The 224,801-nt window shown below is 71.1% G+C and carries 209 protein-coding genes, 3 tRNA genes and 1 pseudogene (2 of these 213 cut by a window edge); 116 read left to right on the forward strand and 97 right to left on the reverse strand.

What is annotated here, in order from left to right:
- A protein-coding gene (gene galT, locus AVP41_RS15020) for a galactose-1-phosphate uridylyltransferase (protein WP_067166485.1) crosses the window boundary here: on the reverse strand, positions 1-867 show its 5' portion. It extends 309 nt beyond the left edge of the window; 867 of the gene's 1,176 nt are visible here — the first part of the coding sequence; its start codon is at positions 865-867; the stop codon falls past the left edge of the window.
- 109 nt (positions 868-976) lie between these two features.
- Between galT and AVP41_RS15025 the strand changes: the two genes are divergently transcribed.
- Entirely contained in the window at positions 977-1,951 is a 975-nt protein-coding gene (locus AVP41_RS15025; protein ID WP_231902788.1) for a LacI family DNA-binding transcriptional regulator, read from the forward strand.
- A gap of 135 nt (positions 1,952-2,086) precedes the next feature.
- Here AVP41_RS15025 and galE read toward each other — a convergent pair whose 3' ends face one another.
- Positions 2,087-3,064, reverse strand: a complete 978-nt coding sequence (gene galE / locus AVP41_RS15030; RefSeq protein WP_067166491.1) for a UDP-glucose 4-epimerase GalE — start codon at positions 3,062-3,064, stop codon at positions 2,087-2,089.
- Positions 3,061-4,194: a LacI family DNA-binding transcriptional regulator gene (locus AVP41_RS15035; protein WP_082829285.1), complete on the reverse strand. Its 1,134-nt coding sequence runs from the start codon at positions 4,192-4,194 to the stop codon at positions 3,061-3,063. Before AVP41_RS15035 ends, galE begins: the two co-directional genes overlap by 4 nt.
- Positions 4,195-4,346: 152 nt before the next feature.
- Between AVP41_RS15035 and AVP41_RS15040 the strand changes: the two genes are divergently transcribed.
- The 7 genes from AVP41_RS15040 to AVP41_RS16855 all read left to right on the forward strand — a co-directional run bounded on the left by AVP41_RS15040 (position 4,347) and on the right by AVP41_RS16855 (position 15,997).
- Positions 4,347-5,300 carry a carbohydrate ABC transporter permease gene (locus AVP41_RS15040; protein ID WP_082829286.1) on the forward strand — a complete coding sequence of 318 codons (954 nt, stop codon included), beginning with the start codon at positions 4,347-4,349 and terminating at the stop codon, positions 5,298-5,300.
- Positions 5,297-6,238 (forward strand): carbohydrate ABC transporter permease, encoded by a 942-nt coding sequence (locus AVP41_RS15045; protein ID WP_067166495.1) that lies wholly within the window; start codon positions 5,297-5,299, stop codon positions 6,236-6,238. The genes AVP41_RS15040 and AVP41_RS15045 overlap by 4 nt, the downstream gene beginning before the upstream one ends.
- A 70-nt stretch (positions 6,239-6,308) precedes the next feature.
- A complete protein-coding gene (locus AVP41_RS15050) occupies positions 6,309-7,661 on the forward strand; it encodes an ABC transporter substrate-binding protein (RefSeq protein WP_067166498.1) in 1,353 nt (450 codons plus the stop codon).
- A gap of 94 nt (positions 7,662-7,755) precedes the next feature.
- Complete coding sequence (locus AVP41_RS15055; protein ID WP_067166501.1) at positions 7,756-9,528, forward strand: glycoside hydrolase family 35 protein; 1,773 nt, start codon at positions 7,756-7,758, stop codon at positions 9,526-9,528.
- Position 9,529: 1 nt separating this feature from the next.
- Entirely contained in the window at positions 9,530-11,071 is a 1,542-nt protein-coding gene (gene arfA / locus AVP41_RS15060; protein ID WP_082829287.1) for an arabinosylfuranosidase ArfA, read from the forward strand.
- Between the two features lie 680 nt (positions 11,072-11,751).
- Entirely contained in the window at positions 11,752-12,756 is a 1,005-nt protein-coding gene (locus tag AVP41_RS15065) for a LacI family DNA-binding transcriptional regulator (protein ID WP_067167206.1), read from the forward strand.
- 190 nt (positions 12,757-12,946) lie between these two features.
- Complete coding sequence (locus AVP41_RS16855) at positions 12,947-15,997, forward strand: LamG-like jellyroll fold domain-containing protein (protein ID WP_197464370.1); 3,051 nt, start codon at positions 12,947-12,949, stop codon at positions 15,995-15,997.
- A 175-nt stretch (positions 15,998-16,172) separates the two neighbouring features.
- Here AVP41_RS16855 and pgm read toward each other — a convergent pair whose 3' ends face one another.
- Together pgm and AVP41_RS15080 are read right to left on the reverse strand one after the other, a co-directional pair.
- Positions 16,173-17,813: a phosphoglucomutase (alpha-D-glucose-1,6-bisphosphate-dependent) gene (pgm, locus tag AVP41_RS15075; protein WP_067166504.1), complete on the reverse strand. Its 1,641-nt coding sequence runs from the start codon at positions 17,811-17,813 to the stop codon at positions 16,173-16,175.
- A gap of 97 nt (positions 17,814-17,910) precedes the next feature.
- Complete coding sequence (locus tag AVP41_RS15080) at positions 17,911-18,528, reverse strand: hypothetical protein (RefSeq protein ID WP_067166507.1); 618 nt, start codon at positions 18,526-18,528, stop codon at positions 17,911-17,913.
- 188 nt (positions 18,529-18,716) lie between these two features.
- Here AVP41_RS15080 and pheA point away from each other — a divergent pair, with 188 nt between their 5' ends.
- Positions 18,717-19,652: a prephenate dehydratase gene (gene pheA, locus AVP41_RS15085; protein ID WP_197464375.1), complete on the forward strand. Its 936-nt coding sequence runs from the start codon at positions 18,717-18,719 to the stop codon at positions 19,650-19,652.
- Positions 19,653-19,664: 12 nt separating this feature from the next.
- Here the strand turns inward: pheA and AVP41_RS15090 are convergent, their stop codons facing one another.
- The 3 genes from AVP41_RS15090 to AVP41_RS15100 all read right to left on the reverse strand — a co-directional run bounded on the left by AVP41_RS15090 (position 19,665) and on the right by AVP41_RS15100 (position 23,516).
- Positions 19,665-20,753 carry an LLM class flavin-dependent oxidoreductase gene (locus AVP41_RS15090; RefSeq protein ID WP_442922799.1) on the reverse strand — a complete coding sequence of 363 codons (1,089 nt, stop codon included), beginning with the start codon at positions 20,751-20,753 and terminating at the stop codon, positions 19,665-19,667.
- Between the two features lie 154 nt (positions 20,754-20,907).
- Positions 20,908-22,284 carry a cryptochrome/photolyase family protein gene (locus AVP41_RS15095; protein ID WP_067166516.1) on the reverse strand — a complete coding sequence of 459 codons (1,377 nt, stop codon included), beginning with the start codon at positions 22,282-22,284 and terminating at the stop codon, positions 20,908-20,910.
- Positions 22,281-23,516 carry a diacylglycerol/lipid kinase family protein gene (locus AVP41_RS15100; protein ID WP_067166519.1) on the reverse strand — a complete coding sequence of 412 codons (1,236 nt, stop codon included), beginning with the start codon at positions 23,514-23,516 and terminating at the stop codon, positions 22,281-22,283. The genes AVP41_RS15095 and AVP41_RS15100 overlap by 4 nt, the downstream gene beginning before the upstream one ends.
- Positions 23,517-23,728: 212 nt before the next feature.
- Between AVP41_RS15100 and serS the strand changes: the two genes are divergently transcribed.
- From serS to AVP41_RS15130, 6 genes are all read left to right on the forward strand, one after another.
- Positions 23,729-25,009 carry a serine--tRNA ligase gene (gene serS, locus AVP41_RS15105; protein WP_067166523.1) on the forward strand — a complete coding sequence of 427 codons (1,281 nt, stop codon included), beginning with the start codon at positions 23,729-23,731 and terminating at the stop codon, positions 25,007-25,009.
- Positions 25,006-25,938 carry an HAD family hydrolase gene (locus AVP41_RS15110; RefSeq protein WP_082829288.1) on the forward strand — a complete coding sequence of 311 codons (933 nt, stop codon included), beginning with the start codon at positions 25,006-25,008 and terminating at the stop codon, positions 25,936-25,938. The genes serS and AVP41_RS15110 overlap by 4 nt, the downstream gene beginning before the upstream one ends.
- Before the next feature lie 150 nt (positions 25,939-26,088).
- A tRNA-Ser gene (locus AVP41_RS15115) sits at positions 26,089-26,173 on the forward strand.
- 17 nt (positions 26,174-26,190) lie between these two features.
- Complete coding sequence (locus tag AVP41_RS15120) at positions 26,191-27,501, forward strand: LCP family protein (protein WP_067166527.1); 1,311 nt, start codon at positions 26,191-26,193, stop codon at positions 27,499-27,501.
- A gap of 79 nt (positions 27,502-27,580) precedes the next feature.
- Positions 27,581-27,672, forward strand: a tRNA-Ser gene (locus AVP41_RS15125).
- A 716-nt stretch (positions 27,673-28,388) separates the two neighbouring features.
- Positions 28,389-29,198 carry a hypothetical protein gene (locus tag AVP41_RS15130; protein WP_157532535.1) on the forward strand — a complete coding sequence of 270 codons (810 nt, stop codon included), beginning with the start codon at positions 28,389-28,391 and terminating at the stop codon, positions 29,196-29,198.
- A gap of 17 nt (positions 29,199-29,215) precedes the next feature.
- On the opposite strand, the gene AVP41_RS15135 is transcribed toward AVP41_RS15130, so the two are convergent.
- On the reverse strand, positions 29,216-32,179 hold the full coding sequence (locus AVP41_RS15135) for an aminotransferase (RefSeq protein WP_067166533.1): 2,964 nt from the start codon (positions 32,177-32,179) through the stop codon (positions 29,216-29,218).
- Between the two features lie 379 nt (positions 32,180-32,558).
- On the opposite strand from AVP41_RS15135, the gene AVP41_RS15140 reads away from it, so the two are divergent.
- From AVP41_RS15140 to AVP41_RS15170, 7 genes are all read left to right on the forward strand, one after another.
- Positions 32,559-33,479: a ribokinase gene (locus AVP41_RS15140; protein WP_067166536.1), complete on the forward strand. Its 921-nt coding sequence runs from the start codon at positions 32,559-32,561 to the stop codon at positions 33,477-33,479.
- Entirely contained in the window at positions 33,476-34,471 is a 996-nt protein-coding gene (locus AVP41_RS15145; protein ID WP_067166540.1) for an ABC transporter permease, read from the forward strand. Before AVP41_RS15140 ends, AVP41_RS15145 begins: the two co-directional genes overlap by 4 nt.
- 119 nt (positions 34,472-34,590) lie before the next feature.
- Positions 34,591-35,625: a sugar ABC transporter substrate-binding protein gene (locus AVP41_RS15150; protein WP_067166543.1), complete on the forward strand. Its 1,035-nt coding sequence runs from the start codon at positions 34,591-34,593 to the stop codon at positions 35,623-35,625.
- Entirely contained in the window at positions 35,625-37,169 is a 1,545-nt protein-coding gene (locus tag AVP41_RS15155; RefSeq protein ID WP_082829289.1) for a sugar ABC transporter ATP-binding protein, read from the forward strand. Before AVP41_RS15150 ends, AVP41_RS15155 begins: the two co-directional genes overlap by 1 nt.
- Positions 37,170-37,204: 35 nt before the next feature.
- The gene (gene rbsD / locus AVP41_RS15160) at positions 37,205-37,660 is read left to right on the forward strand and encodes a D-ribose pyranase (protein ID WP_067166545.1); all 456 of its coding nucleotides are present in this window, start codon (positions 37,205-37,207) and stop codon (positions 37,658-37,660) included.
- A 59-nt stretch (positions 37,661-37,719) separates the two neighbouring features.
- Positions 37,720-38,430: a deoxyribose-phosphate aldolase gene (gene deoC, locus AVP41_RS15165; protein WP_067166546.1), complete on the forward strand. Its 711-nt coding sequence runs from the start codon at positions 37,720-37,722 to the stop codon at positions 38,428-38,430.
- A gap of 86 nt (positions 38,431-38,516) precedes the next feature.
- Positions 38,517-39,275, forward strand: a complete 759-nt coding sequence (locus AVP41_RS15170) for a GntR family transcriptional regulator (RefSeq protein ID WP_067166548.1) — start codon at positions 38,517-38,519, stop codon at positions 39,273-39,275.
- Between the two features lie 158 nt (positions 39,276-39,433).
- On the opposite strand, the gene AVP41_RS15175 is transcribed toward AVP41_RS15170, so the two are convergent.
- Positions 39,434-40,969 (reverse strand): serine/threonine-protein kinase, encoded by a 1,536-nt coding sequence (locus AVP41_RS15175; protein ID WP_067166550.1) that lies wholly within the window; start codon positions 40,967-40,969, stop codon positions 39,434-39,436.
- A gap of 208 nt (positions 40,970-41,177) precedes the next feature.
- Between AVP41_RS15175 and AVP41_RS15180 the strand changes: the two genes are divergently transcribed.
- Entirely contained in the window at positions 41,178-41,681 is a 504-nt protein-coding gene (locus AVP41_RS15180) for a MarR family winged helix-turn-helix transcriptional regulator (protein WP_067166552.1), read from the forward strand.
- A 47-nt stretch (positions 41,682-41,728) separates the two neighbouring features.
- Here AVP41_RS15180 and AVP41_RS15185 read toward each other — a convergent pair whose 3' ends face one another.
- A complete protein-coding gene (locus AVP41_RS15185; RefSeq protein ID WP_067166554.1) occupies positions 41,729-42,199 on the reverse strand; it encodes a MarR family winged helix-turn-helix transcriptional regulator in 471 nt (156 codons plus the stop codon).
- 137 nt (positions 42,200-42,336) lie between these two features.
- On the opposite strand from AVP41_RS15185, the gene AVP41_RS15190 reads away from it, so the two are divergent.
- Entirely contained in the window at positions 42,337-42,714 is a 378-nt protein-coding gene (locus AVP41_RS15190; protein WP_067166559.1) for a DUF7882 family protein, read from the forward strand.
- Positions 42,711-43,052 (forward strand): peptide ABC transporter permease, encoded by a 342-nt coding sequence (locus tag AVP41_RS15195; protein WP_197464371.1) that lies wholly within the window; start codon positions 42,711-42,713, stop codon positions 43,050-43,052. The genes AVP41_RS15190 and AVP41_RS15195 overlap by 4 nt, the downstream gene beginning before the upstream one ends.
- 33 nt (positions 43,053-43,085) lie before the next feature.
- Here AVP41_RS15195 and AVP41_RS15200 read toward each other — a convergent pair whose 3' ends face one another.
- On the reverse strand, positions 43,086-43,424 hold the full coding sequence (locus AVP41_RS15200; protein WP_067166566.1) for a protein-L-isoaspartate carboxylmethyltransferase: 339 nt from the start codon (positions 43,422-43,424) through the stop codon (positions 43,086-43,088).
- Positions 43,425-43,583: 159 nt separating this feature from the next.
- Positions 43,584-44,186: a TetR/AcrR family transcriptional regulator gene (locus AVP41_RS15205; protein ID WP_067166569.1), complete on the reverse strand. Its 603-nt coding sequence runs from the start codon at positions 44,184-44,186 to the stop codon at positions 43,584-43,586.
- A gap of 76 nt (positions 44,187-44,262) precedes the next feature.
- Between AVP41_RS15205 and AVP41_RS15210 the strand changes: the two genes are divergently transcribed.
- Entirely contained in the window at positions 44,263-46,371 is a 2,109-nt protein-coding gene (locus tag AVP41_RS15210) for a beta-galactosidase (protein ID WP_231902789.1), read from the forward strand.
- 2 nt (positions 46,372-46,373) lie between these two features.
- Positions 46,374-46,988 carry a DUF1349 domain-containing protein gene (locus tag AVP41_RS15215; RefSeq protein ID WP_067166570.1) on the forward strand — a complete coding sequence of 205 codons (615 nt, stop codon included), beginning with the start codon at positions 46,374-46,376 and terminating at the stop codon, positions 46,986-46,988.
- Positions 46,989-47,001: 13 nt separating this feature from the next.
- Here the strand turns inward: AVP41_RS15215 and AVP41_RS15220 are convergent, their stop codons facing one another.
- Genes AVP41_RS15220 through AVP41_RS15240 form a run of 5 tightly spaced genes read right to left on the reverse strand, consistent with a single transcriptional unit; the run spans position 47,002 to position 52,892 of the window.
- Positions 47,002-48,462 (reverse strand): rhamnulokinase, encoded by a 1,461-nt coding sequence (locus AVP41_RS15220; RefSeq protein WP_067166572.1) that lies wholly within the window; start codon positions 48,460-48,462, stop codon positions 47,002-47,004.
- The gene (locus tag AVP41_RS15225; protein WP_067166575.1) at positions 48,459-50,495 is read right to left on the reverse strand and encodes a bifunctional rhamnulose-1-phosphate aldolase/short-chain dehydrogenase; all 2,037 of its coding nucleotides are present in this window, start codon (positions 50,493-50,495) and stop codon (positions 48,459-48,461) included. Before AVP41_RS15225 ends, AVP41_RS15220 begins: the two co-directional genes overlap by 4 nt.
- The gene (locus AVP41_RS15230) at positions 50,492-51,352 is read right to left on the reverse strand and encodes an alpha/beta hydrolase fold domain-containing protein (protein ID WP_067166580.1); all 861 of its coding nucleotides are present in this window, start codon (positions 51,350-51,352) and stop codon (positions 50,492-50,494) included. Before AVP41_RS15230 ends, AVP41_RS15225 begins: the two co-directional genes overlap by 4 nt.
- Positions 51,349-52,515, reverse strand: coding sequence for an L-rhamnose isomerase (rhaI, locus tag AVP41_RS15235; RefSeq protein ID WP_067166585.1), 1,167 nt, complete (start codon positions 52,513-52,515; stop codon positions 51,349-51,351). The genes AVP41_RS15230 and rhaI overlap by 4 nt, the downstream gene beginning before the upstream one ends.
- Positions 52,512-52,892: an L-rhamnose mutarotase gene (locus AVP41_RS15240; protein WP_067166587.1), complete on the reverse strand. Its 381-nt coding sequence runs from the start codon at positions 52,890-52,892 to the stop codon at positions 52,512-52,514. The genes rhaI and AVP41_RS15240 overlap by 4 nt, the downstream gene beginning before the upstream one ends.
- A 133-nt stretch (positions 52,893-53,025) precedes the next feature.
- Here AVP41_RS15240 and AVP41_RS15245 point away from each other — a divergent pair, with 133 nt between their 5' ends.
- Both AVP41_RS15245 and AVP41_RS15250 read left to right on the forward strand, forming a co-directional pair.
- Positions 53,026-54,024 carry a LacI family DNA-binding transcriptional regulator gene (locus AVP41_RS15245; RefSeq protein ID WP_067166589.1) on the forward strand — a complete coding sequence of 333 codons (999 nt, stop codon included), beginning with the start codon at positions 53,026-53,028 and terminating at the stop codon, positions 54,022-54,024.
- A gap of 151 nt (positions 54,025-54,175) precedes the next feature.
- Positions 54,176-54,574, forward strand: a complete 399-nt coding sequence (locus AVP41_RS15250; RefSeq protein WP_231902790.1) for a hypothetical protein — start codon at positions 54,176-54,178, stop codon at positions 54,572-54,574.
- Positions 54,575-54,742: 168 nt separating this feature from the next.
- Here the strand turns inward: AVP41_RS15250 and AVP41_RS15255 are convergent, their stop codons facing one another.
- The 3 genes from AVP41_RS15255 to AVP41_RS15265 form a co-directional block, all read right to left on the reverse strand.
- Positions 54,743-55,576, reverse strand: coding sequence for a class II aldolase/adducin family protein (locus tag AVP41_RS15255; protein ID WP_067166598.1), 834 nt, complete (start codon positions 55,574-55,576; stop codon positions 54,743-54,745).
- A gap of 97 nt (positions 55,577-55,673) precedes the next feature.
- Positions 55,674-57,920: a beta-galactosidase gene (locus AVP41_RS15260; RefSeq protein WP_067166605.1), complete on the reverse strand. Its 2,247-nt coding sequence runs from the start codon at positions 57,918-57,920 to the stop codon at positions 55,674-55,676.
- A gap of 96 nt (positions 57,921-58,016) precedes the next feature.
- On the reverse strand, positions 58,017-59,018 hold the full coding sequence (locus AVP41_RS15265; protein ID WP_067166608.1) for a serine hydrolase domain-containing protein: 1,002 nt from the start codon (positions 59,016-59,018) through the stop codon (positions 58,017-58,019).
- Between the two features lie 98 nt (positions 59,019-59,116).
- Between AVP41_RS15265 and AVP41_RS15270 the strand changes: the two genes are divergently transcribed.
- The 10 genes from AVP41_RS15270 (at position 59,117) to AVP41_RS15315 (ending at position 70,061) form a co-directional block, all read left to right on the forward strand.
- Positions 59,117-60,235, forward strand: coding sequence for a Gfo/Idh/MocA family protein (locus AVP41_RS15270; RefSeq protein ID WP_067166615.1), 1,119 nt, complete (start codon positions 59,117-59,119; stop codon positions 60,233-60,235).
- A gap of 234 nt (positions 60,236-60,469) precedes the next feature.
- A complete protein-coding gene (locus AVP41_RS15275) occupies positions 60,470-61,753 on the forward strand; it encodes an ABC transporter substrate-binding protein (RefSeq protein WP_067166618.1) in 1,284 nt (427 codons plus the stop codon).
- A 46-nt stretch (positions 61,754-61,799) separates the two neighbouring features.
- Entirely contained in the window at positions 61,800-62,774 is a 975-nt protein-coding gene (locus AVP41_RS15280; protein ID WP_067166621.1) for a carbohydrate ABC transporter permease, read from the forward strand.
- On the forward strand, positions 62,771-63,718 hold the full coding sequence (locus tag AVP41_RS15285; RefSeq protein WP_067166623.1) for a carbohydrate ABC transporter permease: 948 nt from the start codon (positions 62,771-62,773) through the stop codon (positions 63,716-63,718). The genes AVP41_RS15280 and AVP41_RS15285 overlap by 4 nt, the downstream gene beginning before the upstream one ends.
- Entirely contained in the window at positions 63,715-64,395 is a 681-nt protein-coding gene (locus tag AVP41_RS15290) for a hypothetical protein (protein WP_067166624.1), read from the forward strand. The genes AVP41_RS15285 and AVP41_RS15290 overlap by 4 nt, the downstream gene beginning before the upstream one ends.
- 177 nt (positions 64,396-64,572) lie before the next feature.
- On the forward strand, positions 64,573-65,700 hold the full coding sequence (locus tag AVP41_RS15295; RefSeq protein WP_067167215.1) for a Gfo/Idh/MocA family protein: 1,128 nt from the start codon (positions 64,573-64,575) through the stop codon (positions 65,698-65,700).
- Positions 65,701-65,711: 11 nt separating this feature from the next.
- On the forward strand, positions 65,712-66,914 hold the full coding sequence (locus AVP41_RS15300; protein WP_067166629.1) for a DUF993 family protein: 1,203 nt from the start codon (positions 65,712-65,714) through the stop codon (positions 66,912-66,914).
- Positions 66,911-67,837 carry a sugar phosphate isomerase/epimerase family protein gene (locus tag AVP41_RS15305; protein WP_067166630.1) on the forward strand — a complete coding sequence of 309 codons (927 nt, stop codon included), beginning with the start codon at positions 66,911-66,913 and terminating at the stop codon, positions 67,835-67,837. Before AVP41_RS15300 ends, AVP41_RS15305 begins: the two co-directional genes overlap by 4 nt.
- On the forward strand, positions 67,834-68,889 hold the full coding sequence (locus tag AVP41_RS15310) for a LacI family DNA-binding transcriptional regulator (RefSeq protein WP_067166631.1): 1,056 nt from the start codon (positions 67,834-67,836) through the stop codon (positions 68,887-68,889). The genes AVP41_RS15305 and AVP41_RS15310 overlap by 4 nt, the downstream gene beginning before the upstream one ends.
- Positions 68,886-70,061, forward strand: a complete 1,176-nt coding sequence (locus tag AVP41_RS15315; RefSeq protein ID WP_067166634.1) for a glycerate kinase — start codon at positions 68,886-68,888, stop codon at positions 70,059-70,061. The genes AVP41_RS15310 and AVP41_RS15315 overlap by 4 nt, the downstream gene beginning before the upstream one ends.
- A gap of 29 nt (positions 70,062-70,090) precedes the next feature.
- On the opposite strand, the gene helR is transcribed toward AVP41_RS15315, so the two are convergent.
- The 5 genes from helR to AVP41_RS15340 all read right to left on the reverse strand — a co-directional run bounded on the left by helR (position 70,091) and on the right by AVP41_RS15340 (position 77,153).
- Complete coding sequence (gene helR / locus AVP41_RS15320) at positions 70,091-72,223, reverse strand: RNA polymerase recycling motor ATPase HelR (protein ID WP_082829291.1); 2,133 nt, start codon at positions 72,221-72,223, stop codon at positions 70,091-70,093.
- A 104-nt stretch (positions 72,224-72,327) separates the two neighbouring features.
- The gene (locus tag AVP41_RS15325; RefSeq protein ID WP_067167223.1) at positions 72,328-72,756 is read right to left on the reverse strand and encodes a GIY-YIG nuclease family protein; all 429 of its coding nucleotides are present in this window, start codon (positions 72,754-72,756) and stop codon (positions 72,328-72,330) included.
- Between the two features lie 274 nt (positions 72,757-73,030).
- Positions 73,031-74,392 carry a pyridoxal phosphate-dependent decarboxylase family protein gene (locus tag AVP41_RS15330; RefSeq protein WP_067166635.1) on the reverse strand — a complete coding sequence of 454 codons (1,362 nt, stop codon included), beginning with the start codon at positions 74,390-74,392 and terminating at the stop codon, positions 73,031-73,033.
- Positions 74,389-76,113 (reverse strand): amidase, encoded by a 1,725-nt coding sequence (locus tag AVP41_RS15335; protein WP_067166640.1) that lies wholly within the window; start codon positions 76,111-76,113, stop codon positions 74,389-74,391. Before AVP41_RS15335 ends, AVP41_RS15330 begins: the two co-directional genes overlap by 4 nt.
- Positions 76,110-77,153, reverse strand: a complete 1,044-nt coding sequence (locus tag AVP41_RS15340; RefSeq protein ID WP_067166642.1) for an agmatine deiminase family protein — start codon at positions 77,151-77,153, stop codon at positions 76,110-76,112. Before AVP41_RS15340 ends, AVP41_RS15335 begins: the two co-directional genes overlap by 4 nt.
- A gap of 66 nt (positions 77,154-77,219) precedes the next feature.
- Here AVP41_RS15340 and AVP41_RS15345 point away from each other — a divergent pair, with 66 nt between their 5' ends.
- The gene (locus tag AVP41_RS15345) at positions 77,220-77,825 is read left to right on the forward strand and encodes a TetR/AcrR family transcriptional regulator (protein WP_067166643.1); all 606 of its coding nucleotides are present in this window, start codon (positions 77,220-77,222) and stop codon (positions 77,823-77,825) included.
- A gap of 136 nt (positions 77,826-77,961) precedes the next feature.
- Here the strand turns inward: AVP41_RS15345 and AVP41_RS15350 are convergent, their stop codons facing one another.
- Genes AVP41_RS15350 through AVP41_RS15360 form a run of 3 tightly spaced genes read right to left on the reverse strand, consistent with a single transcriptional unit; the run spans position 77,962 to position 82,263 of the window.
- Positions 77,962-79,323: an NAD(P)/FAD-dependent oxidoreductase gene (locus tag AVP41_RS15350; protein ID WP_067166649.1), complete on the reverse strand. Its 1,362-nt coding sequence runs from the start codon at positions 79,321-79,323 to the stop codon at positions 77,962-77,964.
- A 13-nt stretch (positions 79,324-79,336) separates the two neighbouring features.
- The gene (locus AVP41_RS15355) at positions 79,337-80,710 is read right to left on the reverse strand and encodes an aspartate aminotransferase family protein (RefSeq protein ID WP_067166652.1); all 1,374 of its coding nucleotides are present in this window, start codon (positions 80,708-80,710) and stop codon (positions 79,337-79,339) included.
- Between the two features lie 23 nt (positions 80,711-80,733).
- Positions 80,734-82,263: a CoA-acylating methylmalonate-semialdehyde dehydrogenase gene (locus AVP41_RS15360; RefSeq protein ID WP_067166662.1), complete on the reverse strand. Its 1,530-nt coding sequence runs from the start codon at positions 82,261-82,263 to the stop codon at positions 80,734-80,736.
- A 95-nt stretch (positions 82,264-82,358) separates the two neighbouring features.
- Between AVP41_RS15360 and AVP41_RS15365 the strand changes: the two genes are divergently transcribed.
- On the forward strand, positions 82,359-84,023 hold the full coding sequence (locus AVP41_RS15365; RefSeq protein WP_231902791.1) for a PucR family transcriptional regulator: 1,665 nt from the start codon (positions 82,359-82,361) through the stop codon (positions 84,021-84,023).
- A 30-nt stretch (positions 84,024-84,053) separates the two neighbouring features.
- Here AVP41_RS15365 and AVP41_RS15370 read toward each other — a convergent pair whose 3' ends face one another.
- The 7 genes from AVP41_RS15370 to AVP41_RS15400 are packed head-to-tail and all read right to left on the reverse strand — an operon-like array spanning position 84,054 to position 91,774.
- Positions 84,054-84,395 carry a cupin domain-containing protein gene (locus AVP41_RS15370; RefSeq protein ID WP_067166667.1) on the reverse strand — a complete coding sequence of 114 codons (342 nt, stop codon included), beginning with the start codon at positions 84,393-84,395 and terminating at the stop codon, positions 84,054-84,056.
- Positions 84,392-85,828: an NAD(P)/FAD-dependent oxidoreductase gene (locus tag AVP41_RS15375; RefSeq protein ID WP_067166670.1), complete on the reverse strand. Its 1,437-nt coding sequence runs from the start codon at positions 85,826-85,828 to the stop codon at positions 84,392-84,394. The genes AVP41_RS15370 and AVP41_RS15375 overlap by 4 nt, the downstream gene beginning before the upstream one ends.
- Positions 85,829-85,856: 28 nt before the next feature.
- The gene (locus tag AVP41_RS15380; protein ID WP_067166673.1) at positions 85,857-87,521 is read right to left on the reverse strand and encodes an amidohydrolase; all 1,665 of its coding nucleotides are present in this window, start codon (positions 87,519-87,521) and stop codon (positions 85,857-85,859) included.
- An 8-nt stretch (positions 87,522-87,529) separates the two neighbouring features.
- Positions 87,530-88,390, reverse strand: a complete 861-nt coding sequence (locus AVP41_RS15385) for an ABC transporter permease (protein ID WP_067167229.1) — start codon at positions 88,388-88,390, stop codon at positions 87,530-87,532.
- Positions 88,391-88,434: 44 nt separating this feature from the next.
- Positions 88,435-89,352: an ABC transporter permease gene (locus AVP41_RS15390; protein ID WP_067166675.1), complete on the reverse strand. Its 918-nt coding sequence runs from the start codon at positions 89,350-89,352 to the stop codon at positions 88,435-88,437.
- The gene (locus AVP41_RS15395) at positions 89,345-90,535 is read right to left on the reverse strand and encodes an ABC transporter substrate-binding protein (protein WP_067166677.1); all 1,191 of its coding nucleotides are present in this window, start codon (positions 90,533-90,535) and stop codon (positions 89,345-89,347) included. Before AVP41_RS15395 ends, AVP41_RS15390 begins: the two co-directional genes overlap by 8 nt.
- 57 nt (positions 90,536-90,592) lie before the next feature.
- Positions 90,593-91,774, reverse strand: a complete 1,182-nt coding sequence (locus tag AVP41_RS15400; protein WP_067166679.1) for an ABC transporter ATP-binding protein — start codon at positions 91,772-91,774, stop codon at positions 90,593-90,595.
- Between the two features lie 194 nt (positions 91,775-91,968).
- Here AVP41_RS15400 and AVP41_RS15405 point away from each other — a divergent pair, with 194 nt between their 5' ends.
- Complete coding sequence (locus AVP41_RS15405; RefSeq protein ID WP_067166681.1) at positions 91,969-92,652, forward strand: DJ-1/PfpI family protein; 684 nt, start codon at positions 91,969-91,971, stop codon at positions 92,650-92,652.
- A 36-nt stretch (positions 92,653-92,688) separates the two neighbouring features.
- Here the strand turns inward: AVP41_RS15405 and AVP41_RS17030 are convergent, their stop codons facing one another.
- Entirely contained in the window at positions 92,689-92,952 is a 264-nt protein-coding gene (locus AVP41_RS17030) for a DUF3040 domain-containing protein (protein WP_331709401.1), read from the reverse strand.
- 136 nt (positions 92,953-93,088) lie between these two features.
- On the opposite strand from AVP41_RS17030, the gene AVP41_RS15410 reads away from it, so the two are divergent.
- Both AVP41_RS15410 and AVP41_RS15415 read left to right on the forward strand, forming a co-directional pair.
- The gene (locus AVP41_RS15410; RefSeq protein WP_067167232.1) at positions 93,089-93,364 is read left to right on the forward strand and encodes a hypothetical protein; all 276 of its coding nucleotides are present in this window, start codon (positions 93,089-93,091) and stop codon (positions 93,362-93,364) included.
- 158 nt (positions 93,365-93,522) lie between these two features.
- Entirely contained in the window at positions 93,523-93,843 is a 321-nt protein-coding gene (locus tag AVP41_RS15415; RefSeq protein WP_067166683.1) for a DUF7882 family protein, read from the forward strand.
- Between the two features lie 36 nt (positions 93,844-93,879).
- Here the strand turns inward: AVP41_RS15415 and AVP41_RS15420 are convergent, their stop codons facing one another.
- On the reverse strand, positions 93,880-94,242 hold the full coding sequence (locus AVP41_RS15420) for a DUF7882 family protein (protein ID WP_067166686.1): 363 nt from the start codon (positions 94,240-94,242) through the stop codon (positions 93,880-93,882).
- Between the two features lie 152 nt (positions 94,243-94,394).
- Between AVP41_RS15420 and AVP41_RS15425 the strand changes: the two genes are divergently transcribed.
- Genes AVP41_RS15425 through AVP41_RS15435 form a run of 3 tightly spaced genes read left to right on the forward strand, consistent with a single transcriptional unit; the run spans position 94,395 to position 96,711 of the window.
- On the forward strand, positions 94,395-94,865 hold the full coding sequence (locus AVP41_RS15425; protein ID WP_231902792.1) for a hypothetical protein: 471 nt from the start codon (positions 94,395-94,397) through the stop codon (positions 94,863-94,865).
- A 17-nt stretch (positions 94,866-94,882) separates the two neighbouring features.
- Positions 94,883-95,842, forward strand: a complete 960-nt coding sequence (locus AVP41_RS15430) for a cation transporter (protein ID WP_067167239.1) — start codon at positions 94,883-94,885, stop codon at positions 95,840-95,842.
- The gene (locus AVP41_RS15435) at positions 95,839-96,711 is read left to right on the forward strand and encodes an SDR family oxidoreductase (RefSeq protein ID WP_067166689.1); all 873 of its coding nucleotides are present in this window, start codon (positions 95,839-95,841) and stop codon (positions 96,709-96,711) included. The genes AVP41_RS15430 and AVP41_RS15435 overlap by 4 nt, the downstream gene beginning before the upstream one ends.
- 275 nt (positions 96,712-96,986) lie before the next feature.
- On the opposite strand, the gene AVP41_RS15440 is transcribed toward AVP41_RS15435, so the two are convergent.
- The 4 genes from AVP41_RS15440 to AVP41_RS15455 form a co-directional block, all read right to left on the reverse strand.
- Positions 96,987-97,688, reverse strand: coding sequence for a GTP pyrophosphokinase (locus tag AVP41_RS15440; RefSeq protein ID WP_067166694.1), 702 nt, complete (start codon positions 97,686-97,688; stop codon positions 96,987-96,989).
- A 71-nt stretch (positions 97,689-97,759) separates the two neighbouring features.
- The gene (locus tag AVP41_RS15445) at positions 97,760-98,329 is read right to left on the reverse strand and encodes a flavin reductase family protein (RefSeq protein WP_067166698.1); all 570 of its coding nucleotides are present in this window, start codon (positions 98,327-98,329) and stop codon (positions 97,760-97,762) included.
- A 105-nt stretch (positions 98,330-98,434) separates the two neighbouring features.
- Positions 98,435-98,941, reverse strand: a complete 507-nt coding sequence (locus AVP41_RS15450; protein ID WP_067166702.1) for an NADPH-dependent FMN reductase — start codon at positions 98,939-98,941, stop codon at positions 98,435-98,437.
- Between the two features lie 7 nt (positions 98,942-98,948).
- The gene (locus AVP41_RS15455) at positions 98,949-99,461 is read right to left on the reverse strand and encodes a DUF4395 domain-containing protein (protein WP_067167241.1); all 513 of its coding nucleotides are present in this window, start codon (positions 99,459-99,461) and stop codon (positions 98,949-98,951) included.
- Between the two features lie 208 nt (positions 99,462-99,669).
- Here AVP41_RS15455 and AVP41_RS15460 point away from each other — a divergent pair, with 208 nt between their 5' ends.
- Complete coding sequence (locus AVP41_RS15460; RefSeq protein WP_067166705.1) at positions 99,670-100,698, forward strand: pyridoxal-phosphate dependent enzyme; 1,029 nt, start codon at positions 99,670-99,672, stop codon at positions 100,696-100,698.
- On the forward strand, positions 100,695-101,852 hold the full coding sequence (locus AVP41_RS15465) for a cystathionine gamma-synthase (protein WP_067166708.1): 1,158 nt from the start codon (positions 100,695-100,697) through the stop codon (positions 101,850-101,852). Before AVP41_RS15460 ends, AVP41_RS15465 begins: the two co-directional genes overlap by 4 nt.
- Positions 101,853-101,880: 28 nt before the next feature.
- Here AVP41_RS15465 and AVP41_RS15470 read toward each other — a convergent pair whose 3' ends face one another.
- On the reverse strand, positions 101,881-102,477 hold the full coding sequence (locus tag AVP41_RS15470; RefSeq protein ID WP_067166712.1) for a J-domain-containing protein: 597 nt from the start codon (positions 102,475-102,477) through the stop codon (positions 101,881-101,883).
- Between the two features lie 148 nt (positions 102,478-102,625).
- Between AVP41_RS15470 and AVP41_RS15475 the strand changes: the two genes are divergently transcribed.
- The 6 genes from AVP41_RS15475 (at position 102,626) to AVP41_RS15500 (ending at position 111,669) form a co-directional block, all read left to right on the forward strand.
- On the forward strand, positions 102,626-103,237 hold the full coding sequence (locus AVP41_RS15475; RefSeq protein ID WP_067166716.1) for a PadR family transcriptional regulator: 612 nt from the start codon (positions 102,626-102,628) through the stop codon (positions 103,235-103,237).
- A complete protein-coding gene (locus AVP41_RS15480) occupies positions 103,234-103,953 on the forward strand; it encodes an ABC transporter ATP-binding protein (RefSeq protein ID WP_067166719.1) in 720 nt (239 codons plus the stop codon). The genes AVP41_RS15475 and AVP41_RS15480 overlap by 4 nt, the downstream gene beginning before the upstream one ends.
- Positions 103,950-106,757 (forward strand): ABC transporter permease, encoded by a 2,808-nt coding sequence (locus tag AVP41_RS15485; RefSeq protein ID WP_067166723.1) that lies wholly within the window; start codon positions 103,950-103,952, stop codon positions 106,755-106,757. Before AVP41_RS15480 ends, AVP41_RS15485 begins: the two co-directional genes overlap by 4 nt.
- Positions 106,754-109,588 carry an ABC transporter permease gene (locus AVP41_RS15490; protein ID WP_067166726.1) on the forward strand — a complete coding sequence of 945 codons (2,835 nt, stop codon included), beginning with the start codon at positions 106,754-106,756 and terminating at the stop codon, positions 109,586-109,588. The genes AVP41_RS15485 and AVP41_RS15490 overlap by 4 nt, the downstream gene beginning before the upstream one ends.
- Positions 109,589-109,643: 55 nt before the next feature.
- Positions 109,644-110,486 carry a sulfurtransferase gene (locus tag AVP41_RS15495; RefSeq protein WP_067166729.1) on the forward strand — a complete coding sequence of 281 codons (843 nt, stop codon included), beginning with the start codon at positions 109,644-109,646 and terminating at the stop codon, positions 110,484-110,486.
- A 148-nt stretch (positions 110,487-110,634) separates the two neighbouring features.
- Positions 110,635-111,669, forward strand: a complete 1,035-nt coding sequence (locus AVP41_RS15500) for a zinc-binding dehydrogenase (protein WP_231902793.1) — start codon at positions 110,635-110,637, stop codon at positions 111,667-111,669.
- 19 nt (positions 111,670-111,688) lie between these two features.
- Here AVP41_RS15500 and AVP41_RS15505 read toward each other — a convergent pair whose 3' ends face one another.
- From AVP41_RS15505 to AVP41_RS15520, 4 genes are all read right to left on the reverse strand, one after another.
- On the reverse strand, positions 111,689-113,578 hold the full coding sequence (locus AVP41_RS15505; RefSeq protein WP_067166732.1) for a glycoside hydrolase family 127 protein: 1,890 nt from the start codon (positions 113,576-113,578) through the stop codon (positions 111,689-111,691).
- Between the two features lie 2 nt (positions 113,579-113,580).
- Positions 113,581-114,474, reverse strand: a complete 894-nt coding sequence (locus AVP41_RS15510) for a carbohydrate ABC transporter permease (RefSeq protein WP_082829293.1) — start codon at positions 114,472-114,474, stop codon at positions 113,581-113,583.
- 3 nt (positions 114,475-114,477) lie between these two features.
- Complete coding sequence (locus AVP41_RS15515) at positions 114,478-115,386, reverse strand: carbohydrate ABC transporter permease (protein WP_067166735.1); 909 nt, start codon at positions 115,384-115,386, stop codon at positions 114,478-114,480.
- 61 nt (positions 115,387-115,447) lie between these two features.
- Positions 115,448-116,740: an ABC transporter substrate-binding protein gene (locus tag AVP41_RS15520; RefSeq protein ID WP_067167250.1), complete on the reverse strand. Its 1,293-nt coding sequence runs from the start codon at positions 116,738-116,740 to the stop codon at positions 115,448-115,450.
- Between the two features lie 156 nt (positions 116,741-116,896).
- Between AVP41_RS15520 and AVP41_RS15525 the strand changes: the two genes are divergently transcribed.
- Positions 116,897-117,919 carry a LacI family DNA-binding transcriptional regulator gene (locus AVP41_RS15525; RefSeq protein ID WP_067166739.1) on the forward strand — a complete coding sequence of 341 codons (1,023 nt, stop codon included), beginning with the start codon at positions 116,897-116,899 and terminating at the stop codon, positions 117,917-117,919.
- A 133-nt stretch (positions 117,920-118,052) separates the two neighbouring features.
- Here the strand turns inward: AVP41_RS15525 and AVP41_RS15530 are convergent, their stop codons facing one another.
- The 7 genes from AVP41_RS15530 to AVP41_RS15560 all read right to left on the reverse strand — a co-directional run bounded on the left by AVP41_RS15530 (position 118,053) and on the right by AVP41_RS15560 (position 126,296).
- The gene (locus tag AVP41_RS15530; protein ID WP_067166743.1) at positions 118,053-118,898 is read right to left on the reverse strand and encodes an NAD-dependent epimerase/dehydratase family protein; all 846 of its coding nucleotides are present in this window, start codon (positions 118,896-118,898) and stop codon (positions 118,053-118,055) included.
- A gap of 40 nt (positions 118,899-118,938) precedes the next feature.
- Positions 118,939-119,952 carry a LacI family DNA-binding transcriptional regulator gene (locus tag AVP41_RS15535; protein WP_067166747.1) on the reverse strand — a complete coding sequence of 338 codons (1,014 nt, stop codon included), beginning with the start codon at positions 119,950-119,952 and terminating at the stop codon, positions 118,939-118,941.
- Positions 119,949-121,526, reverse strand: a complete 1,578-nt coding sequence (locus AVP41_RS15540; RefSeq protein ID WP_067166751.1) for a sugar ABC transporter ATP-binding protein — start codon at positions 121,524-121,526, stop codon at positions 119,949-119,951. Before AVP41_RS15540 ends, AVP41_RS15535 begins: the two co-directional genes overlap by 4 nt.
- 52 nt (positions 121,527-121,578) lie before the next feature.
- The gene (locus AVP41_RS15545) at positions 121,579-122,565 is read right to left on the reverse strand and encodes an ABC transporter permease subunit (protein WP_157532545.1); all 987 of its coding nucleotides are present in this window, start codon (positions 122,563-122,565) and stop codon (positions 121,579-121,581) included.
- 41 nt (positions 122,566-122,606) lie between these two features.
- Positions 122,607-123,638: an ABC transporter permease gene (locus AVP41_RS15550; RefSeq protein ID WP_067166758.1), complete on the reverse strand. Its 1,032-nt coding sequence runs from the start codon at positions 123,636-123,638 to the stop codon at positions 122,607-122,609.
- Positions 123,635-125,239 (reverse strand): sugar ABC transporter ATP-binding protein, encoded by a 1,605-nt coding sequence (locus tag AVP41_RS15555; RefSeq protein ID WP_067166761.1) that lies wholly within the window; start codon positions 125,237-125,239, stop codon positions 123,635-123,637. The genes AVP41_RS15550 and AVP41_RS15555 overlap by 4 nt, the downstream gene beginning before the upstream one ends.
- Positions 125,240-125,309: 70 nt before the next feature.
- The gene (locus AVP41_RS15560) at positions 125,310-126,296 is read right to left on the reverse strand and encodes an ABC transporter substrate-binding protein (RefSeq protein WP_067166764.1); all 987 of its coding nucleotides are present in this window, start codon (positions 126,294-126,296) and stop codon (positions 125,310-125,312) included.
- A 278-nt stretch (positions 126,297-126,574) separates the two neighbouring features.
- On the opposite strand from AVP41_RS15560, the gene AVP41_RS15565 reads away from it, so the two are divergent.
- From AVP41_RS15565 to AVP41_RS15585, 5 genes are all read left to right on the forward strand, one after another.
- Positions 126,575-127,606, forward strand: coding sequence for a LacI family DNA-binding transcriptional regulator (locus tag AVP41_RS15565; RefSeq protein ID WP_067166766.1), 1,032 nt, complete (start codon positions 126,575-126,577; stop codon positions 127,604-127,606).
- Between the two features lie 246 nt (positions 127,607-127,852).
- Entirely contained in the window at positions 127,853-128,701 is an 849-nt protein-coding gene (locus tag AVP41_RS15570; protein WP_231902794.1) for an L-ribulose-5-phosphate 4-epimerase, read from the forward strand.
- Positions 128,698-130,290, forward strand: a complete 1,593-nt coding sequence (locus AVP41_RS15575; RefSeq protein ID WP_067166770.1) for a xylulokinase — start codon at positions 128,698-128,700, stop codon at positions 130,288-130,290. The genes AVP41_RS15570 and AVP41_RS15575 overlap by 4 nt, the downstream gene beginning before the upstream one ends.
- 31 nt (positions 130,291-130,321) lie before the next feature.
- Complete coding sequence (gene araA, locus AVP41_RS15580) at positions 130,322-131,824, forward strand: L-arabinose isomerase (RefSeq protein ID WP_067166773.1); 1,503 nt, start codon at positions 130,322-130,324, stop codon at positions 131,822-131,824.
- Positions 131,825-131,829: 5 nt separating this feature from the next.
- On the forward strand, positions 131,830-132,780 hold the full coding sequence (locus tag AVP41_RS15585; protein WP_067166777.1) for an aldose 1-epimerase family protein: 951 nt from the start codon (positions 131,830-131,832) through the stop codon (positions 132,778-132,780).
- 18 nt (positions 132,781-132,798) lie between these two features.
- Here AVP41_RS15585 and AVP41_RS15590 read toward each other — a convergent pair whose 3' ends face one another.
- The 3 genes from AVP41_RS15590 to AVP41_RS15600 form a co-directional block, all read right to left on the reverse strand.
- On the reverse strand, positions 132,799-133,314 hold the full coding sequence (locus tag AVP41_RS15590; RefSeq protein WP_067166780.1) for a hypothetical protein: 516 nt from the start codon (positions 133,312-133,314) through the stop codon (positions 132,799-132,801).
- A 2-nt stretch (positions 133,315-133,316) separates the two neighbouring features.
- The gene (locus AVP41_RS15595) at positions 133,317-133,727 is read right to left on the reverse strand and encodes a DUF4383 domain-containing protein (protein ID WP_067167257.1); all 411 of its coding nucleotides are present in this window, start codon (positions 133,725-133,727) and stop codon (positions 133,317-133,319) included.
- Positions 133,728-133,878: 151 nt separating this feature from the next.
- Entirely contained in the window at positions 133,879-134,079 is a 201-nt protein-coding gene (locus tag AVP41_RS15600) for a hypothetical protein (protein WP_067166783.1), read from the reverse strand.
- A gap of 114 nt (positions 134,080-134,193) precedes the next feature.
- Between AVP41_RS15600 and AVP41_RS15605 the strand changes: the two genes are divergently transcribed.
- The gene (locus tag AVP41_RS15605; protein ID WP_067166787.1) at positions 134,194-134,625 is read left to right on the forward strand and encodes a YdeI/OmpD-associated family protein; all 432 of its coding nucleotides are present in this window, start codon (positions 134,194-134,196) and stop codon (positions 134,623-134,625) included.
- Positions 134,626-134,645: 20 nt separating this feature from the next.
- On the opposite strand, the gene AVP41_RS15610 is transcribed toward AVP41_RS15605, so the two are convergent.
- The 4 genes from AVP41_RS15610 to AVP41_RS15625 form a co-directional block, all read right to left on the reverse strand.
- The gene (locus tag AVP41_RS15610) at positions 134,646-136,472 is read right to left on the reverse strand and encodes a carbohydrate-binding domain-containing protein (protein ID WP_067166790.1); all 1,827 of its coding nucleotides are present in this window, start codon (positions 136,470-136,472) and stop codon (positions 134,646-134,648) included.
- Between the two features lie 15 nt (positions 136,473-136,487).
- A complete protein-coding gene (locus AVP41_RS15615; RefSeq protein WP_067166793.1) occupies positions 136,488-137,264 on the reverse strand; it encodes a polyphosphate polymerase domain-containing protein in 777 nt (258 codons plus the stop codon).
- Between the two features lie 37 nt (positions 137,265-137,301).
- The gene (locus AVP41_RS15620) at positions 137,302-137,907 is read right to left on the reverse strand and encodes a DUF4956 domain-containing protein (RefSeq protein WP_067166796.1); all 606 of its coding nucleotides are present in this window, start codon (positions 137,905-137,907) and stop codon (positions 137,302-137,304) included.
- A 77-nt stretch (positions 137,908-137,984) separates the two neighbouring features.
- Positions 137,985-138,830, reverse strand: coding sequence for an SDR family NAD(P)-dependent oxidoreductase (locus AVP41_RS15625; RefSeq protein ID WP_067166799.1), 846 nt, complete (start codon positions 138,828-138,830; stop codon positions 137,985-137,987).
- 125 nt (positions 138,831-138,955) lie between these two features.
- Here AVP41_RS15625 and AVP41_RS15630 point away from each other — a divergent pair, with 125 nt between their 5' ends.
- From AVP41_RS15630 to AVP41_RS15655, 6 genes are all read left to right on the forward strand, one after another.
- The gene (locus AVP41_RS15630; protein WP_067166802.1) at positions 138,956-139,606 is read left to right on the forward strand and encodes an asparagine synthase; all 651 of its coding nucleotides are present in this window, start codon (positions 138,956-138,958) and stop codon (positions 139,604-139,606) included.
- Between the two features lie 69 nt (positions 139,607-139,675).
- Positions 139,676-139,748, forward strand: a tRNA-Arg gene (locus AVP41_RS15635).
- Between the two features lie 156 nt (positions 139,749-139,904).
- On the forward strand, positions 139,905-140,492 hold the full coding sequence (locus AVP41_RS15640) for a DUF3060 domain-containing protein (protein ID WP_067166805.1): 588 nt from the start codon (positions 139,905-139,907) through the stop codon (positions 140,490-140,492).
- A gap of 1 nt (position 140,493) precedes the next feature.
- Positions 140,494-140,772 (forward strand): DUF4190 domain-containing protein, encoded by a 279-nt coding sequence (locus tag AVP41_RS15645; protein ID WP_067166808.1) that lies wholly within the window; start codon positions 140,494-140,496, stop codon positions 140,770-140,772.
- Complete coding sequence (locus AVP41_RS15650; RefSeq protein ID WP_067166811.1) at positions 140,769-141,485, forward strand: response regulator transcription factor; 717 nt, start codon at positions 140,769-140,771, stop codon at positions 141,483-141,485. The genes AVP41_RS15645 and AVP41_RS15650 overlap by 4 nt, the downstream gene beginning before the upstream one ends.
- Complete coding sequence (locus AVP41_RS15655) at positions 141,482-142,336, forward strand: sensor histidine kinase (RefSeq protein WP_067166813.1); 855 nt, start codon at positions 141,482-141,484, stop codon at positions 142,334-142,336. The genes AVP41_RS15650 and AVP41_RS15655 overlap by 4 nt, the downstream gene beginning before the upstream one ends.
- A gap of 25 nt (positions 142,337-142,361) precedes the next feature.
- On the opposite strand, the gene AVP41_RS15660 is transcribed toward AVP41_RS15655, so the two are convergent.
- Positions 142,362-144,272, reverse strand: coding sequence for an alpha-amylase family protein (locus tag AVP41_RS15660; RefSeq protein ID WP_067166816.1), 1,911 nt, complete (start codon positions 144,270-144,272; stop codon positions 142,362-142,364).
- 83 nt (positions 144,273-144,355) lie between these two features.
- On the opposite strand from AVP41_RS15660, the gene AVP41_RS15665 reads away from it, so the two are divergent.
- The 8 genes from AVP41_RS15665 (at position 144,356) to AVP41_RS15700 (ending at position 150,394) form a co-directional block, all read left to right on the forward strand.
- Positions 144,356-144,721, forward strand: a complete 366-nt coding sequence (locus tag AVP41_RS15665) for a VOC family protein (protein WP_067166819.1) — start codon at positions 144,356-144,358, stop codon at positions 144,719-144,721.
- Complete coding sequence (locus tag AVP41_RS15670; protein WP_067167259.1) at positions 144,718-146,202, forward strand: L-serine ammonia-lyase, iron-sulfur-dependent, subunit alpha; 1,485 nt, start codon at positions 144,718-144,720, stop codon at positions 146,200-146,202. Before AVP41_RS15665 ends, AVP41_RS15670 begins: the two co-directional genes overlap by 4 nt.
- A 140-nt stretch (positions 146,203-146,342) precedes the next feature.
- Positions 146,343-146,804, forward strand: coding sequence for an Hsp20/alpha crystallin family protein (locus tag AVP41_RS15675; RefSeq protein WP_067166821.1), 462 nt, complete (start codon positions 146,343-146,345; stop codon positions 146,802-146,804).
- A 171-nt stretch (positions 146,805-146,975) separates the two neighbouring features.
- Positions 146,976-147,998: a DUF2804 domain-containing protein gene (locus AVP41_RS15680; RefSeq protein ID WP_157532536.1), complete on the forward strand. Its 1,023-nt coding sequence runs from the start codon at positions 146,976-146,978 to the stop codon at positions 147,996-147,998.
- A 17-nt stretch (positions 147,999-148,015) separates the two neighbouring features.
- Complete coding sequence (locus AVP41_RS15685; RefSeq protein ID WP_067166828.1) at positions 148,016-148,621, forward strand: TetR/AcrR family transcriptional regulator; 606 nt, start codon at positions 148,016-148,018, stop codon at positions 148,619-148,621.
- Between the two features lie 20 nt (positions 148,622-148,641).
- Positions 148,642-148,929 carry a DUF4287 domain-containing protein gene (locus tag AVP41_RS15690; protein WP_067166831.1) on the forward strand — a complete coding sequence of 96 codons (288 nt, stop codon included), beginning with the start codon at positions 148,642-148,644 and terminating at the stop codon, positions 148,927-148,929.
- 8 nt (positions 148,930-148,937) lie between these two features.
- Positions 148,938-149,663, forward strand: a complete 726-nt coding sequence (locus AVP41_RS15695; protein WP_067166834.1) for an ABC transporter ATP-binding protein — start codon at positions 148,938-148,940, stop codon at positions 149,661-149,663.
- Positions 149,660-150,394 carry an ABC transporter permease gene (locus AVP41_RS15700; protein WP_067166838.1) on the forward strand — a complete coding sequence of 245 codons (735 nt, stop codon included), beginning with the start codon at positions 149,660-149,662 and terminating at the stop codon, positions 150,392-150,394. The genes AVP41_RS15695 and AVP41_RS15700 overlap by 4 nt, the downstream gene beginning before the upstream one ends.
- Positions 150,395-150,400: 6 nt before the next feature.
- Here the strand turns inward: AVP41_RS15700 and AVP41_RS15705 are convergent, their stop codons facing one another.
- Positions 150,401-150,832 (reverse strand): MarR family winged helix-turn-helix transcriptional regulator, encoded by a 432-nt coding sequence (locus tag AVP41_RS15705; protein ID WP_067166841.1) that lies wholly within the window; start codon positions 150,830-150,832, stop codon positions 150,401-150,403.
- Positions 150,833-150,867: 35 nt separating this feature from the next.
- On the opposite strand from AVP41_RS15705, the gene AVP41_RS15710 reads away from it, so the two are divergent.
- Complete coding sequence (locus tag AVP41_RS15710) at positions 150,868-152,658, forward strand: DUF2207 domain-containing protein (protein ID WP_067166845.1); 1,791 nt, start codon at positions 150,868-150,870, stop codon at positions 152,656-152,658.
- Between the two features lie 25 nt (positions 152,659-152,683).
- Positions 152,684-153,418 carry an SDR family NAD(P)-dependent oxidoreductase gene (locus AVP41_RS15715; protein WP_067166848.1) on the forward strand — a complete coding sequence of 245 codons (735 nt, stop codon included), beginning with the start codon at positions 152,684-152,686 and terminating at the stop codon, positions 153,416-153,418.
- A gap of 55 nt (positions 153,419-153,473) precedes the next feature.
- On the opposite strand, the gene AVP41_RS15720 is transcribed toward AVP41_RS15715, so the two are convergent.
- Together AVP41_RS15720 and AVP41_RS15725 are read right to left on the reverse strand one after the other, a co-directional pair.
- Entirely contained in the window at positions 153,474-154,799 is a 1,326-nt protein-coding gene (locus tag AVP41_RS15720; RefSeq protein ID WP_082829294.1) for an HNH endonuclease signature motif containing protein, read from the reverse strand.
- A 353-nt stretch (positions 154,800-155,152) separates the two neighbouring features.
- Positions 155,153-155,890, reverse strand: coding sequence for an MBL fold metallo-hydrolase (locus AVP41_RS15725; RefSeq protein ID WP_231902796.1), 738 nt, complete (start codon positions 155,888-155,890; stop codon positions 155,153-155,155).
- A gap of 122 nt (positions 155,891-156,012) precedes the next feature.
- On the opposite strand from AVP41_RS15725, the pseudogene AVP41_RS16975 reads away from it, so the two are divergent.
- Positions 156,013-156,126 (forward strand): annotated as a pseudogene (locus tag AVP41_RS16975) (heat-shock protein HtpX); the annotation flags it as partial.
- 16 nt (positions 156,127-156,142) lie between these two features.
- On the opposite strand, the gene AVP41_RS15730 reads toward AVP41_RS16975, so the two are convergent.
- Positions 156,143-156,805 (reverse strand): phosphatase PAP2 family protein, encoded by a 663-nt coding sequence (locus AVP41_RS15730; protein WP_067166855.1) that lies wholly within the window; start codon positions 156,803-156,805, stop codon positions 156,143-156,145.
- Positions 156,806-156,919: 114 nt separating this feature from the next.
- Positions 156,920-157,375: a GNAT family N-acetyltransferase gene (locus tag AVP41_RS15735; protein WP_067166857.1), complete on the reverse strand. Its 456-nt coding sequence runs from the start codon at positions 157,373-157,375 to the stop codon at positions 156,920-156,922.
- A gap of 113 nt (positions 157,376-157,488) precedes the next feature.
- On the opposite strand from AVP41_RS15735, the gene AVP41_RS15740 reads away from it, so the two are divergent.
- Positions 157,489-158,529 (forward strand): phosphotransferase enzyme family protein, encoded by a 1,041-nt coding sequence (locus AVP41_RS15740; protein WP_067166860.1) that lies wholly within the window; start codon positions 157,489-157,491, stop codon positions 158,527-158,529.
- Here the strand turns inward: AVP41_RS15740 and AVP41_RS15745 are convergent.
- A complete protein-coding gene (locus AVP41_RS15745) occupies positions 158,489-158,908 on the reverse strand; it encodes a VOC family protein (RefSeq protein WP_067166863.1) in 420 nt (139 codons plus the stop codon). The genes AVP41_RS15740 and AVP41_RS15745 overlap by 41 nt on opposite strands.
- Positions 158,909-159,019: 111 nt before the next feature.
- On the opposite strand from AVP41_RS15745, the gene AVP41_RS15750 reads away from it, so the two are divergent.
- The 3 genes from AVP41_RS15750 to AVP41_RS15760 are packed head-to-tail and all read left to right on the forward strand — an operon-like array spanning position 159,020 to position 161,524.
- Positions 159,020-159,940, forward strand: coding sequence for a hypothetical protein (locus tag AVP41_RS15750; RefSeq protein ID WP_157532538.1), 921 nt, complete (start codon positions 159,020-159,022; stop codon positions 159,938-159,940).
- Positions 159,941-159,978: 38 nt separating this feature from the next.
- Positions 159,979-160,836, forward strand: coding sequence for an alpha/beta fold hydrolase (locus AVP41_RS15755; RefSeq protein WP_067166870.1), 858 nt, complete (start codon positions 159,979-159,981; stop codon positions 160,834-160,836).
- 28 nt (positions 160,837-160,864) lie between these two features.
- Entirely contained in the window at positions 160,865-161,524 is a 660-nt protein-coding gene (locus AVP41_RS15760; protein ID WP_067166873.1) for an NADPH-dependent F420 reductase, read from the forward strand.
- Between the two features lie 13 nt (positions 161,525-161,537).
- Here the strand turns inward: AVP41_RS15760 and AVP41_RS15765 are convergent, their stop codons facing one another.
- Positions 161,538-162,938, reverse strand: a complete 1,401-nt coding sequence (locus AVP41_RS15765) for an FtsX-like permease family protein (RefSeq protein ID WP_067166877.1) — start codon at positions 162,936-162,938, stop codon at positions 161,538-161,540.
- The gene (locus tag AVP41_RS15770) at positions 162,935-163,696 is read right to left on the reverse strand and encodes an ABC transporter ATP-binding protein (RefSeq protein WP_067167264.1); all 762 of its coding nucleotides are present in this window, start codon (positions 163,694-163,696) and stop codon (positions 162,935-162,937) included. Before AVP41_RS15770 ends, AVP41_RS15765 begins: the two co-directional genes overlap by 4 nt.
- A 101-nt stretch (positions 163,697-163,797) precedes the next feature.
- On the opposite strand from AVP41_RS15770, the gene AVP41_RS15775 reads away from it, so the two are divergent.
- Positions 163,798-164,946, forward strand: a complete 1,149-nt coding sequence (locus AVP41_RS15775; RefSeq protein WP_067166880.1) for a hypothetical protein — start codon at positions 163,798-163,800, stop codon at positions 164,944-164,946.
- An 18-nt stretch (positions 164,947-164,964) separates the two neighbouring features.
- Here the strand turns inward: AVP41_RS15775 and AVP41_RS15780 are convergent, their stop codons facing one another.
- The 3 genes from AVP41_RS15780 to AVP41_RS15790 are packed head-to-tail and all read right to left on the reverse strand — an operon-like array spanning position 164,965 to position 168,175.
- A complete protein-coding gene (locus AVP41_RS15780; protein WP_067166883.1) occupies positions 164,965-165,291 on the reverse strand; it encodes a hypothetical protein in 327 nt (108 codons plus the stop codon).
- A 35-nt stretch (positions 165,292-165,326) separates the two neighbouring features.
- On the reverse strand, positions 165,327-166,196 hold the full coding sequence (locus tag AVP41_RS15785) for a DUF1295 domain-containing protein (protein WP_067166887.1): 870 nt from the start codon (positions 166,194-166,196) through the stop codon (positions 165,327-165,329).
- 23 nt (positions 166,197-166,219) lie between these two features.
- A complete protein-coding gene (locus AVP41_RS15790; RefSeq protein WP_331709400.1) occupies positions 166,220-168,175 on the reverse strand; it encodes an AMP-dependent synthetase/ligase in 1,956 nt (651 codons plus the stop codon).
- A gap of 124 nt (positions 168,176-168,299) precedes the next feature.
- On the opposite strand from AVP41_RS15790, the gene AVP41_RS15795 reads away from it, so the two are divergent.
- Positions 168,300-170,051, forward strand: a complete 1,752-nt coding sequence (locus AVP41_RS15795) for a long-chain-fatty-acid--CoA ligase (RefSeq protein WP_067166894.1) — start codon at positions 168,300-168,302, stop codon at positions 170,049-170,051.
- 41 nt (positions 170,052-170,092) lie between these two features.
- On the opposite strand, the gene AVP41_RS15800 is transcribed toward AVP41_RS15795, so the two are convergent.
- Positions 170,093-171,118, reverse strand: coding sequence for a lytic transglycosylase domain-containing protein (locus AVP41_RS15800; RefSeq protein ID WP_067166897.1), 1,026 nt, complete (start codon positions 171,116-171,118; stop codon positions 170,093-170,095).
- A 253-nt stretch (positions 171,119-171,371) separates the two neighbouring features.
- Here AVP41_RS15800 and AVP41_RS15805 point away from each other — a divergent pair, with 253 nt between their 5' ends.
- The gene (locus AVP41_RS15805; RefSeq protein ID WP_067166900.1) at positions 171,372-173,477 is read left to right on the forward strand and encodes a glucose PTS transporter subunit IIA; all 2,106 of its coding nucleotides are present in this window, start codon (positions 171,372-171,374) and stop codon (positions 173,475-173,477) included.
- A 49-nt stretch (positions 173,478-173,526) separates the two neighbouring features.
- Here the strand turns inward: AVP41_RS15805 and coaBC are convergent, their stop codons facing one another.
- A complete protein-coding gene (gene coaBC / locus AVP41_RS15810; protein WP_067166903.1) occupies positions 173,527-174,744 on the reverse strand; it encodes a bifunctional phosphopantothenoylcysteine decarboxylase/phosphopantothenate--cysteine ligase CoaBC in 1,218 nt (405 codons plus the stop codon).
- A gap of 36 nt (positions 174,745-174,780) precedes the next feature.
- On the opposite strand from coaBC, the gene AVP41_RS15815 reads away from it, so the two are divergent.
- The gene (locus AVP41_RS15815; RefSeq protein ID WP_067166906.1) at positions 174,781-175,491 is read left to right on the forward strand and encodes an NRDE family protein; all 711 of its coding nucleotides are present in this window, start codon (positions 174,781-174,783) and stop codon (positions 175,489-175,491) included.
- A gap of 33 nt (positions 175,492-175,524) precedes the next feature.
- The gene (locus tag AVP41_RS15820; RefSeq protein ID WP_231902797.1) at positions 175,525-176,163 is read left to right on the forward strand and encodes a YdeI/OmpD-associated family protein; all 639 of its coding nucleotides are present in this window, start codon (positions 175,525-175,527) and stop codon (positions 176,161-176,163) included.
- 60 nt (positions 176,164-176,223) lie between these two features.
- Here AVP41_RS15820 and AVP41_RS15825 read toward each other — a convergent pair whose 3' ends face one another.
- Positions 176,224-177,807, reverse strand: coding sequence for a bifunctional NAD(P)/FAD-dependent oxidoreductase/class I SAM-dependent methyltransferase (locus AVP41_RS15825; RefSeq protein WP_067166912.1), 1,584 nt, complete (start codon positions 177,805-177,807; stop codon positions 176,224-176,226).
- 66 nt (positions 177,808-177,873) lie between these two features.
- On the opposite strand from AVP41_RS15825, the gene AVP41_RS15830 reads away from it, so the two are divergent.
- Positions 177,874-178,476, forward strand: coding sequence for a helix-turn-helix domain-containing protein (locus AVP41_RS15830; protein ID WP_067166915.1), 603 nt, complete (start codon positions 177,874-177,876; stop codon positions 178,474-178,476).
- A 209-nt stretch (positions 178,477-178,685) separates the two neighbouring features.
- On the opposite strand, the gene pgi is transcribed toward AVP41_RS15830, so the two are convergent.
- The 4 genes from pgi to AVP41_RS15850 form a co-directional block, all read right to left on the reverse strand.
- Positions 178,686-180,365: a glucose-6-phosphate isomerase gene (gene pgi / locus AVP41_RS15835; protein WP_067166918.1), complete on the reverse strand. Its 1,680-nt coding sequence runs from the start codon at positions 180,363-180,365 to the stop codon at positions 178,686-178,688.
- 132 nt (positions 180,366-180,497) lie between these two features.
- On the reverse strand, positions 180,498-181,355 hold the full coding sequence (locus AVP41_RS15840) for a hypothetical protein (protein ID WP_067166921.1): 858 nt from the start codon (positions 181,353-181,355) through the stop codon (positions 180,498-180,500).
- The gene (locus AVP41_RS15845) at positions 181,352-182,026 is read right to left on the reverse strand and encodes a response regulator (protein WP_067166925.1); all 675 of its coding nucleotides are present in this window, start codon (positions 182,024-182,026) and stop codon (positions 181,352-181,354) included. The genes AVP41_RS15840 and AVP41_RS15845 overlap by 4 nt, the downstream gene beginning before the upstream one ends.
- Positions 182,014-183,273 (reverse strand): sensor histidine kinase, encoded by a 1,260-nt coding sequence (locus AVP41_RS15850; RefSeq protein WP_067166928.1) that lies wholly within the window; start codon positions 183,271-183,273, stop codon positions 182,014-182,016. Before AVP41_RS15850 ends, AVP41_RS15845 begins: the two co-directional genes overlap by 13 nt.
- A gap of 135 nt (positions 183,274-183,408) precedes the next feature.
- On the opposite strand from AVP41_RS15850, the gene AVP41_RS15855 reads away from it, so the two are divergent.
- The 3 genes from AVP41_RS15855 (at position 183,409) to AVP41_RS15865 (ending at position 186,846) form a co-directional block, all read left to right on the forward strand.
- The gene (locus tag AVP41_RS15855) at positions 183,409-184,662 is read left to right on the forward strand and encodes a hypothetical protein (protein WP_067166930.1); all 1,254 of its coding nucleotides are present in this window, start codon (positions 183,409-183,411) and stop codon (positions 184,660-184,662) included.
- An 82-nt stretch (positions 184,663-184,744) separates the two neighbouring features.
- Positions 184,745-185,941 carry a zinc metallochaperone AztD gene (gene aztD / locus AVP41_RS15860; RefSeq protein ID WP_067166933.1) on the forward strand — a complete coding sequence of 399 codons (1,197 nt, stop codon included), beginning with the start codon at positions 184,745-184,747 and terminating at the stop codon, positions 185,939-185,941.
- Between the two features lie 83 nt (positions 185,942-186,024).
- Positions 186,025-186,846: a Cof-type HAD-IIB family hydrolase gene (locus tag AVP41_RS15865; protein ID WP_067166935.1), complete on the forward strand. Its 822-nt coding sequence runs from the start codon at positions 186,025-186,027 to the stop codon at positions 186,844-186,846.
- A 9-nt stretch (positions 186,847-186,855) separates the two neighbouring features.
- Here the strand turns inward: AVP41_RS15865 and AVP41_RS15870 are convergent, their stop codons facing one another.
- The 3 genes from AVP41_RS15870 to AVP41_RS15880 form a co-directional block, all read right to left on the reverse strand.
- Positions 186,856-187,632, reverse strand: coding sequence for a DeoR/GlpR family DNA-binding transcription regulator (locus tag AVP41_RS15870; RefSeq protein ID WP_067166937.1), 777 nt, complete (start codon positions 187,630-187,632; stop codon positions 186,856-186,858).
- A gap of 12 nt (positions 187,633-187,644) precedes the next feature.
- Positions 187,645-188,877, reverse strand: a complete 1,233-nt coding sequence (locus AVP41_RS15875) for an MFS transporter (RefSeq protein WP_067167267.1) — start codon at positions 188,875-188,877, stop codon at positions 187,645-187,647.
- A gap of 93 nt (positions 188,878-188,970) precedes the next feature.
- A complete protein-coding gene (locus tag AVP41_RS15880) occupies positions 188,971-190,140 on the reverse strand; it encodes an RtcB family protein (protein WP_067166940.1) in 1,170 nt (389 codons plus the stop codon).
- 314 nt (positions 190,141-190,454) lie between these two features.
- Between AVP41_RS15880 and AVP41_RS15885 the strand changes: the two genes are divergently transcribed.
- Together AVP41_RS15885 and AVP41_RS15890 are read left to right on the forward strand one after the other, a co-directional pair.
- Positions 190,455-191,285: an aldo/keto reductase gene (locus AVP41_RS15885; RefSeq protein ID WP_067166942.1), complete on the forward strand. Its 831-nt coding sequence runs from the start codon at positions 190,455-190,457 to the stop codon at positions 191,283-191,285.
- A 141-nt stretch (positions 191,286-191,426) separates the two neighbouring features.
- Positions 191,427-191,609: a hypothetical protein gene (locus AVP41_RS15890; protein WP_067166946.1), complete on the forward strand. Its 183-nt coding sequence runs from the start codon at positions 191,427-191,429 to the stop codon at positions 191,607-191,609.
- A gap of 21 nt (positions 191,610-191,630) precedes the next feature.
- Here the strand turns inward: AVP41_RS15890 and AVP41_RS15895 are convergent, their stop codons facing one another.
- Genes AVP41_RS15895 through AVP41_RS15905 form a run of 3 tightly spaced genes read right to left on the reverse strand, consistent with a single transcriptional unit; the run spans position 191,631 to position 193,656 of the window.
- Complete coding sequence (locus tag AVP41_RS15895; RefSeq protein ID WP_067166949.1) at positions 191,631-191,867, reverse strand: hypothetical protein; 237 nt, start codon at positions 191,865-191,867, stop codon at positions 191,631-191,633.
- Between the two features lie 38 nt (positions 191,868-191,905).
- Positions 191,906-192,859 carry a DNA-3-methyladenine glycosylase family protein gene (locus AVP41_RS15900; protein ID WP_197464373.1) on the reverse strand — a complete coding sequence of 318 codons (954 nt, stop codon included), beginning with the start codon at positions 192,857-192,859 and terminating at the stop codon, positions 191,906-191,908.
- 50 nt (positions 192,860-192,909) lie between these two features.
- On the reverse strand, positions 192,910-193,656 hold the full coding sequence (locus AVP41_RS15905) for a winged helix-turn-helix domain-containing protein (RefSeq protein WP_067166952.1): 747 nt from the start codon (positions 193,654-193,656) through the stop codon (positions 192,910-192,912).
- A gap of 420 nt (positions 193,657-194,076) precedes the next feature.
- On the opposite strand from AVP41_RS15905, the gene AVP41_RS15910 reads away from it, so the two are divergent.
- From AVP41_RS15910 to AVP41_RS15925, 4 genes are all read left to right on the forward strand, one after another.
- Positions 194,077-194,652, forward strand: a complete 576-nt coding sequence (locus AVP41_RS15910) for an AAA family ATPase (RefSeq protein WP_067166956.1) — start codon at positions 194,077-194,079, stop codon at positions 194,650-194,652.
- Positions 194,649-194,939: a GNAT family N-acetyltransferase gene (locus AVP41_RS15915; RefSeq protein WP_067166960.1), complete on the forward strand. Its 291-nt coding sequence runs from the start codon at positions 194,649-194,651 to the stop codon at positions 194,937-194,939. The genes AVP41_RS15910 and AVP41_RS15915 overlap by 4 nt, the downstream gene beginning before the upstream one ends.
- 142 nt (positions 194,940-195,081) lie before the next feature.
- Positions 195,082-195,375 carry a hypothetical protein gene (locus AVP41_RS15920; RefSeq protein WP_067166964.1) on the forward strand — a complete coding sequence of 98 codons (294 nt, stop codon included), beginning with the start codon at positions 195,082-195,084 and terminating at the stop codon, positions 195,373-195,375.
- Positions 195,372-195,626 carry a hypothetical protein gene (locus tag AVP41_RS15925; RefSeq protein ID WP_067166968.1) on the forward strand — a complete coding sequence of 85 codons (255 nt, stop codon included), beginning with the start codon at positions 195,372-195,374 and terminating at the stop codon, positions 195,624-195,626. The genes AVP41_RS15920 and AVP41_RS15925 overlap by 4 nt, the downstream gene beginning before the upstream one ends.
- Positions 195,627-195,644: 18 nt before the next feature.
- Here AVP41_RS15925 and AVP41_RS15930 read toward each other — a convergent pair whose 3' ends face one another.
- A complete protein-coding gene (locus AVP41_RS15930) occupies positions 195,645-196,466 on the reverse strand; it encodes an alpha/beta fold hydrolase (RefSeq protein WP_067167275.1) in 822 nt (273 codons plus the stop codon).
- Between the two features lie 58 nt (positions 196,467-196,524).
- Here AVP41_RS15930 and AVP41_RS15935 point away from each other — a divergent pair, with 58 nt between their 5' ends.
- The 4 genes from AVP41_RS15935 to AVP41_RS15950 all read left to right on the forward strand — a co-directional run bounded on the left by AVP41_RS15935 (position 196,525) and on the right by AVP41_RS15950 (position 202,537).
- Positions 196,525-196,845, forward strand: a complete 321-nt coding sequence (locus AVP41_RS15935) for a DUF2277 domain-containing protein (protein WP_067167278.1) — start codon at positions 196,525-196,527, stop codon at positions 196,843-196,845.
- A 10-nt stretch (positions 196,846-196,855) separates the two neighbouring features.
- Complete coding sequence (locus AVP41_RS15940) at positions 196,856-198,331, forward strand: MFS transporter (RefSeq protein ID WP_082829297.1); 1,476 nt, start codon at positions 196,856-196,858, stop codon at positions 198,329-198,331.
- Positions 198,332-198,401: 70 nt separating this feature from the next.
- Positions 198,402-199,565, forward strand: coding sequence for an exonuclease SbcCD subunit D (locus tag AVP41_RS15945; RefSeq protein WP_067166971.1), 1,164 nt, complete (start codon positions 198,402-198,404; stop codon positions 199,563-199,565).
- Positions 199,562-202,537 carry an AAA family ATPase gene (locus tag AVP41_RS15950; protein ID WP_067166975.1) on the forward strand — a complete coding sequence of 992 codons (2,976 nt, stop codon included), beginning with the start codon at positions 199,562-199,564 and terminating at the stop codon, positions 202,535-202,537. The genes AVP41_RS15945 and AVP41_RS15950 overlap by 4 nt, the downstream gene beginning before the upstream one ends.
- 39 nt (positions 202,538-202,576) lie before the next feature.
- Here the strand turns inward: AVP41_RS15950 and AVP41_RS15955 are convergent, their stop codons facing one another.
- Together AVP41_RS15955 and AVP41_RS16860 are read right to left on the reverse strand one after the other, a co-directional pair.
- Positions 202,577-203,236 (reverse strand): response regulator transcription factor, encoded by a 660-nt coding sequence (locus tag AVP41_RS15955; protein WP_067166978.1) that lies wholly within the window; start codon positions 203,234-203,236, stop codon positions 202,577-202,579.
- Position 203,237: 1 nt separating this feature from the next.
- The gene (locus AVP41_RS16860) at positions 203,238-204,737 is read right to left on the reverse strand and encodes a sensor histidine kinase (RefSeq protein ID WP_067166981.1); all 1,500 of its coding nucleotides are present in this window, start codon (positions 204,735-204,737) and stop codon (positions 203,238-203,240) included.
- Positions 204,738-204,842: 105 nt separating this feature from the next.
- Here AVP41_RS16860 and AVP41_RS16865 point away from each other — a divergent pair, with 105 nt between their 5' ends.
- Entirely contained in the window at positions 204,843-205,991 is a 1,149-nt protein-coding gene (locus tag AVP41_RS16865) for a phosphotransferase enzyme family protein (RefSeq protein WP_197464374.1), read from the forward strand.
- Positions 205,992-206,080: 89 nt separating this feature from the next.
- Positions 206,081-206,551 carry a hypothetical protein gene (locus AVP41_RS16745; RefSeq protein ID WP_067166988.1) on the forward strand — a complete coding sequence of 157 codons (471 nt, stop codon included), beginning with the start codon at positions 206,081-206,083 and terminating at the stop codon, positions 206,549-206,551.
- Positions 206,552-206,629: 78 nt separating this feature from the next.
- Here AVP41_RS16745 and AVP41_RS16750 read toward each other — a convergent pair whose 3' ends face one another.
- A complete protein-coding gene (locus AVP41_RS16750) occupies positions 206,630-207,664 on the reverse strand; it encodes a hypothetical protein (protein ID WP_067166991.1) in 1,035 nt (344 codons plus the stop codon).
- A 133-nt stretch (positions 207,665-207,797) separates the two neighbouring features.
- Here AVP41_RS16750 and AVP41_RS15980 point away from each other — a divergent pair, with 133 nt between their 5' ends.
- Positions 207,798-208,385: a hypothetical protein gene (locus AVP41_RS15980; protein WP_067166995.1), complete on the forward strand. Its 588-nt coding sequence runs from the start codon at positions 207,798-207,800 to the stop codon at positions 208,383-208,385.
- A 6-nt stretch (positions 208,386-208,391) separates the two neighbouring features.
- On the opposite strand, the gene AVP41_RS15985 is transcribed toward AVP41_RS15980, so the two are convergent.
- Positions 208,392-210,446, reverse strand: coding sequence for an NAD(+) synthase (locus tag AVP41_RS15985; protein ID WP_067166998.1), 2,055 nt, complete (start codon positions 210,444-210,446; stop codon positions 208,392-208,394).
- A gap of 101 nt (positions 210,447-210,547) precedes the next feature.
- On the opposite strand from AVP41_RS15985, the gene AVP41_RS15990 reads away from it, so the two are divergent.
- Both AVP41_RS15990 and AVP41_RS15995 read left to right on the forward strand, forming a co-directional pair.
- Positions 210,548-214,093 (forward strand): TM0106 family RecB-like putative nuclease, encoded by a 3,546-nt coding sequence (locus tag AVP41_RS15990; protein WP_067167001.1) that lies wholly within the window; start codon positions 210,548-210,550, stop codon positions 214,091-214,093.
- A 47-nt stretch (positions 214,094-214,140) separates the two neighbouring features.
- Complete coding sequence (locus tag AVP41_RS15995; RefSeq protein WP_067167005.1) at positions 214,141-214,443, forward strand: DUF3467 domain-containing protein; 303 nt, start codon at positions 214,141-214,143, stop codon at positions 214,441-214,443.
- Here the strand turns inward: AVP41_RS15995 and upp are convergent.
- Positions 214,440-215,072: a uracil phosphoribosyltransferase gene (gene upp / locus AVP41_RS16000; protein ID WP_067167009.1), complete on the reverse strand. Its 633-nt coding sequence runs from the start codon at positions 215,070-215,072 to the stop codon at positions 214,440-214,442. The two genes, AVP41_RS15995 and upp, sit on opposite strands and share 4 nt — an antisense overlap.
- A 32-nt stretch (positions 215,073-215,104) precedes the next feature.
- On the opposite strand from upp, the gene AVP41_RS16005 reads away from it, so the two are divergent.
- Entirely contained in the window at positions 215,105-215,578 is a 474-nt protein-coding gene (locus tag AVP41_RS16005; protein ID WP_269454419.1) for a nucleoside deaminase, read from the forward strand.
- 20 nt (positions 215,579-215,598) lie between these two features.
- On the opposite strand, the gene AVP41_RS16755 is transcribed toward AVP41_RS16005, so the two are convergent.
- Entirely contained in the window at positions 215,599-215,916 is a 318-nt protein-coding gene (locus AVP41_RS16755; protein ID WP_067167013.1) for a hypothetical protein, read from the reverse strand.
- A 66-nt stretch (positions 215,917-215,982) separates the two neighbouring features.
- The gene (locus tag AVP41_RS16015; RefSeq protein ID WP_067167017.1) at positions 215,983-217,095 is read right to left on the reverse strand and encodes an alpha/beta hydrolase; all 1,113 of its coding nucleotides are present in this window, start codon (positions 217,093-217,095) and stop codon (positions 215,983-215,985) included.
- A gap of 109 nt (positions 217,096-217,204) precedes the next feature.
- Here AVP41_RS16015 and proC point away from each other — a divergent pair, with 109 nt between their 5' ends.
- Positions 217,205-218,041 carry a pyrroline-5-carboxylate reductase gene (gene proC / locus AVP41_RS16020; protein WP_067167020.1) on the forward strand — a complete coding sequence of 279 codons (837 nt, stop codon included), beginning with the start codon at positions 217,205-217,207 and terminating at the stop codon, positions 218,039-218,041.
- Positions 218,042-218,071: 30 nt separating this feature from the next.
- On the opposite strand, the gene AVP41_RS16025 is transcribed toward proC, so the two are convergent.
- Together AVP41_RS16025 and AVP41_RS16030 are read right to left on the reverse strand one after the other, a co-directional pair.
- The gene (locus AVP41_RS16025; protein WP_067167023.1) at positions 218,072-218,743 is read right to left on the reverse strand and encodes a potassium channel family protein; all 672 of its coding nucleotides are present in this window, start codon (positions 218,741-218,743) and stop codon (positions 218,072-218,074) included.
- The gene (locus AVP41_RS16030; RefSeq protein ID WP_067167026.1) at positions 218,736-220,178 is read right to left on the reverse strand and encodes a TrkH family potassium uptake protein; all 1,443 of its coding nucleotides are present in this window, start codon (positions 220,176-220,178) and stop codon (positions 218,736-218,738) included. The genes AVP41_RS16025 and AVP41_RS16030 overlap by 8 nt, the downstream gene beginning before the upstream one ends.
- 69 nt (positions 220,179-220,247) lie before the next feature.
- Here AVP41_RS16030 and AVP41_RS16035 point away from each other — a divergent pair, with 69 nt between their 5' ends.
- The 4 genes from AVP41_RS16035 to AVP41_RS16045 all read left to right on the forward strand — a co-directional run bounded on the left by AVP41_RS16035 (position 220,248) and on the right by AVP41_RS16045 (position 221,473).
- Positions 220,248-220,649, forward strand: a complete 402-nt coding sequence (locus AVP41_RS16035) for an ArsR/SmtB family transcription factor (RefSeq protein ID WP_067167030.1) — start codon at positions 220,248-220,250, stop codon at positions 220,647-220,649.
- A 102-nt stretch (positions 220,650-220,751) separates the two neighbouring features.
- Complete coding sequence (locus AVP41_RS16040; RefSeq protein WP_067167033.1) at positions 220,752-220,943, forward strand: helix-turn-helix domain-containing protein; 192 nt, start codon at positions 220,752-220,754, stop codon at positions 220,941-220,943.
- A gap of 82 nt (positions 220,944-221,025) precedes the next feature.
- Positions 221,026-221,124, forward strand: a complete 99-nt coding sequence (locus tag AVP41_RS16495) for a 30S ribosomal protein bS22 (RefSeq protein WP_003792170.1) — start codon at positions 221,026-221,028, stop codon at positions 221,122-221,124.
- Between the two features lie 97 nt (positions 221,125-221,221).
- Positions 221,222-221,473, forward strand: coding sequence for a glutaredoxin family protein (locus AVP41_RS16045; protein WP_067167037.1), 252 nt, complete (start codon positions 221,222-221,224; stop codon positions 221,471-221,473).
- 29 nt (positions 221,474-221,502) lie between these two features.
- Here AVP41_RS16045 and aspS read toward each other — a convergent pair whose 3' ends face one another.
- Positions 221,503-222,843, reverse strand: coding sequence for an aspartate--tRNA(Asn) ligase (gene aspS / locus AVP41_RS16050; RefSeq protein WP_067167039.1), 1,341 nt, complete (start codon positions 222,841-222,843; stop codon positions 221,503-221,505).
- Positions 222,844-222,922: 79 nt separating this feature from the next.
- Between aspS and AVP41_RS16055 the strand changes: the two genes are divergently transcribed.
- The 3 genes from AVP41_RS16055 to AVP41_RS16065 all read left to right on the forward strand — a co-directional run.
- Positions 222,923-223,579, forward strand: coding sequence for a DedA family protein (locus tag AVP41_RS16055; RefSeq protein WP_067167043.1), 657 nt, complete (start codon positions 222,923-222,925; stop codon positions 223,577-223,579).
- Between the two features lie 85 nt (positions 223,580-223,664).
- On the forward strand, positions 223,665-224,294 hold the full coding sequence (locus tag AVP41_RS16060; RefSeq protein WP_067167046.1) for a histidine phosphatase family protein: 630 nt from the start codon (positions 223,665-223,667) through the stop codon (positions 224,292-224,294).
- A protein-coding gene (locus AVP41_RS16065) for a TlpA family protein disulfide reductase (protein WP_067167050.1) crosses the window boundary here: on the forward strand, positions 224,291-224,801 show its 5' portion. The gene runs 116 nt beyond the window's last position; only the first 511 of its 627 coding nucleotides appear in the window; the start codon lies at positions 224,291-224,293; its stop codon lies off the right edge, out of view. Before AVP41_RS16060 ends, AVP41_RS16065 begins: the two co-directional genes overlap by 4 nt.

The raw sequence follows: 224,801 nt of genomic DNA on the forward strand, positions 1-224,801 counted from the left end.
GACCTGCCGGTGGGGCATCAGGTGGATCTCGATCGGCCAGCGCGCAGCGAACGGGACGAAGGCGGTCCAGTGCTCGCCGCGCAGGAGCACGCGCGGGCCGGCCTGCTCGAAGGCGAGGATGCGGTCGAACAGGTCGGGGCTCGTCCGGTCGATCGAGTCGAGCAACCGGGTCGTCCGCGGCGTGATGTACGGGTAGGAGTAGATCTGACCGTGCGGGTGGTGCAGCGTCACTCCGATCGCCTCGCCGCGGTTCTCGAACGGGAAGACCTGCTGCACGCCGGGCAGCGCCGACAGCGCGGCCGTGCGATCGGCCCACGCCTCGATGACGGTGCGGGCACGCGTGGCCGAGAGACTGCCGAACGATCCCGAGTGCTCGGGGGAGAAGCACACCACTTCGCAGCGACCGACGCTCGTCCGCGTCCGACCGAGACCGAGGAACGCGAGGTCATCGAGGCCGCGGGGAGGATCGGCGGCCTCGGGGGCATCGCCGGTCGCCTCGGCGAGGGCGGGACCGAAGGAGGGCGACTTGTTCTCGAACACCGCGACGTCGTACATCGCGGGGATCTCGGACGGATTGGTCGGGCTCTGCGGGGCGAGGGGGTCGAGCTCCGCGGGAGGGAGGAAGGCACGGTTCTGGCGGGCTGCGGCCACCGACACCCAGTCGCCGGTGAGGATGTCCTGGCGCATCGTGGCCGTCGCCGGACGTGGATCGAGCTCGCGGGCGTCGACGGCGCGCTCGGCGCCGAGGGTGGTGCCGGGGTCGTCGTAGTAGATGAGCTCGCGGCCGTCGGCAAGGTGCGTGCGGCGCTTCACCACGCCGGCTCCGAGGGGCTCGGCGGGCGGGGTGTCTGTGCGCAACTCCGGCATGTTCACGATAACACGGTAGCGAGATCGCGTGTTATCGTCAACACGACATGAATTGCCGGAGTTCTGCATGCGAGAGCGACGGCGTTCCGGACCGCCAGGAGGCGAACCGATGCACCGACGAGTATCGATGGGCGATGTCGCCGCCGCGGCCGGGGTCTCCGCCCAGACCGTCTCGCGCGTCGTCAACGCCAGCGCTCGCGTCGACCCCGACACGCGCCGCCGCGTCGAGGAGGCGATGGCGAGTCTCGGGTACCAGGTCAACCGCACCGCGCGGGCGCTGCGCACCGGACGCTTCCACACGATCGGCGTCGTCGTGGCCACCCTCGCCACCGTCGGCAACTCCCGCATGCTGGAGGGGGTCGCCGGTTCCGCGTCCGCGCGGGGGTACGGGCTGACGGTCGTCAAGCTCTCCGACCGTGCCGCGATCGACGATGCGTTCGCCCATCTGCAGGAGCAGGGAGTCGACGGGGCCATCGTCGTCAACGAAGCCACCGCGATCGCACGCGGGTCGGAGGCGCCCCACGGTATGAAGATCGTCGCGGTCGACTCCCCGCTTCCCGCGCCCTTCGCGACCGTCCAGTCCGACCACGCCGGCGGAGCCGCCGCCGCGACCTCGCATCTCCTGTCCCGCGGGCACGCACGCGTGCACCACCTGGCGGGCCCGGAGACCTCGTTCGCCGCCGCGGAGCGTCAGCGCGGCTGGGTGGAGGCGCTCGCCGATGCCGGAGTCGCACGCCCGGAGGTGGCCCGTGGCGACTGGAGCGCCGCCTCCGGGTACGCCGCCGGAGCGGCCTGGGCGACCGATCCCGCCGTGACGGCCGTCTTCGCGGCGAACGACCAGATGGCGCTCGGGCTGATCCGTGCCCTGTCGGAGGCCGGACGCTCGGTGGGATCCGACGTGCACGTGATCGGCTTCGACGACGTGGCCGATGCGGCGGAGTTCCTTCCCCCGCTCACCACCGTCCGGCAGGACTTCGACGCGCTCGGCGAGGCCGCCGTCGAGGCGCTCGTCGCATCGATCGACGGTGCCGACCCGCAGCACGTGGTGCTGCCCACCCGGCTCATCCGTCGCGCCTCGGCCTGACCCGTCCGGCCTCCCGGCCTCCCGTCCCTGCCCTCTCCCGAGAGCACATGCTCACGTCGAGCGCACACCTTATGGGCGCGAGTCGGATGTGCGCTCGGTGAGAGCATGTGCTCTCACCGGTACGGGCGGGCGGGGTCAGGAGGCGGCGCGGCGGGCGTCCCAGCCGGAGCGGACCATCTCGTCGACGGAGTACCGGTTCTGCCACTGCAGGTCGCGCGCGGCGAGCTCGCCCGTCGCGACGATGCGGTCGGGGTCGCCGGGCCGGCGAGGGGCGACCTCGGGGGTGAAGTCGATGCCGGTCACACGCGCCATCGCATCCATGATCTGCCGCACCGACAGGCCGTTCTGCGAGCCGAGGTTGTACGCCGGTTCCACCGGTTCCCCGGCCTCCAGGCGCTGGGCGGCGACGACGTGGGCGGCGGCGATGTCGCCCACGTGGACGTAGTCGCGGACGTTCGTGCCGTCGGGAGTGCCGTAATCGTCGCCGAAGATCTTGGGGGTCCGCCCCTCGATGAGCGCCTCGAACACGAGCGGGAAGAGGTTGTGCGGGCTCGTGTCGTAGACCGACGGGTCGCTCGAGCCGACGACGTTGAAGTAGCGCAACGACGTGTGACGCAGCGGCGCATCGGAATCCGCCGTCGCACGGGCCTGATCGCGCAGCAGCCATTCGCCGATGAGCTTGGACTCGCCGTAGGGCGAGGCGGGGGCCTTGGGCAGGTCTTCCGTGACGAGCTCGACATCGGGGGTGCCGTACACGGCGGCGCTGGAGGAGAAGACGATCCGGGACGCGCCGTGCTCCGCCATCGCGGCGAGCACGACGCGAGTGCCCTCGACGTTCTGCTCATACGTGTGCAGGGGCCGCTGCACCGAGACGCCCGCGTACTTGAATCCCGCGACGTGGATGACGCCCCGCACGGCGTGGGCGCGCATCGTCTCGACGAGGAGGCCGTGGTCGAGGATCGACCCGCGCACGAACGGCACTCCGGCGGGAACGAAGCCCTCCCGGCCGCTGGAGAGGTCGTCGACGACGACGGGATCGAGCCCCGCTTCGGCCAGGGCTCGCACGACGTGCGCTCCGATGTATCCGGCGCCACCGGTGACGAGCCAGCTCATGAGTCCTCCTGGACGTTCGTGGCCGCCGCGGGGGTGGCCGGATGGGAAAGCGATGGGCTCTGCGGCACCGTCGCGGGCGCCGGAGCGGCGTGCGGACCTCGATACGCGGCGGTGGAGGAGCGCACGACGAGATGCGTGCCGATCTTGCGCACGCCCGGTTCGAGCGTCCGCCCCTCGATCTGCTCGACGACGAGTGACACCGCCAGGGAGCCCGCGTCTTCGAAGTTCTGGTGCACGGTCGTCAGCGGGGGCCAGAAGTGCGCGGCCTCGTGCATGTCGTCGAACCCGACGATGCTGACGTCCTCCGGCACACGGAGTCCGCGCTCGTGCAGCGCGCGCATGGCGCCGAGGGCCATCTGATCGTTCCCCACGAAGATCGCGGTCGCCTCCGGGACCTCGGCCAGCTGCATCCCGGCGCGGTATCCGGCGTCGGCGGTCCAGTCGCCGTAGATCGGCTCGTGGACGGCGCGCCCCTCCGCGCGCAGCACGTCGCGCCAGGTCTCGGCGCGCTCGCGGGCGGAGTTGGACTCGGCGGGCCCGGCGACGTGCCACACCGTGGGGTGCCCGAGCTCGAGCAGGTGCCGGACGGCCTGCTCGGTACCCTGCGCCTGATCGGCGTTGACGGACGGACGGTCGGCGCGCGCGCCGGAGGCGACGATCACGTGCGGGATGCCCTCGGGGAACCGGAGCGACGTGCGGGAGATCAGGTGTGACTCGATCACCACGATGATCCCGTCGACCGCGTCCTGGCTGAGCCGAGACAGCGCGGTGGTCACCGGGACCTCCGCGGTGAGGTCGCCGATCGTCGGCTCGACCTGGATCAGCTCGAGCGCGTAGTCCCGCCGGGCGGCCTCGGCCCCGAGACCCGCGAGCGTGCGGATGTTGCCGAGCATCCCGAGGCTGAACACCACGACGCCGATCGATCCGAAGGCGCCCCGGCGAAGGGCGCGCGCCGCGACGTTCGGCCGGTAGCCGAGCTCGTCCATGGCCGCGAGGACCTTCCGCCGGGTGGCGTCGGCGACGTTCGGCACGTTGTTGGCGACCCGCGACACCGTCTGCCCCGACACGCCGGCGCGCTGCGCCACCTCGCGCAGCGAGACGGACCTCGGGTGATCGTTCGCGAGGGTCATCAAGGTCACTCTATGCCTTCGGGCAGGTCGGGGGTTGACAGATGTTGACGTCAACATGCTACTCTCGCCGCAGTCGATGTTGACGTAAACATCGCGAACCGTGCGGCACGGCCGCCCACACCCCGACCACGACGAAGAGGACGCAGACGAGGATGTCGACCATCGCTCCCGCGGCACCGCCGCCCGCTGCCGCCGCAGCGCCCCGCGAGAAGTCGCGGCGCCGGCGCGGCATGCGCACCACCACCCGTCAGTGGGCGGGGCTCGGCTTCGTCGCCCCCTTCCTCATCGTCTTCGCGCTGACCTTCCTCGCGCCGGTCGCCTACTCGATCTACCTCAGCCTGTTCCGCAACAAGCTGGTGGGCGGCAACTCGTTCGTCGGGATCGACAACTACCTGCAGGCCTTCACCGACCCGAAGTTCCTCGAAGGGGCTCTGCGGGTCTCGCTGTTCCTCGCCGTGCAGGTGCCGATCATGCTCGCCCTCGCCCTCGTCGCGGCCCTCGCGATCGACTCGCGGCGACTGGCCGGATCGTCCCTGTTCCGCATCGGACTGTTCCTTCCCTACGCGGTCCCCGGCGTCGTCGCCGTGCTCATGTGGGGGTTCATGTACTCCGAGCGCATGGGACTCGCGGGGAACATCAACGACTTCCTCGGCTTCGACCTCGTCACCCCGTTCACGCAGCAGTGGATCCTCGTGGCCATCGGGAACATCGTCACGTGGGAGTTCGTGGGCTACAACATGCTCATCTTCTACTCGGCGCTGCGGTCGATCCCGGGTGACATCTACGAGGCGGCCGCCCTCGACGGCGCCGGCCAGTTCCGGATCATGTGGAGCATCAAGCTCCCGGCGCTGCGCGGAGCCATCGTCATCGCCACGATCTTCTCCATCATCGGCAGCTTCCAGCTCTTCAACGAGCCCAACATCCTGCGTCCGCTCGCCCAGAGCATCATCACGACGTACTTCACGCCCAACATGTACGCGTACAACCTCAGCTTCTTCGGCCAGCAGGTCAACTACGCCGCCACCGTCGCGATCGTCATGGGCGTCGTCACCGCCGTGATCGCCTACGTCGTGCAGTTGCGCGGCAACCGTCAGGAGCTGCGATGACCACCACCGCCGCCGTCACCACTGCCCCCGCCGCGAAGCGCCGCCCGTCGCGCCGCGCGGCTCGCCGCCTCGACCGCTCCGGCGGCACGGTGGACAACCCGCGCAAGTCGCTCACGCTGACGATCGTGATGAGCCTCTTCCTCGTCTACTCATTCCTGCCGCTGGCCTGGCTCATCATCAGCTCCACCAAGACGCAGAACGCCCTCATCGGCTCGTTCGGCCTGTGGTTCTCGGGCCCCTTCGCGTTCTTCGACAACGTCGCCCAGACCCTCACCTACAACGACGGCATCTTCGTCCGCTGGCTCGGCAACACCCTGCTCTACGTCGTGGCCGGTGCGGGCGGAGCGACGATCCTGGCGACTCTGGCCGGATACGGACTGGCGAAGTTCACGTTCCCCGGCAAGAAGGCGATCTTCGCGGTCGTCCTCGGGGCGATCGCCGTCCCGGGCACCGCCCTCGCCGTGCCGACCTTCCTCATGTTCAGCCAGATGGGCCTCACCAACACCATCTGGGCGATCATCATCCCCTCCCTCATCTCGCCCTTCGGGCTGTACCTCATCTGGGTCTACGCGGTCGACTCCGTCCCCACCGAGCTCCTCGAGGCGGCGCGTGTGGACGGAGCGGGGGAGCTGCGCACCTTCTTCACGATCTCCATCAAGCTCCTCGCCCCCGGGATCGTCACCGTCGCGATGTTCGCGATCGTGGCCACCTGGAACAACTACTTCCTCCCGTTGATCATGCTCAACGACCCCGACCTGTTCCCGCTGACGATCGGTCTGCAGCTGTGGAACCAGCAGGCGACGGGGGTCGGATCCGACCCGATCTTCAACCTCGTGGTCACGGGAGCACTTCTCACGATCGTCCCGATCGTGATCGCGTTCCTCCTGCTGCAGCGGTTCTGGCAGTCGGGGCTGAGCGCGGGAAGCGTCAAGCAGTAGGGGACTGCTGACCGTCGAACCACCCCTCCCCACGATCCGACTCCGACGAAGCGGAAGGACACACACAGCAATGACAAAGCGCACACTGATCCGGGGGATCGCCACCGGCGCGGCCGCCCTGCTCATCGGAGCGGGCCTTGCCGCCTGCTCCACCGGCGACACCGGCAACGGCAACAACGCCGATCCGGGAAGCGCCGACGCGATCGAGAAGGCCCTCCAGGAGGGTGGCGAGCTCACGTACTGGACCTGGACGCCCTCTGCCGAGGCGCAGGTCAAGGCGTTCCGGAAGGCCTATCCCAAGGTCAAGGTGACGGTCGTGAACACCGGCAGCGCCAACGACAACAACCTCAAGCTGCAGAACGCGATCGCCGCCGGCTCCGGCGCGCCCGACGTCGTGCAGGTCGAGTACCAGTCGCTGCCGCAGTTCATCCTCTCCGAGTCGCTCCTCGACCTCAGCGCCTACGGTTTCGGCGACCTCAAGGACCTCTACACCCCCGGCCCGTGGGGCGCCGTCGCCCAGCAGGGCGGCATCTGGGGTCTGCCGCAGGACTCCGGCCCCATGGCGCTGTTCTACAACAAGCGCGTATTCGACGAGTTCGACCTCGACGTGCCGACCACGTGGGACGAGTACATCGAGGCGGGGCGGAAGCTCCACGCCGCCGACCCGGACTACTACATCACCAACGACGCCGGCGTCGACGCCGGATTCGGCACCTCGATGATCTGGCAGGCCGGCGGTCGCCCCTTCTCCGCCGACGGCGAGAAGGTCACCGTCAACCTCGCCGACGAGGGCACGCTCAAGTGGGCGACCACGTGGGACACGCTGGTCGACGAGGGCCTCATGAGCCAGATCCCGGGCTGGACCGACGAGTGGTTCCAGGGCCTCGCCAACGGCAAGATCGCGACCCTGCCGATCGGCGCGTGGATGCCCGGCGTGCTCGAGTCCGGTGCCGCCGACGGCGCCGGCGACTGGCGCGTCGCTCCGATGCCCACCTACGACGGCGGCGCCGCGGTCACCGCGGAGAACGGCGGAAGCTCGGAAGCGGTCACCAAGCAGTCCAAGAACCCGGCGCTGGCCGCCGGCTTCCTCAAGTGGCTGAACTCGTCGGAGGAGTCGATCGACGTCTTCCTCGCCAGCGGCGGATTCCCGGCGACGGTCGCCGAGCTCGACTCGGATGAGTTCCTGAACTACGAGTCCGACTACTTCGGCGGTCAGAAGATCAACGAGGTGCTGGTGAGCGCGGCGAAGTCGGTGAGCACCGGCTGGCAGTACCTCCCGTGGCAGTCCTACGCCAACAGCATCTACGGCGACACGGTCGGAAAGGCGTACCTCAACAAGACGCCGATCGCCGACGGCCTCAAGGCCTGGCAGGACCAGAACGTGTCCTACGGCAAGGAGCAGGGCTTCACGATCAGCGAGTGATCCCTCCACGCGGGCGGCCGAGCGTCGACTCGGCCGCCCGCGTGCGTCCGCCCCCGCCATCTGCTCGCCCATCCTTCCCGCTTTGGAGACACCCATGACCGCCCGGACCTTCGAGATCGGAGAGCGGGACTTCCTGCTCGACGGCGCCCCGCACCGCGTGATCTCGGGAGCCCTCCACTACTTCCGCGTGCACCCCGATCAGTGGCGCGAGCGCATCCGCTGGGGCCGGATGATGGGCCTGAACACGATCGAGACCTACGTCGCCTGGAACGAGCACTCCCCGGAGCCGGGCGTCGCGGGAGCCCCCGCCCGCTTCGACACCGAAGGACGCCTGGATCTGGCGCGGTTCCTGCGCGAGGTGCAGGACGAGGGCATGCACGCCATCGTCCGCCCGGGCCCGTACATCTGCGCGGAGTTCGACGGCGGCGGACTGCCGGCCTGGCTCTTCCGCGATCCCGAGGTGGGCATCCGGAGCCTCGAGCCCCGGTTCCTCGCCGCCGTCTCCGACTACCTGCGATCGGTCATGGAGATCGTCGCTCCGCTTCAGATCGACCGCGGCGGGCCTGTGATCCTGCTGCAGGTCGAGAACGAGTACGGCGCCTACGGCTCCGACCACGACTACCTGCGCGCGCTCACCGACCTCTTCCGCGACGGCGGCGCCACCGTCCCCCTCACCACCGTCGACCAGCCCGTGCCCGAGATGCTGGCCGCCGGCACCCTCCCCGACCTCCACGCCACCGGGTCGTTCGGCTCCCGCGCGACCGAGCGCCTCGCCGCTCTCCGCGCCCAGCAGCCGACGGGTCCCCTCATGTGCAGTGAGTTCTGGTGCGGGTGGTTCGACCATTGGGGTGCGCACCACCACACGACTGATGCCGCGGACTCCGCCCGCGAGCTGGACGCGCTGCTGGCTGCGGGGGCATCGGTGAACATCTACATGCTCCACGGCGGCACGAACTTCGGCCTCACCAACGGCGCCAACGACAAGGGCGTCTATCAGCCCACCGTCACCAGTTACGACTACGACGCCCCGCTCGACGAGGCGGGCCGGCCCACCGAGAAGTTCTGGGCCTTCCGCGACGTCATCTCCCGCTACGCGCCGGTGCCCGATCTCGTGCGCGAGCCGGTGGGTCCGCTCCCGGTTCCCGCGCCGGCACCGCTGCGGTACGCGGGCTCGCTCGACGACCTGGTGCCGGAGACCGGTGCCGGGGAGTGGGCCGACCTCCCCACGATGGATGCCGCCGGGATCTGGCGCGGCCTCGCGCGCTACCGCGTGAGTCTCGATCGCGGCGACGCCCCCGTGGTCCTGCGCTTCGCCGAGGTGCGCGATCGCGCGTGGGTGCGCCTCGACGGCCTTCCGGTGGCCACGCTCGCGCGCGAGCTGCACGAGAACGCCGTGACCCTTCCGCGGGGCACGGGCGTGCTCGACATCCTCGTCGAAGACGAAGGCCGGGTGAACTACGGGGAGCGGATCGGCGAGCCGAAGGGTCTCATCGGTCCCGCGACGATCGAGGGCGTGCCGGTCACCGGCTGGCGAGTCTCGCGTGTGCCCCTCGAGGATCTCCCCACGGTCGCCGCCCTCCCCGCTGCGGAGATCGGTCTCGGCGCCGGCGTGTGGCGCGCGACGGTCGACCTCGACGCGCCGGCCGACCTCGCCCTGTCCACCGAGGGTCTCGGAAAGGGGCTCGCGTGGTTCGGCGAGTTCTTCCTCGGCCGCTACTGGCGCAAGGGGCCGCAGCAGACCCTGTTTGTCCCGGCCCCCGCCACCCGGGCCGGGAGCAACGTCCTCACTATCGTCGAGTTCGAGTCGATGGCGTCCGAGGCCGCCGCCTTCGTCCCCGATCTCCGCCTCGGTCACACGGAGCACTGAGATGACCCCTCCCGCGTCCCACCCCGCGCCCGGCCGGATCGGCCCGGCTGACAGCTCATTCCCGCTCGACCGTCGCGTGTTCGGCGGGTTCGTCGAGCACCTCGGCCGGCACATCTACGACGGGATCCACGAGCCCGGGCACCCGTCCGCCGACGCGCGCGGCTTCCGCGGCGACGTGATCGAGCTCGTCCGGGAGCTCGGCGTGTCCACCATCCGCTACCCGGGAGGGAACTTCGTCTCCGGGTATCGCTGGGAAGACGGCGTCGGCCCCGTGGCGGAGCGTCCGCGTCGCCTCGATCTGGCCTGGCACTCCACCGAGACGAACGAGGTGGGCCTGCACGAGTTCTCGCACTGGCTGGATCAGGTGGGATCGGAGCTCATGCTCGCCGTCAACCTCGGCACGCGGGGGACCGCCGAGGCGCTCGACCTGCTCGAGTACGCCAACGGCGCGGTCGACACGGAGTGGGTGCGCCGCCGCGCCGCCCACGGCCGTGCCGAGCCCTTCGGCGTGACGATGTGGTGCCTCGGCAACGAGATGGATGGCTGGTGGCAGCTCGGGGCCCGCAGTGCCGCCGAGTACGGGGCGCTGGCGGCGCGGACGGCGCGCGCGATGCGCCGGTTCGATCCCCACCTGCAGCTCGTGGTGTGCGGCTCGTCGGCCCGGTCGATGCCGACGTTCGGCGAGTGGGAGCGGGAGGTGCTGAGCCACACCTTCGACGACGTCGACTTCATCTCGTGCCACGCCTACTACGAGGAGCGCGACGGCGATGCCCAGGAGTTCCTGGCCTCCGCGGTGGACATGGACCTCTTCATCCGCCAGGTCGTCGAGATCGCCGATGAGGTGGCGGCTGCCCGTGGCAGCGACAAGCGGATCATGATCTCGTTCGACGAGTGGAACGTCTGGTACCAGTCGCGGTGGAACGCGATCGAGGGAACGCAGCCGCTCGGCGAGTGGCCCGTCGCGCCGCGTCTGCTGGAGGACGTCTACACCGTGCAGGATGCGGTGGTCGTCGGCGACCTCCTCATCACCCTCCTTCAGCACGCCGACCGCGTCGCGTCGGCGTCGCTGGCGCAGCTGGTGAACGTGATCGGGCCGATCATGACCGAGCCGGGTGGGCCGGCCTGGCGTCAGACGACGTTCTTCCCGTTCTCCCTCACCTCTCGGCTGGCCGGGGCACGCGTGCTCCCCGTCGCGGTGGAGACGTCGACGTTCCGCAGCTCTCGCTTTGGCGAGGTGCCCACCGTCAACGCCGTCGCGACCGTCGACGACGGAGGGCTGTCGCTCTTCCTCGTGAACCGGTCGCTGGAGGAGTCCGCCGAGGTGCGGATCGACGTGGCGGGCCACGGCGCCGGGTTCGACGTCGCCGAGAGCCACCTCCTGCACGAGGCCGATCGCTACGCCGTCAACACGCTCGACGATCCCGATCGCGTCCGGCCCCGCCCCTTCGACGGCGTGGCGATCGACGGCGGCGTGCTCTCGGCGACCCTCCCGCCCGTGTCGTGGGCGGCCGTGCGCCTCACCCCGCGCCCCGTCGGGGGCTGATCCCAGCCCTCCCGGCCCTCCCCGCCCGGGGCCCCGGCCCGGGGTCCGGGCCCGGGGTCCGGGCCCGGGGTCCGGCCTCTCCCGGTCCAAAAGCAGGCTGAGACTCGGCTTCTGCCGGCTCGGTGGCCCCGCCACCCCGTTCCGCCTGCTTTTCGCACGGGATCCGCGGCTCGCCCGCGGGTGCGGCCCGCGCGTCCGGTCCGGGGCTCCGGCCACCGGTCCGGCCCGGTGGTCCGGCCTTTCCCGATCCAAAAGCAGGCTGAGACGGGCCTTCTGCCGTCTTGGTGGCCCCGCCACCCCGTTCCGCCTGCTCTTCGCACGGGGTTCGCGGCTCATCCGCGGGCGCGGCCCGCACGTCCGGTCCGGGGCCCCGGCCACCGGTCCGGTCCGGTCCGGGGGGCCGGCCACCGGTCCGGCCTCTCCCGGCCCAAAAGCAGGCTGAGCCGGGTCTTCTGCCGGCTCGGGAGCCTTGCCGCCCCGTTCCGCCTGCTTTTGGCACGGGATCCGCGGCTCACCCGATGGCGTCCCGCCGAACCGGAGACGGACGGCCCGCACGGCGAATCGGCGGAATCCCGCGGCCTGCGATGGGGTCCTCGCCGGCTGACGCGGCGCAAGCATCTGCGCGAGGTAGAGTGCGGTGACCTCGGCGAAGCGGTTCGACGAGAGAGGGCGAGGTGGGCGTGGTCACCATCGGAGATGTGGCGCGTGCCGCCGGTGTGTCCCGGAGCACGGTGTCCTACGCCCTGTCGGGCAAGCGGACGATCTCGGCCGAGACGCGCGACCGCATCGCGAAGGCCGTGACCGACCTCGGTTTCACCCCCAATGCCGGTGCGCGCGCGCTCGCGACGTCGCAGACGATGGTCATCGGCCTCCTCGTGCAGTTCCTCCGCGACGAGTTTCCGCCCGCCATGATGCAGTACGTGCTGCCGATCTCCGACGCCGCCCGAGAGGCCGGCTACGACATCCTGATGGTCACGGAGGAGGACGGCCCGCGGGCGCTGCAGCGCATCACCGACTCGGACATGGTGGACGGGGTGATCCTGCTCAACGTGGGGCACGAGGATCCGCGTCTGGAGGTGCTGCGCGCCGCGCGTCAGCCCGGTGCGCTGGTCGGCCTGCCACGAGACACCGAGGGCCTCGACGTGTTCGACCTCGACTTCGCCGCCTCGGCGCGGATGGTGATCGATCACCTTCACGAGCTCGGCCACCGCGAGGTCATCCTCGTCTCGCCCCCCGTGCACGTCATCGCGCGCGGCGGTGCGTACGTGTGGCGCTTCCGCGACGCTGCGCTCGAGCGTGCGGGGCACTGGGGTATGGTCCTCCGCGCCGCTTACGGCGAAGCGCAGCAACCAGCGGTCTCCGACCGGCTTCACGCGATCCTCGACGAGAGCCCCGCTGCCACGGCCGTCGTGATCCACAACGACGCGATGATCGCCGCGTTGCCGTCGGTCCTCGCGGCTCGCGGTGTGCAGGTGCCCCGCGACCTTTCGGTGGTCGGCGTGTATTCGGAGGAGTTCGGACGCCTGTTCTCCCTCCCGTACACGGCGGTCGAGACCTCGCCCGACGCGCTCGGGCGCTCCGCCGTGCAGGCGCTGGTGCGGCGGATGGCGCGTTCGGGGGAGCCGGTCGCTCCCGCCGTCACGTTCCTGGCCCCGACGCTGACCGATCGCGGCAGCACAGCCTGACCTTCGTGGCCCGCGACCGGGCGGAGGGGATTGTGCTCCGGAGATCGTCCGTGCTTGAATGCAGTCGAACCGGTTCGACGATGAACGGCGCCGGCGGAACGATCACGACCTGCGAGCGATTCGACGACGAATGCGGAACCGCGCCGAACGACCCCCCGTCGGCAGCGGCTCGATCAATGGAGATGAACAGATGAACACACCCCAGTTCCCGCGGGGATCCTCCCGCACCGACCCGCCTGTCGAGGGCGGCCGAGGGCCCACTCGCTGGTCCGGACGTCGTCGCGCGGCTGCCGTCCTGACGGCGGGAGCGCTCGTCTGCGCGGGGGGTCTCGCGACCGCCGCTCCCGCCATCGGAGCCCCGGGAGCGGCGAGCACCCTCGTCGTCGAGGCGGACCAGCCCTTCCGGCCCGTCACGCACATGGCCAGCGGCTCGCTCTACGGCATCGCGAGCGCCAACGTGCCCGCGATCGAGAAGATCCTCCCCATCAAGCCCCACACCTTCATGCAGAAGCCCGAAGGCGGAACGCAGCAGCCCACCGGCGATGCGTTGTCGGTCGCCGACACCGCCAAGGCCGCCGGTGCGGACGTCGTCATCCGTCTCGTGGACTACCTGCCCGGGTGGCCCTACCGCTACGACAAGGCGCAGTGGCTTCCGGCGGTGGAGAAGATGGTCAACGACACGAAGGCAGCGGGCAAGACGAACATCGTCGCCTACGCCATCTGGAACGAGCCCGACATCACCTGGCAGGCCGCCAACGGCTCGTTCTTCGATCTGTGGACCGACACGTTCCGGCTGGTGCGCAGTCTCGACCCGGAGATGCCGATCCAGGGTCCGAGCTACTCCGACAACATCACCAACATGCGAGCGTTCTTCGAGCACGCCAAGGCCACCGACACGATCCCCGACGTGGTCGAATGGCACGAGCTCATCCGGTCGTCGAAGATCAAGGGCGACGTCGAGAACGTGCGAAAGATCCTGGCTGATCTGGACATCCCCGAGATGCCGATCGACATCGCCGAGTACGCGGCTCCGGCCGAGGTGGGCCTGTCCGGTCCGCTCGTGGGCTACATCGCCAAGCTGGAGCGTTACGGCATCACCCGGGCGGAGCTTCCGTTCTGGAACCAGTCCGGGGCCCTGGGTGACCTGCTCACCGGCCGGGATGGCGATCCCAACGGCGCGTACTGGCTGTACACGTGGTACGCCCAGATGAACGGTCAGATGGTCACGACGACCCCGCCGTCCAACGAGAGCCCGCTGGACGGGGCGGCGTCGGTCAGCGATGCCGGCGACGAGGTGCGTGTGATCGCGGGCGGGAACTCCGGTCCGACCTCGATCACGATCAACGGTCTCGACGAGCTCGCCCTCGGCGACGAGGTCAACGTCCAGTTGGACGTCACCGCCTCCTACGGACGCACGGTCAAGACCGACGCGCCGATCACGATCTCGAACACGACGTACGAGGTCGGCGACGACGGATCCATCACCGTTCCGGTCGTCATGAACCCCACCTACGGCTACCAGGTCGTCGTGACCCCGGCGGGCGACCCCGACGACCTCGCCGGCGCCTACTCGCTGACCAACGTCAACTCGGGACTGCAGCTGGCCACCCTCGACGGCGCCACCGCGGCGGGAACCCCTGTCGTGCAGGCCGGTGCGACCGATGGTCAGATCTGGAACGTCGTGGCGACTGGCCGCGGGCTGTACAAGGTCGTTCACGAGGCGAGCGGTCGGGTGCTGGCGGTCAAGGATGCCGCAGCCTCCAATGGGACCGCCGCGGTGATCGTCGACGACACCGGTGCCGACGAGCAGCGGTGGCAGCTCGTTCCCGATGGCAAGGGCAACGTCCGCCTGGCCAACTACGGAACCGGCAAGACCCTCGGCGTGATGAACCTCAGCAAGGACGACGGCGCCGCCGTCATCCAGTGGACCGACGGCTCACCCACCTCCAACTGCCAGCCCGACGGCGTGCGTCAGCCGGGACGGTTCGGCACGGCGCTCGACTTCTGCCGCACCTCCTCCTACGGCTCCCTCCCCGCGGGTGTCGTGAGCGGCCTGAACGGCGACTGGTCGATCTCCACGTGGATCAAGCCGGCGGCGCTGACGAACTGGTCCCGGGTGTTCGACTTCGGCACCGGACAGAACGTGAACATGTTCCTCACGCTCAACGCCGGTGGCGCCGGGCCCCGCTTCGCCATCACCGCGACGGGAGCCGGCTCCGAGCAGCGGCTGACCTATGGCGGGCAGAACTTCCCGCTGAACCAGTGGTCGAACGTCGTGATCTCCGTCTCGGGAACGCAGGGGAAGATGTACCTGAACGGCACCGTCGTCGCCACCAACGACAACATGACCGTCAAGCCCTCGGCGCTCGGCAACACGAACCGCAACTACCTCGGCAAGTCGCAGTACAGCGATCCGGCCTATGACGGCGCGATCGACGACTTCGCGATCTACGACCGTGCTCTGTCGGCGAGCGAGGTCTCCGCGCTGGCGGCCGGGCAGCCCGCCGCGGGAACCGTCGCGCACTACGCCTTCGACGAGGCCAGCGGTGCCACCCTGGTCGACTCGTCGGGTAAGGGACGCAACGGCACGATCGTGCTCGGATCGGGCGGCTCCACCTCCACGTCCGCCACGGACGCGCAGACGGCGGACCGGTTCTGGACCCTCACCGAGGCGCGCGACACCGTCAAGCCGACGGTCGAGCGTGTGTCGCCGGCGCACGCCGGTCCGTTCCGTTCGCTGGATGTCCGTATCGACGCCGCGGACGATCGAGGTCTCGCCAAGATCGTCGCGAACGTCTACAAGGACGGCACTCTCGTCAAGAGCACCCAGTCCGCGGTCAAGGACGGGGCGAAGACGGCGACGCACACCGCGTCGGTGACGCTTCCCGATGGCGCGTACACGCTGCGGTTCAACGCGCACGACCTCGCCGGCAACGTGGCCTCCACCGGTTCGTTCGCCTTCACGATCGACGCCACGCGCCCGACGGTGACCGTCAAGCAGGGGGACACCTTCACGGCGGCTACCGGCGAGACCTACGACAAGGTCAGCTTCAAGCTGTACGACGCGGGGAAGATCGACAAGGTCGTCCTCAACGGGACGGTGAAGGATCTGACCGACAACGTGTGGTCCGATGTGAACTTCGTCGCCCCGGGTGTGTTCGGTGCCGTCGCGGGCGAGAACACACTGGTGGTCCACGACGTGGCCGGCAACACGCAGACCATCACATTCACCCTCAACTGAGCCCGGCGGGCGTCCCTCTCCCGGGACGGGACGCCCGCCCGGCCTCGGGCCGAAAGCAGGCTTAACCGGGGTGTTGGCCGGTTTCGGGATCGATGCGGCTCGTTCCGCCTGCTTTTGGCACGGGACCGCGCCCGCACGCCGCGGGGCGCCCGGCGGGGCGGGGCAGACGCGGGGGTCAGTCGCCGAGGGCGGCGGACACCACGGCGCGCGCTTCGGCCTGGACCTGAGCGAGGTGCTCCGGCCCGCGCAGCGACTCCGCATAGAGCTTGTACACGTCTTCGGTGCCGGACGGGCGCGCGGCGAACCACGCGTGCGCGGTCTGCACCTTGAGCCCTCCGATCGCGGCGCCGTTGCCGGGCGCATGCGACAGCTTGGCGACGATCTCCTCGCCCGCGAGCGTCGTGGCCGTCACCGACTCGGGCGACAGGCGTGCCAGCTCGGCCTTCTGCGCGGGGGTGGCCGGTGCATCCACGCGAGCGTAGGCCGAGCCGCCGTACTCCGCTTCCAGCTCGGCGTACCGCTGCGACGGGGTCTTACCCGTGACGGCCAGGATCTCCGCCGCCAGCAGGCACAGGAGGATGCCGTCTTTGTCGGTCGTCCACACCGATCCGTCGCGCCGCAGGAAGGAGGCGCCGGCCGACTCCTCGCCACCGAACGCGACGGAACCGTCGAGCAGGCCCGGGACGAACCACTTGAATCCCACCGGCACCTCCAGCAGGCGGCGGCCGAGGGCCGCGACGACCTTGTCGATGATCATCGACGAGACGAGGGTCTTCCCCACCGCGGCATCCGCCGACCATCCCGGACGGTGGGCGTAGAGGTAGTCGATCGCGACGGCGAGGTAGTGATTCGGATTCATGAGGCCGGCGTCGGGAGTGACGATCCCGTGGCGGTCGGCATCGGCGTCGTTGCCCGTGAGGATGTCGTACTCGTGGCGTCGTGCGACCAGCGCCGCCATCGCCGAGGGAGACGACGGGTCCATCCGGATCTTCTCGTCCCAGTCCAGCGTCATGAATCGCCACGTCGGGTCGACCTCGGGATTGACCACGGTGAGGTCGAGGCCGTAGCGCTCGCCGATCAAGGCCCAGTACTCCACCGACGCACCGCCGAGCGGATCGGCGCCGATGCGGACCCCGGCACGCGCGATCGCCTCGACGTCGATGATGTCGGCGAGGTCGGACACGTACGCTTCGCGGAAGTCATAGGTTGCGAGTCCGTCGGCGTCGATGTCGGCGAACCGCACGCGTCCGACGCCCGACAGTCCCGCCGCGATCAGTTCGTTCGCGCGCGCGGCGATCCATCCGGTGGCGTCCGTGTCGGCGGGCCCACCGTGGGGCGGGTTGTACTTGAAGCCGCCGTCGCGCGGCGGGTTGTGCGAGGGGGTCACCACGATGCCGTCGGCTCGCCCGGCGTCGTCTGCCGCGCGGCCACGGTTGTAGGTGAGGATCGCGTGGCTGAGGGCGGGAGTCGGGACCCACGAATCGCGGGCGTCGACCCGGACGTCGACGCCGTTGGCCACCAGCACCTCGATCGCCGTGCGCTCGGCGGGTCGGGAGAGGCCGTGCGTGTCGCGGCCGAGGAAGAGCGGCCCGGTGATCCCTTGCGAGGCCCGGTACTCGACGATGGCTTGGGTCGTCGCGAGGATGTGGTCTTCGTTGAAGCTCGCGGTCAACGACGATCCGCGGTGTCCGCTCGTCCCGAACGCCACCCTCTGCTCGGGGACCGCCGGGTCGGGTTTGCGATCGTAGTAGGCGGCGATGAGCTCGTCGATGTCGATGAGATCGGATGCTTCGGCGGGGTGTCCTGCGCGGCTCATGCGTCCAGTCTGCCCCCTCCGCCGCGCCCGCGTGCCGTGCCAGGGAAATCCCCGGCGCCTCCACAGTGTGCGCGGCCGTCTGCGCAGCCGCCGGGGGTCAGCTCCGGCGCTCGAGACGCGTCGTCACCTCGGCGTCGACGAGCGACGTCGTCAGATCGAGCGTCGTGGTGGTGCAGGTGAAGGCCGCGTCGGCCAGGGGGACGCCGCCGATCTGCTGGGCGATGCCGCTTGCGTCCACCGGCTTGCCGTCGACGGTGCCGGTGATTTCCAGCTGGTCGTCGACGTCGGCGTCGGCGCGGATCTGTCCAGGTTCCGCCGTGTACGTACCGGACAGGGTCCCCGTGAGCGAGACCTCCATGCTCCGCCCGGCCACGACCGAGGTGATGCGGGCGTCGGGGCGCCACTCGAACGAGCCGTCCTCGCCGATCTCCAGGACCGCGTTCCCCTCGGGGCTGACCTCGGCGGCACCATCGAGGAGGTCGTTGACGTGCGCGTAGTACGCCCCCATCCCCTCTTCGTCCAGGACCCACGTCCCGACCAGGCACGCGGGGTCGTCGCTGGCTGCTGCGGTGGGCGTCGGGCTGGGGCTCGGCGCGGGCGCGGTCGACGCCGAAGCCGAGGGGCTCGGGGGTGGGGTGGGCGTCGCGTCGCAGGCCGTGACGACGAACGCCACCGTCACCAGCGCCGCCGCGGCGAACGTACGCCGGATGGTCATGATGGGTCTCCCGATGCTTCTCGGTGTCCTTGCGAATCTACCCACGCCGAGCCGGCGGTGCCACACGGCGCCACCGGGACAAGCCGGAGCGCGCCCCGTCGTGCGGTGCCGTCCGGGTCGGAGGAGGCGTCGGTCGGGGGCGGCACTAGGCTGAGGGCGTGACCGCCGAGCCCGAGAATCCGCGTCCGATGCGCCGTACGTACAGCTATCTGGGACCGGCCGGAACCTTCACCGAAGCGGCTCTCGCGCAGGTGGCCGAGGCGCGGGATCAGACGTGGCGCCCGGTCCGCAATGTCGGGGAGGCGCTGACCGACGTCGTCGAGGGCCGCTCGGACGCGGCGATGATCGCGATCGAGAACTCCATCGACGGGGGCGTGTCGACCGCGCAGGACGCCTTGGCCACGGTGCCCGGGCTGCGGATCGTGGGGGAGTACCTCGTTCCGGTGAGCTTCGTCCTCGTGGGCCGCCCCGGCACCCGGCTCGAGGACGTGTCCCTGGTCGCGGCGCACCCCGTCGCCTACGCACAGTGCCTGCAGTGGCTCACGGCGCACCTTCCCGAGCACGCGCACCTGCCCGCGGCGAGCAACGTGGCCTCGGCCATGGGATTGATCGACGGCACGAGCGACGCTCAGGCGGCGATCGCTCCTCCCGGGATCCTCGAGCACCACGATCTGCAGCTCCTCGCCTCGGGGATCGGCGACAATGCGAACGCCGTCACGCGGTTCGTGCTCGTCGGCCGCACCACGGCACCGCCGGCCCCCACCGGCGCCGACAAGACGTCGCTCATCGCGGAGCTGCCCGACGACCGTCCCGGCGCGCTGCTGGAGCTGCTGGAACAGTTCTCCACGCGGGGCATCAACCTGTCGCTGATCGAGTCGCGTCCGATCGGTGATGCGCTGGGCCGCTACCGCTTCGTGATCGACGCCGACGGGCACATCCGCGACGAGCGCATGGCCGACGCCCTCCTGGGGCTGCGGAGGTTCAGCCCGAAGGTCATCTACCTGGGGTCGTATCCCCGCGCCGACCGGGCGATCGTGCACTATCCGGACCGCTACTCCGATGATGTCTTCGTCGAGGCGCGGGACTGGCTGCGGGCTCTCATCTCGGGAGAACCGGAGTCCTGACGCGACGGACGCTCAGCGTGCGGGCGCGCTGTCCTCTCCGGCGAGGAGCGCGAGGGTCTGCAGCCGGCCGGGAGCCGTGTCGAAGGGCTCGTCGTCGAACGACGCCGCGACCGGGGAGACCATGACCTCGGCCACGCCGTAGCGCTCCGCGAAGGCCGCGAGGCGGTGCCGAACGTCGTCGCCGTCTCCGACGAACCACCGCTGCTGCAGCGACTCGATCATCGCCGAGGCGAGACCGTCGGACTTCTCGGCGTCGCGTGCCTCTTCCACCGTCTCGAGGGCGACGAGGGGCCGCCCGCCGCGGAGGCGGGCCATCATGCGCGCCTGGGGCAGCATCCGCTCGCGCGCCTCGGCCTCGGTCGGGGCGGCGATGACGTTGGCGGTGAGGAAGGTGCGCGGCTCCGAGAGCAGCTCGCTCGGGCGGAACTGCGTGCGGTAGAGATCCAGCGCGCGCTCCAGACCCTCTCCGGAGAAGTGGTTCGCGAACACGTACGGAAGCCCGAAGGCGGCCGCGAGGGTCGCGGAGTAGTCGCTCGAGCCGAGGAGCCAGACCTCGGGAGTGCCGGTGGCGGCGGGTGTCGCATGCACGGCGTAGGTGTCGCCGTCGCTGCGGCCCACCCGGCTCACCAGACGCACCTGAGAACCCTCCGGCGAGACGAGACCGAGGATGTCGCGGATGTGCTCGGGGAACCGGTCGACGTCGCTCGTCGTCCCGCTCATCCGGAGCAGCTGCGTGATCACCGGGTCGCTGCCCGGGGCGCGCCCGATGCCGAGGTCGACCCGGCCGGGGGCGATCGCCTCGAGCGCGGCGAACTGCTCGGCCACGACCAGCGGTGCGTGATTGGGGAGCATCACTCCGCCGCTTCCCACGCGGATGCGCGAGGTGCGCGCCGCGGCGGCGGCCGCGAGCACGGGAGGGGTGGTGGAGGCCACCGCGGGCATGTTGTGGTGCTCGGCGAACCAGTAGCGGTGGTAGCCGAGACCGTCGGCGGCCTGCGCGAGGTCGAGCGACGTCGCCACGGCCTGCGCGCTGGTCTGGCCCGAGCGCACGGGGACGAGGTCGAGGACGGACAGCGCGGGACGGTCGGTTTCGTTCATCATCGGGCGCAACAGCCCTCCCCGCTCCCTCATTCCCCCCGTGCTCTAGGGTCGCCTCCGTTCAGGACTCCGGAGTTTTTGGGTGCGGGCGGCCCGAAGGCGGGCGAATCCGCGTGACCGCCACCGAATCTCCGGAGTTCTGAACGGAGGCGGCGGGTCACCGCGCGCGCTTGACGTGCTCGTACGCGGCCAGCGCCGCGCGGCGGGTCTCGCCGAGGTCGACGATCGGCTCGATCTCGGCGCTGTCGGGTGCCCATCGGGCCACGTACGACCCGTGCGGGTCGAACTTCTCGGCCTGCCGCTCCGGGTTGAAGATGCGGAAGTAGGGTGCGGCGTCGGCGCCCGACCCGGCGACCCACTGCCAGTTGAAGGGGTTGCTGGCCGCATCCGCGTCGACGAGCGTGTCCCAGAACCACTCCTCGCCTTCCCGCCAGTGGATGGCGAGGTTCTTCGTCAGGAACGACGCCGTCACCATCCGCACGCGGTTGTGCATGACGCCGGTCTCCCACAGTTCCCGCATCCCGGCGTCCACGAGCGGTACTCCGGTGCGCCCCCGCTGCCACGCATCGAGATGCGACGGGTCGACATCGGGCCAGGGGAACGCGTCGAACGAGGCGCGCCAATTGCGGGTAGCGAGGTCGGGGAAGTGGAACAGGGTGTGCCACGCGAACTCGCGCCAGCCGATCTCCGACAGGAACCGGTGCGCGGATGCCGCGTGGGCGCCGCTCCCGGCGGCCTCGATCGTCTCGTGCCACACGGTGTGGGGGCTGAGCTCGCCCCAGCGCAGGCGCGGTGACAGCTGGGAGGTGACTCCGGCCGACGGCTCGTCGCGCGCGCGGTCGTAGTCGCCGAGATCCTCGGAGAGGAACGTCCGCAGGCGTCGCCGGGCGGCCAGCTCGCCCGGTTCCCACTTCTCCCGCAGCCCTCCCGCCCAGTCGGGGGCGGTCGGGAGCAGGGCCCAGTCGTCGAGGTCGTCGCTGGGGGCGCTGACGCCGTCGATCGTGCGCGGTTCGGGCAGCGGGGCCCGCGGCGCGGGGAGAGCGAGGCAGGCGTTCCAGAACGGGGTGAAGACGGAGTACGGCGAATCGCTGCCGGTGCGCACGGTCCAGGGCTCGAAGAGGAGACTCGCCCCGAACGACTCCACCGTGAGGCCGTCCTCGCGGAGGGCCGTCTTCAGGGCCGTGTCGATCTCGCGCTCGGCGCCGCCGTAGCGGCGGTTCCAGAAGACGGCGTCGGCACCGATCTCGGCGACCACCGCGGGAACGACCTCTGCGGCAGGTCCCCGCCGCAGCACGAGCGAGCCGCCGCGGTCGGCGAGGCGGGTCGCCAGCTCGGCCACGCTGTGGTGCAGCCACCATCGCGCCGCTCCGCCGAGCGGGCGGATGCCGTCGGACTCCTCGTCGAGGACGAACAGCACCGCGACGCGTCCGCCTCCGTCCGCCGCTGCGGCCCGGTCGACCGCGGCGCGGAGGGCGGGGTTGTCGGCCAGCCGCAGGTCGTCGCGGAGCCAGACCAGCGACGTCGGCGCGCTCACGCGGCCGCGGCCTCCGGGGAGGTGGAACCCGCGTGCGCGGGCTCCTCGCCCGGGACGACATGCCCGCGGGGCACCGCCACCTTCAGGGCGCCCTTCTCGATCCGAGCGGTGACGTGGGTGGCCTCTCCGAACTCGTCTCCGTCGAGCTGCACCGCCTGCGCGCTCTGCGCGGCCAGATCGATGCCGACGCCGCGGGTGAACCGCACCGCGTTGTCGCGCGTGCGCAGCGCGAGGATGCGGCGTCCGGCACGGAAGCGACGCAGCACGCTGTTGTCCCACGCGACGCGTCGCCACACCAGAAGCCAGCCGAACGCGCTCTTGGGCTGGAAGATCGCGATGTCGAGCTCGCCGTCGGTCACCGACGCCTCCGGGATCAGCTCGAGCCCGGCCGGGAGTGACCCGCAGTTCGCGAACACCACGCTCTGCACCTGCGCACGGTGCACCTTGTGTCCCGGCACCTGGTACATCACCGGGAACGGCTTGGCCTTCACCAGCGACCGCGCCGCGCCGTCGACGTAGGCGACCCAGCCGACCTTCTTCTTGAGGTCGCCGCTCGTGTTGGCGATCATCGCGGCGTCCAACCCCATGCCGCCCATCACCACGAACGCGCGCTTCTCACTCGACCCGTCGTCACGGGCGAGGGTCGCGATCCCCACGTCGATCGGCAGCACGTCGCCGTCGAACGCGGCCGCGATCATCGCCGCCGGATCGTCCAGCGGCAGCTGCAGATTACGGGCCAGCAGGTTCCCGGTTCCGCTCGGCACGATCGCCAGGGGCACCTCGGAACCGCTCATCGCTTCGCTCACCGCTCGCACGGTGCCGTCGCCGCCGGCCACCAGCACCGCGTTCACGCCCTCCTTCAAGGCCTGACGCGTGACGTCGTCGCCGAGGTCGTCGACCGTCGTCTCGTAGAAGAGGGGTTCGGACCATCCCGCGTCCTTCGCCAGGTTCGCGACCTGCTCCCGCAGCGCATCGCCGTCCACCTTGATCGGGTTGTACACGAGCGCCGCCTTGGGGTTCGGCCGGCCGGACTCGTCGGGGAGCGGTGCGGTGCGCCCTTCCTCGTCGACGCGCCGCGCTTCGCCGCTTTCGCCGTCGGTGGTGTCGGGGGCGACGTCGTCCGGTTCCCGGATGACATCGTCGGGGGCGGCTGCCCGCTCCGGGTCGGGCCCTGGGACTGCGGCGGCGTCGGAAGGGGAGGAGCCGTGCGTCGTGCCGGGATCGGTCGCCATGCCTACAGAGTATTGCCGCGCACAAGAGTGCGGCGAGGGCTTGACGAGTGCTGCCCCGGTGCCGTCTGCACAACTCCTCCGATTCGTCTGCCGCCGTTGCACCGGGCCTGGTCCCGCCCGGGCGGGCACCCGCGTGGGCCCGATTCTGGAGGAGTTGCGCAGACGCGTCCCTCACCAGAGGGGGTGGTCGAGCCCGTCACTAGACTTGAGGGGTGATCGATCTGGCTCTTCTCCGCGACAACCCGGACCTCGTCAAGCGCTCCCAGGAGGCGCGCGGCGAGTCGCCGGACACCGTCGATGCGGCGGTCGCGGCCGATCACGCCCGCCGCGCAGCCATCACGACCTTCGAGGAACTGCGTGCGGCCCAGAACGCGCACGGCAAGCGGGTGGCACAGGCGCCGAAAGAGGAGAAGGCCGCCCTGGTCGCCGAGGCGAAGGAGCTCAGCGCGCGCGTGAAGAGCGCGCAGCAGGCGGTCACCGACGCCGAGGAAGCCGCGTCGGAGGCCCTCGCCCGCATCGAGAACATCGTCATCGAGGGCGTTCCCGCCGGCGGTGAAGACGCGTTCGTGACCCTTCGCACACACGGCGAGATCCCCCGGTTCGACTTCGCGCCGCGCGACCACCTCGCCCTCGCCGAGAAGCTCGGCGCCATCGACATGGAGCGCGGGGCCAAGGTCTCCGGCGCGCGATTCACCTTCCTCACCGGCATCGGCGCGCGGCTGGAGATGGCCCTCATGAACCTCGGCATGGAACGGGCGCTCGCCGCCGGCTTCGTGCCGATGATCCCGCCCACCCTGGTGCGTTCCGAGGTGATGCGGGGCACCGGCTTCCTCGGGCAGCACGCCGACGAGGTCTACCGCCTCGACGACGACGATCTCTACCTCGTGGGAACGAGCGAGGTTCCCCTCGCCGGGTACCACATGGACGAGATCCTGGATCTGTCGGCCGGGGCCAAGCGCTACGCCGGCTGGTCCACGTGCTACCGCCGCGAGGCCGGTTCGCACGGCAAGGACACCCGCGGCATCATCCGCCTGCACCAGTTCAACAAGCTGGAGATGTTCGTCTTCACGACACCGGAAGACGCGGAGGCCGAGCACCTCCGGCTCGTCGAGATGCAAGAGGCGATGCTCCGCGATCTCGGCCTGAGCTATCGCGTGATCGACGTCGCCGCCGGCGACCTCGGCTCGTCTGCCGCTCGCAAGTACGACATCGAGGCGTGGGTTCCTACGCAGGACGCGTATCGGGAGCTGACGTCGACGTCGAACTGCACGACGTATCAGGCGCGTCGCCTCAACGTCCGGCACCGTCCGGCGGCCGCTGACGGCGCCGCGGCGAAGACGACACCGGTCGCGACCCTCAACGGGACGCTGGCCACCACTCGGTGGATCGTCGCGATCCTCGAGACCCATCAGCGTGAGGACGGATCGGTCGTGATCCCGGAGGTCCTCCGTCCGTATCTCGGAGGGCTCGAGGTCGCGGAGCCGATCGCGTGAGCCGGGGCGCGCGGGGCGAGGAGCGCCTTCCCGCGACCGGCTCGGTCGACCTCGTCCGCCCCAAGAAGGCGGCCAAGCTCGTCGAGGGGATCGCCGCCGACACCGAGAAGCCCGATGTCGCGGTCGGTCGGCTGCTGATCGCACTCGACATCGACGGCACCGTTCTCCTCGAGGACGAGTCCCTCAGTCCGGGTGTGTTGGAGGCCGTCGCCCATGCCCAGCGCGTGGGGCACGAGGTCATGCTGGCCACGGGCCGGTCGTGGGAGGGCACCCGGGGGATCCTCCACGTGCTGGGCCTGGAGCCGGAGTACGTCGTGTGCTCGAACGGAGCGGTCATCATGCGCCGGCACGGTGGTGACCTTGCCGACGAGACCCGCTACGACCGGTTCCACGTCGAGACCTTCGACCCCACGGAGGTCCTGCAGCTCCTGCGCACCCACCTCCCGGATGCGAAGTACATGGTCGAGCTCGCCGACGGACGCCGCCTGTACACGGAGGCGATGGACGACTGGAACCTCACCGCGGCCGCGCGGGTCACGTTCGCGGAGCTGGCCGCGCAGCCGGTGTGCCGCGTCGTGGTGGTCTCTCCGGACGATACGGACGACGACTTCGTGGGCCTCGTGAGCCGCATCGGCCTCAACAAGGTGTCCTACGCCGTGGGGTGGTCGGCCTGGCTCGACATCGCACCCCAGGGGGTCGACAAGTCGACGGCGCTCGAGCGTGTCCGTGTGCTCCTCGGGATCGACCCCGCCCACGTCCTGGTCATGGGTGACGGACGTAACGATGTCGGCATGTTCCGCTGGGCCCGGGAGCACGGCGGCCGTGCCATCGCCATGGCCCAAGGGCCCGAGGAGGTGCTCCGGGAGGCGTCGGAGACGACGTCGTCCGTGCATGCCGGCGGCGTCGCCGCGATCCTCCGGCACCTCTGAGGGGGACCGTCTTCGGGCGGGTACCGGGTCGCACGGGCGGTTAACAGCGGCCCCTCAGGCGTCCTCGGCCAGAATGGGGGTGCTCGATCGTCGAGTTCCCGAGTCCACTAGAATCGACCCCTGTCGGCCGGATGCCCCGTGCATCTGCCGGGAGGGTTGTCCGAGCGGCCGAAGGATCCGGTCTTGAAAACCGGTGGGCAGCAATGTCCCGTGGGTTCGAATCCCACACCCTCCGCTTCAGAAAGGCATGCCGTGAGCGAAACCCCCGACGCCACGCCGACAGGTGCGACGCGCGCGCCGCTCGCTCGCCACGGCATCCAGCGTTCACCGAGTCCGCTCGCCCAGATCCTCACGGTGCTGGGGGCGATGGTCGCCGTCGTCGCGGTCAGTGTGGGGGCCGTCGGAGCGTTCTACGTGTGGGACGCGGCGCAGGCGCTCGACCGCAACAGCGTGTCCATCGGTGAGGAGTCGCTCCCCCCGTCGATCGGGGAGATCGAGGGCGGCGTCAACATGCTCGTCGTCGGCACCGACTCGTGCGAGGGCGCCAACGCCGACCTGTCCAAGGCCTGCAAGGCCGGAACCACCGCCGGCGAGCGCAACGACGTGACGATGCTCGTCCACATCAGCGACAAGCCGCGGCGCGTGACGGTCATCTCGTTCCCGCGCGACATGATCGTGCCCATTCCCTCGTGCCCCACGGGAGACGGCGGATCGTATTCGGCGATGAGCGCGCAGATGCTCAACTCGTCGTACATGTACGGCGGTCTGGCGTGCAGTGTCCTCACGATCGAGGCGCTCACCGGTGTTGACATCCAGTACGCCGCGTCCATTCGCTGGACGGGCGTCATCAACATGTCCGACGCGATCGGCGGCGTGGACGTCTGTGTGGCCGACGACATCCAGGACAAGCACACCGGGCTCAAGCTGAAGAAGGGCAACCACACCCTCGTCGGCAAGCAGGCGCTGCAGTTCCTGCGCATCCGTCACGGGATCGGCGACGGCTCCGACCTCGGACGCATCTCCAACCAGCAGCAGTTCATGAGCTCGATGGTGCGGAAGCTCCAGTCCGACGGTGTGCTCGCCAACCCGGCGGTGCTCTTCAACCTCGCCACGACCGCGGTCGCACAGGTGCAGAGCAAGCAGCTCGTGCTCAGCGACACCCTGACCAACCCGCAGCGGATGGTCCAGATCGCGATGGCCGTGAAGAGCGTGCCGTACAAGGACATCGTCTTCGTGCAGTACCCCACCGCCTACGCGCCCGGTGGGGGCCGTGTGCTCCCCGTGACCCAGGCCGCCACCGTGCTGTTCGACGCGCTCGCCGAGAACAAGCCGCTCAAGCTCACCGGCAGCGCCAGCCAGGGCTACGGCGTCGAGGTGGTCGGTGAGGCAGAGCAGCCCGACCCGTCCTCGACGGCGTCGCCGAGCCCGACCGGCACTCCGACCAAGAGCCCCACGCCCGGCGGGACGTCGACCCCGAAGCCCACCGAGACGGCGGTGGACCTCCCGAGCCAGATCGCGGGGCAGACCGCGGCCGACGTCACCTGCACGCAGGCGCAGCGCTGACCCATCGGCCGGTTCGTGGGCCGGGCGGCGAGCAGTTATGATGGGCGGGTGTGTTCGCGCCGCTCGCGGCCGGACACCTGGAGACGTCGCATAGTCAGGCCTAGTGCACCACCCTGCTAAGGTGGAGTCCCCTTACGGGGACCGAGGGTTCAAATCCCTCCGTCTCCGCCAGAAGCTCGCCGATCCGGCGGGCTTCTTGCGTTGTGGGGGCGGTCGCGATCATCCAAGCCGTTCTGACAGCCTGCTGCCCCTGCCTCTATCGCGACGATGCTGGTCTGTGAGTAACTCCGAGCTCCCTGCAGCGACTTGCCATACGGTCGACGACGTGCGCCGATCGTGTGCAGAGAGCCACGCACTCGGCCGGGGGAGCGGGCCGATGAGGCCAGCACGACAATGATCGGAGTTCGGATGCGTGTTCGACGAGGGGTTTTAAGTGGCGGAGAGTCGCCATGCGTTGATCAGTTCCCGTACTACGGGGTTAGAGCCGGGGGGATCCTTGGTCTGGTCATCCTTCTTGTGTCGACGCAGCTGTTCGGGTACCGCGCTGAGCAGGCGTTGGCGGCCCCCATCCTGTGTGCGTTTCTCCGTATCTGACCCCTCCTCTTCGACGACCGTGTCGTCCCCGGCGTCAGCTGGCCCAGCCGACGGTGTCGTTACGCCGACGTGCGCCGGCAAGCTTGATGTTCCCGCGCGGATCACGATCAACTCCAGCACGATTGACCTTCGGGTGTTCAGCGTGAAGACCTCGCGCGGTTGGCGCGAGAATAGAGGGCAGGCGTACTACATCGAGCGGGACTACTCAGGTCATGGCGGGACATATTGGAAACTGTTCAGTCCCCGCGGCGTGAGGTTGGCCTCGCTTTTCAGCTCAGGGGTGGTGGCAAGAATTGACTGAAGCGCGATTCTCCTACTCGGTGGGGTTCAATCCCTGGCCCGCCCTTCCGACGATTCCCGCAGGCGAGGCGAGGGTCGGTGCGGGCTCGATCACGGTTGTGGTCAGTGACACGATCACCGGAGAGAGGACCGTCGTCGACCGTTGGTTCGACGAGGCCGGTACTCGCTCGCTCAGGTACTGGCCCGATCAACGAGACCGCTCGTTGCCCTGGCTGATGTGGCGACCGTTGGACCACGGCGCGATTGCCGTCAGTGCGGGAGTCGATCGTGACGAGGGTGATCTCCTGCTGGCGGAGGGTGAGGTGGATGCAGATGGCGTCCTCACGTGGGACCGCACTCCCGAACAGAGCGTTTCAGGTGCGGTTGTCCGCGGTCTCGTCGAGGGAGTGGCGCAAGCCATGACGTGCCGGGTGGAGACGGAGGAGGAGGGGCTACTCATCGGCATGGCGACGCGGCCGAGCGTCGCCCGATTCGGTGATGATCTCGACATCGAGTCCTCACTTCGCTCCGCACACCTCGTGACCGCGGGACGGGTGCTCCGGGCGCTCGAGGCCGAACCGGTCAGAGACCCCGAGACCGACGAGGTGCGGGCGCGGCGCGCGATCGTGTCGGACGGTGCTGCGCCCCTGCAGTCTCTCGGCACCCTCGTCTGGGCGGAGGGACTGCGGTGGTGGCCATCGGGTCGCTCGCCGTGGATCGACGCGCCCGCCACGGGCGACAATGTGCCCATCGAGGTGCAGACCCTCGCCCGGGCTCTGCGCGAGGCGACTCCGCCGCCCGCGCCTCCGCACGATCACCCCTGACGCCGCGAGCCCCCGCCTTAACGGCCTTCCAGGGCGCGGGCGAAGGCGCGCACGAACGCGTCGACGTCCGCCGGTTCGAGACACAGTGGCGGCTTGATCTTCAGGACGTTCTGGTGATCGCCGGTCGGCTGCACGATCACGCCGAGCTCACGCATCCGGTCGCAGACGGCCGCGGTCTCCTCCGTCGCCGGCTCCCGAGTGACTGGATCGCGGACGAGCTCGATGCCGAGGTAGAGGCCCGAGCCATGGACCGCGCCGACGAGGGGATGTGCGAGCCCGAGCACCTGAGCGCGCAGGTAGGCACCGACCGTCCGCGCGTTCTCCTGGAGGCCCTCGTCGCGGATGACGTCGAGCACGGTCGATCCGATGACGCTCGAGAGGGGGCTTCCCCCGGTCGAGGCGAAGAAGTACCCCTCCCGTCGGTAGGCCGCGGCGATCTCCCGCGTGGTGATGACGGCGCCGAGCGGGTGGCCGTTGCCGACGGCCTTGGCGACCGTGACGATGTCGGGGACGACGCCCTGCTGCTCGAAGCCCCAGAACCACTCGCCGAGCCGGCCGAACCCGACCTGCACCTCGTCGGCGACCGCGAGGCCGCCGTGGGCACGGATGGCCGCGTAGACCGCGTCGAGATATCCCTCCGGGAGGGCCACGCCTCCCGCGTTGCCGAAGAACGTCTCCGCGACGAACGCCCCCGGCGCGTGGCCCTGCGCGGCGAGCCGTTCGATCTCCGCGACGGCCTCCGGCGCGTAGCGGACGGCCTCCTCGTCGCGATGAACTCCCCGGAAGCTGTTCGGCGCGTCGACCGTGTGTACCCAGTCGGGGCGGGTGGCCAAGGCTGCGGGATTGTCGGCGACCGACGTCGACACGGCATCGGCGAGGTCGGTCCACCCGTGGTAGGCCTCCCGGACGGCGAGCACGTCGCGGCGCCCGGTCGCCGCCCGCGCCAGGCGCAGGGCGAGATCGACGGCCTCCGATCCGCTGTTGACGAGGAACACCGTGTCGAGCGGTTCCGGGGTGAGCTCGGTCAGGCGCTCGGCGTACTCCACGACGGCGGGATAGTGGAACCGGGAGTTCGTGTTCAACGTCCGTAGCTGACGATTCGCCGCCGCGGCGATCCGCGGGTGGGCGTGACCGAGGGCCGTGACGTTGTTGACCATGTCGAGGTACACGCGTCCGTCGGTGTCGATCAGGTACTGCTTCCAGCCGCGGGCGATGATCGGAGGCGCGTCGTAGTAGTGCTCCTGCACCTCCGCGAACACCCGGTTGCGGCGCGCCAGCAGTGCCGCGGGATCGTCGCGCTCCGCCGGGGAGGGATGCCCGGGGAGGAGAGGGGAGGGGTCGGCGACCATGGCGCGCCAGGCGTCGGCCCAGGCGGGGGTGACGAAAGCGGGCACGCGCGCCCCCTCGTCGACGCTGTCGTCGCTCTCGCGCACGACGCGCACCGTGAGGCCGTGCGTGGCGGTGCCGATCGCCTCTCCTCGGCCGACCTGTCGCTCGTTCTCCGCCGCTTCTGCGAGCGGACCGCCCTCCGCGGACGCCGCCCCGAGCTCCAGACGAATGCCCGCGGCCTCGCCGTCGCCGCGCAGCACGAGTCCGGCGTCGTCGCGGGAGAGCCGGCCGTTCCACGGGGCGACGAGTGTCGCCGGGCGATCGAGGGTGACGTCGATGCCGGTCGCGACGGTGGCGGGCGCCTGTTGTGCGTGCCGGGTTGCGCGCGTCACGCGTGCCTCGCCGAACCGGGTGATCGCGGCCCGAGAGTCGGCGGCGAGTGCCCCGCGGGCGAGCCGCTCTTCGAGGGCGGGATCGAGCCACGCGCCGTCTTCGACGTCGACGCTCGCCGCGGACAGATCGAGCACGATGACGGAGTCGGCGTCGATCTCCGGCAAGAGTGGGAGGGCGGCAGGGCACTCCGCCGCCGCGGACGGGAATCCCAGGGCACTGCGCACGAGGCGCGTCGCGACGGGCAGCGGCACCGAGACCGCTGCGGCGAGGATCGCCTCCTCGTGTACGAGGTTCTCGGCCGCGTAGGCGTTGTCGGGCTCACGCGAGACCACGTGATGCCCGCTCGCCACGAGGTGAACGGCGCGCAGGACCACGAGCGGCCAGAAGGCGGACGCCTCTGCGCTCGAGAGCGGGCGCCGTCGGTGGTAGGCCCGGAGCGCTCGCACGGCGGTGGTTATATCGACGCCGTCGTGGTGCAGGAGCGACGAGAACGTGATCGCCAGCCCGCCGACGGGCCACGAGCGGTTCAGGTCGCCCAGGTCGATGACGCCGTCCGGTGTGCGCCGAACGGGGTCGCTCCACACCACGTTGTCGTCCGTGAGGTCGCCGTGGACGGCCTGTACCGGAAGGTCGTCCTCCAGCGGGGCGAGCGCCTCCCAGGCACGGTGGGTGATCGCTTCGAGACGCGAGCGGAGCGCGGGGTCGTCGAGGTGGTCGAACAGTTCGGGAAGCACCGACCGCGACTGCCGGAGATCCCACTGGTGCGGACGCTCCACTCCCGGTGCCTCGAAGTCGGAGAGCGCGAGGTCGACGCGGGCCGCGAGGTCGCCGAGCGCATCGACGACCGAGGGAGCGAGATGGCCGCTGCCCGAGAGTGTTCCGCCGTCGAGGAAGTCCAGCAACCGGACGTGCAGCACGGTGCCCTCATGCGCCACCTGAGCGACCGGTGCGCCGTCGGTGGTCGTCCTCGCTCGTGGGGCGCGGACGCCAGGGGCGCGCTCGGCGAGGTGTGCGGCGGCGGCGGACTGCGCCGTCACCTCCTCGATCGAGGTCGCCGGGTTGGCGACCTTCAGGAGCAGGCGCTCCGTGCCCGTATCGAGGAGGAAGTTCCTGTCTTCGTGACTGCCGAGGCTCCGCGCCGCCCCGGAGACGCCGAAGTGCGCGGCGGCGATCCGTTCTGCGTCCGCCTCGCTCACCAGGGGCGGGGCCTCGGGAATGAGGGATGGCGCGGTGGGGTCGGTCGACCGGTCGGTGGTCATGGTGCTCCCGTCGGGTCGAGGGGGAGGGGACGTGGCTCGGGTTCGCGGGCCTGCCGTGTTCAGGAGAGTACCGTCCGTCGTTGTCCCGGAACAGGGTCGTACCAGGCCCGGGGGAGGGGCGGGCGCGCACAACGGCGGACGTGGGAGGCGACACGCCGTGGCGTGCGCCCGGCGGGGCGGCGTGGTGCGGTGCGGATCCGCCGTTGTGCGCGGCGGGGCGACGCGGATCCGCTGTTGTGCACGACCGGGCGGTGCGGATGCGCCGGTGTGAGGCCGGGGAGGGCCCCCGACTTGACATCGCAGGCCGGGGGCCTCATGATCACATGTACATAGTTGTCCACATACAAATGTCCACTACGACGACGTACGGATCGAATCGATGAAGATTGCACTTGTCGGGAGCTACGGCGTGGGTTTGACCATGCGCGTACCGCGGATGCCCGAAGCCGGAGAGACCCTGTCGGGCGGCGCGTTCGACGCCGGACCCGGAGGAAAGGGCTCGAACCAGGCCATCGCCGCCGCGCGCCTGGGCGCCGAGGTCTCCTTCCTCACCGCCGTCGGCGACGACGACTACGGTCGGGCTGCCGCCGCGCTCTGGGCGGCCGAGTCGGTGGACGCGTCGAAGGTCGTCGTCACGCGGGAAGCCGCCACGATGGTGGGCATCATCCTGGTCGAGCCGTCGGGCGAGAACCGCATCGCGATCGCCCCCGGCGCGCTCGACGAGCTCGATGCCGCCGCGGTGGAAACCTTCCGCGCCGAGATCGCCGCCGCCGACATCCTCGTCGTCTCGATGGAGATCCCGCTTCCCGCCGCTGCCGCGGCTCTGCGCATCGGAGCGGAGGAGGGCACCCGTACGCTCCTCAACCCCGCTCCCGCCCAGCCCCTGCCCGAGGAGGTGTGGCCGTGGATCGACGTGCTCACCCCCAACCAGTCCGAGGCGCCGGTGCTTCTCGGCCTTCCCGCCGACCACGGCCACACCGACGAGGAGCTCCTCGCCCTGCTCGCCGCGCGCTCCGGCGGAAGCGTCGTGCTCACCCGCGGCGGCGAAGGAGCGCTGCTGTCGGAGGGCGGCACCGTCACGCCCGTCGCGCCCGTCCGCGTCGAGCGCGTGGTCGACACGACCGGTGCCGGGGACTCCTTCACCGCCGCCCTCGCCGTGGCGCTCGCCGAAGGCCAGAGCCTTGCCGCCGCCGCACACTTCGCCGCTGTGGCCGGTGCCCGCACCGTGACCATCGCTGGCGTCATCCCCGCCCTTCCGACCCGAGCAGACCTCGCCGACGAGACCGGAGCCGCCTCATGACCTCGACCATCGCCATCCGCACGGCCACGAGCGCCCGCTCGTTCCTCCACGCCCGCGAGGCGGGTGTGCTCGCCGCCCTCGTCCTGCTGTTCGTGCTCGGCGCGGTGCTCTCGCCCAGCTTCCTGCAGGGCGGCAACCTGCTCTCGGTCGGCCAGCAGATCGCCCAGATCGGGATCATGGCCGTCGGGGCGACGTTCGTCATCATCAACGGCGAGATCGACCTCTCCGTCGGGTCCATCTACGCGCTCGCGGCGATCTCCACCGGTATGGCGATCGCTGCCGGGGTGGCGTGGCCCGTCGCCGTGCTGATCGGCTTGGGCGCCGGGGTGATCGCGGGCCTCCTCAACGGACTCGCCGTCGTCCTCCTCGGGGTGCCGAGCTTCATCGTGACCCTCGGAAGCCTCAGCGTCTTCCGCGGCGTCGCCCTCCTCATCTCCGACGGCGCGCCCATCTCCCTCAGCTCCGACCAGCCCGGTGTCGCCGAGTTCGGGCTCCTCGGCCAGGGGCGCCTGTTCGGCATCATCCCGATGCAGTTCCTGTTCTTCCTCTTCGTGGCCGCGATCGGCGTCGTGCTGCTGTCGCGCTCGCGCCTGGGCTTCAACACCTACGCGGTCGGCGGAAACCAGGAGGCGGCACGCCTGGTCGGCATCAACGTCAAGGCCGTCAAGGTCTCGGCCTTCGTGCTGTCGGGTCTGACCGCGGCGATCGCCGGCGTGCTCGGCCTGTCCTTCCTCTCCTACGTGCAGGGCGTGACCGGCACCGGACTGGAGCTCACGGTCATCTCGGCGGTCATCATCGGCGGCGCCGCCCTGTTCGGCGGCTCGGGGACGATGTGGGGCACCGTGATCGGTGTCGCCTTCATCGGTCTCCTGCAGAACATCCTCAACATCAACGGAATCTCGTCGTTCTGGCAGACCGTCATCACCGGCCTCGTGATCGTGGCCGCCGTGGCCGCCGACACCTGGCAACGACGCCGAAAGACCAAGGCCTGACCGGGCCGATCCCCATCGCGCGCCCACGACGCGCGCGTCCGCACCGAACACTCTCACCCGATCGAGCCCTCCCACGGAGCGCTCACACCCTCACCCTCATTCGGATCAAAGGAGCACCGATGTCCCTTCGCACTCGCACCCGCCGCCTCCTGGCGTGGAGTGCCCTCGCCGTCGCCGGCGCACTCGCCCTCTCGGGCTGTGGCGCCATCACGACCGGCAGCCCCGCCGCCAGCAACAGCGCCGACGGCGGCTTCCAGGTGGCCGACTACATCCAGAAGCGCGTCGACGACGGCGAGCCGCTGCGTATCAAGCTGAGCTACCACGACCCGTCCCTCGCCTTCGCCACGCCGATCAAGGCCGGCATGGAGAAGGCCGGCAAGGAGTTCGGCGTCGACGTGCAGCTGATCGGACCGACCGGCGGCGACGCCGCCAAGCAGGTCTCCGAGCTGCAGACCCTCATCCAGCAGCAGGCCGTGGACGGACTGGCCGTCTCGTCGGCGTCCAGCGACGCGCTCAAGCCCGTGATCGCGCAGGCCTACGAGGCCGGGATCCCGATCATCTCGTTCAACACCGACAACCCCGACTCCGACCAGATGGCCTTCGTCGGCCAGGATCTCGTCGGATCGGGCGAGGCCGAAGCCAAGGAGCTCGTCTCGGTGCTCGGTGAAGGCGCCACCGGAAAGGTCGTCGTGTTCTCGCTCGACACCGGCGCGGGCTGGTCGCACGACCGCTTCAGCGGCTTCGAGGCAGGCATCAAGGGGAGCGGGCTCGAGATCGTCGGACCGGTCAACGTCGGCAACGAGCCGAGCGCCGCGTACAACATCGTCGAGTCGACGATGACCGGCCAGAGCGGCGTCGTCGCCATCGCGGGCCTGGACTGCTGCTCCACCACGGCCGCCGCCAAGTGGGTCGACCAGTCCGGCAACGCGGGCAAGATCACCATGGTCGGCTTCGACCTGCTGTCGGCCACCGCCGGCTACATCAAGGACGGCGTGCAGTCGTTCACGATCAGCCAGAACCCGTCGGAGCAGGGCTACCAGGCCGTCAAGGTCCTCGCCGACTTCCTCCAGAAGGGCACGCCGATCGAGAGCGTCGACACCGGCGCGCAGTTCATCACCCAGGCCAACCTGGCCGAAGCGACGGTGGAGGACTGATGACGATGCTCCCGCCGCAGGACGACGCCACGGCCGGCCGTGAGGTCGCCGTCCGCATCCAGGGGATCAGCCGCAGCTTCGGACCGGTGACCGCGCTCGATGACGTGAGCTTCGACATCACCGCCGGCGAGGTGACCGCACTCCTCGGCGAGAACGGCGCCGGGAAGTCCACGCTGTTGAAGATCCTCGCGGGCCTGCAGCCGCCCAGCGGCGGGAGCATCTCGGTCTTCGGGGAGGAGATCTCCTCGTACGATCCGAACACGGTGCTCACGCGCCACTCGGTGGCGATCGTCCCGCAGGAGCTCTCGCTCCTTCCCGACCGCACCGTCGCCGAGAACATCCTGGTGGGCATCGAACCGGGCAGCAGGCTCTTTCCCGCCAAGCGCCGGATGAACGAGCGGGCGGGCCAGCTGCTGTCCGAGCTCGGCCTCGACATCGACCCGCAGGCGAGCGTGCGGGGGCTGGACCTCGCCGTGCAGCAGCTCGTCGTGGTCGCCCGCGCCGTGGCCCGCGAGTGCCGCGTGCTGATCCTCGACGAGCCGACGGCCATGCTCACCCCCGCCGAGGCCGATCGCCTCTTCGCCCTGATGGACCGCCTCAAGGCGAACGGCACGACGATGGTCTACGTCTCTCACCGGATGCCCGAGGTGTTCGCCCTCTGCGACCGGTTGGAGATCCTCCGCGACGGTCGCCACGTGGCGTCGTTCCGCCGCGACGCCGTCACCCCCGAGGCCGCCGTCGCCGCGATGGTCGGGCGTGAGCTCGGCCACTTCGCGGGACGCACGGCACCGGCGGAGATCGCCGACGCGGCGCCCGCGCTGCAGCTCGACTCACTCAGCGGGCGGCGCCACCAGGACGTGAGCCTGGAGGTGCGTCCGGGGGAGATCCTCGGAATCGCGGGCCTTCCCGACTCGGGACGCGTGGAGCTGCTGGCCAACGTCTTCGGCGCCTCGCCCGCGTCGGGCGGCCGGGTGCTCATCGACGGCGTCGCCTACGACGGCCGGTCGCCCATCGCGAGCGTCGGTCGGCGCCTCGGGTTCCTCCCCGGGGAGCGACGTGCGCAGGGGATCCTCACGACGATGTCGGTCGGCGACAACATCGGGGTGCTCACCACCGCGGCCTTCGCGCGGATGGGTCTCATCCGGCGCCGTCGCCTCAACGAGAACGCGATCTCCCTCGCCCGCCGCATGCGCGTGAAGACCGCCTCGATCGATCAGCCGATCACCAACCTCTCCGGCGGCAATCAGCAGAAGGCGCTCCTGGCGCGCTGGCTGGCCGTCGACCCGCGCGTGCTCCTGCTCGACGAGCCCACGCGCGGGGTGGACGTCGGCGCGAAGGTCGAGATCTACGAGGAGATGTTCCAGCTCGCCTCCCGCGGAGTCGCGATCGTCTGCTCGTCGTCCGACCTGCCCGAGCTCCTCAGCGTGACCGACCGCATCGTCGTCATGTGCCAGGGACGCATCGCGGGCGTCCTCCCCACGGCCTCGGCGACGGAGGAATCGATCATGGCGCTGGCCACCGACGCCGTCACGAGCGCGGCCTGACCCGACGTCCCACCCACACAAGGAGAACCACAGTCATGAAGAAGCGCGGAATCCTCAACGCTCCCCTCAGCGCCGCCTTGGCCACGCTCGGCCACACCGACCTCATCATGGTCGTCGATGCCGGGTTCCCGATCCCGCCGGGGGCGAACCGCATCGACCTCGCCATCGCCGAGAACATCCCCGACCTGCGCACGGTGCTCTCCCTGATCGCCGACGAGATCGTCGTGGAAGGCGTCGTGCGCGCCGACGACGTGGTCACGAACAACCCCCGCCTCGACGAGTGGCTCCAGTCCACGTTCGACGACGCCGAGTTCACCACGCGCACCCACGCCGACGTCCTGGGCGAGCTCGCCCACCAGGCCAAGGTCATCGTCCGCACCGGCGCTTTCGAGCCCTGGGGGAACGTCGGACTGTTCTGCGGAGTCGACGTGCCCCGCTGGTTCGGCGGCGAGGGAGTGATCGCGCCCGACTATTACGCCGCCAAGCTCTGACCCCCTCCACTCGACCCGACCGACTCCCGATCCCCTCATCCGAAGAGAAAGACACTGACGTGACCGACACCACTTCGTCCGACACCCTCACCCTCACCCCGGCGCAGATGGCGCCCTACATCCAGCACACGAAGATCGAGACCGGGCTCACCCGCGACGACATGATCGCCCACGCCCGTGAGACGGCCGAGCACGGCTTCAACGCCGCGATGGTGCCGGCCTCGTGGGTGCCGCTCGTGGCGGCCGAACTGGCCGGCACCGGCATCGGGATCGCCACCGCCCTGGACTTCCCGACCGTCGGGGTCATGACCAGCGCCGGCAAGGCGGCCGAGGCCGAGCAGATCGCGAAGCAGGGGGCGACGCAGCTCGACATCGGCGTGCAGGTCGGCTGGCTCAAGAGCGGCATGTACGACGAGTTCCGCGAGGACATCGCCGGTGTGGTGCGCGCGAGCGGTCTGCCGGTCAAGGTCATGCTCGAGCTGCCGCTGCTCACCGATGCCGAGAAGGAGGCCGCCGTCGAGCTCGCGATGGACGCCGGGGTCGCGTTCCTGAAGAACGCGTCGAGCGGGCAGATCGAGACGGCGTCGCCCGAGAGCGTCCGCTTCCTCGTCGAGCGCGCACGCGAGGGCGTGCAGGTGAAGGCCTCGGGCTCGATCAAGTCCTACACCCAGGGCCTGAGCCTCCTGCGCGCGGGTGCCGTGCTGCTGGGCACGAGCGCCGGAATGGCCATCATCAGCGACTCCAGCGACGAGAACACTCAGAGCTACTGACACACTGGCAGGACTGGCCCCGCTCGCCGCCCCGAGATCCCCCGGCTCGGGCGCGGCGGGCACACCAGATCCAGAAGGAGGGTCGCGTGGACGCGACGGACGCGCAGGCGGCGGACATCCACCGGGAGCTGCCGGTGCCCATCCACGCCCAGATCTCCGACGGCTTCCGCTCCCGCATCGCGTCGGGCGAGTGGCCGGCGCACTATCGTCTCAAGAGCGAGCCGGAGCTGGCGACCGAGCTCGGAGTCAGTCGCGGCACCCTCCGCCGCGCGTTGACGACCCTGATCGACGAGGGGCTGCTGCGCCAGGTGCGCGGGCGGGGCACCTTCGTGACGTCGACGACGATCGAGCCGGCGATCGCGCAGAAACTCAGCACGCTGTCCGAGGACTTCGCCAACCAAGGGGTCGCCACCACCACCCGCGTGGTCGCGTGTGAGCTGATCGATCCGCCCCGCCCCGTGGCCGCGCTCCTCGAAGTGCCTCCCGGCGGCACCGTCCTGCGCCTCGTGCGTGTGCGGGCGGCGGAGAGCGGCCCGGTGGCACTCCTGTTCAACTACGTCCGCACCGACTTCGCGCCGGGGATCGAGCAGACCGATTTCGAGACGGCGAGCCTGTTCGGAACCCTCGAGGGCCGCTACGCCCTGCGGATCGCCTCCGCTCGACGGACCTTCAGTGCCGAGGCGGCGACTCCCGAGGTCGCCGAACTGCTCGACCTGCCCGAGGGAAGCCCCGTGCAGTACCTCGAGCAGGTGACGTATCTGTCCGACGAGCGCCCTGTGGAGTACTCGGACGTGTGGATCCACTCGGGCCGGCTCCGCGTGACGTCCCTGCTCTCGCGCCGCTGACCCTCCCGCCCGCGGGTGGCGGGTGCCGGGGGGGTGCCCGGCGCGCGGGTTGTGCCGGGTGCACAACGGCGGATCGCTGAGGTGACACGCCGGGGTGTGGCAGTCCTGTGCGGCGTGTCGGGCGTGGGATCCGCCATTGTGTCGCGCGGGGGACGGCGTCAGCGGCGACCGTTTCCGTTCCCGCTTCCGTTCCCGTTCCCGTTCCCATTCCCATTCCCATTCCCATTCCGGGATCTATTCCCGTTCTGGGATCCGTTCCCCTTCCCGTTGTTCCCCGCACCGGGCGCGCCCTTGCCCTCGCCGCCGCCCGTGCCGCCGGCGTCCTCGGCATCATCCGAGGTGGACTGATTGCCGGGCGTCGTGTCGGTCGACGGGTCGGCGTCGCCGGCGGTGTCGATCGTGGGCGACGAAGGCACGGGATCGGCGATCCGTGCCGGCTCGCTGACCGACGGCGACGGAGTGGACGCCGTCGTCGGAGAGGCGCTCCACGTGACCCACGTGGTCAGGGCGGCCACCAGGACGGCGGCCGCCGTGACAGACGCCCATGCCGTCGCGCGCCGGCGGCTCGCCGCTCGTCGTCGGATCCGACGGCGGGGCGGCGGCGGCGCCGCGGTGGCACGTGTGCGCGGAGGCGACTCCACCGGCGGCGCGGCGACCTCGATCGGGACGGTGGGAGTCGCCAGAGCTCTGCTGCGGCGCTCGGGATCGGAAGGCTCGCCCTCGGCAGGCGTCGGTCGCGTTCCCGCGGATCCGATCGAGTCCAGCGGGGCACTCGGCGCGGTGACAACCGCTCCCGTGACCGCCCGGGTCGCCGTGACCGCCCCCTGGGACGCCCTCTCCGAGAGGAATGCTCCCGACGGCGCGATCGCTCGCAGGGCGAGGACCACCTGGAGGGCGTCCGGCCGGTCGCCGGGTTCCCTCGCGAGCATGTGCGTCAGGAGGTCGCGCCATGGCGCGCTCAGGCTCTCGGGAACGTCGGGATCCCGCTGCAATCGTGCGAAGAGCTGCTCGTTTCCGATGGCGGGGGCGAACGCCCTCGTTCCCGTCGCCGCTTCCCGCAGGACGAGACCGAGGCTATAGATGTCGGCGGCGCACGCGGGGGGAGCGCCCCGCACTTGCTCGGGGGCGAGGTATCCGGCTGTGCCGACGGCGAGGCCCGGCCGGGTCAGTCGCGCCGAGTCCACGAGGTGGGCGATCCCGAAGTCGGCGAGTTTGGCGCGCACCGGCATGCCCGGCACGCGCGAGGGGCGCAACAGGATGTTCGACGGCTTGATGTCGCGATGAACGATCCCGGCATCGTGGACCACGTGCAGTCCCTCCGCCAGGTCCTCGGCGACCGCGTGCAGTTCCCGGGGGCCGAGCGCTCCTGCGTCGAGCCGATCGGCGAGAGTGGGGCCCTCCAGCAGTTCCATCACGAGGTAGCGGGGTCCGTCGCCGCGCAGACGCGCGTCGTACAGGGTGACGAGCGAGGGATGGCTCAACGAGGCCAGCAGGATCGTCTCCGAGCGCATGCGATCGTCGAGGGGGACATCCGCCGCGGCATCGTGGACCACTTTGACGGCGACGTTGCGGCCGAGAAGCAGGTCGTGGGCGCGGAAGACGCGTCCCATGCCGCCCACGCCGATGACGGCGTCCAGGCGGTAGCGTCCGTCGAGCACGTCCTTCGGCGCGGGCGCGTCGCCGCCCGCACTCATCGCCGTCTCCGTACCCGCATGGCGTCAGGCTAGTGAACGACGCGTGTCGGCATCCCGGGCTTGCGCGCGGCCTCGAGACGTGCAAGCAGCGTCGGCGTCGGAGGCGCGGCGAGCCCGGACGTGCGCCCCGCTCGGTGCCGGACGGGGTGATGACCGCGATTGTCAAGGGCTGGATCGTTCCCCGGGTCCATCGGCGAGAATAGGACGGATGACTGGGGGAACCGACACCGGTGCGTCGTACTGGTACGCCGACGAAGGCGACGTGCGCAGCACCGCCGTGCTCGAGGCGATGCGGGCCTACCGCGCCGCCGAGGTGGCGATGCGCCGCCGCACGCAGCAGTCGATGGACATGGGGGAGAACGAGCTCCTGGTGCTCCGCTTCCTCGCCCGAGCCTCCCAGCGCAACGAGCTCGTGACTCCGGTCCACCTCAGTCGCTACCTCGGCATCACTTCCGCGTCGACCACCGCGCTCCTGGACCGGCTGGCGCGCAGTGGTCACATCACGCGTGAGCCGCACCCCACCGATCGCCGGAGCGTGACGATCCGATCCAGCGCGCGGGCGGAAGAGGAGATCCGGGACACGCTCGGTGCGATGCACGAGCGGATGATGTCGGTCGTGCGGCCGATGGCGCCGGCGGATCGCGCCGTGGTCGTCGCATTCCTCGATGCGATGCGCGACGCCGTCGACAGCATCGACGCGCACGAGTCCTGATACCAACGCCGCCCGCCGACTGAGCGCGCCGGGTCAGGAGCGTCGATTCAGGAGCGAGGGGTGCCGATGGCGTCGGCCGCCTCGGTCAGCGCGGCGAGGTAGGAGACGACGGTCGCCCGCGCATCGGGATCGAGCGCGGCACTCAGGTCGTGCAGTCGCGTCTCGAACGCCTCGAGGGTCGAGGCGACGGCGGCCTCGGCCGCGGGCGTCGCAGCGATGAGGATGCTCCGCCGATCGGTCGGGTGGCTGATGCGCTCCACCATCCCCGATCGCTCCAGGCGGTCGAGAAGGGCCGTGGTCGAGGCCGAGGAGATGTCGAGGTGCCGGGCGATCTCGCTCGGTTTGACGTCGTGATCCTCGTCGCGTTCGTGAAGGAGATACCTCACGATGGCGATCTCGTTGTCGCTCATCCCCGTCTCCGACCGGATCCGGAGGGTCATCGCGCTGTCGGCAAGCCGGAACCGCCGGTAGGCGTCGATGAGCGCATCGACCGTCAGGTCCTGCGTCACGTCCGTCATCTCGTCTCCTCGCCCCGTCGGGTCTGGTTCTGCTTGCACGACCACAATACAGCCTGTGAAGTATCTCGCTTGACTAACTACTTTTATTGTGAGTAACCTTTCAGGCAAGCAACCAATGAAGCGAGGGAGAACACACGATGGGTCGCCTCTACTACGGAAACACCACCGACGCGATCGAACTGCCCGACCGCATGCTCGCTCATCTGCGGATCGTCGCCTCCACGAAGCTCCGCCGGTCGGAGAGTTTCACGGTGTCGTGGACCCACTCCTCCGACGACGGGGAAGGGCGCTCGACCATCTGGCTGCACTGCTCGATCCCGCTGCGATTCGACTTCGATCGCGTCGGAGCCGAGCAGATCGATCGCGCCTACCTCGAGCAGCTCGCACAGGAGGCGGCTTCCTCGAACGGCATCGTCTTCGATCTCACCGAGGAGACGCGGACCGCACCGGTTGCCCATACGGACATTCCCCGCTCCGACATCGCCGGCCCCGAGCCCGCGCGGAGGGCCGCATGAGCGCCCCCGCCTGGCCATTGGACGCCCTCGTGCCCGCTCGTCCCACCTGGGCGCGGGTCGACACCGACTTCTACGTCGCCTCGCGGGACGGCGAGTTCGTCGGCTACGTGGATCGCGCGGCCGATGGCACCTACATCGCCTTCGACGGACGGTCGACGCCCGTCGGTCGCTACGACGATCTGCGCGACGCCCAGCGCGCCGCCGAAGGTGTGACGTCTCCGACCGAAGCGCGCCGGCGCCGGCGCGTCACCCGCGTCTTGCAGAAGACGGCCGCGGTCACCGGAGTGGTCGCTGGTGGAGTCGCGCTCACGGCGGGGGCCCTGGCGCCCTACCTCTGATCGCGACGGCCTCAGGCTCTGATCGCGACGGCCTCAGGCCCGAGCGAGAATCTCGTCGGTCTTCGTCTGCAGGAACTCGCACAGCTGCGCGAGCATCGAGAGGTCGTGGGCGAGGGCCGCGACACCCTCGCTGTCGAGGTCGAAGCTCTCATTGCGGGCTTCGAACGTCACCGTCCAGCGGGGGGCGTCGTCGATGAGGACAGGCTGGATGTACGTGACGGTGGAGGCCGTTCGAAGGGAGACGACGACGAGGCCGGAGTCGGGCCCAGAGGTGAAGTCTTTCTCCAGAACGGAGACGTGGGTCTTCACGGGCTGCCGCCCGCGAAACTCTTCCACCCATCGCTCGACCGTCGCTTGGTCGCGATAGGGCATGGCACCTCATTCGGATCGGTGTGCGGTCACCCTCCGCCTCGGCTGGCACCCGTCGCCGTCGCGTCGCCGCGATGATGCGCCGGGGGGTGGCACCCCTTAATTATGCAGGGCGTCGTCAAATGTGCCCGCGGGGGTTGACCGGGGCGCGCCCATCCCCCATCATTCGCTGCCGATCGGCTCCAGGATCTTCTCCAGCATCGCGCGCATAGCCGCCACCGGATCGGTGGCATCGGCCAGCCAGCGCACCTGGATGCCCTCCCAGCCCGTGATGACGAGACCGGCGAGGGTGAGTGCGTCGCCGTCGGCGCGGATCCTCCCCGCATCGCGGTCGTGTGCGATGAGTCGTGCGTAGTCGGCGGTGACCTGCGCGTAGCGGCGGCGGAGCCAGTCGTGTGCCTCGTGCCCGGGAAAGGTCGCCTCGGCCGAGACGATCGAGAACATCCGGACCAGCTCGCGCCGGCCGAGGTTGCGCTCCACGGTCCCCAGGATCGTGGGGATCAGCCCGTCGCGCCGAGCGCGATCGTCGAAGTCGGCGTCGGCGGCGTCCTCCTGCTCGAGCACGGCGGCCAGGAGCGAGACCTTCGTGGGGAAGTGGTGCATGACGGTGGTGAGCCCGAGATCGAGCTGCTTGGCGATCTGTCGGAGCGATCCGCCGCGGTAGCCGTGCTCGCTGAAGACCGCGGTGGCCGACTCGATGATCTCCAGGCGTCGCTCGGCCGACTTGGCGTAGGGGCCGCGGCGGGCGGGCGCGGTCTCGCTCATGAGGACGAGGGTAGTCCGTTCCCTCACCACCCTTCAGAAAACGTGCACATGCACGGTATTGCCGTATGCTGGCCGAGTGACGACGAACCTCGAACGCCCCCGGTGGGTCGCAGACGGCGCCCTCGGTGCCGGACGCCTGCGATTCGGTGCCGACTACAACCCCGAGCAGTGGCCGCGGGAGGTGTGGGCCGAGGACATGCGTCTCATGCGGGAGGCAGGCGTGAACATCGTCTCCCTCGGCATCTTCTCGTGGGCCCTGCTGGAGCCGCGGCCCGGCGAGTGGGACTTCGGCTGGCTCGACGAGGTGATGGACCTGCTGCACGAGAACGGCATCGATGTCGACCTCGCCACCGCCACCGCCTCGCCCCCGCCCTGGCTGACGCGGAGACACCCCGAGGTGCTGCCGCAGACGGCCGACGGCACGGTGCTGTGGCCGGGAGCCCGTCAGCACTGGCGGCCCACCTCGCCGGTCTTCCGCCGCTACTCGCTGCGCCTCGTGCGTGCCCTCGCCGAGCGTTACGGGGACCACCCCGCACTCGTGGCCTGGCATGTCTCGAACGAGCTCGGCTGCCACAACATCTACGACTACTCCGACGACGCGGCCGCCGCCTTCCGGGTGTGGCTGCAGGAGCGGTACGGCAGCCTCGACGCCCTCAATGCCGCGTGGGGAACCGCGTTCTGGTCCCAGCACTACGAGGAGTGGGACGAGATCCTCCCGCCGCGCGTGGCCCCCACGCAGCGCAATCCGGGGCAGCAGCTCGACTTCGAGCGCTTCTCGTCCGACGCGGTCCGCGAGCAGCTCCGTGCGGAGGGGGCGGTGCTGCGGGAGATCACGCCCGACATCCCGTACACCACCAACTTCATGGTCGCCCAGAACGTGCGCGACATCGACTACGTCTCGTGGGCGCCCGACGTCGACTTCGTCTCGAACGACCACTACCTCCGGCCGGGCGAGCTCGGTCGCGACGACCTCTCGTTCTGGGCCAACCTGACGGGGAACATCGCCGAGGGGCGCCCCTGGTTCCTCATGGAGCACGCGGCCAGCGCGGTCAACTGGCGCGACGTGAACCCGCCCAAGCGCGAGGGCGAGCTCGTCCGCGATGCGCTCACGCACGTCGGACACGGGGCCGACGCCGTCTGCTACTTCCAGTGGCGGCAGTCCCGGGCCGGCGGCGAGCGATACCACTCGGGCATGCTCCCGCACGCGGGCAGCGATTCACGGGTGTTCCGCGACGTCGTCCGGCTGGGATCGGAGCTGTCGGCGATCTCGGCGGTGACGGGGAGCCGGAGGGAGCCGGCGCGCGTCGCCGTGCTGTTCGACTACACCTCCTGGTGGGTGTCGGGCCGTGACTCCCACCCGACCGAGTCGGTGAGCTACGACGCGGAGGCCCTCGCCTGGTACCGCGCGCTCCTCGATCTCGGGGTCCGCGCCGACGTGCGACCGGCCTCGGCCGAGTTCGACGGGTACGAGGTCCTCGTCGCGCCGATGCTCCACGTCGTCACGCGCGAGCTCCGTGCGCGGCTCGAGGCGTTCGTCGAGGCGGGCGGCCACCTCGTCACCACCTACTTCTCCGGCACCGTCGACGAGCACGACCGGGTATGGCTCGGGGGGTACCCCGGCGCCCTCCGCGACCTCGTCGGCGTCACGGTGGAGGAGTTCGTCCCGCTTCTGGCCGACGAGCGGGCGGGGCTCGCCTCCGGCGCGATCGCCGAGCACTGGACCGAGCGGATCACCCACACGGGCGCCGATGTGGAGGTGCTCGACACGTACCTCGGCGGTGACCTCGACGGCGCCCCGGCGGTCACCCGGCGCCGTACGCGCGCCGGCGGCACCGCGACCTATGTGTCCGCCGACATCGGGCGCGCCGGGGCGCACGGCGTGCTCCGGGCCCTCGCGGTGGAGGTCGACGCGCTCGCCGCCGATCCGCTCGCCGCCGACGGACGCGTGGAGGTCATCGTCCGCACCGCCGATGACGCGCGCTTCGTCTTCCTCGCCAACCGGACCGACGAGAGCGTGCTCCTCGACGTCGACGGGGAGACCGTGGGCGGAGTCCGCGCCGACGACACCGGCGCGGTGAGCCTGCCGCCCCGCGCCGTCGCGGTGCTGAGGGCAGCGCGCGAGAGCGCTCCCGCGCGTCGCGACGATGTCGTGCGCGAGTCCCCCCGCCAACCTGAGAGAGTGTGAGCATGTCCCACGAGCAACACCCCACCGATCCCCTCCCGACGCGTGCCATCGCCTGGTCCGAAGGCTCCTGGACGACGGCGCCCGTTGCCGTGGCCGAGGACGGCTCCTCGCTCCGCGTGACCGCCGTCGAGGGGAGCGACGCGTGGCGTCACACGGCCTACGGGTTCGTCCACGACACCGAGCACGCCCTCGTCGCCCCGTTCCCCGTCGGATCGGCGATGGAGGTGGAGTTCCACGCCGACTTCCAGGAGGAGTTCGACCAGGCGGGCCTGTTCGTGCGCACCGACGAGGAGCGCTGGATGAAGGCGGGGGTGGAGTACGCCGACGGCGTGCTGGGGCTCGGGGCCGTGGTCACCGACATCCGCTCGGACTGGTCGATCGCGCCCGTGCCGGAGTGGTCGGGCCGGCGTATCCGCGTGCGTGTGAGCCGCGGGGTCGACGCCCTCACCCTCCGCGCCGCGGCCGACGACGAGGAGTTCCGGCTCGTGCGGGTCGTGCCCTACGCCGGGGAGCGCAATGCGTCCGCCGGCCCCTTCGTCTGCGCGCCGACGCGCGCGGGACTCGAGGTGACCTTCACGGCGTGGCGGCAGACCGCCGCCGACGCCGCGCTCCACTGAGCGAGCGCTCGCCTCAGCGCGGGTCGTAGCGGCGGGGAGCGTGGGTCTGTGCGACGAGGCCGCGCACCGTCTCCACATCTCCGGTAACGAGCCCCTGGGCCCGCGCCTGCACGAGCACGTTCCCCAGCGCTGTGGCCTCCACGGGCCCGGCGAGTACCGGCAACCCCGCCCTGTCGGCGATGCGCTGACACAAGAGCGTGTTGAGGGCGCCTCCGCCGACGACGTGGATCGCCTGCGCATCCACGCCTCCGAGCGCGGCGGCGGTGCGGCCTGCCTCGGCGAACGCCTGCGCGAGCGACTCCACGATGGCGCGGGCGTATCCGGCGCGGGAGCGTGGCGGTGCGACGCCGTGCTCGTCGCACCAGGCATCGATCCGTGACGGCATGTCGCCGGGGGGGAGGAAACGGGGGTCGTTCACGTCGAACACGGGCACGGCGGACGCGGGCACTTCGGCCGCCTGGGCCAGCAGAACGGGAAGGTCGATCGCCGGAGCGGTGCCGGAGGAACGCGCGGCGTCCTCTCTCTCCCACCCCCGGATCGTCTCGCTCAGCACCCACAGCCCCATCACGTTGTGGAGCAGGCGCACGCGTCCGTCCACGCCGCCCTCATTGGTGAAGTTCGCCGCGAGAGCGGCCGCTGTGCGCACCGGAGCGGCGACTTCGACGCCGACCAGCCCCCACGTTCCGCACGAGATGTAGACGGCCGACTCGGCGCGCATCGGCACGGCGACCACCGCCGACGCCGTGTCGTGCGAGCCCACGGCCGTGACGGTCGCACCGGATCCGCCCGCACCGACCGACCGGGCGACCTCGGGCCGCAGCGCCCCGACGGTGTCGCCGGGGGCGATGAGCGGAGGGAGGAGGGCGGCAGGGATGCCGAGGTCGTCGGCGAGCGCGGTATCCCAGCGCGCGTTCGTCCAGTCCAGCAGGCCCGTCGTGGAGGCGTTCGTCAGCTCGGCGCGGGCGGTGCCGGTGAGCCAGTACGCGAGGAGATCGGGAACCAGCAGCACCGTGTCGGCGGCCGCCAGGACGGCGGGGTCTTCGGCGGCGAGCTGGTACACGGTCGTGAACGGAAGGAACTGCAGGCCGTTGCGGGCATACAGGTCGGCGTGGGGGTGCCGGGCGTGGACGGCATCGACCCCCCGCGCCGTCCGCGCATCGCGGTAGTGGAACGGATCGCCCAAGAGGCGCCCCTCCGACCCGCGCCGCGCGCCGCGGAGAAGCCCGTAGTCCACGGCCCACGAGTCGATGCCGATCGAGCGGATCTCGGGATGGGCGGTGAACGCCGACCGCAGACCGTCCAGCGCCGCGGCGTAGAGGCCGAGGATGTTCCAGTGGAGCCCGTCGGCCGTCGCGACCGGCTCGTTCGGAAAGCGCGCGACCGTCGTGGTCTCCAGCACGCCGGCGCCCACGCGGCCGACGATGACGCGGCCGCTCGTCGCGCCCAGGTCGACGGCGGCGACCTGCCCGGTCATCGCAGGAACGCGGCGGCGACGCCGGAGTCGACCGGGATGTGGAGACCCGTGGTGCGCGAGAGCTCCGGCCCGGTGAGCACCGACACGGCGTCGGCGACGTTCTCGGGCACGACCTCGCGCTTGAGGATCGTGCGGCCTGCGTAGAACTTTCCCAGGTCCTCTTCCTTGACGCCGTAGGTCGCGGCGCGGTTGGCGCCCCACCCCGCGGCGAAGATCCCCGATCCGCGCACGACGCCGTCGGGGTTGATCCCGTTGACGCGCACGCCGTACTCGCCGAGCTCGACCGCGAGCAGGCGCACCTGGTGGGCCTGGTCGGCCTTCGTGGCGGAGTAGGCGATGTTGTTCGGGCCGGCGAACACCGAGTTCTTGGAGGAGATGTAGATCACATCTCCTCCCATGCCCTGAGCGATCAGCGCGGCGGCGGCGGTGCGGGAGACGAGGAAGGAGCCCTTCGCCATGACGTCGTGCTGGAGGTCCCAGTCCTTCTCGGTGGTCTCCAGGAGCGGCTTGGACAGCGAGAGGCCGGCGTTGTTGACCACGAGATCGACCCCGCCGAAGGCGAGGACCGTCTCATCGATCGCCGCCTGGACCGCCGCCTCGTCGGCGACGTTGACCGCCACTCCGATCGCGACGTCGGTCCCGCCCAGTTCGGCGGCGGCCGCGCGCGCCTTGTCGAGGTCGAGGTCGGCCACCACGACGCAGGCGCCGTCGGCGGCCAGGCGCGTGGCGATGGCCTTGCCGATCCCCGACGCGGCACCGGTGACGAACGCGATGCGGCCCTGGTGCGTCTTCGGCTTCGGCATCCGCTGGAGCTTGGCCTCCTCCAGTGCCCAGTACTCGATGCGGAACTTCTCCGCGTCGGAGATCGGCGCATACGTCGACAGCGCTTCGGCGCCGCGCATCACGTTGATCGCGTTGACGTAGAACTCGCCGGCCACGCGCGCCGTCTGCGTGTGGGCACCGAAGCTGAACATCCCGACACCCGGGACCAGCACGATGAGGGGATCGGCGCCGCGCATCGCGGGGGAGTCGCTGCTCGCATGCGCCTCGTAGTAGGCCTGGTAGTCGGCGCGGTATTCGGCGTGCAGCTCTCGCAGTCGGGCGATGGTCTCTTCGACCGAGGCGGTCGCCGGCAGGTCGACGAGGAGAGGCTTCACCTTCGTCCGGAGGAAATGGTCGGGGCAGCTCGTGCCCAGCGCCGCCAGCGCGGGGGCCTTCTCCGACGCGAGGAAGTCGAGGACGACGTCGCTGTCGGTGTAATGCCCCACGACCACGCGGTCGGTCGAGGCGAGACCGCGGATGGTGGGGGCCAGGGCCGCGGCCTTCTTCCGCCGCTCGGCTTCCGGCAGCGCCGCGTAGCCGGGACGCGTTCCCCCGAAGGGCTCCGGATCGCCGTGCTCCTGGATGTAGGCGGCGGCCGTGTCGATGATCCAGCGCGAGTTCGCCTCGGCCTCCTCCGAGGTGTCTCCCCACGCCGTGATGCCGTGGCCGCCGAGGATCGTCCCGATCGCCTGCGGGTGGGCGGCCTTCACCGCCGCGATGTCCAGTCCGAGCTGGAACCCGGGGCGCCGCCACGGCACCCACACCACGCGGTCGCCGAAGATGCGGGTCGTCAGCACCTCGCCGTCGACCGCGGTGGCGATCGCGATCCCCGAGTCGGGGTGGAGATGGTCCACGTGGGCGGCGTCGACGAGGCCGTGCATCGCGGTGTCGATCGAGGGCGCTGCTCCACCCTTTCCGTGCAGGCAGTAGTCGAAGGCGGCGACCATCTCGTCTTCGCGCTCCACTCCCGGATACACGCCGGTGAGTGCGCGCAGACGGTCCAGGCGCAGAACGGCGAGGCCGGCCTCGGTGAGCGTGCCGAGGTCACCCCCCGAACCTTTCACCCACAGCAGCTCGACCGGCTCGCCGGTGACCGGGTCGATGTCGCTCCCCTTGGCCGACGTGTTGCCGCCCGCGTAGTTGGTGTTGCGGGGGTCGGCTCCCAGGCGGTTGCTGCGGGCGAGCAGATCGGCGACCGTGGCGTTCGTCATGCGGATTCCTTCGTGGTGGGGTGAGAGGCGGAGAGGAGGGTGGCGGCGATGCGGTCGATCGACGCCGTGGCGGCGGGGCCAGGGCGGTTGAGGTGGCCGTGCGCCTGACCCGGTTCGATCGACACGTCCACGCGCACGCCGGCGGCGGCGAGGGCGCGGGCGAACTCCTCGCCGGAGGGACGGAGGCCGTCGACCTCGTCGTTGATCATCAGCACGGGAGGCAGTCCCGACAGCTCCTCGGCGGAGGCGGTGCCGGGAATGGCGTAGACGTCGGCGTCGCCGACCGGTCCGCCCACGTAGTTCTCGTACATCTCCAGGATCAGTTCCGCCGTGAAGACGTCGTCGGCCGGCCGGGCGTCCAGGAGCGCACGCAGCTCCGGGCTCGCCGGGGTCTGCACGGCGTGGAGGGTGGGGTAGGCGAGCACGAGGTGGGCGGGGACCGGTCCGCCCGTGTGCACGAGACGCAGCGCGGCTCCGGTTGCGAGGTTCGCGCCGGCACTGGCGCCGCCGAGACTCCAGGGACCTGCCGCCCGTCCGCTCGCGACCGCCCACGCGAAGGCGGCGACCACCTCGTCGTGGGCGACGGGGTAACGTCCGTCCTCCTCGTGGCGCAGCTCGTGGTCCCATCCCTCCGGCACGGGGGAGCGGTGGTAGTCCACGCTGACGACCGTGACGCCGTGGGCGGCGAGGTCTCGGGCGACCCCGTGGCCTTCGGGCATGTCGAGATCGCCGGCGACGAACCCGCCGCCGTGCGCCCACACCAGCCCCGGGCCGGCGGGAGGGTCCGGGGTGTAGGTCCGCACGCGGAGCGGGCCGTGGGGGCCCGCGATCCGTTCGTCCGCGATCGTGACGCTCACGCGCCCCAACCCGCCTGCGTTCCGCCCACCCGCTCGTCGGCGATGCGCTGGGCGTACCCGGAAGCGAGGTAGGCGGCCATCGGATCGGCGGGAAGACCGCGCGACTCGCGCCACTGGGCCAGCGCCGGGCGCACGTCGGTCTGGAAGGCGTCCATGAACAGGGCGTTCGCCGCGAGCACGTCGTTCGCCTCCTGCGCGGCCGCGAGGGCGTCGCGGTCGAGAAGCAGGGCGCGTGCGGTCATCTCCTGGACGTTGAGCACCGAGCGGATCTGACCCGGGATCTTGTCTTCGATGTTGTGGCACTGGTCGAGCATGAACGCGACGTCGGGGTTGTTCAGCCCGCCCCCGCGGACCACCTCGACGAGGATCCGGAAGAGCTGGAAGGGGTCCGCGGCACCCACGATGAGGTCGTCGTCGGCGTAGAAGCGCGAGTTGAAGTCGAACGAGCCCAGCTTCCCGAGGCGCAGCAGCTGCATGACGATGAACTCGATGTTCGTGCCCGGGGCGTGGTGGCCGGTGTCCAGGCACACCATCGCGCGTTCGCCGAGGGCCGCCACCTGCACGTAGGAGGTTCCCCAGTCCGGAACGTCGGTGTGGTAGAACGCCGGCTCGAAGAACTTGTACTCCAGGACCAGGCGCTGGTCGCCCGTGAGTCGCGCGTAGATCTCCTGGAGCGAGTCGTGGAGACGGTCCTGACGGGCCCGCATGTCGTTCTGTCCCGGGTAGTTCGAGCCTTCCGCAAGCCAGATCTTCAGGTCGCGTGAGCCGGTGGCGTCCATGATGTCGATGCACGCGAGGTGGTGGTCGATCGCCTTGCGGCGGATGCTCTCGTCGTGGTGGGTGAGGGCGCCGAACTTGTAGTCCTCGTCCTGGAAGGTGTTGGAGTTGATCGTGCCGAGCGAGACCCCGAGGTCTTCGGCGTGACGGCGCAGCGCCCCGTAGTCGTCCACGGCGTCCCACGGGATGTGGAGCGCGACACTCGGCGCGAGCGCCGTGTAGCGGTGCACCTGGGCGGCGTCGGCGATCTTCTCGAATGGATCGCGCGGCGTTCCCGGGGTGGGGAAGACGCGGAATCGCGTGCCGGAGTTGCCGAACGCCCAGCTGGGGAGCTCGATCGCCTGCGCGGCGAGAGTGGACTGGACGTCGGAGGAGAGGATGCTCACGAGGGGTCGCTTTCGGGGTCGGGCGCGGGGGCGGAGGCCGATGCCGCGCGCAGCTGGTCGTGCAGATGGAAGATCTCGGTGAGCGCGGTGGCGGCCTGATCGGGTCGCCCGTCGAGGCCGACGAAGAACTCCGCCATCTCGGCCTCCCAGCGCGCGGCGACCGGGGACGCGGCCAGGTAGGCCTGCGCGGCGGCGTCGTCATCCGTCTCGTAATAGCCGAACAGACGGCCATTTTCGCCGAGGAACAGTGAGTAGTTGCGACGGCCGGCGGCAGCGATCTCCGCCAGCATCTCGGGCCAGACCGGGCTGTGGCGGGCGACGTACTCCTCGACCCGCTCCGGCGCGATGCGAAGCTCGAAGGCGACTCGGGTCGTCATGACACTCCTTCGTGAGGGGCGGCCGGGGCCCGTGGGGGGCGCGAGGTGGCGTCGGCAGCGATGAAACGATTCAAACTGTAGTGTGATCGGGAGGATCCGTCAATCCGGACGATCCACCGGGAACGGGCGGGTTATGGCAGTCAGCGTGAAGGACGTCGCGGCGGCGGCCGCGGTGTCGGTCGGCACCGTCTCGAACGTCCTCAATCGGCCCGACAAGGTCTCGCCCGACACGGTCGCCCGCGTGCACGAGGTGATCGAGCGCCTCGGGTTCGTCCGCAACGACGCCGCCCGCCAGCTGCGGGCCGGACGCAGTCGCAGCATCGGGCTCATCGTGCTCGACAGCGCCAACCCGTTCTTCGCCGAGGTGGCGCGCGGGGCGGAAGAGCGTGCGGCCGAACACGGCATCTCCGTCCTGCTCGGCAACAGCGATCAGGACGCCGACCGCGAGAACGCGTACCTCGACCTCTTCCGTGAGCAGCGGGTCAACGGTGTGCTGCTGTCGCCGCGCGCGCTCGACGACGGTCGGGCCGCGGCGCTCGCCGCCGCGGGGCTTCCCGTCGTCCTGGTCGACGCCGAGCTTCCCGGCTCCACGCTCTCCTCGGTCGCCGTCGACGACGTCGAGGGCGGGCACCTCGCCGTCGCTCACCTCGTGGAGCGCGGGCGCCGGCGCATCGCGTTCGTCGGCCCGCCCGCCATCCGCCAGGTGGCCGATCGCCTCGAGGGCGCTCGTCGAGCACTCGCCGGAACCCCCGGCACGACCCTCGACGTCATGCCGAGCGAGGGGCTGACCATCCTGCACGGGCGTACCGTGGGGGAGTCCATCGCCGCGCTCTCGCCCGCCGCCCGTCCGGACGCGGTCTTCTGCGCCAACGACCTCCTCGCCGTCGGCGTGCTGCAGGGGGCGGCCATCCTCGGCGGACTCCGCGTGCCGGAGGATCTCGCCCTCATCGGCTATGACGACATCGAGTACGCCCAGTCCACCGTCGTGCCGTTGAGCTCGGTGCGACAGCCCGCCCGCGCGATCGGTGCCGCTGCGGTCGACGCGCTCTTCGAACGGCTCGACGACCCGACGTCCGCCCCGCGTCACGTGCGCTTCCGTCCCGAACTCGTGGTCCGCTCCTCGACCGTGTGATCGAACGCGAGGTTCCGACTCACATGAAAATGCGACTCACATGAAAATGCTCAGGGCCCTCCTTATCCTCCTCTGCGCCGCATCGGCTGTGGCGCTCACCTCCTGTTCCCCCGCGGTCACCGAGCGCTCTCTGGGAGTCACTGCTGATGAGGTGGCATCCCTCCAGCTCTACCAGTATCCCTGGGGCGAGGTTCCTGACCCCCTCCGGCAGCTCACGCTCGATCAGGCAGAGCCGATCGCGCTCTTCGTCAAGGGGGTCACCCACGTTCCCCTGACGGCGCTCGAGCACACCGACCCGACCGCGCTCGTGGGCAAGGAGACGCAGGGAGTCCGGTTCATCTTGAAGGATGGGCGGAGCTTCGAGGTCACCACCATGTGGGTCGGTCCTCATGACGTCATCGTGTTCTGGCCTGACGGGACGGTGTGGAACACCGTGTGGGGGTCGCCCGGGATTTTCGAGGCGTACGAAGAGGTGGGGGTCGTGGAAGAGGTTCCCGCGAGCGAACGACCGTTGGTGGCTTTCCCTCCCGTGCCGGACGCGACCCACTGACGCGGACGCGGGCGGACGCGCCGGTGGTGTGAGGCGTGGCGGACCCGGCGGCGGACACAACGGCGGACCCGGTGCGCGACACGCCGGGGTGGGGCTCCTGGTGGGCGGCGTGTCGTGCCTGGCATCCGCCGTTGTGCTCGCGGGCTGACGGCGGGTGGGCGGCGCGGGTCAGGCGGGGTGGGGAGCCCAGGAGGAGTCGATGCCGAAGGCGTCGGCGACGTCGGCGATCTCCCGCGCGGTGAGGCCCTCGGCGCGGCCACCGGCGACGAGGTCCATGTACTCGTACTTGGCGCCGGTCTCGGCGTATTCGATGCGGTCGACCGCGCGGGTGACCGAGACGTCCGAGCGTGACATCACGCCGTGCTTGCTCCACAGGACGATCTCGTGGCGGCGGAGTCCGTCGACGTTCGCGCTCATGAGGTCGGCGGAACCCGGGACCGCGAAGTCGAGCACGCCGATGCCCTGGGGGAGCGCCACGACCGACTCCGGCTCCCAGCGCATGATGCGCGCGTTCATCGCCCGGGTGTCGCGGTAGGCCGGGATGTGGCTGAGATAGGTCAGGTGGGGAGGCTGGGCGTGAACGACGGCGTGGAGATCGAGATCGTGGGATCGGAGGCGGTCGTCGTGGACGGCGAGGTGGGAGTTGAACTCGCTCGTGAGGCGGTCGAACTGCCGCCTCGGTGAGGTCAGCAGCTCCGCCTCCCGTCCATCGTCGCCGACGATCACCGCACCGACGGCGGCGAGCGGGTCGGCGGCGATCTGGCGCAGGCGCCGACCCGAACCCGTGACAAGGAGCACGCGGCCGGCGAGCGCCGGGGCGGCGAGGGGGAGGGTCACAGGCTCGCTGTGCGGGAACGCGTCGTGAACGCCCGGAAGCTCGCGCAGGCACAGCGAGATGTTCCCGGCACCGGCTTCACTCGCGTCGATCGCGCAGATCCGTGCCCCGGCGTCGCCCATGGCAGCCAGGAGTTCGGTGAGGCGGGCGGAGGTGGGGACGGTCATGGCGACCTCTCAGAGCGACGGCGGATGCGGATGTCGAGTAGAAATGAATCGATTCATTCCCCGCAGCGCCAGCATATCGCCGTGGTCCGACCACATGTCAACCCCGGCGGGTTCCGACTATCTCCCGGCGGAGGGGACGCCACGCACCTCGCTCGCGCAGGAACGCGCTCTCGATCGTTCCGCGGGCCGCGGCGTGCCGACGGCCCGCCGCTCCCGGCGGCAGCCAGACGGTGGACTCCTCCGACAGGGGCAGGACGTGGAGGGTGACGGCACTCGCGGCGGTCACGCCGACGTCGGCGAGCGAGACGGTCCACCGCTCGCCGTCCCAGAATCGGTCGTCCACGGTGACGCCGTCAACGCGCAGCTCGGCGACATCGCCCGCCCACGCGACCTCCAAGACGCCATCGTCGCCCGGGTCGCCGATCTCCAGCGCGTGGACCGCGGCGCTGTCCTCGAACACCGCGGGGCTCGGCGCGCGATGGCGGGAGCCGCCGAAGCCGTAGTCGGCGGGAACGGGCCCGGCGGCGCGGGTGGTCTGGATCGGGACGGCGCGTCGCGCTGGCGGAGCGCCCGTCTCGAGTCGCTCCCAGCGCTCGCGTGCCAGGTCGTACCGATCGAGTCGAGACGCGCCGCGAAGCAGGACGGTCTCGTCGTCCCAGGCCAACTCGCCATCGGTGCGATAGAGCTCCTGCCCGCGCACCCACACCTCGTCGGCGTCGTCGAGCACCAGCACCGCCGTGCCCCCGACGCGATGGATCCCCGCCGTCACCACCCGAGGCGCCTCGTCTTCTCCGCGGATCTCCACCGGGATGCCGGCGTCGGCGACGACGACGAGCGTCGGATCGGCTGCGCCGGGAGCCGGCGGGAGCAGGGTGAGCGCCGAGGCGGTGACCGCGTGCACCCGCGTCGACCCCAGGGCGAGGCCGACGGGCCACCGCGCGAGCGTTCCGGCGGGGATGTCGACGGGCTCGGCAGGGAGGGTGACCGTCCCATCGTCGAGCTCGACGGCGATCCGCACCCCGCGCGCCGTCTCGACGCCCTCGTAGGGCTGGTGATGGCTGATCACCACGAAGCCCTCCCGCCCGTCGGAGCGCAGCGCCCACCGGAGCGTCGATCGATCATCGAGCCCGGCGGGGCGAACGGCGGGGAGGCTGGAGGTCATCCCCCCGAGGCGGTCGCCGAAGGCCGCGAGGAACGCGTGCTGCGCGCGCAGCAGCGCCGACGACGAGCGGGGATCACCTGCCTGGCTGAGCGGTGCGCCGAAGTCGTATCCGCGCGACGGCAGATCGTTGGGGTATCCCGTGTCCTGCGTCTCCTGGAGCCCGGGGCCGGGATTGCGGCCGCCCGCGTACATGAAGTAGCCCTGCCATCCCGATCCGTTGCCGATCTTGACGTGGGCGAGAGCGGCGACATCGCGCGCCGACAGCACGGGACGACGGTGGTAGGCCGCTGCCATCCCCGATCCCAGTTCGCACGTGGCGGGGGGAAAGCCGTGCAGCTCGGCCGCCCGGCTGATGTCATCCGCGGCGGGTGCGAACCCGAGGCGCCCGCGCACGTCGTCGCCGACGCCGGGATCGTCCCAGTCGTGGGACGGGAAGAAATGGGCGCGGAAGTTCGGCTGCCACCCGCCGTCGGGGTCGACCCAGAAGCCGTCGGCGTAGCCGCCGAAGAGGGGGACCACCTCTCCCGCCGGCAGCTGCGCTCCGCCCCACGCGGTGGCGGTCCACAGCGGTGCCGACATCCCGGCCTCCCGAGCGAGCGTGATGAGGGTCGAGAGATGCTGCGGACGGTCGTAGAGCTCGTTCTCCACCTGGATGCCGATGACCGGCCCGCCGGGACGAGCGCGCCCGTCGAGCGCCCGTGCGAGCGCGCCGAACCACTCCCGCACGAGCGTGAGGTAGGCGGGGTCATCGCTGCGGTGCACCACGTCGGCCCACTGCACGGGGTCGGGGAACCCGCCGTTGCGCGCCTCGCCGTGCACCCACGGTCCGATCCGGAGCACGAGGTCCAGTCCCGCCGCGGCGACCTCGTCGACGAAGGCGGCGAGATCCAGCTGACCCGAGAACGAGGTGGTGTCGTCGGCGCGCACATGGTGATTCCAGAAGACGTAGGTCGACGCGATCGTGATCCCGCCGGCGCGCAGCTGCCGCAGCCGCTCCGCCCACCGCGCGCGCGGCGTGCGGCTGTAGTGGATCTCGCCCGAGACCGGGATGACGGGCACGCCGTCGCGGCGGAACGTCCGGTCGGTCGCCGAGAGCCCGCGGGCCGCCTCCTCGGGGTGCGGCAATGGGGCGGAGCGCTCGGGGCGCGGCCAGGGCTCGTGGCGGACGTGGAGCAGCGGCATGGGGCTTCCCGGGGGTCGAGGGCGGGGGATCGAGGACAGCGGGCGGCGTCGAGGTGCTCGCGCGGCGGAGGGCGCGGGCAGCCCGGCGAGCCGTCCTCAGCGGCGGGCCACGATGGCGTTGTCGAGGGCGTCCGCGTCGACGCCCTCCCGCTGGGCGCGCGCGGTGAGCAGCACCCACGCGAGTCCCGCGGTCGGATGCACCCAGAACTCCGTGCCCGACCAGCCGCTGTGACCGTAGACGTCGCGATCGATGAGTCCAGGTGCCCGCGAGCGCAGGTTCCAGGTGAAGCCCCAGTCCTGCCCCCGCTCGACGGGGTGCGGCTCGAGCCGGGGGACGTCGCCGGTGAGGGGCCGGAGCATCATGGCGAGGGTCTCGGGGGCGAGAATGCCGTCACGGTCGCCCTCGTGGATGCGCAGGAGCGCCGACCCGATCGAGAGCAGGTCGGAGGCCCGCCCGACCAGCGCGGCCCCCGCGGAACGGGTGGCGACGAAGCGGTCGTAGTCGAGGCCGGCCGGCGCGGCGTCGAGGATCGGCACGGCGCCCTCGGGGTCGAGCCGCAGCCCGTCGGCGCCGAGAGGCGTGGCCCAGTCGGCGATGCTCGTCTCCCAGTCCCGTCCCGTGGCGTGCTCGATGAGGGCGGCGACCCCGTCGAAGGCGATCGTGGAGTAGCGCGCGGCCGTTCCCGCGGCGAAGTCCCGTCCGCGCGTGGTCAGTTCCGCACGGAGCGGTGTGGCCGTGTCGAGCGGCGGTTCAGAGATTCCCGAGGTGTGGGACACCAGGTGGCTGAGCCGGACGGTGTCCTCGCGGGCGGCTCCGAACTCGGGGACGGCGTCGCGCAGCGGTGTCTGGGGGGTGAGGAGCCCGCGCTCGACGGCTCGCGCGGCGCTGATGCCGGTGAGCACCTTCGTGATCGAGAACAGGGCGTGCGGGTCGTCGACCCGCGCGGGCCTGCCCTCCACGCTGCCGAACGCATCGAGGGCGACGACGCCTGCCGAGGTCGCGATCCCGAGCACCGCACTGGGAAGCCGCCCCTCGCTCACGTGGCGACGGACCGCATCGAAGGCCGCGAGGAAGGAAGCCGGAGAGGTGGCGGGCATGGCGTCAGCCTAACTGCACGTCCCGCAATGGGATAGCGCTTTCCTCGTCACGTGCCTAGGGTGGACGTCGTTCCCGCCCGGATCTGGAGGAGAAACCGATGACGTCGTCCTTGCGCTGCGCGATCGTGGGCACCGGTGCCGTTGCGCACTTCCACGCGCGCGCCGTCGCCGCCTATCCCGCGGCCGATCTCGTGGCTGTCACCGATCGGGACCGCGCGGCCGCGGAGACGTTCGCCGCCGCGTGGGGGGAGCCGGTCGTGCACGACACGCTCGAGGACCTCCTCGCCGCGACCCACCCCGACGTCGTCCTCATCTGCACGCCGCCGGCCGCTCACCGTGACCAAGCCCTGGCCGCCCTGGCCGCAGGGGCCCACGTCATCGTCGAGAAGCCCCCGGCCCCGTCGCTCGACGAGGTGGCCGAGATGGTGGAAGCGGCGGAGTCCGCCGGGCGCCGGCTCGCGGTCGTGTTCCAGCAGCGGACGGGCACGGCCGCCGCGCACGTGCGCGACCTGCTCCGGCGCGGCAGGCTGGGACGCCCGCTGCTCGCGGTGTGCCAGACCCTCTGGTACCGCGACGACGACTACTTCGCGGTGCCGTGGCGGGGCTCCTGGGCGACGGAGGGCGGGGGAACGACGCTCGGGCACGGGATCCACCAGCTCGACCTGCTCGGCTTCCTCCTCGGCGACTGGGCGAGTGTCCAAGGACGGCTCTGGCGCCTGGATCGTGAGACCGAGACCGAGGACACCTCGACGGCCACCGTGACCTTCGCCGGCGGCGTCGTCGCGCAGGTGGTGACGAGCGCCGTCGCTCCGCGCGAGACCAGCTCGATCCGGATCGACACCCAGAAGGCCACCGTCACCGTCGATCACCTCTACGGGCACGGCCACGAGAACTGGCGGATCACCCCTGCCCCGGGATACGAGCGGGAGGCGGAGGAGTGGCGGCTGCCCGACCGCGAGGAGCGCAGCGACCACGCTCCGCTCCTGCGCGACGTGTTCGACGCCCTCCGCGCCGGCGCCCCGCTGCCTCCCACGGCCACCGAGCCGGCGCGTTCCCTCGAGCTCGTCGCGGCGATCTACGCTTCGGCGGCGGCGGACGGCGCCGTGGTGACGCCCACGGACCTCGCGAGGCATCCCACGCACCGCGCCGGGTTCGCGAGCCCGGTGATCGACCAGCGCGGCATCGTCGCCCCGGATTCCGACGGCGACCGACGCTGAGCGCTGTGGCAGGCTGTGACCGGTGTCAGTCACCGCCGACCGGCATCGGAAAGCGATTTCCGAGATTCCTTGCAAAACGATTCATCGCGTAGTACGGTAACCGGCAAGCGCTTTCCCATCACCCGAGCGTCCCCCATCGTCATCCGGAGGCCGTGCGTGCGGGAGGCGTCCTGCACACACGGACAATGAACGTCCGCCGCCCCTCGGACGCGGACGTTTGAAGAGAGGACAAGGATGTTCACGAAGAATCGGGTCGCCGCCGTCGTCGCCCTCGCGACCGGCGCCGCTCTGGCCCTGGCCGGCTGCGCCGGATCCAGCGAGCCGGCGGCATCGTTCAATCCCGACGAGAAGGTCACGCTGACCTTCACGTGGTGGGGCAACGACGATCGCGCCGCGCGCTACGAGTCGCTCATCGACGCGTTCAACGAGAAGTACCCCAACATCACCATCAAGGGGCAGTTCACCGACTTCCCGAGCTATTGGGAGAAGCGGCAGACCGAGGCGGCCGGCGGCGGCCTCCCCGACGTGTGGCAGTTCTCCGACAGCTACCTGCGGCAGTACGGCGAGCCGGGGTACGTGCTCGACCTGAAGACCGTCTCCGACTACATCGACTTCTCGACCTTCGACGACGCTCTGCTGGGCACCGGCCAGCTGGGCGGCACGCAGTACTCCCTCCCCACCGGCTACAGCGCGTGGGCGAACTTCGTCAACGACGACCTCCTCGCCGAGTACGACCTCACCGCACCCGAGGGCGGCACCTCGTTCGAGGACTACACCGCCTGGATGAAGGACGTGACCGACAAGACCGGCGGCAAGGTCTACGGCGGCACGGACATGACCCAGCGCATCCAGACCTTCGAGCTCGCGCTGCGGGCCGAGGGCAAGAACCTCTACACCGACGACGGCAAGCTCGGCTTCACGGAGGACGAGCTGAAGGCGTTCTGGGAGTCCGGAGCCGCCGCCCGTGACGGCATCACCATCCCGCAGAGCAAGCTGGAGGAGATCACGCCCAAGTCCGGCTTCGGAGCGGGACTGACGGCGAGCGAGACGAGCTGGAGCAACTTCCTCGGCGGCTACCTCGCCGACTCGGGGGCATCGTCGCTGACCCTCGTCGCGCCGCCCACCGCCAAGGCCGGCTCGCAGGACCTCTATCGCCAGGCGGGTCTGCAGATGGCCATCTCGGCGAAGACCAAGCACCCCGAAGCGGCGGCCATCTTCCTCGACTTCGTCGTCAACAGCAAGGAAGCCGGCGAGATCTTCGGCACGACCCTCGGCTTCCCCGCCTCCAGCTCCAAGCTCGCCGGCGCGGTGCTCGAGGGACCGGACAAGCAGGTCGCCGACTACCTCGAGTCCGTCTCGGACCGCATCGGTGCCGCCCCGCCCGTGCCGGTCGTGGGCTACGGTGCGCTCGAGCAGAAGTTCTGGGATCTCGGCAAGGCCCTCGGCCTCGGCGCGATCACGGTCGATGAGGCCGTCAAGCAGTTCTTCGACGAGGCGAACGTCGTCCTCCAGGGCTGAGCGCCGCATCGAGCACGCACTGGCTAGCACCGAGCAAGGAGAAACGATGGCAACGGATTCGGGCGTGACGGCCACGCTCCCGCGCACGACCGAACCCTCCTCCCGTCCGGCGGGCACCCGCCGGGCGGGAGGGCGCCTGCGCCGGCGCGAGAACGCCGCAGGCTACCTCTTCCTCTCCCCGTGGCTGGTCGGCTTCTTCCTCCTCACCGCGGGGCCGATGATCTTCTCGCTCTACCTCGCCTTCACGAACTACAACCTCTTCAGCGCGCCGAAATGGATCGGGCTGGGGAACTTCGAGCGCATGCTCCAGGACGACGTGTGGTGGGACTCGGTCCGCATCACGCTGCTGTACGTCCTGGTGGGCACCCCGATCAAGCTCGCCGCGGCCCTCGGGGTCGCGATGCTGCTGAACTTCCGCAGCCGCGGCACCGGGTTCTTCCGCTCCGCCTTCTACGCGCCCTCGCTCATCGGGGCGAGCGTCAGCATCGCGATCGTGTGGCGGGCGATGTTCTCCACCGGCGGGCCCGTGGACAGCTCGCTGAGCCTGTTCGGCATCGACATCGGCGGCTGGGTCGGGGTTCCGTCGCTGATCCTCCCGATGATGATCCTCCTCGCCGTCTGGCAGTTCGGCGCTCCGATGGTGATCTTCCTCGCCGGACTGAAGCAGGTGCCGCAGGAGCTGTACGAAGCGGCGGCGGTGGACGGCGCGGGCCCCTTCCGGAAGTTCCGGAGCGTCACCCTGCCGATGCTGTCTCCCGTGATCTTCTTCAACCTGCTGCTGGAGATGATCCACGCCTTCCAGATCTTCGCCTCGGCCTACATCATCGGCTCGGGGACGGGGGGACCGGCCGGAGCCACGAACTTCTACACCGTGTACCTCTACACGCGCGCCTTCACGAACAGCCAGATGGGCTACGCCTCCGCCATGGCCTGGGCGCTGCTGATCGTCGTGGCCGCGATCGCCTTCGTCATGTTCCGCACCTCGAACTCGTGGGTGCACTACGCGGGAGACAACCGATGACCGCTCCACTGTCGCCGCTGGCCGGAGCCTCCCCGGCATCGCCCACGCTCGAGACCATCACGGCCGTCCTTCCGCGGGGAGCGAGGCCGCCGCGACGCCGGTTCGGCAAGCGCCGCACCTGGCAGACGGTGCTGTGGGTCGCGGTGATGGTCGTCCTGACGGCGATCATCCTGTATCCGCTCGCCTGGATGCTCTCGGCGTCGTTCAAACCGACCGCCGAGTTCGGGGCCAACCAGGACTTCCTCCCGCACTCGCCCACGATCGGCAACTACGTCAAGGTGCTCGAGGGCGTCGGCGGCGTGCCGCTGTGGCAGTTCTTCCTGAACTCGTTCGTGCTGGCGGCCGGATCGGTCATCGGCACGGTGATCTCCGCGTCGCTGGCCGCCTACGCGTTCGCGCGCGTGCGCTTCGCCGGGAGCGGCGTGTGGTTCGCGGTGATGATCGGCACGCTCCTGCTGCCGTTCCACGTGCTGATCATCCCGCAGTACATGCTGTACCGGAACCTCGAGCTCGTCGACACCTTCGTGCCGCTGCTGCTGGGCAAGTTCCTCGCGACCGAGGCCTTCTTCGTGTTCCTCATCGTGCAGTTCATCCGCGCCCTGCCGCGGGACATGGACGAGGCCGCCCGCATCGACGGGTGCGGTCACGGCCGCATCTACTGGTCGATCATCCTGCCGCTGGTCAAGCCGGCGCTCGTGACCGCATCGATCTTCGCGTTCATCTGGAGCTGGAACGACTTCCTCGGTCCGCTCCTCTATCTCAACTCGACCGAGCTGTACCCGCTGCCGCTCGCGCTGCGGGTGTTCAACGACCAGACCTCGACCTCGGACTACGGGGCGACGGTCGCGGTGTCGGTGTTGGCGCTGCTGCCGATCCTCCTGTTCTTCATCGTCTTCCAGCGCTTCCTCGTCGAGGGGGTCTCCACCCAGGGGCTCAAGGGATGACGACGATGCACGCGCGCCGCCTCGAACGGCGATCCCGGGCCGCCTCCCGTCGTCGTCCCGAGGCGGACGGCAGTCTCCTCCGCTGGCCGGGAGCCGCGCGGCCGTTCGCGTTGTTCGCCGAGGTGCTCTGGGTCGGCGCGCTGGTCTTCGTCGTGGCGCTTCCCGTCGTCACCTGGCCGGCGGCGGTCGCGGCCGGGGCGACCCACGTGCGCCGGTTCCTGTACGCCGAGGCGACGGCGCCGTCGACGTTCTTCCGCGACGCCGTCCGCGCGCTTCCGGGGGCCCTGCTCCCGGGCGTCGGGACGGCGATCCTCGGCGTCGTCGTCGCGATCGATCTCGCGCTCCTGACCGACGGGGTGCTTCCCGGAGGTGGGCTCGTGGCGAGCGTGATCGGCGCGGCCGGTATCGCGGCGTTCGTCGTGACCGTCCTCGCCGCGTCGCTGTGGTCGCCCGGTGCGGCCTGGCGCGACGTGTGGCGCGTGCTGCCGCGGGTGGCGCGCTCGGATCTCTCGGGCACGCTCTCGATCGCCGTGGCGCTGGGGCTGGCCGCCGTCATCACCTGGCAGTTCCTTCCGCTCGTGATCCCCGCCCTCGGGATGGTCGTCTTCGCGGCGGTGGCCCTGGGGGAGCGCCGGCTGGTGCGCTGGACCGCCGCGGCGGACGAATCCGTGGACTGAGTCCGCATGCCTCGCCGCAGGCCCACCGTGTGGGTTGCGGAAAGCGCATTCCCCTGTCAGGATGAGAGACGGAAAGCGCTTACCAGCCCTTCTCCCTCTGCCGTCGACCACTCCAACGAAGGACGAACCGTGTCACAGACGACCCCTCCGCCCGCTGTCCGCGAGGTCGGCATCATCATGAACGGCGTCTCCGGACGCATGGGCTACCGCCAGCACCTCGTGCGCTCGATCCTCGCGATCCGCGAGGCGGGCGGCATCGAACTGCCGGACGGCTCGCGCCTGACCGTTCGTCCGCTCCTGGTCGGGCGCAGCGCAGCGAAGCTGGCCGACCTGGCCGCCCGCCACGGCATCGAGGACTACACGACCGATCTGGATGCCGCCCTCGCCGACCCGCAGTGGGAGATCTACGCCGACTTCCTCGTCACGAAGGCCCGGGCCACGGCACTGCGCAAGGCGATCGCGGCAGGGAAGACGATCTACACCGAGAAGCCCACCGCCGAGACGGTGGACGAGGCGCTGGAGCTCGCGCGTCTGGCCGCCGCCGCCGGGGTGAAGACGGGCGTCGTCCACGACAAGCTCTACCTCCCCGGGCTGCAGAAGCTCAAGCGCCTCATCGACTCGGGGTTCTTCGGTCGCATCCTCTCGGTGCGCGGCGAGTTCGGCTACTGGGTGTTCGAGGGGGACTGGCAGCCGGCGCAGCGCCCCAGCTGGAACTACCGTGCCGAAGACGGCGGCGGGATCATCGTCGACATGTTCCCGCACTGGAACTACGTGCTGGAGAACCTGTTCGGCGAGGTGAAGAGCGTGTACGCGCAGGCGGCCGTGCACATCCCCGAACGCTGGGACGAGAAGGGCGAGCGCTACACGGCGACGGCGGAGGACGCCGCCTACGGCGTGTTCGAGCTGGCGGGGGGCGTGGTGGCGCAGATCAACTCGTCGTGGACGGTGCGCGTGGACCGCGATGAACTCGTGCAGTTCCAGGTCGACGGCACGCACGGCTCGGCTGTCGTGGGGCTGTTCGGGGCGAAGATCCAGCATCGCAACCAGACGCCGAAGCCCGTGTGGAACCCCGATCTCGCCGACGACCACGACTACGACGCCGACTGGGCGGCGGTCCCCACGAACGAGGTATTCCAGAACGGCTTCCGCCAGCAGTGGGAGGAGTTCCTCGTCTCCTACGCGGACGGGACGCCCTATCCGTTCGACCTCCTCTCCGGCGCCCGGGGCGTGCAGCTGGCCGAGGCCGGGCTGCGTTCCTCCGCCGAGGGCCGCCGGATCGAGCTCCCCGTCCTCTCGCTGGACTGAGCGGACACGTCATGACCGAGCTCCCCCTCCTCTCCTCCCACGGCGAGGTCCGCCGCGTCCCGCTGGCCGCCCCGGCCGAGCGCGCACGTCCCGCGGGGCCGCTGCGCAGCCGTGTCGCCTATGCCGCCGCTCACGTCGTCCCGCTCGTGTCGGGTGACAACACACCGGGACGCCCGGCCGAGATCGACTGGGACGCGACCCTCGCCTTCCGCCGGCACGTCTACTCGTGGGGATTGGGCGTGGCCGACGCCATGGACACCGCCCAGCGGAACATGGGGCTGGACGCCGCCGCTACCCGGGAGCTGATCGCCCGCTCGGCGCAGGTCGCCCGAGAAGAGGGCGGCGCGGTGGTCGTCGGGGTGAACACCGACCATGTCGACGCCGAGCACCTCACCCTGACCGAGGTCGTCGACGCGTACACGTCGCAGCTTCACTTCGCCGAGGAGCAGGGTGCGGGGCCGGTGCTCATGGCCTCCCGTCACCTTGCGCGCGCCGCCGCGTCGGCCGAGGACTACCGCCGCGTGTACCGCGAGGTGCTGACCGCGGCATCCGTTCCGGTCGTGCTGCACTGGCTCGGCACGGCGTTCGATCCGCAGCTGGCGGGCTACTTCGGCGCCGACGACTGGCGAGCGGCGGCCGAGGTGTTGCTGGAGGTGATCGCCGAGAACCCCGACAAGGTGGCCGGGGTGAAGATGAGCCTCCTCGACGCCGAGTCGGAGGTCTCGGTGCGCGAGCGACTGCCCGAGGGCGTGCGCATGTTCACGGGCGACGACTTCAACTACGTGGGGCTCATCGGCGGGCGCGACGTGCCGGACGCCGCGCAGCCGCCCCGAGACGCCGCGTCGCCCCGGCAGCACTCCGACGCGCTGCTGGGTGCCTTCGCCGCGATCGCCCCCGTCGCCTCGGCCGCGATCCAGGCGCTCGACGAGGGCCGTCCCGACCGCTACCTCGCGATCCTCGGCCCCACCGAGGGGCTCAGCCGCCAGGTGTTCGCGTCGCCGACCTTCTACTACAAGACGGGGGTCGCCTTCCTGTCGTGGCTGAACGGCCACCAGGCGGCCTTCCAGATGGTGGGCGGCCTGCACTCGGCGCGGAGCCTCCCGCACCTGTCGCGCATCGTCGAACTCGCCAATGCCTCGAGAGCGCTGGAGGATCCCGGCCTCGCGGCGGCGCGTTGGACGGCGATGCTCCGACTGAACGGGGTGGACGCGTGACCGTGCCCGATCCGCGCCTCTCGATCAACCAGGCCACCATCAAGCGTGCCGACCTCGCCACCGCGTTGCGGGTCACGGCCGAGGCAGGCATCGAGGCGATCGGACTGTGGCGGGAGCCCGTGCAGGAGGTCGGCCTGGCCGAAGCCGCGCGCATGCTCGCCGGATCCGGCCTGCGATTCACCACGCACTGCCGCTCGGGGTTCTTCACGATGCCCGAGGGGCCGGCTCGGCGCGCGTCGATCGACGACAACCGGCGGGCGATCGACGAAGCGGCGACCCTGGCCGCGGCCGGCGCCCCCGGCTCCACCGCGGTGCTCGTGCTCGTCGCCGGCGGCCTTCCCGAGGGATCGCGCGACCTCGCGGGGGCGCGCGAGCGGGTGCGCGACGCGATCGGGGAGCTCGCTCCCGATGCTGCTGCCGCCGGAGTGACCCTCGCGATCGAGCCGCTGCATCCGATGTATGCGTCCGACCGCTGCGTGGTCTCGACCCTCGGTCAGGCCCTCGACATCGCGGCCGACTTCGACCCTGCCGTCGTGGGGGCCGCCGTCGACACCTTCCACATCTGGTGGGATCCCGAGGTGCTGCCCGCCATCGCGCGCGCGGGCCGCGAAGGACGGATCGCGACGTACCAGGTGTGCGACTGGAAGACCCCGCTCCCCGCCGACGTCCTGCTGTCGCGCCACTACCCCGGCGACGGGGTGATCGACCTCGGCACCCTCACGCGCGCCGTGGTCGCCACCGGGTACGACCGCGACATCGAGGTCGAGATCTTCCACGAGGAGATCTGGGACACCGAGCCCGCCGAGGCGCTCCGGCGCACGGCAGCGGGCTTCGCGGCCGCGGTCACCCCGCACCTCCCGCCGATCGCGGGTCCGGATCCCGGCACGCCGCCCGCGAGCACCCCCCTAGAATCACGAACATGACCGACGACGCCTCCGCTCTTCCGCGCGTGGGCGCGGTGACTCTCGACGACGTCGCGCGAGAGGCGGGAGTGTCGCTGGCAACGGCGTCGCGTGCGCTCAACGGCTCCACGCGCAAGGTCGCGGACTCCTACCGTGAGCGCGTGGAGGCGGCCGCGGCGCGACTGGGGTACACCGCGAACCTCTCGGCGCAGGCCACGGCACGCGGCACCTCGGCCATCATCGCGCTCCTGGTGGCCGACATCGCCGACCCGTACTTCGGTCAGATCGCCTCCGGGGTCGCGCGCGGCGCCGACGAGGCGGGGCTGATCGTGACCGTCGCCATCACCGAGCGAGACCCCGAACGTGAGGTGCGGCTGGTGCGGGCGCTGCGAGGGCAGCGGCCGCGGGGGCTGATCCTGGCGGCATCGCGCTCGTCGTCGGAGCTGTCGCGGGAGCTCGCCGCCGAGATCGACCTCGTCTCGGCCGCGGGAGGCCGCGTCGTCGCGCTCGGCGCCGACGTGCCGGGCGTCCGGACCGTGACTCTCGACAACCGGGGCGGTGCGGAGGCGCTCGGCGCCGCGCTCGCCGAGCGCGGGTATCGGGAGGCCGTCGTGCTGGCTGCGGCCGAAGGCACCATCACCTCCGACGACCGCGTCGGCGGCTTCGTCGCGGGCTTCACGGCGGGAGGCGGCACCGCGCCCCGCATCCTGCGCGGGACCTTCAGCCGCGACTCGGGGCACGAGCTCATGACGCAGGCGCTCGCGGAGGGGATCACCCCCGGCACCGTCGTGTTCGGCATCAGCGACGTCGTGGCCATCGGGGCCCTCGCCGCTCTCCGCGCGGCCGGCCGGAGCGTCGGCGACGACGTCGCCCTCGCCGGCTTCGACGACATCCCCACCGGCCGCGACGTGTCGCCCGCGCTCACGACGGTGCGCATCCCGCTGGAAGACGTGGGCTACCAGGCCTTCCGCGCGGCGACCGACGCCGACTGGGCGGGCGAGTCGGAGACGCTGCGCCTCGAGGTGCTGCTGCGGGAGAGCACGCCTCCGCGACCGGCGCCACCGTCGCGATGACCCGCGTCGTCGTCGCCCTCGACAGCTTCAAGGGCTCCCTCGGGGCGGCTGCCGCCGTCGCCGCTCTGGCGGAGGGATGGCGCGAGACCGACCCGACGGTCGTGATTCTTTCGCGGCCCATGGCCGACGGCGGCGAGGGGACGCTGGATGCCTTCGCGTCGGCCGTCGCCGATGCGGAGCGGGTGCCCGTCGCCGTCCGCGGCCCGCACGGGCGCACGGTGACCGCTTCGTGGCTGCTGCTGCCCGCTGCGCCGGTCTCCTCGGGCTCCCCGGGCGCGACGGAGCGGGGCGAGGTCGCCCGGGTCGGCGTGGTGGAGCTCGCCGCGACGAGCGGGATCGAGCTCCTCGGGGGCGACCTCCGGCCGTGGGACGCCGACACCGTCGGGTTCGGCGAGGCGATCGCTGCGGCCCTCGATCGCGGCGTCGATCGCCTCGTCGTCGGGATCGGCTCGTCGGCGTCGACCGACGGCGGGGCCGGGATGCTGACGGCGCTCGGTGCGCGAGTGCTCGACGCGGACGGGGCGCCGGTCGCGCCCGGGGCCCGTGGGCTGCGCGAAGCGGCCTCGCTCGACCTTTCCGGACTCCGCCCGCTTCCGCCGGGCGGGGTGACCGTGCTCTCCGACGTCACCCACGTGCTCACCGGGCCCGCGGGCGCCGCTGCCGTGTTCGGGCCGCAGAAGGGCCTGGGCCCCGACGACGTGCCCCTCGTGGATGCCGCCCTCGCCCGCTGGGCCGACCTCCTCCGCGCGCATCCCGGTCTGTCGGGTGCCGACCCCGACCTCCCCGGAGCTGGAGCGGCGGGAGGGACGGGGCTGGCACTCGCCGCATGGGGCGCGCACCTGCGGCCCGGCGCCGACGACGTGGCCGACCTCGTCGGGCTCGATGAGGCGCTCGCCGCCGCCGACGTCGTGGTCACGGGGGAGGGCGCGTTCGACGGGCAGTCGATGGCGGGCAAGGTTCCCGGCCGCGTCGCCGCGCGGGCCGCCGCCGCGGGCGTGCCCGTCGCCCTCGTCGCGGGGCGGATCGATCCCTCGGCAGATGTGTCCGCCTTCGCCGCGACGGTGTCGCTCACCGAGCGGGCAGGCGGCGCGCGCGAGTCCCTCGCCGACCCTGCGCGGTGGCTGCACGAGGCCGGCCGCGACCTTGCCCGCCGGTTCGCCGAGCGGCACTGACCTCTCCCGTCGCGCCGAGTGGCTCTGTCCTACCCGTCCGTCGCAGCGGGAGACAGCACGACCAGCTCCCTCGTCGCGCGGGTCATGGCGACATAGCGATCGACGGCGCCGGTGAGACCCGCACCCAGCCGGTCGGGGTCCACGAGCACCACGAGGTCGAACTCGAGCCCCTTGGCCTCCCAGGGGGAGAGGGACCGGACCCGGGGGTGCGTCTTCCGCGGCTCTGCACCGACGACCACGGCGATCCCCTCCTCGTTCCGGGTGAGCCATTCCCCGAGGACGGCGTCGAGGTCGCCGGGCACCCCGGTGCGGACCGGAACGCCCGTCGCGCGGACGGAGACCGGGACGTTGGCGTCGGCAAGCGCGGCGCGGATGACGGGAGCGGCGACCTCCATCACCTCCGCGGGGGTTCGGTAGTTGATCGTCAGCTCGGCCCGCGTCGCGCGGTCCAGGCCCAGGCGGGAGAGTCTCTCCTCCCACGACTCCGGGAACCCCTCCCGCGCCTGGGCGCGATCGCCGACCACCGTCACGCTGCGCGAGGGGCACCGCCGCAGCAGCATGCGCCACTGCGCGTCGGTCAGCTCCTGCGCCTCGTCGATGATGAGGTGAGCGAACGTGCCGGTCACCGCATCCGCGGCGGGCGCTCCCTCCTCGCCTTCGAGGAGACTGTTCTCGGCGTCCTGGCCGGTGAGGATCGACATCAGTTTGAGGTCGCTGTCGTCGGCGGCGACCAGGTCTTCCACGACGCGGGCGCGCACCTCCCGCTCCGCCGCCTGCGACACCGCGCGGCGGTGGCGGCGGCGGACCTCCTCGGGGTCACCGATCCGGGCGCGCGCCTCGTCGAGGAGGGGGAGGTCGGCCGTCGTCCACGCCGCCGGGTCGGGTCGGCGCAGGAGAGCGCGCTCCGCGTCGGTGAGAAAGGGAGCGCACTCCTGCAGGTACGACGGAACGCGGTACAGATCGGCGACGACGCGGGCGGGGTCGAGGATCGGCCAGGCGCGGCGGAACGCGCGACCCAGCTCCTCGTCGCGGGCGAGTGCCCGGTGCACCCGCACCAGATCGCCGTCGACGTCTCCGTGCTCGTCCACGAGGATGTCGAGGAGCTCCTCCCACACCTGGTCGCGGGCGTCGTTGTGGGGGAGGGTGCGGTCGGCGGTGGCGAAGGCGTCGGCCCAGTGCTGCGGGGTCACCCAGAGGTCGCTCCACGGCGTCTCCACGAGGAGCGGTCGCGTCGGCGGCTGTTCGTACACGCGGACGGCCGGCTCGACGGCGTCCAGCAGGCACGCGTCGCCCTTGAGCCGCGCGACACGAGGGTCCTCCTCCGTGCCCGCGGTCGCACCTTCCGGAACGAGGTCGCGCGGGGTGCACAGCAGCACGCCCTCTTCGCCGAGGCTCGGGAGGACGTCCTCCACGTACGCCAGATAGGGGGTGTGCGGCCCCACGACGAGGATGCCGCCCTTGCCCGGTCCCAGTCTCGGATCGGCGTACTGGAGGTAGGCGGCGCGGTGCAGGGCGACGACGGTCTTGCCCGTCCCCGGACCGCCGTCGACGACGAGGGCCCCCGCCGCGGGAGCCCGGATGATGGCGTCCTGATCGGCCTGGATGGTTCCGAGCACGTCACGCATGCGCGATGACCGGGTGGCGCCGAGACTCGCGATGAACGCGGACTGGTCATCGGGGGAGAGGTCGGCGGTGACCTCACCGTCGAAGATCTCGTCGCCGTAGTCGATGACCGCCCCTCCGCGCCACCGGTAGCGTCGCCGGCTGCGCACCCCGTTCCGGTGGGCGAGGGTCGCCGCGAAGAACGGCTCGGCGGCCGGCGTCCGCCAGTCCATGAGCAGAACCTCTCCGTCCTCCCCGCTGATGCCGAAGCGCCCGATGTACTGGACGGAGCCGTCGTCGTGGACGAGCCGGCCGAGGCACGCGTCGATGCCGAAGCGTCGGAGGATCCGCAGCCGCGCCGTGATCCGGTGGACGGCCAGGTCGCGTTCCAGGGCGGCCTCTCCGTGTCGCGCGGGAGTGCGCAGCAGCTCGGCACGGCGGCGCTCCAGGCCGGCGCGTTCCTGAGTCAGGGCGGTGGCGATGGCGGCGAACCGTCGCTCGTCGGCCGCGATGCGTGCGGGCGCGGCCTTGTCGGAAAGGTGGGGCGGAAGAGCGAACACGGGTCTCCTCGTCAGCGGGCGGCCGACCAGTATCCGCCCCGCGGGGGCCCTTGCCGCAAGCCCCCACCCCCGCGATATCCTGGAGGTGGCAGGCGGAGCGGCTCTCAGCGATCGCGGTAGGCCTCCGCCACCCACCGGGCGTACGACTCCCACGGCGCCGCCCCCTGGCCCACGGCCACGATGTGCGCGAACAGCCGCGCGTCGGCGCGGAACCACTCACCGCCCTCGCGGAGGTCGGCGAACTCGCGGTGTCGCTGTTGCTCGAGGTCGCGCCCGCCGCGCTCGAAGGCGAGGAGTTCCTCGTGCCGCACGGCGGACAGGCGCTGTCGCGGCCGGTGGGAGGTGCCGATCTTGATGCGCTCCCGCCAGCGCACGTAGTAGACGACGTCGATGCGCGGTGGTGGCAGATCCGGATCGGGGGCGTCGCCCACTCGCCATCCGCACACGGCGCATCGCCATCCGCCCTGGCCGCGAGAGCCCCGCGGGTCTCCGCAGAGCCGGCACGGCGCCGGGAGGAGATCGTCGGAGGTCACGAGCGCGATGCTAGACGCCGCCACCGACGCGCCCCGCGCCGTAAGCGGACTGTTACCAGATGCGCGGGCCCGACGTCAACGGGGCGACCCCGCCGGGGGTCATCCCTTACCGTGGGGTACGCAACATCAGGTGGGACAGGGTCGAGCAGGCGGTGTTTCGGGTCACCGTTCTTCTCCCCGGCCACCGGAGAAGGTCCCGGCTGATCGGCTTCGGCGCGGGGCCTTCTCCCGTTCCGGTCTGTCTTTCCGGTTGCCGGCTGCGCTCGGGACCGGGTCACCGCATCGTGTCGAGGATGCCGGTGAGGTGGTCGAACGTCGTCCGCGGATTGAGGATCGCGAACCGGGCGTTGGTGCGGCCGGCGTGGCTGGAGGGCGTGACGAAGGCGTGCTGCTCGTCCAACAGCCGGTTCGACCACGCGACGTAGTCCGCCTTCTCCCAGCCGATGCGCTCGAAGACGACGACGCCGAGCTGTGGTGGGCGCACGAGCTGCACCTCCGGCCGCGCCTCGATCTCCGCGGCGATCCGCTGTGCGAGCTCCAGCGACGCCGTGATCGCGTCGCGATAGACGGCCGCCCCGTACGTCGCGAGCGAGAACCACAGCGGGAGTCCCCGGGGGCGGCGCGTGAGGTGGGCGGCGAAGTCCGAGGGGCTCCAGTCGCTCGTCTCGGTGAGGGTGTCGAGGTACTCCGCGTGCTGGGTGTGCGCGCGACGTCCGAGCTCGGGATCGCGATAGATCAGCGCGCACGCGTCGAACGGGGCGAACAGCCACTTGTGCGGATCGACCACGAGGGAGTCGGCGTGCTCCACCCCCGCGAAGCGGTCGCGGGCGCGGGGGCTGAGCATGGCCGCCAGCCCGTAGGCGCCGTCGACGTGGAGCCAGACGCCGTGCGCGCGTGTCTCCGCCGCGATGCCGGCGAGATCGTCGACGATCCCGAAGTTCGTCGAGCCCGCGGTCGCCACGACGGCGAACACACTGTCCCCGTGTGCCTCCAGCGCCTCGCGGACGGCCTCGCCGCGCAGCACGCCGCCGGAGTCGGGCGCCACCGTCACGACGTCGACGTCCATCACGCGCGCCGCGGAGGCGATCGAGGAGTGCGCCTCCGCGCTGCAGACGATCCGCCAGCGGTCGGGGCGCGCGCCGGCGTCGGCCGCGGCGTGCCGGGCGGCCACGAGCGCAGAGAGGTTTCCGAGCGTGCCGCCCTGGACGAACGCCCCGCCGGCTCCCGTCGGCAGCCCGAACTCCGCCGCCAGCCAGCGCAGCACCTCGTTCTCGGCGTGCACCGCTCCGGCTCCCTCCAGCCACGACCCGCCGTAGAGGGCGCTCGCCGAGACGACGACGTCGAAGGCAGCCGCCGCCTTCGAGGGCGCGGAGGGGATGAACGAGAGATAACGCGGATCGTCTGTCGTGATGCAGGCGGGGGCCAAGACGTGTTCGAACACCCCGATCGCCTTGCGCGCGCCGATCCCGTCCTCGTCGATCGTGCGTCCGGCCAGGCGCGCGAGCTCGGCGGCCGGCAGCGGCTTGTCCAGCGGAGTGTCCTGGGACAGCAGGCGACGGCGGGAGTAGTCCAGCACGAGGTCGACGATCGCGCGGGTCTCCTCGGTCACGTCGTGCATGCGGGCGGAGTCGGTCATCGGGGGTCTCCTGAGCGGGGCGGCGGAGCGAGGGGCGGCGTGAGCGGGGGCGCGACGCGGCGAGGGGCGGCGGCCTCGATCGCGACCGCCAGACGCAGCAGGGCGTTGTCATCGTAGGCGCGACCGGCGAGGGTCAGCCCCACCGGCATGCCGATGTCGGGGAGCATCGCCAGGGGAACCGTCACGGTCGGGATGCCCAGATGCCGGATCGCGAGGTTTCCATTGGCGATCCAGGTGCCGTTGCGCCACCCGAGGTCGGCGGAGGCGGGGACGACGTCCATGTCGGCGGGAGCGATGTCGGACACGGCCGGGAAGACGACGGCGTCGAGCGCGAGCGCGTCCATCCACGCCTCGAGGTCGATCCGTCGGGTCTCCTCGAGTCCGCGCAGTCCGTCGGCGAGCTCGGGCATGTCGTCGAGGGTCGCGTGCGGGTGGTCGCGCACCCATCTCGGGTAGTCGGCGATGTCGTCGTCGAACCCGGTGTACCGGTCGGGGAGGGCGCCGGGCGGCGGGGGGAAGATCCGATCGCCGTCGACGTCGGCGAGGCTCGACAGTCGCGGATCGCCGTTGGCGGCGAGGAAGTCCTCCCACGCCCAGGCGGAGAGGTCGAGGATCTCGCGCCGGAGGAAGGCGGGGGAGACGAGGCCCCGCGTGCGGATCGTGGGAGCACCGCGGCGGTCCCCCTCGTATCTGCTGACGACGGGGAAGTCGACCTCGACGACCTCCGCGCCGGCCGCCTCCAGCGCGCGCCGGAGCGCCCGCCAGGCGGCGAGGATCGTGGGTCGCGTGATGATCGCCTGCCCCGTCGGGCCGCCGATGCCGGTTCCGGTGCCCGCCTCGGGGTCGGCCCCGACGTACATGCGCGGCACGCCGAGCCGTCGGCCCGCGAGCGTCGCCCCGTCCGCCAGGTCGCGGTACGAGTTCGGGCGCACCGCGGAGGCCGCCGGGAGGACGACCCAGGGCTGCGTCCGCCAGAAGTCGCCCCGGGAACCGGGGTCGTCGGCCACCACGACGTCGAGCACCTCGAGGAGGTCGGCCATCGTGCGGGTGTGAGGGACCACGACGTCCATCGTCGGGACGAGCGGCCAGTTGCCGCGCACCGAGATGACGCCCCGCGACGGCGTGTAGGCGCACAGGCCGTTGTGCGAGGCGGGACCGCGGCCGCTGGACCATGTCTCCTCGCCGAGCCCGAACGCGGCGAAACTGGCCGCGGTGGCCGTGCCGGAGCCGTTGGAGGATCCGGATGCGAACGGCGCGGTGAGAAACGCCCGGTTGTAGGGGCTCTCGGCTCGCCCGTAGAGGCCGCGCTGCATGCCGCCGTTCGCCATCGGCGGCATGTTGGTCAAGCCGAGGCAGATGGCGCCGCCGCTGCGCAGGCGCTCGATCGTGAAGGCGTCGCGCTGAGCCACGAGGTCGGCGAAGGCGGGCGATCCGGCCGCGGCGGTGAGACCGGCGACGAGGTAGCTGTCCTTCGCGGTGTACGGGATGCCCTCCAGCGGCCCGTGCCCCTCTCCGCGGGAACGCCGCTGGTCGCTCGCCTCGGCTTCGGCGCGTGCCGCGGGGTTGCGGACGACGACGGAACGGAGCGCGGTCGCGGTGTCCGGGCCGTCGTACGCGTCGATCCGTGCCAGGTACGCGTCGACGAGATCCACGGCGCGCACGTCTCCCGACTCCAGCGCGCCGCGAAGCTCGGCGATCGAGGCCTCGACGACGTCGATCACGAGCGGGCCGCCGCGGGGACGCGGGGTTGCTGCTGGGTGATGCAGTGGATGCCGCCGCCGCGCGCGAAGATCGGCCGCGCGTCGACGGTGACCACCTCGCGCCCGGGATAGGCCTCGGCGAGGATCGCGGCGGCGCGGGCATCGGCATCCGGTTCCCCGAAGCCGCACGCGATCACGCCGCCGTCCACGACGAGGTGGTTGACGTAGCTCCAGTCCACCACGCCCTCCTCGTCGCGCAGGGTGGCGGGGGCGGGGAGGTCGACGATCTCGAAGCGTCGGCCCGCCGCATCGGTCTGCTCCGACAGCACGGCTCGGAGCTCCCGCGTCACGGCATGGTCGGGGTGGCCGGGGTCGCGCTGGTCGTGGAGGAGCAGGCGGCCGGGCGAGGGGATCGTCGCGACGATGTCGACGTGCCCGTTGGTGCCGAAGTCGTCGTAGTCGCGGGTGAGTCCGCGGGGGAGCCAGATCGCTGTCGTCGCACCGATCGTGCGGGCCATCTCCGCTTCGACGCGTGCCTTGTCGGCGTAGGGATTGCGGCGCGGGTCGAGCTGGACGGTCTCGGTGAGCAGGACAGTTCCCTCCCCGTCGACGTGGATGCCGCCGCCCTCGTTGACGAGCGTCGAGCTGACCAGCTCGGCGCCCGCGGCCGCCGCGACGATCCGGGCGTGGGCGGCGGACTTCTGCCACTGCGCCCACGCCGGTGCTCCCCAGCCGTTGAAGATCCAGTCGACCGCGCCGAGCGCTCCCGAGGCGTCGTCGACGACGAAGGTGGGGCCGGAGTCGCGCATCCAGAACTCGTCCACCGGCGCCTCCAGGAGCGTGACCTCACCCGGCAGCATCCGCCGGGCGCGCGCGGACTCCGCCGGATCGACGACCATCGTGACGGGCTCGAAGCGGGCGACCGCCGTCGCGACGGCCGTCCACGCGGCATACCCCTCCTCGCGGAGCGCGGCGGTGTCGCCGAGCGTCTCCCCCTCGGCGGGAAAGGTCATCCAGGTGCGCTCGTGTGGGGCGGTCTCTGCGGGCATACGCCAAGCCATCGCGATCTCCTCGGGGGTGCGCTACCTTGTTGATCGAGCGATCAATAGCAGGGAGCGTATCGAGCGATGGATGCCGCGTCAACCGATCAGCCGCACGACGGCGCCCGTCCGCGCGTGCGGAAGACCCCGGAGGAGCGGCGCGCGGAGGTTGCCGCGGCGGCGCGGGAGATCGCGCGGGAGCAGGGCCTGGACACGCTGACGCTGCGGGCCGTAGCCGCGCACATGGGGGTCGCTCCGGGACTGGTCGCGCACTACATCCCGAGCATGGACGACCTGGTCGCCGAGGCCTTCGGCAGCCTCGTCGCCGAGGAGCTCTCGGACGTCGTCGCGGTGATCGCGCGGGTGGATGCCCCGCGGGAGCGTCTGGCCCGTCTCCTGGACACCCTCCTGGACGGCAGCCGCGTCGACATCACGCAGGTGTGGGTGCAGGGATGGGCGATGGGCGCGCGGAACGAGGCGCTCGCCGCGCGGGTGCGCACCGAGATGGACGATTGGCAGGCGGCGATCGCCGCCGAGATCCGTCGCGGCATCGATCGCGGCGAGTTCGCCCCCGGCGACGCCGCGACCACGGCGGGGCACCTGCTGGCGATGATCGACGGTCTCAACGCCCATTCGCTCGTGCGCTGGACCGCCGTCCCGCACCCCGCGCGGCTCCTCGACCTCCTGCTGTAGTCCCCCCCGGCCTCCCGGCCTCCCGGCTTCCGGCCTCCCCCGGCACTGCTCAGGTGGCGCAACACGCTGCTATCCGCGGGGCATAACAGCGTGTTGCGCCACCTGTGCAGGCGAGGGTCCGGCCCGGGCCTCTCGATCAGTGGCGGCCGGAGACGACGTCGGCGATGCGGGCGACGGGGGAGGTGCGGGATCGGCCGCGCGACTCCTGCCGGTCGGCGAGGTGGTAGGCGGCGTACAGCCCCTGCACGGCCAGCCAGCGCAGCGGCTCCGGCTCCCAGCGCCGGGCCTGATGCCCGACCCAGGGGAGCGTCGTCCGCTCCGTCTCCCGGCCCAGCACGAGGTCGGCGAGGGTGCGCCCGGCGAGGTTGGTCGTCGCCACGCCGGTGCCGACGTAGCCGCCCGCCCACCCGATCCCCGTGCCGCGGTCCAGACCGACCGTCGCCGACCAGTCGCGGGGGACCCCCAGCACGCCCGCCCACGCGTGATCCACCGGCACGCGTGCCGCCGCGGGGAAGAACGAACGCAGGAGCGCGGTGAGGTTCTCGATCGTCCGGGTCTGCGTGCGGCCGTCGGAGTCGACGCGCGAGCCGTAACGGTAGGGCACTCCGCGTCCGCCGAACGCGATGCGGTCGTCGGCCGTGCGCTGCGCGTACATGTACACGTGTGCGCCGTCGCCGAGCGTGGTCGCGCCGTTCCAGCCGATCTCCTCCCAGGCCTCCGGAGGCAGGGGAGCGGTCACGATCATCGACGAGTTCATCGGCAGCCAGGTGCGGTGCTCCCCCGCGAGGTCCGGAGTGAACCCCTCCGTGGCGCGGAGGACGTGCTCGGCCCGCACGACGCCGCGATCGGTCACCGCCCGCCCGGGTTCGATCGCCCGCACGGTGGTGTCCTCGTAGATCCGCACGCCGCGCCGTTCCACCGCGGCCGCGAGGCCGCGCACCAGCTTGGCAGGGTGCAGGCGCGCGCAGTGGGGGTGCCAGACCGAGCCGACGGCCCCCGCCACCCGGACGTGCGCGGCCGTCTCCGCCGCGTCCCCGAGCCGGACATCGGTGTGGGGCCACGTGTTCTCCTCGGCGAAGAAGGCACGCAGCCGGCCCCACTGCGCGGCATTGCGCGCGACGGTGAGCTCTCCGCCCTTGCGGATGTCGGCGTCGATCCCCTCGTCGCCGGCGACGCGGATCACCTCGTCCACCGTCTCGTTCATGGCCCGCTGCTGACGTGACCCGCCCTCGCGGCCGTAGGCTTCCCGGCCGCCGGTGACCGAGTTCGTGAGCCATCCGCCGTTGCGTCCCGACGCGCCGAACCCGGCGAACCGCCGCTCCAGCACGACGATGCGCAGGTCGGGCTGCAGGGATGCGAGATAGTAGGCCGCCCAGAGCCCCGTGAAGCCCGCGCCGACGATCGCGACGTCGACCTGCATGTCGCCGGGAAGCGGTGGGCGGCTCTCCGGGAGACCGATCTGCTGCCACCAGTGCGAGACGCCCCCGTTGCCGGTCATCGGCGGCCGCTCCTCAGCCTCGCGCCGCGTCGTCGGCCACCGCGAGGGCGGCGTCGATGATGTCGAGCCCGCGGACGAGGTCCTCCTCCGAGATCACGAGGGGCGGGGCCACGTGCACCCGGTTGAAGTGCGTGAACGGCCACAGCCCCGCCTTCTTGCAGACAGCCGCGAACGCCGTCATCGGGGCGGCGTCGGCGCCGGTGGCGTTGAACGGCACGAGCGGCTCCCGCGTCTCCCGGTCGCGGACCAGCTCGATCGCCCAGAACAGTCCCCGTCCGCGCACCTCGCCCACCGACGGATGCGCCTGGGCCATCTCCGCCAACCGCGGCGCCACGACGCGCTCGCCGAGGTCCCGCACCCGTTCCAGGATCCCGTCACGCGCGAAGACCTCGAACGTGGCCACCCCGGGCGCGCACGCCAGGGGGTGCCCGGAGTAGGTGAGGCCGCCGGGGAAGGACACCGTGTCGAAGTGGGCGGCGATCCGGTCGGAGATCACGACTCCTCCCAGCGGCACGTACCCGGAGTTCACGCCCTTCGCGAAGGTGATGAGATCGGGGACCACGTCGAACGCCTGGAAGGCGAACCACTCGCCGATGCGTCCGAAACCGACCATGACCTCGTCGGCGATGTAGACGATCCCGTACTTGTCGCACAGGGCGCGGACCCCGGGGAGATACCCCGGGGGCGGAACGAGCACGCCGTTCGTGCCGACCACCGTCTCCAGGATGATCGCCCCGATCGTGGAGGCACCTTCGAGCACGATCGTCTGCTCCAGGTGGGCGAGCGCGCGCTCGGTCTCCTGCTCGGGGCTCTCGGAGTGGAAGGGTGACCGGTACGCGTACGGCCCGAAGAAGTGGACGACGGAGGCGTCGGCCGGCTCGTTCGGCCAGCGCCGCGGGTCACCGGTGAGGGTGATCGCCGTCGAGGTGTTGCCGTGGTAGCTGCGGTACATCGCCAGCACCTTGCGTTTGCCGGTGACCAGGCGCGCCATCCGTACCGCGTTCTCGTTCGCGTCTGCGCCGCCGTTGGTGAAGAACACCTTCGACATGCCATCGGGGGCCACCTCGGAGATGCGGCGGGCGAGGTCGCCGCGCACGTCGTTGGCCATCGACGGCTGGATGGTGGCCAGCCGGCCGGCCTGCTCCTGGATCGCGGCGACGAGGTCGGGGTGCTGGTGGCCGAGGTTGAGGTTGACCAGCTGCGACGAGAAGTCGAGGTAGCGCTGGCCGTCGTAGTCCCAGAACGTGGCGCCCTCGCCCCCGGCGACGGGGAGCGGATCGATCAGCGCCTGCGCGCTCCAGGAATGGAAGACGTGGCCGCGGTCGTCGGCGCGGACGCGCGCGTCGGTCGTCGCGGCGTCGGGGGTGAGGCTGTCAAGGGTGGTCATCGTGTGCTCCGGATCGTCGGGGGTCAGGAGTTCTGGGGGAAGCCGAGGTTGATGCCGCCGTGTGCGCCGTCGCCGCGCGTCGCGGGGTCGATCCACCGTGCGGTGACCGCCTTCTCGCGAGTGAAGAAGTCGAACCCGTGCGCGCCGTAGGCTTTGGCGTCGCCGAACAGCGACTGCTTCCAACCGCCGAACGAGTGGTAGGCGACGGGGACGGGGATCGGCACATTGATGCCGATCATCCCCACCTGCACCTCGTGCTGGAAGCGCCGGGCAGCACCGCCGTCGTTGGTGAAGATCGCCGTGCCGTTGCCGAACCGGCCGGAGTTGATGAGGTCGACGCCCGCCTGGAACGAGGGGACGCGGACGACCGACAGCACCGGTCCGAAGATCTCCTCGGTGTAGGCGCGCGAGGACGTGGGCACTCTGTCCAGCAGGGTCGGACCGAAGAAGAAGCCGTCTTCGTGCCCGTCGACGGTGAGGCCGCGACCGTCCACGACGACCTCGGCGCCGTCCCGCTCGGCGGTGTCGACGTACGCGGACACGGTGTCGCGATGGGCACGGGTGATCAGCGGCCCCATGTCGGGCTCGCCCGCGTCGTCTCCCGCGCCGTTGCCGATCCGCAGCCGAGCGATCCGGTCGCGGATCTTCCCCACCAGGGCGTCGGCCACCGGGTCGACCGCGAGCACCACCGAGATCGCCATGCAGCGCTCGCCCGCGGCGCCGTAGCCCGCGTTGACGGCCTGATCGGCGACGAGGTCGAGGTCGGCGTCGGGAAGGACCAGCATGTGGTTCTTGGCTCCGCCGAGAGCCTGCACGCGCTTGCCGGTGCGGGCGGCGTTCTCGTAGATGTACTGGGCGATCGGGGTGGAGCCGACGAACGAGATGGCCTGCACGACGGGCGAGTCGAGCAGGCCGTCGACGGCTTCCTTGTCGCCCTGCAGCACCGTGAACACGCCGTCGGGGAGCCCCGCCTCCTGCCACAGCCGCGCCAGCCACAGGGCCGCGGAGGGGTCTTTCTCGCTGGGCTTGAGGATCACGGCGTTGCCGGCGGCGATCGCGATCGGGAAGAACCACATGGGCACCATGGCGGGGAAGTTGAACGGCGAGATGATGCCGACCACGCCGAGGGGCTGGCGCAGCGAGTACACGTCGATGCCGTTGGACGCGCTCTCGGAATAGGCGCCCCGAACGAGGCTCGGGAAGCCGCAGGCGAGCTCCACGACCTCCTGGCCACGGAGGATCTCGCCCATCGCATCCGAGCCGACCTTCCCGTGCTCGGCGGTGATGAGCTGCGCGAGCTCTCCCTTGCGGGCGTTGAGGAGCTCGCGGAAGGCGAAGAGCACCGCCTGGCGCCTGGCGATCGACGTGCTGCGCCACTGCGCGAAGCCCCGCTCGGCCGAGGCGATCGCGGCGGCGATCTCGGACGCGTCGGCCAGGGCCACGCGGGCGGTCTCTGCCCCGGTCGCCGGGTTGAACACGGGGGCGGTGCGCCCGCTCGTCGACGCGGTCTCGGCGCCGTCGATCCAGTGGCTGATGATCCGCTCGTCCGTCATGGGAACCCTTCGGTCTCGGGGCGATGTCGGACAGATCGTACGATCATCACCTAGGCTGAGAATCCCAGTTTTGCAGAGCGGAAGAGGGGCGCCGGGTGCCTGAACGTCGCGAAGAATCCTCGATCCAGACGGAACGTCCGATCCCGCACGAGAGTCTCCCGACCGTCCGTGAGGTGCTCGCCCTGGACGCGGTCGAGGCGGGCCATCCCGAGGTGCTCGTCGGGGGTGCGGCGCTGGATGCCCGCGTGCGCTGGGTGCACGCGTCCGACAGCGGGGGCGTGGCGCGGCTTCTCGACGGCGGAGAGCTGTTGCTGTCGACGGGCTCGGCGTGGCCGGAGGAGCCGGCGCAGTTGCGCGCCTTCGTGCTCTCGCTCGTCCAGGCCGGTATCGCAGCGCTGATCCTGGAGCTCGGAACGCACTACCGCTACGCGCCGGCCGTCGTGGTCGAGGCGGCTCGCGAGCAGGGGATGGCCCTGGTGGTCCTGCGGCGCGAGGTGAAGTTCGTCGCGGTCACCGAGGCGGTCCACCGCCGGATCATCGCCGATCAGAACGCCGCCCTCCGCGCCCGCGATGACGTGCGCGCCCGGTTCACGGCGCTCGCCCTCCGCGGGTCTCCCGCCGACTACATCGTCCATCAGCTCGCGCAGACCCTTGCCGCGCCCGTCGTCCTCGAGTCTCTTGCGCACGACGTGATCGTCGCCGAGGTGCCGGTCTCCCGCGAGGAGGAGATCCTGGCGCGGTGGGAGGTGCGCTCGCGCCTCGCGCACCGCCGGGGGCCGGGGGACTGGCTCATCGTGCCGGTGGAGGCGCGCGGATTCCGCTGGGGGTACCTCGTCGCCCTTCCCGGCCCGGCGCATCCCGCGGGCCGAGCGGCCGTGCTCGAGCAGGGTGCGATCGCCCTCGCCCTCGGGCGACTGACCGACGGCGCGGTCGACGAGTGGGCGCGCATCGGTCAGCGGCGACTCGTCGACGGGCTCCTCGCGGGACGGTTCGCGGGGCACGCCGACGCCGCTGCGCGGCTGGAGGCGGCGGGGCTCCCGCTCGACGGCGCACGGCTGTACGGGATGGTGGTCACGGGTGGCGAGGTCGAGCCGGCCACGGCCGATGCAGCCGCCACTGTCCTCGGCGGGCGGGCCCTCGTGGGCACCCTGCCGGCCGGGGTGGCGACGGGGCCGGGCGCGACATTGCTCGTGTCGATTCCCGCCCGAACGCCGTTCGACGCCGAGGCGGCCCGGCGCTTCGCGGAGGCGCTGAGCCCCGCCGCCGCGCGCCTCGTCCTCTCGGTGGGGGCGCCGGCGCACGTCCGTGGCGGAGAGGGCGCCGGAGTGGAGGGGACGACCGTGCAGGCCGGAATCGAGCGAGCCCTCACGTCGCTCCAGGAGGCGATCGATCTGGCCCGAGCCCCGCAGGGGCGTCCGGGCCGCGGGCCGCATGTCCGGCGGGCGGAGGAACGCCCGCTGGCGCGACTGGTGACGGCCCTCCGCGACGATCACCGCGTGCTCGATCACGGGGAGAGGATGCTCGCTCCGCTCATCGAGTACGACCTCGCCCGCGGCGGTGACCTCCTCGACGTCCTCGGGGCGATGCTCGCCCACCCCGGCAATCGCACGGCGGCGGCGACGGCGTCGCATCTGTCGCGGTCGGTGTTCTACCAGCGGATCGCGCTCATCCAGGAGCTCCTCGCCGTCGATCTCGACGACGGCGAGATCCAGACGGCGCTGCACCTCGCCCTCCTCGTCCGCCGCTCGGTCGCGCCCTGAGCCGCGTCGCCCGCACCGGAGGGAACCGCGTCAGGCGAGGTAGACCTTGCGGAGGGTCTCGCGGACCGTCCAGACCGTGCGCATGCCGGCTTCCAGCCGCACGATCGCGCCAGGAGTGAGCCCGATCGCCGGAAGCGCGGGGTCGACGAACTCCACCGTGGCGTCCCCGGCGACCACCACGAACACCTCGTCGATCTCGGTGTCGCTCATCGCGCCCGGCGTCATCTCCCAGACGCCGATCCCCATGTCCTCGTCGAGGTCGACCGATCCGGTAGCCGGGCTTCCCGACACGACCTGCGCGGTCGGAACCGGTGTGAGCGTCACCTCGACGTCGGCCGCGGTGACCACGACACCCGCATCCAGCTCCGTCACGAATCGAACCCCAATCCCAGCGCGTCCAGTGTCTTCAGCAGGAGGTTGCGCTTGCCCTCGTTGTGGTCCGCCCGGTCCATCGACCAGCGGGTCGCGTTGATCCCGATCGCCGCCGCCGGCTCGGGCGGGAAGGGGAGCGGTCGCGCGCGGACCATCTGCAGCGCCGTCCGCTCCGTCTCGGAGCCGTCCAGCAGATCCAGCATGACATTGCCGGCGAATCGCGTCGACCCCACGCCCAGCCCGGTGAACCCGGCCGCATACGCCACGCGCCCCGCGCGGGCGGTGCCGTAGAAGGCGGTGAACTGGGTCGAACTGTCGATCGCTCCCGCCCACTGGTGCGAGAACCGCACTCCTTCCAGTTGCGGGAAGGTCGTGAAGAAGTGGCTGGCGAGCTTCGCCCACACGTCGGGCCGGTGCTCATAGCGCGGATCCACGCGTCGTCCGTAGTGGTAGATCGCGTCGTAGCCGCCGAAGAGGATGCGGCCGTCCTGGGTCGGCCGGTAGTAGTGGAACTGGTTGGCCATGTCGCCGATGCCTTGTCGATCCCGCCAGCCGATGTCCTCCCACTGCTGCGCCGAGAGCGGTTCGGTCATGAGGACGTAGTCGTACACCGGCACGGTCATCAGGCGGTTCCGGCGAAGGAGCGAGGGGAAGACGTTCGTCGCGAGCACCGCGTGCGCCGCGGTGACGCCTCCCTCCGCCGTGCGCACGGTGACCCCAGTCGCAGTGGTCTCCAGGCTCGACACCCGTGACCGCTCGAAGATCCGCACACCGCGTTCTTCCGCGGCGCGCGCGAGCTCGGCGGCCAGGCGTGCGGGGTGCACGAGCGCACACGTGCTCTTCTCCCAGATCGCCCCGAGATAGGTCGGCGAGGCGACGGAGGCGCGCGCGGCCTCTTGATCGAGGAAGACGACGTCGGGGTCGGAGGCGGCCTCGTCGCGCCAGTCGTGGAGCCAGGCGAGCTGGTGCGGCTCGACGGCGGGGGCGAGCTGGCCGGTGCGCTCGAACTGCACGTCGAGGCCGAGATCTCTCACCGTCTGCTCGATCTCGTCGAGGTTCTCCCGCCCCAGCCGCTCCAGGGTCTGGATCTCGTCGGGCCAGCGCCGTGCGCCGTTCTCGTGCCCGTGCGTGAGGCTCGCCTCGCAGAACCCGCCGTTTCGTCCGGAGGCCGCCCACCCCACGCGGTTGGCTTCGAGCACGACCACCCGGCGACCCGGGTCGCGGAGGGTGGCCAGGAGAGCCGTCCACAGTCCGGTGTAGCCACCTCCGACCACCACCACGTCGGCCTCGACTGCGCCGCGGAGCGTCGCTCGATCGGGGCGGAGGGCGTCGGGCAGATCCTCCATCCAGAACACGCCCGAGCGGGTGTCGCTCAGGCTGCGTCCGACCACGGCCGGGGTCGGTGCCTGCCGTTCGAAGACGGTGGTTCCCACGGAGTGCTTCCTCTCGAGATGGTGCGCGTCAGCCGGCGGCGTAGACGCGGGCGCCGTCGACGAAGGTCTCGAGCACGCGGGCGGTGCCGATCTCGTCGGCGGGACCGGCGAAGGGATCGCGGTCCAGGACGGCGAGATCGGCGTATTTGCCCACCTCGATCGTGCCGGTCTCTCGTTCCAGGTGGTTCACCCACGCGGAGCCCGCGGTGTAGGCCACGAGCGAGGTGCCGAGGTCGATCGCCTGGTCGGGGAGGAAGGGCTCGTAGTCGCCCTCCTCGTATCCGGGCGCCGCCTGACGGTTGACGGCGGTGTGGATGGCGGCCAGCGGGTTGGGCGAGGACACCGACCAGTCGCTTCCTGCGGCCAGCACGGCACCCGCGCGCAGAAGGTCGCCGAACGGATACTGCCACGCGTCGCGGGGTGCGCCGAGGAACGGAAGGGTGAGCTCGACCATCTGCGGCTCGAGCGTCGCCCACAGCGACTGCATGTTCGCGGCCACGCCGAGCTCGCGGAATCGAGGGACGTCGTCGGGGTGCACCACCTGGATATGCGCGATGTGGTGCCGGTTGTCGCCGCGTCCGTTGCGGGCGATCGCTTCGGCGACCGCGTCGAGGCACTCGCGCACCGCCCGGTCGCCGATCGCGTGGAAGTGCACCTGGAAGCCGAGCGCGTCCAGCCGCGGCACGGCTTCGCGCAGCACCTCGGGATCCACGAAGGAGATGCCGGAGTTGTCGGTGGGATGACCGTGACCGTCGTGGTAGGGCTCGAGCATCGCCGCCGTGAAGTTCTCGGCGACGCCATCTTGCATCACCTTGACGCTGGTGGCCTGGAAGCGTCCGTGGCTGTAGCGCTCGCGGCGTTCCACGAGCGAGGGGATCTGCTCGAGCCCGGACCCCCGGTCCCACCACAGCGCCCCCACGACCCGGCCGGTCAGACTGCCGTCGATCGCGGCCCGCCGGTAGGTCTCGCCCTGGTCGACGAGGTCGCTGTAGTCGCCGATGATCGCGTCCTGCCACGCGGTGATGCCGTAGGCGTGCAGGTAGCGCTGGCCCGCCAGCAGCGCCTCGCGGAGGAACTCGGGCGTGGGATCGGGGATGAGGCGGTTGACGAGCGACATCGCGCCCTCGTGAAGGGTGCCCGTCGGCGTGCCGTCGCCGTCGCGCTCGATCCGCCCGTCCGCGGGATCGGGGGTGTCGCGGTCGATCCCGGCGCGCCGGAGCGCCGCGGAGTTCACCCATGCGCCGTGCCCGTCGCGGTTGGGGAGGAAGGCGGGGCGATCGGGGAGCACGCGGTCGAGCGCGGCCGCCGTCGGCGTGCCGCCGGGGAAGGCGGACATGGCCCAGCCCCCGCCGAGCACCCACTCCGACCCGTCCTCCTCGGTCGGCGGATGGCTGCGGGCGTAGGCGGCGATGAGGTCGAGGTACTCGGCCTCGGTCGCCCCGTCGGCGAGGTCGCAGCGGAGCAGTTCGAGGCCGCCCGACACCGGGTGCACGTGGGCGTCCTGGAAGCCGGGAACGAGCAGTCGTCCCGACAGGTCGACGACCTCCGTGTGCGGACCGATGAGGTCGCGGACCTCCTCGCCGCCGACGGCGACGATCCGTCCGCCCGAGACGGCCACGGCGCTCGCGCGCGAGCGCACCGTGTCGGCGGTGAAGACCGGTCCCCCGTGGAACACGATTTCTGCGTGTGTCATCTCTCTCCTCACGCCCCGCCCATCGTGCGGGCGATGTCGGTGGCCGAGTCTCCGGCGCGTTTGAGGACGACCGCCACGACCGCGAGGGCCACGAGCGTCAGCAGCAGCATGATCGTCGACACGGCCGCCACTTCGGGACGCAGGCCCGAGCGCACCGCCGACAGCACGTACACCGGCCACGGCGTCGTCCCCGAGACCTGCACGAAGGCGGCGACGATCGTGTTGTCGAGGCTCAGCGTGAACGCGAGCAGGAACCCGGCGAGCACGGCCGGCATCGCGAGGGCGAGCGTCACGCGACGGAAGGTCGTGAACGGGCTCGCGTACAGGTCGCTGGAGGCCTCTTCGAGGTTCGCCTCCTGGCCGACCAGGCGCGCCCGGACGACGTAGGAGACCACCGCGGTCGCGAACAGGGAACTGCCGATCGACAGGCGGACGATGCCGTCGTTGAACATCCCGAGCCCCCAGTCCTGGCCGAGAGTCACGAACCAGGGGAGGAGGGCCACGGCGTCCACGATCTCGGGGGTGACCGAGACGAGGAGGAGGAGCCCGAGGAACCACCACACCCACCTCCCGGGATGGCGCGCCATCGCGATGCCGGCCAGGGTGCCGAGCGCCGTCGCGATGATGGCGGAGATGAGGGCCGTGATGAGGGAGACGCGTACCGCGTTCTGCACGGCGGGCTTGTCGAGGATCGTGCGGAACGCGTCGAATCCGAACCCGTCGAACGAGACGAGCAGCCGCCCGGTGTTGAACGAGTAGATGACGATGACGATGATCGGCGCGAACAGGAACAGGAGCACGAGGACGCCCCAGACGTTCAAGGCGATGTCGCTCCACGACCGCGGGGCACGGCGGCCGCTCCCCAGCATGCTGCCGTCGCGCTGGCGGAGGATCGTCTCGGTCTTCGTCGCCGTCACGTGGCCACCTCCTGCGGTCCGAGTGCGAGCCGGTTCCGGGCGCGGAAGGGGAGGCTCAGCGCCCACAGCAGCAGCCCCGCCACCGCGATCGTCAGGGCGATCACGAGCATGAGCACGACGGCCATCGCCGAGCCCAGAGCCCAGTTCTGCGCCGTCTGGAACTGGCTCGCCACGAGCTGACCGACCATGTTGCCCTTGGCCCCGCCGAGCACGGTCGCCGTGATGTAGTCGCCCATGAGCGGGATGAACACCAGCAGCACGCCCGCCACGACGCCCGGGCGGGACAGCGGCAGGGTCACTCGGAAGAAGGTGGTGACCTTGCCCGCACCGAGGTCCTTGGATGCCTCGCGGACGGCGGGACCTACGCGATCGAAGGCCACGAACAGCGGCAGGATCATGAGCGGCAGGTAGTTGTAGACGACACCGATCAGCACCGCGGTACGGGTGTAGAGGAGATCGAGCGGACCGTCGAGCATCCCGATCGACTGGAGTCCCTGCGACAGCCATCCTTCCGGTGCGAGGATCACCTGCCAGCCGATCGTCCGGATGAGGAAGTTCGTCCAGAAGGGGATGAGCACGAGGGCGATCAGCAGTCCCCGGCGCTGGGGTCGCACCTTGAACGCCATCCAGTAGGCGACCGGAGCCCCGATCAGGAAGCACAGTGCCGTTCCGAGCACGCCGACCCAGAGCGTGTTCTGGAACGTCGTGAAGAACGTCGGCGACAACGCCTCGGCGTAGCGGTCGAGGGAGAGCACGTCGTTGGCGTGGGTTCCGAAGATGCCCGGTTTGTAGCCGAAGCTGTACCAGACGACGAGTCCCACCGGCGCGACGAAGAAGACCAGCAGCCAGATCCACGCCGGGACCGCCAACAACCCCCCGAGGGAGCGCCGGGGCGACGCGGGAGAATCAGGCACCCGCGGCGGCCTTCATCTCGTTCCAGATCTCCACGCGCACCGTCTGCGACTCGTTGAGGGTCTGCTCGTGCATGGTGGCCAGCTGGGCGTCGTCGAAGAAGATCAGCTCCGGAAGCTCCAGGCCCGCCTCCTCGGCGGCGGACTCCATGTCCTTGCCGCCGACGTTGTAGCCGATGTAGTCGAGGTTGAGCATGAGGTTCTCCGGCGTCATCGAGAAGTTGATGAACGCGTGGGCGGCCTCGGGGTGGGGCGCGCCGGCGGCGATCGCCCAGTTGTCCATCCAGAGCTCGGTCTGCGGTCCGGGCAGCACCCACTGCCAGCGCTCCGGCTCGGACGAGGCCAGCAGGCCCAGGCGCGCGTCGCCGTTCCACGCCTGCATGAGCACCTGGGTGCCCTGCGGGATCGCGTTGGTGCCGGGGTAGGAGTCGAAGGCGGCGATGTGCGGGGCGATCTTCTCGACCAGGAAGGCGCGGCAGGCGTCGAGCTGCGCGGTGTCCTGCGTGTTCCAGTCGGCGTCGTTTGCCCAGAAGTACGCGCCGATGATGCCGGCCGGATCGTCCGACATGCTCGTCTTGCCGCTGGCCTCGTTCTGCGCGGCGTCGAAGAAGTCGTTCCACGTCTTCAGCTCGCGCGTGATGACCGTCTTGTCGTAGACGAACCCGGTCGTGCCCCAGGCCTTGCAGACGGAGTAGTCGTTCTCCGGGTCCCACGCCCGGCCGAGGTAGGCGGGGTCCATGTTGTCGAGGTTCGGCAGGAGCGACTTGGTGAACTTCGTCAGCAGCCCGTTCTCGATCATCTGCGGGATGAACACGCCGGTCGGCACCACGATGTCGAATCCCGAGGTGCCCTTGGCGGCGATGAGCTTGGCGATCAGCTCCTCGTTGGAGCTGTAGGAGTCCAGGGTCACCTTCGGGCCGAGCTCGCTCGTGAAGTTCTTCACGACGTCGGGGGAGTCGTAGTCGCCCCACGTGTAGACCGAGAGCGACCCCTCCAGAGCCCCGCCCGAGGCCTGCGAGGAGGGGCTCGTGTTTCCTCCGCCGCCCGGCGCGCACGCCGCGAGCACGGCGGTGCCGCCGGCGAGGGCGGCGAGGGAGAGGAATCGGCGGCGCGAGAGCTCGTTCGCGATGATCGGCACGGCCTTCTCGTGGGCGAGAATGCGCAGCGCGGAGCGGGAGTCGTTCATCGGGGCCTCCTGGTCGGGTGAAGGTCGTGCGGCGGGTGGAACGTGTGTCGGTGTCGCTTACTCGGTCGGGGGCGCGACGTATCCCGCCGCACGGGCGGCGTCGTCGGCGGGGAAGAGGAGCACGTGGGCCGGTGACCAGGTGCAGACGACTGCGTCGCCCACGCGCAGGCTCGGCGCCTCGGGCGTGGGCCGTCGGGCGATGAGGCTCTGATCGTCACCCAGCCGCACGAGGTACTGCATCGTCTCGCCGAGGTGGGAGAGCCCGATGAGCTCTCCGCGGACGGCGTTGGTCTCGGCCAGCGCCGCGCCGGTGTCGGCGGCGATCCGCACGTTCTCGGGCCGGACGGCGGCCTCGGCCGCCCCCGAAGAGGTTCCCGGCAGAGTGGACACCTCGGAGCGGGCGACGACGTGCGCGGCGGAGACGGCGTCCGTCCCGACCCCGGTGCCGCGGAAGAAGTTCTGCTGACCGACGAACGCGGCCACGTACGCCGAGACGGGACGCGCGTAGACGGTGTCCGCGTCGGCGAGCTGTTCGATGCGTCCCTCGCGCATGATGGCGATGCGGTCGCTCATCGAGAGCGCTTCGCCCTGGTCATGGGTCACGAAGACGAAGGTGATCCCGAGCCGCGATTGGAGGAGCTTGAGCTCCAACTGCATCTCTTCGCGCAGCTGCCGGTCGAGGGCGCCCAGCGGCTCGTCCAGGAGCAGCACGGACGGGCGGTTGACGAGGGCGCGTGCCAGGGCGACGCGCTGCTGCTGCCCACCGGAGAGCTGCGTGGGCTTGCGGTCGGCGAACCGGCGCATCTGCACCATGTCGAGTGCGGCCGCCGCGCGTTCCCGGAGCTCGCCCTTGGAGGTGCGGCGCTGCTGCAGCCCGTAGGCCACGTTCTCGGCGACCGTCATGTGCGGGAAGAGCGCGTAGGCCTGGAAGACGGTGTTCACATCGCGCTTGAACGGCGGTGCGCCGAGCACGCTCGCGCCGGAGATGCGGATGTCGCCGGCGTCGGGGTGTTCGAAGCCCGCGATCATGCGCAGCGTCGTCGTCTTCCCGCAGCCGGACGGGCCGAGGAGCGAGAGGAACTCACCGGCCTCGATCGTGAGCGAGAGATCATCCACCGCGAGCTGCTCGCCGTAGTGCTTCGTGACGTGCGAGAGCACGACCGATCCGGTGCCGGGCGCGGGCCCGGATCCGGACGAGGTGGTGGTCCGGTCGACGGTGGATTCGGGTGCCGACGTCACGCGTACTCCGCTCCTCGCACCTCCCTGGCGCGTGTGCGGACATTCAATACGTCCGGGCCGGACCGCGCAATGATCGCGTGGGCCCGCCGGACGATTCCTCCCGCGGGGTCGGCGTGCCTGACAGATCGTCTGGGGCGGCGTAACGGGGCGGTAACACCGTCGACTCCGCCGGGGTCATCAGCCACGATCGGTTCATGGCCTCCCCCGTCACCTTCGTCTCGCTCGTGTTCCCCCGCATCACGCAGTTGGATCTCACCGGGCCCGTGGAGGTGTTCTCCCGCCTCCCTGGTGCCGTGAGCCACCTCGCCTGGCACCGAGTGGAGCCGGTGCCCACCGACGCGGGCTTTTCGATCCTGCCGACCGTCTCCTTCGCGGACGCTCCACAGGCCGACGTGCTGATGGTTCCCGGCGGACAGGGGGCCTTCGACCTGCTGGACGACCCGGACGCGCTCGCGTTCGTGCGCCGCCAAGCGGAGGGCGCCCGCTACGTCACGAGCGTGTGCACGGGCTCCTTCGTCCTCGGCGCGGCCGGCCTGCTGCGCGGGCGGCGCGCGACGACGCACTGGGCGTCGCATCCGCTGCTGGAACTGCTCGGCGCCGTTCCGGTCGAGGCCCGCGTCGTGCGCGACGGCTCCCTCATCACCGGGGGCGGCGTCACGAGCGGCATCGACTTCGCCTTGACCGTCGCGGCCGAGGTCTTCGACGCGCCGACCGCTCGGGCGGTGCAGCTGGCAATGGAGTACGACCCCCAGCCCCCGTTCGATGCCGGGACACCGTCCGGCGCCGACGTGGACCCGGCCTTCGCGGAGGGCATGCGGGTGTGGGCGGCGACGACGCGGGAGTCGGTCGTGCAGCGCGCGGCGTCTCGCCTCCCGTGACGCGGGGCGCAGGCGCGCGGGTGGCGTGCCGGAGGGTCAGGCGTTTCGTCGGATGACCCGCATCAGCCACGCGATGATCGCGATGACGATGATGACGAGACCGATCCACAGGAGGAACTCGGCGGCCTTCACGAAGACGCCGAGGAGCAGGAGAGCGATTCCGACGAGGAGCAGGATGACGGCGAGTGTGGTCATGCGACCACCCTGGCGTTCCCGGTGCGGAGTCTCAACGGGGTTGACACGCGTGCGTTTTCCGTCCTCCGTGCGCTTCGCGTCTTCGATGCGTCTTTCGCCACGCAGGCGTTTCTATCCACGGGGTAGAGGGGTGTCAACCCCCTGGAGGCGGCGAGGCTCTTCGGGGTTCACTGACTGATGAAGATGCCGCTTCGCATTCTCCGGGGCGGTCCGACCGGCCCACCCCGCGAGGTGCATGAACGTGAAAGACATCCTCATCGATGGTCAGCGACTCCTGACGACCGACGCCGTCGCGGACGCCGTCATCGACTACGCCCGTGTCTTGCACATGGCAGGCGAGTTCGATGTCGTCGACTTTCCCGGCATCCACGACGGCGAGCTGTCGACGTGTTCCCTGCTGCTGGGAACCGCCGGGTCGCTCGTCGTGGTCAATGCGCAGATGGAGCTGACCTTTGCGCTTCCCGAATCGGATGTGGCGTGCGCGGAGATCGCGCGTCGCGCCGACGCGTTGCGCTGAGTCCCCGCCCTCACGCCCGTGGTGGACGGAGTCCGAAAAAGCGCACGGGTGTATTAGCGTCGGAGGAACGTGCACTGGGCCGAGCAGTGCCTGACGTCCCCGCGCCCCCCGCCGCGTCCCGATGACGCGTCGAAGACGCGGCCGAATCCGGAGACCCCGTGGGCAAGTTCATCTATCAAGGCTCGATCACCATCGACTTCGACGACCGCGTGCTCGCGCACCTGCAGGTCGTCATCGGCCAGAAGCTGCGTCGCGGCGAGTCGTTCCACTTCACCTGGCGCGAGGACCCGAGTGTCGGCGATGGCCGCACCTCGGTATGGCTGCATCCGTCGGCCTCCCTGGTGTACCGCTACTTCGGCAGCCGCCAGCCGAGCCTGAACCGGGCCTGGCTGGAGGCGCTGACCTACACGGCGAACTCCACCAACGGGCTGTACATCGTTCCCGAGCCGACCGAGAGCAGCGGCGACAGTTCGGATTGAGGTCGACGGGCGGGCCGACGCGACGTCGACGTGGTCTCAGTCGGCGTCGGCGAGTTCGACCACCTGCGGTGACGTGTCGGCGACTTCGTGCGCGCCGCTATCGATCTGCTCGGCGACGAGCATCATGCCCCCGGATGAGTTGGCCGTCTGGGCGAGCTCTTCCAGCCACTCCCGGCTCAAGTCGGGGGTCTCGGGGTCGTCGAAGACGAACCGGAGCGGGATCGAGGGGTGCAGCCAGATCGTGCTGCGTCCGCGCGCCTCGTCTTCGGGGTGCTTCCAGCTGAGCGTGAAGCTCTCGCCGCGGCGGAGCTTGGTCGCGACGACCACCTTCAGGTGCGCCAGGGCGCGGTCGTCGATGTGGATCGGCGTGGCGGAGCCGCCGTAATAGATGGTGCCCATGCCCGCACTCTACGCGTATTCCTGACGGGGGCGTGAGCGGATGTCAAGCCCCTCGTGACGCGGATCGCGACGGCCTAGCGTGCCCGTGTCGATCCCGACCGCGCCGCGGCTGCGACCGGTCGGTTCTCACGTTCGCGACCGGTGGAGGGTGCATGAGGGCATGGCGAGGGGTGGGCGTTCTCGCGCTGGTCGCCCTCCTGTCGGGATGTTCGGCGCTCTCGTCGATCCCGACTGATCCGGACGGGAGCCTGGATCGGATCACGGGCGGAACCGTGCGGGTGGGGGTGACCGACGCTCCGGGGCTCGTGGAGATGGAGGGCGACCGCGCGGCGGGTCCGCTCGCCGATCTCGTCGTGGGCTTCGCCGAGGAGCGGGACGCCCGCGTGCAGTGGACGGCAGGCAGCGAGGAGGAGCTCGTCGACCGGCTCGAGACCGGCGACCTCGACCTCGCGATCGGCGGGATGACCGAGGAGACCCCCTGGCTCGATCGGGCCTCCGTCACCCGCGGATACGACGGCATTCCCGGGGCGGCCGGGCGCCGGATCGTCGTGCTCCTGCCGCTGGGCGAGAACGGGCTCCAGTCGGCCCTCGAGGCCTTCCTCGACGAGAGGGTGGGGCCGTGATCGCCCACGTGACCTCGATGGGTCGTACCGACCTGCCCGACGCGCAACGTCGCGCCGTCCGCGACGCCGTGCGGTGGGAGTGGTTCACGATCGGCTACACGCTGGTCACGATCGTGCTCATCGCGTTGGTGGTCGGCGGATCTCAGGCCATGAAGACAGCGTGGATCGAAGACATGCTGTCCCTCGTCCCGCAGATCTCGTTCCTCGTCGCCCTTCTGTTCATCCGGCGCCGGCCCACGCGTCGGTTCCCCTATGGCCTGCATCGCACGATGGGCGTCGGGCACTTGGTGGCAGGGGTTGCTCTGCTCGCGATCGGCGGCAGTCTCGCCGTGGAGTCCGTCGTCGGGCTCGTCGGTGCCGAGCACCCCGCGATCGGCACGGTCCACCTGTTCGGTGCCACCGTGTGGCTCGGCTGGCTGATGATGGGCGTGATGGCGCTGACCATGATCGGTCCGTTCTTCTACGGCCACGCCAAGGCGAAGATCGCCCCGCAGCTCCACAACAAGGTGCTGTATGCCGACGCCGACATGGCCAAGGCCGACTGGACGACGACCGTGGCCTCGATCGTCGGCGTGGGCGGCGTGGGCATCGGCTGGTGGTGGCTCGACGGTGCCGCGGCGCTCTTCATCTCGGCCGGCATCGTGTGGGACGGTGTCCGCAACACCCGCGCTGCGGTCCTCGATCTCATCGATCAGCGCGCTCGCACGCACGACGACGCCGAGCCGCATCCGCTCCTCGGCGACATCGTCGCGTTGCTGGAGCGGCTGCCGTGGGTGCGTGAGGCGTCGGTGCGGATGCGGGACATGGGGCAGGTCTTCCACGTCGAGGCCTTCGTGGTCCCTCGACGTGAGGGCGTGCGGCTCTCGAAGATCGAGGCCGCACGTGCACGGATCGCGGCCCTGGACTGGAAGGTCCAGGACGTGGTCGTCATCCCGGTGGCCCAGCTGCCGGACGAATCAGAGAGGAGCAGATCATGACCGATCCGCGCGAGAAGCACCACGACGAGGGATTCCCGGATCAGGAGCAGACCCAGCCCGGCATCACGTCCGAGACCGCTCCGACGCCCGACCACGGCGAAGGGTCGTACCGGGGCAGCGGCCGGCTGGAGGGCCGTCGGGCGCTCATCACGGGCGGGGACTCCGGCATCGGGCGGGCTGTGGCGATCGCCTTCGCACGGGAGGGGGCCGATGTCGCCATCGCGCACCTCCCGCAGGAGCAGGAGGACGCCGATGCGACGGTCGCCCTCATCCAGAAGGAGGGCCGGCGCGCGCTGAGCCTCGCCGGCGACGTGCGCGACGAGGTGTTCGCGACCGACATCGTGGTGGAGACGGCCGAGCGCTTCGGCGGCCTCGACATCGTCGTGCTCAACGCGGCCTATCAGAAGGACCGTGACGGCATCGACACTCTGGAGACGGCGGAGTTCCAGCGTGTGTTCGAGACCAACCTGTACGGCATGCTGTACTCCGCGCGCGCCGCCGTCCCGCTGCTGAAGCCGGGTTCGTCGATCATCGTGACCTCGTCGATCCAGGCCTTCAACCCCTCTGCGGGACTCATCGACTACGCGATGACGAAGGCCGCGCAGGTGGCCTTCGTGAAGGCCGCCGCGGAGGAGCTCGGACCCGACGGCATCCGTGTGAACGCCGTGGCTCCGGGGCCCATCTGGACGCCGCTCATCCCGGCCACCGGCTGGGACGCGGAGCGGCTCGAGACCTTCGGACAGGACACCCCGCTCGGGCGGGCGGGCCAGCCCGCTGAGCTCGCCGGGGCGTACGTGTACCTCGCCTCGGAGGAGGCGTCGTTCGTGTCGGGCGCCGTGCTGCCGGTCACCGGCGGCAAGGGGCTCTAGCCCGAACGCCGGGCCGAAAGCAGGCGGAACTGGCGGTCGCCGCTCCTGAGCGGCCGCGGCGGTCGACCCAGCCTGCTTTTGGCCCGGCTCCGGCCAGGTCTTGGCCCGGACGCGGTCCCCGCCCGGTCGCCGTGGCGGGGTGGGCCGAAAGCAGGCTGAACCGGTGTTTGCGGGCCGTGGGCGGCGGTGACCGCCGATCCGGCCTGCTTTTGGCTCGGTGTCGGCCCGGTCTTGGTCCGATCTCGGCCGGCGGCGACGCGGGCGAGGCGGGGGCGTCAGATGGCGAAGACGCGAGAGGGACGGGGGCCGTGCAGCTCCCCGTGGAGGCGCTGCATCCGCGCGTCGAGCTCGGCGGCCGTGTCGGCGGCGTCCTTCAGTTCGGCGAGGAGTCCGTCGGGTACCGCACCCTCGTACTTGTAGTAGATCTTGTGCTCCAGGCTCGCCCAGAAGTCCATCGCGATCGTGCGGAACTGCACCTCGACCGCGACGTCCACCCGGCCGCTGGAGAGGAAGACCGGCACCTCGACGATGACGTGGAGACTCTTGTAGCCGTTCGGCTTGGGGCGGGCGATGTAGTCCTTCACCTCGCGCACCGTGATGTCGTCCTGCTGGGTGAGCAGGTCGAACAGCCGGTACGCGTCTCCCGCGAAGCTCGTGGTCACCCGTACCCCCGCGATGTCGGTGATGTGCGCGCGGATCGAGTCGAAGTCGGCGTCGATGCCCTTGCGCACGACCTTGTCGATGAGGCTGTCGGCCGACTTCACGCGGCTCGACAGGTGCTCGATGGGGTTGTAGTCGTGAGTGAGCTGGAACTCGTCGCGAAGGATCTCCAGCTTGGTCTCCACTTCGCGCAGTCCGAACTGGTAGAGCAGCAGGAACTTCTGGAAGTCATCGCGCAGCTCCCGCAGCTCCCGCGGGGAGAAGGTCGCCGTTCCGTCGGTGGTCCTCACGGAGAGATGCTGCGGTAGGGCGTCCATGGTCCGACCGTACCGAGCGTGATTCAGCGGATCCTGTGAAGGCGGCTCGTGCGCACCTCCGGCCCGCCCCGTCAGCGGATGCGGGAGTGCTCCCCGAGGCGGTGCCAGGTGCGGTTGTGGTACACGAGCGCGTCGCCGGCCTCGCCCGGCTCGACGTCGCGGTTGAGCTGCGACTGCAGGGCATGAGCGGCGATGACGGTGGAGGATCCTGCGTCCATGCGCCCGATCACGGCGCACCGCACCCACGCCCGCACGCCCCGGAACACGGGTTCGCCGGTGACGAGCCGGCTCCAGGACTCCGTGTCGGCGAAGCGGTCGATGCCGCTCGTCGCGCCGAGCTTCGCGAGGTCGAGGTCGGTGGCGTCCAGGAGATGCACGACGACCGTCTCGGCTCGCGAGAGGACGTCGGCAGACGAGGACAGTGCGGAGATCGAGAAGATGAGCAGCGGCGGTTCGGCGCTCACCGACGAGACCGAGGTGGCCGTGAGCGCCACCGGGCCGTCGCCCGCGTCGGCGGTGATGACGGCGACGCCCCCCGGGTGACCGCGGAACAGCGCCTTGAACTCGTCGGCGGACAGCGACGACGAGAAGCGGTGGTCGGCCGCGTCGAACGGCGTGGCGGCAGGGGACTGACCGGTCATGCCTTCGACGGTAGTCGCGTCGGCGCGGGCGAGGGCCGTTCGTGTGCCCCCGTGACATTCTGTGACCGATTGTGACGGCCGTCGTGTGCCGCGTTCGCGATGGTCTCAGCCGCCGAAGGCATGGCGCAGACGCGGCCACTCGGCCTCCGCCCACGCACCGATGATCTCGGCCCGCCGATCGACCTCCGACGCGGGGAACGCGATGCCGCGGGTCGGCACCGACGCTCCCAGCTCCACCAGCAGCGGGCGCAGGGCCGTCTCCACGGCGAGGGAGTGGGCGGGGCCCCCGAGCGTCAGAAGCGGCACCGCGGTGATCCGGTGGAGCGCCCCGGTGTCGAACCGGTCGAGGAACGCCTTCAGCAGCCCCGTGTAGGTGGCCTTGTACGTGGGACTCGCGACGATCAGGACGTCTGCGGACAGCACGCGGTCTCGGGCGGCGTCGACCGCGTCGCTCGGATGACGGAACAGTTCGTCGGCGAGGTCGGCGAGCTCGATCGTGTCGGAGATCGGGGCTCCCGACCGCGCCGACAGCTCGGCCGCCACGGCCTCGGCGACGGCCCGGGTGCGGGAGTCGCGTTGCGGGTTGCCGACGAGGGTGAGGACGGAGGTCACGACGCCCTCACGCGAGTCCGCCGCGGGGGCGCAACGCGCCGACCCGGGCGAGCCCGAGGTAGAGGAGACATCCCAGGCACACGCCGAACGCCGCGTTGAGGAACGCCGCCGCGAAGGCCAGTCCGCCCGCGATCGGCAGCGCCCAGGGCACTCCGGCGAGATGGAGCACGAGCCCCGTCGAGACGACCACGAGTCCGACCAGTTGCGCGAAGCGAGGCGGACGGGGGTCTTCGAGATCCACGGGCGGGGCAAGGCGCGGGCGCACGAGAGTGCGGAAGAGCACTCCCCACGGCGCCGTCGAGGGAGAGGCGACGCCCCAGACGAACAGTGCCGCCGCGATCGCGAGCACGATGAACCCGGGGTCGGCCGCGCGCGCGGCCGCGGTCGCTCCGAGGGGAGAGGCGGCGCTCAGCAGGGCGAAGAACGTGCCCAGCAAGAGGAGCACACTCGTGACCGTCGCGGCGAACCTCGGGCCGCGTGGATCGATCGGTGCCGGACGGCTGGGCGAATCGGAAGACATGTCGTCACGGTAGGCGAAGACCCCGCGCGCCGCGTCGCCCCCGTCATACGGCGACACGGAGCCGCGTTTGCCGTACCGCCCTCCACGGGTTACTGTGTTCGCGTGTCCCTGACTTGTCGCTGTTGTCGCTGAGCGCTCTCGCGCGCCTTCGACGACCCCGACAACCGCCGTGCCTCTGCGCGCACGGCCACACCCTCAGGACTCCTCCATGCGTTACGCATCGCACGTCGCCGATCTCGTCGGCCGCACCCCTCTCGTCCGTCTCGGTCGCGTGACCGACGGCATCGCTGCCACCGTGCTCGCCAAGGTGGAGTACTTCAACCCCGGCGGCTCCGCGAAGGACCGCATCGCGGCCCGCATCATCGACGCCGCCGAACGTGACGGGCTCCTCGGGCCCGGCGGCACGATCGTGGAGCCCACCAGCGGCAACACGGGGGTCGGTCTCGCCCTCGTGGCCCTGCAACGCGGCTACCGAATGGTGTTCGTCGTTCCCGACAAGTTCGCCGGCGAGAAGGTGGCCGTCCTGCGGGCCTATGGCGCCGAGGTGGTCATGACGCCCACGAGCGTGCCCCCCGAGCATCCGGATTCGTACTACAGCGTGTCCGACCGGCTCGCGCGGGAGATCCCCGGAGCGTTCAAGCCGAATCAGTTCGGGAACCTGCACGGGCCGCGCGGTCACTACGAGACGACGGGCCCCGAGATCTGGGATGACACCGACGGTCTCGTGACCCATCTGGTCGCGGGCATCGGCACGGGAGGCACCATCTCCGGCACCGGCCGGTACCTCAAGGAGCAGTCGGACGGGAAGGTCGTCGTCGTGGGCGCCGACCCGGAGGGCTCCATCTACTCCGGGGGCCCGGTGCACGGCTACGCGGTCGAGGGCGTGGGGGAGGACTTCTGGCCCGCCACCTTCGATCCCGCCGTCGTCGATCGCTACGAACGGGTCGGTGACGCCGAGTCGTTCGCGATGACCCGCCGCCTGGCACGTGAGGAGGGTCTCCTCGTCGGCGGCTCCTCGGGCATGGCGGTCACCGCGGCGCTCCGCGTCGCGCGGGACCTTCCCGCCGAGGCGGTCGTGGTGGTGGTGCTCCCCGACCACGGACGCGGGTACCTCACCAAGATCTTCGACGACCAGTGGCTGCGCGAGCGCGGTCACGACGCCGTCGTCGACGACACCGACGCACCCCTCACTCGTTCCTCGACCTCCGTTTCCTCGACCTCTGGGAGTTCCGCATGACCGCCTCCGACGCCGCCCGCGGCTTCGCCAGCCTCGCCGTCCACGCCGGGCAGGACGCCGACACCGCCACGGGCGCGGTGATCCCGCCCGTCCACTTCTCCACGACCTATGCGCAGGACGGTATCGGCGGCCTCCGACAGGGGTACGAGTACGGGCGCAGCGGCAATCCGACGCGCACGGCGCTGCAGGTGCAGCTGGCCGCGATCGAGGCAGGCGCGCACGCGTTCTCGTTCGCCTCGGGGCTGGCAGCGGAGGACGCTCTGCTGCGGGCCGTCCTGCAGCCGGGCGACGAGGTGCTGCTCGGCAACGACGTGTACGGCGGCACGCACCGCCTCATCTCCCGCATCCTCGGCCCCTGGGGTGTGCGGCTGCGCGTCGTCGACATGAGCGATGCCGAGGCCGTTCGCGCGGCGGTCGCCGAGCGCGCGCCGCGGATCCTCTGGGTGGAGACGCCGTCCAACCCGCTGCTGCGGGTCACCGACATCGCCGAGCTGGCCGCCGTCGGACACGGGGCCGGGGCTCTCGTCGTCGTCGACAACACGTTCGCGACGCCGGCCCTGCAGCAGCCGCTCGCCCTCGGCGCCGACGTCGTCGTGCACTCCACGACGAAGTATCTGGGCGGACACTCCGACGTCGTGGGCGGCGCCCTGGTGCTGAACGACGACGCGCTGGCCGAGCGCGTCGGCTTCCTCCAATACGCGGCCGGTGCCGTGTCGGGACCGCTCGACGCGTGGCTCACGACGCGCGGCATCAAGACGCTCGCGCTGCGGATGCAGCGCCACAGCGAGAACGCGGCGGCCGTGGCGGCATTCCTGGAGGGGCAGGAGCGGGTCGCGCGCGTCTACTACCCGGGACTTTCGTCCCACCCCGGCCACGAGATCGCCGCCCGGCAGATGCGCGGATTCGGCGGCATCGTCTCGGTGGCCTTGGAATCGGGGGAAGCGGCGCGGCGGTTCGCCGAGTCGACCCGGCTGTTCCAGCTCGCCGAGTCGCTGGGTGGCGTCGAATCCCTCGTGAACTATCCCGACGCAATGACCCACGCCTCGGTGCGGGGCACCGAAGCTGCCGTCCCCGTGGAGGTCGTGCGCCTGTCGGTGGGGATCGAGGACGTCGACGATCTGCTCGCCGACGTCGAGGCGGCCCTCGCGCGCTGAGCGGGCGGAGGGAAGCCGCCCCGCCGCGTCAGGCGCGCCGCCACCACCGGCGTCGCGGGCGGGGTGCCTCCGTCTCGGCGGCGGACGCGGCCGCCGCCGCCGCTCGCGCCTCCCGCCGGTGCCGCCACGCGGCGACCTCGGCATCCTCGTCCCGCGTCGGGGTCACCACGGGCGGACCGCCCTGGAGCTGCCGACGCGCCTCGACGACGCGGCGATTGAAGTCGGCGACGTACTCGCGCACGTCCTGCTCCCGCCGCAGCGCGTCGACGCGCTCCTCGAACTCGGCGTGCTCGACGCGCAGTTGCAGAGCGGGGGGACCGAGGCCCGTGAGCTTCTCGGTCTGGATCTTCCGGCGGATCCACCAGTCGGGATCGTGATGATCGCTGAGGCCTTCGAGCGGTTTGCCGTACCCCGGCAGGTCGTCGAAGTCGCCGCGGCGGATCGCCTGCTGGATCGCCGACTCCACGTACATGGCGCGTTCGCTCGGCCCGGGAGTGGCGGAGGTGCGTGCCGAGTCCGCCGTCTCTGCGGCCGAGGAATCCTCCGCGTCGTCCTCGAACCCGTGTTCCCGCGCAGCCTGCATCGCGCGGTAACGGGCGGCATCGAGCCGCGGATCCTCGGCCATCTCCTCAGCCTACGAGCAGTCGCGGGGCGGGGGTCGTCGCGAACCTTGCCGTCGCGATACCAGGCATGTATATACTCGGTAAACACATACTCGGTATGCAGATCCATCCACCCGGGGCGGATCCGACGACGAGCGGGCGGGAGAACCCATGTCGGTGCGGCAGAGCCTCTTGGCGATCCTCGACCAGGGCCCGTGCTACGGCTACCAGTTGCGCGCGGAGTTCGACCGCCGGACCGGGTCGACCTGGCCCCTCAATGTCGGGCAGATCTACAACACGCTCGACCGCCTCGAGCGCGATGGCCTCGTCCGTAAGGGCGATGTCGATGAGCAGGGCCACGTGTACTGGGAGATCACCGATGCGGGCTCGGCCGAGGTGGCCCAGTGGCTCGCCTCGCCCGTGGAGCGCACGCAGGGGACGCGCGACGAGCTCGCGATCAAACTCGCCGTGGCTGCGACGCTCCCGGGCGTCGACGTGGCCGAGGTGATCCAGACCCAGCGGCGCGCGTCGCTGCGCCAGCTCCAAGAGCTCAATCGCGCCAAGTACGCGGGAGCCAACCCCGACGGGCCCGAGGAGCTGGCATGGTCGCTCGTCGTGGACTCGATGATCTTCGCGGCCGAGGCCGAGGTGCGCTGGCTCGATCACACCGAGCAGCGTCTGCGCGCGCACCCGCGCCACGCGATGGCTCTCGAGCTGTCCACCGACAGGCCCAAGCGGGGTCGGCCCGCCAAGGTCGACGCGACGCAGGAGGCCTCGGCATGAGCGCGGTGCTGCAGCTGATCGGTGTGACCCAGCAGTACGGCGAGGGTGTCACGAGCGTCTCCGCCCTGTCGGGCGTCGATCTGTCGGTCGAGAAGGGCGAGCTCGTCGCCATCATGGGAGCTTCCGGATCGGGCAAGTCGACCCTGCTCTCCATCGCGGGCGGTCTGCAGCGGCCGACGACGGGCGAGGTGGTCGTGGAAGGCACCTACCTCTCCACCGCCACGCCGCGCCAGCTCGCCCAGCTCCGCCGCCGCTCCCTGGGCTTCGTGTTCCAGGACTTCAATCTCATCCCGACCCTCACGGCGCTCGAGAACGTGACGTTGCCCCTGGAGCTCGACGGCTTCCGAGCCCGGGTGGCGCGCCGTGCGGGTCGGGATGCGCTCTCCTCGGTGGGGCTCGACGCCAAGTTCGACTCCTATCCGGACGACCTTTCCGGCGGTCAGCAGCAGCGCGTCGCGATCGCCCGAGCAGTCGTCGGCGGACGCCGGCTCATCCTCGCCGACGAACCGACCGGGGCACTGGACTCCGTCACCGGTGAGTCGGTCATGAAGATGCTCCGCTCGCGTGTGGATCAGGGCGCGGCGGGGATCCTCGTCACGCACGAGGCCCGTCACGCGGCGTGGGCCGATCGGATCGTGTTCCTCCGAGACGGGCGCATCATCGACGAGTCGCAGCGCTCCGACGCCGACGCCCTCCTCGCCGGCACTCCGCGATGAGCGGGACCACCTCGCGCGGCGCGCGCTGGCGCGTCGCGGTGCGGCTGGCGTCCCGGCAGGTCCGTCGCACGTGGGTGTCGAGCCTGCTGATCGTCTCGCTCGTGGTGCTCCCCATCGCGGGGCTCTCGGGGGCGGCCGTGCTCGTGGCCAGCACGATGGCGACCCCCGCCGAGCGGGCGACGGTGGAGCTGGGGGCCGCGCAGGCGTGGGTGAGGCCGGCGGGCGTGCCGGACTCCGACTTCTGGCAATCGCCGTCCGAGCCCGAGTGGAACGGCTACGGCGGACAGGCCGAAGGATCGGTGCCGCAGCCGCCCGGCGAGATCCCGGCCGATCCGCTCGCCGCGCTTCCGGCGGGCACCCGCACGATCCCGGTCTCCTCCGGTCAGGTGCGGATGACGACCGTGGCGGGCGCCACGATGGTCGACGGGTGGGCCGGTGACGTGACCGACCCGATCCTGGAGGGCCGGTTCACGCTCGTCTCCGGACGGGCGCCCGAGAACGACCGCGAGGTCGTCGTGACCGCCGCGACGCTCGAGCGGGCCGGCACGCGCGTCGGGGGCCGGATCTCGCTCGACGATGCGGAGTACACCGTCTCCGGCATCATCGATATCGCCGTCGCGGCTGATGCGCAGCCCGTCGTCGTGTTCGCCGACGCCGCGCGCTTCCCCGAGAACGCCAAGTGGTACCTGCCAGACCTCGCCCTGTCGTGGGCCGACGTGCAGAAGCTGAATGAGGCGGGGATCGTCGCCTTCTCGCGTGAGGTCGTCCTCGACCCGCCTCCGTTCCAGGTGGACGGGTGGGGCACGATGGACCCGGCGCAGCGCGACCTGCAGGTGTGGTTCTCGATCACGGGAGTGATGGCAGCCGCTGCCGCGGCGGCCGGGTACATGGTCGTCATGCTCGCGGGGGCGGCGTTCGCGGTGAGTGCGCGTCGCCAGCAGCGCGCGCTGGCGATCGCCGCGAGCGTCGGCGCCGACGCGCGAGACCTCGGGAGGGTCGTGCGCCTGCAGGGCACGGTGCTGGGAGCCGTGGGCGGGCTGATCGGGGTGGTTCTGGGCGTCGGCGGGGCCGCCGCCCTCATGGGGGTGATCGGCAACGGCTCCGCGACGATGTTCTGGGGCTTCCACGTGCCGTGGTGGTTGCTGGGGGGCGTGCTGGTGTTCGCGGTGATCGTGGGGACGGTCTCAGCGCTCGCTCCGGCTCGCGAGGTGGCCCGCTCCGACGCGATCCGGGCCCTGCGCGGGGCGCGCCGCCCGCAGAAGCTGACGGCGGCGCGCCCGCTGTGGGGATCGCTCATGATCGTGGTGGGGATCGGGATCACGATCGTCTCGGGCCTCTCGGCGGCGGCGATGACCTTCAATGACGGCGTGGCCTACGACTCGCCGCTGCGGTGGCTCCCTATCGCCGGCATCATCGGCGGCCCGATCCTCGCGCAGCTCGGATTCGTGCTGTCCGGACGGTGGCTCCTGTGGCTGACCTCGCGCGGGCTGTCGCGACTCGGGCTGGCCGCACGCCTCGCCACGCGGGACGCGGTGGCCAACGGTGCACGTACCGTTCCGGCGTTCGCCTCGATCGGGGCGACGGTGTTCGTCGGTGTCTTCGCCGTGAGCATGGTGGCCGTCACCATGGCGCAGTCCGCGCGCACGTACAGCTACAACGCCCCCGTGGGCACCGCGATCGGCACCCTCTATTCCCCCGGCCCCGAGCCTCTCACCGTCGCCCAGGCCACCGAAGCGGCGCGCGCGACGGCGGAGATGTTCGCGGAGGTCGGTGCGTCGGAGTCGGCGGTGGCCTGGCGCCAGAGCACCTTCGACTCGAATCCGGAAGCGGAGATCCCCGACGATCAGATGCGCGCGGTCGCCCTGATGCCGGAGCGGCACCTCCTGGATCCCGAGAGCCCGCAGGGATTCTCGTGGCAGAGCGAGCTGCAGGACCCGCGGAACAACCTCACGGTTCTGGATGCCGACGACCTTCCCGCCGTGATGGGCCTCACGCTCACCGCGAGTCAACGCGCCGCCTATGAGGGGGGAGCCGCTCTGGTGGCGGCGTCCGACCTCGTCACCGGCGGCACGATCGAGGTCTCGGCCTGGACCGAGCGGCAATGGCAGGACGGGAACGCGCCGAGCAACATCTTCCGGCCGTGGCCGGGGCAGGAGCCGGCCCCGGCGGAGTGGTCGACCACGATCGAGGCGCTGACGGTCGATGCGCCGCACCAGCCGGTCGCCGTGGCCATCTCGCCGCGGACCGCGGAGGGGCTGGGGATCCAGAGCCAGCCCGCCGTCGTGTACGGCGCTTTTGCCGCCCCTCCCACGACCGACCAGCGCGACCGTCTCATGGCCCTCGGCGAGGCCCTGCGCACCGACGACGCCGCGGCGTCGGTCTGGATCGAGTCCGGCCCGCCGGAAGCGGCCGTGTGGATCGTCCCCCTCCTGATCGCGATGGCCGTCCTCGTGGTCGGGGCCAGCGCCGTCGCGCTCGGGCTCGCCCGCTTCGAGCGGAGGCCGGACGATGCGACCCTGTCGGCCGTCGGCGGAACCGCGGCCCTCCGTCGGCGGATCGCGTTCTGGCAGGGCCTCGTGATCGTCGGCTTCGGCACGGTGGCGGGAGCTGCCGCGGGAGTGCTTCCGCCCATCGGCTTCATCCTGCAGTCTCAGGCCCAGGTGGGGCGCGAGCTGCTGGTGGCCGATATTCCCTGGGTGCTGCTCCTCGTCCTCGTGGCAGGACTCTCACTCGCGGTCGCCGCGGTCAACTGGCTCGTGCCGCCGCGTCGACCCGAGCTCACGCGCCGGACGGCCATCGCGTGAATGCCCCCGGCGACGAGGGCTCGCGTTCCCCGGTCGCGCGCCTGATCGCGAGCCTGCGGTTGGCCGGGCGGCAGACGCTCCACGGCTGGAGCTCCAGCCTCCTCGTCCTGACGCTCATCGTCCTGCCGATGGCGGTGGTGACCGCGGCTCTCGTCTACGTCGACGGACGCCAGCCGACCACCGCGGAGCGCATCGAAGCCCAGCTCGGGCGCGCGCAGGCATGGCTGGCGATCGTGAACGGTCCCGATCCCTCGCTCCGGCAGTACTTCGATCAGCCCGAGTGGTGGCAGATCGACCGATCGGACGACGGGCAGCCCGTCCACGAGCCGCGGCCCCCGGTCGACGATCCGGTCCGCCTCCTCACAGACGGTGACTCCGGGCCGGCCGAGGTGATCGAGATCGGCGAGGGAGACGTCACCGCCGAGACGGCAGGAGGCATTGCGCCGGTGGCGGCGGTCATCGGCGACGCCGGGGCCGAGGCGCTCCGCGGACGATTCGACCTGCACGAGGGCCGCGCGGCGACGGCGCCGACCGAGGTCGTCGTGTCACCGGGTGCCCTCGAACGACTGGGTGCGTCGGTGGGGGACACCCTGACGCTTCGGGAGCCGGCCGCGCGCTACACGATCGTCGGCGTGCTGAGTCGCGCCGAAGACCCCGACGCCCGGGAGGTCGTCTTCCTGCCGGGCACCGCGGAGAACCGCGCCCTGCAGAGCGATGCGATGCTCACGCGGTGGTACCTGCCGGCCCGGATCATGACGTCAGCCGACGTCGAGACCCTCAATCGGGCGGGCGTCATCGTGTTCGACCGGAGCCTGGTCGCCGACCCCGGAGCGCGGGCCGCTCCGGGTGGCGCTGAGGCCCTCCCGTGGTCGATCCTGGCCGTGTTGTCGGCCGTCGCGGCGTTCGCGGGCTATCTCATCGTGCTCCTGGCGGGAGCGGCGTTCTCGGTGAGCGCCAGGAGGCAGGAGCACGCCCTCGCCGTCGCGGCGAGCGTCGGAGCGACGCGCGGCGACGTCTTCCGCATCGTGCTGCTGCAGGGCACCGTCCTGGGGCTGGCGGGCGGGACGATCGGAGCCGGTGCCGGGATCGGCCTGGGCGTGCTCGCGCTGCACCTGTTCGACGACGGCGCCGCGGCGAGCTTCTGGGGCGTGCACGTGCCGTGGCCGCTCCTGGCGGCCGTGGTCGCGTTCGCGACGATCGTGGGGACGATCGCCGCAGTCGTCCCCGCCCGCGCCGCCACGCGCGGGGAGGTTATCGCTGCGCTCCGGGGCTCACGCAAACCGGTGCGCGTGCGCGCCGACCGGCCGCTGTGGGGCACCCTGCTCCTCGTGACCGGTGTCGCGATCACCGCGATCGCGGGGCTGTGGCTCGCGGCGATCAACGCCGAGAAGTATGTCGATCAGAACGACGCCCGGCGGATCCTCTGCATCTGGGGCATCATCCTGGGGCCGCTCCTCCTGCAGGTCGGCGTGATGCTCGCGGGGCACTGGATCATCGCGCAACTGGCGCGCGTGCTGTCCCGGATCGGCCTGGCGTCGCGGCTTGCCGGGCGCGACGCCGCCGCGCATCCGGGTCGGATCGTGCCCGCCTTCGCCGCGATCGCGGCTTGCGCGTTCCTCGCGTCGGTCTCGCTCGGCTCGCTTGCCGTGGTCGGTGCGCAGCAGGAGCGAGGCTGGTGGTACGGGGCGCCGGTGGGAACGCTGTCGGTCTACGGGTGGATCGGTGCAGAGCCGGGCGTCGAGCCGCTCAGTGCCGCTGAGGTCCGGGCGACCGAGGCCCGAGCCCGAGAAGTGGCCGCCGGGACGGATCCCGCCTCGATCGGCACGCTCTGGCTGCCGCTCGACCCGCGCCTGTACGACGCGAGTGGGAAACTCGTCACCAACAGCGACGCGACGACGGTGCTGCCGCAGGTGCAGCGTTACGTCTCGTGCGACGACGTCGTGCAGGGCGAGTGCCTCACGAAGGCCCAGTCGTTCGTTCAGGGAGGCTGGGCGCTCGCCGTCGTCGCCGCCGACGAGATCGACACCGTCGTGGGCCGGACCCTCACGTCCGCGCAGCGCGAGGCCTACCGGGCGGGGGGAGCGGTGCTCCTGGACCGGTCGTATGCGACACCCGACGACGTCCTCGTCCTGAGCACGCTCACGGTCGCCGACGCCGACGGCGCATGGGAGCGCGACGATCTCCGGCCCGCCGCTACCACGCGGGTTCCTGCGCTCGTGCTCGACGACGGCCGGCATCGCGAACGAAGCGTGCTGATCTCCCCCGCCGCCGCCGAACGCGCCGGAGTGGTCGTCGACGGCGGCTCCTGGCAGGTGGTGGCCGCTTACGCGGAACCGCCCGCGATCACGGCGCGCGACGCCGTCTGGCGCGACGCGGCAGCCCTCGACTCCCGCGCCCTCAACGTCTCGGCCCAGTACGAGGACGGACCGCCCGACGCGGCGCTGTGGCTCGTCCTGGTGGTCGGGGTCACCGCCGTGCTGGTGGTGGCCGCCTCGGCGGTCGCGCTCGGGCTCGCCCGCGTCGAGCGTCGTCCGGACGACGCTACCCTGGCCGCGGTCGGGGGATCGTCCGTGCTTCGCCGCGGCATCGCGGGCTGGCAGGCGGTGATCGTCGCGGGCATCGGGATGGTGACGGGTGTCTCCGCCGGAGTACTCCCCGTCTGGGGCGTGAGCATGGCGTCGGCGACCATGTCGAACCCGCCGCTCTTCTCCGACATGCCCTGGGGATGGCTCGTGGTTCTGGGCGTCGGGCTTCCCGTGGTGATCGCCGCGGTGTCGTGGATCGTGCCGCCCCGCCGTCCCGAGCTCACCCGCCGGACGGCCATCGCGTGACGTCGGCGCGACGAGGGCGCGGTCGTCGTCGCGGCGGAGGGCGTAGCGTCGAGGCATGACCGCCCTCCTCGTCACTCCGGAAGAACTGGCTCGCGAGCTCGACGGCGACCGCCGTCCCGTTGTCCTCGACGTGCGCTGGCGCCTGGACGCCCCCGACGGCCGCGCCGCCTACGAGGACGGGCACATCCCGTCGGCGCTGTACGTGAGTCTCGACGACGACCTCGCCGCCCACGGGCTGCCCACCGACGGGCGCCACCCACTGCCGGATGCCGACGTCTTCGCGGACACGGTGCGGGGCTGGGGCATCGATGACGGCGACACCGTGGTGGTCTACGACGACTGGATGTCCTACGGCGCGGCGCGAGCCTGGTGGATGCTCCGGGATGCGGGCATCGACGCGCGCGTGCTCGACGGGGGATTGGCGGCGTGGCGCGCGGCGGGGCTGAGTCTCGAGTCCGGCCCGGGCCAAGTGCCGGCGCGAGGCACGGCGACGCTCCGCCCGGGCCAGCTGCCGCAGTTGTCGATGGACGACGCGGCCGCCCAGCCCGGCCGCGGGCTGCTCCTGGATGTGCGCGCGCCCGAGCGGTACCGCGGTGAGGTCGAGCCGATGGATCCGCGGGCCGGCCACATCCCGGGAGCCCTCAACGCTCCGACCGCCGACAGCATCGGTCCGGATGGCCGCTTGCGGGGTGCGGCCGAGCTGCGCGAGACCTTCGCTGGGCTCGTCGAGGCCCGCGGTGCCGACCCGTCGCAGCCGATCGGGGTGTACTGCGGATCGGGTGTCTCAGCATCCCACGCCGCCCTCGCGCTCACCGTCGCCGGATTCACCCCCGCGCTGTACGCCGGCTCGTGGAGCCAGTGGTCGAATCATCCCGACCGCCCCCTCGCCACCTCCTGACTCCCTCCTCCCTCCTCCCTCCCCTCCCTCCTCTTCTCTGGGCTCAGGTGGCGCAACACGCGGGAACCTCGCGCGCATAGCGGCGTGTTGCGCCACCTGAGCGGGATACGGCAGGGCGACAGTGACGGGGCGGGGGCAGACTGGAGGGATGAGAGCCGCGTACATGTACGGACCCGGGGACGTCCGGGTGATCGAGGTCCCCGACCCCGCGATCGAGGAGCCCACCGACGCCCTGCTGCGGACGGTCGTGGCCTGCGTGTGCGGCAGCGACCTGCATCCGTACCACTCCCTGCGACCCACCGAGACCGGTCAGTCGATGGGGCACGAGATGGTCGCGGTCGTCGAAGAGGTGGGGGCGGACGTGGCGACGGTCGCCCCGGGCGACGTCGTGATCGTGCCCTTCGTGTGGTCGTGCGGCGTGTGCGACTTCTGCCGGTCGGGCCTGCAGACCTCGTGCCGGATCGGCGGTCTCGGCGGTCCCCAGCACACCGGCGGCGCGCAGGCCGAGTACCGTCGCGCGCCGCTGGCCGACGGAACTCTCGTGCGCGTCGACGTCACCGAAGACGACGAGCGCATGCCGGGCCTCCTCACCCTCAGCGACGTCTACGGCACCGGCTGGCACGCCGCCGTCACCGGCGGGGTCTCCGCGGAGACCACCGTCACCGTCATCGGCGACGGCGCCGTGGGGCTCCTCGCGGTGCTCTCCGCGCGACAGCTCGGGGCCGAGCGCATCATCCTCATGGGCCGGCACGAGGCGCGCACCGACCTCGGCCGTCGCTACGGCGCGACCGACGTCGTCGCCGAGCGCGGCGAGGAGGGCGTGGACGCCGTACGGTCGCTGACCGGCGGCGACGGCACCCACGTCGTCATCGACGCGGTGGGTCACCTCCCCGCGTTCGAGCAGGCGATGGGCGTCGTGCGCGACGGAGGCCGGGTGAGCCGCGTCGGCGTTCCGCAGTACCGCACGGGTCCGATCGGTCGGGAGCAGTTCGTCCGCAACGTCACCGTCACCGGCGGCGTCGCGCCCGTCCGTGCCTGGACCGACCGGCTCCTCCCGGGCGTACTCGACGGCTCGGTGGACCCGGGTGCCGTCTTCGACACCGAGCTTCCGCTGTCCGAGGCCGCAGAGGGCTACCGGCTCATGGACGCGCGGGAGTCGCTGAAGGTGCTCCTGCGGCCCTGAGGAAGCCCGCGCGATCCGTTCACGAGACCGGCAGCCACACCCGCATCGTCGACGGTCCGCGTTCTGCCCACTCGTGGTACGGAATGAGCGCTGCCGGTGTCACAGCCTCGGTCGTCCGCGGGGCGCTCCGCCCGTACGGCCAAGGCGCGTCGGCAGCGCCGCGCGTGCGCACATCGACCCACACGCGTCCGTCGCGGTCGACGGGGTCACCGGCCACCGTCACGAGGCCGACGTCGTCCAGACCGTCGATGTCGGTCGACTCCAACGCGAGCACTTCGGGCCCCCGTTCGACGGCGATGCAGCCCCGCACCGCGTCGATCCGGGGATCGGCGTGGACCACTCGCGGGTGCATCGGCAGATCGAGCTCGATCACATCGCCGACCCGGAAGGAACGGTGGACGCTCACGAGCCCCGGAGCGGCGGCCTGCGTCTCTTCGCCGGGGACGCGCCACCGTGCTCCGTCGGCCCACGCGGGCACCCGGAGCCCGAGCGTCCACGCGCCCTCCGAGGCGATCACCTCGACACGCACTCGTCCCTCGGCCGGGTAGGCCGTCTCCACCCGCAGAGCGATCCTCCGGCCGTCGGCGAGGGTGGTGTCGATCTCGGCGGGAGCGTACTGGTGCACCTGGACGCCGTCCGCGTCGGCGGTCGCGACGTAGGCGGCCAGGCTCGCCATCGTGCGGGCGACGTTCGTCGGGCAGCACGACACGTCGAACCACGGTGCCCGCAGTGACGCCGACGCGCGGGGAGAAGTGGCCTCGGGATCGGCGGGCTGGCGCGCCACACGCTGGTGGAGAGTGTTCGCGTAGTAGAACGCACGGCCGTCGCGGCTGGGAGAGGTCGCCACGACGTTGTACAGCGTCCGCTCGATGAGGTCCGCGTACTGCTCGCCGCCGTCGGCCAGGAGCAGTCGCCACGCGAACATGATCGAGCCGATCCCGGCGCACGTCTCCGAGTAGGCGCGGTCCGGGGGGAGCTCGAAGTCGTCGCCGAAGGCCTCGTCCTGATGGTGCGAGCCCTGACCGCCCGTGACGTAGGTGCGCGTCGCGACGGTTCGGCGCCACTGCCGGCGGAGGGCCGCCAAGAGGCCGTCGTCGGCGTCCTCGACCGCCACGTCGACGGCGCCGGCGGCGAGGTAGTTGGCCCGCACGGCGTGACCACGCAGGACATCGGCCTCCCGCACCGGGATGTCGTCCTGGAAGTACGAGCGCCCCCACTCGATGTCGCGGAGGGTCTGGGTGCCGCGGCGCGCCACGAACAGGCGTGCCATCCGGGCGTAGTGCTCGGAGCCGGTCACGCGCGCCAGCTCCGCGAGGCCCACCTCGATCTCGGCATGACCGCACACCGATTCGATGCCGCCGTCGTCGAAGACCGTGCACACGAGGTCGGCCGCACGCCGCGCGACCGTCAGGAGGCCGTCGTCGGCGCCGGGGCGGGTGCGCTCCCGGGCGACCGCGGCTTGGAAGAGGTGTCCGAGGCAGTACAGCTCGTGGCCCCATTCCAGGTCGCTCCAGCGGGGAGGCTGACCGGGGCGCCCGAAGGCGGTGTTGAGGTAGCCGTCGGCCTCTTGCGCCGCCGCGACCCGGGCGACCGTCCGGCGCAGCCGCGCCTCGTGGGCAGGGTCGTCGCTGCGACCGATCTCCCACGCGAGCGCCTCGAGGAACTTGTAGACCTCGGAGTCGGCGAACTCCCGTCCGCGGCGGCCCTCGGGGAGGGTGCCTTCGGCCGCACGGTCGAAGTTGGGCAGCCACCCCTCCGACTCCAGCTTCGCCTCGATGTGCGGCAGCGTGGCGGCGGTGTTTGTCTGCTGGCGCTCGCCCCAGAAGCCGCCGGTGATGCGGACCTCGTCGAGGCCGAGCGGCCGGAGCTCTCCCCGTGAGGGAGCGACGGGAACGGAACGGATGGACATGTTCACCCCTTGAAGGCGCCGGACATGAAGCCGCGGACGTAGTGACGTTGGAGGACGAGGAAGAGCAGGATGCAGGGGAGGGCCAGCACGACGACGCCCGCTTCGGTCGCGCCGTAGTCGATGACGCCCTGCACCTGAACGCGGAGGTTGGAGACGGCCAGCGGAAGAGTCATCCGGTTGGTGTCGGTGATCAGGATGAGGGGCGCCATGAAGTCGTTCCAGGCGGCGAGGAAGGCAAACAGTCCCACCGTCACCATGCCCGGCTTGACCGCGGGGAGGAGGACCCGCCACAGGGCCTTCCACGTCGAGCAGCCGTCGACGAGGGCGGCCTCGTCGAGCTCGCGCGGGATGGACTCGAAAGAGATCCGCATCATGAACATCGAGAAAGGCAGCTGGAACATGGTGAGGACGATCGCGACGCCCACGAGCGAGTTGCTCAGCCCGACGCGGTTGAGGATGACGTAGAGCGGGATCAGCAGGGTCGCGTACGGCACCATCAGGATCGCGAGCGTCGTGAGGAACAGGGCGTTCTTGCCGGGGAAGCGGAACCGGGCAAACGCATACCCGCCCAGGAGCGACACCAGGAGGGTGAGCACGACGGTCAGCACCGAGACGAACAGCGAGTTGCCGAGGTATACCCAGACCCCGGCCTGGTAGTTCGCGAGTGCGATGTAGTTGCCGAAGCCCCACCCCTCGGGCTGGCTGGTGCCGGCGCGTCCCTGGACCGACGAGACCGCCGTCCACACGAGCGGGTAGAGGAAGAGGATGGCCAGCGCCGTCGTGAACAGCCACGAGGGCATGCCCACCACGGTACGCAGCAGCGGGCTGCGCCCGGGTCGCGGTCGGGGCTCTTCGACGCGGACGAGGTCGTCGGCGGCGGTGATCTGGGCGGTCATGGTTCAGCTCTCGTCGGGGCGGCGGAACGCGCGCAGCTGGAAGACGTTGATGACGATGAGGGCGAGCAGCACGATCACCGAGAGGGCGCCGGCGATGCCGAGGTGGTTCTGCCCTTGGAAGGCGACGTTGTAGATCAACTGCACGACGGTCATGGTGCTGTTGTCGGGGCCGCCCTTGGTGAGGATGTAGAACTGCTCGAAGGCCAGCAGCGATCCCGTGACGCACATGACGGTCGTGAGCGCGAACGTCGGGCGCAGGAGCGGCACCGTGACGTCGCGGAAGGTCTGCCATCTCGATGCGCCATCGATGCGGGCCGCCTCGTAGACGTCCTCGGGAATGCCCTGGAGCCCCACGAGCATCAGCAGCATGTAGAAGCCGGCGTAGCGCCAGACGATGAGGAAGACCGTCGACCACAGGGCGCCGTCGGGGGTGCCGAGGAAGGTGAATCCCCACGAGCGCATGAGGTCGGCGAACGGACCGGCGTAGGGGGAGTAGAGGACGTAGAACAGGAGCGACGCCGACGCGAGGCCGAGGGCGCTGGGGACGAGGAACGACGTGCGGAGGATCGACTTCCACCGGGTCGATTCCTGCACCAGCAGGGCGAGGCCCAGCCCGAGTCCGATCAGCAGGACGGTCGTGATCACGGTGTACTTCAGGGTGAACCAGATGGAGTCCCAGAAGAGGCGGTGCAGGACCGCCTTCTCGTAGTTCTCCGGGAGGTTCCACCCCTGGTCGCCGCCCAGCAGCGACCAGTCCGACGCCGACATCTGGAAGACCAGCAGCAGCGGGACGATGAAGACGAACAGGACGAACAGGGCGGTGGGCGCGGCGTAGGCCCAGCCCTGCAGCGCCTCGCGGCGCGAGCGTCGAGCGCTCTGCCGCGTGCGGGGCGGCGCCGTCTCAACGGACATGGGAGACCTTTCGGGAGGGGATGGGCCGGGTGGGTGCGCGGCGGCACCCACCCGGCGGCGATCACTGCTGGAGGATCGCGGTGATCTGGTCGTTGTCGGCGGCGACCGTGTCGGTGCCCTCCAGCACGGCATTGCGCACGAGGGTCAGCCAGGGGCTTCCCGGGGCGTTGAAGGCCTGCTGGAAGTTGAGGGCGACGGGGGTGTCTCCCTTGCCGGCGACCTCGTTGATCGTGACGAGGCGCGGGTCCTTCGCGGCGTACTCGTTGTTCGCGAAGTCCGCACGCGAGACCACGTCGTTGTTCTTGGCGAGCACGCCCACCTGGGCGTCCTCCGACATCATCCAGTTCAGGAAGTTCCACGCCTGGGCGGACTTCTTGGAGTCCTTCGAGACGCCGATGCCGTCACCGCCGACGAAGGTCGACGCCCCGCCCTTCGGTCCCGGGATTCCTGCGACGCCCACGTCGAACGGGGTGGAGGACAGGAGCGTGGCCGGGTAGAACATGAGGCCGACCTTGCCCTCGGTGAAGGCGGCCGTCCAGGTCGGTCCCGCCTCGTCCTGCGAGCTGGGGAGCACCGCGCCGGAGGTCCACAGATCACGCCAGGTGTCGTAGACGGACGTCGCGGTGTCGCTGGAGAGGAGGGAGGTCGCACCGCCGTCGCCGAGCACCTGCTCGCCGTCGGCCCAGATGCTCGGGAACCACGTGAACACGAGGCAGCCGCCGCAGTTGAGGCCCGTCGCCGTGCCGTAGACGCCGTCCTTGCCGAGTGCCTGGACCTTCTTGGCGGCCTCGGCGTACTCGGCGAGGTTGGCGGGCGCCTTCTCGGGATCCAGGCCCGCCTCGGCGAAGAGCTCCTTGTTCCAGAACATCATCGACAGGTCCAGCACGAAGGGCAGCACGTGCTCCTTGCCGTCGGCGGTGCCGGCTGCCAAGTGACCCTTGTTGATCTGGTCCTTGAAGTCGAGACCGTCGATCTGGGCGGAGATGTCCTGGAACAGGCCCTGCTTCACCCAGTTGGGGACATAGACGATGTCTGCGGCGAACAGATCCGGAAGGCCGTTGGACCCGGCTGCCGCGCCGACCTTGGCCACGTAGTCGTCGTTGGGGACGACCGTCAGCTCGACCTGGTTCTCGTGGCTCGCGTTGTAGGCCTCGACGAGGAGCTTCGCCTGCTTCTCGAGCGGAGCGCGGGTCCACAGCGTCAGCGTGGAACCGTCATCGACTCCTTCGGGGGAGATCGACTGCTGGGGTGCGGGCTGGTCGGTGCCGCCGGCGCAGCCGGCGAGACCCACGAGGGTCGTCGCGGCGAGAACGGCGGTCAACGCGCGCAGACCGCGGCGTCTGGGGGTGATCATGCTGAACTCCTCTTGCTCTTCGTTGAGCGGGGCCTGCTGCGGTGCCGGCACTCCCGCGGGGCTTCGAAATCTCCGAAAGCCTTTTCGGAAAGATATCCAGGGGTCTATGGTCGTGTCAAGGATCGTTTCCGATAACCTTTACGACGAGGGGGACACGTGAGTTCGGATGTGGAGGGTCGCACGGCGACCCTCAGCGACGTGGCCCGGCGGGCCGGGGTGTCGATCGCGACGGCTTCCAAGGCGCTCAACGGCCGGGAAGACGTCGCCGCCGCGACGCGCCGGCGGGTCGAGGCGGCCGCGACGGAGCTGGCGTTCGTGCCGAACCCCATGGCGCGGGGGCTCCTCGCCGGTCGCACCGGCACGGTGGGGCTGCTCACGAGCGACCTCGAAGGCCGCTTCATGCTCCCGATCCTCATGGGCGCCGAAGACGCCTTCGGAGCCGGCCAGGTCAACGTGTTCCTGTGCGACGCCCGCGGCGACGCGATCAGGGAGCAGCACCATCTCAAGGCGCTGCTCAGCCGCCGGGTCGACGGCATCATCGTCGTGGGGCGGCAGACGGATCCTCGTCCGTCGCTCGGGCAGGAGCTGCCGGTGCCGGTCGTGTACGCCTACGCCCCGTCCGACGACCCGCGCGACCTCTCGCTGACCCCGGACAACGAGGCGGGAGGCCGCATGGCCATCGAGCACCTCCTCGCCTGCGGGCGCACCCGTATCGCGCACATCTCGGGCGATCCGGCCTACGCCGCCGCGCAGGACCGGCTCGCGGGGGCGCAGGCCGCCCTCGCGGATGCCGGGCTGGAGCTGGTGGGCGATCCGATGTTCTCGGAGTGGTCCGAGCATTGGGGGCGCGACGCCGCCGCCCTGCTGCTGGACCGCCATCCCGAGATCGACGGCATCTTCTGCGGTTCCGATCAGCTCGCGCGCGGCGTGCTGGACACCGCTCGGGATCTCGGCCGCCGTGTGCCCGACGACCTCGCCGTCGTGGGCTATGACAACTGGGAAGTGCTCTCCACCGGTTCCCGTCCCGAGCTCACGAGCGTCGATGCCAACCTGCAGCAACTCGGACGACTCGCGGCCCAGCGCGTCTTCGACGCCATCGACGGGGTGGACACGGGGAGCGGCGTCAGCCACGTCCCCGTGCGCCTGGTCATCCGCGGGTCCACGATCGCCCGGCGCTGAGACCCCCGCGCCCGCGCTCGATCGGTCTCCGTCGAGCGCTGAGGTGTCACAAAGCGCTGCTACCCACGCGAGGTGGCATCGCTTTGTGACACCTCAGCGCGGGGAGCTCAGCGCGGGGGGAGGGGCAGACCGGTCAGACCTCGTCGCGCCACGAATGCGTCGGCCGGTAGCCGAGGAGTCGCTGCGCCTTCGCGGTGGAGAAGAGCGAGTCGTGCTCGCCGAGGTCGCCCCGCACCTCGACGCCGGGGAACACCTCGGCCACGAGCTCCGCGTTGGGCCGGGACATGACGGTGTCGGCGGCCGCGATGAGGAAGTGGTCGAATCCGGCCGGTGCCGTCTCCAGTGCCCGCCGGACCGCCTGCGCGCCGTCACGAGCATCGATGTAGCTCCAGAGGTTCCACTTGCGCCGGCGGGGGTCGGCGTCGAACGAGGGGAACTCCGCGTAGTCGGCGGGGATCATGACGTTGGAGAACCGCAGTGCCGTGATCGAGACCTCGGGGTGCCAGCGCACGAGCTCGACCGCCATCGTCTCCTCCAGGTGCTTGACGAGGGAGTACACCGACTCGGGCCGGGCCGGGTAGTCCTCGTCGACCGGGATGTAGGGCGGCGGCACATCGAAGGGGAGCCCCTGCACCGTCTCGCTCGAGGCGTAGACGATCCGCGTCATCCCGAGGCGGATCGCGGCCCAGAAGACGTGGAAGGTGCTGAGGATGTTGTTGCGGAAGGTCTCGACATCGGGCCGGATGCCGGGGGCGGGGATCGCGGCGAGGTGCACGAGGGCGTCGACACCGTCGTGACGGTCGCCGACCGCCGTGAGGGCGTCGATCACCTGCCCGTAATCGGTGAGATCGACCTGCACGAATCCCGCTCCGCGGGGGCCGACGGTGTCGAGGCCGATCACCTCGTGACCTGCCTCGGTGAGCTCTCGGACGACGACGGTTCCCAGCTTTCCGGACGACCCGGTGACGGCGATGCGCATACCCCCAGCCTGTCACCTCCGGTCGGGGAGCGACACCTCGTCAGGCGGGAGGGCGTGTCGACTCGCGCACGATGAGATGGGTGGCCAAGGGGGTGTCCTCGGTGAGCTGGTCGGGCTCCTCCACCGCGACCAGCACCTTCTGCATGATCAGCTCGCCGAGCGCCCGGAAGTCCTGTCGGACGGTCGTCAGGGGAGGAAGGAGGAAGGGAGCTTCCGGGACATCGTCGAAGCCGACGACACTCACGTCGTCCGGGACCTGTAGCCCGCGGCCGCGGAGGGCAGAGACGAGCCCGATCGCCATGTGGTCGTTCGCCGCGAAGACCGCCGATCCGGAGGTCACCTCCAGCGTCGTGCCGATCTCGTGCCCGCTCGCCGCCGACCAGTCCCCGTGCCGGGGGTCGACGGCGGGAAGTCCCCGTGCGGCCAGCTCATCGCGCCACCCGCGGATGCGCTCGAGCGCGTCGGGGTTGCTCGCCGGCCCCGCGAGGTGGTGGATGCGGGTGTGGCCGAGCTCCGCGAGGTGGCGGACAGCGGCACGCGCGCCCCGGTACTGGTCGATCGAGACGAGGTGGGGGTGTCGTCGCGGCGTCGCCGCCGCTGCGACCACGGGGAGACTCAGCTCCAATCCCCGCACGACCTCGAGCACGCCGATGTCGTTCACGATCAGGACGATGGCGTCCACCCGCTGGCGCAGGAGCCCCTCGATCGCGGTGCGCACCGCCACCGGATCCGGGCCGGGCGAGGTGACGGCATCGACGGAGTAGCGCTCGGCGCGTGCCGCGACGTTGAAGTGCATCGCGATCGATGCCGGCCCGAAGTCGGCGGTGTTGGGGGTGACGAGCCCGATCGTGCGGGTGCGGCGGGTGACGAGGGCTCGCGCGGCGGGCGACGGGCTGTAGCGGAGCTGGGCGATCGCCTGTTCCACCCGGGCCCGGGTGGCCGGGCGCACATTGGGGAGGTCGTTCAGCACGCGGGAGACCGTCTGGTGCGAGACCCCGGCCAGCCGCGCCACGTCGAAGATGTTCGCCGACTTCGCCCCGCGCTCTTCGCTCACGAGGCGTCCTCCGGCTGCACGACGAGGGCGAGGAGGGCATCGGGGGTCAGCTGCTCGGCGGGGATCGTGTCGACGATGCGCCCCGCCCGGAGCACGGCGATCCGGTGGGAGACCCGGAGCACCTCGTCGAGCTCGGCGGAGATGAAGACGACCGACAGGCCGTTGTCGGCGAGTTCCCCGACCAGCCGCTGGATCTCCACTTTGGCGCCCACATCGATCCCGCGGGTGGGCTCGTCGAGGACCAGCACGCGGGGGGAGAGCGCGAGAAGACGCGCCAGCAGCACCTTCTGCTGGTTGCCGCCGGAGAGCGTGCCGGCGAGTCGATCGGGGTCGGCGGGGCGGATGTCGAGCGCTTCGATCCAGCTCTGGGCGAGCTCGCGTCGCCGCGCGTTGCCGAGGCGGTGCACGATGCCACGCTCGGCCTGCAGCGCCAGGGTGATGTTGTCCTGGACGCTCAGGCCCCCGATGATGCCCTCGGTGCGCCGGTTCTCCGATGAGTAGACGACCCCCAGCGCGATGCCTCGTCGTGGCGAGGTCAGCTCGGCCGGCCGGCCGCCGACCGAGAGGGAGCCGGTGTCGAGGCGGTCGACGCCGGTGAGGGCGCGGGCGAGCTCCGTGCGGCCCGAGCCCAGGAGCCCGGCGAGGCCCAGCACTTCTCCTTCGGCGACGTGCACGTCGGCCTCGGCGATCCCGCGGCCCACCGCCGCGCGGGTGAGGCCGGTCGCATCCAAGACCGGCACCGCGGCGCCCGCGGGGGAGTCCGGTCGGTCGATGACGGTGAGCTCTTCGCTGGTGCGTCCGAGCATCTTCTCCACGAGCCCGACGCGGAGGAGCTCCGCGGGCACGTACTCTCCCACGAGGCGCCCGCCGCGCAGCACCGTGATGCGGTCGCTGACTTCGTAGACCTGATCGAGGAAGTGCGAGACGAACAGGATCGCGACACCGCGCTCGGTCAGCTCGCGCATGACGCGGAAGAGCTCGGCCACCTCGTCGAGATCGAGGCTCGAGGTGGGCTCGTCGAGCACCAGCACCCGGACATCGATCGAGGTGGCCCGGGCGATCGCGACCAGCTGCTGCACGGCGAGCGAGTGCGTTCCCAGCACCGACTGCGGGTCGATGTCCAGGCCCAGCACCTGGAGCGCCTCGGCCGCGCGGCGGTTCATCGTGCGCCAGTCCAGCGCGCCGAACCGGCGCGGTTCCCGTCCGAGGCAGATGTTCTCGGCCACCGTGAGGTTCGGAAGGAGATCGATCTCCTGGTACACCGTCCCGATCCCCGCCGCGATGGCGGCGGCGGGAGAGGCGAACCGCGTCTCCTCCCCGGCCACCCGGATGGTCCCCTCGTCGAGGGGGAGCACCCCGGTGAGCGCCTTGATGAGGGTGGACTTGCCCGCGCCGTTCTCGCCCATGAGCGAGTGGACTTCGCCCTGGAGCAGGCGGAAGTCCACGCCGTCCAGCACCGTCTCGGCGCCGAACCGCACCGTCGCTCCCGTGATCTCCACGACCGGGGAGGCGGACGCCGCGGGGCGCGGCGGAGCCGCGGGGGCGCCGTCGCCCTCCTGCGCTCGCGGATCCATGGAGACCATCATGCCCGGAGCCGGCGCCCCCGCGCGGGAGCGCCGGTCGCGATCACCGTCGGTTGGTCGCGGTCCGGGTCACGATCACGCGCTGCATGACCACGAACACGAGCAGGATCGCGCCGATGATGATGCGGGTCCAGGACTGTTCGGCGCCCAGGAACGAGATGACCGTCTTGATCGTGCCGTAGACGAACACGCCGATCATCGAGCCGAGGACGAAGCCGCTCCCGCCGGAGAGGAGGGTTCCGCCGATGACCACCGCGGCGATCGTGTCGAGCTCGGTGCCGACGCCGGTGAGAGGGTAGGCGGCGCCGGTGTAGGCGGTGAAGACGACACCCGCCAGGCCCGCGCACACGCCGCTGATGACGTACACGAGGAGCTTCGTGCGCACGACGGGAAGGCCCATGAGGCGCGCGGACTGCTCGTTGCCGCCGATCGCGTACACGGTGCGTCCGAACCGCGTGTACTGCAGCACGAGGATTCCCGTGAGCACCACGAGCAGGGCGATGATGCCGGTCGGGGTGATGTAGAAGGTGCCCGGTGCCGCCTGGAGGCGGGTCGACTGCAGCCAGAGGATTGCGGGGTCCTCGACCTTCACCGACGACAGGCTCACCATGAAGGCGAGACCGCGGGCGGCGAACATCGCCGCGAGCGAGGCGATGAAGGGCTGCACGTCGAAGAACTGCACGAGCACGCCGACCGCGAGCCCCATCCCCGCTCCCAGCACGATCATGACGGGGACGACGACGGCGGTGGGAAGCCCTTGGCTGAGAAGGCTCGCCCCCATCATCCCGGTGAAGGCCATGACCGCCCCGACCGACAGGTCGATGCCTCCGGTGAGGATGACGAACGTCATCCCGACGGCGAGGATCAGCAGGTAGGCGTTGTCGAGCAGGAGCGCGGACAGCACCCGCGGCGTGAGGAAGTTGCCGAAATAGGCCTGGGCGCCCACGAGCATCGCGATGAAGATCACGACGGCGGCGAACACGGGCAGCCACGAGGCGTGGCGCCGGCGGAAGCGGCGGACGACGTCCATCGCCCCCGTGGTCGGAGTCGCGGGAGCTGCGGTCAGGGTGCTCACGAGGCCACCGCCTTCGAGTCGGAGCGGGAGAGGGAGGGGATGAGCTTGCCGAGGTGTCCTCGCGTGCGGGGCGACTGCACCAGCACGACGACGACCACGACGATCGCGAGGAACAGCGGGCTCACGGCGGGCGGGACCCCGAGGAAGGTGATCGTCGATTTGAGGGTCTGGATCGTGAAGACTCCGACGACGGTGCCGGCGATGGAGAACTTCCCGCCCATGAGCGAGGTGCCGCCCAGGACGACGGCCAGGATCGCATCGAGCTCGATGTAGAGGCCGGCGGCGTTGGCGTCGGCGGCCATGATGTTGGAGCTGTAGAGGATGCCGGCGAACCCGGCGAGCAGCCCGCTGGCGGCGTACGCGCCCCAGATGATGCCGCGCGAGCGGACACCGGCGAGGCGGCTGGCCTCGGGGTTGATTCCGACCGCCTCGGTGAGGACGCCGAGGGCGGTTCGCCGTTCCAGGAGAGCCACGACGGCGATCGCGAACAGCGACACGTAGAACGCGAAGGGGAGTCCGAAGACATACCCCTGGGCCATGAACTTGTACGGCTCGCTGTTGATCGTGGTGATGAAGCCGCCGGTGATCAGCAGGGCCACCCCGCGTCCGGCGAGCATCAGGACCAGGGTCGCGATGATCGGCTGGATGCCCACGACCGCCACGAGGAACCCGTTCCACACCCCCAGGACGAGCGCGACGCCGACGCCGAGGAGGACCGCGATGATCACCGTCGGCAGTCCGTTCGGATCGTCCGACCCGGAGATGAAGGTGAGGGCCACGGCGCCGGAGACGGCCATGATGGCGCCGACGGAGAGGTCGATGCCGCGTGTGGCGATCACGATCGTCATCCCGAGGGCCACCAGCATGAGCGGCGCGCTGTTGCGGAGGATGTCGATGAGCGGGCCGTAGAGCTGTCCGTTCTGGACGGTGACGGAGATGAACGACGGTCGCGCGATCGTGTTGATGACGATCAGGGCGAGGAGGGCGACGATCGGCCAGAACAGCCGATGCGTGACGAGGGCTTTCATGCCGCGGACTCCGGGTTCTCGAGGGAGCGGGGGGTGTCGTCCCGAGACGGCGCCGTCTCGGAGGCGGGGGCGAGCGTGCTGGCGGTGGGCGACTCCTGTGCGATCACGTCCACGAGGTCGTCGACGTGGATGCCGGCCGAGTCGAGTTCGCTGATCTTACGACGGTCTCGCATCACGGCGATGCGCTGGGAGATGCGGACGACCTCTTCCAACTCCGACGAGATGAACACGACGGCCAGTCCCTGCGCCGACAGCTCGGCGACCTTGCGCTGGATGTCGGCCTTCGCGCCGACGTCGATGCCGCGGGTGGGCTCGTCGAGAATCAGCAGCTGCGGCGCCGTCGCGAGCCACCGCGCGAGGAGCACCTTCTGCTGGTTGCCGCCGGAGAGGTTCCGCAGCAGGGCGTGAGGGTTGGCCGGGCGGATGCCGAGCGCGGTGATGTACTCGTCGACGATCGCGTCCTGCTCCGCCTTGCCGATCTTGCGAAGCGCGCCCCGCTGCGCCTGCAGGCCCAGCACCATGTTCTCCGCGACGGTGAGGTCGCCGATGATGCCCTCCGCGCGGCGGTCCTCGGAGGAGAAGGCGATGCGGCGGTCGATCGCGGCGCGCGGCGTCGTGATGCGGGCCGGAGCGCCGCGCACCTCGGTCTCGCCGGTGTCGGCGCGGTCCGCGCCGTAGAGGAGGCGGACGAGCTCGGTGCGACCCGACCCCAGGAGCCCGGCGATCCCGACGACCTCGCCGTCGTAGACGTCGACGTCGACCGGTTCCAGGACGCCCTTCTTGCCGACTCCCACGGCGCGGAGGACGGGGGCGCCGGACCTGTCGATCTCGCGGTCGGCGGCGCGGGAGATCGCGTCGAGCTCGTCGAGCTCGCGGCCGATCATCTTCGCGATCAGCTCGCCGCGGGGAAGCTCGGCGGCCAGGTGCTCGCTCACGAGCCGGCCGTTGCGGAGCACGGTCAGCCGGTCGGAGATCTCATAGACCTGGTCGAGGAAGTGTGTGACGAACAGGATCGCCACGCCGCGGTCGCGGAGCTCGCGGACGACCGCGAACAGCTGCTCCACCTCTCCGCGGTCCAGGCTCGAGGTGGGCTCGTCGAGCACGAGCACGCTCGCGTCGGTGACCATCGCGCGGCTGATCGCGACGAGCTGCTGGAGCGCGATCGAATGCGTGCCGAGGATGGAGTGGGTGTCGATCTGGACGCCCAGAGACTGAAGGTGGCGCGCTGCTTCGCGGTGCGTCGCGCGCCAGTCGATGCCGCCCGCACGGCGCACCTCGTGCCCGAGCATGACGTTCTCGCCGACGGACAGGTTGGTGCAGAGGTTGACCTCCTGGTACACGGTGGAGATCCCGGCGGCCTGGGCATCGGCCGTGGAGCGGAAGACCCGCTTCTCTCCGCGCACCGTGATGGTGCCGGCGCTGACCCGGTAGACGCCGGTCAGCGCTTTGATGAGGGTGGACTTGCCGGCGCCGTTCTCGCCCATGAGGGTGTGGACCTCGCCCGCGCGGAGCGTGACGTCCACCCCGTCGAGGGCTTTGACTCCGGGGAACTCGACCGTGATCCCGCGCATCTCGACGACGGCGGGTGGGGTGTCGACCATGGGTGGCTTCCTTCTCGTGGGGCAGGGAGAGGGAGGGGGCCGGCGCACGGCCGGCCCCCTCGGGTCAGGATCAGTAGGGACGCGAGTCCAGGACTTCCTTCGCCTGTTCCTGCGTGAAGGACTGGTCCTCGACGATCGTCTTCTTCTCGACGGTCTTGCCGGCCAGCACGTCCTTGACGAGCTCGGCGGCCTTCTCGCCCAGGAGCGGGTTGCACTCCACGATGAAGTTGAACTCACCATTGGCCAGCGCCGTCATGCCGTCCTTGACGGCGTCGATCGTGACGATCTGGATGTCCTTGCCGGGGGTCAGACCCGCCGCCTTGATGGCGTCGAGGGCCCCGAGGCCCATGTCGTCGTTGTGCGCGAACAGCACATCGATGTCCTTGCCGTACTTCTGGAGGTAGCCCTCCATGACCTTCTTGCCGCCGTCGCGCGTGAAGTCACCGGTCTGCGAGTCGAGCACGTTGATGTCGGTGCCCTTGATCGCCTCTCCGAAGCCCGTCGCCCGGTCCAGGGCCGCCGAGGAGCCGGTGGTGCCCTCGAGGATCACGAGGTTCGCGCCCTTGCCGTCGAAGTTCTCCTTGACCCACTCGCCGGCGGTACGACCCTCCTGCTCGAAGTCGAGGCCGACCCACGAGGCGTAGAGGTCTTCGCTGGCCGAGACCGTGCGGTCTTCCAGGATCACCGGGATCTGCGCGTCCTGGGCCTCCTTGAGCACGTCGTCCCAGCCGTCGACCGTGATGGGGGCGATGACGATCGCGTCGACGCCCTGGTTGATGAAGCTGCGGACGGCGGCGATCTGCGCCTCCTGCTTATTGTCGGCCGCGTTGAAGACCAGGTCGAAGCCGTTCTCCTTGGAGAACGCTTCCTTCATCGACTCGGTGTTCGCCGAGCGCCAGCCCGACTCGGATCCGGTCTGCGCGAAGCCGACCTTGATGACGTCTCCGCCGTCTCCCGGCTCGCCGCTGGCGCCCGGGCTCGTGTTGCCGGCACAGCCGGTGAATGCCAGGGCCATGGCGCTGAGCAGCGCGGCTCCGGCGAGCATCTTCTTCTTCATCCCGCAAACCTCCTCGTTCGGGACCGACGTACGACGTCGGTGTCGTGAGTACAGACCTTCGGTGCGCCTGTGGTCGAAATGTTAGCCTTCACATTCCGACTCCGCGCAAGATGTGAGCGGTAACAAATCCGTAACGCTGGCGAATCGAGGGTCGCTTCGCCGCCTCCGTGAGGACGCGGTTAGCGCCGTGGGGTGAGCGATCACATTCTGTTGTCCCCCGCGACGCGCATCGGTCGGTAGACGCAGTGGCGAGCGCTACCCTGACTGCGGAGGGGGCCATGGATCGAGAGCTCGCGGGCCGGGATGTCGCCGGTCGCGCCGGGGTGCGCGTGGGGGTCCGCGACGTCGCCGCTCACGCCGGGGTGTCCACGCAGACCGTCTCCCGGGTCATCAACGACCACCCGCACATCCGTCCGGAGACGCGCGAACGCGTGCGCGCCGCCATGGCCGAGCTCGGCTACCGGGTCAACAACGCGGCCCGCTCCCTCGGCACGGCGACCACCCGCACGCTCGGGGTCATCGCCTCCGACGCGACCCTGTACGGACCCTCCGTCGGCATCGCTGCGCTGGCCGCGGCCGCGCGCGAGCGCGATCGCTGGATCGCCACGGCGTACGCCGATGCGGCTGACGAGGCATCGGTGCGCTCGGCGCTGGAGCACCTCCTCGCCCAGGGGGTGGACGGGGTGGTCGTCCTCGCGCCGCACGTGCGCACCCTCGAGATCACGCGGAACGCGGCCGGCGCCGTGCCGGTCGTGGCCCTTCACGCCGGCCCCGGCGCGCAGCGGCAGAGCGAGGGGGCGGAGCGGGCCGTGGACCACCTCGTGACGCTCGGTCATCGCCGGATCGGACGACTCTCCGGCCCCGCCGACTGGGTGGAGGCCACGGCGCGCGACGCTGGAGTGGAGCGCGCCTTCGTCCGGCACGGCCTCGCCGACGCGGGGCGCTGGCGGGGCGACTGGAGTGCGGCGGCGGGGGAGGCGGCGGCCGTCTCCGTCGCCGAGGTGGTCGGAGCGGACGGCGGACCGACCGCGATCGTCGTCGCCAACGACCAGATGGCGCTCGGGCTCGTGGCGGGTCTCGCCGCACGGGGCGTCTCGGTTCCCGCGGAGGTCAGTGTGGCCGGCTTTGACGACAACCCGGATGCCGCCTTCTACCGCCCCGCGCTGACGACCGTCCGGCTCGACCTCGCCGGCGAAGCACGCCGCGCCGTCTCGGCCGCCCTCGGCCTTCCGGTCGACGCCGACCCCGCCCCGCCGCAGCTCGTCGCCCGCGCCTCCACCGCCCCACCCCCTGATCCCTCTTCCCCCTGATCCCCTTCCCCTGATCCCCCTTCCCCCTGATCCCCTTCCCCTGATCCCCCTTCCCCCTGATCCCCTTCCCCTTCCCTCTCCTCCCGCGCCGGGCCGGGGCCCGGCCGGGTCGCTCAGGTGGCGCACTTCGTTGCTTCAGGCGGCGGGTGGCAGCAAGTTGTGCCACCTGAGCGCGAGGTGGCAGCAAGTTGTGCCACGTGAGCGACGGGAATCAGGTATGTTACCGGTAACATGGCGGAGTGATCGATGACCGATCGCGCGAGCACGATGGAGTTCCCCGTGAGCCAGCAGGATCCGAAGACCAGCGCTTCCCCGGCGACCAGCGCTTCCCCGGCGACCAGCGCTTTCCCGAAGACCAGCGCTTCCCCCGCGACGAGCGCCTTCCCGGCCGAGGTGGAGGCGGAGATCGCGCGCGTCCGCGCCGACGTCGCGGCACTGCACGCCGAGCTCGTCCGGTACGCGCTCATCGTCTGGACGGGCGGAAACGTCTCCGGCCGCGTACGCGTGGGCGACGACCCGGAGCGCGACCTGTTCGTCATCAAGCCGTCCGGAGTCTCGTACGACGACCTGGCGCCGGAGAACATGATCCTCTGCGACCTCGACGGCAACGTCATCCCGGGCACCCCGGGAAGCGACCGGTCGCCCTCCAGCGACACCGCCGCACACGCCTACGTCTACCGGCACATGCCCGAGGTCGGCGGCGTCGTGCACACGCACTCCACGTACGGCGTCGCCTGGGCGGCCCGCGGCGAGGAGATCCCCTGCGTCATCACGGCGATGGCGGACGAGTTCGGGGGCCCGATTCCCGTCGGACCCTTCGCGATCATCGGCGACGACTCGATCGGACGCGGGATCGTCGAGACGTTGCGAGGCCACCGGAGCCGCGGCGTGCTCATGCAGAACCACGGACCGTTCACGATCGGGGCCTCGGCGAAGGACGCCGTGAAGGCCGCAGTCATGCTCGAGGATGTCGCCCGCACGGTGCACATCGCACGCCAGGGCGGTGAGCTGATCCCCCTGCCGCAGGAGGCGATCGACGCTCTGTACGACCGTTACCAGAACGTCTACGGACAGAACACGGACGACCGCCGATGAGCGCCGCCGACGCCCGTGAGCAGATCGTCCGGGCACGCACGACGCTCGGGATCGAACTGGGATCGACCCGCATCAAGGCCTGCCTCATCGACGCCGACGACCCCACCACCGTCCTCGCCGTCGGCAGCCACGAGTGGGAGAACGCTTTCGTGGACAGGCTGTGGACGTATGCGGAAGAGGAGGTCTGGGCGGGCCTGCGCGCCGCGTACGCCGCCCTCGTCGACGACGTCCGCGCGCGGCACGGCGTTCCCCTGGAGACGGTCGGAGCCCTGGGCGTGTCCGCCATGATGCACGGCTACCTCGCTCTCGACGGGGAAGGACGGCTCCTCGTCCCCTTCCGCACGTGGCGCAACACCAACACGGGCGCCGCGGCGGCGGAGCTCAGCGAGCTGCTGGGCGTGAACATCCCGCTCCGCTGGTCGATCGCGCACCTGCGCCAGGCGATCCTCGACGCCGAGCCCCACGTCTCCGCGATTCACGGCATCACGACGCTCGCCGGCTTCGTGCACGAGCGCCTCACCGGACGCCGCGTGCTCGGCGTCGGTGACGCCTCCGGCGTGTTCCCGATCGACAGCGCCACGCGTGATTACGACGAACGACTCGTCGCGCTCTACGACCAGCGCACGGGCTCGGCCCCGCGCCCGCTTCGCGACCTCCTGCCCGAGGTGCTGGTCGCGGGCGCCGATGCCGGACGGCTCACCGAGGACGGCGCTGCGCTCCTGGACCCCACGGGAACGCTCCGGCCGGGTATCCCCTTCTGTCCGCCCGAGGGCGATGCGGGGACGGGAATGGTCGCCACCGCGTCGGTCGCACCGCGGACCGGGAACGTCTCGGCGGGAACGAGCATCTTCGCGATGGTCGTCCTGGAGAGGCCCCTCGCGCACCCCCACCACGAGCTCGACCTCGTGACCACGCCCGCCGGCGATGCGGTGGCGATGGTCCACTGCAACAACGGCGCGAGCGAGCTGGCGGCCTGGGTCGACCTCTTCCGCCGCTTCGCCGAGGCAGGAGGCTCAGCGCTTCCCGCCGATGCCGTCTACGGCACGCTTTTCGCCGAGGCGCTGGCCGGTGAGGCCGATGCCGGCGGGCTGCTGGCCTACAACCATCTCGCGGGGGAGCCGATCGTCGGCACCGATGAGGGCAGGCCCCTCGTCGTCCGCACGCCGGAGAGCAGGCTCACCCTCGCGAACTTCATGCGCGCGCAGCTCTACGGCGTGTTCGCGACGCTCAGCCTCGGCATGCGGGTGCTCGACGGCGAGGGCGTCGAGCTCGACCGGATGTTCGCCCACGGCGGGATGTTCCGCACCGCCGGGGTCGCGCAGCGTTTCCTCGCTGCCGCCCTCAACGCTCCCGTCGCCGTCGACGACCGCGCCTCGGAAGGCGGAGCGTGGGGGATCGCGGTGCTCGCGTCCTACCTCATCGACGGCGAGGGCGCGGCCCTCGGTGACTACCTCGCCGATCGCGTCTTCGCGGCGACCGCCCTCACCGTCGCCGACCCCGACCCGGCCGACGTGGCCGGGTACGCCGCCTACCTCGACCGATACGCCGCGGGTCTCGCCGCCGAGCGCGCCGCCGTCGAGGCTCTCTGACCCTCTTTCCCCTCTCGACTAGGAGTTCCTCATGGCCCTCAACACCTCGCTCGATTCGTACACCGTCTGGTTCGTCACCGGCAGCCAGCACCTCTACGGGGAGGAGACGCTCCGCCAGGTCGCGGCGCAGTCGCAGGCGGTCGCGGAAGGCCTCGCCGGGCTCCCGGTCCGCGTCGAGTGGAAGCCGGTGCTCACCGACTCCGACGCCATCCGGCGCTTGGCTCTCGACGCCAACGCCGACGACTCGGTCATCGGCGTCATCGCCTGGATGCACACCTTCAGCCCCGCCAAGATGTGGATCTCGGGTCTGGACGCACTGCAGAAGCCGCTCCTCCACCTCCACACGCAGGCCAACGTCGAGCTGCCCTGGGCCGACATCGACTTCGACTTCATGAACCTCAACCAGGCCGCGCACGGCGACCGCGAGTTCGGGTACATCCAGACGCGGCTGGGGGTCGCCCGCAAGACCGTGGTCGGCCACGTCTCGAACCCGGCGGTCCTCCGGCAGGTGGAGGACTGGCAGCGGGCCGCCGCCGGCTGGCAGGCCGTCCGCACCCTCAAGCTCGCCCGCTTCGGCGACAACATGCGCTATGTCGCGGTCACCGAGGGCGACAAGACCGAGGCCGAGCTGCGCTTCGGCGTGCAGGTGAACACGTGGGGCGTCAACGAGCTCGCCGACGCGGTCGCTGCCGCCTCCGACGCCGACATCGACGCTCTCGTGCAGGTGTATCTCGACGAGTACGACGTGGCTCCGGAGCTGCGACCCGGTGCCGAGCGGCACAGCTCGCTCCGCGACGGCGCCGCGATCGAGCTCGGGCTGCGCTCGTTCCTGGAGGAGGGCGGATTCGGCGCGTTCACGACCTCGTTCGAGGACCTCGGCGCACTCACGCAGCTTCCGGGGCTCGCGGTGCAGCGGCTCATGGCCGAGGGCTACGGCTTCGGCGCCGAGGGGGACTGGAAGACGGCGATCCTCGTCCGCGTCGCCAACGTCATGGGGGCGGGCCTCCCGGGCGGGGCCTCGCTGATGGAGGACTACACCTACGACCTCGTCGCGGGGGAGGAGAAGATCCTCGGCGCCCACATGCTCGAGGTCGCCCCGTCGCTGACGAGCGCGCGTCCCCGGCTGGAGGTGCACCCGCTCGGCATCGGCGGCAAGGACGACCCGGTCCGCCTCGTCTTCACCGCCGACCCGGGGCCTGCGCTGGTGGTGGCGATGAGCGACATGCGCGACCGCTTCCGCCTCGTCGCCAACGTGGTCGAGAACGTCGAGGCCCCCGATCTGCCGCAGCTCCCCGTGGGCCGCGCGGTCTGGAAGCCGGCGCCGGACTTCGCCACGAGCGCGGCGTGCTGGCTCACCGCCGGTGCGGCGCACCATACTGTCATGACGACCGCCGTCGGTATCGAGGTGTTCCGTGACTTCGCGGAGATCGCCCGGACCGAGCTCCTCGTGATCGACGAGGCGACGACGGTGCGTGACTTCCAGCGGGAGATCCGTTGGAACCAGGCCTATTACCGACTCGCACAGGGACTCTGACACTCATGGCACGCACTCCGCTCTCCGGCACGCAGTACACGCTCCGAGCGGGTGATGACGAGGCGGTGATCGCGAGCATCGGGGCCTCCCTGCGGCTCTATCGCCGCGGCGGCCGCGATCTCGTGGTCCCCTTCGATGCCGACGAGGTGCGCCCGGGCTACCGGGGCGCGACGCTGGCGCCGTGGCCGAACCGCATCGTCGACGGTGCCTACACGGTCGAGGGCACGGCGTATCAGACGGCCCTGACCGAGCCCGAGCGCCATCACGCGCTTCACGGCCTGGTCGCATGGCTCGATTTCGAGGCGATCGATCGCGGCCCTGATCATGTGACCCTCGCCGCGGTGATCCAGCCGCAGCTCGGCTATCCCTGGCGGGTGCGAGTGGAGACGACCTACACGCTGGCGGCGGACGGTCTCACGCAGCGCGTCGCGGCCACCAACGAGAGCGACCGTCGGGCCCCGTTCGGCACCGGTCCCCATCCCTACCTCGTGGCCGGGTCGCATCCGCTCGACGAGTGGATCCTCCACCTCCCCGCCGACGAGGTGCTGGAGGTCACGGCCGATCGCCTGTCGCCGGTGGCGCTGGCGGGAGTGGACTCCGACGCCGAGCGCTTCGACTTCCGCACGCCCCGCGCGATCGGCGTCGCCGAGATCGACCACGCGTTCACCGCGTTGCACCGGGACGACGCGGGCGCCGCGACGGTGCGCCTGACCGATCCCGCCGATGGCACGGGCGTCGCGATCACGTGGGATCGGGGCTGCCCGTGGGTGCAGGTGCACACCGCCGACCAGCCCGGCGGCCCGGGGGCACCGGCGCACCGGGCCGGGCTGGCGGTGGAGCCGATGACGTGCGCTCCCGACGCCTTCAACGCGGACGCCTACCCGTACGACGCCGGACTCCTCCTGATCGAGCCGGGAGCGACCGCGGGGGCGTCCTGGCGGATCTCGCCGCTCTGAGCCGGTTCCGCGGCGAGATCAGTGACCGTGGCCGTGGTCGGTGACGAACGTGTGCGCGCCGTGGTCAGGGGCCAGGCGTCCCGCCTCGGTCGAGGCGAGCGCGGGCGTGACGAGGGCCGCGACCACGACGGCCGCCGCGAGGAGGCCACCCATCCCGGACCCTGACGACGCCCGGCGGGGTGCCGCCGGGCGTGCGCTGCGACGGAGGACGACGGCGGTGGATGCCCCCGCGACGGCGGACAGTGCCGTGGCGACCGCCACCGCGAGTACCGACACGTGGACGGCGTCCACCGCGAGCGCACCGGCGGTCAGGAGCACTCCCGACACGGCGATCCCGATGCCGAGGCGGGGGTGGCGCGCCCGGGAAAGCCACACCACCCCCCAAGCGAGGGTCGCCGCTCCCGCGACCGCGAGGACGACGCCGTAGGGGCGGCCGGCTCCGCTGGAACCGGCGGTGAGCATGCCCGCGCCGGTGGCCAGCTGGATCAGCCCCGCGCCCCACGACGCGAGCGCCGGCCACGCCTGCAGACGCATCGTCAGGCCGTCAGCGTGCGGCCGTGCGCGCGCTCGGCGCCGATTCCCACACCCAGGAGCACCAGAGCGCTGGCGAGGTGCAGGAAGTGGTCGAAGGTGTTGAGGGCCAGGATGTTCGCGGCCGTACCGACGAGGAAGAAGCCGGCGATGCCCAGGAGCAGGTACGCGGCGCCCACGACGGTGTTGGTGGCCTTGGCCGCGCGAGCCGACGACAGTCCGGCGATCAGCAGGGCCGCGCCGATCAGCAGGTGGGCGACGTTGTGGAGCGGGTTGACCTCGAAGATCCCGAGGAGGAGCCCGCCGCTCGTGGAGAGAAAGCCGACGCCGCCGGTGACGGCGAAGCCCAGCGCGCCGACCAGCAGGTAGACGGCTCCGAAGACGGTCGCGACGAGGCGATTGGGTGACGTGCGCATGAGAGAGACCTCCGGTCCGGACGCGACGGTCGCCGCGTCTCGGGAGTTGTTCGGCACCGAGTCCCGATCGGATGGGCGGCACGCGGAGCCGGACAGCAGAAAGGCCCCGGAGTACTCTCCGAGGCCCTTCGCATTCCGTGAGGTCGTCGCCTCACTTCTCGTCGCGCAGGTGCTCCTTGATGTCGTTGCGCCGCTCGACGGATTCCTTCTCGGCCTCGGCCTTCCTCACGTTCGCGTCAGCCTTGGCCTCGTCGACCTTGTCGCCGATCTTGTCGGTGGTGTCCTCCCACCCCTCCTTGATCTTGCGTCCGGTCGTTTCGGCGACCTCTTTGGCGTCGTCCATGAATCCCATGACGTCTCCCTTCTGGCAGGCCACCACGAATCGGTGGTGTCACCGACCCTACGTGCCGAAGCGAGCCGGGGCACCGGGGTTGTCAGTGCCGATCGCGCGTGCTAATCACAGGACATGCGTTTCGAATCCGTCATGCGGCTCCAGGGCAACAACACCGGCATCGAGGTCCCGCCGGAGGTCGTCGAGGCGCTGGGCGGAGGGAAGCGGGCAGCGGTGGTAGTGTACGTCAACGGCTTCGAGTACCGGTCCACGATCGGGGTCATGGGTGGGCGGTTCCTCATCCCGTTCAGCTCGGACAAGCGTGCCGCGAGCGGGATCGCGGGCGGCGACGCCATCACGGTCGACCTGGAGCTCGACACGGCTCCGCGTACCGTCGAGGTGCCCACCGATCTCGCCGAGGCGCTCGATCGCGCGGGAGTGCGTTCGGCCTTCGACGGTCTGTCTCCGAGCGCCCGCAAAGCCCATGTGACGAACGTCGAGAGCGCGAAGGCCGCCGAGACCCGCGCGCGTCGCGTCGAGGCGATCGTGGGCACGCTCGGCGGCTGACTGCCCGCAGCGGCGGGCGCTCAGGGGCGCTGATCGTCGCCTCTGTCGCCTCCACCCATGCCTCCGCCTCCGCCCGGGCCGCCCCTCTCGGAGGAGGTCTGTTCTCCCGCCACCGCCGTGGCCAGCGAGGACGGCCCGGCGGATCCGCGCTCCGACAGCCCGCCCAGGACCGTCGTGCCGGCGGAACCCCCCGACGTGAGGGTGTAGGTGTCCCCGTTGACGAGCGACGGGCCGGAGTAGACGACGCTCTGGGTCTGCTTGCTCGTCGTGAAGGTCGCCACCTCGTCGCCCGAGGAGTCGACGATCGTGAGCACCGTTCCGGCGCTGACCGCGCTGGGCAGCGTGAACTGGACCGAGGCCTGGTCGGAATCTGCCGAGGGCGCCAGGGCCATGCCGGACGACCCCGCCGCCAGCAGCACGCCGCCGGAGATCGTCGCCCCGCCGTCGACGTCGAGTGCGCCGTTGTCGTTGCGGGTCGGACCGGACACGACGACGGTGCCGCCGGTCTGGGTGAGCGTGCCCTGGTTCACGTCGAGACCATCCCCTTCGGCATCCACGAGGAGCGTGCCGTCGCTGATGATGAGGGTGAGCTCGGCACTCCCCGCGTCGGGTTCTGAGACGTTCACCCCGTCGTCGCTGGTGGTGATCGAGGTCGCACCGCCCGAGAGGGTGATCTGGCCGCCTTCGAGGCCCTCCACCGCCTGCGTCACGGTGACCTCTCCGGCCGAGACCACCAGCTGCAGGTCGGCGTGTACGCCATCGTCGCCGGAGGCGAGGGTCAGCGTCGCTCCCGCCGCGTGCACGTACGCGTTCACGTTCACCGCGTCGTCGGCGGCGTCGATGTCGATCGTGCCGCCTTCGAAGACGGCGATCACCCCCGCCGAGACGCCCTTCGCCCCGCCGTCGGGGTCGCCGGTGCCGGCGCCGCCCCCCGAGACGATCGAGAGGGTTCCGCCGGTCGTGACGACATCGGTGGCGGCATCGATCCCGTCATCGTCGCTGACGATGTCGACTGTTCCCGCCGCCGCCAGCACGTAGCCGCGGGCCGCGTCTTCGTCGTTGTCGGACTTCAGACCGTCGCCGCCGGCATCGACCGTGATGTCGCCGCCCCGGATGACGAGGTAGTCCTTTCCGCGGATGCCGTCGTCGGCGGCGGTCACCGTGAGGGCGCCCGACTGGATGACGAGGCCATCGCTGGAGGCGATGCCGTCGTTGCCGTTGCCGGTGACATCCAGAGACCCGGAGCCGGTGAGGGTGAGGTCGGCGGAGCTGTACAACGCGGCGTTCGCGTCGGCGTCGTCGGCGTAGCTCGATGCGTCGCTCAGGCTGTTCGTCGACCCGTCGGCAAGGATCACCACGGCCTCGTCGGCGGCGCGAACGTCGATGGCGGCACCGGCGGTCGTGTCGATGTCGACGCCGTCCAGGACGAGGCGCACCTGGCCGTCGGTATCGCTGTCGACGATCACCTGACCGCTGTAAGACCCGGAGAGGACATAGGTTCCCGGCTGCGAGATGACGACGGTCGCCCCGTCCACCGCGGCGCCGTCACCGGTGACCGTGGCGGCGGCGCCCGAGAGGGCGACGGTGGTCGCGCCGTCGGCGTCCCATTCCGCGTCGTCGCTCGTGTCGTGGGTCTCCTGGTCGCCGGCGAGGACGTCGGCGGCGGTCTGCATCGCGTCGGTCGTCCCGGTCGCCGAAGAGGTCGTCTCGGTGGTCGAGGAGCTCGTCGTGGAGCCGGGCGACGAGGTCGTCGCCACGGCGGAGCAGCCGGCCAGGGTGAGGCCGAGGGCCAGGGCCGGGGCGGCGAGCAGCCAGACGCGGCGGGCAGTGGAGGAGGTGGAGGTCATCGGAGGTCCTTTCGATCACGCGGCCGGGGAGGTGACCGTCGCGGCGGTGAAGTGGCGCGTGAGGACGCGGCGCCATTTGTGGGAGGGGAGGGAAGGGTGCAGCGCCGCCATCCCCGTGCCGTACTTCGATAGGGAGGCCGGGCGGTACCCGTGCCGCCAGAGAGTGCGGTCGAGTGCTCCGGCGCGCTGGCCGGACTTCGTCTCCATGATCACCGAACGCGGCAGCTGCAGCCGGGTGCCGTCAGCGCCGATCCAGGTGAGGTCGACATCGATCGTGGCCCGCGAGGCATCGCCGGCTGCGGAGGGCGGCAGGAGCAGCGTCACGCGACGGTAGCGGGTGAGGAGCACGGGCGTGAGGCGGTGGGCGAGCTCGTCGGCGCCGGGGATCCCCGCGTCGGTGAGCAGACCGGTGGCGTAGGCGACGGCGTCCGCGTCCAGCCCGTCGCCGATCACCGGCACGCGGTCCTTGACCGTCGCCGACCGCGCGCCGCGGGTCTTCACCTCCAGGAACGAGCCGCCCGAGTCGAGATAGGTGCGCGCGCGCACTTTGAACCGCCGGCGACGTCCGCGTGCGGCGCCGAAGTAGCTGTCGAAGTCGGGGGTGTCGAAGTACTGCGAGGCGTAGCGCAGGGCCCGCTCCCCACCGATCTCCAGCACCTCGCTCTCCGCCGGGAGGCCGGTGAGCACGGCCGGGAGAGCGGGCGCGGGGAGGATGTACTTGCGGTCGACACGGGTCTGAAGCCCGGCGGCGGCGTTGAGCGTGTCGAGGTCGACCGTGCGCAGGCCGTCCAGGCGGCTGAGCGGCGCGGGCGCGTCGACGGGGCGGCGCTCATCGGGTCACCTGCGCGATCGACTCCGGGAGGGGCTCGGCCACGGCGGGGACAGAGCCGGAGGGGCGGGCGGTGTAGCGCACGTCGACCGTCGTGGTGTCCGAGACGAAGTCGAGGTTGCGCACGGTGAGCCGGTGCACTCTCGCGCTGAGGAGAGACTCCACCGCGAGGCGGGCCTCGTCCTCGTCGGGATAGGCGCGGTCCAGCACGAGAGTCTGCTCGCGCGAGCGACGCAGCAGCGCGGGGCTGTCGACGATCGCGAGCACGCCCACGACCAGCGTCATGAGCCCGGCGGTCGTCCAGGTGACGCTGGTCGACAGTCCTGCGACGAGCCCCAGCGCCAGCGCCGCGAGGTAGTAGGCCATCTCGCTCTGCTCGATCTCGCGGGAGCGCAACCGGATGATCGACAGGACGCCGAAGAGACCGAGGCCCAGGCCCGCCCCCACCGTCGTGTCGGCGAGCACCATCGAGACGGCGAGCACTCCGACGTTCACCCCGACGAAGGCGACAGCCAGGTCGCGGCGTCGGTGACGCGGGTAGTAGACCCCGAAGGAGAGGATCGCGATCGCGGTGAGGTCGATGGCGATGATGGTGAAGGGATTCATCTGGGCTCCTGACGTGTGTCCGGATTCCATGAAGCCCGTCGCTGCTATGCGCCTTCTATGTCGCTCGCCAGATGCGGTTACGAATCGGCGACAGGCGTCGTGGTGTCGATCGCGTCGCGGAGCGGGCGCCGCATCGCGCCCCAGTAGTGCACGGGGGTGAGCCGTGTGAGGACGTCGACCAGGCGCGCCTCCCGCCCGACCATGGTCCGTGCGCGCCGGGTGAGCGTCGCCTCGACGATCCGGCGCGCGGCGGTCTCCGGCTCGGTGTGGTACATCCGCGCCTGAGCGGTCGCGGCCCGCTGCGCGATCGCGGGGTCCAGTGCCGCCGCGTAGCGCCCGTGCAGGATGATGCCCGTCTTCACCCCGGCTGGATAGACGGCGCCCACGGTCACGGTGCTCCCCTCCAGCTCGTGCCGCAGCGCCTCGCTGAACCCGCGCACCGCGTACTTGCTCATCGCGTAGGGGATGCGGCCGGCGGGGGCAGCCAGGCCATAGATCGAGACAAGGTGCGTGATGTGGGCGGCGGGCTCGCGGCGGAGGGCGGGCAGGAGCGCGCGGGTGACGTTCACGGTGCCCCACAGGTTCACGTCCATGAGCCAGCGCATCTCCTCCATCGTGAGCTGATCGAGGCTGCCGAGCATGGAGGATCCCGCGCACGTGATGAGGGTCTGGACCCGTGGGTGGCGGCGGGTCACCTCGGCCACGGCGTCGCCGACGGCCTCGTCGTCGCGGACATCGACGGGGTGCGTCGTGTGGCCGGCGCCGGGGAGGGTCGCTGCGACCGCGGCGATCCCGTCCTCGTTCCGATCCAGGAGGGCGAGGCGGGCACCGCGCTGGGCGAGTTCGCGCGCGACCTCGGCCCCCATCCCGCTCGCGGCCCCCGTGACGACGCTCGTTGCGCCGCGGACGTCCAATCTGGGCATCGTCGCCTCTTCCGTTCCGTCGCCTCGTGCGACCCGAGGTGTCCTGCGGGCCCGGGCGGGATTTGATCCGCCGTCGGCCTCGATTCTCCTCGATCCGGTTCCGTAGGATCGATAGCGGGAGAATCGTGGCTGAGAAGCGGAAGCGGGTGCGCACCCGCGATGTCGTCGCCGAGGGGTTGTACATCGCCTCCGCGGCCACGCGGCTGAGCCTGAAAAACCGCATGCTCATGCACATCCTCGCCGATGGGGAGGACTTCGACGTCGAGCGCTACCTGCCCGAAGCGCGGGAGGCGCTCATCACGCTGGCCGACGAGGCGGAGGCGGACGCCGCACGCACCGAGCGCGAGCGCAAGCACGCGCGGGGGCGGCACAGCGACTCCGACGGGACGCACGACTACCGCAGCCGCGACGTGCGCAACCTGCGCCGCCGCCAGAAACAGTCGCTGCACGTTGCCCACGAGCTGCGCGAGCGCGCGGGGGACGAGGAGGAGTTGCGCAAGCTCATCCTCGATGCGCGGGACGTCGCGTGGGCGGAGGTGGCGAAGAACATCGACCGGACGCTGCGCATCGAGGCGGCCCGTCCGGACCTCGATCCCGACTACGAGCGGATGCGGGCGGCCCGGATGCAAGCGCTGCGCCTCGTCGACCTTCCCAAGCTCACCTCCCGTCGTCGCAGCATGGTGAAACAGCGCGAGCTGCGTGAGGCCGGGGAGGAGCCGGGGCCGGTGGATGTCGCGTCTCCCGCGCCGTCGTTCGACCCCGCGGAGCTCGAATAGCTCGCCGATTCGTCGTCTCGCCCGGTGTGGGGTATTCTGGACGCTGGCCTTCGCGAGAGCGGAGACCATGCGCCCGTAGCTCAATGGATAGAGCATCTGACTACGGATCAGAAGGTTAGGGGTTCGAGTCCCTTCGGGCGCGCACTGTGTTGAGACAGTCACGAGAGCCCCGCGGCATGCTGCGGGGCTCTCGTCGTCTCCGCGGCGTCGTGACGGCGGCGGCGATGTCGCAGATCTGCGACACGGCTGCGACACCGTCGCGACCACCGGTGCCCGCCGCCCCGTTACCGTCGATGCCATGAGAACACCGCAGCCCACTGCTCCCGCCTCGTCGCCGCGTCGTGCCGGCCTCGCCCGGTCGATCTGGACGCTCGCGGCGCTCGGCGCCGTCTCCCTCGGTCTCGCCGGGTGCACGGTCTCGTTCGAGCCCGCCCGCGAGAAGCCGTCCCCGGCGGCCTCCGCCCCCACCGGCACCCAGACCGGCGCGGATCCGGCCGACCCGGACCCCTCCGCGACCGACGCGGGCAACGGCGGCACCGAGACCGACCCCGCTGCCGCGGCGCGGGCCACGCGTGACCACTGGCAGTCGCGGGTGTCGGGCGTCGTCAGCTGCGTCGACGGCCGCGCCGACGTGACCGCCGACGCTACCGTGCTCCAGATCACCGACGACTGCGACACCGTGACGGTGGAAGGCGCGGGCGTTGTCGTCCTCGCCCGCCAGGTCGGGACGCTCACGGTGGGCGCCGATGCCTCCACCGTCATCGTCGCCGGGGCCGACGCGGTCGAGGTCACGGGGGTCGGCAATGAGGTGTTCTGGGAGAGCGGATCGCCCGTCGTCTCCGACACCGGAACGATGAACGTCGTCCTCCCGGCCGAGGAGCGCTGACATGCACACGCTGCCCGCCGCCGCTCCGGCCTTCGCCCCCGCCCCGCAGCCGCGCCGCACCGATGGCCTGGCGATCGCGTCGCTCGTGACGGCCCTGTGCGGCCTGGGGATCGTCCCGGTCGTGCTCGGCCACGTGGCACTCGGACGCATCCGGCAGACGGGGGCCGACGGAACGGCGCTCGCCGTCATCGGACTCGTCCTGGGGTACGCGACGATCGCGCTCGGCGTCGTGTTCTTCCTGATCGTCGGCGCCGCCGTCTGGTGGGGCGTCACGCAATGACTCCCGCCGCCGCGCCGTGCGTGCTCCTCGTCGACGACGAGGAAGCGATCACCTCGACACTCGCGCCCTACCTGGAGCGCAGCGGCTTCCGGGTCGTGGTCGCCTCCGACGGGGAGCAGGCGCTCGAGGCGCTCGGCCGGGAGGTGATCGACATCGTCGTGTCCGACGTGATGATGCCGGTCCTCGACGGTCGTGAGCTCGTCCGTCGGCTGCGCCGCGAGGAACGGTGGACGCCGGTCATCCTCCTCACCAAGATCGACGCGTCGTTCGAGCGCGTCGCGGCCCTCGACGACGGGGCGGACGACTACCTCGGCAAGCCGTTCGATCCGCCGGAGCTCGTCTCCCGCATCCGTGCCGTGCTCCGCCGCACCACCGGCGGCCGTCCCCTCGTGAGCGCGCCGACGCTCCTCGCCGATGGGCTCGAGCTCGACCGTGCCGCTCGGCGGGTGCGCGTGGAGGGAGATTCGCGGGAACTGACCCCGAAGGCGATCGCTCTCCTGGACTACCTCATGGCCCACCCGGGCGAGGTGCACACACGGGAGCACCTGCTCCAGGCGCTGTGGGGGTTCGAGTTCGCCGTCACCACGCGCGCCGTCGACCATCGCGTCGCCGAGCTCCGCCGGGTGCTCGGCGACGACCCGCAACGGCCGCGCTGGATCGAGACGATCGCGGGCGTCGGCTACCGTTTCGCGGGGGAGGTGAGGGCCGGATGAGCGGCTTCCTGGGAGGGACGTTCGTCGTCGGGGTGCCCGTAGTCACCGCCGCCGTCGTGGTCGTGCTCGTGGTCGCGCTCGCCGTGCTCGCTCTGTGGTTCGGTCGCCGCGCGGGGCGACGCGGTCGCGAGGACGCGTACGCACGCGGCCGGAGCGAGGCCGAGGCCGCCGAGCGCGACGCGCACCGGCGGTTCCTCTCCCGCCTCGATCACGAGCTGAAGAACCCCGTGACCGCGATCCGCACCGCGCTGGCCGCCGAACAGGGCGAGGAGTCCTCCCCGAACCTCACCGTCGCTGCGGCCCAGGCCGACCGGCTCGCGCTCCTGGTCGGAGAGCTGCGAGCCCTCGCGTCGCTCGAGTCGCGGGAGCTGGACCGCGAGCAGGTCGATGTCGCCGCGATCGTCCGCGAAGAGGCTGATGCCCTCGGCCGTGAGCTGGCGGCGCGCGGCGCCGCACGGGAGATCGCGGTGGACCTTCCGACCGCCCCCTGGCCGCTCCCGGAGATCTCGGGGGATCCCGATCTGCTGGCCGTCGCCCTCCGCAACCTGCTCGTCAATGCCGCCAAGTACTCCGACGAGGGGGCGCGGATCGAGGTGCGGGGCGTGGAGGAGACGGGCTGGCTCACGATCGAGGTCGCCGACACCGGGTGGGGGATCGCCGACGACGAGCTCGCCCAGGTGTGGGACGAGCTCTGGCGCGGTTCCCATGCGCGCAAGGTCGAGGGCTCCGGCCTCGGTCTCTCCCTCGTCCGTATCGTCGCGCACAAGCACGGCGGCGATGTCGCCCTGCGCTCGCAGCACGGACGCGGCACGAGCGTGCGGCTGCGTCTGCCGATCCGCGCGGGAGCCTGACCCGAGCCGACGTCGTCCGGTCGTCTCAGACGGGCCGGACCCGCAGCCACACGAAGCCGTGTGCGGGAAGGGCGATCCCGTCGTCGAGGTCGATCTCGGCGTCGTGCACCAGGTCGTGCGCCGTGCGCTCGAAGCCCGACAGGGTGAGCGCGTCGATGGCGACCTCGGCATCGCCGACGTTGGCCAGCACGAGCACGCGCGTCGCGTCGTCCGGCGCGGGACGTTGGAAGCCGACGACGCTCCGATACGGCGTGTGGAAGGGGAGCAGGGCGTTGCCGGCGAGCTCGGGCGTGGACTGCCGCACGGAGATGAGCTTCGTCATGCGACGGAAGACACGTCCGGGCACGGTCGTGTCGTCGTTCTTGGCGGCATAGCGGTCGCGCGGTCGTTGTCCCCGGTGCACCCAGCGGCTGTCACCGCGGCGGACGGGATCGTCGGCGTAGGTCGGGTCGTTCAGTTGCGCGACCTCGTCCCCGAGATACAGGAGCGGGATGCCGCCGGTCGCGAGGGCGAGGGCGTGCGCGAGGACGACGCGGTCCTCCCCGCCCGGGTCGCCCGCCTCGATCCCCGCCAGTGACGCCGTCGTCCCCGACACCCGGGCGTCGCCGGTCTGCGGGTTCTCCTGGAACGGCACGCCGCGTGCGAAAGACCCCTCGAAGCGCCCCACGTAGAAGTCATTGAGGAACCGGCGGTGGGAGGCGCCGTCGATCCCGAGCTCGGCGGCGTCCTCGTCGGCGAAGGTCCAGCCGATGTCGTCGTGGCTGCGCACGTAGTTGACCCATGCGGTGCCGTCGGGAAGCTCGTGCCGGCGGTCGAGGGCCTGTTGCAGCAGGCGTGCGTCACGGGTGGCCAGCGCCTCCCACGTGAGCGCCATCTGCAGCGGGTTGTAGGAGATGCGGCACTCGTCGGGCGAGAGGTAGCTGACGACCTCATCGGGGTGGACGATCGCCTCGGATTTGAAGATCAGGCCGGGCGCCCCCATGGCGAGCACCGCGTTGAAGGCCTGCAGGAGCAGGTGCGCCTCGGGAAGCGATTCGCAGGCGGTGCCGAGCCGCTTCCAGATGAAGGCGACGGCATCCATCCGCAGCACGTCGACACCGAGGTTGGCGAGGAAGAGCATCTCGCCGGCCATCGCGCGGAACACCCACGGGTTGGCGTAGTTGAGGTCCCACTGGAAGTGGTAGAACGTCGACCAGATCCAGCGGCCGTCGGGGAGCTGCACGAACGAACCGCGATGATCGTCGGGGAAGATCTCCCGGGTCGTCCGCTCGTAGGCGTCGGGCATCTCCCGGTCGGGGAAGATCAGGTAGAAGTCCGAGAACTCGGGGTCTCCGGCCACCGCCTTCTGCGCCCACTCGTGCTCGTTGCTGGTGTGGTTGAAGATGAAGTCGAGGACGAGGGAGATTCCGGCCAGCCGCAGGTCCGCGGCGAGCTCGGTCAGCTGCGCGATCGTTCCCAGCCTCGGGTCGACCCGCCGGTAGCTCGACACGGCGTATCCGCCGTCGTTGTCTCCCTCGGGACCGGCGAACAGCGGCATGAGGTGCAGGTAGGTGAGGCCGAGCTCGCGGAAGTAGGGGATCTGGTCGCGGATCCCGGCGAGGTTCCCGCCGTAGCGATCGACGTAGCAGACCCCGCCGAGCATGCGCTCCGACTGGAACCAGTCCGGAGCGGCGGTGCGCTGCCCGTCGCGCACCTTCAGATCGAGGGGGCGCGCGTTCCATGAGGCGCAGGTGAGAGCGATCGTCTGCGCGAGGGCTGCCTGTCCGTCGGGGCGGTCGGCGTACAGGCGCGTGAACAGGTCGTGGAGGCGGGGGAACTGCGCGTCGAACCGCTCGAGGAAGGCGTCGTCGAGACGACCGGCGTCGGCCGCGGCCGCCAGCGCCGCGATGCGATCGTCCTCGAGTGCGCCCAGCGGCGTGTCGTTCCCGGTGAGCATGGGGCTCCTCTCCCTGCCGACAAGCCTAGAGGGATAGCCTGGGCGGCACCGACCCTCGCCCGCAACCCGCAGAGGAGCCCACGATGCGCCTTCTCCAGGTGGCTCAGCACGCCGACGATCTCGACCGCGCCGCCGATTTCTACACCGTTCTTCTCGACGCGCCACCGGTCGCCCGGTTCGACCCGCCGGGTCTGTTGTTCTTCGACCTCGACGGCACGCGGCTGCTGCTCGACCGGGGTGCGCCCTCGTCGCTGCTGTATCTGCGCGTCGACAACGTGCACGAGGCGATCGAGCGGCTCTCGGGGATCGCCGAGATCGTGTCGCCGCCGGCGGTGATCTTCGTCCACGACGACGACACTCTGGGACCGGCCGGGCACGAGGAGTGGCAGGCGTTCATCCGCGACACCGAGGGAAACACCGTCGGCCTCGTCGCGTGGCAGCGTCCGTGAGCGCCTACGTCTCGGCGTTCGACCTGTTCTCCGTCGGGATCGGGCCCTCCAGTTCGCACACCGTCGGCCCTATGCGCGCCGCGCGCCTGTTCGCGGCGGCACTGGGCGAGGTGGGGGCTCGGGTCGCGCGGGTGGAGGGAGAGCTCTTCGGCTCCCTCGGTGCCACCGGCATCGGGCACGGGACCCCCGACGCCGTCGTGGCGGGGCTGCAAGGCGCCGACCCCGAGACCGTGGATCCCGCGGTCGTGCGGCACGCCTGGAGCACGTGGCGCGACGGCGCGCCGCTGGCGCTCGCCGGGGTGCACCCGGTTCCCTTCTCCCGGGGAGACATCCGGCTGTCGCCGCGTGTGCGCCTCCCCGGTCATCCCAACGCCCTGACTCTCCGGGCCTTCGACGGGGCGGGCGAGCTGTGTGCCGAGGAGACGTACTACTCCGTCGGCGGCGGCTTCATCCGTCGCGAAGGGGAGGACGCGTCGGTCTCGCGGGCCGCCGTGCCGCATCCGTTCTCCTCGGCGGCCGAGCTGCTCGCCCTCTGCGACGAGCGGGGATGGACGATCGCCGAAGTCGCGCGTGCCAACGAGGAGGCCACGCGGAGCGAAGCGGAGGTCGCTGCCGGCCTCGACCGCATCTGGGACGCCATGGCGGCGTGCATCGATGCGGGTCTCCACGCCGACGGCGTGCTCCCGGGCATGCTCAAGGTCACGCGTCGCGCGGGAGCCATCCGTGCGCAGTTGGAGGCGGCGGAGAGCGAGGGCCGCAGGGAGCTCCCCGGCGAGTGGCTGGGCGCTTTCGCGCTCGCCGTCAACGAGGAGAACGCCTCGGGCGGGCGCGTGGTGACCGCGCCGACCAATGGTGCCGCGGGGATCCTGCCCGCCGTCGCGATGTACTGGTGGCGCTTCCTCGCAGACTCCGGTCTGGGCTCGGGCAACGCGGTGACGCCCTACGGCGAACTCGTCGGATCGGCGCTGCTCGGGCTGCATCCGCCGGTGGCGGAGCCGGACGCGGGCGAGTCGCCCGAGATGACCGTCGAGGCCAACCGGCGCCGGGGCATCCGCCGGTTCCTGCTGACGGCCACGGCGCTGGGGTCGCTCTTCAAGGCCAATGCCTCGATCTCCGGTGCCGAGGGCGGCTGTCAGGCGGAGGTCGGCTCGGCGTGCGCGATGGCGGCGGGAGGGCTCACCGCCGTGATGGGCGGGACGAATCGGCAGATCGAGAACGCGGCCGAGATCGCGATGGAGCACCATCTGGGGCTCACGTGCGATCCGGTGGGCGGGCTCGTGCAGATCCCCTGCATCGAACGCAATGCGATCGCCGCATCGACCGCGGTGACGGCGGCGCGCCTCGCCCTGCGCGGTGACGGCAACCATTTCGTGAGCCTGGACGCCGTCGTGGAGACGATGCGGCAGACCGGGATCGACATGTCGCACAAGTACAAGGAGACGAGCGAGGGCGGGCTCGCGGTCAACGTCATCGAGTGCTGACCGGCGGGCGCGGAGGAGGACGTTCGCCCTCCGAGAACGCTTAGCACTCGAAGGGCGAGAGTGCTAATCTGAGATCAGTTGAGCCGCAACGACTCAACTTTGAGACCACTCAGATGAACACAGACACAAAGGAGAGAACAATGGCCACGTACGACCCGTTCCGTGACCTCGACCGTCTCGCGTCGACGCTCTTCGACACGCGCCGCGGCCCGCGACGGATGCCGATGGACCTGTACCGCGACGGCGACCACTACGTGCTCACTGCCGACCTTCCGGGCATCGACCCGGGCTCGGTCGACATCGACGTCGACGGTCAGCTGCTGACGATCCGCGCGGAGCGCACCCTCGCCGCCGGCGACGGCGTCAAGTGGATCACCCGCGAGCGCGAGGCGGCCAGCTTCCTGCGCCAGCTGAACCTCGGGCAGGGCATCGACAACGACGGCATCGCCGCGACCTACAGCAACGGCGTGCTGACCGTCACGATCCCGGTGAGCGAGAAGGCGAAGCCGCGCAAGGTCACCGTCGTCTCCGAGGGCACACCGGCGACCCTCCGTGCGGAGGAGTCCTCGAAGGAGCAGGACCCGCAGCCCATCGAGCAGTGACACTCGCGCAGTGACGCCCCTGCAGTGACGCTTCTGCAGTGACACCCCTGCAGTGACGCTTCTGCAGTGACACCCGCGACCGCCCCGCGTCGGAGAACCGACCGGGGCGGTTCGGCGTTCCAGGCAATAGACTCGCTGCACCCGTCATGCGGACCGTCAGCAAGGATGCCGATGCCCGATCCCTCGTCACGAGGCGAACCGTCCCGCTCGCAGCACGAGCGAGAGTTGACCGAGCCCGTTTCGCTCACGCGCGGCAACGGCCTGCTCAATCCGGCGGCGGTGGGTTTCGCGCGTACCCCGCTGGTGGACACCTCCGGCATCGACGGCCGCCGTCACTGGGGGCGCAACAAGCGGTGGGAGTACTGGAACGTCATGACGCCCGCGCACATCGTGGCACTCACGGTGTCGTCGCTGGACTATGCCGCCGTGCACGAAGTGTGGATCTTCGAGCGCGAGGGTGAGCGGAGCTGGGGAAAGTCGGCCACCGTCGTGCCCGCGCGCGACGTGGACCTGCCCCGGTCGCTCGGGTCCGGCCCCGTGATCGCGAAGGCGAGCGATCTGGCCATCGCCCTCACGCCGGGGGCGGATTCCTGGCGGCTGTTCGCGGAGATCCCTGACGCGTCCTTCGACATCACCGTGACGCGCCCGCCGGGGCACGAGTGCCTCGCGGTCGTGGTGCCGTGGTCGTCGAAGCGGTTCCAGTACACGGTGAAGGACGTGGCTCTGCCGGCGGCCGGGGTGATCACCATCGAGGGCGTGGAGCACCCGGTTCCAAGCGGTTCGTGGGCTGTGCTCGACCATGGCCGGGGCCGCTGGCCGTACGACGCCCGCTGGAACTGGGGCGCCGGTGCCGGCGTCGACGGGGAGCGGACGATAGGGATCCAGGTGGGCGGCAAGTGGACCGATGGCACCGGCTCCACCGAGAACGGCATCGTGATCGACGGGGAACTGCGCAAGATCTCGGTTCCGCTCACGTGGGAGTACGATCTCGCCCGCCCTCTGGATCCGTGGCGTGTGCACGGCGGCGGGCTGGAGGCCACCTTCACGCCCTTCTACGACAAACGCTCCGCGATGAGCCTCGGAGTGCTCTCGTCGCGCACCGACCAGTGCTTCGGGGTGTGGGAGGGGGAGTTCGCCGGGATGGCTTTCTCCGGCATCGAGGGATTCGCCGAGGACGTCCACAATCGCTGGTGACCTCGTAGGCTGACCCCATGGTCGAGCAGGGGACGTCGGCGCCACGTCGGCGGGGGCGGCCCCGCGGACGCTCGGACGCGCGCGAGCGCATCCTCACCGCCGCTGCCGACGAGTTCGGCGCGCGGGGATACGACGCCACCACGATGCGCGGGGTGGCCGCCCGTGCGGAGGTGGACTCTGCGCTCGTCCACCACTATTTCGGCACGAAGGCCGACCTGTTCGCCGCGGCGGTCGACGTGCCGGTTCGCCCGGATCTCGTCGTCCCCACGATCCTCGCGGGCGACCGCGACCGGTGGGGGGAGGCGGTGATCGCGTTCGTCCTGGGGCAGTTCGAGCGTCCCGAGGTGCGTCGCCGTGCCGTCGTGCTGCTGCGCACCTCCCTCGGCAATCCCCTCGCGACGCCGCTCATGGTGGGTTTCCTCCGCCGCGAGCTGCTCGCCCGTATCGTCGCGGAGCTCGACGTCGACGACGCGGAGCTGCGCGCCGGGCTCGTCGCCTCGCAGATCGTCGGGCTCATCGTGGCCCGCTACATCGCCAAGCTCCCGGGCATCGCCGACGCGTCGCCCGAGGAGCTGGTCGCGCGGATCGGTCCCACCGTCCAGCGCTATCTCACCGCCGGATGACCGGCAGCGAAGGAGCAGTCATGTCGTTCCAGGCCTACCTCGACAACATCGAGACCAAGACCGGGATCACCCCTCGACAGTTCATCGGGCTCGCCGAGGAACGCGGTTTCGGGCCGGGTACGAAGGCGGGTGAGATCGTCGCGTGGCTCGGGGAGGAGTACGGCCTCGGGCGGGGCCACGCGATGGCGCTCGTGCACGTGATCACGAAGGGGCCGAAGATCGCCGCGACGCACGTGGGGGGAACGGGCACGCATCGAGACGCGTCCGACACCCTGTGGCTGGACGGGAAGGACTCGCGGCCCGCATAATTCATCACATGATGAATAGCGCGAATGCCGTGAGCGTTCGCGGTCTCCGCGTGCGGCGGGGAGCCCGCCCCGTGTTCTCGGACTTCTCCGTGGACATCGCCGCGGGCGCGATCACGGGACTGCTGGGCCCCTCGGGATGCGGCAAGACCACGTTGCTGCGCACGATCGTCGGGGCGCAGCGCATCGACGACGGGACCGTGACGGTGCTCGGCGCGCCGGCCGGAAGCGCGTCGCTGCGTCACCGCGTCGCGTACGACACGCAGGCCGCATCCGTGTACGGCGACCTCACCGTGCAGCAGAACCTCCGCTACTTCGCCCGGCTCCTCGGGGCGCCGCGCTCGGACGTCGACCGCGTGATCGCGGCCGTCGGCCTCGAGTCGGAGCGACGGCGGCTTGTGGCCTCCCTCAGCGGCGGGCAGGCGGGCCGGGTGTCGCTCGCGGTCGCGATGCTCGGGTCTCCGGAGTTGATCGTGCTCGACGAGCCCACGGTGGGTCTGGACCCGGTGCTGCGGGAAGAGCTGTGGGGCGTGTTCCGCTCGCTCTCCGAGGAGGGGGTGACGGTGCTCGTGTCCAGCCACGTCATGGACGAAGCCGCGCGCTGCGATCGCCTGCTCCTCCTCCGCGAGGGGCGGCTCGTCGCCGACACGACGCCGGAGGCGCTCCTCGCCGAGACCGGTGCGCCGGATGCGGAAGCGGCCTTCTTGCATCTCATCCGGCGGGACGAGGCGGCATGAGCGGCGTGCGGCTGCTCGCGACGACCGCGCGGGTCCTGCGGCAGCTCAGTCACGATCCGCGGTCGCTCGTGCTGCTCCTGGTCGCCCCGAGCCTTCTCGTCGGGCTGTTCGCGTGGGTGTTCAGCGAGAGCGAGGGAGCGTTCGACCGGATCGGCGGGCCACTGCTGGCGCTCTTCCCCTTCGTCGTCATGTTCCTCATCACCTCCATCACCACGTTGCGTGAGCGCCGGAGCGGGACGCTGGAGCGCCTGCTGACCACGCCGGTCGCCAAATCGGACGTCATCCTCGGATACGCCCTCGCGTTCGGCCTGCTCGCGACACTTCAGGCGATCGTCACCGTGACGTTCGCGGTCGCGGTGTGCGGACTGAGCGTGGCAGGCCCCGTGTGGCAGCTGGGGGTCGTCGCGGTCGTCGACGCTCTCCTCGGAACGGCGCTGGGACTGCTCGCCAGCGCGTTCGCCCGCACGGAGTTCCAGGCGGTGCAGTTCATGCCCGTGCTCGTCTTCCCGCAGATGATCCTGGGGGGACTGTTCATGCCGCGGGACCAGATGCCCGATGTGCTCTCGGCCGTGAGCGATGCGCTTCCTTTGAGCTACGCGATCGACGCCGCGTCGGCGGTGGCGTCGGGTTCCGAAGCCGGTGAGGTCTGGCGACCGGTGCTGGTGGTGGCGGCGTTCACCGTCGGTGCGCTCGTCGTCGCGGCGGCGACGCTCCGGCGCCGCACCCCCTGAGGGCGGCTAGCGCGCGCCGTCGCGGAGCTTCGCCGTCAGCTCCCGCAGGTGGGCGAGCTCCTCATCGGTGAGCACGGCCATGCGCTCGGCGATGGTCTGCCCGTGCCGGAGCGCGATGCGCCGGAAGATCCCGAGGCCCGTCTCGGTGGCCCGGACGACGGCACCGCGGCCGTCCTGCGGGTCGGGGCACTTGGAGATGAGGCCCCGGGCGACCATCCGATCGACCAGGCGCGAGACGCTCGGCTGGCTGATGAGCATGTTCGCGGTGACATCGCGCAGCCGCGCGGAGTTCTGCTCGCCCCGGGCGACGGTCAGCATGACGTCGTACTCGGCTTGGCTGAGCTCGGCGTCGAAGTCGGCGCTGATCTCCTCCAACACCTCGTGCTGCGCCCGGAAGAGACTCTCCCAGGCGTCGATGGCGAGGCGGCGGTCCGTCATGGCGTCCACTTTATCCCGCGCCTAGGCTGGCGGACATGAGGCGATTCTCCCGTGCGCTCACCATCGTGCTGCTCGCCGTGATCGCGGGTCTCGGCGTCGTCGCGGCTCCTTCTCCGGCGGCGGCCGATGTCGACGATTTCACCTTCGACGAGATGACGGCGGACTACACGCTCACCCGGGACGACGACGGCACGAGTCGCCTTCTGGTGGTGGAGCGGTTCGTGGCTCGCTTCCCCGATGCCGATCAGAACCGCGGGATCCGGCGGGCAATCCCCGACACCTACAACGGTCAGCCGCTGCACCCGCGCCTCATCTCGGTGACCGACGAGAACGGCACGCCGCGCCCGGCCGAGACCGAGGAGGACGACGGCGTCTTTGCCATCGTCTCGCGGTCGGATACATACCTCCGAGGAGTGCAGACCTTCCTCCTCACCTACGAGTTGGAGAACGTCACGTGGAACTTTCCCGACACTGGGCTCGAGTTCTACTGGGACGTCAACGGGGTCGACTGGGCGCAGCCGTTCGGGACCGTGACCGCTCGGCTCCACCTCGACGCCGAGCTCGCGGAGCGCCTGTCGGGCAGGATGGCCTGCGCGCAGGGCGCGCAGCGGAGCGCGACGCCGTGCGCGGGGATCGACCAGGAACCCGCGACAGACGGGGTGGTGATCACGGCGCGCGCGGAGAACCTCGGCCCGCGGCAGACGCTGTCGCTCGCGGTCGGGTTCGAGCCGGAGACCTTCACGGTGTTCGACACGTCGTTCGCCGCTTCTCCCGCGGGATGGGTGCAGGTCGCCGGCGGCGTCGGGCTTCTCGGGGCCGTCGCGCTCGCGTTCCGGGCTCGTCGCCGGGGGCTCGCCGATGAGCCGGGCCGTCCGACGATCATCGCCGAGTACACGCCGCCGCCGAACGTCGATGCGCTCGAGAGCGCCGTGCTGCTGGGGCAGACCTCGAAGGCGATCCCGGCCGAGGTGCTGGAGCAGGCGGTGGTCGGCTCGATCCGGATCATCGAAGGCCCCTCGAAGGCGTGGGGTGGTCAGCGGCTCATCGCCGAGCTCGTGGATCCTTCCCGCGCCGACGGGGATGGCCGGATGCTCCTGGACGGGCTCTTCCCCTCGGGCGTGCCGGGGGAACAGTACGAGTTCGGGCGGCAGGACACACGGTTGTCGAAGGTCGCGCAGAAGATCCTGGCCGCGGCGGACGCCGCCCTCACCGACCAGGGACTGCGTCGTTCGGTTCCGTTCCGGACGCGGGCGTGGCCGATCCTGGCAGCCGTCGTGGCCGGCGCGGTGGTCGTCGGGGCGGGGGTCGTCGCTCCCGTCGGGTACGTCTCAGCCGCCGTGCCGGTGATCCTGATGATCGCCGCGGGGCTCATGTTCGCCCTCGTGATCGTGCTGGTCGCGCGCCGCCCATTGACCGCCGCTGGAGCGGAGACCCGCGATCACCTGCGCGGGCTCAAGGAGTTCATCGCGTGGGCGGAGGCCGATCGTATCCGGATGCTCCAGTCGCCGCAGGGCGCGGAGCGTGTGGGTGTCGATGTCGACGATCCGCGGCAGATGCTCCGGCTGTACGAGCGGCTGCTGCCGTACGCGGTCGTCTTCGGTCAAGAGAAGGAGTGGTCGAAGCATCTCGCGGTGCTGTACGCGGCCGCCGGAGTGTCGGCGCCGTACTGGTACGTGGGCACCGGGGCATTCGACGCGTCGTCGTTCTCGTCGGGCATCGGCTCGCTGTCGTCGGCGGCGATGTCGTCGTCGTCGACCTCGGGCGGGTCGGCCGGTGGCGTGAGCGCAGGCGGCGGCGGTGGGGGAGGTGGCGGCGGGGGCGTGTAGCGCCCCGCCGTCCTAGAGTCGAGGCATGGCGGAACGCACTGTCCTGATCACCGGCGGCACGCGCGGCATCGGCCGCGCCCTGGCGCTGCGGTTGGCGGCCGACGGCAGCGATCTCGTGCTCGGCTACGCGCGCGACGACGAGGCCGCTGCGCAGACCCAGGCGGAGGTCGAGGCTCTCGGGGTGCGCTGCACGACCGTCCGCGCCGACCTCTCCAGCGAGGCGGGGGTCGACGAGCTCTTCGATCGGGCCCTGGTCGCCTCGCCGCGGCTCGACGCGGTCGTCAACAATGCCGGAGGGACGTTCCACGTCGGGCGGCTCGTCGATACGCCGGTCGACGTCATCCGGCGGGTCGTGGACGTCAATCTCACCGGTGCCATCCTGGTGGCGCGGCGGGCGGTGATGGTGCTTCCGGGAGGCGGCGTCCTCGTCAACATCTCCTCCGGCGCCGCAACGACGGGGTCGCCGGGGGAGTACGTGCACTATGCGGCGACCAAAGCGGGTATCGACGCCCTCACGAGGGGGCTCGCGATCGAGGCGGCGCCGCAGGGGATCCGTGTGGTCGGCGTCGCCCCGGGCACGACCGAGACGGACGTGCACGCGGACGCGGGTGACCCGGGCCGCCCGGCCCGCGTCGCGGCCCGGCATCCGATGGGGCGCGTGGCCCAACCGGAGGAGATCGCCGAGGTGATCGCCTTCGCGTTGTCGCCAGCGGCGAGCTACGTGGCGGGAACGACCATCCGGGCCACCGGCGGCGCCTGATCGTCTCTGCTCGGCGGCGCCCGATCGTCTCTGCTCGGCGGCGCCCAGGTGGCTCCTAGAAGGGCGCATCGTCCGCGGGCGTCACGGTCGGCGGTGGCGGTGGCGGTGGCAGTGGTGACAGGGGGCTGAACACCAGGGTGCGCTTCGGCCGGTCGGGATGGACGCGACCGGTGGGGCTCGTCCACTCGAGTACGCCGCCGGGGAGTTGCCGCACCCGCCACGCGGAATGGTGCTTGAGCGTGTGATGTCGCCGACACAGGTGGGCGAGGTTTCCCGCGTCGGTGGCTCCGTCGTGTTCCCGGGCGATCGTGTGGTCGATGTCGCATCGTCGCGCCGGCTGGCGGCATCCCGGAAACCTGCAGTGCTCGTCGCGCGCGCGCAGGGTGCGGCGGAGGTGTGCGCTCGGGCGGTAGCGGTCGACGGCGAGGACGTCTCCGCTCACGGGATGCGTGAGCACGCGGTCCCATCCTTCGGCCGTCGCCGCGAGAGCACGAGCGGTGGCGAGGTCGATGGGGCCGTGGCCCGCGAGTTCGGCTGGTGTGGTGTCGTGCCCCAGGAGGGTCAGCACGGGAATGGTGACCTGGACGTGGGTCGTGATCGCGTCGGCGGCGACGATGGACGCGGAGGTCGCCGCCAGCGTTGCGTGCCCGGTGAGCAGGAGGTCGGCGAAAGCATCCGCGCGGAGTTCACCCATGCCGCGGTGATCGGGCGATGCGGAGCCGTCATCGACGGGCACGCGGTCCTCCATCGTGCTCCGCGCGAGAGACGTCAGCCGATCGTGGATACCGTGGGCGAGAGGCGCGGGGAGACTCGCGACGAGCTCGGCCATTCCATCGTCGAGATCCCGCACCCACACGCCCCGCTGTGCTGCCGCGGCGCGGTGGCGTTCCCCGAGATCGACGGGATCAGCGCGGCTGGCGAGGAGCCGCGCCGCCGGACGGAGCCTCCCCGGGGACTCTCGGCGTGCCACGTCGAGCGCGGCCGCTTCATAGCTCGCCCGCGCCTCGTCGTCGTCGATGCGCATACCGGCCTCCACGATGACGCGGACGTGTGCGCGGTCGATCTGCCCGGAGCCGAGCGCGGCGTGCGCCGCCGGGAATCGCGATACGACGAGTGCCGCCATCGACATCCGTCTCTGGATCGAACGGTCGGAGGCGCGGAGCTCGATCCCGATCTGTGCCGCCATGGACCGCAGATGGATGTCGTGGTCGACGGACGACGACCCGCCGGAGGACTGACGTTCGGCCGTCCTCACCGCCGCTGCCAGCAGCTCGATCTCGCGCGCGTGAAGCGCCGCGAGGCGCCGGTTCGTTTCGGAGATCTCGTCGAGCAGCGCGTCGATCTCCGTCGGGGCGGGGGATGCGCTCGCGATGACTTCCATACGACGAGGATCTCGCCAACCGCCGACATCGACGACGAAAAAACCCAGATCAGCAGGTACTTGTGGATACCGTGCGGATTGCCCAGGGTGGGGAGGAGTCGCGCCCTCCGTCGCCCCCGCATCGGTCTCGCTGAGCACAGAGTAAGGGCCGGTCGGAGAGGCTTCCGACCGGCCCTTGTCCCTTGCACCAAGAGTGTCCTGCAATCACATGTCGGTAGCTGCCACAGCAAAACAACTACCGTGCCTGCACTCTATAACGGCCAGATAACGACGGCAAGGGGTTCTCGTTATCTTTTCGTGATTCTGAGGAGGCTCATCAGATCCTCCGAGGATTCGGTCGGAGCAGGTCGTCATCAGGCGGGCTGAGGACGATCGCCTCCTCGCAGGTCGCGCGCGATCCGACGCACGCGCGCGTGCGCGTCCGCCATGCCCGGAAGCCCCACGCGAGGGTCGTCTGATGACCCGCTCCGAATCATGTCGTCAAGGTAGCGGCGGTCGGCATCCAGCCGCGCGAGCGCATCGGAGCCGACACTGCCGTGGCCGGGAACGATGACGCTCGCCTGCGCGGCGAAGGGAGCGAGCAGGTCCAGCGCCGCCATATACGACGGCAGGTCGTCGGGGGCGAACGGCAGGGGCAACTCGATGTCGCTGAGCATGTCACCCGCCAGGAGCACATGCTGCCGGGGAAGCCACACGGCGGTGTGTCCGGGCGCATGCCCGTCGTGGACGATCAGCTCGACGTCGACCCCGGGCGGCACTGATTCCGGGGGGAGCGTGTCGCCGGTCGCTCGCACGCGGCCCATCAGATCCGCGAGGCCGGCCGGGAAGTCGGCTCCCAGCGCGTCGAGCAACGCGGGGCGCTCGGCCTCGGCGAGACGCGCGGTCTCCGCGGAAGCCCAGCGGGGAGCATCGCCGAACCGCGGGTGCCACAACAGATGATCGTGGTGGGCGTGGGTCGCGAAACCGCCGATGACGGTGAGATCACGCCGGTCGATCTCCGTCGCGAGGGCGTCGAGCTCGTCCGGCATCCAGGCCGGGTCGATGAGAAGGGCACGACCTCTGCCGCTCACCACCGTGGCGTTCGTCGACATCTTCCGGCTCGTCGCCACGGTCATCCCGGGCGCAACCTCCGTCACCGTGGACACCGTGCCCTCCCGCCGCCGCGCCGCAACCTGCTCGTTCCCGATCCTAGGCACCCCGCGGGGCACTTCCGCTGGACGACCCGGCCGGACGCGGGATCGACGAGGTCCGGCCGATCCGAGATGAGATCCGCGGACGAGTGGAGGCCCTTCTCGCCGAGATCCTGCCCCACCCCGGCGACGCCTGAGCGCGCGTCGGTCGGCTCAGGCGCGAGCCCAGCCCCGGCCACGGCGCGACGCTCGCGCGACCTCGACGGTCAGCACGAGCAGGGCCGGCACGACGATCCCCCAGATCGCCCCGACCGCGACGTCATGGAGGTAGTGCACGCCCTCGAGAAGTCGGCCGGCCGCGACCGCGACGGCGAGAATCACGGCGAGCATCGTCCACAGCAGCCGTCCACCGACGATCGCGACGACACACGCCGCGGCGAAGGCAAGGGTGGCGTGGTTGGAGGGGAACGAGTAGTCCGCGACATCGCAGGTCCCGGCAGCCGGCCATCTCGTGCACGGCCGCACCTGCGCGAACAGCGCCTTGCCCGCCTCGCTGCCGACGTAGGCCAGCGCCACCCCCGCACCACCGGCGACCACGCGCGCACGGCGTACCGGATCCTGCCACCACGCGCGAAGCAGCACCAGCGCCGTGAGCGCCGCGAGGGCGAGGAGAAGCGCGTCCGAAAGGACCTCGACGCCGGGAACGGCGAAGCCGGCCGACGCCGCCGCCGAGGTGACGGCGACGCTCAGGCTGCCGCCCGGGAACGGGGCGACGAGCGCGACGGCGGCGAGCGACGCGACGATGAGAAGCGGAGCGACCGCGCGGAAGCGCGGAACCGGGCGGGCAGTCGGGGACGAGAGTGCGTGCGGGGTCACCCTTGCGACGCTATGTCGCGCTCGCCGCCGAGAAATCGGCGCAGCGGACGATCCTCGTCCTTCGCGAGGCGGATCTTCCGGCCCTGTCTCTCGCCGAGCAGGCCGGCGGCGGGTTCATGCCGACACGAAGCGGCGCATGCCGTCGTCCACTCCTTCGTCCGTCCAGCCCAGCGCGCGGAAGAAAGCTGCGGCGGCGTCGTTCTCGGGCTCGACGAACGCCAGCCAGCCCGCGCACGGCGGATGACCCGGCCACGATCGTACGGCGCCGACGGCCACGCGCCCGAGGCCCTCTCCGCGGCGGCTCGGGTTCACGGCAAGGTCGGTGATGACATGGGGCTCGTGCGCCTCTCCCCATGCCACGCCGACGAGCGCAACCACGCCGTCGTGCTGCTCCACCACGAGTTGCGCACCGCTCGTGTCGCTCAGGACGTGGGTGTACCACTCTTCGTCGTACGGCCCGAGGGTGCGGTCCAGCAGCTCGTCGGCGAACCAGCCCTCGGCCCATGAGGCGTCGGCGCGCGTGAAGCGGCGAACCGTCGCCGCTGGCGAAGGATGAGGAGGCGTGGTCATCCGGTCCATCGTAGGAAAGGACGGAAGGGGAGAATGGTGAGTCGCCCCGCTACGACACCAATCCGTGCCGCAGCGAGTTGCTCCCGACGCGGCAAGCCGGGAGGATCGGGAGGATGTTGCCACTTGCCGAGATCGCTGCGCTGAAGGCGACCGTCGCCGAGGACTGGACCTCCGTCGTCGCGGATGCCGTCGCGGCACCATGGGGGCTCGACCCCGGCGCGGCGCGCTGGTGGCGATCGTCGGCATCGCACGTGTTCGTCGTGCCCCGGGGGCGAGACGAGCGCGCACCCTTCTACCTTCGCTTCGCGCCCGCCCGCTCCGGCGCCGGAGAGCGCCTGGCGCGGGGTGCGGCGCTCCACGCGCGCCTGGCGGACGCGGGCATCGTCGCCGTCCCGGTGGTGAGTGCCGCCGGACGAATGGTCGAGACGGTGACGTCGCCGCTCGGGGAGATGGTGGTGATGGCAGTTACCGCCGTCGAGGGGGAGGAGCTCGACGTCGACGACCTCGGCCCGGCGCGCGCCCGCGCGTGGGGTCGCGCCCTCGCGGACTTCCACGCCGCCTCGGGACCGGCTCCGACCCCCGGAGATCCCGTCGACCCCTTCGCCGACGCCGCGTCGCTCGTCCCGGCCGACGACCGCGACCTCGCCGACGCGCTCCGCGCGCTCCGCGTCGCACCGCCCTCATCCGGCGGATGGGTGCACGGACACGGCGACTTCGAGCTCGACAACCTCCGCTGGCGGGGCGAATCCGAGGAGGGACCGGCGGTGGTCGCGTTCGACCTCGACGAGGCGGGCGTGATGCCGCTCGCCGCCGACATCGCGGCGGCGACGCGCGACCTCTTCGCCGACGGGACGCACGATCCGCGCCATCCCGGGATGCTCGCGGCGTTCCTCGACGGCTACGCCGAGCGCGACGGCGCGCGCGTCGCCATGCCAGAACTGGTGCGGGCTCGGACGGCCGGGGCCGCCCAGAGCTGGGCCGAGCTCATCGTCGACCTTCGCCTCGACGCGGAAGAGGTCGTCGCGCAGGGACTCGACGACCTCCGCGCGTCGCTCGCCGACTACGCGGAGCGGGCGCGCGAGCTGGTGATCGACGGCGCCCGCCGCCTCGAGGTCACACCTCGTTCGGCGCGGGAGCGGTCGCGGGCGGATTGAACATGAACTCGATGCGGATGCCGTTGGCATCCTCGAGGAACGACGCGTAGTACCGCTCGGTGAATCGCGGATAGGGCTTCGGGTCGCGGACCGTCGTCCAGCCCAGGGACTGCGCGAGCTCGTGCAGCCGATCGACCTCTTCGCGTGTCTCGACGGCGAAGGCCAGATGCTGCCATCCGACGCGCCCGTGCTCGTGCGGACCGCTCTCGGGATCGCGCGCGGGATAGAGGATGAGCTCGACGTCGCCGGGCCGGTACCAGGACGCAGACCCGGGGATGTCGCTGCGCTCGAACCCGAGCGCGCTCATGATCGGGTCGAACTGCGTGATGGCGCGGGGGAGATCGTCGACGGAGATTCCGAGGTGGTCGATAACGGGCATGGGCTCAGTCTGGCGGGCGCCACCGACATCCCCGGCCCGCAGGCACGGGGAGCGGCGTCGATGACAGGATGAGGCCATGACGCCAGTGACGACGTTCCCGAGACAGCCCGCATGACCGCCGCGGAGAAGGGCGGGACGAGGCCACCCCCTCCGGTGCGGTGGTGGCTGTCGGTGCTGATCGGCGTGGCAGCCGCCCTCGCCGGACTCGTGCCGTGGCTCGTGACGGGCGCACGGCTCCCGCTGCAGAACCTCGGGGAGAGCGGGGTCTCCGGCGATGCTCCGGTCGTGCTGCTGCCGTTCAGCCAGTACTCGGTGTCGTCGATCTTCGCCGTCCTCGTCTTCGGAGCCGTCGTCGCCGGCGTCGCCGCCCGCGCCCTGCGCCCGCGCTCGACGCGTGTCGGGGTGTGGGGAGTGCTCGCGGGCGTCGCGGCGGTGCACGTCGTCGCGATCGTCCAGACGGCCGCGGTCGTCGGCGGAGATCTCCAGGACCGCGTGGAGTCGCAGTGGTACCTGGCGGGCCTCACCGGGGGCGCCGTGTTCTCGGCCCTGGTCGGGTGGGGGTGCCTGGTGCTCGTGGCGGTCGCGCCGCGGGCGGGAGCCCTCCTCGGACTCGCCGTCGGTGCGATCGCCGCCGGGATGTGGGCGGGCGCGTTCCTCCGCCTCTTCCCCGTGACGGCCACGGTGCCCGAGGGCCTCCTGACCGCGGTGTCGCTCGTCACCCCCGTGCTGGCCGGGATCGCGATCGCCTGGACGGGGCTGGCGACCGCCGGGCGCATCGTCGCGTCGCTGGTCACGGTGATCCTCGTGTGGGTCGCGCCGGCGCTGGCGACCGGCATCTTCAACGCGCTCGGCACGCGCGCGCTCGCGCGCGATCCGCGGGGCATGCTCGAGTACGGCCTCGGGGTGTTCCGGATGGCCCTGTTCGAGCCGGCGCTTGCGCTGCGTCCCATCATCGCCACCGTCATCGTCGCGGCCGTCGCCACCGCCGTCGCTCTCCTCCTCCGCCGGCGCCGCGCGCCGGAGACGGTCTGATCGATCGCGCACGGCGGCGTGCGCGGAAAGGAGGGGTCATGCCCCACGTCTCGCTTCCCGATGGCGGGTCGCTCTTCTTCACCGATGACGGCGCGGGCCCGGCCGTCCTGTTCGTCCACGGCTGGGCGTGCGATGGCTCCGACGGCGCGTGGCTGCAGGAGGACCTCGTGCGCGACCACCGTGTGGTCACTGTCGACCTGCGCGGCCACGGGCGTTCGCCGGGTCCGGCGGTCTCGCCCGAGGAGATGGCCTCCGACCTGGCGCACCTCATGCACGGGCTCGGCCTCGGCCCCGCGCTCGTGGTCGGGCACTCGATGGGGGCGATCGTCTCCAGCGTGCTGGCTGCCGAACACCCCGACGCGGTGGCGGCGCTCGTCCTCATCGATCCGGTGTTCATCGCCGACGACTCCCCGCTGATCCCGACCCTCGATGCCCTCCGCCCCGGTTCCCCCGTGGATCCGCACGAGTTCGCGCGGCGGGTGTGGCGAGGATTCGCGACCACGCGCACTCCACGATGGCTCCCCGTGTGGCACCGTCGGCGGGTGCTGGGCACCGACGCCGACGTTGTCCGCGACGCCTTCCTCGGTCTATACGACGGTCGGTCCGGAGCGGGCCGGCGGCGGACGGCGCAATCCCGGCTCCGCACGATCGCCGCACCGGTGCTGGCGGTCTACGCGGACCAGGGCGCGGAGGTCGCCGAGTGGCACCGGTCGGTCGTGGCAGATAACAGCCGGGGCAATGCGCACGTGATCGACGTCTGGCGCGGCCACGGCCATTTCCTCCATCAGGAGGATCCGGAGCGTTTCGCCGCGCAGCTGCGGGCCTGGCTCGGTCCGATCGAGCCGGTCGCGGGGCCGGCGGCGCCCGCCGACACGCCGACCTCCGCGCGGGAATGAGTCGCGGCGTCGACGGGTTTCCCCGATCATGACCACGATCGGAATCATCGGCGCAGGACACATCGGATCACAGCTGGCGCGGGCGTTCACGTCGCTCGGCGAGAACGTGGTGATCGCCAACTCGCGGGGGCCCGAGACCCTCGCCCCGCTCATCGAGGACCTGGGCCCGACTGCCCGCGCCGCGACGGCGCAGGAAGCCGCGGAGGCGGGAGACGTCGTCGTGGTGACGGTGCCCCTGGCCGCCTATCGTGACGTCCCGGTCGCCCCGCTCGCGGGGAAGATCGTCCTCGACACCAACAACTACTACTGGGAGCGCGACGGGCACATCCCCGCGCTCGACCGCGGCGAGACGACCACCTCGGGGATGCTCCAGGAGCACCTTCCCGAGTCGAAGGTCGTGAAGGCGTTCAACCACATCCCCGCTGCCGACATCACCACCACGGGCACTCCGGCCGGATCCCCCGACCGACGGGCGCTGGGCACCGCGAGCGATTTCCCCGAGGCCGTCGCCTACGTCACCGACCTCTACGACCGCTTGGGCTTCGACACCGTCTCGGCCGGCCCGCTGAGCGAGTCGTGGCGCCTGGAGCGTGACCGTCCCGCCTACGTCGTGCGTCAGAACGCCGAGGAGCTCCGCGCCAACCTCGCCCGCGGGTTCCGGGTGCGCCCCGAAGACTCCGCGGACTGAGCCCCGGCCGGAGTCAGGGCGTCCGGGTCGCGGCGCGCAGGAGCGGAACCGACGTCCAGAGCGACAGCCACACGATCCCGAACCCCGCCACCAGGGTGGCGGCGATGACGGCGAGGGCAGCCGGCGCGGTGAGCACGATGATCCCGACGACCGGCAGCGACATCACCGCGCCGAGGATCGCGCCGCCCAGGGCCGCCCACCGGAGCGGGACCATCACGGTCATCCGGCGGGCGCGCCGCACCTCCCGGTCCGACATCCCGAGCCGGTGGAGGCCCACCAGGAGCTCGCGATCCTCGAGGACGGAGGCCGCCTGCGTCACTCCGACAGAGCACGCCAGGAGAAGGAAGCCCAGCACCAGGGTGAGGAGCACCCCGGTGCGGAGGTCGGTCAGCAGCTGGATCATGGCGGCGTTCGACTCGTCGTCGGCGGACCCGGGCGAGGCCAGCGCAACCAGGCACGCCCCCGCTCCGCCCACGACCGCGATGAAGGCCATCATCGCGAGCGAGGAGACCCGGCGCCACGCCTGAGCGGCGTGTGCGGCCAGCTCACGGCCCGCGATCAGCCGCGCCGCCGAGGTGGCCGTCCGGGCGATCGCCCGGCCGCGGGCAGCCACGATCGCGGTGCCGATGACGTTCAGGAGCGCCATTCCGCCCGCGAACGCGAGGAAGAGCACCCCGACGCCGATCATCGGTCCCAGAAGCTCGCTGATCGTGCCGGCGGCGAAGACGAGGCCGACCACGGCCGCGAGCGCCACGGTGCCCCACACGAGTGCTCGGCCGCGCCGCGGTGCGGCATCGGTGCGCTGCCGCACGCCGAGGGGTGTCAGATGCACGCGACGCAGACTCGACGCGGCGCTTGCCGCCGCGATGACGACGACGGCCAGCACGACCGTGACCACGATGATCCATCCCGCCCAGAGCGCGGCGGCCCCGAGGGGCTCGCCGAAGAACGAGACGAGTCCCACCAGCGGCGTGAGCGCACCGTACAGCCCGACCCCGAGGAGAGCGCCGACGGCGGCGAGCCCGGTCGCCTCGATGAGGGTCAACGCCGTCACGTCGCCCGTCGTCGCCCCCAGGAGCCGCAGGGTGGCCAGGCGATCGTTGCGGCGGCGCGCTGTCAGCCGTGCCGATGCGGCGCCGAGTGTCGCGACGGGAACGGCCAGCAGCACGAGGGCCACGGTCGTGAACACGCCGTAGAGCGGACCGAACGGTGTGTCGGCGGCGCGCGGGTCGGTGTAGAACATGTGGGCACCGGCGGCGACCAGCAGGAGCACGCCCGTCGTGACGGCGAAGGCCACGACGGGGAGCACCGAGGCGGCGAGGCCCGCGCGGCGCGGGTGGGCGAACAGAACGGTGAGGCTCGCGAGGGGCGACGCAGAACGCCGCGCGGCCGGCGCCGGAACGGTGAGTGTCATCGGTGCGCCTCCGCGGCCGTGCCCGGGGTGCCGGTCGGTGCGTCGTTCACGAGGCGGCCGTCGCGCATGTGAAGGACGCGGTTGCAGCGGGCGGCGACCGCCGCATCGTGCGTCACGAGCACGAGGCTGCGCGCCGTCCCCTCCGCCCCGCGCAGGAGCGCATCGAGCACGTCGTTCGACGTGGCGGAGTCCAGCGCCCCGGTCGGCTCATCGGCGAACACGATGGCCGCCCCGGTGACGTGCGCGCGGGCGATCGCCACCCGTTGCGCCTGTCCCCCCGACAGCTGACCGATGCGCCGGGTCTCCATGCCGGCGAGCCCGAGCCAGCCGAGCCAGGCCGCGGCGCGCGCCTCCGCCTCGCCGCGAGCCACACCCAGGAGCAGCAGCGGAAGGGCCACGTTCTCCACCGCGGTCAGCTCCGGAAGGAGCAGATGGTCCTGGAAGACGAAGCCGAGGTGCTGCCGGCGCACGGTCGACCGCTCGTTCTCGCTCAGCGCGGCGAGCTCGCGCTCCTCGCCCGACGGCGTGCGCAGGAGGATCGACCCGGCATCGGGGGCGATGATCGCCGCGAGGCAGTGCAAGAGCGTGGTCTTTCCCGACCCCGACGCCCCCATGATCGCGACCGACTCGCCGGGAATGACGGTGAGGTCGACACCGCCAAGGGCGACGAGGTCGCCGTAGGTCTTGCGGAGCCCGGTCGCGCGGAGCGCGGGGAGGGGCGGCGTGGACGGTGAGGGAGTCGATGACGAGAAGGACATCACCCCAGCCTCGCGGCGCCGACGGGAGATGTCGTCGTGCGCGAGAGGCATCCCGGGTCCGCCGCACGGATGACATCGCGGACCCTGGATAGCCTGGAGGGATGATCGACCCCGACCTCCTCCTCTCGGGGCCGCGTGGTCGCCGGATGCTCCTGGAGCTCGCGGTGGAGCTCGAGCTGCAGCACCCCCTGCCGCCAGAACGTGCCGTGGGCGATGCGGTCGTGGCGGCGTCCTTCGCGCTCCGGACGGCCCGTGAAGACGGGGCGACACGACTCGCCGCGTTCGTCGGCGACGTGACTCCCCAGGCGGGCCATTCTCACGCCGGCGCCACCTCCGAGCAGGTCGCAGCGGCGCTGTCGGCCCTTCTCGCACGCGGGAACGCGGAACGCCCCGACTCCCTCGATCCCGCCGCCGTGCACCGCGCGCTCGTCCGGGCCGTGGACATGGCCGCGTACTGGCAGGAGCCGGGCACGGAAGACGCGGTCGCCGCGCACCCCGCGGTGCGCGAGGCCCTTCGCCCGCTCGCCGATCGGCTGGCCGCGGACCCGGCTGCGGTGTGGCGGGACGCTCCCGTGGCGGTCCGGGACCAGTGGGCCGTCGCATGGGACGGGCACGAGCCCGAGACACCGACCGATCCGGCCGAGGTGCTCCGGGAATGGCGCGAGCGCGTGGACGAGAACGTCGCCCGCGCGCGCCGTGACCGGCCCGCTGACCCCTCGGCGAACTGGAGCGGTGAGTGGTGGTCCACCCCGCCACGCCGCCTGGCACGCTCGGCGCGGCGCCTCGCCGACGTGTCCGGTGGTATCCCTGCGGCGCTCGAGTTCGTCGAGGACTCCCTGGGATGGGAGGAGGCGAACGTCCGCCGTCTCGGTGTGCCCGCGCACCTCCGGATCATGGAGGTCCGCTCCGCCGACGACTGGGCGCGGCTCTGCCGGGAGCACCCGCTCGATGTGACCCCGGAGGTCCGTCAGGACTGGTTCCGCACCACCGGCCGCGACGGCACGTGGCTCATCCCCGATTGGGCGAGCGTCGCGGCCGAGTACGACGCGGTCCACCTCACCGTTGCCGCGTACCTCTCCGCCGGCACGGCGATCCCCGTCGACGCCGATGCCCACGCCGACGCCGCGAGCGTGATCGCCGGGTGGAACCCCGATGAGACGTACTGGTTCACCGATCGCGTCCGCCTCGTCGACGCGGTGGAGCCGTGGCGGTTCGTCGACCGCGAGAGGTGGGAACCGGTCACCGACTGACCCGCTGCCCGGCGATGATCAGTCCGCCGGATCGACGGTGGCCTCGAGGACGCGACGCATCGTCTCGCGCGTGACGAGGTCCGCCTCACCGTCGATCCATTCGTGGACGACGAAGGGGAGACCGATCTCGTCGAGGAAGTCCGCCGCCTTCTCGAGCCGGGGGACGACCTGGAGGTGATCGGTGCCGAAGAGGGCAGCTGTGTAAACGGGGGCGCCCTCGCGGACGGCGTTCCTCATCTCGACCGTCGAGCGCCCCGTGATCCGGTACAGAGCCTGATACACGGCGCTCGGAAGATCGGGATGATCGGACAGCGTGAGCGAGAGGGCGTTCCGGGGACCGGTCATGACTCCATCCCACCATGCTCGCCGCACATCGCCCCTCAGAAGAGACGGGGGATGAGCACGGGAGTGCGCCTCTTGTAGGCCTGGTACTCCTCGTCGTCACCCCAGCGACGGTCGGCCTTCGCCTCCAGCAGGGGGATCCCGGAGACGCGAGTGAGAAGGAGGGTGACGAACAGCGGCGACAGCACGGCGACCCACTGCCACCCTTGGAGAACCGGAGCGGCGACGAGGAACACCCCCAGCCACAGCACGATCTCGCCGAAGTAGTTCGGGTGGCGCGACCGCGACCACAGCCCCGACGAGATGAAGCGTCCGGCGTGGGCGGGGTCGGCCCGGAACGCCGACTTCTGCGCGTCGGCGACGACCTCGATCACGAACCCGAACACCCAGACCACGATGCCGACGACCGACAGCCACCCCAGCGGCTCGCGCGTGGGCGAGCTCATCGCGATCCACGCGGCCGAGGCCGTGACGCTCACCCACGCTCCCTGCACGATCCACACCTGCAGGAAGCGCACGGGGCTTCCCTTGATCTCGTCGAACCGGTCGTCCGCTCCCGACCGGTGGATGCGCAGGAACAGGAACGTCGCCAGGCGCGCCGCCCAGAGCGCCACCATCGCGGCGAGCACCCACACCCGGGCATCGGGCTGCGGGGCGAGGGCGAGCAGCACGATCGTCACGAGGAAGAAGGTGCCGCCGCCGGTCAGATCGAACAAGCGCTCCGTGCGCTTCAGCGCCGACGGGATGTAGACGAGCACCTGGATCGCGAAGGCGGCGATCACCGCGAGGGCGAACAACGGGAACCCGGCGGCGGTGGCGCCGCCCTGGCTGCCGGCGACGGCGACGAGGGCTCCGATCAGGAGCGTGACGAGGATGGTGACGACGGACGCGCGAGGCGACGAGGACATGCGGTACTCCGGGGAAGTAAGGGTCAGCGGTAGAGGTCGGCGAGCACGTCGGTGCCCTCGGCGAGCAGCGCTCGCCGCTTGATCTTCATGGTCGGGGTGACCAGGCGCGTATCGTCCAGGTCGGCGACGACGATCGTGAATCGGCGCACCTGCTCGGCGCGCGAGACGCGGAGGTTCGCCGCGTCCACGACGCGCTGGAGCCGGTCCTGCAGCGCGGAATCGCGGAGGGCTCCGATGCCGCCCGGCCGGGCCGGAGGGAGGGCGACGCCGTGCGCGGTCGCCCACGCCGCCAGGGGCTCCGGATCGAGCACGAGCAGGGCGGACAGGTAGGGCCTGCCCTCGCCGACCATGATCGCGTGAGCGACCAGGGGATCGGATTCCACCGCCTGCTCCCACGCGTGGGGTACGACGGTCTTTCCTCCGCTGGTGACGATCACGTCTTTGACGCGGCCGGCCAGGACCAGGTGGCCGTGCTCGTCGAGACGGCCGAGGTCTCCGGTGCGGAAGAAGCCGTCGACGAACGCTTCCGCATCGTGGCTTGGGTCGCGGTATCCGGCGAAGACGCCGACACCGCGGGCGAGGATCTCGCCGTCTTCCGCGATGCGCACCGTCGAACCGGGGAGCGGGATCCCCACCGTTCCGGCGCGGATGTCGCCGGGGAGGTTCCCCGTGAGCGGCGCCGTGGTCTCGGTGAGCCCGTAGCCTTCGACCACGGGAGCCCCCATGCCGCGGAACAACAGCGCCACCTCGGCGTCGAGCGTCGCTCCGCCGGAGAGGATGTAGGCGAGGCGCCCGCCCATCAGGGCGCGGAGCCGCCGGTAGAAGAGGCGGTCGAACAGAGCCCGACGCGCGCGGAGCAGCGGCCCCGGGGTCACACCCGTCTCTTCGGCGCGGCCCCAGGAGATCGCCGTCCGCTCGGCTGCTCGCCAGAGGCCCCCGAGGCGTTTCGCCTGCGCTTTGGCGCCCGCGGCGGCGCGGATCTTCTCCAGCACGCGGGGCACGACGACGAGGAAGGTGGGGCGTCGGTCTTCGAGCACTCCGACCACGCGGCTCGTGTCGGCGAGGTGGGCGATGCGCATGCCCGACGCCAGGCAGATGAGCTGGAGGCCGCGCGCGAGCACGTGGGCGAGGGGGAGGAAGATCACGGTGTTGCCGTCCTCCCGGACGACCTCCCGGTAGGCGGCGGCGATGTTGAGCACCTGCCCGACGAAGTTGCGATGGGTGAGGATCGCCCCCTTGGGCTCCCCCGTCGTTCCCGAGGTGTACACGTAGGTCGCGGGGGTGTCGAGATCGGCGGCCGTCCGGCGGGACTCGAGCTCCTCGTCGTCGACCTCCCCGGCGCGCTCCCGCAGAGCCGTGAGTGAGCGCTCGCCCTCGTCCATCGTCCACACGCCCAGCGCGCCGGCGCCGGCTGCGGCGAAGCCGCGGGAGAGGGCCTCGGCGTGCGCACTGCTGCCCGCGATCCCGAGACGCGGCGCGGCATCCCGGGCGATCGCGGTCACCTGGTCGACGGAGGACGTCTCGTAGACGGGGACGACCACGGCGCCGGCGAACCAGGCGGCGAGGTCCGACACCGCCCATTCGTACCGGGTGGGCGCCATGATCGCCACCGCGTCCCCGACGGCCACCCCGTGCGCCATCAGGCCCTTCGCGAGGCTGCGGACCTCGCGCAGGAACTCCATGGTCGTCACGGGTCGCCAGGGCTCGTCCGCGTGCTCGCCGGCCACGTCGAAGGCGATGTGGTCGGCAGCGGCGGCGGCACGCTGGATGAGCAGATCCGTGACGTTGCGGTACTCGTCGATCTCGACGAGCGGGTCGGTGCTGCGCTCGCGCATGGGCCTCCGTTCGGGTGTGGCTCCGGCGCCGGGAACGGGCGTCGTGGCCGGGTGGCCCAGAAGCCATCCTGCCGCGTCGGGGATGCCGTTCCGGGCATCGAAGCGGGCCGTGCGGTAGCGGCCCCGATGCTCATTCGGAGCCAACCGGAGATCGGATGGGTGCTCTTTTCGCGGCGGTGTCGTCGCGTCCAGCTCGCGCCCCGATCGGGCGGGTAGCGTGATCGATCGGCGCGACCTTCCGGCGCGTGTGAGAACGAGGAGTACCGCGATGAGCCACTCGACCGCCGACCCGAACGAGGACGACGTCCTCGCCGCACGCCCGTGGCTCCGTGCCTACGCCGACGGTGTGCCGGCGGAGATCCCCCCGGTCACCGAGACGCTCGTGGAGATGATGGAGTCGTCGGCGCGGAAGCATCGCCGGCGCGTGGCGCTGGAGTTCTTCGGCGCGCAGACGACGTACCGCGAGCTCGCCGATCGCATCTCGCGTGCGGCCGCGGGGCTGCGCGCGCTCGGGGTGCGCGCGGGCGACCGCGTGGCCCTCGTGCTTCCGAACTGTCCCGACCACGTGGTCGCCTTCTACGCGGTGCTCCGGCTCGGCGCGATCGTGGTCGAGCACAATCCCCTCTACACCGCCCGGGAGCTGCGCCACCAGTTCGAGGTGCACGGAGCGGATGTGGCGATCGTGTGGGATTCGGTGGCCGACACCATCGCGACGATGCCCGACGACGTCCGCCCGGCCCACGTCGTGGCCGTGGACCTCACCGAGGGGATGCCGCTGCGTACGCGGCTCGCGCTGCGTCTCCCGGTGCGGCGTGCCCGGACCGCGCGTGCCGCCCTCACGCGGCGCCCCACGGCGAAGGGGGTCCGGCGGTGGTCGTCGGTCGCCTCCGGGCGCCCGCTGTCGTCACGCGTGCCGAAGCCCGGCCTCGACGACATCGCGCTCCTCCAGCTCACGAGCGGCACCACCGGTGCGCCGAAGGCGGCGATGCTCTCCCACCGGAACCTCCGCTCCAACGCCGCACAGGGACGCGCGTGGCTTCCGGGTCTCCGGGACGGCGAGGAGGTCGTCTACGGGATCCTGCCGCTGTTCCACGCCTACGGGCTCACGCTGTGCCTCACCTTCGCGATGTCGATCGGCGCCAGGCTCGTGCTGTTCCCGAAGTTCGATCTCGACCTCGTCGTCGCCGCCAGCCGGATCTCGCCCCCCACCTTCCTTCCCGCCGTGCCGCCCATCTACGACGCGCTGGCCCGCGCGAGCGTGCAGGGCCGGATCGACCTTCGCGGTGTGCGTTTCGCCATCTCCGGCGCGATGAGCCTCCCGATCCCCACCGTCACGAGATGGGAGGAGGCGACCGGAGGTCTCCTCGTCGAGGGATACGGGATGACCGAGACCTCCCCGGTGGCCCTCGGTAACCCCGTCGGACCGTCCCGCCGCCCCGGCACCGTGGGGGTCCCGTTCCCCAGCACCGAGATCCGCGTCGTCGACCCGTCGGATCCGACGGTGCGCCGCGCGCCCGGGGAAGAGGGGGAGCTGTTGATCCGCGGTCCGCAGGTCTTCCGCGGGTACTGGAACGGCACCGCCGAGACCGACGCCGTGCTCCTCCCCGAGGGATGGCTGCGGACGGGCGACATCGTGACGGTGTCCGATGACGGCTTCGTCACGATCGTCGACCGCGTGAAGGAGCTCATCATCACCGGCGGGTTCAACGTGAGCCCGAGTGAAGTGGAGCAGGCTCTCCTGCTGCACCCGGATGTCGCCGAGGCGGCCGTCGTCGGGATCCGCCGCCCGGGAGGAGGCGAGGACGTCACCGCGGGGGTCGTCCTCAGGGACGGAGCCGTCTTCGACGCGACCGCCCTGCGGGAGTTCGCGCGGCAGCATCTGACCGCCTACAAGGTCCCGAAGCGCATCGTCGCCCGCGCCTCCCTCCCGCGCAATCAGGTGGGGAAGGTGCTCCGCCGCGTCGTGCGCGAGGAGATGAGCCGGCCGGACACCTCACCGGACACGACGACGGCGGGCTGACCGCGCCCGGAAGCGCCGTCAGCCCGCCGCCTCGGAGCAGGTCAGTACCAGCCGGTGGACTGGGAGTGCGACCAGGCGCCGCACGGGGTCCCGTAGCGGCCGTCGATGTAGCCGAGACCCCAGCGGATCTGTGTGGCCGCGCTCGACTTCCAGTCGCTGCCGGCGCTGCCCATCTTGCTGCCGGGCAACGCCTGCGGGATGCCGTAGGCGCCGCTGGAGGAGTTGTAGGCGCGGTAGTTCCAGCCCGACTCCTTGTTCCAGAGCTTCTCCAGGCAGGAGAACTGGTCCGAACCCCAGCCGCGGTCGGCCAGGAGGGCCCGGGCCGTGGCCTTGGCGCCGGCGACCGAGTTGTCGCCCGACGAGGCCGGCGAACCGCTGGACGTGCCGCCGCCGGAACCGCTCGATCCGCCCGAGCTCGACGCCGCCTCAGCCTGGGCGGCCGCCTTGCGTGCCGCCTCTTCCGCCTTCTTCTTCGCCGCGGCGGCGGCCTTGCGCCGTTCCTCGGCCTTCTCGGCCTTCTCCAGGCGCGACAGCAGTCGGTCGGTGGCCTTCTCGACCTTCGCCGTGTCGGCGGCGGCCTCCTCGGTCGAGGCGGGCAGGAGCAGCACCGGTGTCACGGCGATCGTCTGGAGGGTCTCGATGTGGTCTTCGACCACCGAGGTGTCGATCGTCTGGGCGCCGGTGATCTTCAGCTTCGACCGGGCGACCTTCTTCTCCGCCGCCTCCGCCTCGCTGACGGCCTCGCGCGCGTCGCCCAGGGCGTCGCGGGCATCGTCGACGATGTCGTCGAGCGGTTCGTTGGCCAGGGCCTCCGCTTCGGCCGAGATGTACGGCGCGGTCGTCGTGTCGGTGCTGGCCTCGGACACCAGGGAGCGGGCGACCGTCGCCGAGACGGCGGCGCGGACCGTGGGTCCGGTCGTCGTCTGCGAGGTGACGGCAGGGTGCGCCGACGGGCTCTGAGCCGCCTGTGCGGCGGTGGACATGCCACCGACCAGGCAGAGGCCGAGAGCGACGGCGACGGCAGCGGAAACGGACGATTCGTCGGAACGGCGGGGGGTGAAACGCATACGCAGAGATGTCTTTCGGGTGGCTTCGACGCGGGCAGACGACCGCGACAGTGCCCTCGGGCCGGGCACAAGTCCCCGAGTGTGCAGGCCGAATCTGGACGAAACGTGTGGCGATCCTGGGTGATCCGTGAGAGCGGAGGATCTCCGGGGGAGCGGAAACGAATGTGGTCAGACCTACGGCCGCAACCCCCTGTCGGGGGTGGGGGTGCCGGTATAGAGTCCCGTCTGAGAGATTCCTGAGAGGACGAAGAACATGGCATCCAGTCCTGCAGCCGACATCATCGATGCGGTCGGTGGACCGCAGAACGTCGCGAGTCTGACGCACTGCGCAACGCGACTGCGCTTCCAGTTGCGCGACGGCGAGAAGGTCGACAGGAGCACCGTCGAAGCCATCCCCGGGGTGATGGGCGCCGTGCCCCAGGCCGGCGATCGCTTCCAGGTCGTGATCGGCGGCGGCGTGCAGACCGTGTACAACGACATCATGGCGCTGCCGCAGATGGCCGACGTCGAAGCCCCGTCCGATGCCGACGTGAAAGCCGCCCAGCGTGCTCGCGGCCCGCGGGGCAACGTGGCCTGGCTCGACTCGCTCTTCGAGTTCCTCTCCGACTCGTTCCGGCCGATCCTCGGGGCGCTCCTGGGCGCCTCCCTGTTCATCACCTTCATGGCCCTCATGTCGACCCTCGGCGTGATCGGCAACTGGGCCGACCCGCGCACCGAGCTGCCGCCCTCCTGGCAGTTCGTCAACCTGATGTGGCAGTGCGTGTTCGTCTTCCTGCCGCTCATGGTCGCCTACAACGCCGCCAACAAACTCGGCGCCGACCCGTGGGTCGGGTTCGCGATCATGGCGGTCGTGATGCTCCCCGGGTTCACGAACCTCGCGAACCAGGACGGCGCCCAGCAAGTCGCCTTCGCCGGAACGGACATCACGACGATCCCGATCTTCGGGATACCGCTGACGATCTTCAACTACAGCTCTCAGGTCTTCCCGCCGCTGCTCATGGCCGCCGTGCTCGGTCCGCTCTACAAAGGCCTCAAGCGGATCATCCCCGACAACCTGCAGCTGATCTTCGTGCCGTTCCTCTCGATGCTCGTGATGATCCCGCTCACCGCCTTCCTGCTCGGTCCGATCGGCGTCTACGCGGGCGCGGCTCTGGCGGACCTGCTGAGCTCGATCAACGCCTTCTCGCCCTTCATCTTCGCGATCATCATTCCGCTGGCCTATCCGTTCATGGTGCCGCTGGGCCTGCACTGGCCGATCAACGCGATCATGCTCCTGAACATCCAGAACCTCGGCTACGACTTCATCCAGGGCCCGATGGGTGCCTGGAACTTCGCGTGCTTCGGCGCCACGGCCGGTGTGCTGCTGCTGGCCTGGCGCGAGAAGGACAAGCAGATGAAGCAGACCGCGACGGGTGCCCTGGCCGCGGGGCTCCTGGGTGGCATCTCCGAGCCCTCCCTCTACGGCATCCATCTGCGGTACAAGCGCATCTATCCGCGGATGCTCGTCGGCTGCCTCACCGGCGGTCTCATCATCGGCATCGGGAGCATGGTCCTGGGACTCGAGAACGGCGTGACCACGAAGGCGTTCGTCTTCACGTCGCTCTTGACGATCCCGGCCTTCGATCCGATCGGGCTGTATGCGATCGCGGTGCTCGCGGCTTTCGCCGTCTCGATGTTCCTCATCGTCGTCGGGGGCTACAAGGACAAGGAGCCGGTTGCCGCGGCCGACGCCGCCATCTCGAGTGGCGCGATGCCGGGCGCGGGCGCCGGCACCGCCGAGTCGGTGTCGGACGTGGCCGGAGGAACGGCCCTGGCCACCGCTCCTGCCGCCACCGCGACCGCCACGGCGCCTGCGGAGAAGAGCGCGGCCGCGCAGGCCGAGCATGTCGCCGAGCTGACCCTGGTGCAGATCATGTCGCCGCTCGACGGCACCGCGGTGGCGCTGTCGGAGGTCCCCGACCCCGTGTTCGCGGGTGGAGTCATGGGGCCGGGGGTCGCGATCGAGCCCACCGGCGACACCGTCAGCGCGCCCGGGGCCGGAGTGGTCGTGGCCGCGCAGCCGACGGGGCACGCTTTCGGTCTGCAGCTCGACAACGGTGCCGAGATCCTCATCCACGTGGGGATCGACACCGTCAATCTGAAGGGCGAAGGGTTCGACGTCAAGGTCTCCGGAGGGGACCGCGTGGAGGTCGGCGATCCGCTCGTGGTATTCGACCGCGCCGTCATCGAGAAGGCCGGCTATCCGCTCATCACTCCCGTGATCGTGCTGAACGCCGATGCCTTCGAGACCGTCGACCCCGTGGAGCTGGGCGCCGTCACGGCAGGATCCCCGCTGCTCGACCTGCAGAAGAAGGGCTGATCGGAGCGAAGCGAGCCGCGCGAGTCGATGGGCTCAGCGGGCGACGGACTCAGTGGTCGACGGGCGGCAGCGCCGCCACGGCATCCCACAGGGCGTCGGCGACCTCGCGCTTGGTTCCGCGCGCGCGCCCGACGGGGCCGTCTGCGGTCAGCAGGACGGCCTCGTTGTCGGGCGACTCGAAGCCCCGGTCCCAGTCGACGCGGTTGACGACGAGCAGGTCCGTCCCCTTTCGGGCGAGCTTCCGCCGCCCTCGCTCGAGGAGCTCGGCGTCGTCGGCGGCGGTCTCGGCCGCGAATCCCACGATGCGCTGCCCGGGCACCCGGTGCGCGACGAGGTCGAGAAGGATGTCGGGGTTCGCGACCAACGACAGTGTCGCGGTTCCATCGCCGTCCTCCTTGCGCAGCTTCTGGTCGGAGACGGTCTGCGGGCGGAAGTCGGCGACGGCGGCGACCATGACCACCACGTCGGCGCCCGCGCTCGCGCCGCGCATCGCCTCGTGGAGGTCGGCGGCGGTGCTCACCCGGGTGATCTCGATCGAGGGATGCTGTGCGGCTGCGGCGAGCACACCGTCGTCGACGTGCCCGGCCACGAGGCGCACCCGAGCGCCCCGGGCGGCCGCGGCGAGAGCGACCTCCGCGCCCTGTCTGCCGGAGGAGCGGTTGCCGAGGAAACGCACCGGGTCGAGAGGTTCCCGCGTGCCGCCGGTGGACACCGCGACGATGCGATCGGCCAGATCCCGGCGCGGGGCGAGCAAGGCCTCGGCGGCAGCCGCGATCTCCTCCGGCTCGACCATGCGGCCCGGGCCGCTGTCGCCCCCGGTGAGGGGGCCGTCGGCCGGACCGATCACCTGCACCCCGCGGCTTCGGAGCGTGGTGATGTTGTGCTGCGTGGCGGGGTGCTCCCACATCGCGGTGTGCATCGCGGGCGCCACGAGAACGGGCGCGGTCGTGGCGAGGAGGGTCACCCCGAGCAGGTCGCCGGCGATCCCTGCCGACATCTTGGCGAGGGTGTTCGCCGTGGCCGGTGCCACGATCACGAGGTCGGCGCGGGTCCCCAGTGCCACGTGGCGGACCTCGGCGACGTCGTCGTGGACGGAAGTCGTGACAGGATGGCGGCTGATCGCCTCCCACGTGGCGGTCCCCACGAACCGCAACGCGTCCTCGGTGGGAACAACGTGCACCTCGTGCCCGTTGGTCACGAGTGCGCGCACGAGAGTGACCGTCTTGTACGCGGCGATGCCGCCGCTGACCCCCACGACAACGAACATGCCCCGATCCTCCCACGGCCGCAGGAAGGTAGTCCCATGTGTACCGTGATCGTCCACGTGCCCGCCGATCCGGAGACCCCCACGCGGCTTCTCGCCGTGCGAGACGAGGATCCCGACCGGGCATGGGACCGGTTGGGGCAGTGGTGGCCGGGCGACCACCCGGGCGTCGTCGGCGTCCGTGACGCGCGGGCCGGGGGTGCGTGGCTGGCGGCCGATCCCGCGGGCGGACGCGTGGCCGTGATCCTCAACCGCGCCGAGCTCACCGATGTCGACCCCGCCCATCTCGGTTCCCGGGGGCACGTCGTGCTCGCAGCGGTGGCGGGGGAGTCGCTCCCCGACGCCCCGCGCGTGAACGGCTTCAACCTCGTCGAGGTCGCCGCCGACGGCACTCGCGTGACCATGTGGGACGGCGAGCGTCTGCGCACGCAGCGCCTCGCGCCCGGCGTCCACATGATCGCGCACGACGACGTCGACGACCCGGCCACGGCTCGGATCGTCGCCTGGCGCGACGCCTTCGCGATCCCGGGCGGCGGGGATCCGTGGTGGCGCGAGTGGCTCGATACCCTCGAGCGGACCGCCACCCTCGATCCGACCGACGAGCGGGCCATCATCCGGGACAACCGTCCGTACGGGTATCCCACGCAGTCCCTCCTCGTATGCGCGGCCTCGGTCGATGCGTCCGGCGCCGAGGTCGTCTACGGCGAGCTCGACCGGCCCGGGGAGTGGAACCGGCTCGAGCTGCGCTGACGCGGTGTCGGACCCGTCTGGCACTCTGAGCAGGTGAGCGATCCCGAGGAGCGTCCGGCGGTGTTCTTCGCCGATGCGGCCGAGTTCCGGGCGTGGCTGGAGCGGCACCACGACACGGCGACAGAACTGTGGATGGGGCTGTACCGGAAGGGCGACCCGCGGCGGGGGCTCACGTGGGAGGAGGCCGTGCCGGAGGCGCTGTGCTTCGGGTGGATCGACTCGGTCAGTCAGCGCATCGACGAGCATTCCCGGCGTCAGCGCTGGACCCCGCGCTCCCCCCGCTCGCACTGGAGCACGGTCAACATCGCGCACGTCGAGCGCCTGATCGCCGAGGGGCGGATGCGCCCGGCCGGCCTGGCAGCCTATGAGCGGCGCAGCCCCGAGCGCACCGCTCAGGCCTCGTTCGAGCGCGACGACGAGCTGACCGCCGACGAGCTCGCTGCGCTGGCCGCCGACCCGCGCGCGTCCGCGTTCTGGAGCGAGACGACGCCGACCTATCGCCGCATCGTGGCGACGTGGGTGCGCAGCGCGAAACGGGAGCAGACCCGTCTCGACCGGTTCGCCACGTTCCTCGCCGACAGCGCCGCCGGACGCCTGATCCCGCCGCAGCGCTACGGTACCCCGCCCGCCTGGCTGACCCGGGCGGCCGCGGCCGCCGCCGCCGTGGACTGACCCCGCTCACCGGCCGCGCGCCGCAGCAGCCGCCGGCCACCGCCCGTCGCGTCGCCGGCATCACCGCGCTGCGCGTTGCAGGAGGAGGACGCCGTCGTCGAGGGTCGCGCTCTCTCCGGTCGGCGAGGTCACCGCGCGCTGGCGCACCTCGACGAGCACGGTCGTCCACTCCGATGCATCGAGCCCGAGCAGGTCGACCTCTTCCCGGGGCCCGAGCAGGGGTGGTCCGTCGTGTGCGGAGGCGTGGCCCCCGTCGTGGTCCTCGCGAGCCCACGGCGGCGGGGCGGCATGCGAGAGAACGAGCAGGTGGCCACCGGGCGCGACGCGCTCAGCCGCCGTGCGCAGCAGCGGGATGCGGGGGAAGTCCGGTTCCCACGAGTGCAGGAAGCTGGAGGCCACCAGATCGAACATCGCCTCCGGAAGCGCGTGGCCGGCGTCGGCGGCGACGAACCACACCCGATCGGCGAGCCCGCGCTCGTCGGCCGCCGCGCGGCCACGCGCGACGGCCGTCTCCGACACGTCCACGGCGGTGACCTGCCAGCCTCGTTCGGCGAGCCACACGGCATCGGCCCCCTCGCCGCACCCGATGTCGAGGGCGCTGCCGGGCGAGAGCGTGTGGGCGACCGCCGCGAACGTCGCGTTGACACGGCCCGACCAGACCCGCTCGTCGCTCGCGTAGCGCTCCTCCCAATGCGCGTTGCGCTGGTGGCGTCGGGCCTCGACGGCGCGGCGGGCGTCTTCGGCGACCAGGGCCGCGTTGACCGCGGCCCCCGCCATCGAACCGGCCCCCATCGAGAGCGGCACGTTCCCGTACGGCGCCGTCGTGTTGCCGGCTGCCCACACGCGCGGGTGACTCGTCGATCCGAGCGCGTCCACAGCCAGCGGCGCCCCCGGGGCGTCGGCGCGCGTCAGGTGCAGGCCGTCGACGAACGTCAGGTCGAGGGCGGGAGTGGGCGCGACGAAGAGCGCACCGAGCGGGTGCTCGGTGCCGTCGGCGTCCCGCACGGCGGTGAGCGCGCCGGAGTCACCGGTCACCAGAGCGCGGGCGGGCGCGGTGACCACACGGATGCCGCGTGCGAGGAGACGCGCCATCGTCTCGCTGTCGAGGTGCCCGGCATCCGCGGTGAAGGCGGTCACGTCGTCGCTCCACTGCCGGACGAGTTCGATCTGATGGATGCTCGCTGGCGAGGTCGCCCACACCCCGAGCCGGCGCCCCGCCACCTCCCACCCGTGGCAGTAGGGGCAGTGCAGCACCGAACGGCCCCACAAGGCGGCGAGGCCCTCGACCTCGGGAAGGACGTCACGGATGCCGCTGGCGATCACCACCGCGCGGGCGTGGTCGATCGTGCCGTCGTCGCGGGTGATGCGCATCCGGTCCCCGTCGTCGATCACCGTGGCCACCGAACCGTCTGCCACGACCACGCCGTAGGCGACGACCTCGTCGCGCCCGCGCCGCAGCAGCTCGGCCGGGTCGGTGCCGTCGTGGCCGAGCACGCCGTGCATGTGCGCGGCGAAGCGGTTGCGCGGCGACCCCGCGTCGATCACCAGCGTGCGTCGCCGCGCGCGCCCCAGCATCTGTGCGGCGCTCAAGCCCGCTATCCCCCCGCCGATCACCACGGCATCCCATTCGCGTTCGTTCGTCATGGCATCCAGCGTCGACCGCAACGGAACGGCTGGCAAACAAGCTTGCAGAAATGGCAAACTGCCGAGATGGTGAATCCACGCGACCACGATGCTCCGGAGAGCGATGCGCTGAACAGAGATGTGCTCGAACAGATCGGTCCGCGGCTGCGTGCCGCACGGCAGGCGCGCGGATGGACGTTGGAAGAGCTGGCCGAGCCGGCCGGGATGTCGGCGAGCACCCTGTCGCGGCTCGAGTCCGGAAAGAGGCAGGCATCGCTCGAACTGCTGCTCCCGCTGACCCGGCGCCTCGGGATGCGCGTCGACGACCTGTTGCCGGGGGAGAGGTCCGATCCGCGGGTGCGGCGCGCCGTCGAGCGCCGTGACGGGATGGTCATCGCGCCGTTGACGCTCGAACACGCGCCGGTGAAGACCTACAAGATCCGCTACACGCCCGCCGCTGAGGCTCCCGCCCCCCGCATTCACGACGGTTACGAATGGCTCTACGTGCTCAGTGGGCGCATCCGGCTGGCCCTGGACGGAGCGGAGCACGTGATCGAGCGGGGCGAGGCGGCGGAGTTCGACACGCGGCTGCCCCACAGCATCAGCGCCACCGCCGACGGCCCGGCGGAAGTCATCAGCATCTTCAGCGCCACGGGCGAGCGCATCCACACCCGCGTCGCGGAGCGCTGAGCCCGCACGGACCGCAGACTCGCCGCGCCCCGTCGGTCAGCCCGTCGCCGACGCCGCCCGGGGATACGGCCTCGACAGGCCCCGGCGGCGGCCACAACGGCGGATGCTTCTGCCGACACGCCGGCCAGGGCATCCGCGCGCCGGCGTGTCGGGAAAGATCTCCGCCGCTGTGTCTGCCCGGAGGGGCACAACAGGGCGGGGTGGTCGGGCTAGCCGCGGTGCTCGCGATAGTAGGCGAGGAGCGCCCGCGTCGAGGCGTCCTGCGCATCGATCGCGGCCTGATCGCCCTCGATGGCCGGAGCGATCTGCAGCGCCAGCTGCTTGCCGAGCTCCACACCCCACTGATCGAAGGAGTTGATGCCCCAGATCACGCCTTGCGTGAAGGTGATGTGCTCGTAGAGGGCGACGAGCTCGCCCAGCACCCGTGGCGAGAGCGCCGGGGCGAAGATCGAGGTCGTCGGACGGTTGCCGGGGAAGGTCCGAGCGGCCACGAGCGGTCCTGTGGTGCCCTCCGCCTCGACCTCCTCGGCCGTCTTGCCGAAGGCGAGCGCCTTGGTCTGGGCGAGGAAGTTGGCCAGGAACAGTCCGTGCACGTCGCGCCCACCGTCCTGGAGCGGATAGGCGGGGTTCACGAAGGCGATGAAGTCGGCGGGGATCAGGCGGGTGCCCTGGTGGATGAGCTGGTAGAACGCGTGCTGTCCGTTCGTTCCCGGCTCACCCCAGAAGATCTCGCCGGTGTCGCTGGTGACCGGCGACCCGTCCCAGCGCACCGACTTGCCGTTGGACTCCATCGTCAGCTGCTGCAGGTAGGCGGCGAAGCGGCTGAGCTGCTGTGCGTAGGGGAGGACGGCATGCGACTGCGCGCCGAGGAAGTTGGTGTACCAGACGTTGAGGAGTCCCATCAGCACGGGCACGTTCCGCTCCAGCGGAGTGCGGGCCACGTGCTCGTCGACGGCGTGGAACCCGGCGAGCAGGTCGCGGAACGCGTCGGGTCCGAACGTGATCACCAGCGACAGGCCGATCGCCGAGTCGACGGAGTAGCGGCCTCCCACCCAGTCCCAGAAGCCGAACGCGTTGGCGGTGTCGATGCCGAAGGCGGCGACCTTGTCGAGCGCGGTGGAGACCGCGACGAAGTGGTGGGCGACGGCATCGGTGCGCTGCGCCTCGGACGCATCGATCGCCCCCGCCGCTTCGAGACCGGCCCACAGCCAATCGCGCGCAAGTCGGGCGTTGGTGAGGGTCTCCAGCGTCGTGAACGTCTTCGACGCGACGATGAAGAGCGTCGTCTCGGGGTCGAGGTCCGCCGTCTTGTGTGCGAGATCGAACGGGTCGATGTTGGAAACGAACCGCGCCTGGATGCCGGCATCCGCATAGGGCTGGAGCGCTTCGTAGATCATGACCGGCCCGAGGTCGGAACCGCCGATGCCGATGTTCACGACATGGGTCACCTTCTTGCCGGTGATCCCCGTCCATTCGCCCGAGCGCACCCGGTCGGCGAAGGCGGACATCGCCGCCAGCACCTGCTGGACATCGCCGTCGATGTCCTGGCCGTCGACGTGCAGGGCGGGCTCCGCGCCCGCGGGGCGGCGGAGGGCGGTGTGGAGGACGGCGCGGTCCTCGGTGGTGTTGATGTGCTGGCCCGCGAGCATGGCTGCGAAGCGTTCGGCTACACCGGTCTGCTCCGCGAGGCGGACGAGGGAGGCGAGGATCTCATCGTCGACGAGGTTCTTGGACAGGTCCACGCGGAGGTCGGCGAGGTCGAACGTCAGACGCTCGACGCGCCCCGGGTCGGCGGCGAACCAGGCGCGGAGGTCGGGGGTGAAGCCGTCGCGTCGGGCGGACAGATCGGCCCAGGCGGCAGTGGTGGTGGCATCGATCGGAGTGGTCACGGGTCCACGGTAGCGCGCTCGACGACGCCTCACGCCTCGGCGTCGCCGTGTATGACGGCGCGCTCGCGCAACCCGGCCCGGTCACCACCGCAGGGCGGTGGATGACCGGGCCGGTCGGGTCAGTCGGACGCGTCAGTCGATCGGGACCATGCGGACGGTGCCGGCCGAGACGTTGACGTCGATACGGTCGGGCGAGTTCGGGTCGACGGTGAGGTCGTGCGAGAAGTCTCCCGCGGCGACGTCGCTGCGCAGTGCATAGGCTCCGCGTGGCACGGCGAGGTCGATCCTGCCGGCGTTCACCTCGACCGAGACGGCGGAGGGCGGTGTGCCACGGAGGGTACCCCGGAGCGATCCGGCGTTCACGCTGAAGGTGGCCCCGTCGACACCGCTGAGGTCGATGTCGGCGGACCCGGCGCTCACCTCGGTGCGGACGTTTCGCGCCGAGCCGTTGACGCGGAGCGATCCGGCGTCAAGGGTGAGGTCCAGGTCGCCGAAGCGTCCCTCGGCCGTCAGGGTGCCGCCGCTGACCCCGGCCCGGGTGTCGGTGCCCTCCAGAGAGCGCGGCAGGGTGAGCTCGGCCGTGTCTCCCGACTGGAGCCACCCCCACCCGGCCCACCAATCGCGGCGGGAGTCGACGAGGAGGCGGTCGCCGTCGCGGCGGATCTTCCAGCTGTCGGCCCCCGACAGGCTGCGCACCTGGAGGGTCGCCTCGGTCACGTCCCCGTAGCCGACCGACACCTCGGCGGCGCTCGCGTTGACCTCCACCGCCCGCACGCCGACCACCGACGAGGTGAGGGTGCCCTCCTGCACGGCGGCCGAGCGGACGATGCCGATCGTGCCGCTCGCGACGGTGCCGGCGATCAGGACCGCCCCGGCGCAGATGGCGATGATCGAGACGGTGCGCGAGGATCCCCGCCGCGGAGCGGTGGGCGCGGCCTCGGGGGCCGAGTCGTGGATCGGGGCGTCGGGGGGAGTGAGAGTCGTGCTCATCGGAGTGATCCGTTCTGTGTGTCGCCGCCGTGCTCGAGATGGACGAGCGCGGCCAGGACGCGTCGGTTGCCGTGCTCGTCGGGTTCGAGCCCCAGCTTCTGGAAGAGGGAGGTGATGTACTTCTCGACGCTGGCTTCGCTCACGAAGAGCGTCTGCGCGATCGCCTGGTTGCTCTTGCCCTCGGCGATCAGCGCGAGGACGGTGCGCTCGCGATCGGTGAGGCGGGAGAGGCGTTCGTCGCGTGCACGTCGGGTGAGCAGCTGCGCCACCACTTCGGGGTCGAGCACGGTGGCACCGGCCCGGATCCGCTCGACGGACTCGAGGAAGTCGCCGACGTCTGCGACGCGGTCCTTCAGGAGGTAGCCGAGGGCGGCGCCGTGCGAGGTGATCAGCTCGCTCGCGTACCGCTCTTCGACGTACTGGCTGAGCACGAGCACGGGCAGCTGCGGGTCGGCGGCGCGGAGGTCGAGCGCGGCGCGGATCCCCTCGTCGGTGTAGGTCGGGGGAAGTCGCACGTCGAGGATGCAGAGCTCCGGTGCGGCCGCGGCGACCGTCTCCGTCAGCCGTTCGGCGTCGGTGACGGCGGCGACCACCTCGTGGCCGGCGTCGGCCAGCACGCGCACGAGTCCTTCGCGCAGCAGGGTCGAGTCTTCGCAGATCAGGATGCGCACGGGACGCTCACCTCCAGAGCGGTCGGGCCGCCGGTCGGGCTGTCGAGGCGGGAGGTTCCCCCCGCCGCCACGATGCGATTGACGATGCCGTCGAGGCCACCGCCGGGGATCACCCGCGCGCCTCCGACTCCGTTGTCCTCCACTCGGGCCCAGAGCCACGTCGCGCCGGCCTCGGTGCGGCGGCGGACGGTCACGCGGCAGTCGCTGGCGCGCGAGTGCTTGGCCGCGTTGGTGATCGACTCGGCGATGGAGAAGTAGAGCGCGGCTTCGGCCGTGCGACTGCAGCGCCCGTCGAGTCGAACGTCGAGGCTGACCGGCACGGGGGAGCGTGCCGCGAGGGCGGACAGCGCGGCGTCGAGACCGCGGTCGTCGAGGACGGACGCATGGATCCCACGGGCCAGTTGGCGGAGCTCCGTGATCGCGGCCTTCGTGGAGGTGTGGGCCTCGTCGATCAGCGCCTTCGCGGCGGCGGGATCGCTGTCGATCTTCTGTTGCGCGAGACCGAGGGTCATCCCCACGGAGACGAGTCGCGGCTGCACGCCGTCGTGCAGATCGCGTTCCAGTCGGGTGCGTTCCACTTCGCTCGCGCGGACGGCTCCGGCCCGCTGCTCGCCGGCGGCGCGCGCCTGCTCGGCCAGCAGCGCCTCGCGCGAAGGGACGAGGATCGCCCGCGTGAGCGTGGCGTGCAACACCGCGATGCCGAACAGCAGGGCGAGGCTCGCGAGGACGCCGAGCACTCCGAGCACCACCGCCCACGTAGGCGTCAGCTCGGTCTCGCCCCACGGGAACCGGCTGCGGCCGGAGGCGGGGGTGATCAGCAGGCCCACCGAGACGACGACCCACGCGACGAGCGGAAGGACGAACAGCCCGAGGACGGTGCTGATCGCGGCGCTGGAGATGCCCCGCCACATCGCGCCGTCGGCGAACTGCTGGAGCAGCGTGCGCAGCCATCCGGAGAATCCCGGTCGCCCGCTCGATCGCGGTCGCAGCGCCGGCAGCCCGTAGCCGTAGAGGCCCTCGACACGCTCGAACTCAAGCCATGCCGTGGCCCAGGCGGCGTAGACGAAGCCGACGAGGAAGAGCAGGCCGATCCCGAGCGCCAGGACGAGCCCCACTCCGGCGCTGATCAGCGTGATCAGCAGGGAGAACGCGATCGTGCCGACGATGCCGAGCGCCGCGAGTTGTGCGAGAGCGCCGAGGTGACGTCCCAGGCCGATGCGACGGCGGGGGAGGGCTGCGGAAGTCATGTCTCCACGCTAGGGCGACGGACCGATCCGCGCCGCAGAGGTGCCCCGAGAGGCGAGTTCGGGTTATCCCGACTCGCGCTGTGGATGAGGAGGCGCGTTAATGAGAATGATTCTCATTCGTGCTAACTTCCTCATGTGCGTCTTCTCCGTTTCCTCGTGCCCTCCGTCGCGCTGCTGACGCTGACCTCTGCCCTCAGCGGATGCGCCGTGCCGGGCGCGGGGGTCGACGATCGGCGGCCGACCGAATCGATGAGCTCCTCGGGGACGCGCGGATCGGATGCGTCGCCGCGCGACGGCGCGCACGAGCTCGCGGAGCCTGCCCTCCAGATCACGACCCTCGTCCCCGACGGTGCCGTGGTCCAGCTCGACCTGGCCTCGGGGGAGGCCGCCGAGATCGCTCGGATCGCCCCCGCCGAACGCGTCGTCGGCGACGGGCGCTACCTCTTCGCGCTCCGACCGGGATCGGTCACGATCGTCGACACCGGCGCCTGGACCTGGAACCACGGTGATCACGTCCACTACTACCGCGGTGAGGCGCGCGTCGTCGGCGACGTCGAGGGTGCCGGATCTCCTACCGTCGTCCCTGGCGAGCGGAGCATCGGCATCCACTTCGACGGCCGCCCGACCGCCGCGGCCGAGGCCGTGCTCGTGAAGACCGCACCCCTCGCCGACGGCGAGATCGTCGAGCTCTTCCGGATCGGCGCCGAGGCGGATGCGCCCCTCGTGGTTCCGCTCGCCTACGGCGCGTGGGTCGCCGGGTCCGATACCGCGGGGCCGCCGGCGACCCTGCGGGAAGTCGACGAGAACGGCCGCCGCGGTGGGAAGACAGCCTGTCGCAGCGCACGCGGGCCGATCGCCACCGTGGTCGGTGTCGTCGTCGAGTGCCACGACGGTGCGCTCCTCGCGGTGGACGGTCGACCCGGCCGTGTTGAGCGGATCCCGCTTCCGGGCGAAGCCGCATCGCCGGGGTCGAGCACGCTCGCGGGGCGGGAGGGGCGGCCCACCGTCGCGGCACTCGCCGGGAAGGACGGGATCCGGCTCCTCGACACCCGCGATCGGCAATGGCGGCACCTCACCTCCGATGTGCCGCTCGTCGCGGTGACCGCCGTCGACGACCGGGATGGCCATGTCGTCGCGGTGACCGCCGAAGGCGCCGTCCGGATCTTCGACGACGAGGGCGGATCGCCCGCGCCTGCCGAGGTCGCCCTCGACAGCGAGGACGCCGCTCTCCTCGCGCGCGCCGGATCGGAGGTGGCGCTTTTCCCTGACCAGCACGCCACCTATCTCGTCGCCGGTGGCCGGGTGCTCGCGATCGATCCCGCGACCGCTCGCGTCGAGCGTCGATACGCCGTGCCCGCCGACGGCGCGGCGGTGCTCAGCGGGCGCTGAGCCTGCTGCCCTTCTCCCGCCTCCCTTCGCGGCCCACCGGGCCGCATCCGAGCCCCCCGGCTCTCCGCCAGAAAGGAAACCCATGAAACGACCCAAGCCCACCGCGACGGCAGCTGCCGTCGCGACCCTCGCGGTCGCCGCGGTCGCCGTGACCGCATGCGCCGGCCCCGGGACGAGCAGCGCCTCGCCGTCGGAGCCGCGGAGCTCCGCACCCGCCGCCGACGGTCCCCGTGTCGCCGTCGCGTACGCCGGCGGAGTCCTCGTGCTCGACGGGGACACGCTCGAGGTCGTCGCCGACGAGCCGTCGGAGGAATTCGTGCGGCTGAATCTCGCCGGCGACGACCGTCACGCCTTCGTGACGACCTCGCAGGGCTTCCAGCTCCTCGACCTGCGCGCGCCGGAGCTGACCGATCTCGTCGTCGATGCCGGGGCGGCGGGGCACGTCGTCCGTCACGCCGGAAAGACCGTGCTCTACGACGACGCGACGAGCGACACGACGGTCTTCGACACGGCAGACCTTGCCTCCGTCGACGGTGCGCTGCCGGACGCGCGGGTGATTCCGGGCGTCGCGGCGCACCACGGCGTGTCCGTGGTCCTCACCGACGGATCTCTGCTGACGACCGTCGGCGACGAGTCCGCCCGCACCGGGATCCGGGTGACCGATGCCGCCGGCGCCGAGATCGCCGCGAGCGATGACTGCCCGGGCGTGCACGGCGAAGGCACAGCGAAGGGCGAAGCGGTCGTCGTGGGATGCGAAGACGGCGTCCTCGTGTACCGCGAGGGCACGATCGCGAAGCTCGACTCTCCCGACGCCTACGGTCGCATCGGCAATGCCTACGTGTCGGAGGAGAGCCCCCTCGTCGTCATGGACTACAAGGACGATCCCGACGCCGAGGGCTACCTGCTCCACCGCCTCGCGCTCGTCGACACCGAGGCGTTGACGCTGAAGGTGGTCGATCTCCCCGAGGGGGTGGAGTACACGTGGCGAGGGGTCGCCCGCGGGCACGACGGGGAGGCACTCCTGCTCGGATCGGATGGTCGCGTGCATGTCATCGACCCCGCGACCGGTCAGGTGATCGCTTCCCACGAGGCGATCGACCCGTGGCGGAGTCCCGCCGAATGGCAGGACGAGCACCCGGCCCTCGCGGTGGCTGGGGAGGTGCGCTACGTGACCGACGCGGAGCGCCAGCGCATCGTCGCTCTCGACGTCCACACCGGCGAGTGGATCGCCGACGCCGCGTTGCCGGTCACGCCCAACGAGATCGTCGCGATCGACTGATCCGCTCGGCTGCCCGCCTTCCGCCCGTCCCACGCCGATGTCCTGCGTGGGACGGGCGCCGCCGCGGCTGGGAGGATGGAGGGGTGCCCGACCCCGATATCCGACTGATCGCCGTCGACATGGACGGCACGCTCCTGCGCCCCGATGGGACGATCCCCGGTCGACTGTGGCCGCTGCTGCGGAGGCTCCGCGAACGGGGCATCGCCTTCGCGCCCGCCAGCGGACGCCAGCTCGCCACCCTCCGGGCGATGTTCGCCGGCGCCGAGGGAGAGCTGGACTACATCGCCGAGAACGGCGCGCACGTCGTGCGCGGAGAGCAGGAGGTGAGCATCGACGCGCTCGCCCCGGTCTTCGTCGCCCGGACCATCGCGCGTCTGCGGGCGCTCGACGCCGTCGGCACCCGCCTCGGGATCGTCGTGTGCGGGGAGCGGTCCGCCTACGTCGACGATTGCGATCCCGTGTTCCTCGCCGAGACGCGCAAGTACTACCGCGCGCTCGAGGTCGTCGACGACGTCGCCGCCGTCGAGGACCGCGTCCTCAAACTCGCCGTCTACGACTTCGTCGACGGGGAGACCCGCACCGCGCCAGCACTGGCCGACCTGCACCCCGACCACCAGGTCGTCGTGTCGGGCGTCCACTGGGTCGACGTCATGAACGCGGGGGTGGACAAGGGCGTCGCGCTGCGCGGGCTCCAGCGTGCGCTCGGGGTCACGCCCGCCCAGACGGTCGCCTTCGGCGACTATCTGAACGATCTCGAACTGCTGCGCGCCGCCGACCACTCCTACGCGATGGCCGACGCCCATCCCGACGTGGCCGCCATTGCGCGCCATCGGGCGCCCTCCAACGCGGAGGACGGCGTGGTCACCGTGATCGAGGGACTGCTGGCCGCCCCCGCGACGGCCTGATCCTGCTCCTCAGCTGGAGGGACGGACCGGGTCGACGGTGATCACCTGCGTGCCACGGGCGCGGGCGTCCCGCAGCGCGGCCACCGGCGCATCGGCCGTCGTGACGAGGGTGTCGATGTCGTCGAGGCTTCCGAAACGGTGGGCCGCCGTCCGCTCGAACTTGTCTGTCGTTGCGACGAGTATCGCCCGGCGGGCGGAGACGAGCGCGGCCCGCTTGACGGCGGCATCGTCCCACCGGGCCACGGTCAGCCCCGTCGCAGGGTCGGCGGCGCATGCGCCGATGACGGCGTAGTCGAACCGCATCTCGCGCACCGCGTCGACCGCGCTGGCCCCCATAAACGCCAGATCTCCCTCGTGGACCACCCCGCCCGGCACGATGATCTCGTTCCCGGGCCGGCTGGCGAGCGCCGCCGCCGCGTGCAGGGACAGCGCCAGCGCGGTGACGCCACGGCCGGAGAGCTCGGTGGCGACGGCGAGCGCCGTCGTCCCGTTGTCGATCAGGACGCTCATCCCCGGCTCGATCAGCGCCGCCGCCGCGTGAGCGAGCGCCGCCTTCTCGGCGGTCGCCGACGCGATCCGCAGGGGGAAGGGGTAGGGCTCGCCCCGGTTGATGACCGGGGCGGCTCCCCCGCGGACGCGCCGCAGCACGCCCTGCGCACTCAGCTCGGAGAGGTCGCGCCGGATCGTGACCGCGGAGATCCCGGTGAGCTCGGCGAGGTCGGCCACCGAGCGCCGACCGGAGTCGACCGCGCGGATGATCGCGCGCTGGCGCTCGGATCGTTCCATGGCACCAGTGTCTCAATCCGGATCATCGGCGGAAGCCTGGCGTCGGCCCTGACGCGCGGGGAGCACGCCGCTCAGGAGCAGCACCAGCACTCCCATGATCGGCATGATCACGAGAGCGCCGCGCAACCCGATGCCGTCGGAGACGAGTCCCACGAGCGGTGGCGAGAGTAGGAACCCGAGCCGCATCAACCACGACACGATCGCGAGGCCCGTGCCGTGGCGAAGACCCGGCAGGGCATCGGCGCCGGCCATCGCGGCGGGGACGAGGGTGGCCACGCCCAGCCCGGCGGCGGCGAACCCCGCGATCGTGCCCGGAACACTCGGGAACAGGAGCGCCGCACCCATGCCGATCGCGAGCACGAGACCCCCGGCGATGGCGACCGTCCGCTGTCCGAACCTGTCCACGAGCGGATCACCGATGAGGCGGCCGACGAACTGCGCGCCGACGAGGGCGATGAGGCCGGCGGCTGCCAGCGCTGGTGCCGCGTCCAGATCGCCGCGGAGATAGAGCGCCGCCCACGAGAACCCGGCGTCCTCGACGGTGGTGCCCGCCGTCGCGATCAGCACGAGGGCCGCGAGCATCATCCAGATCCGGGCGCTCGGGCCGCGCCGCGCGGGCGCGGCGTCGGGGTCGAGCGGTGCCACCGCGACGTTCTCGGGGTCGCGGCCGGGAAGGGTGAACCGGAAGGCGACGAGCGCGAGTGTCACGAAGAGCGCGCCGGAGACGGCGAGATGGATCCCCAGGGGCAGGCGCAGAGCGATCGCGGCGGCGGCCATCGCGCCGCCTGTCACCGCGCCGATCGACCACACGGCGTGGAAGGAGTTGAGGATCGAGCGCCCCATCTCCCGCTGCACGCGCAGGCCGTGCGCGTTCTGGGCCACGTCGGTGATCGCGTCGGCGGCGCCCGCGAGGAACAGCGCCACGACGAAGAGCACGAGGGTCGGGGAGAGCCCCGCCGCCAGCACTCCCGCGGCGGTCACCACGGTTCCGAGGACCGCGGCGCGGGCAGACCCGGACCAGCGGATGATCCATCCCGCGGCCAATCCCGACGCGATCGCTCCGGCGGGAAAGGCGATCACCGTGAATCCGTACGCGGCGTTGTCGAGACCGAGCGCTTCTTTGATCTCCGGGTAGCGGGGAAGGATGTTCGCGAACAGGGCGCCGTTGGTGAAGAACAGCGCCGCCACGGCGGCGCGGGCACGCCGTGCGGCGGACGAGTCGCGGGGTGGGGTGCGAAGGGACACCGTTGACACGGTAGGAGCCGAAGCGATCACGCGCAACGATCGAAATCGTCCCGATTGATCACTCGTCCTCCGTGTCCCCGGTGCCCCTCGTCGTCAGTCCCCCTTCACGTTGACGAGCTGGCGGAGCGTGTGCCGCACCTCGACCAGATCGGCCGCGTCGGCCATCACCCGGTCGATCGGCTTGTAGGCCTGCGGGATCTCGTCGATGAACGCGTCGGTGTCACGGAACTCGATCCCCGTCATCGCCTCCCGCAACTGGTCGTGCGTGAAGGTGCGCCGGGCGGCGGAACGCGAGTACTCCCGCCCCGCGCCGTGCGGTGAGGAGTTCAGCGACAGCGGGTTGCCGAGGCCCGACACGACGTAGGACGCCGTGCCCATCGACCCCGGAATCAGTCCCGGCCGGCCGGCGTCCGCCTGGATCGCGCCCTTCCTCGACACCCACACACGCTTCCCGAAGTGCATCTCGCTCTCCGTGAAGTTGTGGTGGCAGTTGATCCGCTCGCGCTCCTCGACCTCCGCCCCCATGATCTCCGACAGCTGCCGCGAGACCCGGTCCATCATCTCCTCGCGGTTGAGGAGCGCGAAGCGCTGGGCCCAGCGGAGCTCTCGGATGTAGCGCCGGAACTCGTCGGTTCCCTCCACCAGGTAGGCGAGGTCGCGGTCGGGCAGCGGGATCCACCACTGCGTGGCGAGGCGCTGGGCGACGGCGATGTGGTGCGTCGCGATCTTGTTGCCGACGCCCCGCGAGCCGGAGTGCAGGAACATCCACACGGCATCCGTCTCGTCGACGGACACCTCGATGAAGTGGTTGCCCGATCCGAGCGACCCGAGCTGGTGGCGCCAGTGACCGGCATAGTGCGACGGATCGAACTCGTTCTTCGCCGCGAGCTCCTCCAGCTCGGCGATGCGCGGCTCGGCGGTGGCGACGATCTTCCGGTTGTCGCGACCCGCCGACAGCGGGATGGCCCGCTCGATCTGCTCCCGCAGTGCCGTCAGGTCGCGGCCGAGGAGCTGCGCTTTCGTGAACTGCGTGCGGACAGCGATCATGCCGCACCCGATGTCGACACCGACGGCGGCCGGCATGACGGCGCCGAGGGTCGGAATGACCGACCCGACGGTCGCCCCCTTGCCGAGGTGCGCATCGGGCATGAGCGCCAGGTGCGGGTAGATGAACGGCATGCGCGACGAGGTGCGGGCCTGCTCGACGGTCTTCTCGTCGAGAATGCTCGCCCACGACAGCAGCCTGTTCGTGAGCTTCTCCATGGTTCCTTTCCTTCGTGGATGGTCCGGGGGCCACGTGCGGAGAGGAACACACGAAAAACGCCCCGAACCTGTGCGGTGCGGGGCGTCGTGACGGTAACGGTGTCAGACGGCGCGCGCCGGAGGGTACGACTCGTCGCGGAACTGGGGGTATCCCAGATTCCGCTGCGGGAGCGCGCGCAGGTGCGTGTGCATGTCGTTCCTCCGTCATGCCGTGCCGGCGGCACAGCCTTGCCACGATAGCGACGCTGTCGACATTCGGTCAAGCGCCGCCTCCCCGCCACCGGAGCAGGGGAGAGGAGGCGTAGCGTGGACGGATGCTGACGATTCCCACGGTGACGCTCAACGACGGCACGGACTTTCCCGAGCTCGGTCTCGGCACGTACAACCTCCGCGGCGAGGAGGGAGTGGAGGCGATGGTCGCCGCCATCTCGAACGGCTACCGGCTTCTCGACTCGGCCGTCAACTACGAGAACGAGGCCGAAGTCGGTGAGGCCGTCCGCCGCTCCGGCATCCGCGACGAGCTCCTCGTGACGACCAAGGTGCCCGGCCGCGATCACGGCTTCGACGAGACGGTGCGCAGCGCCCGGGGCTCGCTGGAGCGCCTCGGTCTCTCCCGTATCGATCTGTACCTCATCCACTGGCCGAACCCGAGCCAGGACAAGTACGTCGAGACGTACCGGGCGATGCTGGCCCTCCGCGACGAGGGGGAGGTGGGCTCGGTCGGCGTCTCGAACTTCACCGAGGCGATGCTCACTCGCCTCATCGACGAGACCGGGGTGGCGCCGGCGGTCAACCAGGTGGAGCTCCACCCCTACTTCCCGCAGCAGCACCTGCGCGCCTTCCACGCCGCACACGGCATCCGCACCGAGAGCTGGAGTCCGCTGGCGCGGAGGAGCGAACTGCTGACCGAGCGCGTGATCGTCGACATCGCCGAGGCGCACGGCGTGACCCCGACCCAGGTGGTGCTGCGGTGGCACACGCTCCTGAGCAGCACGCCGATTCCCAAGTCGGCCGATCCTGCTCGTCAAATCGAGAACGCCGACGTCTTCGGGTTCCTCCTCTCGAACGAGGAGGTCGCCGCCATCAGCGGGCTCGAGCGCGGGAGGCTGTGGGGCGGCGACCCCGACACGCACGAGGAGATGTGAGGTCCGAGGCGCGGACGCCGATCTCCCCGTACCGCGTGGGCGGGTGAGGGTCAAGCCCCGCGACGGGGCGGCGCCGGGCCGCTAGCGTCGCCGGTGACGCGGCGGAATGTGCCGCGCGATGACGGAGGAGGGCGGAGCGACATGTCCGACGCTGCACACCACGACCACCACCACGAAGACACCGGCGCCAGCGACCCGACACCCAAGCCGGGCGGACTGGGTCAGGACGGCACGATCCCGCCCGACCCCGACGGTGTGGCCGCGGGGCACACCGACGAGCCGTCGAACTTCAACCCCGAAGAGGACGAGGACGCCCCGGCCTGACGTGGTCGCCGGGAACCGCGGTCAGAGCTGCGCCCCGTCGTCCCAGGGGTCGTTCAGGCCGGGAGTGCGGCCCCGCCAGGACTCGTAGGCCATGAGCCAGCCGATCGAGATGACGACGGCGAGGGTGATCCCGAGCCACACGCTCTGCAGGATCAGGCCCACCAGCACCCCGAGGCCGAGGAGCACCACGGTGCCCACGAGCCAGCCGATGCGTCCGCGCGGCCAGCCGCGCCCTTGTCTCTGATGGTCCTGGCTCATCCGCTCAGCCTAATCAGAGCCCCTGCGCAGCGGCGATCTCAGCGTGATCGGTGGTCCTCGGGATGGAGGCGGGCGCCGCGTCGGGGCTCGTGCACCCCGCTCAGCCCCAGCAGGCGGATGACGCGCTGGCGGTGCCCCGCCCAGGGGGCGAGGAGCTCCACCATCGCGTCGTCGTCGACGCGATGACCGGTGAGGGCGAATCCGACCTCGTGCGCGAGATGGTAGTCCCCGACGCTCACCGCATCGGGATCTCCGCACGCGCGGATGCGGGCCTCGGCACTCGTCCACGCCCCGACGCCGGGGAGACTCCTCAGGAGACGGTCGATCGCCGCGGCATCATCGGCCACCGCCGCCACGGCCCGTTCCAGCGAGGAGCGACGGCGCGCGGCCGCCGTGACCGTCCGCGACTGCGGCGGCTCGACACCGGCGCGGTGCCAGCTCCAACTCGGGATGCGCTGCCAATCGGCGGGCGGCGCGAACATCGATCGGGGAGTCGGTCCCGGAGCGCGCTCGCCGAAGCGCGTGAGGATCCATCGCCACGCGCCGAAGGCCTGCAGTCCCGTCACCTTCTGCTCGAATACGGCGCTCGCGAGAGCGTCGAAGACGAGGTCGGTCCGCCCGAGGCGCAGCGCCGGAAACCGGTGGTGGGCGGCCGCCACCAGGGGATGGGCGGACGGATCGAATCCCTCGGGGTCATCCCTCCCACCACAGAGGCCCGGGAGCTGATCGAGCACCCATCCCGCGCCCGGTCCCCAGGCCGCTGCCCGCACGGCGCCGCGCTGCACCCGCACCGCGAGCGTCGCGACACCCTGCGGCGTCCGCGACGCGCGCCAGATCACGCCACCGACGGACATCTGCGCCGGATCGTGGGCGCCACGCTGCTGGAAGGCGATGGCCCGGGCCACGTCGATCGGTTCACGAGGACGGTATTCGGTCTCCCGCGGAGGCGAGTCGCGCGTCGCGGGGCTCTCCGAGACCGCGGGCATCACCATGCCGTCACTCTAGGCGACCCCCACCGACACGGGGCGGCCGCAGTCGCCTCTCAGAAGCGGTCGGGCGAAGGGGTGCCGTGACCGTAGCGGATCGCGACATCGGCGTGCCGGTCGAAGCGGTAGCCGATACCGCGGACGGTCCGCACGATGTCCTCGTAGCGACCGAGCTTGGAGCGCAGGCGCCGGACGTGGACGTCGATCGTGCGCTCGCCGGGCGCCTCGCCGGCCTCGGTGTGGCTCCACAGCGACCCGACCAGCTCGGTACGCTCGATCGTGCGCCCTTCACGCAGCACGAGGTACTGGAGCAGCTCGAACTCCTTGAAGGTGAGCGCCGCGGGGGCGCCGTCGATGTGGACGCGGCGCCGCGAGATGTCGATCGCCACGCCGCCGCCGGCGACGTCGTCCTCGGCCGGCTCGTCGTCCTTGGTGCGGGCGACGGCGCTGGGCTCGTGGAGGGCGAGGCGGACCACGTCGACGTCGCGTCCTCCGGCGCCGACGGGGGCCAGGGCGACGGTCGCGTAGGTCTCGGCGTGGGGGGCCAGTTCCCCGAGCGTGCGCCGGAGCGCCTCGACGAGCGTCGAGAGGCTGACCCCGTCGGCCGCGGCCTTGGCCTCGTCGATGCCGACGTAGAGAGCGAATCCGCGGGGCGCGGTGGTGGTCTGGGGGCGCGGCGCACGTGCGGCGTCGGGGCGCTGCGCCGGGGCAGGAGCTGTGGCCGGGCGGCGGGGAGCGAGATCCTCCACGGCGCGCAGGTGGCGGGACGCAGGGGGAGCGGTCAGGAGAGCGGTGTTCGACATGGTCGGAAGTCCTTCGGAACGAACCCGGGCGATGCGCCGGAGCGGGTTCAGCGTGTTGCGAGTGGCGGCGAGGCCTGTGGCGAGAGCACCACCCCCGCGTTGTGGGCGGCGGATCGGTCTCGGGGGTGCGGCGGCCGTTCCCGGAGGATGCCCGGGTCAGAACCGGCGGGCGCACCCGGCGGATGTCACCGTGTCGGTGACGGCGGCTGAGTCAGCGGGTCGGCTGGTCAGCGTCAACACATTCGACAACACATGACGACACGCGGCATCATGATGCCGGCAGATCCGTTCGCCTCCCGGGCGGACAGAATGCGTGCGTTGTCAGTCATGGGCTTGATTATGACGAAGCGTGTCGCGGTGTGTCAAACCGCTGGATAATGGTCGATCGTAGATGACGGAATGTGACAGATTGCTCAACTCATGACCATTTCTCCACGCCGATTTCGCGTGGTCGGAACCTCGGGCTCGGGGAAGACCACCTTCTCCCGCCGGCTCGCCGCGCAGCAGGGGCTGCCGCACCTGGAGCTCGACGCCGTGTTCTGGGACGCCGACTGGCGCAAGCGCGATCCCGAGGAGGCCCTCCAGCTCGTGCGCGACTTCGTGGATGCGCACCCCGGGGGCTGGGTGGCGGAGGGCAACTGGAACAGCTCCCTGCGCGGACTCCTCGACCCCGGGACCCCGGGCGGCGCGGATGTCGTGATCTGGCTGGACCCGTCGCGCGCCGTCGTGATGCGACGGGTGCTGGGGCGGACGCTCCGCCGCGGCCTCTTGAGGGAGGAGCTGTGGCACGGCAATCGCGAGCGCATCTCGAGCTGGCTCCGCTGGGATCCGGAGCGAAACATCATCCGCTGGGCGTGGACGAGCTTCGCGGCCAACCGGGAGCGTATGACGAGAAGGCAGGCGGCCGGGGAAGCCATCGTGCGGCTGCGAACGCGCCGAGAGGTCGACGCGTGGCTGGCCACGGCGGCGGCGGACGGGCGTAGCGTGGAGGGGTGACCGATTTCACGTTCGCCGACGAGAAGGACGCTTCCCGCTATACCCTCCACCGAGGCGACGACCTCGTGAGCATCATCGACTACCGCGACGACGGACGGACCCTCGCGATGACGCGTGTGTACACGGTGCCGACCTTCCGCGGGCACGGTTACGCCGCCGAGGTGGTCGACCGCGCCGTCGCCGAGCTCGAGGAGCGCGCCGACCGTGTCGTCCAGCCGGTGTGCTGGTACGCCGCCGACTGGTTCGCCGCGCATCCCGAGCGCTCCGGCATCCTCGCGCCCCGCTGACGGGCCGCACCCCGCTGACGGGCGGCGTCACGCGCGCCCGCCTCTAGCCGCGTCGGCGTCTGCGGTCAAGGGACTCGCCGGCACCTCGTGCGCGCGCGAGGGTGGACTCCTTCCCCTTTCCGGGGCGATCCAGGAGGATGCCATGACCCGTGACCTGCCCGACGACATGATCGATGCCGAGCCGTCCGGCGGCTGGGCCCCCGAGGGCGGCGGCGCCCCGGCCGCGGATAACGAGGCGCCCTCCCCGGCCGATGAGGCGGGACGGGGTGAGGACGACGAGCGGGACGGCAGCGGCGGGGCAGGATCGGCGGAGCCCGTGGACGCGACGGAGGACATCTCCGACCCGTTCGTGGAGAGCGCCGAGATCCAGCAGGGACTCGATCCCGACCTCGTGACCGACGCCCAGGCCGAGCGCGACGAGGAGGCGCAGCGATGACGGACTCCGCGCATGGGTTTCCCGTCGATGGCGCGGAGGCCGCCTCCGGGGCGCAGACCGAACCTGCCCTCGCTCAGAACGAGACCACCGAGGACGAGCGTCTGGATGGTGTCGTGGTGCAGACCCGTGCCGACCTCGGTGGCCAGGACGCCGCCACCATCGAGCAGGCCCTGCGGAGCAGGCTGAACGATGCGGGCATCTCGATGGACGACGACGAGATCGCGGCGCTCGCGCGGGACCTGGCCGGGTGAGCCGTCGGGTCGCGGTGCTTACCCCTCGTCGCAGAAGCGGAGGATCCGCTGGGCGGCCGGGCGCGCATCGCGGATGAGGGTCTCGTGCCCGTGCCCGAGAACGGTGAAGTGACGGGAATCGGGAAGCGCTGCCGCCACCTCGGCGCACCAGCGCACCGTCGACACGCGATCGCGTTCCCCGCGGATGACGAGCGTGGGCGCCTCGACGCGGGGGTATGCCTCTTCCGGTCGGTGAGTGAGCATCGCTGTCATCTTCCGCCGCAGGTGCGGTCCGGCGCGCAGGTACTCGCGCGCGCCGAGGAGCAGGACCTTGGGGCTCTCCCCGAGGAGGTCGATCCCCAGGCGGGCGAGCTGGCTGAGGGCATGCCGATGGTGGCGGTCGACGGTCGGGGCCACGAGCACGAGCCGCTTCACGGTCTGCGGATGGCGGACGGCGACCTCCGTGGCCACTTGCGTGCCCATTGAATGACCGATGAGGACGACGGGGCCACGGGAGACCTTGCGCAGGTAGGCGGCGACGAGGTCGGCGGTGCGTTCTATGGTCGGCGTCCGCGGCGGCTCGGGAGCCTCACCGTAGCCGGGCTGGTCGATGGCGATGACGCGGCCGTGAGGCTGGAGCCGGCGGACGAGATCGGCGAACACCTTCCGTCCCATTCCGATCCCGTGGACGAGGACGAACGTGGTCCCGGCGGATTCCGATCCGCGGGCCTCGGCCAAGAGGGTCATGCCGCTGGCGGAGAACTCCTCGATCTCGCCGTCGTCGGTCGGCACCCCCGTGATCTTGTCGATGGCGCTGTCGACGGCATCGGCCGCCTGATCGAGGGCGTCGTTCTCGGGCACGACATCGAGCGTACCGACCCCCTGTCGGACGGCGCCGAGGAGACGTACCGTGTGGGGCATGTGCCGCAACATCGTGCCCCTCCACAATCTCGACCCCGCCGCGACCGACGACGAGTGCCGGGACGCCGCCCTGCAGTACGTCCGGAAGATCGCCGGCACCACGACGCCGTCGCAGGTCAACCGGGAGGCGTTCGAGCAGGCCGTCGCCCAGATCGCCGCGGCGACGCGGCTACTCGTCGACGGATTGACCACGAGCGCGCCGCCCAAGACGCGGGAGGTGGAGGCGGCCAAACGCCGGGCGCGCTCGGCGGACCGCTACGAGGCCATCCGGGTGTTCCAGCAGCAGAAGCGCGAGGCCCGCGCTGCCGCCGCGCAGTAGCCTGGACGCGATGACGTCGCCACAGACCGCCAGCATTCCCCTCTCCCACGGTCAGCGCTGGCGCGCGTTCTGGGTGTGCGTGTCGGTGGCCGCGCTCACGATCCTCGACCTCAGCAAGGTCAACGTCGCGCTGCCCTCGATCGAGGCCGCCTTCGACGCCGCCTCCACCGAGCTCCAGCTCGTCGTTTCCGGCTACGTCCTGATGTTCGGTCTGGCCCTCGTCCCGTTCGGGCGACTGGGCGACCAGCGCTCGCGCCGCGTGCTCTTCCTCATCGGCCTGAGCCTGTTCGCCCTGACGAGCGTCGTGTGCGCTCTCGCTCCCACGACCGAGGTGCTCCTGGTCGCCCGGCTCGTACAGGGACTGGCCGCGGGCATCCAGATGCCGCAGGTGCTCGGCACCATCCAGCAGCTCTTCGTCGGCAAGGAGCGGGGGCGGGCGTTCGGCCTCTTCGGCGCGACGATCGGGATCGCGACCGCGTTCGGGCCCACTCTCGGCGGTCTCATGATCGCTCTCGGCGGAGCGCAGGACGGCTGGCGCTGGATCTTCTGGCTCAACGTGCCGCTCTGCGTCCTCGTGATCGCCGGCGTCGTCTGGCTCCTCCCCGCGACGCGTCGACCGGCTCCGGGGCGCGTGCATCTCGACCCGGTGGGCCTGGTGCTCTTCGCGGTGAGCGTGCTGACCCTCATGTGGCCGTTCCTGTTCACGACCGGCTCTCCCGACGACGATCCCCGCCGCTGGTGGTCGCTGGCCGTCTTCGCCGTGTTCGTCGCCGCCTTCATCGCGTGGGAGCGGAGGTACGCGGCGTCCGGGCGGAGTCCGCTGATCCCCTTCGGACTCTTCGACGTCGCCTCCTTCCGCAACGGCACCCTGATCGTGACCGCCTACTTCACGGCGATCCCGGCGATGTTCCTGCTCACCACGCTGTTCCTCCAGGAAGGGGTCGGGCTGGAGCCCGTCTTCGCCGGCATGGTCTCGATCGGGTTCGCGGTCGCGAGCGCGGTGAGCGCGTGGTTCGGCGGGAACCTCGTGGGCCGGCTGGGGCGGCCGCTCGTGGTGGCGGGCCTGGCCGTCGTCCTCCTCGGGGTGACGGCGCTGGCGATCGTGGCCTACACGGTCCCGCCGGGGGTGGTGGCCTACGCGATGGCCGCCGTGATGCTCGTCACCGGTGTCGGGGCGGGCCTCGTCGTCGCCCCGAACCAGACGCTGACCCTCGCCGAGATCCCCACCCGCTCGGGAGGTCTCGCCGGGTCGGTCGGTCAACTCGGGCAGCGGATCGGAACGGCCGTGGGCACCGCCGTGGGGCTGTCGCTGTTCTACGCGACGATCTACCGCGAGGACGACGGCCGCCACGCCCTCGCGGTCTACCACGACGCCTACGCCTACGGGATGGCCGCGGTCGCGCTGTTCCTGGGTCTTGCCTTCGTGCTCGGCGTGGTCGATCTCGGATCCCGGCGGCGGGCCCGCCGGGCGGACTCACCGGACTGACCCTCCCGATCCGCGCCGTCGCCCGCACGCCTCGGCGGCGATGTCGGTGCTCGCTCGTAGCGTGGAACCCATGCGGATCCTGCACACCTCCGACTGGCACATCGGGCGGACCTTCCACGGTCACTCCACGCTCGAAGCGCTGCGCGGTGTGCTCGCCGAGCTGACCGCTCAGGTGCAGCAGCACGACGTCGACGTCGTGATCGTGGCCGGCGACGTGTTCGATTCGTCCGCGCCGGCGGGCGACTGCTACGTCCTGCTCACCGACACGCTGCGCGGCCTCGCCGACGCCGGGGCACGCGTGATCGTCACGAGCGGCAACCACGATTCCGCCGCGCGCCTCGGCTTCCAGGCGGGGCTCCTCCGCGACGGGATCAGCGTGGTGACCGATCCGGCGAGCGTCGGAACGCCGATCACGATCGCCGACGAGCACGGGCCGGTGCACTTCTACGGCATCCCGTACCTCGAGCCCGCGCTCCTGCGCCACGTCTGGCCCGAGGTGCGCACGCAGGAGGGCGCGCTCACCCACGCCATGGATCTCGTCCGCGACGATCTCGCGCGTCGCCGAGCGACCGAGAGCGGCACGCGCGCTGTCGCGATCGCCCACTGCTTCGCGGCCGGCGTCGAGCCCACGCCGCAGCTCGAGCGCGACATCCAGCAGGGCGGCCTCGACGTGGTCCCCCTCAAGGCGTTCGACGGCGTCGACTACGCCGCGCTCGGCCACATCCACGGCCGGCAACGGCTCGCCGAGCACATCCGGTACGCGGGCGCGCCCCTGCACTACAGCTTCGGCGAAGGCGACAAGCCCCGTGGCTCGTGGCTCGTCGAGCTCGATGCCGACGGGTGCGCCGACATCACCTGGCTCGCCCTGCCGGTGCCGCGACGGGTGGTCACCCTCACTGCGCCCCTCGACGAGCTCCTGAGCGACGAGCGATACGAGGGTGAGCGCGAGGCGTGGGTGTGCGCGGAGTACACCGACGACCTCCCGCAGCGCGATCCGCTGCGCCGGCTGCAGGAGCGGTTCCCGCACTGCGCCAAGGTCGTGCACCGGCCGGCGCAGATCGCGCCCGCCGACGGCATGACCTACGCGCAGCGCGTGCGTGCGGCCCGCAGCGATCGCGAACTCGTCGAGGCCTTCCTCGTGCACGTCCGCGAGGGCGTCGGAGCGTCAGAGGCCGAACAGGAGCTGATCGACGACGTCCTGGCCGCGCGCGTGCGCGTCGAGGCGGCGGCGTGAAGCTGCACCGTCTCGACCTCACCGGGTTCGGCCCGTTCCGTGAGACGCAGACGGTGGACTTCGATGCGTTCGACGGCCACGGCGTCTTCCTGATCTCGGGGCGCACCGGCGCAGGGAAGTCGAGCATCCTCGACGGAGTGAGCTTCGCGCTGTACGGCTCCGTCCCCCGCTACGAGGGTGGTGAGCGGCGCCTTCGCAGCGACCACAGCTTCCTCGGCGACCCCACCGAGGTCGTGCTCGAGTTCACGCAGGGTGAGCGGCGACTGCGGGTGACGCGAGCTCCCGAGTACGAGCGGCCCGCCAAGCGCGGCGGGGGCATGACGGTGGAGCCCCAGCGGGCGGTGCTGGAGGAGTGGACGGGAGGCGGCTGGCTGGGCCTTGCCGCGAAGCCGCGTGAGGTGGCGCAGTTTCTCGACGAGATCCTCGGTCTGAACGCTCAGCAGTTCCAGCAGGTCATCCTGCTCGCCCAGAACAAGTTCTCGAGGTTCCTGCTCGCCACGGCCGCCGAGCGACAGTCGCTGCTGCGGACGCTGTTCGGCACACGGCGGTTCGAGCGGTATGAGGAGGAGCTGGAGACGCGGCGCAAGGCCCTCCAGCGGGAGCTCGAGACGGCGGGCGAGCGCACCCGGACGCTTCTCGAGCTGGCCGAGCGGCTCGTGGGCCAGCGCGATCTCGAAGGCAGCACGTCGGGAGAGATCCCGGCGAACGATCTCGCTCGGCGTCGTGATGCCGTGGCTGTCGCCGGAGAACGGGCACGCTACCGTGTCGAGGCCGCCGAGCGTGCTCGCGCCGAGGCCGAGGCCGCCGCGACGGCCGAGGAGCAGGCGCTGTCGGCCGCTCTCGCGCACGCCGAACGGCTGGTCGCGCTCGATGCCGCCCGTCACGAGTGGGCGCGGCTCGAGGCCGCGCGACCCGCGATCGATGCCGCGCGCGGGCGCCTCCACCGGGCGCGGGAGGCAGAAGCCGTGCGGGCTCCGCTGGACGCCGTCGCCCGCACGGAGGAGGCGTGGCGGGACGCGGTCGAAGAAGAACGCTCCGCACGTGAGGCCTGGGAGGAAGACGCCGGCGACGCCGATCCCGCGGCGACCCTCGAAGCGCTCACGGGCGACATCGCCCGCTGGACCGAGGCGCTCGCCGATGAGGAGCAGGCGGCCGTGGCCTCGGCGACGATCGAGTCCCTCGCGCTCGATATCGAAGAGGAGACTGAGCGCCTCGCGACCTTCGACGCGCAACAGGCGCAGATTCCCGCCGAGCGTGAGCGACTGGAGCGCGCGCGGGACGCCGCGCGGACCGAGGCGGCGCAGCTCCCCGCGGCGGAGGCCCAGCAGGCCGAGCTCCAGGATCGCCTCGCGGCCGCGCGGGAGGCGGCGAGTCTCGCCGGCGAGCTGGAGAACACCGAGCGTGCCTACCTCGCCGCCTCCGAGGCTGCCTCGCAGGCGGCGTCGGAGGTCACCGCCCTCCTGCAGCGTCGGGTGGCCGACCGCGCCGGTGAGCTGGCCGCGGCCCTCGTCGACGGCGAGCCGTGCGCGGTCTGCGGGTCGACGTCGCATCCGGCACCGGCCTCCGCCCCGCAGCACCCCGCGATCGACGACGACGCGGTGGCTCAGGCCGAGGAGCGTCGTGACGCCGCGCGCGAGGCCGAGCTCCAGGCGGCGAACACCGCGCGGGCCGTCCGGGAGCGCCACGCCGCGGCGACTGCCCGTTCGGGGGGCAGAGGCGTCGACGAGCTGACGGAGGAAGAGGCCGACGCCGGTGAGCAGGTCCGCGCCCGACGGGAGGCCGCCGCCGAGGTCGAGCGCCTCGACGCGCGCCGCGCGGAGCTCGATGAACTCGCCGCCGCCGCCGCGATCGAACGAGACCGGGTCGCGACCCGACTGGGGGAGCACCGCGAGCGCCTCACGGGTCTGCGGGCCACCCTGGAAGCGCTGCAGTCGCGGGTGGCGGAGGCGCGGGGCGGCAGCGCCTCCGTCGCGGAACGCCTCGTCGAGGCCACGGCCCGCCGTGATCGGGCGCGCGCGTGCGTCCGGGCTTCGGAGCGGCGAGCGGAGGCCGAGCGCAGCCTCGCCGCGGCCGCCGCGGATCTCGCCGAGCGTCTGGATGCCTCCGAGTTCGCCGACGCCGCCGATGCCGCCGCGGCGCTGCAGGATGAGGCCGACCGGACCCGGCTCGATGACGAGATCCGTGGCCACACCGAAGCCGAGGCGGGGGTCCGCGCGCGGCTTCTCGACCTGGAGCTGCAGACCGTCGATGTCGACGTTGCCGAGGTCGAGTCCGCTCGAGCCGCTCGCGAAGCCGCCGGCCACGCCCGTGCCGCGGCGATCGCGGCCGAGCGCGATGCCCGTTCCGACGCCGAACGGCTCGGCGAACTGCTCGCGGGGATCGACGGGGCGCGCGACGGGCTTCGCGAGCTCGAGGACCAGGCCGCCGTCGTCACGCGGCTGGCCGACACGGTCGCCGGACGGGCGCCGAACACGAAGAAGATGGACCTGGAGACCTTCGTGCTGGCCGCGGAGCTCGAGGAGATCGTCGCCGCCGCCAACCTCCACCTCGACGACATGTCCGCCGGGAGGTACACCCTCCACCACTCGGATGCGAAGGCCTCTCACGGACGGGCGTCCGGGCTCGGGATCGACGTGCTGGACGCGCATACGGGCAAGCTCCGGTCTCCGCAGTCGCTCTCGGGCGGAGAGACCTTCCTCGCCTCTCTCGCTCTTGCCCTCGGGCTCGCCGAGGTCGTCACGAGCCGCGCAGGCGGGATCCGCCTCGACACCCTCTTCGTCGACGAGGGCTTCGGATCGCTGGACCCCGAGACCCTCGATCTCGCCATGCGCACCCTCGACGCCCTGCGGGCGGGCGGGCGCACGGTCGGCGTCATCAGCCACGTCGAGGCCATGAAGGAGCAGCTCGCCGCGCGCCTGGTGGTGGAATCCACGACCGAGGGCCCGAGCATCATCCGCCAGGACGGGCTCTGATCCGCGGCCGCCACCCGGGCCGCACACCCCGCGGTCCGGTCAGACCCAGCGGTACCCGGCGCCGCGGACGGTCTCGATGCGCTCGGCGCCGAGCTTCTGCCGCAGGTAGCCGACGTACACGTCGGCGACGTTGGACCCCGGGTCGAAGTCGTACCCCCACACGCGGCTGAGCAGCTGCTCACGGCTGAGGACCTGCCCGGCGTTGCGGACGAACTCCTCCGCGAGGGCGAATTCCCGCGACGACAGCTCGACGCGTCGTCCGTCCAGGCGTGCCTCGCGCGTGCGCACGTCGAGAGTCAGGTCGCGGTGCGAGAGCGCGGCGACGCTTCCGGTGTCGTCGTCCTTGCGCATGCGCAGCCGGATGCGGGCGAGCAGTTCGTCGAAGCGGAACGGCTTGCCGAGATAGTCGTCGGCGCCGCCCTCGAGCCCCGCGACGGTGTCGTGCAGCTCCACGCGTGCCGTGAGGATGATGACGGGCATCCGGGAGCCGCCGCCGCGCAGTTGCTCCAGCACCTGGAAGCCGTCCATGCCGGGCAGGTTGACGTCGAGGACCATGAGGTCGAACTCGTCCGACTGCGCGAGATGGAGGGCGTCGGGGCCCGTGGCGGCAACGGTCGTGGCAAAGCCCGCCGACCGCAGCCCCTTGTCGATGAACCCGGAGATGCGGGACTCGTCCTCCGCGATCAGGATCGATGCCATCTCAGCTGCCTTCCGTCGTGGCCATCAGATCGGGAAGCGGCGGGCGCGGCGGCACGTCGCCCATCGTCGCCGCATCCAGCGGCACCGCGATCACGAACATCGCGCCGCCGCCGTCGGCGTCTTCGACCCGCACCGATCCGCCGTGGGCCCGCGCGATCACCTGCACGATGTTCAGTCCCAGACCGCTGCCGCCGCGGTCGTCGCCGCCGCGGTGGAACCGATCGAACACCATCGCCTTGTCGGCGTCGGGCACACCGGGACCGTTGTCGCGCACCCACAGTTCCAGGGTCTCGCCGCGCACGCGGCTGCCGATCTCGATGCGTCCCCCGCCGTGGCTGACGCCGTTCTGCGCGAGCTGCAGCATGGCCTGGGTGATGCGGGCGGGGTCGAGGATCGCGACCACATCGGCGGACTCGCCGGCCGAGACCGTCGCCCCGTCGATCCCCTCCGCCTTGCGGACGATCTGCTGCAGCAACTCGGCGACGTCGACGCGGCTCGCGGCGATCGGCCGGGGGCCGTGGAGGGCTGCGGCGGCCGCCAGATCCTGCACGAGCATCGCCATCCGCTCCAGCTCGTCGATCGCGAGGTCGCGGGTCTCTCGCACGTCGTCGGGGTCGGCGGGGTCCATGACCTCGAGGTTGCCGCGGACGATCGTGATGGGCGTCTTCAGTTCGTGGCCGACATCGCTCAGGAGCTGGCGTTGCGAGTCGAGCGCGTTGTCGAGGCGGTCGAGCATGTCGTTCATGGTGGCGGCGAGCTCGGAGACGTCATCGGTGCCCTGGACGGGAAGGCGTTCGGTGAGCGCCTGACCCGTCACGCGCTCGGCCGTCTCCCGCATCTGGCGGAGGGGGCGCAGCAGACGCCCCGAGACGAGGGAGGCGACGAGGGCGATCACGACGAGCGCGATGACCGACGCGACGACGTACGCCTGCGCCGTCCCGTTGATCTCGTCGAGCTCGGCACGGACGTCGTAGGCCATGGCGAAGATGACCTTCTGGTTCGGGTCGCCGCCGGAGATCGCGATGGGAGCGGCGAGATACCGCCACACCACGCCCTCCTCGGCGTACGTGCCGATGCGGGGGTCGTTGCCGGTGACCTGGGAAACCACGTACGGGACGAAGCCGGGCTTCGCGGTGAGGTCGATGTCCAGCCCCACCCCGGAGCGGAACCGGGCCTTGCCGTCGATGATCCCGATCGCCCCGGTGTTGTCGTCGGGGCTCATGCGCTGCACGACGGCGCGGAGCGCCTCTTCGGCGGTGGTCCAGGTCGTCGTGCCCTCGGGGCCGTCGGGCCCTCCGGCCACGATGATGCGCGCCGACTCCAGGTTGTCCTGCAGGCGGCCCTCGATCGCTTCGAGCGACACGGTGCGCTCCACGAGGTACACCGTCAGCCCGACGACGGCCATGCCGAGGAAGGCGACCGCCGTGATGACCGCGACGATACGGGTCCGCACCGACAGCGCGGCGCGGCGCGGACGCGCGGGCGGGGCAGTCGTGGTCACCCTCTCAGTATTCCGATCCGAGAGGGGGCGGCGCGCTCTCCTAAGAGATGTCTCATCCCGTTCTTGCCCCGCCCATGCTGGAATCGAGAGGTGGATGCGCCATCGGTGACCCGCCCGCGCGATGCGGCGGGGCGAGACGACGAAGCGGAACTGGTCGCCGAGGCGCTGGACGTGCCGCGGGAGACGTTGACGCCGCTGTCGCGCGAACCGCTCGGCGACGGCACGGTCGCCGGCTTCGTCCTCGCTGAGGGGACCGTTGCCTACGTCGACTCGTCGGGCCTGCGCGTCGCCGCCGAGACGGGCCTCGTCCAGGAAGGCGTCGGACGGGTGTGGGTCCATCCCGCAGATCCGCACCTGCCGGCCTTGGCTCCGGCCGCATTCGGCGACGCCGCTTCCATTCTTCTGTCTCGCCTGGGCATCCCGGGGGCACAGATGCCGGGCCTCGTCGGCTATCGCCCCGGTCGTCGCGCCGTACTGCGGGTGACGACCGACGAGGGCGTCGTGTGGGTCAAAGTCGTCCGTCCGCGCCGGATCGAGCGCATCGTCGAGGCGCACCGCGTTCTGCACGCGCACGGGCTTCCCGTGCCGGCGGTCCGGGGCTGGTCTCGCGGCGGTCTCCTGGTCCTCGACGACGCCGAGGGGGAGCCGGCCACCGAGACCGCGTGGGAGCCGGGCGAGCTCGTCGCCGCCGTCGGAGCGTTGCGGGCACGCTTGGCCCACGCGCCCCTGGAAGGACCCGCGCGCACGTCGTTGCGCGAACGCCTCCCGTGGTACTCCGCGCGACTGCATGCCCTCCATCCCGCGCGTCGCGACCAGATCGACGGCATCGTCGCCGCCGTCTCGGCGATCCCCGAGTCGTCCGATCGCGTGACGATCCACGGCGACCTGCATCTCGGTCAGCTCTTCCTGCGCGAGGGGGAGGTGTCCGGGCTCATCGATGTCGACACGGCGGGCCAGGGAAGTGCCGATGACGACGCGGCGGCCTTCCTCGCGCACGCCATCGCGAGCGCGCTGCTGACCGAAGCCACGGGCGGAACCTCCAGCGCGCGGGTCTGGGCGCTCGCCGCCGCCGCCGACCGGGCGTGGGGTGGCTCGCCCAGTGCCCGTGCGCTGACAGCCGTGCAGCTTCTGGGTCATGCCGTGGGGGCGGCCTCCGGCGGGGACGAGCGGCGCGGGGAGACCCTCCTCGACTACGCGGCGCGCGCCGTCCAGGAACGTAAGAGCCCTCTCATCACCGGCTTCGAGGAGGCTTAGCGGCGGTCGTCAGAGTAGAGGACATGCGGACGTGACCGGTGAGCCGGGAACGCCGCAGAAGATCTCGACAACGACCAGGAGGTAGGACCATGAAGAAGAAGTGGATCGCATACGGTGTGACCGGAGCCGTCGGACTCGGCCTCGTCGCGGGCGGTGCCAGCGCCATGGCCGCGCAGATGGACCTGCGCACGACCGACGGAGCCGTGGTTCCCGGCGGCGCGCTGACCGGCAAGAACGGCTCCCTGCTGGAGAGCCCGTCGGTCACCCTCAGCGTGACCGACACCTCGGTCACCGTCGTCTCGGCCCCCACGCCGCGCAGCGCCGTCACGCCGCAGACCGCGCCCACGGTGCAGACCGCTCCCACCCCGCGCAGCGCCGTGACGCCGCAGACCGCCCCGACACCGCAGACCGCTCCGTCGCCCACGACGTCTCCGTCGCCGGTCACGCCGCCGTCGCCGGTCACGCCCGCCTCGCCGGTCACCCCCGCCTCCCCGGCGACGCCGGCCTCGCCCGTCTCGCCGGCGAGCCCGGTGTCGGTGGCCTCGGCCCCCTCGAACTGAGGCCCGCGACAGACGCCCCCACGACGAACGCCCCCGGGAGATCCCGGGGGCGTTCGTCGTGCGGCGTGGAAGGCGCCGTCACTCCTGGAGGTGCTTCTCCGCGGCGGTGTAGATCGCGTCGACGAACTCCTCCGCCGACTCCTCGGTGAAGGTGCCCTGCGACTGGCTCACCATGGCATCGATCATCGGCTGGCGTCCGGCCTCACCGGCCATGAGCACGGCCTTGCCGGTGGTGATGAGCGTCGAGTCCGGGAAGAACTGCTCGACGACCTCGTCGGTGATCGACGGGTCGATCTCCTGGAAGATCGACATGATCGCGGGACGCACCTCGTCGAGGAAGGCCGTCTCGTCGTAGGCGCCGGCTGCCGGCGCGTCGTCATCGGGCTCGGCGTCGTCGTCCGCGGGCTGGCTGGGTGCCGACGAGACGCTCGGCGACGGTGATGTGGTCGTCCCGGTCGAGCTGCCGATGACGCTGAAGGCGATTGCGGCCACGAGGGCGACGAACCAGATCGCGCCGCCGATGAGCGAGACCACGAGCGACACGATGCCCAGCGGCTTCCCGCCCTGCTTGCGGCTGGCGAGGACGACGATCGACAGGATGAAGGCCACGACGAGGGCCAGGCCTCCCACGATCGTCGCGATGAGGCCCACCCACGGCACCGGGACGAACCCGACGAGGACGAGGATGATGCCGAGCGCGACCGCGCCGATCGAGAACCAGGCGAGCGTCTTGGGGCGCGTGTCGGGGCCGGCGGGCGCGGGAGCGTATCCCGGCTGCGCGTAGCCGGCGGGTGCCTGTCCGTAGCCGGCGGGTGCCTGCCCGTAACCCGCGGGTGCCTGTCCGTACCCCGCGGGAGCCTGTCCGTAACCCGCAGGTGCCTGCCCGTAGCCCGCGGGGGTCTGCCCGTAACCGGGGGCGGTCGGAGGCGCCGGCGGGTATGCCTGCGTCGGAGCGTCACTGGCCGGGGCCGCCGGCGGGTACGCCTCGGTCGGCGCGTCGCCGGCAGGGGCGGCGGAGCTCTCCGACGCGCTGCTGTCGGCGACCGGCGGCTCTGCGGCCGGTTCGTTCACATCGCGACGCGCGGCGTCGTCGGGCTCGTGAGGGGTGGACATGGCACTCCTTGCTGTTCAGGTCCGTCATGGCAACGGTTCTCAAGGGTATCGGGTGATTAGTCACGTCCGGGAGGGGGTCCCGGCGGGCCGCCGGTGGGCCATGATGGGATGTCGGCGACGGCGAAGGAGAGACATGACGCTCAAGACGGTCCCCCTGGATACTCCCGCAGGCATCACGGCTCGATTGGGGTGGGATCCGGCCACGACGGTGCACGACCGCCGACGCATCATTGCGAAGGAGCTCATCGCGGCGCGACTCGGCTGCGACGCGAGCGACATCCGGATCGAGCGGGAGGCGCCGCGTGGGTTCGGCTACCATACCCGCCTCATCGCCTCTCGCGACGGCCAGGAGCTCCCCATCGCCATCGTGACGGCGAGCTACCGGGCCGCCACGGTCGTGGCGATCTGCGACCCCGCGCTTCCGGTCGGGATCGACATCCGCGACATGACCCCGGAGCCGGCGGACATCGCGCTGATGCGCCGGCATTCTCGCGTGCTCGACAGCGGCAACCTCCCCGACCTCCTCCAGCACTGGGTGCGCACCCAAGCCGTGCTGGAGGCCGACGGCCGCGGCGTCCGTGTCGCACCCGAACAGGTGCGGCTGGACGCCGGGCGTCACAAGGGCTGGATCCCCGACCGCAACATGAAGTACTCGCTCGTCGACGCGTCGCGCGACGGCTGGGTCATCACGCTCGCGTACGGGCTGCTGCCCGCGGACTGACCCCGGTCAGTCGACGAGATCGGGAAGCGCCGCGCGCAGTTCGTCGATCCATGCGCGTGCGTTGCCGTCGGAGGGGGCGCGCCAGTCGCCCCGGGGCGACAATGAGCCCGCCGGCGACACCTTGGGCCCGTTGGGGATCGCCGAGCGCTTGAACTGCGCGAAGCCGAAGTACCTCGTGAGGAAGACGCGGAGCCACCGCACGACGGTGGGGAGGTCATAGCCGTACCGCTCGTCCTCCGGGAAACCGGGGGGCCAGGCCCCGGCGTCGGGATCGGCCCAGGCGTGCTGCGCCAGGAAGGCGATCTTCGACGGGCGGAGTCCGTACCGGAGGACGTGGAACAGGGCGAAGTCGTGGAGGGCGTAGGGGCCGATGGTGTCCTCGGTCGACTGGACCTTCCCGTCTTCGCCGGCAGGGACGAGCTCGGGGCTGATCTCGGTGGCCAGCACCGACTCCAGCACGCGCACGGCCTCTTCCGAGACACCCTCGCGGTGCGCGATCACCCACCGGATGAGGTGCTGGATCAGCGTCTTCGGCACGCCCGCGTTGACGGCGTAGTGGCTCATGTGGTCGCCCACGCCGTAGGTCGCCCAGCCCAGGGCCAGCTCCGACAGGTCGGAGGTGCCCACCACGAAGCCGCCGTTCTGATTGGCGAGCCGGAACAGGAAGTCGGTGCGGGCGCCGGCTTGCACGTTCTCGAAGGTCACGTCGTACACCGGCTCGCCGCCGGCGAACGGATGCCCGATGCCGGTGAGGATCTCCGTCGCCATCGGACGGATGTCGATGGTCTGCACCGAGGCGCCGAGCGCCTCCGCGAGGGCGATCGCATTCGACTTGGTGTGGTCGCTCGTGGCGAATCCGGGCATCGTGTAGGCGAGGATGTCGCTGCGCGGCCGCCCCATCCGGTCCATCGCGCGCGCCACGACGAGGAGGGCGTGGGTCGAGTCGAGCCCGCCCGAGACCCCGATCACGGGCTTGGGGGATCCGATCGCGCGCATGCGCTGCTCGAGCCCCGACACCTGGATGTTGAAGGCCTCGTAGCAGTCCAGGTCGAGCCGGGCGGGATCGTCCGGGACGAAGGGGAAACGGTCGAGCGGCCGGCGGAACCCGATGTCCTCCACCGGAGGCTCCAGCCACAGCTCGATCGGCACCATGTCGGATGCGACCGATCGCGCATTCTCGTCGAACGTGCCCTGCCTCATGCGATCCTGCCGAAGCCGGTCGAGGTCGACGTCGGCGACGCTGCGCCGGGGGCCATCGGGGAACCGTTCGGTCTCGGCGAGGAGGGTGCCCCCCTCGTAGATCATCGTCTGGCCGTCCCACGAGACGTCGTTGGTCGACTCGCCCTGGCCGGCGGCGGCGTAGGCGTAGGCCGCGAGGCACCGCAATGACTGGGATTGGACGAGCGTGCGGCGGTCCTCCGCGCGGGCGATCGTGATGGGGCTGCCCGACAGGTTCAGCAGGACGGTGGCTCCGGCCAGGGCCGCCGTCGACGACGGAGGGACCGGCACCCACAGGTCCTCGCAGATCTCCACGTGGAAGACGAGACCCGGGACGTCCTTCACCTGGAAGAGGAGGTTCGGTCCGAACATGACCTCCGTGCCGGCGAGGTCGAGGGGCTCGTATCCGTCCTCCGCCGGGGCGAACCAGCGGTGCTCGTAGAACTCTCGGTAGGTGGGCAGGTAGGACTTGGGCACGACGCCCAGCACGGCGCCGCGGTGGATCACGACGGCGCAGTTGGCGAGCCGGTTTCCATGTCGGAGCGGCGCGCCGACCACGAGCACCGGGCGGAGGTCGGCGGAGGCGGCGACGATCGCCTGAATCGCCTCGACCACGGCATCCAGGACCGCGTCCTGCAGGAACAGGTCTTCGATCGCGTAGCCGGTGAGGCACAGCTCGGGAAAGAGTGCGATCGCCGTCCCGTCCGCGTGGCACTCGCGGGCCGACGCGAGGACCGCCTCCGCATTGGCGGCAGGGTCGGCGATCGACACCGGGATCGTGCAGGCGGCGATGCGCGCGTACCCGTGACGGTAGACGCTGTCGAAGGGGAGGGTCTCGATCACCGCTCCAGTCTGTCACCCGCGGCGGCGGAGGTCACCGGGGTCGGCGGAGGCGAACCGCCGATGTCGGTGCGCGCAGCTAGGGTCGTGGGCGGAAGGGTGACATGCGATACATCGAAGACGAGGGCCGGATCGTCTGGAGCGCGAGCGACCTGACGGCCGCCGCCGAATGCGAGTTCGCGTGGCTGCGCGCGATCGACGCCAAACTCGGGCGGATTGCCGCGGTCGATGATCCCGTCGATGCGACGCGCGAGCGGGCGGGGCGGCTCGGAACGGTGCACGAGCGCCGGGTGCTCGAGCGGTATCGAGACTCCCACCCGGGTGCCGTGGTCGAGATCGCCGAGACGCGCTCCTCCGACGCCGTCGCGCTCACGGAGGCGGTCACTGCCACCGTGGCCGCGCTCGCGGACCCCTCGGTCGAGGTGGTCTATCAGGCCGCGTTCTCGACCGATGAGTTCGTCGGCTTCGCCGACTTCCTGGTGCGCGACGGTGAACGCCGGTGGCAGGTGCAGGACACCAAGCTCGCTCGTCACGCGCGGGTCACCGCGCTCATGCAGCTGGCGGCATACGTCGATCAGCTCGACCGACTGGGTGTTCCCCGATCCGACCGCGTGGAACTGTTGCTCGGCGACGGCTCCGTCTCGGAGCACGAGGTGCGCGATCTGATGCCGGTGTTCTCCTTGCGTCGGGAACGGCTGCGGGCGCTGATCGCCGATCGGCAGGTCGGTCTCGGCGCCGCCGGAACCCCGCTCGCGTGGGGAGACGACCGGGGGGAGCTGCGCGTGGTCGCGTGCGGGCGGTGCGCGACCTGCGACCAGGAGGTGATCGCGCACCGTGACCTCCTTCTCGTGGCGGGAATGCGCCCGGTGCAGCGAGACCGCCTGCGCGCGCAGGGGATCGACACCGTCGACGCGTTGGCCGCCGCACGCGAGGCTCCGCCCCGCATGGCGTGGGACACCTTCTCCCATCTGCGTACCCAAGCGCGCCTGCAACTGGCGAGCCCCGCCGGGGGTGTCGCGCCGCTTCATCCGGCGAACAGCCCGGCCGAGTCCGCCGCGGTCGCATCGCCGCCCGCGGTGCCGACCTACGAGGTCGTCCTCCCGCGCGCCCTCGGCGCGCTCCCGCGGCCCGACCACGGCGACCTGTTCTTCGACTTCGAGGGCGACCCGCTCTACACAGAGGGTGGCGACACGGGGGCGCAGTGGGGCATCGACTATCTCTTCGGCTGGGTCGACACGACGCTGCAGTACTCCGCCCTGTGGGCCCACAGCTTCGCCGAGGAGCGTCGCGCGCTGGAGCAGTTCCTCGACATCGTGGCGCTGCGGCGCCGCGCGCATCCGGGGATGCACATCTACCACTACGCCCCCTACGAGCCCACGCATCTTCTGGCGATGGCGGCGCGACACGGGGTGGGCGAGGCCGCCGTCGACACATTGCTGCGGGAAGGGGTGTTCGTCGACCTCTATCCCATCGTGCGACGAGCCCTGCGCGTCGGCTCGCGCTCGTACTCGATCAAGAAGCTCGAGCCCCTGTACATGGGGGCGGAGGTTCGCACGAGCGACGTGCAGCGCGGCGACGACTCGATCGTCCGGTACGTCGAAGCGCGGACGCTCGCCGAGGCCGGAGACGATGCCGCCGCGCGGGAGATCCTCGACGACCTGGCCGACTACAACCGGTATGACTGCGTCTCCACGCTGCGGCTGCGGGACTGGCTCGTCGACCGCGCCCGCGAGGCGGGACTGCGGCCCTCGGTCGATGCCGAGGCGCGCGAGTTCGTCTACGAACCCTCGCCGCGTGCCGACGCCCTCTCTCGTCGGGCCGAGGCGGCCGCCGGTGCGGGAGAGGTGGCGGTGGCCGAGGCGCTCCGTCTGGGCTCGGCGGCGATCGACTACTACCCGCGCGAAGCGAAGACCTTCTGGGCCACGCATTTCCTCCGCCTCCGCGAACCGGTCTCGCTCTGGGAGGAGACGCGGGACGTGGTGGTGATCGATCGGGAGAGGTGCCGTGTGATCACCGATTGGCACCTACCGGAAGGGGGGCGCGTCCAGCGCCGTATCGTCGAGGTACGAGGGGAGCTCGCCCCCGGCACGCGCCTGACGGTCGACGGCACGCCCTTCGCCGCCTACGAACTGCCCGCCCCGTTCCCCATCGACACGAACGCCCGGTGGATCCACGCGGCACGTACCGTGCGCGTCGTCGACGTCCTCGATGACGGCGCCGTGATCGAGGAGACCTCGATCCAGGGGTTCACCTGGCAGGAGCTCCCCCTCGCTCTCACCCCCGCCGCTCCGCCGCAGGCCGGCAGTCAGCAGACGGCGATCGATGAATGGGCTGATTCCGTTCTCTCCGCTGATTCCGTTCTCTCCGCCGCCGGTGCGATGCCGGCCGATCCCGCGACCGATCTCCTCGTGCGTCGCGCGCCGAGGACGCACGGGGGAGCGCTCACCCGGGGCGGGGGAGACATCGCCGACATCACGGCGAGCATCCTCGACCTCGACCGCAGCTACCTCGCGGTGCAGGGGCCCCCGGGAACGGGCAAGACTTATGTCGGATCGCACGTCGTGGCCGCCCTCGTCCGCGACCACGGATTCCGCGTCGGGGTGGTGGCGCAGTCCCACGCGGTGGTGGAGAACATGCTGGACCGCGTCATCGAGGCGGGCGTTCCCCGGGAGCGCGTCGCCAAGGCGCGCAAGTCCTCGGCGTCGGACGACGAGGTGTCCTTCACCGTGATCCCCAAGAACGGGATGGCCGCCTTCATCGCCGAGCAGGAGGGCGGGTTCGTCATCGGCGGCACGGCGTGGGACCTCAGTCACCCCGGGCGCGTCGCGCGACGATCTCTCGACCTCCTCGTCATCGACGAGGCCGGTCAGTTCTCCCTCGCCTCCACGATCGCCGTCTCGGCGGCCGCGCAGCGTCTTCTGCTGCTGGGCGATCCGCAGCAGTTGCCGCAGGTGAGCCAGGGCACGCATCCCGAGCCGGTGGACACCTCGGCGCTCGGCTGGATCATGGAAGGCGCCGCCGTGATCCCGTCCGATCGTGGCTTCTTCCTCGCTCAGACGCGACGGATGCGCCCGGAGGTGGCCGCTCCCGTCTCGCATCTGTCGTACGAAGGGCGCCTCGAAGCGTTCCCCGACACGACGGCGCGACGCCTGGAGGGCGTGCCGGCAGGGGTCGTCGCCGTCGCGCTCACCCACCGCGGCAATGCGACGCAGTCGGAGGAAGAGGCCGCAGCCGTCGTCGCCCTGGTCGCCGACCTCGTGGGAAGAGCGTGGACGTCCGGTGTCGATGCGGACCCGCGCCCGCTCGCGCAGGACGATCTGATCGTGGTCACCCCCTACAACGCGCAGCAGGTGCTCGTGGAGGAAGCGCTGGCCGCCGCCGGATTCGACCGCGTGCCGGTCGGCACGGTCGACCGGTTCCAGGGGCAGGAGGCGGCCGTGGCGATCGTGTCCCTCGCCGCCTCGTCGGGACGGGACGCGCCGCGGGGCCTCGAGTTCCTCCTGCTGCAGAACCGGATCAACGTGGCCGTCTCCCGTGCGATGCACACCGCGTACGTGGTCTACGGCACCGGTGTGCTCGACGATCTCCCGCGCACGCCGGAGGGCGTCGCGCGATTGAGTGCGTTCGCCCGTCTCGTGGGGGCGGCCTGACGGCTGCCGGCGCCCCGTAGACTCGCAGCACCGACCGAGGAGAGCTCATGAGCGATGAGGCACCCCGCCACTTCGAGATCGACATGCCACCCAAGGCCGTTGCCGGCAGTTACGCCGATTTCGCCAACGTGTGGCACACCCCCGACGTGTTCGTCATGGACTTCGTCTCCCTCGTGCGGCCTCCGCACGAAGGGACCGATGCCGACGGCAACACCGTCACCGTCGTTCCCGGTCAGGTGGTGCAGCGGGTGCGCATCCCCCCGGAGCAGGTGTTCGAGCTCGCCAAGGCACTCACCCAGCAGCTGGAGTTCTGGGAGCAGGAGAACGGGCGCCGCTCTGGCGGCGACTAGACCGTGCCGTAGAGGCGGTCGCCCGCGTCGCCGAGTCCCGGCACGATGTAACCCTTCTCGTTGAGGCGCTCGTCGAGTGCGCCGAGCACCAGGGTCACATCGCGATCGCCCACCTGCGCCTCGATCGCGGCGACGCCCTCGGGGGCGCCGAGGATGCAGATGGCGGTGACATCCTGCGCGCCGCGGGCGAAGAGGAAGTCGATGGCGGCCCCGAGCGAGCCGCCGGTGGCCAGCATCGGGTCGAGCACGAAGCACTGACGATCGCTGAGGTCTGTGGGCAGGCGCTCGGCGTAGGTCGTCGGCTCGAACGTCTCCTCGTTGCGCGCCATCCCGAGGAATCCGACCTCCGCGGTCGGAAGCAGCTTGACCATGCCGTCGAGCATGCCGAGGCCGGCGCGAAGGATCGGCACCACGATCGGTCGCGGCTCGCTGATGCGCACGCCGGTCGTCGTGGTCACGGGCGTCGTGATCTCGACGTCCTCCACTCGCACGGCCCGCGTGGCCTCGTAGGCGAGGAGGGTGACCAGTTCCTCGGTGAGCTGGCGGAAGACGGGCGAGGGCGTGCGCGCGTCGCGCAGCACCGTCAGCTTGTGGGTGATGAGAGGGTGGTCGGCGACGTGCACACGCATAGTGACAGGTTACCGGGGCGTACGCTGGGCCCGTGAGTCTGCCCGCCCGAGAGACCGACGTCGCCGCGATGGATCGTGCGCTCGATCTCGCTCGGGAGGCCTCGGCGCACGGCGACATCCCCGTCGGCGCCGTCGTGACCGACGTCTCCGGCGAGGTGCTCGGAGAGGGGCGGAATCAGCGCGATCTGTACCGCGACCCCTTCGCCCACGCCGAGATCGTGGCGCTGCGCGCGGCGGCGGCAGCAACGGGCTCGTGGAACCTGGAGCACTGCACCCTGGTAGTGACCCTCGAGCCGTGCGTCATGTGTGCCGGAGCGATCTCGCAGGCCCGGGTGGGTCGCGTGGTCTTCGGTGCCTGGGACGAGAAGGCGGGGGCGGCGGGGTCGCTCTACGACGTGCTGCGCGATCGTCGGCTGCCGCATCGCTCGGAGGTCGTCGGGGGAGTGCGAGAGGCGGAGGCGGCTGCGCTCCTGAGGTCGTTCTTCCTGGACCGGCGCGACCCGTAGCGCGCGGCGCCTGAGGCGGCTCAGTCGCTGGAGGCGAGGACGATCGTCTCGGTCGCCGGCGGTGTCCGGTGGGTGTCGAGGCCGATGCACGGCTCGATGGACACCCGGTCGGCACCCGGGACGAGCTCGCGCACCCGCGCGGCGATCTCGCGGACCACGAGGGCTACCTCTCCGAACACCAGGTCAGGCGGGAAGGAGACCGTCACGAGGACGACGGGTCGGTCCTCGCGGGTCCAGCGGGTCGTGACATCGAGGATGCGGTGGGTCTCGCTCTCCTCGCAGAGGACGTCGGCGACGGCGTCTCGGATGGCGGGGGCATCGAGCAGCGCGATGTTCATGCTCCCGACGGTACTGACCGGGCGCTTGCGGCACCGGGGTCGCGCGCCGTGGAAATGCCCCGCGCGTCAGTCCGACGAGCTGATGATGATCGCCTCGGTCGGGGGTGCCGGCGAGGCGGGCTGCCCGATGTAACCGATCGCGGACAGGAGTGCCCGGCGCACCTCCGCCGGCCGTTCCAGGTGCGGGGTGTGTCCCGCGCCCTCCAGCCGTAGCTCGGTGACCTGGCCGCCCGCGGATCGGTAGGCCTCCAGGACGTCCCGCGTCTGGGTCACCATCTGCTGCGGCGGCGCCTCCTCGGCACCCGGCCAGTCGGCGAGGAGCCCCGCGGCGCCCCGCTGGCGGGTGTCGAAGAACGAGGTGTCGGAGACGAGGGTGTCGGCGGTGCCGTGCACCCAGAGGATCGGCGGCTTCGGCGACAGGTCGACCATCGCCGAGGTGTCGAAGTACCGCGGGGCCAGCGCGTTCAGCACACCGGTCGTTCCCGCCGCGAAGCCGGGCCAGTGGGGGCTCGGCGCGTCGTCGCCCGGATAGTTCCCGGTCGCCGTCGAAGTCGTCAGCATCGCCTCGACCCAGACGTCTTCCCGTGGCGAGGAGTACTCCGGCGCGACGAAGAAGGAGCGGAAGACGTTTCGCGGCGAGGTGGGCGCGTCCTCACTCGTGTCGCGATCGATGAGCCGCTGGATGAGGTCGGGATCGATCGTGCCGCCGCCGCAACCCGCATCGTCGTCGGTCAGGCGTGTGCCGTCGCGGCGTGTGCCGCCGAAGCCATAGGGCGAGACCGGGGCCTGCAGGGTCATGGAGAGCACGGGATGGTCGAGCGCGTACTGCATGACGACGGCCCCGCCCAGCCCCCAGCCGACGAGGTGTGCGACGGGGATCTGCAGGGCCGCCAGGGTCGCGAAGACGTCGTCGCTGAAGTCCCGGACGCCGCGGGTGGCATCCACGGGGGCGTGTTCGGTGGCCCCGAAGCCGCGCAGGTCGATCGCGATGATGCGCAGATCGCTCGGCAGGTCCTGCATGAGCTCCTGCCAGATGAGACTCGACGAGAGGCTGTCGTGGAGCAGGACCACGGTGCGCTCCGGCGGTGTCGCGGCGTCGTCGCCCGTGCGCTCCAGGATGCCGACGGTGAGTCGATCCGTCTCGACCAACCGAGAAGTGATGCCATCGAAGAGGGTCATGACGCGGATCCTTCGTCGTTGCGGCGGGGCGCCGGCGCCCCGGGATTTCCACTCTAGCCGCGCGCGAGCGAGCCGCCCGTGTCGGCGGTGACGATGCCAGGATGGAGGGATGCAGCATGCTCCGCTTCCCTCGATCGCGATCCTCGGTGCCGGCTCGATGGGAGGCGCCATCGCTCAGGGGCTGTCCCGTTCGGGCGAGGCGTCCCGCGTCGTGGCGACCAACCGCACCGCCGCCCGCGCGTCGTCGCTGGCGGGTCTCGACGGCGTCGTCAGCGTCGCGCTGGAAGGGACCCCGGCGGGGAACACGGACGCCGCGGCGGCCGCCGACATCGTCCTCATCGGTGTGAAGCCGCTGATGGTCCCCGATCTGCTCCGTGAGATCGCGCCGGTCCTTCGCCCCGGGACGATCCTGGTGAGCCTGGCGGCAGGGGTGACCATCGCGACGTTCGAAGGCATCGTCGGCGACGGCGTTCCCGTCGTGCGATCGATGCCGAACACGCCCGCGGTCGTCGGCAAGGCGGTCACGGGCCTCGCGGCGGGATCCTCGGTCTCCGCCGATGAGATGGCACTCGTTCGCCGGCTGTTCGAGACGTGCGGCGCCGTCATCGAGGTCGCCGAGGACCAGATCGACGCGCTGTCGACGATCTCCGGCTCCGGTCCCGCCTACGTGTTCCTCCTCATCGAGGAGCTCACCGAGGCCGCCCGGGGGAAGGGGTTCTCGGAGGAGGACGCGCGGATGATGTCCGAGCAGACCTTCATCGGAGCGGCGGCGCTGCTGGAGGCGACCGGCGAAGACCCGGCCGAGCTGCGTCGGCAGGTGACGAGCCCGAAGGGGACGACCGAGCGGGCCGTCGGTGTGCTGCAGGGCGCCAATCTCTCGGGCCTGTTCGCCGAGGCGACCGATGCCGCCCTGGCCCGCGCGCGGGAGCTCGCTGCCGGCTCCTGACCTGCGCGGTTCCTCGCGGTCCGCCGTGTCTCAGCGGTCGAGGGAGGCGAAGCGCTCGATGTCGGAGTTCGTCCCCGACACGATGATGAGGTCGTGGTTGGTGACGACGGTATCGGCCTCGGCATAGCGGAACGGCTTGCCGGGGCTCTTCACCCCCACGACCGTCACGTTGTACTTGGTGCGCACGCCCGACTCGTTCAGCCCGACGCCGCGGATGAACTTGGGCGGATACATCTTGGCGAGCACGAAGTCGTCGTCGAAACGGATGAAGTCGAGCATGCGGCCGCTGACGAGGTGCGCGACACGCTCACCCGCCTCCCGCTCGGGGTAGATGACGTGGTTGGCGCCGACGCGGGCGAGGATCTTGCCGTGTGACTGCGAGACGGCCTTGGCCCAGATCTGCGGCACCTTGAGGTCGACGAGGTTGGCGGTGATCAGCACCGATGCCTCGATCGAGGAGCCGGTCGCCACGATCGCCACCTGGAAGTCCTGCGCGCCGATCTGCTTCAGCGCCTCGATGTTGCGCGCATCGGTCTGCACGGCGTGGGTGACCCGCTCGGACCATTTCTGCACCAGCTCGAGGTTCGCATCGATCGCGAGCACCTCGCGGTCCAGCCGGTCGAGCTCGCCCGCGCAGGCGGCGCCGAAGCGTCCGAGGCCGATGACGAGCACGGGAGCATCGTTGCGGATCTGCTCAACCAACGATCGGCCTTTCGACGGGAAGCGAGTAGTGCTGCGAGCGGCTCGTGGCCGCCACGGCAGCGGCGAGTGTCACTGTACCAACGCGCCCCATGAACATGGTGGCCGCCAGGACGTAGGAAGCGGAGTCGGGGAGTTCGGAGGTCAGGCCGGTCGACAGGCCCACCGTGGCGAAGCCCGAGATGACGTCGAACAGGACGGTCTCCACCGGCGCCTGCGTGATCTGGGTGATCGTGATGGTGGAGACCGCGACGATCGTCGCCCCCCACGCGACCACCGACAGGGCGACCCGTTGCACGTCGCTCGGGATACGACGTCCGAACGCCTCCACGCTCTGGCGTCCCTTCGCCTCCGACCACACCGCCAGGGCGAGGACGGCGAGCGTGGTCACCTTGATGCCCCCCGCCGTGGACGCCGAGCCGCCTCCGACGAACATGAGCATCGACCCCGCCACCAGCGAGGATCCGTTCAGGTCGCCGATGTCGATGATGGAGAAGCCGCCCGATCGCGTCATCGCCGACAGGAAGAACGCCTGGAAGGTCGTGTCCCACGCGTCCATCGCGCCGAAGGTCCGGGGATTGCCGTACTCCAGGAGCACGAACACCCCCGCGCCGACGAAGAACAGCACCGTCGTCGTGATGAGCGTGAGCTTGGCGTGCAGTGACCACCGGCGCACGTGCCACTGGTGCTTCCAGAGGGTGAAGATCACGGGGAAGCCGATGGACCCGAGGAAGACCCCGGTCATCAGGACCGTCAGCATGACGTAGTCGTGGGCGAAGGGCGCGAGCCCTTCCGCATTGGGGGAGAACCCCGTGTTCGTGAACGACATCGCCGCGTAGTAGGGCGCCTCCCACAGGGCGGTGAGGGGGTCGACGCCGTTGATGAGGAGCGAGGGATAGAGGAGGACGGCAAGGCCCGCCTCGATCACGAGAGTCGAGAGGGCCACGGTCGCCAGCAGCGTTCCCACTTCGCCCAGCCGCACCGTCTGGCCCTCATTGATCGGTCCGCCGTGCGCGCGCATCGGGTTGGAGTCTCCCGCGGCGATGAGCTTCGCTCGCAGCCCCAGACGTTTGGAGATGACGAGACCGAGGATGGAGGCGAGGGTCAGAACACCGAGCGCGCCGACGTTCACGCCGATGAAGACGAAGACGTGCCCGAGTGGTGACCAGTGCGTTCCCATGTCCACCGTGGACAGTCCCGTGACGCAGATCGTCGAGACCGCGGTGAAGAGTGCGTCGGCCAGGGGTGTCGGCTGTCCGTCCGCGGCGGCGAAGGGCAGGGAGAACAGGGCCGTGAACACGAGGATGAGCGAGCTGAAGACGAGGACCGCGAACCGTGAGGGGGACGCCGTGGCGAGGTCGCGCAGCCGTTGCCAGAAGTGTCGTTGAGCGGTGAGCAGGCGATGCCACGCGCGGACGCCAGCGGATTCGCCCGCCATCTGCTGCCTCTCTCTCCCGATGGACCGTTGTCATGGTACTCCGACGCGTACGCGGGCTAACCTAAGGTCATGGCGGACATCTTCGACGTGATCGCCGACGGCACTCGTCGGGACATCCTGCAGCTGCTGCGCGAACGCGGCGGCGATGGTCGCGGGACGAGCGTGTCGCAGATCGTCGCGGAGCTGGGAGTGAGTCAGCCCACCGTCTCCAAGCACCTGAAGGTGCTGCGCGAGGCCGATCTCGTCTCCGTCCGCGAAGAGGGACAGCACCGGTACTACAGCCTGTCGCCGGAGCCGCTGGACGCCGTGGACGAGTGGCTCGTCCCGTTCATCATGGGCGACGAGCCGGTGACGGCCGCCTCGGCGACGCTGCCCGATTCCGCCGCGGCCGCCGCCGATCTCGTCGGCCGCGCGGCGGCGTCGACGAAGCACGCGATCGAGAGTGTCTTCAAACGCATGCCCGGTCGCTGACCGTTCTCCCGCGGATTCTCACCGGTCACAGAGGTTTACACGCGTCGCGCGCACCCTCTAGGCTGATCCCGCACCATATGGGGATCGATCTGGGGGAGAGGGATGTCGGACTTGGCGGATGTGCGTTTTTTGACCGTCGCGGAGGTCGCGGAGATCATGCGCGTGTCCAAGATGACCGTGTATCGCCTGGTCCATGCCGGCGAGCTTCCCGCGGTGCGCTTCGGTCGGAGCTATCGCGTTCCCGAGACGGCCGTCACCGCCGCTCTGCAGCGTCCGATCGCCGACGTCGGCTAGACTATCCCGAGGCATTTCTTCGGGGTGCCTGATCCCGGACGTGAACGATCGCGTCCAGACCCCTGACTTAGTGAGGTTTTCCGTGGGTTCTGTCATCAAGAAGCGCCGCAAGCGCATGGCGAAGAAGAAGCACCGCAAGCTGCTTCGCAAGACTCGCCACCAGCGCCGCAACAAGAAGTAACTGCGGCACAGACACCGAGCGCCCCGATCCGTCCGCGGATCCCGGGGCGCTTCGTGTTGTCGGACGAGTCGCGGGATGTGTGTTGCAGGATGGAACGGTGACCCGACTGACGATCATCTCGAAGCCCGACTGCCACCTCTGCGACGTGGCGCGGGAGATCGTCGAGCAGGTGGTCGCCGATCTCCCGGACGCTGACCTCGTCGAGGTGGAGGAGAAGTCGATCCTCGACGATCCCGTGCTCTACGCGCGGTGGTGGGAGAAGATCCCCGTCGTCCTGATCGACGACGAGTTGCACGCCCATTGGCGACTCTCGGCGGAGCGCCTCCGCACCGCCCTCAGCGCGCGCTGACCAGTGACCAGGATGCTCGCCTGGGTGCCTTACGGCGCGAGGCGCGTCGGGCCGCGGAAGAGGTAGGTGACCTCGCGGATCGACGACTCTCCGAGCAGCAGCATCAGCAGGCGCGCGAGGCCCATGCCGAATCCGCCGTGGGGCGGGGCGCCGTAGCGGAAGAAGTCGAAGTAGAAGGCGAGGTGCTCCGGGTCGAGGCCCTTCTCGCGTGCCTGGACCTCCAGCACGTCGACGCGGTGCTCGCGCTGGGCTCCGGTGGTGATCTCGACGCCCTTGTACAGCAGGTCGTACGACTTGGTCAGCCCGGTCTCGGGGTCGCGCATGTGGTAGAACGCGCGGATCTCCGGGTGGTAGTCGGTGATGAAGACGAACTCGTGCCCATAGGTCTCCTGCACGTGTGCGGAGATCTGCCGCTCGCCCTCGGGGTCGAGGTCGCCGTCGGTGCGGGGGATCTCGTAGCCGCGCGCGGCGACGATCTCCCGCGCTTCGGCGAGGGGGATGCGGGGGAACGGGACGACCGGAACGACGACGTCGAGGTCGAAGAGTTCCCGGATCTCTTCGCCGTGCTTGTCCTTGACCGCCTGGATGGCGAACTGGAGGAGCTCCTCCTGCATCCGGGCGACGTCCTCGTGCGACTCCACCCAGCTGATCTCGGCGTCGACCGAGGTGAACTCGGTCGCGTGACGGCTCGTGAACGACGGGTCGGCGCGGTACACGTCACCGATCTCGAAGATCTTGCCGAAACCGGCCGACTGCGCCATCTGCTTGAAGAACTGCGGGCTCTGGGCCAGGTACGCGGTCTTGTCCTCGAAGTAGGGCACCTCGAACAGCTCTGCGTTGGACTCCGACGCCGAGGCCATGAGCTTCGGCGAGTGGATCTCGATGTAGTCGCGCTCGATCCAGTACGTGCGCATCGCGTGCTCGAGCGTGGTCTGCACGCGGAAGATGAGGTTGTTCCGGCGCTGACGCAGGTCGAGGAAGCGCCAGTCCATGCGCTTGTCGAGCCCGCTGTCGGCGGCGATCGGGGTCTCCGGGAGGGCGGCGGCGGCGATGTCGAGTGCGCCGATCTTGATCTCCACACCGCCGAGCTTGACGCGCTCGTCGTGCTTGAGCTCACCGGTGACGGTGAGGAAGGTGCCGGTGCTGAGCTCGGAGATGAGCGCCGTGAGGGCGAGGGCGTCGGCGTCTTGCTCCGTGCCGTCCTCGGCCGGGCGCGTCGCGGGGTTCACGAGCTGCACGGCCCCGGTCTCGTCGCGCAGGATGACGAACTGCACCTTCTTCTGATCGCGGACGGTCTCGACCCATCCGGACACCGAGACGGCGCCGTCTTCACGGGACTGCAACTGGCTGACGAGAACGCGTTCACTCACAATCGGCCAGTCTACGCGGGCGGGCCCTCGCCGCTGGGCGCTCAGGTTCCGTCCACGTGGGCACCGTAGCGTCGAGGACATGGCGACAGCGTCCGACGGCTCCTGGCTCACCACCCTCGTCGACGGCGTCGTCTCCCTCATGGAGGTGGTCGGGGCTCCCGGAGCCGGCCTCGCGATCGCGCTGGAGAACCTGTTCCCGCCGCTGCCGAGCGAAGTGATCCTCCCCATGGCGGGCCTCACCGCCTCGCGCGGGTCGTTCACCCTCGCCGAGGCGCTCCTGTGGACGACGGCCGGTTCCGTGGTCGGCGCGTTCCTCCTCTACGGTCTCGGGACTCTGCTGGGACTCGACCGCCTGCGCGCCATCGTCCGCCGGGTCCCGTTGCTGCACGTCGAGGACGTCGATCGCACCGTCGCCTGGTTCTCACGGCACGGCGGGAAGGCGGTGTTCTTCGGTCGGATGATCCCCATCTTCCGGAGTCTGATCTCGATCCCCGCCGGCGTCGTGCGGATGCCGTTGTGGCGCTTCGGGCTGCTGACGCTGGCCGGATCCGCCGTCTGGAACACGACCTTCGTGCTGGCCGGGTACGTGCTGGGGGAGTCGTGGCACGTCGTGGAGACCTACGCCGACATCCTCCAGTACGTCGTGATCGCGGGCACGGCGCTCGCCGTCGGATGGTTCGTCGTCGCCCGCGTGCGCCAGATCCGGGGACGCGACGCCGACCTCGACGCCGCCTGACGGCTGACGCCGACCTCGACGCCGCCTGACGGCTGGTGCGACCGCTTTCAGCCCGCCCATAGAGGCCTCCACGTAGACTGAAGGTGTGCCCGCCGAACGCCTCCATCTCGTGCGCCATGGCGAGGTCCACAATCCTCAGCGCGTGCTGTACGGACGGCTCCCGCACTTCGGGCTGAGCGACAACGGGCGTCGCATGGCCGCCGCTGCCGCCGACCACCTCGCGGGGCTCGGACGCGCGGTCAGCGGCTTGTCGGCGTCGCCGCTGCAGCGCACGCGGGAATCGGCGGAACCGCTCGCGGCGCGTTTCGGGCTCGAGCCGGTCATCGATGAGCGGCTCATCGAGCCGACGAATGTCTTCGAGGGCCGGAGGATGCGCCGGGCGCTGCTCAATCCGCTCAACTGGCGGCACCTGCGTGCCCCCGCCGTCCCCAGTTGGGGAGAGCCCTACATCAACGTGGTCGCGCGCATGGATGCCGCGATGCGCGACGCGTGGGACCGCGTCGAGGGCGGGGACGTCGTCCTGGTCTCCCACCAGCTGCCGATCTGGATCACCCACCTCGCCGTCGCCGGTCTTCCGTTGCGCCACGACCCCCGCCAGCGCCGGTGCGCGCTGTCGTCGGTGACGAGCTTCGAGCGCGACGGCGAACGGTGGCGCGAAGTCGCCTATGCCGAGCCGGCGGCCGTCGCCGGCGCGATCGACGTGGGAGCGGTATGAGCAGCATCGAACGCCGACGTTTCCCGAGGCGCCGGGTCCTGGCGGCCGCGTTGGCGGTGGTCACCGCCATGACGCTGGCCGCGTGCTCGAACGATGCCACGCGGATCGCGGAGGGCTATCAGCAAGGCGGCAACACCGGTTTCGTCTCCGGGGACGGCAGGCTCCAGGAGATCCCCCTCGCCGAGCGGGGAGAGCCGGTGGAGTTCTCCGGCACCGCCGTCGACGGATCGACGGTGTCGAGCAAGGATCTCGCGGGCGACGTCGTCGTGCTCAACTTCTGGTACGCCGGGTGCGGACCGTGCCGGATCGAGGCGCCCCTCCTGGAGAAGACGTTCGCGGCGACCCGTGACGAGGGCACGCACTTCCTCGGCATCAACATCTACGACGGGCCGGAGCAGGCGACGGCGTTCGAGAAGACGTACGGCGTGACGTATCCGTCGCTGCTGGCTCGTGACGACACGGATCTGAAGCTGGCGTTCACGGCGTGGACGTCGCTGAGCGCGGTGC

Origin of the sequence: Microbacterium sp. TNHR37B, from assembly GCF_001620065.1 — a bacterium.
GTDB lineage: Bacteria > Actinomycetota > Actinomycetes > Actinomycetales > Microbacteriaceae > Microbacterium.

Excerpts from the sequence above, each read along its gene's own strand:
- AVP41_RS15025 (WP_231902788.1), top strand. The coding sequence starts at position 977 with ATGCACCGACGAGTATCGATGGGCGATGTCGCCGCCGCGGCCGGGGTC.
- galE (WP_067166491.1), bottom strand. The coding sequence starts at position 3,064 with ATGAGCTGGCTCGTCACCGGTGGCGCCGGATACATCGGAGCGCACGTC.
- AVP41_RS15035 (WP_082829285.1), bottom strand. The coding sequence starts at position 4,194 with ATGACCCTCGCGAACGATCACCCGAGGTCCGTCTCGCTGCGCGAGGTG.
- AVP41_RS15040 (WP_082829286.1), top strand. The coding sequence starts at position 4,347 with ATGTCGACCATCGCTCCCGCGGCACCGCCGCCCGCTGCCGCCGCAGCG.
- AVP41_RS15045 (WP_067166495.1), top strand. The coding sequence starts at position 5,297 with ATGACCACCACCGCCGCCGTCACCACTGCCCCCGCCGCGAAGCGCCGC.
- AVP41_RS15050 (WP_067166498.1), top strand. The coding sequence starts at position 6,309 with ATGACAAAGCGCACACTGATCCGGGGGATCGCCACCGGCGCGGCCGCC.
- AVP41_RS15055 (WP_067166501.1), top strand. The coding sequence starts at position 7,756 with ATGACCGCCCGGACCTTCGAGATCGGAGAGCGGGACTTCCTGCTCGAC.
- arfA (WP_082829287.1), top strand. The coding sequence starts at position 9,530 with ATGACCCCTCCCGCGTCCCACCCCGCGCCCGGCCGGATCGGCCCGGCT.
- AVP41_RS16855 (WP_197464370.1), top strand. The coding sequence starts at position 12,947 with ATGAACACACCCCAGTTCCCGCGGGGATCCTCCCGCACCGACCCGCCT.
- pgm (WP_067166504.1), bottom strand. The coding sequence starts at position 17,813 with ATGAGCCGCGCAGGACACCCCGCCGAAGCATCCGATCTCATCGACATC.
- AVP41_RS15080 (WP_067166507.1), bottom strand. The coding sequence starts at position 18,528 with ATGACCATCCGGCGTACGTTCGCCGCGGCGGCGCTGGTGACGGTGGCG.
- pheA (WP_197464375.1), top strand. The coding sequence starts at position 18,717 with ATGCGCCGTACGTACAGCTATCTGGGACCGGCCGGAACCTTCACCGAA.
- AVP41_RS15090 (WP_442922799.1), bottom strand. The coding sequence starts at position 20,753 with ATGATGAACGAAACCGACCGTCCCGCGCTGTCCGTCCTCGACCTCGTC.
- AVP41_RS15100 (WP_067166519.1), bottom strand. The coding sequence starts at position 23,516 with ATGGCGACCGATCCCGGCACGACGCACGGCTCCTCCCCTTCCGACGCC.
- AVP41_RS15135 (WP_067166533.1), bottom strand. The coding sequence starts at position 32,179 with ATGACCACCGACCGGTCGACCGACCCCACCGCGCCATCCCTCATTCCC.
- AVP41_RS15140 (WP_067166536.1), top strand. The coding sequence starts at position 32,559 with ATGAAGATTGCACTTGTCGGGAGCTACGGCGTGGGTTTGACCATGCGC.
- AVP41_RS15145 (WP_067166540.1), top strand. The coding sequence starts at position 33,476 with ATGACCTCGACCATCGCCATCCGCACGGCCACGAGCGCCCGCTCGTTC.
- AVP41_RS15150 (WP_067166543.1), top strand. The coding sequence starts at position 34,591 with ATGTCCCTTCGCACTCGCACCCGCCGCCTCCTGGCGTGGAGTGCCCTC.
- AVP41_RS15155 (WP_082829289.1), top strand. The coding sequence starts at position 35,625 with ATGACGATGCTCCCGCCGCAGGACGACGCCACGGCCGGCCGTGAGGTC.
- rbsD (WP_067166545.1), top strand. The coding sequence starts at position 37,205 with ATGAAGAAGCGCGGAATCCTCAACGCTCCCCTCAGCGCCGCCTTGGCC.
- AVP41_RS15175 (WP_067166550.1), bottom strand. The coding sequence starts at position 40,969 with ATGAGTGCGGGCGGCGACGCGCCCGCGCCGAAGGACGTGCTCGACGGA.
- AVP41_RS15180 (WP_067166552.1), top strand. The coding sequence starts at position 41,178 with ATGACTGGGGGAACCGACACCGGTGCGTCGTACTGGTACGCCGACGAA.
- AVP41_RS15185 (WP_067166554.1), bottom strand. The coding sequence starts at position 42,199 with ATGACGGACGTGACGCAGGACCTGACGGTCGATGCGCTCATCGACGCC.
- AVP41_RS15190 (WP_067166559.1), top strand. The coding sequence starts at position 42,337 with ATGGGTCGCCTCTACTACGGAAACACCACCGACGCGATCGAACTGCCC.
- AVP41_RS15195 (WP_197464371.1), top strand. The coding sequence starts at position 42,711 with ATGAGCGCCCCCGCCTGGCCATTGGACGCCCTCGTGCCCGCTCGTCCC.
- AVP41_RS15200 (WP_067166566.1), bottom strand. The coding sequence starts at position 43,424 with ATGCCCTATCGCGACCAAGCGACGGTCGAGCGATGGGTGGAAGAGTTT.
- AVP41_RS15205 (WP_067166569.1), bottom strand. The coding sequence starts at position 44,186 with ATGAGCGAGACCGCGCCCGCCCGCCGCGGCCCCTACGCCAAGTCGGCC.
- AVP41_RS15215 (WP_067166570.1), top strand. The coding sequence starts at position 46,374 with ATGTCCCACGAGCAACACCCCACCGATCCCCTCCCGACGCGTGCCATC.
- AVP41_RS15220 (WP_067166572.1), bottom strand. The coding sequence starts at position 48,462 with ATGACCGGGCAGGTCGCCGCCGTCGACCTGGGCGCGACGAGCGGCCGC.
- AVP41_RS15225 (WP_067166575.1), bottom strand. The coding sequence starts at position 50,495 with ATGACGAACGCCACGGTCGCCGATCTGCTCGCCCGCAGCAACCGCCTG.
- AVP41_RS15240 (WP_067166587.1), bottom strand. The coding sequence starts at position 52,892 with ATGACGACCCGAGTCGCCTTCGAGCTTCGCATCGCGCCGGAGCGGGTC.
- AVP41_RS15245 (WP_067166589.1), top strand. The coding sequence starts at position 53,026 with ATGGCAGTCAGCGTGAAGGACGTCGCGGCGGCGGCCGCGGTGTCGGTC.
- AVP41_RS15255 (WP_067166598.1), bottom strand. The coding sequence starts at position 55,576 with ATGACCGTCCCCACCTCCGCCCGCCTCACCGAACTCCTGGCTGCCATG.
- AVP41_RS15260 (WP_067166605.1), bottom strand. The coding sequence starts at position 57,920 with ATGCCGCTGCTCCACGTCCGCCACGAGCCCTGGCCGCGCCCCGAGCGC.
- AVP41_RS15265 (WP_067166608.1), bottom strand. The coding sequence starts at position 59,018 with ATGCCCGCCACCTCTCCGGCTTCCTTCCTCGCGGCCTTCGATGCGGTC.
- AVP41_RS15270 (WP_067166615.1), top strand. The coding sequence starts at position 59,117 with ATGACGTCGTCCTTGCGCTGCGCGATCGTGGGCACCGGTGCCGTTGCG.
- AVP41_RS15275 (WP_067166618.1), top strand. The coding sequence starts at position 60,470 with ATGTTCACGAAGAATCGGGTCGCCGCCGTCGTCGCCCTCGCGACCGGC.
- AVP41_RS15280 (WP_067166621.1), top strand. The coding sequence starts at position 61,800 with ATGGCAACGGATTCGGGCGTGACGGCCACGCTCCCGCGCACGACCGAA.
- AVP41_RS15285 (WP_067166623.1), top strand. The coding sequence starts at position 62,771 with ATGACCGCTCCACTGTCGCCGCTGGCCGGAGCCTCCCCGGCATCGCCC.
- AVP41_RS15290 (WP_067166624.1), top strand. The coding sequence starts at position 63,715 with ATGACGACGATGCACGCGCGCCGCCTCGAACGGCGATCCCGGGCCGCC.
- AVP41_RS15295 (WP_067167215.1), top strand. The coding sequence starts at position 64,573 with ATGAACGGCGTCTCCGGACGCATGGGCTACCGCCAGCACCTCGTGCGC.
- AVP41_RS15300 (WP_067166629.1), top strand. The coding sequence starts at position 65,712 with ATGACCGAGCTCCCCCTCCTCTCCTCCCACGGCGAGGTCCGCCGCGTC.
- AVP41_RS15310 (WP_067166631.1), top strand. The coding sequence starts at position 67,834 with ATGACCGACGACGCCTCCGCTCTTCCGCGCGTGGGCGCGGTGACTCTC.
- AVP41_RS15315 (WP_067166634.1), top strand. The coding sequence starts at position 68,886 with ATGACCCGCGTCGTCGTCGCCCTCGACAGCTTCAAGGGCTCCCTCGGG.
- AVP41_RS15330 (WP_067166635.1), bottom strand. The coding sequence starts at position 74,392 with ATGACCGACTCCGCCCGCATGCACGACGTGACCGAGGAGACCCGCGCG.
- AVP41_RS15340 (WP_067166642.1), bottom strand. The coding sequence starts at position 77,153 with ATGGCTTGGCGTATGCCCGCAGAGACCGCCCCACACGAGCGCACCTGG.
- AVP41_RS15345 (WP_067166643.1), top strand. The coding sequence starts at position 77,220 with ATGGATGCCGCGTCAACCGATCAGCCGCACGACGGCGCCCGTCCGCGC.
- AVP41_RS15350 (WP_067166649.1), bottom strand. The coding sequence starts at position 79,323 with ATGACCGGCAACGGGGGCGTCTCGCACTGGTGGCAGCAGATCGGTCTC.
- AVP41_RS15355 (WP_067166652.1), bottom strand. The coding sequence starts at position 80,710 with ATGACCACCCTTGACAGCCTCACCCCCGACGCCGCGACGACCGACGCG.
- AVP41_RS15360 (WP_067166662.1), bottom strand. The coding sequence starts at position 82,263 with ATGACGGACGAGCGGATCATCAGCCACTGGATCGACGGCGCCGAGACC.
- AVP41_RS15380 (WP_067166673.1), bottom strand. The coding sequence starts at position 87,521 with ATGACACACGCAGAAATCGTGTTCCACGGGGGACCGGTCTTCACCGCC.
- AVP41_RS15385 (WP_067167229.1), bottom strand. The coding sequence starts at position 88,390 with ATGCTGGGGAGCGGCCGCCGTGCCCCGCGGTCGTGGAGCGACATCGCC.
- AVP41_RS15395 (WP_067166677.1), bottom strand. The coding sequence starts at position 90,535 with ATGAACGACTCCCGCTCCGCGCTGCGCATTCTCGCCCACGAGAAGGCC.
- AVP41_RS15405 (WP_067166681.1), top strand. The coding sequence starts at position 91,969 with ATGGCCTCCCCCGTCACCTTCGTCTCGCTCGTGTTCCCCCGCATCACG.
- AVP41_RS15420 (WP_067166686.1), bottom strand. The coding sequence starts at position 94,242 with ATGGGCACCATCTATTACGGCGGCTCCGCCACGCCGATCCACATCGAC.
- AVP41_RS15425 (WP_231902792.1), top strand. The coding sequence starts at position 94,395 with ATGAGGGCATGGCGAGGGGTGGGCGTTCTCGCGCTGGTCGCCCTCCTG.
- AVP41_RS15430 (WP_067167239.1), top strand. The coding sequence starts at position 94,883 with ATGGGTCGTACCGACCTGCCCGACGCGCAACGTCGCGCCGTCCGCGAC.
- AVP41_RS15435 (WP_067166689.1), top strand. The coding sequence starts at position 95,839 with ATGACCGATCCGCGCGAGAAGCACCACGACGAGGGATTCCCGGATCAG.
- AVP41_RS15440 (WP_067166694.1), bottom strand. The coding sequence starts at position 97,688 with ATGGACGCCCTACCGCAGCATCTCTCCGTGAGGACCACCGACGGAACG.
- AVP41_RS15445 (WP_067166698.1), bottom strand. The coding sequence starts at position 98,329 with ATGACCGGTCAGTCCCCTGCCGCCACGCCGTTCGACGCGGCCGACCAC.
- AVP41_RS15455 (WP_067167241.1), bottom strand. The coding sequence starts at position 99,461 with ATGTCTTCCGATTCGCCCAGCCGTCCGGCACCGATCGATCCACGCGGC.
- AVP41_RS15460 (WP_067166705.1), top strand. The coding sequence starts at position 99,670 with ATGCGTTACGCATCGCACGTCGCCGATCTCGTCGGCCGCACCCCTCTC.
- AVP41_RS15465 (WP_067166708.1), top strand. The coding sequence starts at position 100,695 with ATGACCGCCTCCGACGCCGCCCGCGGCTTCGCCAGCCTCGCCGTCCAC.
- AVP41_RS15470 (WP_067166712.1), bottom strand. The coding sequence starts at position 102,477 with ATGGCCGAGGATCCGCGGCTCGATGCCGCCCGTTACCGCGCGATGCAG.
- AVP41_RS15475 (WP_067166716.1), top strand. The coding sequence starts at position 102,626 with ATGTCGGTGCGGCAGAGCCTCTTGGCGATCCTCGACCAGGGCCCGTGC.
- AVP41_RS15480 (WP_067166719.1), top strand. The coding sequence starts at position 103,234 with ATGAGCGCGGTGCTGCAGCTGATCGGTGTGACCCAGCAGTACGGCGAG.
- AVP41_RS15485 (WP_067166723.1), top strand. The coding sequence starts at position 103,950 with ATGAGCGGGACCACCTCGCGCGGCGCGCGCTGGCGCGTCGCGGTGCGG.
- AVP41_RS15495 (WP_067166729.1), top strand. The coding sequence starts at position 109,644 with ATGACCGCCCTCCTCGTCACTCCGGAAGAACTGGCTCGCGAGCTCGAC.
- AVP41_RS15500 (WP_231902793.1), top strand. The coding sequence starts at position 110,635 with ATGAGAGCCGCGTACATGTACGGACCCGGGGACGTCCGGGTGATCGAG.
- AVP41_RS15505 (WP_067166732.1), bottom strand. The coding sequence starts at position 113,578 with ATGTCCATCCGTTCCGTTCCCGTCGCTCCCTCACGGGGAGAGCTCCGG.
- AVP41_RS15510 (WP_082829293.1), bottom strand. The coding sequence starts at position 114,474 with ATGACCGCCCAGATCACCGCCGCCGACGACCTCGTCCGCGTCGAAGAG.
- AVP41_RS15515 (WP_067166735.1), bottom strand. The coding sequence starts at position 115,386 with ATGTCCGTTGAGACGGCGCCGCCCCGCACGCGGCAGAGCGCTCGACGC.
- AVP41_RS15520 (WP_067167250.1), bottom strand. The coding sequence starts at position 116,740 with ATGATCACCCCCAGACGCCGCGGTCTGCGCGCGTTGACCGCCGTTCTC.
- AVP41_RS15530 (WP_067166743.1), bottom strand. The coding sequence starts at position 118,898 with ATGCGCATCGCCGTCACCGGGTCGTCCGGAAAGCTGGGAACCGTCGTC.
- AVP41_RS15540 (WP_067166751.1), bottom strand. The coding sequence starts at position 121,526 with ATGGATCCGCGAGCGCAGGAGGGCGACGGCGCCCCCGCGGCTCCGCCG.
- AVP41_RS15545 (WP_157532545.1), bottom strand. The coding sequence starts at position 122,565 with ATGGACGTCGTCCGCCGCTTCCGCCGGCGCCACGCCTCGTGGCTGCCC.
- AVP41_RS15550 (WP_067166758.1), bottom strand. The coding sequence starts at position 123,638 with ATGAAAGCCCTCGTCACGCATCGGCTGTTCTGGCCGATCGTCGCCCTC.
- AVP41_RS15555 (WP_067166761.1), bottom strand. The coding sequence starts at position 125,239 with ATGGTCGACACCCCACCCGCCGTCGTCGAGATGCGCGGGATCACGGTC.
- AVP41_RS15560 (WP_067166764.1), bottom strand. The coding sequence starts at position 126,296 with ATGAAGAAGAAGATGCTCGCCGGAGCCGCGCTGCTCAGCGCCATGGCC.
- AVP41_RS15565 (WP_067166766.1), top strand. The coding sequence starts at position 126,575 with ATGGATCGAGAGCTCGCGGGCCGGGATGTCGCCGGTCGCGCCGGGGTG.
- AVP41_RS15570 (WP_231902794.1), top strand. The coding sequence starts at position 127,853 with ATGACCGATCGCGCGAGCACGATGGAGTTCCCCGTGAGCCAGCAGGAT.
- AVP41_RS15575 (WP_067166770.1), top strand. The coding sequence starts at position 128,698 with ATGAGCGCCGCCGACGCCCGTGAGCAGATCGTCCGGGCACGCACGACG.
- araA (WP_067166773.1), top strand. The coding sequence starts at position 130,322 with ATGGCCCTCAACACCTCGCTCGATTCGTACACCGTCTGGTTCGTCACC.
- AVP41_RS15585 (WP_067166777.1), top strand. The coding sequence starts at position 131,830 with ATGGCACGCACTCCGCTCTCCGGCACGCAGTACACGCTCCGAGCGGGT.
- AVP41_RS15590 (WP_067166780.1), bottom strand. The coding sequence starts at position 133,314 with ATGCGTCTGCAGGCGTGGCCGGCGCTCGCGTCGTGGGGCGCGGGGCTG.
- AVP41_RS15595 (WP_067167257.1), bottom strand. The coding sequence starts at position 133,727 with ATGCGCACGTCACCCAATCGCCTCGTCGCGACCGTCTTCGGAGCCGTC.
- AVP41_RS15600 (WP_067166783.1), bottom strand. The coding sequence starts at position 134,079 with ATGGGATTCATGGACGACGCCAAAGAGGTCGCCGAAACGACCGGACGC.
- AVP41_RS15605 (WP_067166787.1), top strand. The coding sequence starts at position 134,194 with ATGCGTTTCGAATCCGTCATGCGGCTCCAGGGCAACAACACCGGCATC.
- AVP41_RS15610 (WP_067166790.1), bottom strand. The coding sequence starts at position 136,472 with ATGACCTCCACCTCCTCCACTGCCCGCCGCGTCTGGCTGCTCGCCGCC.
- AVP41_RS15620 (WP_067166796.1), bottom strand. The coding sequence starts at position 137,907 with ATGAATCCCTTCACCATCATCGCCATCGACCTCACCGCGATCGCGATC.
- AVP41_RS15625 (WP_067166799.1), bottom strand. The coding sequence starts at position 138,830 with ATGCCCAGATTGGACGTCCGCGGCGCAACGAGCGTCGTCACGGGGGCC.
- AVP41_RS15640 (WP_067166805.1), top strand. The coding sequence starts at position 139,905 with ATGAGAACACCGCAGCCCACTGCTCCCGCCTCGTCGCCGCGTCGTGCC.
- AVP41_RS15645 (WP_067166808.1), top strand. The coding sequence starts at position 140,494 with ATGCACACGCTGCCCGCCGCCGCTCCGGCCTTCGCCCCCGCCCCGCAG.
- AVP41_RS15650 (WP_067166811.1), top strand. The coding sequence starts at position 140,769 with ATGACTCCCGCCGCCGCGCCGTGCGTGCTCCTCGTCGACGACGAGGAA.
- AVP41_RS15655 (WP_067166813.1), top strand. The coding sequence starts at position 141,482 with ATGAGCGGCTTCCTGGGAGGGACGTTCGTCGTCGGGGTGCCCGTAGTC.
- AVP41_RS15660 (WP_067166816.1), bottom strand. The coding sequence starts at position 144,272 with ATGCTCACCGGGAACGACACGCCGCTGGGCGCACTCGAGGACGATCGC.
- AVP41_RS15665 (WP_067166819.1), top strand. The coding sequence starts at position 144,356 with ATGCGCCTTCTCCAGGTGGCTCAGCACGCCGACGATCTCGACCGCGCC.
- AVP41_RS15675 (WP_067166821.1), top strand. The coding sequence starts at position 146,343 with ATGGCCACGTACGACCCGTTCCGTGACCTCGACCGTCTCGCGTCGACG.
- AVP41_RS15680 (WP_157532536.1), top strand. The coding sequence starts at position 146,976 with ATGCCCGATCCCTCGTCACGAGGCGAACCGTCCCGCTCGCAGCACGAG.
- AVP41_RS15685 (WP_067166828.1), top strand. The coding sequence starts at position 148,016 with ATGGTCGAGCAGGGGACGTCGGCGCCACGTCGGCGGGGGCGGCCCCGC.
- AVP41_RS15690 (WP_067166831.1), top strand. The coding sequence starts at position 148,642 with ATGTCGTTCCAGGCCTACCTCGACAACATCGAGACCAAGACCGGGATC.
- AVP41_RS15695 (WP_067166834.1), top strand. The coding sequence starts at position 148,938 with ATGATGAATAGCGCGAATGCCGTGAGCGTTCGCGGTCTCCGCGTGCGG.
- AVP41_RS15700 (WP_067166838.1), top strand. The coding sequence starts at position 149,660 with ATGAGCGGCGTGCGGCTGCTCGCGACGACCGCGCGGGTCCTGCGGCAG.
- AVP41_RS15705 (WP_067166841.1), bottom strand. The coding sequence starts at position 150,832 with ATGACGGACCGCCGCCTCGCCATCGACGCCTGGGAGAGTCTCTTCCGG.
- AVP41_RS15710 (WP_067166845.1), top strand. The coding sequence starts at position 150,868 with ATGAGGCGATTCTCCCGTGCGCTCACCATCGTGCTGCTCGCCGTGATC.
- AVP41_RS15715 (WP_067166848.1), top strand. The coding sequence starts at position 152,684 with ATGGCGGAACGCACTGTCCTGATCACCGGCGGCACGCGCGGCATCGGC.
- AVP41_RS15720 (WP_082829294.1), bottom strand. The coding sequence starts at position 154,799 with ATGGAAGTCATCGCGAGCGCATCCCCCGCCCCGACGGAGATCGACGCG.
- AVP41_RS15725 (WP_231902796.1), bottom strand. The coding sequence starts at position 155,890 with ATGTCGACGAACGCCACGGTGGTGAGCGGCAGAGGTCGTGCCCTTCTC.
- AVP41_RS15735 (WP_067166857.1), bottom strand. The coding sequence starts at position 157,375 with ATGACCACGCCTCCTCATCCTTCGCCAGCGGCGACGGTTCGCCGCTTC.
- AVP41_RS15740 (WP_067166860.1), top strand. The coding sequence starts at position 157,489 with ATGTTGCCACTTGCCGAGATCGCTGCGCTGAAGGCGACCGTCGCCGAG.
- AVP41_RS15745 (WP_067166863.1), bottom strand. The coding sequence starts at position 158,908 with ATGCCCGTTATCGACCACCTCGGAATCTCCGTCGACGATCTCCCCCGC.
- AVP41_RS15750 (WP_157532538.1), top strand. The coding sequence starts at position 159,020 with ATGACCGCCGCGGAGAAGGGCGGGACGAGGCCACCCCCTCCGGTGCGG.
- AVP41_RS15755 (WP_067166870.1), top strand. The coding sequence starts at position 159,979 with ATGCCCCACGTCTCGCTTCCCGATGGCGGGTCGCTCTTCTTCACCGAT.
- AVP41_RS15760 (WP_067166873.1), top strand. The coding sequence starts at position 160,865 with ATGACCACGATCGGAATCATCGGCGCAGGACACATCGGATCACAGCTG.
- AVP41_RS15765 (WP_067166877.1), bottom strand. The coding sequence starts at position 162,938 with ATGACACTCACCGTTCCGGCGCCGGCCGCGCGGCGTTCTGCGTCGCCC.
- AVP41_RS15770 (WP_067167264.1), bottom strand. The coding sequence starts at position 163,696 with ATGTCCTTCTCGTCATCGACTCCCTCACCGTCCACGCCGCCCCTCCCC.
- AVP41_RS15775 (WP_067166880.1), top strand. The coding sequence starts at position 163,798 with ATGATCGACCCCGACCTCCTCCTCTCGGGGCCGCGTGGTCGCCGGATG.
- AVP41_RS15780 (WP_067166883.1), bottom strand. The coding sequence starts at position 165,291 with ATGACCGGTCCCCGGAACGCCCTCTCGCTCACGCTGTCCGATCATCCC.
- AVP41_RS15785 (WP_067166887.1), bottom strand. The coding sequence starts at position 166,196 with ATGTCCTCGTCGCCTCGCGCGTCCGTCGTCACCATCCTCGTCACGCTC.
- AVP41_RS15795 (WP_067166894.1), top strand. The coding sequence starts at position 168,300 with ATGAGCCACTCGACCGCCGACCCGAACGAGGACGACGTCCTCGCCGCA.
- AVP41_RS15800 (WP_067166897.1), bottom strand. The coding sequence starts at position 171,118 with ATGCGTTTCACCCCCCGCCGTTCCGACGAATCGTCCGTTTCCGCTGCC.
- AVP41_RS15805 (WP_067166900.1), top strand. The coding sequence starts at position 171,372 with ATGGCATCCAGTCCTGCAGCCGACATCATCGATGCGGTCGGTGGACCG.
- coaBC (WP_067166903.1), bottom strand. The coding sequence starts at position 174,744 with ATGTTCGTTGTCGTGGGGGTCAGCGGCGGCATCGCCGCGTACAAGACG.
- AVP41_RS15815 (WP_067166906.1), top strand. The coding sequence starts at position 174,781 with ATGTGTACCGTGATCGTCCACGTGCCCGCCGATCCGGAGACCCCCACG.
- AVP41_RS15825 (WP_067166912.1), bottom strand. The coding sequence starts at position 177,807 with ATGACGAACGAACGCGAATGGGATGCCGTGGTGATCGGCGGGGGGATA.
- AVP41_RS15830 (WP_067166915.1), top strand. The coding sequence starts at position 177,874 with ATGGTGAATCCACGCGACCACGATGCTCCGGAGAGCGATGCGCTGAAC.
- AVP41_RS15840 (WP_067166921.1), bottom strand. The coding sequence starts at position 181,355 with ATGAGCACGACTCTCACTCCCCCCGACGCCCCGATCCACGACTCGGCC.
- AVP41_RS15850 (WP_067166928.1), bottom strand. The coding sequence starts at position 183,273 with ATGACTTCCGCAGCCCTCCCCCGCCGTCGCATCGGCCTGGGACGTCAC.
- aztD (WP_067166933.1), top strand. The coding sequence starts at position 184,745 with ATGAAACGACCCAAGCCCACCGCGACGGCAGCTGCCGTCGCGACCCTC.
- AVP41_RS15870 (WP_067166937.1), bottom strand. The coding sequence starts at position 187,632 with ATGGAACGATCCGAGCGCCAGCGCGCGATCATCCGCGCGGTCGACTCC.
- AVP41_RS15880 (WP_067166940.1), bottom strand. The coding sequence starts at position 190,140 with ATGGAGAAGCTCACGAACAGGCTGCTGTCGTGGGCGAGCATTCTCGAC.
- AVP41_RS15885 (WP_067166942.1), top strand. The coding sequence starts at position 190,455 with ATGCTGACGATTCCCACGGTGACGCTCAACGACGGCACGGACTTTCCC.
- AVP41_RS15890 (WP_067166946.1), top strand. The coding sequence starts at position 191,427 with ATGTCCGACGCTGCACACCACGACCACCACCACGAAGACACCGGCGCC.
- AVP41_RS15895 (WP_067166949.1), bottom strand. The coding sequence starts at position 191,867 with ATGAGCCAGGACCATCAGAGACAAGGGCGCGGCTGGCCGCGCGGACGC.
- AVP41_RS15900 (WP_197464373.1), bottom strand. The coding sequence starts at position 192,859 with ATGGTGATGCCCGCGGTCTCGGAGAGCCCCGCGACGCGCGACTCGCCT.
- AVP41_RS15905 (WP_067166952.1), bottom strand. The coding sequence starts at position 193,656 with ATGTCGAACACCGCTCTCCTGACCGCTCCCCCTGCGTCCCGCCACCTG.
- AVP41_RS15910 (WP_067166956.1), top strand. The coding sequence starts at position 194,077 with ATGACCATTTCTCCACGCCGATTTCGCGTGGTCGGAACCTCGGGCTCG.
- AVP41_RS15920 (WP_067166964.1), top strand. The coding sequence starts at position 195,082 with ATGACCCGTGACCTGCCCGACGACATGATCGATGCCGAGCCGTCCGGC.
- AVP41_RS15925 (WP_067166968.1), top strand. The coding sequence starts at position 195,372 with ATGACGGACTCCGCGCATGGGTTTCCCGTCGATGGCGCGGAGGCCGCC.
- AVP41_RS15935 (WP_067167278.1), top strand. The coding sequence starts at position 196,525 with ATGTGCCGCAACATCGTGCCCCTCCACAATCTCGACCCCGCCGCGACC.
- AVP41_RS15940 (WP_082829297.1), top strand. The coding sequence starts at position 196,856 with ATGACGTCGCCACAGACCGCCAGCATTCCCCTCTCCCACGGTCAGCGC.
- AVP41_RS15945 (WP_067166971.1), top strand. The coding sequence starts at position 198,402 with ATGCGGATCCTGCACACCTCCGACTGGCACATCGGGCGGACCTTCCAC.
- AVP41_RS15955 (WP_067166978.1), bottom strand. The coding sequence starts at position 203,236 with ATGGCATCGATCCTGATCGCGGAGGACGAGTCCCGCATCTCCGGGTTC.
- AVP41_RS16745 (WP_067166988.1), top strand. The coding sequence starts at position 206,081 with ATGAAGAAGAAGTGGATCGCATACGGTGTGACCGGAGCCGTCGGACTC.
- AVP41_RS16750 (WP_067166991.1), bottom strand. The coding sequence starts at position 207,664 with ATGTCCACCCCTCACGAGCCCGACGACGCCGCGCGTCGCGATGTGAAC.
- AVP41_RS15980 (WP_067166995.1), top strand. The coding sequence starts at position 207,798 with ATGACGCTCAAGACGGTCCCCCTGGATACTCCCGCAGGCATCACGGCT.
- AVP41_RS15990 (WP_067167001.1), top strand. The coding sequence starts at position 210,548 with ATGCGATACATCGAAGACGAGGGCCGGATCGTCTGGAGCGCGAGCGAC.
- AVP41_RS15995 (WP_067167005.1), top strand. The coding sequence starts at position 214,141 with ATGAGCGATGAGGCACCCCGCCACTTCGAGATCGACATGCCACCCAAG.
- upp (WP_067167009.1), bottom strand. The coding sequence starts at position 215,072 with ATGCGTGTGCACGTCGCCGACCACCCTCTCATCACCCACAAGCTGACG.
- AVP41_RS16755 (WP_067167013.1), bottom strand. The coding sequence starts at position 215,916 with ATGAACATCGCGCTGCTCGATGCCCCCGCCATCCGAGACGCCGTCGCC.
- AVP41_RS16015 (WP_067167017.1), bottom strand. The coding sequence starts at position 217,095 with ATGACCCTCTTCGATGGCATCACTTCTCGGTTGGTCGAGACGGATCGA.
- proC (WP_067167020.1), top strand. The coding sequence starts at position 217,205 with ATGCAGCATGCTCCGCTTCCCTCGATCGCGATCCTCGGTGCCGGCTCG.
- AVP41_RS16030 (WP_067167026.1), bottom strand. The coding sequence starts at position 220,178 with ATGGCGGGCGAATCCGCTGGCGTCCGCGCGTGGCATCGCCTGCTCACC.
- AVP41_RS16035 (WP_067167030.1), top strand. The coding sequence starts at position 220,248 with ATGGCGGACATCTTCGACGTGATCGCCGACGGCACTCGTCGGGACATC.
- AVP41_RS16040 (WP_067167033.1), top strand. The coding sequence starts at position 220,752 with ATGTCGGACTTGGCGGATGTGCGTTTTTTGACCGTCGCGGAGGTCGCG.
- AVP41_RS16055 (WP_067167043.1), top strand. The coding sequence starts at position 222,923 with ATGGCGACAGCGTCCGACGGCTCCTGGCTCACCACCCTCGTCGACGGC.